Annotated in this window: 200 protein-coding genes (2 of these 200 only partly in view); 63 read left to right on the forward strand and 137 right to left on the reverse strand. The window is 67.5% G+C overall.

Annotation, left to right across the window (positions count from 1 at the left end):
• A protein-coding gene (locus EXE63_RS30090) for a lipase family protein (RefSeq protein ID WP_168144978.1) crosses the window boundary here: on the forward strand, positions 1-553 show its final stretch. It extends 800 nt beyond the left edge of the window; only the last 553 of its 1,353 coding nucleotides appear in the window; its start codon lies beyond the left edge, outside the window; its stop codon occupies positions 551-553.
• 21 nt (positions 554-574) lie between these two features.
• Here the strand turns inward: EXE63_RS30090 and EXE63_RS30095 are convergent, their stop codons facing one another.
• The 4 genes from EXE63_RS30095 to bioB all read right to left on the reverse strand — a co-directional run bounded on the left by EXE63_RS30095 (position 575) and on the right by bioB (position 3,492).
• On the reverse strand, positions 575-1,486 hold the full coding sequence (locus EXE63_RS30095; RefSeq protein WP_168144979.1) for an ATP-grasp fold amidoligase family protein: 912 nt from the start codon (positions 1,484-1,486) through the stop codon (positions 575-577).
• A gap of 98 nt (positions 1,487-1,584) precedes the next feature.
• A complete protein-coding gene (locus EXE63_RS30100; RefSeq protein ID WP_210000130.1) occupies positions 1,585-2,238 on the reverse strand; it encodes a DUF2567 domain-containing protein in 654 nt (217 codons plus the stop codon).
• Positions 2,235-2,471 carry a biotin synthase auxiliary protein BsaP gene (bsaP, locus tag EXE63_RS30105; RefSeq protein WP_234904321.1) on the reverse strand — a complete coding sequence of 79 codons (237 nt, stop codon included), beginning with the start codon at positions 2,469-2,471 and terminating at the stop codon, positions 2,235-2,237. Before bsaP ends, EXE63_RS30100 begins: the two co-directional genes overlap by 4 nt.
• A gap of 25 nt (positions 2,472-2,496) precedes the next feature.
• A complete protein-coding gene (gene bioB / locus EXE63_RS30110) occupies positions 2,497-3,492 on the reverse strand; it encodes a biotin synthase BioB (protein WP_105363733.1) in 996 nt (331 codons plus the stop codon).
• Between the two features lie 55 nt (positions 3,493-3,547).
• Here bioB and EXE63_RS30115 point away from each other — a divergent pair, with 55 nt between their 5' ends.
• Both EXE63_RS30115 and EXE63_RS30120 read left to right on the forward strand, forming a co-directional pair.
• A complete protein-coding gene (locus tag EXE63_RS30115) occupies positions 3,548-4,135 on the forward strand; it encodes a TetR/AcrR family transcriptional regulator C-terminal domain-containing protein (protein ID WP_168144982.1) in 588 nt (195 codons plus the stop codon).
• Positions 4,136-4,186: 51 nt separating this feature from the next.
• Positions 4,187-5,911 (forward strand): HNH endonuclease, encoded by a 1,725-nt coding sequence (locus EXE63_RS30120; protein WP_168144983.1) that lies wholly within the window; start codon positions 4,187-4,189, stop codon positions 5,909-5,911.
• Between the two features lie 14 nt (positions 5,912-5,925).
• Here EXE63_RS30120 and EXE63_RS30125 read toward each other — a convergent pair whose 3' ends face one another.
• The 4 genes from EXE63_RS30125 to EXE63_RS30140 are packed head-to-tail and all read right to left on the reverse strand — an operon-like array spanning position 5,926 to position 9,600.
• A complete protein-coding gene (locus EXE63_RS30125) occupies positions 5,926-6,456 on the reverse strand; it encodes a 2'-5' RNA ligase family protein (RefSeq protein ID WP_168144984.1) in 531 nt (176 codons plus the stop codon).
• Positions 6,457-6,458: 2 nt separating this feature from the next.
• The gene (gene bioD, locus EXE63_RS30130) at positions 6,459-7,136 is read right to left on the reverse strand and encodes a dethiobiotin synthase (RefSeq protein WP_168144985.1); all 678 of its coding nucleotides are present in this window, start codon (positions 7,134-7,136) and stop codon (positions 6,459-6,461) included.
• The gene (locus EXE63_RS30135) at positions 7,133-8,278 is read right to left on the reverse strand and encodes an 8-amino-7-oxononanoate synthase (RefSeq protein ID WP_168144986.1); all 1,146 of its coding nucleotides are present in this window, start codon (positions 8,276-8,278) and stop codon (positions 7,133-7,135) included. The genes bioD and EXE63_RS30135 overlap by 4 nt, the downstream gene beginning before the upstream one ends.
• A gap of 29 nt (positions 8,279-8,307) precedes the next feature.
• Complete coding sequence (locus EXE63_RS30140; protein WP_168144987.1) at positions 8,308-9,600, reverse strand: adenosylmethionine--8-amino-7-oxononanoate transaminase; 1,293 nt, start codon at positions 9,598-9,600, stop codon at positions 8,308-8,310.
• 92 nt (positions 9,601-9,692) lie between these two features.
• Between EXE63_RS30140 and sucT the strand changes: the two genes are divergently transcribed.
• From sucT to treZ, 4 genes are read left to right on the forward strand one after another with little or no spacing between them, the layout of a single operon-like run.
• Positions 9,693-11,867 (forward strand): acetyltransferase SucT, encoded by a 2,175-nt coding sequence (gene sucT, locus EXE63_RS30145; protein ID WP_168144988.1) that lies wholly within the window; start codon positions 9,693-9,695, stop codon positions 11,865-11,867.
• 1 nt (position 11,868) lies between these two features.
• Positions 11,869-13,998: a glycogen debranching protein GlgX gene (glgX, locus tag EXE63_RS30150; RefSeq protein WP_168144989.1), complete on the forward strand. Its 2,130-nt coding sequence runs from the start codon at positions 11,869-11,871 to the stop codon at positions 13,996-13,998.
• A 13-nt stretch (positions 13,999-14,011) separates the two neighbouring features.
• A complete protein-coding gene (gene treY, locus EXE63_RS30155; protein ID WP_168144990.1) occupies positions 14,012-16,300 on the forward strand; it encodes a malto-oligosyltrehalose synthase in 2,289 nt (762 codons plus the stop codon).
• On the forward strand, positions 16,293-18,020 hold the full coding sequence (gene treZ, locus EXE63_RS30160; protein ID WP_168144991.1) for a malto-oligosyltrehalose trehalohydrolase: 1,728 nt from the start codon (positions 16,293-16,295) through the stop codon (positions 18,018-18,020). Before treY ends, treZ begins: the two co-directional genes overlap by 8 nt.
• Here the strand turns inward: treZ and ilvA are convergent.
• Entirely contained in the window at positions 18,008-19,288 is a 1,281-nt protein-coding gene (ilvA, locus tag EXE63_RS30165; RefSeq protein WP_168144992.1) for a threonine ammonia-lyase IlvA, read from the reverse strand. The genes treZ and ilvA overlap by 13 nt on opposite strands.
• A gap of 102 nt (positions 19,289-19,390) precedes the next feature.
• Here ilvA and EXE63_RS30170 point away from each other — a divergent pair, with 102 nt between their 5' ends.
• Positions 19,391-19,600, forward strand: a complete 210-nt coding sequence (locus EXE63_RS30170) for a hypothetical protein (protein ID WP_168144993.1) — start codon at positions 19,391-19,393, stop codon at positions 19,598-19,600.
• 25 nt (positions 19,601-19,625) lie between these two features.
• Here EXE63_RS30170 and EXE63_RS30175 read toward each other — a convergent pair whose 3' ends face one another.
• On the reverse strand, positions 19,626-20,006 hold the full coding sequence (locus tag EXE63_RS30175; RefSeq protein ID WP_210000944.1) for a MerR family transcriptional regulator: 381 nt from the start codon (positions 20,004-20,006) through the stop codon (positions 19,626-19,628).
• A 55-nt stretch (positions 20,007-20,061) separates the two neighbouring features.
• Here EXE63_RS30175 and EXE63_RS30180 point away from each other — a divergent pair, with 55 nt between their 5' ends.
• The 3 genes from EXE63_RS30180 (at position 20,062) to EXE63_RS30190 (ending at position 23,717) form a co-directional block, all read left to right on the forward strand.
• Entirely contained in the window at positions 20,062-20,505 is a 444-nt protein-coding gene (locus EXE63_RS30180; RefSeq protein WP_168144995.1) for a PPOX class F420-dependent oxidoreductase, read from the forward strand.
• Positions 20,506-20,610: 105 nt separating this feature from the next.
• Complete coding sequence (locus EXE63_RS30185) at positions 20,611-22,698, forward strand: acyltransferase family protein (protein WP_234904322.1); 2,088 nt, start codon at positions 20,611-20,613, stop codon at positions 22,696-22,698.
• A gap of 74 nt (positions 22,699-22,772) precedes the next feature.
• The gene (locus EXE63_RS30190) at positions 22,773-23,717 is read left to right on the forward strand and encodes a hypothetical protein (RefSeq protein ID WP_168144997.1); all 945 of its coding nucleotides are present in this window, start codon (positions 22,773-22,775) and stop codon (positions 23,715-23,717) included.
• A gap of 21 nt (positions 23,718-23,738) precedes the next feature.
• Here the strand turns inward: EXE63_RS30190 and dnaE are convergent, their stop codons facing one another.
• Together dnaE and EXE63_RS30200 are read right to left on the reverse strand one after the other, a co-directional pair.
• Complete coding sequence (gene dnaE / locus EXE63_RS30195) at positions 23,739-27,275, reverse strand: DNA polymerase III subunit alpha (RefSeq protein WP_168144998.1); 3,537 nt, start codon at positions 27,273-27,275, stop codon at positions 23,739-23,741.
• 86 nt (positions 27,276-27,361) lie between these two features.
• Positions 27,362-28,081 (reverse strand): glycosyltransferase, encoded by a 720-nt coding sequence (locus EXE63_RS30200; RefSeq protein ID WP_168144999.1) that lies wholly within the window; start codon positions 28,079-28,081, stop codon positions 27,362-27,364.
• Positions 28,082-28,245: 164 nt separating this feature from the next.
• On the opposite strand from EXE63_RS30200, the gene EXE63_RS30205 reads away from it, so the two are divergent.
• The 3 genes from EXE63_RS30205 to EXE63_RS30215 are packed head-to-tail and all read left to right on the forward strand — an operon-like array spanning position 28,246 to position 30,718.
• On the forward strand, positions 28,246-29,178 hold the full coding sequence (locus tag EXE63_RS30205; RefSeq protein WP_168145000.1) for an efflux ABC transporter ATPase subunit, DrrA-related: 933 nt from the start codon (positions 28,246-28,248) through the stop codon (positions 29,176-29,178).
• The gene (locus tag EXE63_RS30210) at positions 29,175-29,912 is read left to right on the forward strand and encodes an ABC transporter permease (protein ID WP_168145001.1); all 738 of its coding nucleotides are present in this window, start codon (positions 29,175-29,177) and stop codon (positions 29,910-29,912) included. Before EXE63_RS30205 ends, EXE63_RS30210 begins: the two co-directional genes overlap by 4 nt.
• A complete protein-coding gene (locus tag EXE63_RS30215) occupies positions 29,909-30,718 on the forward strand; it encodes an ABC transporter permease (RefSeq protein ID WP_168145002.1) in 810 nt (269 codons plus the stop codon). The genes EXE63_RS30210 and EXE63_RS30215 overlap by 4 nt, the downstream gene beginning before the upstream one ends.
• Before the next feature lie 32 nt (positions 30,719-30,750).
• Here the strand turns inward: EXE63_RS30215 and EXE63_RS30220 are convergent, their stop codons facing one another.
• Positions 30,751-32,052, reverse strand: coding sequence for a UDP-glucose dehydrogenase family protein (locus tag EXE63_RS30220; RefSeq protein WP_168145003.1), 1,302 nt, complete (start codon positions 32,050-32,052; stop codon positions 30,751-30,753).
• A gap of 223 nt (positions 32,053-32,275) precedes the next feature.
• Positions 32,276-33,196, reverse strand: coding sequence for a glycosyltransferase family 2 protein (locus EXE63_RS30225; protein WP_168145004.1), 921 nt, complete (start codon positions 33,194-33,196; stop codon positions 32,276-32,278).
• A 291-nt stretch (positions 33,197-33,487) separates the two neighbouring features.
• Here EXE63_RS30225 and EXE63_RS30230 point away from each other — a divergent pair, with 291 nt between their 5' ends.
• The gene (locus EXE63_RS30230; protein WP_168145005.1) at positions 33,488-34,075 is read left to right on the forward strand and encodes a glycosyltransferase family 2 protein; all 588 of its coding nucleotides are present in this window, start codon (positions 33,488-33,490) and stop codon (positions 34,073-34,075) included.
• A 74-nt stretch (positions 34,076-34,149) separates the two neighbouring features.
• Here the strand turns inward: EXE63_RS30230 and EXE63_RS30235 are convergent.
• Positions 34,150-35,312 (reverse strand): IS3 family transposase gene (locus tag EXE63_RS30235; RefSeq protein WP_168145006.1). Its coding sequence is split into 2 segments (ribosomal slippage): positions 34,150-35,025 and positions 35,028-35,312, totalling 1,161 coding nucleotides; the frame shifts between segments, so codons are not numbered across the junction.
• Between the two features lie 57 nt (positions 35,313-35,369).
• Between EXE63_RS30235 and EXE63_RS30240 the strand changes: the two genes are divergently transcribed.
• Positions 35,370-35,588: a glycosyltransferase family 2 protein gene (locus tag EXE63_RS30240; RefSeq protein WP_210000145.1), complete on the forward strand. Its 219-nt coding sequence runs from the start codon at positions 35,370-35,372 to the stop codon at positions 35,586-35,588.
• A gap of 19 nt (positions 35,589-35,607) precedes the next feature.
• Here EXE63_RS30240 and EXE63_RS30245 read toward each other — a convergent pair whose 3' ends face one another.
• From EXE63_RS30245 to lspA, 5 genes are all read right to left on the reverse strand, one after another.
• Complete coding sequence (locus tag EXE63_RS30245) at positions 35,608-37,191, reverse strand: glycosyltransferase family 39 protein (protein WP_168145007.1); 1,584 nt, start codon at positions 37,189-37,191, stop codon at positions 35,608-35,610.
• 77 nt (positions 37,192-37,268) lie between these two features.
• Positions 37,269-40,379, reverse strand: coding sequence for an MMPL/RND family transporter (locus tag EXE63_RS30250; RefSeq protein ID WP_234904323.1), 3,111 nt, complete (start codon positions 40,377-40,379; stop codon positions 37,269-37,271).
• 129 nt (positions 40,380-40,508) lie between these two features.
• Positions 40,509-41,417 (reverse strand): EamA family transporter RarD, encoded by a 909-nt coding sequence (rarD, locus tag EXE63_RS30255; protein WP_168145009.1) that lies wholly within the window; start codon positions 41,415-41,417, stop codon positions 40,509-40,511.
• Entirely contained in the window at positions 41,414-42,343 is a 930-nt protein-coding gene (locus EXE63_RS30260) for an RluA family pseudouridine synthase (RefSeq protein WP_149445100.1), read from the reverse strand. Before EXE63_RS30260 ends, rarD begins: the two co-directional genes overlap by 4 nt.
• Positions 42,343-42,972 (reverse strand): signal peptidase II, encoded by a 630-nt coding sequence (lspA, locus tag EXE63_RS30265; RefSeq protein WP_234904324.1) that lies wholly within the window; start codon positions 42,970-42,972, stop codon positions 42,343-42,345. The genes EXE63_RS30260 and lspA overlap by 1 nt, the downstream gene beginning before the upstream one ends.
• Before the next feature lie 67 nt (positions 42,973-43,039).
• Here lspA and EXE63_RS30270 point away from each other — a divergent pair, with 67 nt between their 5' ends.
• Positions 43,040-43,969, forward strand: coding sequence for an asparaginase (locus EXE63_RS30270; protein ID WP_168145010.1), 930 nt, complete (start codon positions 43,040-43,042; stop codon positions 43,967-43,969).
• An 11-nt stretch (positions 43,970-43,980) separates the two neighbouring features.
• On the opposite strand, the gene EXE63_RS30275 is transcribed toward EXE63_RS30270, so the two are convergent.
• Positions 43,981-45,312 (reverse strand): DNA polymerase IV, encoded by a 1,332-nt coding sequence (locus tag EXE63_RS30275; RefSeq protein WP_168145859.1) that lies wholly within the window; start codon positions 45,310-45,312, stop codon positions 43,981-43,983.
• Positions 45,313-45,371: 59 nt separating this feature from the next.
• On the opposite strand from EXE63_RS30275, the gene EXE63_RS30280 reads away from it, so the two are divergent.
• Positions 45,372-45,614 (forward strand): RNA-binding S4 domain-containing protein, encoded by a 243-nt coding sequence (locus tag EXE63_RS30280; protein ID WP_168145011.1) that lies wholly within the window; start codon positions 45,372-45,374, stop codon positions 45,612-45,614.
• Between the two features lie 165 nt (positions 45,615-45,779).
• Positions 45,780-46,694 carry an FkbM family methyltransferase gene (locus tag EXE63_RS30285; protein ID WP_168145012.1) on the forward strand — a complete coding sequence of 305 codons (915 nt, stop codon included), beginning with the start codon at positions 45,780-45,782 and terminating at the stop codon, positions 46,692-46,694.
• Positions 46,695-46,701: 7 nt separating this feature from the next.
• Here the strand turns inward: EXE63_RS30285 and ileS are convergent, their stop codons facing one another.
• Positions 46,702-49,839 (reverse strand): isoleucine--tRNA ligase, encoded by a 3,138-nt coding sequence (gene ileS / locus EXE63_RS30290; RefSeq protein WP_168145013.1) that lies wholly within the window; start codon positions 49,837-49,839, stop codon positions 46,702-46,704.
• A 228-nt stretch (positions 49,840-50,067) separates the two neighbouring features.
• On the reverse strand, positions 50,068-50,718 hold the full coding sequence (locus tag EXE63_RS30295; RefSeq protein ID WP_234904325.1) for a hypothetical protein: 651 nt from the start codon (positions 50,716-50,718) through the stop codon (positions 50,068-50,070).
• Between the two features lie 134 nt (positions 50,719-50,852).
• Between EXE63_RS30295 and EXE63_RS30300 the strand changes: the two genes are divergently transcribed.
• Genes EXE63_RS30300 through EXE63_RS30310 form a run of 3 tightly spaced genes read left to right on the forward strand, consistent with a single transcriptional unit; the run spans position 50,853 to position 53,304 of the window.
• Positions 50,853-51,230, forward strand: coding sequence for an XRE family transcriptional regulator (locus tag EXE63_RS30300; RefSeq protein WP_168145014.1), 378 nt, complete (start codon positions 50,853-50,855; stop codon positions 51,228-51,230).
• A gap of 54 nt (positions 51,231-51,284) precedes the next feature.
• Positions 51,285-52,019, forward strand: a complete 735-nt coding sequence (locus EXE63_RS30305; protein ID WP_168145015.1) for a hypothetical protein — start codon at positions 51,285-51,287, stop codon at positions 52,017-52,019.
• Between the two features lie 40 nt (positions 52,020-52,059).
• Positions 52,060-53,304, forward strand: a complete 1,245-nt coding sequence (locus tag EXE63_RS30310) for a glycosyltransferase (RefSeq protein WP_168145016.1) — start codon at positions 52,060-52,062, stop codon at positions 53,302-53,304.
• Here EXE63_RS30310 and EXE63_RS30315 read toward each other — a convergent pair.
• The 10 genes from EXE63_RS30315 to EXE63_RS30360 all read right to left on the reverse strand — a co-directional run bounded on the left by EXE63_RS30315 (position 53,301) and on the right by EXE63_RS30360 (position 74,327).
• Positions 53,301-54,638, reverse strand: coding sequence for a condensation domain-containing protein (locus EXE63_RS30315; RefSeq protein ID WP_168145017.1), 1,338 nt, complete (start codon positions 54,636-54,638; stop codon positions 53,301-53,303). The two genes, EXE63_RS30310 and EXE63_RS30315, sit on opposite strands and share 4 nt — an antisense overlap.
• 47 nt (positions 54,639-54,685) lie before the next feature.
• On the reverse strand, positions 54,686-56,437 hold the full coding sequence (locus EXE63_RS30320; protein WP_168145018.1) for an AMP-binding protein: 1,752 nt from the start codon (positions 56,435-56,437) through the stop codon (positions 54,686-54,688).
• A gap of 42 nt (positions 56,438-56,479) precedes the next feature.
• The gene (locus EXE63_RS30325) at positions 56,480-57,814 is read right to left on the reverse strand and encodes a WS/DGAT/MGAT family O-acyltransferase (protein WP_234904326.1); all 1,335 of its coding nucleotides are present in this window, start codon (positions 57,812-57,814) and stop codon (positions 56,480-56,482) included.
• A gap of 42 nt (positions 57,815-57,856) precedes the next feature.
• The gene (locus EXE63_RS30330; protein WP_168145020.1) at positions 57,857-59,200 is read right to left on the reverse strand and encodes a condensation domain-containing protein; all 1,344 of its coding nucleotides are present in this window, start codon (positions 59,198-59,200) and stop codon (positions 57,857-57,859) included.
• A gap of 32 nt (positions 59,201-59,232) precedes the next feature.
• On the reverse strand, positions 59,233-60,702 hold the full coding sequence (locus EXE63_RS30335; protein ID WP_168145021.1) for a condensation domain-containing protein: 1,470 nt from the start codon (positions 60,700-60,702) through the stop codon (positions 59,233-59,235).
• Between the two features lie 61 nt (positions 60,703-60,763).
• Complete coding sequence (gene pks2, locus EXE63_RS30340) at positions 60,764-67,030, reverse strand: sulfolipid-1 biosynthesis phthioceranic/hydroxyphthioceranic acid synthase (protein WP_168145022.1); 6,267 nt, start codon at positions 67,028-67,030, stop codon at positions 60,764-60,766.
• A gap of 768 nt (positions 67,031-67,798) precedes the next feature.
• A complete protein-coding gene (gene lipL / locus EXE63_RS30345; protein ID WP_436277730.1) occupies positions 67,799-69,112 on the reverse strand; it encodes an esterase/beta-lactamase LipL in 1,314 nt (437 codons plus the stop codon).
• 96 nt (positions 69,113-69,208) lie between these two features.
• Positions 69,209-70,186 carry a methylmalonyl Co-A mutase-associated GTPase MeaB gene (meaB, locus tag EXE63_RS30350; RefSeq protein ID WP_168145023.1) on the reverse strand — a complete coding sequence of 326 codons (978 nt, stop codon included), beginning with the start codon at positions 70,184-70,186 and terminating at the stop codon, positions 69,209-69,211.
• On the reverse strand, positions 70,187-72,436 hold the full coding sequence (gene scpA / locus EXE63_RS30355; RefSeq protein WP_168145024.1) for a methylmalonyl-CoA mutase: 2,250 nt from the start codon (positions 72,434-72,436) through the stop codon (positions 70,187-70,189). It lies immediately after the preceding gene.
• 1 nt (position 72,437) lies between these two features.
• The gene (locus EXE63_RS30360) at positions 72,438-74,327 is read right to left on the reverse strand and encodes a methylmalonyl-CoA mutase family protein (protein ID WP_234904327.1); all 1,890 of its coding nucleotides are present in this window, start codon (positions 74,325-74,327) and stop codon (positions 72,438-72,440) included.
• Positions 74,328-74,500: 173 nt separating this feature from the next.
• Between EXE63_RS30360 and EXE63_RS30365 the strand changes: the two genes are divergently transcribed.
• Positions 74,501-75,235, forward strand: a complete 735-nt coding sequence (locus EXE63_RS30365; RefSeq protein ID WP_210000155.1) for a TVP38/TMEM64 family protein — start codon at positions 74,501-74,503, stop codon at positions 75,233-75,235.
• 3 nt (positions 75,236-75,238) lie between these two features.
• Here EXE63_RS30365 and EXE63_RS30370 read toward each other — a convergent pair whose 3' ends face one another.
• The 3 genes from EXE63_RS30370 to EXE63_RS30380 all read right to left on the reverse strand — a co-directional run bounded on the left by EXE63_RS30370 (position 75,239) and on the right by EXE63_RS30380 (position 78,452).
• Entirely contained in the window at positions 75,239-76,549 is a 1,311-nt protein-coding gene (locus EXE63_RS30370) for a hypothetical protein (RefSeq protein ID WP_168145026.1), read from the reverse strand.
• Positions 76,550-76,749: 200 nt separating this feature from the next.
• Complete coding sequence (locus EXE63_RS30375) at positions 76,750-77,985, reverse strand: SPFH domain-containing protein (protein WP_234904328.1); 1,236 nt, start codon at positions 77,983-77,985, stop codon at positions 76,750-76,752.
• A gap of 35 nt (positions 77,986-78,020) precedes the next feature.
• Positions 78,021-78,452 (reverse strand): NfeD family protein, encoded by a 432-nt coding sequence (locus EXE63_RS30380; RefSeq protein WP_168145027.1) that lies wholly within the window; start codon positions 78,450-78,452, stop codon positions 78,021-78,023.
• A gap of 58 nt (positions 78,453-78,510) precedes the next feature.
• Between EXE63_RS30380 and EXE63_RS30385 the strand changes: the two genes are divergently transcribed.
• The gene (locus EXE63_RS30385) at positions 78,511-79,359 is read left to right on the forward strand and encodes an Rv1486c family protein (protein ID WP_168145028.1); all 849 of its coding nucleotides are present in this window, start codon (positions 78,511-78,513) and stop codon (positions 79,357-79,359) included.
• Here EXE63_RS30385 and EXE63_RS30390 read toward each other — a convergent pair.
• From EXE63_RS30390 to EXE63_RS30405, 4 genes are read right to left on the reverse strand one after another with little or no spacing between them, the layout of a single operon-like run.
• Complete coding sequence (locus EXE63_RS30390; protein WP_168145029.1) at positions 79,334-80,365, reverse strand: ferrochelatase; 1,032 nt, start codon at positions 80,363-80,365, stop codon at positions 79,334-79,336. The two genes, EXE63_RS30385 and EXE63_RS30390, sit on opposite strands and share 26 nt — an antisense overlap.
• An 11-nt stretch (positions 80,366-80,376) precedes the next feature.
• Positions 80,377-81,186, reverse strand: a complete 810-nt coding sequence (gene inhA, locus EXE63_RS30395; RefSeq protein ID WP_105364121.1) for an NADH-dependent enoyl-ACP reductase InhA — start codon at positions 81,184-81,186, stop codon at positions 80,377-80,379.
• 19 nt (positions 81,187-81,205) lie between these two features.
• Entirely contained in the window at positions 81,206-81,970 is a 765-nt protein-coding gene (gene fabG1 / locus EXE63_RS30400; protein ID WP_168145030.1) for a 3-oxoacyl-ACP reductase FabG1, read from the reverse strand.
• A 53-nt stretch (positions 81,971-82,023) separates the two neighbouring features.
• Positions 82,024-82,926 (reverse strand): AraC family transcriptional regulator, encoded by a 903-nt coding sequence (locus EXE63_RS30405; RefSeq protein ID WP_234904329.1) that lies wholly within the window; start codon positions 82,924-82,926, stop codon positions 82,024-82,026.
• A gap of 119 nt (positions 82,927-83,045) precedes the next feature.
• On the opposite strand from EXE63_RS30405, the gene EXE63_RS30410 reads away from it, so the two are divergent.
• Both EXE63_RS30410 and EXE63_RS30415 read left to right on the forward strand, forming a co-directional pair.
• Entirely contained in the window at positions 83,046-84,128 is a 1,083-nt protein-coding gene (locus tag EXE63_RS30410; RefSeq protein ID WP_168145031.1) for an aldo/keto reductase, read from the forward strand.
• Between the two features lie 147 nt (positions 84,129-84,275).
• The gene (locus EXE63_RS30415) at positions 84,276-85,868 is read left to right on the forward strand and encodes an HNH endonuclease signature motif containing protein (RefSeq protein ID WP_168145032.1); all 1,593 of its coding nucleotides are present in this window, start codon (positions 84,276-84,278) and stop codon (positions 85,866-85,868) included.
• Positions 85,869-85,885: 17 nt separating this feature from the next.
• Here the strand turns inward: EXE63_RS30415 and EXE63_RS30420 are convergent, their stop codons facing one another.
• The 6 genes from EXE63_RS30420 to EXE63_RS30445 form a co-directional block, all read right to left on the reverse strand.
• Complete coding sequence (locus EXE63_RS30420) at positions 85,886-86,893, reverse strand: VWA domain-containing protein (protein WP_105362050.1); 1,008 nt, start codon at positions 86,891-86,893, stop codon at positions 85,886-85,888.
• 38 nt (positions 86,894-86,931) lie between these two features.
• Positions 86,932-87,882, reverse strand: coding sequence for a DUF58 domain-containing protein (locus EXE63_RS30425; protein ID WP_168145033.1), 951 nt, complete (start codon positions 87,880-87,882; stop codon positions 86,932-86,934).
• A complete protein-coding gene (gene moxR1 / locus EXE63_RS30430) occupies positions 87,879-89,015 on the reverse strand; it encodes a chaperone MoxR1 (RefSeq protein WP_168145034.1) in 1,137 nt (378 codons plus the stop codon). The genes EXE63_RS30425 and moxR1 overlap by 4 nt, the downstream gene beginning before the upstream one ends.
• A 136-nt stretch (positions 89,016-89,151) precedes the next feature.
• Complete coding sequence (ripB, locus tag EXE63_RS30435; RefSeq protein ID WP_168145864.1) at positions 89,152-89,790, reverse strand: NlpC/P60 family peptidoglycan endopeptidase RipB; 639 nt, start codon at positions 89,788-89,790, stop codon at positions 89,152-89,154.
• Positions 89,791-89,876: 86 nt separating this feature from the next.
• A complete protein-coding gene (gene ripA, locus EXE63_RS30440) occupies positions 89,877-91,322 on the reverse strand; it encodes an NlpC/P60 family peptidoglycan endopeptidase RipA (protein WP_168145035.1) in 1,446 nt (481 codons plus the stop codon).
• Positions 91,323-91,536: 214 nt separating this feature from the next.
• The gene (locus EXE63_RS30445; RefSeq protein WP_168145036.1) at positions 91,537-92,070 is read right to left on the reverse strand and encodes an Rv1476 family membrane protein; all 534 of its coding nucleotides are present in this window, start codon (positions 92,068-92,070) and stop codon (positions 91,537-91,539) included.
• Between the two features lie 238 nt (positions 92,071-92,308).
• Between EXE63_RS30445 and acnA the strand changes: the two genes are divergently transcribed.
• On the forward strand, positions 92,309-95,125 hold the full coding sequence (gene acnA / locus EXE63_RS30450; protein ID WP_168145037.1) for an aconitate hydratase AcnA: 2,817 nt from the start codon (positions 92,309-92,311) through the stop codon (positions 95,123-95,125).
• 44 nt (positions 95,126-95,169) lie between these two features.
• The gene (locus EXE63_RS30455; protein WP_168145038.1) at positions 95,170-95,745 is read left to right on the forward strand and encodes a TetR/AcrR family transcriptional regulator; all 576 of its coding nucleotides are present in this window, start codon (positions 95,170-95,172) and stop codon (positions 95,743-95,745) included.
• On the opposite strand, the gene EXE63_RS33165 is transcribed toward EXE63_RS30455, so the two are convergent.
• From EXE63_RS33165 to EXE63_RS30515, 12 genes are all read right to left on the reverse strand, one after another.
• The gene (locus EXE63_RS33165) at positions 95,742-95,945 is read right to left on the reverse strand and encodes a helix-turn-helix domain-containing protein (protein WP_168145039.1); all 204 of its coding nucleotides are present in this window, start codon (positions 95,943-95,945) and stop codon (positions 95,742-95,744) included. The genes EXE63_RS30455 and EXE63_RS33165 overlap by 4 nt on opposite strands.
• A gap of 99 nt (positions 95,946-96,044) precedes the next feature.
• Entirely contained in the window at positions 96,045-97,673 is a 1,629-nt protein-coding gene (locus tag EXE63_RS30465; RefSeq protein WP_168145040.1) for an ABC-F family ATP-binding cassette domain-containing protein, read from the reverse strand.
• Positions 97,674-97,698: 25 nt separating this feature from the next.
• Entirely contained in the window at positions 97,699-98,529 is an 831-nt protein-coding gene (locus tag EXE63_RS30470; RefSeq protein WP_168145041.1) for an enoyl-CoA hydratase, read from the reverse strand.
• 13 nt (positions 98,530-98,542) lie between these two features.
• Positions 98,543-98,896 (reverse strand): thioredoxin, encoded by a 354-nt coding sequence (gene trxA / locus EXE63_RS30475; RefSeq protein WP_168145042.1) that lies wholly within the window; start codon positions 98,894-98,896, stop codon positions 98,543-98,545.
• A gap of 50 nt (positions 98,897-98,946) precedes the next feature.
• Entirely contained in the window at positions 98,947-100,461 is a 1,515-nt protein-coding gene (locus EXE63_RS33170) for a glycoside hydrolase family 16 protein (protein WP_234904330.1), read from the reverse strand.
• 546 nt (positions 100,462-101,007) lie between these two features.
• Positions 101,008-101,364, reverse strand: coding sequence for a metal-sulfur cluster assembly factor (locus EXE63_RS30485; RefSeq protein ID WP_168145043.1), 357 nt, complete (start codon positions 101,362-101,364; stop codon positions 101,008-101,010).
• Positions 101,361-101,819 (reverse strand): Fe-S cluster assembly sulfur transfer protein SufU, encoded by a 459-nt coding sequence (sufU, locus tag EXE63_RS30490; protein WP_168145044.1) that lies wholly within the window; start codon positions 101,817-101,819, stop codon positions 101,361-101,363. Before sufU ends, EXE63_RS30485 begins: the two co-directional genes overlap by 4 nt.
• Positions 101,816-103,081 carry a cysteine desulfurase gene (locus EXE63_RS30495; protein WP_168145045.1) on the reverse strand — a complete coding sequence of 422 codons (1,266 nt, stop codon included), beginning with the start codon at positions 103,079-103,081 and terminating at the stop codon, positions 101,816-101,818. Before EXE63_RS30495 ends, sufU begins: the two co-directional genes overlap by 4 nt.
• Positions 103,082-103,111: 30 nt before the next feature.
• Positions 103,112-103,879, reverse strand: a complete 768-nt coding sequence (gene sufC / locus EXE63_RS30500; protein WP_168145046.1) for a Fe-S cluster assembly ATPase SufC — start codon at positions 103,877-103,879, stop codon at positions 103,112-103,114.
• Positions 103,876-105,081: a Fe-S cluster assembly protein SufD gene (gene sufD / locus EXE63_RS30505; protein ID WP_168145047.1), complete on the reverse strand. Its 1,206-nt coding sequence runs from the start codon at positions 105,079-105,081 to the stop codon at positions 103,876-103,878. The genes sufC and sufD overlap by 4 nt, the downstream gene beginning before the upstream one ends.
• A gap of 31 nt (positions 105,082-105,112) precedes the next feature.
• Entirely contained in the window at positions 105,113-106,543 is a 1,431-nt protein-coding gene (sufB, locus tag EXE63_RS30510) for a Fe-S cluster assembly protein SufB (RefSeq protein ID WP_168145048.1), read from the reverse strand.
• A complete protein-coding gene (locus tag EXE63_RS30515; protein ID WP_272955798.1) occupies positions 106,540-107,298 on the reverse strand; it encodes a helix-turn-helix transcriptional regulator in 759 nt (252 codons plus the stop codon). The genes sufB and EXE63_RS30515 overlap by 4 nt, the downstream gene beginning before the upstream one ends.
• A 138-nt stretch (positions 107,299-107,436) precedes the next feature.
• On the opposite strand from EXE63_RS30515, the gene mptB reads away from it, so the two are divergent.
• The 4 genes from mptB to EXE63_RS30535 are packed head-to-tail and all read left to right on the forward strand — an operon-like array spanning position 107,437 to position 111,465.
• On the forward strand, positions 107,437-109,089 hold the full coding sequence (gene mptB, locus EXE63_RS30520) for a polyprenol phosphomannose-dependent alpha 1,6 mannosyltransferase MptB (RefSeq protein ID WP_168145050.1): 1,653 nt from the start codon (positions 107,437-107,439) through the stop codon (positions 109,087-109,089).
• Complete coding sequence (locus EXE63_RS30525; protein ID WP_168145051.1) at positions 109,086-110,018, forward strand: ABC transporter ATP-binding protein; 933 nt, start codon at positions 109,086-109,088, stop codon at positions 110,016-110,018. Before mptB ends, EXE63_RS30525 begins: the two co-directional genes overlap by 4 nt.
• On the forward strand, positions 110,012-110,788 hold the full coding sequence (locus EXE63_RS30530) for an ABC transporter permease (protein WP_210000950.1): 777 nt from the start codon (positions 110,012-110,014) through the stop codon (positions 110,786-110,788). Before EXE63_RS30525 ends, EXE63_RS30530 begins: the two co-directional genes overlap by 7 nt.
• Positions 110,785-111,465: a DUF429 domain-containing protein gene (locus EXE63_RS30535; RefSeq protein ID WP_234904332.1), complete on the forward strand. Its 681-nt coding sequence runs from the start codon at positions 110,785-110,787 to the stop codon at positions 111,463-111,465. The genes EXE63_RS30530 and EXE63_RS30535 overlap by 4 nt, the downstream gene beginning before the upstream one ends.
• Here EXE63_RS30535 and EXE63_RS30540 read toward each other — a convergent pair.
• Positions 111,404-112,048: a hypothetical protein gene (locus tag EXE63_RS30540; RefSeq protein ID WP_168145053.1), complete on the reverse strand. Its 645-nt coding sequence runs from the start codon at positions 112,046-112,048 to the stop codon at positions 111,404-111,406. The genes EXE63_RS30535 and EXE63_RS30540 overlap by 62 nt on opposite strands.
• An 82-nt stretch (positions 112,049-112,130) precedes the next feature.
• Between EXE63_RS30540 and EXE63_RS30545 the strand changes: the two genes are divergently transcribed.
• The 3 genes from EXE63_RS30545 to EXE63_RS30555 are packed head-to-tail and all read left to right on the forward strand — an operon-like array spanning position 112,131 to position 114,551.
• On the forward strand, positions 112,131-112,724 hold the full coding sequence (locus tag EXE63_RS30545) for a TetR/AcrR family transcriptional regulator (RefSeq protein WP_168145054.1): 594 nt from the start codon (positions 112,131-112,133) through the stop codon (positions 112,722-112,724).
• Positions 112,725-112,744: 20 nt separating this feature from the next.
• Positions 112,745-113,692, forward strand: coding sequence for a COX15/CtaA family protein (locus EXE63_RS30550; RefSeq protein WP_168145055.1), 948 nt, complete (start codon positions 112,745-112,747; stop codon positions 113,690-113,692).
• Between the two features lie 40 nt (positions 113,693-113,732).
• Complete coding sequence (locus EXE63_RS30555; RefSeq protein ID WP_168145056.1) at positions 113,733-114,551, forward strand: DeoR/GlpR family DNA-binding transcription regulator; 819 nt, start codon at positions 113,733-113,735, stop codon at positions 114,549-114,551.
• On the opposite strand, the gene EXE63_RS30560 is transcribed toward EXE63_RS30555, so the two are convergent.
• Entirely contained in the window at positions 114,534-115,265 is a 732-nt protein-coding gene (locus EXE63_RS30560) for an inositol monophosphatase family protein (RefSeq protein ID WP_168145057.1), read from the reverse strand. The genes EXE63_RS30555 and EXE63_RS30560 overlap by 18 nt on opposite strands.
• Entirely contained in the window at positions 115,262-116,077 is an 816-nt protein-coding gene (locus tag EXE63_RS30565; RefSeq protein ID WP_168145058.1) for a BtpA/SgcQ family protein, read from the reverse strand. The genes EXE63_RS30560 and EXE63_RS30565 overlap by 4 nt, the downstream gene beginning before the upstream one ends.
• A gap of 192 nt (positions 116,078-116,269) precedes the next feature.
• Between EXE63_RS30565 and EXE63_RS30570 the strand changes: the two genes are divergently transcribed.
• The 6 genes from EXE63_RS30570 to EXE63_RS30595 are packed head-to-tail and all read left to right on the forward strand — an operon-like array spanning position 116,270 to position 122,730.
• Positions 116,270-117,757, forward strand: a complete 1,488-nt coding sequence (locus EXE63_RS30570; RefSeq protein ID WP_168145059.1) for an FGGY-family carbohydrate kinase — start codon at positions 116,270-116,272, stop codon at positions 117,755-117,757.
• On the forward strand, positions 117,754-118,542 hold the full coding sequence (locus EXE63_RS30575) for an SDR family NAD(P)-dependent oxidoreductase (RefSeq protein WP_168145060.1): 789 nt from the start codon (positions 117,754-117,756) through the stop codon (positions 118,540-118,542). Before EXE63_RS30570 ends, EXE63_RS30575 begins: the two co-directional genes overlap by 4 nt.
• Positions 118,543-118,594: 52 nt before the next feature.
• Positions 118,595-119,893, forward strand: a complete 1,299-nt coding sequence (locus tag EXE63_RS30580) for an ABC transporter substrate-binding protein (RefSeq protein ID WP_168145061.1) — start codon at positions 118,595-118,597, stop codon at positions 119,891-119,893.
• 52 nt (positions 119,894-119,945) lie between these two features.
• Entirely contained in the window at positions 119,946-120,815 is an 870-nt protein-coding gene (locus EXE63_RS30585) for a carbohydrate ABC transporter permease (protein ID WP_168145062.1), read from the forward strand.
• Positions 120,812-121,654: a carbohydrate ABC transporter permease gene (locus tag EXE63_RS30590; protein ID WP_168145063.1), complete on the forward strand. Its 843-nt coding sequence runs from the start codon at positions 120,812-120,814 to the stop codon at positions 121,652-121,654. The genes EXE63_RS30585 and EXE63_RS30590 overlap by 4 nt, the downstream gene beginning before the upstream one ends.
• A gap of 20 nt (positions 121,655-121,674) precedes the next feature.
• A complete protein-coding gene (locus EXE63_RS30595; protein WP_168145064.1) occupies positions 121,675-122,730 on the forward strand; it encodes an ABC transporter ATP-binding protein in 1,056 nt (351 codons plus the stop codon).
• Here the strand turns inward: EXE63_RS30595 and EXE63_RS30600 are convergent.
• Both EXE63_RS30600 and EXE63_RS30605 read right to left on the reverse strand, forming a co-directional pair.
• On the reverse strand, positions 122,727-123,065 hold the full coding sequence (locus tag EXE63_RS30600; RefSeq protein ID WP_308205563.1) for an MmcQ/YjbR family DNA-binding protein: 339 nt from the start codon (positions 123,063-123,065) through the stop codon (positions 122,727-122,729). The two genes, EXE63_RS30595 and EXE63_RS30600, sit on opposite strands and share 4 nt — an antisense overlap.
• Complete coding sequence (locus EXE63_RS30605; RefSeq protein ID WP_168145065.1) at positions 123,062-124,000, reverse strand: ATP-grasp domain-containing protein; 939 nt, start codon at positions 123,998-124,000, stop codon at positions 123,062-123,064. Before EXE63_RS30605 ends, EXE63_RS30600 begins: the two co-directional genes overlap by 4 nt.
• A gap of 17 nt (positions 124,001-124,017) precedes the next feature.
• On the opposite strand from EXE63_RS30605, the gene EXE63_RS30610 reads away from it, so the two are divergent.
• A complete protein-coding gene (locus EXE63_RS30610) occupies positions 124,018-124,989 on the forward strand; it encodes a quinone oxidoreductase family protein (RefSeq protein WP_168145066.1) in 972 nt (323 codons plus the stop codon).
• On the opposite strand, the gene EXE63_RS30615 is transcribed toward EXE63_RS30610, so the two are convergent.
• The 3 genes from EXE63_RS30615 to EXE63_RS30625 are packed head-to-tail and all read right to left on the reverse strand — an operon-like array spanning position 124,986 to position 127,800.
• Entirely contained in the window at positions 124,986-125,849 is an 864-nt protein-coding gene (locus EXE63_RS30615) for a DUF4349 domain-containing protein (protein ID WP_168145067.1), read from the reverse strand. The genes EXE63_RS30610 and EXE63_RS30615 overlap by 4 nt on opposite strands.
• A gap of 39 nt (positions 125,850-125,888) precedes the next feature.
• Entirely contained in the window at positions 125,889-126,857 is a 969-nt protein-coding gene (locus EXE63_RS30620) for a DUF1254 domain-containing protein (RefSeq protein ID WP_168145068.1), read from the reverse strand.
• Between the two features lie 16 nt (positions 126,858-126,873).
• On the reverse strand, positions 126,874-127,800 hold the full coding sequence (locus tag EXE63_RS30625) for a heme o synthase (protein WP_168145069.1): 927 nt from the start codon (positions 127,798-127,800) through the stop codon (positions 126,874-126,876).
• 220 nt (positions 127,801-128,020) lie between these two features.
• Here EXE63_RS30625 and tkt point away from each other — a divergent pair, with 220 nt between their 5' ends.
• From tkt to pgl, 5 genes are read left to right on the forward strand one after another with little or no spacing between them, the layout of a single operon-like run.
• Entirely contained in the window at positions 128,021-130,111 is a 2,091-nt protein-coding gene (gene tkt, locus EXE63_RS30630) for a transketolase (protein ID WP_168145070.1), read from the forward strand.
• A 44-nt stretch (positions 130,112-130,155) separates the two neighbouring features.
• Positions 130,156-131,271, forward strand: a complete 1,116-nt coding sequence (gene tal, locus EXE63_RS30635) for a transaldolase (RefSeq protein WP_168145071.1) — start codon at positions 130,156-130,158, stop codon at positions 131,269-131,271.
• Positions 131,268-132,806, forward strand: a complete 1,539-nt coding sequence (zwf, locus tag EXE63_RS30640; protein ID WP_168145072.1) for a glucose-6-phosphate dehydrogenase — start codon at positions 131,268-131,270, stop codon at positions 132,804-132,806. The genes tal and zwf overlap by 4 nt, the downstream gene beginning before the upstream one ends.
• Positions 132,807-132,837: 31 nt before the next feature.
• A complete protein-coding gene (gene opcA / locus EXE63_RS30645) occupies positions 132,838-133,749 on the forward strand; it encodes a glucose-6-phosphate dehydrogenase assembly protein OpcA (protein ID WP_168145073.1) in 912 nt (303 codons plus the stop codon).
• Positions 133,742-134,461, forward strand: a complete 720-nt coding sequence (gene pgl, locus EXE63_RS30650; RefSeq protein WP_168145074.1) for a 6-phosphogluconolactonase — start codon at positions 133,742-133,744, stop codon at positions 134,459-134,461. Before opcA ends, pgl begins: the two co-directional genes overlap by 8 nt.
• A 2-nt stretch (positions 134,462-134,463) precedes the next feature.
• Here pgl and EXE63_RS30655 read toward each other — a convergent pair whose 3' ends face one another.
• A complete protein-coding gene (locus tag EXE63_RS30655) occupies positions 134,464-135,549 on the reverse strand; it encodes an alanine racemase (protein ID WP_168145075.1) in 1,086 nt (361 codons plus the stop codon).
• 13 nt (positions 135,550-135,562) lie between these two features.
• Positions 135,563-135,694, reverse strand: a complete 132-nt coding sequence (locus EXE63_RS33340; RefSeq protein WP_255419479.1) for a hypothetical protein — start codon at positions 135,692-135,694, stop codon at positions 135,563-135,565.
• A 56-nt stretch (positions 135,695-135,750) separates the two neighbouring features.
• Between EXE63_RS33340 and EXE63_RS30660 the strand changes: the two genes are divergently transcribed.
• Positions 135,751-136,122, forward strand: coding sequence for an ATPase (locus EXE63_RS30660; protein ID WP_168145076.1), 372 nt, complete (start codon positions 135,751-135,753; stop codon positions 136,120-136,122).
• A 4-nt stretch (positions 136,123-136,126) separates the two neighbouring features.
• Here EXE63_RS30660 and ppc read toward each other — a convergent pair whose 3' ends face one another.
• The 13 genes from ppc to EXE63_RS30725 form a co-directional block, all read right to left on the reverse strand.
• Complete coding sequence (gene ppc, locus EXE63_RS30665; protein WP_168145077.1) at positions 136,127-138,937, reverse strand: phosphoenolpyruvate carboxylase; 2,811 nt, start codon at positions 138,935-138,937, stop codon at positions 136,127-136,129.
• A 47-nt stretch (positions 138,938-138,984) separates the two neighbouring features.
• Positions 138,985-139,356 carry a hypothetical protein gene (locus EXE63_RS30670; RefSeq protein ID WP_210000161.1) on the reverse strand — a complete coding sequence of 124 codons (372 nt, stop codon included), beginning with the start codon at positions 139,354-139,356 and terminating at the stop codon, positions 138,985-138,987.
• Between the two features lie 38 nt (positions 139,357-139,394).
• On the reverse strand, positions 139,395-139,631 hold the full coding sequence (secG, locus tag EXE63_RS30675; RefSeq protein WP_105365091.1) for a preprotein translocase subunit SecG: 237 nt from the start codon (positions 139,629-139,631) through the stop codon (positions 139,395-139,397).
• 48 nt (positions 139,632-139,679) lie between these two features.
• On the reverse strand, positions 139,680-140,465 hold the full coding sequence (gene tpiA, locus EXE63_RS30680) for a triose-phosphate isomerase (protein ID WP_168145079.1): 786 nt from the start codon (positions 140,463-140,465) through the stop codon (positions 139,680-139,682).
• 1 nt (position 140,466) lies between these two features.
• Positions 140,467-141,690, reverse strand: coding sequence for a phosphoglycerate kinase (locus tag EXE63_RS30685; protein ID WP_168145080.1), 1,224 nt, complete (start codon positions 141,688-141,690; stop codon positions 140,467-140,469).
• A 32-nt stretch (positions 141,691-141,722) separates the two neighbouring features.
• Positions 141,723-142,745: a type I glyceraldehyde-3-phosphate dehydrogenase gene (gene gap / locus EXE63_RS30690; protein WP_105365094.1), complete on the reverse strand. Its 1,023-nt coding sequence runs from the start codon at positions 142,743-142,745 to the stop codon at positions 141,723-141,725.
• 944 nt (positions 142,746-143,689) lie between these two features.
• Positions 143,690-144,667 carry a DNA-binding protein WhiA gene (gene whiA / locus EXE63_RS30695; protein ID WP_105365106.1) on the reverse strand — a complete coding sequence of 326 codons (978 nt, stop codon included), beginning with the start codon at positions 144,665-144,667 and terminating at the stop codon, positions 143,690-143,692.
• Entirely contained in the window at positions 144,664-145,698 is a 1,035-nt protein-coding gene (gene yvcK / locus EXE63_RS30700) for a uridine diphosphate-N-acetylglucosamine-binding protein YvcK (protein WP_168145082.1), read from the reverse strand. The genes whiA and yvcK overlap by 4 nt, the downstream gene beginning before the upstream one ends.
• Before the next feature lie 28 nt (positions 145,699-145,726).
• Positions 145,727-146,602, reverse strand: a complete 876-nt coding sequence (gene rapZ, locus EXE63_RS30705; protein ID WP_168145083.1) for an RNase adapter RapZ — start codon at positions 146,600-146,602, stop codon at positions 145,727-145,729.
• Positions 146,599-148,707 (reverse strand): excinuclease ABC subunit UvrC, encoded by a 2,109-nt coding sequence (gene uvrC, locus EXE63_RS30710; RefSeq protein WP_168145084.1) that lies wholly within the window; start codon positions 148,705-148,707, stop codon positions 146,599-146,601. The genes rapZ and uvrC overlap by 4 nt, the downstream gene beginning before the upstream one ends.
• Before the next feature lie 9 nt (positions 148,708-148,716).
• Entirely contained in the window at positions 148,717-150,021 is a 1,305-nt protein-coding gene (locus tag EXE63_RS30715; protein WP_168145085.1) for a Mur ligase family protein, read from the reverse strand.
• On the reverse strand, positions 150,014-151,345 hold the full coding sequence (locus EXE63_RS30720) for a MurL-like N-terminal domain-containing (RefSeq protein WP_168145086.1): 1,332 nt from the start codon (positions 151,343-151,345) through the stop codon (positions 150,014-150,016). Before EXE63_RS30720 ends, EXE63_RS30715 begins: the two co-directional genes overlap by 8 nt.
• Positions 151,342-152,097, reverse strand: a complete 756-nt coding sequence (locus EXE63_RS30725) for an aminotransferase class IV (RefSeq protein ID WP_168145087.1) — start codon at positions 152,095-152,097, stop codon at positions 151,342-151,344. The genes EXE63_RS30720 and EXE63_RS30725 overlap by 4 nt, the downstream gene beginning before the upstream one ends.
• 51 nt (positions 152,098-152,148) lie before the next feature.
• On the opposite strand from EXE63_RS30725, the gene EXE63_RS30730 reads away from it, so the two are divergent.
• A complete protein-coding gene (locus tag EXE63_RS30730; protein WP_372513217.1) occupies positions 152,149-152,619 on the forward strand; it encodes a GNAT family N-acetyltransferase in 471 nt (156 codons plus the stop codon).
• Here EXE63_RS30730 and EXE63_RS30735 read toward each other — a convergent pair.
• From EXE63_RS30735 to EXE63_RS30765, 7 genes are all read right to left on the reverse strand, one after another.
• On the reverse strand, positions 152,594-153,097 hold the full coding sequence (locus EXE63_RS30735; RefSeq protein ID WP_168145089.1) for a PH domain-containing protein: 504 nt from the start codon (positions 153,095-153,097) through the stop codon (positions 152,594-152,596). The two genes, EXE63_RS30730 and EXE63_RS30735, sit on opposite strands and share 26 nt — an antisense overlap.
• Positions 153,094-153,573: a 6,7-dimethyl-8-ribityllumazine synthase gene (ribH, locus tag EXE63_RS30740; protein WP_168145090.1), complete on the reverse strand. Its 480-nt coding sequence runs from the start codon at positions 153,571-153,573 to the stop codon at positions 153,094-153,096. The genes EXE63_RS30735 and ribH overlap by 4 nt, the downstream gene beginning before the upstream one ends.
• Positions 153,570-154,841, reverse strand: coding sequence for a bifunctional 3,4-dihydroxy-2-butanone-4-phosphate synthase/GTP cyclohydrolase II (locus EXE63_RS30745; RefSeq protein ID WP_105365103.1), 1,272 nt, complete (start codon positions 154,839-154,841; stop codon positions 153,570-153,572). The genes ribH and EXE63_RS30745 overlap by 4 nt, the downstream gene beginning before the upstream one ends.
• Positions 154,842-154,992: 151 nt before the next feature.
• Positions 154,993-156,621 carry a hypothetical protein gene (locus EXE63_RS30750; RefSeq protein ID WP_168145091.1) on the reverse strand — a complete coding sequence of 543 codons (1,629 nt, stop codon included), beginning with the start codon at positions 156,619-156,621 and terminating at the stop codon, positions 154,993-154,995.
• 81 nt (positions 156,622-156,702) lie between these two features.
• Complete coding sequence (locus EXE63_RS30755; protein WP_168145092.1) at positions 156,703-157,368, reverse strand: hypothetical protein; 666 nt, start codon at positions 157,366-157,368, stop codon at positions 156,703-156,705.
• A 43-nt stretch (positions 157,369-157,411) separates the two neighbouring features.
• Positions 157,412-162,076 (reverse strand): cadherin-like domain-containing protein, encoded by a 4,665-nt coding sequence (locus EXE63_RS30760; protein WP_168145093.1) that lies wholly within the window; start codon positions 162,074-162,076, stop codon positions 157,412-157,414.
• A gap of 631 nt (positions 162,077-162,707) precedes the next feature.
• A complete protein-coding gene (locus EXE63_RS30765) occupies positions 162,708-163,304 on the reverse strand; it encodes a riboflavin synthase (protein ID WP_168145094.1) in 597 nt (198 codons plus the stop codon).
• Between the two features lie 76 nt (positions 163,305-163,380).
• Here EXE63_RS30765 and EXE63_RS30770 point away from each other — a divergent pair, with 76 nt between their 5' ends.
• Genes EXE63_RS30770 through EXE63_RS30780 form a run of 3 tightly spaced genes read left to right on the forward strand, consistent with a single transcriptional unit; the run spans position 163,381 to position 166,940 of the window.
• On the forward strand, positions 163,381-164,091 hold the full coding sequence (locus tag EXE63_RS30770) for an LppX_LprAFG lipoprotein (protein ID WP_168145095.1): 711 nt from the start codon (positions 163,381-163,383) through the stop codon (positions 164,089-164,091).
• The gene (locus EXE63_RS30775; RefSeq protein ID WP_168145096.1) at positions 164,091-165,683 is read left to right on the forward strand and encodes an MFS transporter; all 1,593 of its coding nucleotides are present in this window, start codon (positions 164,091-164,093) and stop codon (positions 165,681-165,683) included. Before EXE63_RS30770 ends, EXE63_RS30775 begins: the two co-directional genes overlap by 1 nt.
• Positions 165,684-165,701: 18 nt before the next feature.
• Positions 165,702-166,940, forward strand: coding sequence for a hypothetical protein (locus EXE63_RS30780; RefSeq protein WP_168145097.1), 1,239 nt, complete (start codon positions 165,702-165,704; stop codon positions 166,938-166,940).
• Here EXE63_RS30780 and EXE63_RS30785 read toward each other — a convergent pair.
• The 6 genes from EXE63_RS30785 to EXE63_RS30810 are packed head-to-tail and all read right to left on the reverse strand — an operon-like array spanning position 166,937 to position 173,328.
• A complete protein-coding gene (locus EXE63_RS30785) occupies positions 166,937-168,175 on the reverse strand; it encodes a glycosyltransferase family 2 protein (RefSeq protein ID WP_168145868.1) in 1,239 nt (412 codons plus the stop codon). The genes EXE63_RS30780 and EXE63_RS30785 overlap by 4 nt on opposite strands.
• A 26-nt stretch (positions 168,176-168,201) precedes the next feature.
• Complete coding sequence (locus tag EXE63_RS30790; RefSeq protein ID WP_168145098.1) at positions 168,202-169,002, reverse strand: glycoside hydrolase family 16 protein; 801 nt, start codon at positions 169,000-169,002, stop codon at positions 168,202-168,204.
• Positions 168,999-169,526 (reverse strand): hypothetical protein, encoded by a 528-nt coding sequence (locus EXE63_RS30795; protein ID WP_168145099.1) that lies wholly within the window; start codon positions 169,524-169,526, stop codon positions 168,999-169,001. Before EXE63_RS30795 ends, EXE63_RS30790 begins: the two co-directional genes overlap by 4 nt.
• Positions 169,523-170,467: a glycosyltransferase family 2 protein gene (locus EXE63_RS30800; RefSeq protein ID WP_234904333.1), complete on the reverse strand. Its 945-nt coding sequence runs from the start codon at positions 170,465-170,467 to the stop codon at positions 169,523-169,525. Before EXE63_RS30800 ends, EXE63_RS30795 begins: the two co-directional genes overlap by 4 nt.
• Entirely contained in the window at positions 170,460-172,655 is a 2,196-nt protein-coding gene (locus EXE63_RS30805; RefSeq protein WP_168145100.1) for a hypothetical protein, read from the reverse strand. The genes EXE63_RS30800 and EXE63_RS30805 overlap by 8 nt, the downstream gene beginning before the upstream one ends.
• 19 nt (positions 172,656-172,674) lie before the next feature.
• A complete protein-coding gene (locus EXE63_RS30810; protein ID WP_168145101.1) occupies positions 172,675-173,328 on the reverse strand; it encodes a hypothetical protein in 654 nt (217 codons plus the stop codon).
• A gap of 279 nt (positions 173,329-173,607) precedes the next feature.
• Here EXE63_RS30810 and EXE63_RS30815 point away from each other — a divergent pair, with 279 nt between their 5' ends.
• Positions 173,608-177,471 (forward strand): alpha/beta fold hydrolase, encoded by a 3,864-nt coding sequence (locus EXE63_RS30815; RefSeq protein WP_168145102.1) that lies wholly within the window; start codon positions 173,608-173,610, stop codon positions 177,469-177,471.
• 68 nt (positions 177,472-177,539) lie between these two features.
• Here the strand turns inward: EXE63_RS30815 and EXE63_RS30820 are convergent, their stop codons facing one another.
• The 14 genes from EXE63_RS30820 to EXE63_RS30885 all read right to left on the reverse strand — a co-directional run bounded on the left by EXE63_RS30820 (position 177,540) and on the right by EXE63_RS30885 (position 192,858).
• Positions 177,540-178,997, reverse strand: coding sequence for a hypothetical protein (locus EXE63_RS30820; protein WP_168145103.1), 1,458 nt, complete (start codon positions 178,995-178,997; stop codon positions 177,540-177,542).
• A 358-nt stretch (positions 178,998-179,355) separates the two neighbouring features.
• A complete protein-coding gene (locus tag EXE63_RS30825) occupies positions 179,356-180,144 on the reverse strand; it encodes an FkbM family methyltransferase (RefSeq protein WP_168145104.1) in 789 nt (262 codons plus the stop codon).
• A gap of 68 nt (positions 180,145-180,212) precedes the next feature.
• On the reverse strand, positions 180,213-180,992 hold the full coding sequence (locus EXE63_RS30830; RefSeq protein ID WP_234904334.1) for a glycosyltransferase family 2 protein: 780 nt from the start codon (positions 180,990-180,992) through the stop codon (positions 180,213-180,215).
• Between the two features lie 338 nt (positions 180,993-181,330).
• Positions 181,331-182,311, reverse strand: a complete 981-nt coding sequence (locus tag EXE63_RS30835; RefSeq protein ID WP_234904335.1) for an endonuclease/exonuclease/phosphatase family protein — start codon at positions 182,309-182,311, stop codon at positions 181,331-181,333.
• 13 nt (positions 182,312-182,324) lie between these two features.
• A complete protein-coding gene (locus EXE63_RS30840; RefSeq protein WP_168145106.1) occupies positions 182,325-183,194 on the reverse strand; it encodes a sugar phosphate isomerase/epimerase family protein in 870 nt (289 codons plus the stop codon).
• A 148-nt stretch (positions 183,195-183,342) separates the two neighbouring features.
• Positions 183,343-183,492, reverse strand: coding sequence for a hypothetical protein (locus tag EXE63_RS30845; RefSeq protein ID WP_168145107.1), 150 nt, complete (start codon positions 183,490-183,492; stop codon positions 183,343-183,345).
• Positions 183,493-183,663: 171 nt separating this feature from the next.
• Positions 183,664-184,665, reverse strand: coding sequence for a bifunctional diaminohydroxyphosphoribosylaminopyrimidine deaminase/5-amino-6-(5-phosphoribosylamino)uracil reductase RibD (gene ribD, locus EXE63_RS30850; RefSeq protein WP_168145871.1), 1,002 nt, complete (start codon positions 184,663-184,665; stop codon positions 183,664-183,666).
• A 23-nt stretch (positions 184,666-184,688) separates the two neighbouring features.
• Entirely contained in the window at positions 184,689-185,396 is a 708-nt protein-coding gene (gene rpe, locus EXE63_RS30855; RefSeq protein ID WP_168145108.1) for a ribulose-phosphate 3-epimerase, read from the reverse strand.
• Between the two features lie 5 nt (positions 185,397-185,401).
• Positions 185,402-186,868: an RsmB/NOP family class I SAM-dependent RNA methyltransferase gene (locus EXE63_RS30860; RefSeq protein ID WP_210000951.1), complete on the reverse strand. Its 1,467-nt coding sequence runs from the start codon at positions 186,866-186,868 to the stop codon at positions 185,402-185,404.
• Positions 186,823-187,749 (reverse strand): methionyl-tRNA formyltransferase, encoded by a 927-nt coding sequence (gene fmt, locus EXE63_RS30865; protein ID WP_168145110.1) that lies wholly within the window; start codon positions 187,747-187,749, stop codon positions 186,823-186,825. The genes EXE63_RS30860 and fmt overlap by 46 nt, the downstream gene beginning before the upstream one ends.
• Positions 187,750-187,758: 9 nt before the next feature.
• On the reverse strand, positions 187,759-188,301 hold the full coding sequence (locus EXE63_RS30870) for a LemA family protein (RefSeq protein WP_168145111.1): 543 nt from the start codon (positions 188,299-188,301) through the stop codon (positions 187,759-187,761).
• Positions 188,295-190,109: a DUF2207 domain-containing protein gene (locus tag EXE63_RS30875; protein WP_168145112.1), complete on the reverse strand. Its 1,815-nt coding sequence runs from the start codon at positions 190,107-190,109 to the stop codon at positions 188,295-188,297. Before EXE63_RS30875 ends, EXE63_RS30870 begins: the two co-directional genes overlap by 7 nt.
• Positions 190,110-190,135: 26 nt before the next feature.
• Positions 190,136-192,136 carry a primosomal protein N' gene (locus tag EXE63_RS30880; RefSeq protein ID WP_234904336.1) on the reverse strand — a complete coding sequence of 667 codons (2,001 nt, stop codon included), beginning with the start codon at positions 192,134-192,136 and terminating at the stop codon, positions 190,136-190,138.
• Positions 192,133-192,858, reverse strand: coding sequence for a lysoplasmalogenase (locus tag EXE63_RS30885; protein ID WP_210000163.1), 726 nt, complete (start codon positions 192,856-192,858; stop codon positions 192,133-192,135). Before EXE63_RS30885 ends, EXE63_RS30880 begins: the two co-directional genes overlap by 4 nt.
• Between EXE63_RS30885 and EXE63_RS30890 the strand changes: the two genes are divergently transcribed.
• The 3 genes from EXE63_RS30890 to EXE63_RS30900 are packed head-to-tail and all read left to right on the forward strand — an operon-like array spanning position 192,857 to position 196,251.
• A complete protein-coding gene (locus EXE63_RS30890; RefSeq protein WP_168145114.1) occupies positions 192,857-193,786 on the forward strand; it encodes an alpha/beta hydrolase in 930 nt (309 codons plus the stop codon). The two genes, EXE63_RS30885 and EXE63_RS30890, sit on opposite strands and share 2 nt — an antisense overlap.
• 4 nt (positions 193,787-193,790) lie before the next feature.
• Positions 193,791-194,768: an alpha/beta hydrolase gene (locus EXE63_RS30895; RefSeq protein WP_168145115.1), complete on the forward strand. Its 978-nt coding sequence runs from the start codon at positions 193,791-193,793 to the stop codon at positions 194,766-194,768.
• 10 nt (positions 194,769-194,778) lie between these two features.
• Positions 194,779-196,251 carry a flavin-containing monooxygenase gene (locus EXE63_RS30900; RefSeq protein ID WP_168145116.1) on the forward strand — a complete coding sequence of 491 codons (1,473 nt, stop codon included), beginning with the start codon at positions 194,779-194,781 and terminating at the stop codon, positions 196,249-196,251.
• A 13-nt stretch (positions 196,252-196,264) separates the two neighbouring features.
• On the opposite strand, the gene metK is transcribed toward EXE63_RS30900, so the two are convergent.
• The 5 genes from metK to mihF form a co-directional block, all read right to left on the reverse strand.
• Positions 196,265-197,464, reverse strand: coding sequence for a methionine adenosyltransferase (gene metK / locus EXE63_RS30905; RefSeq protein ID WP_168145117.1), 1,200 nt, complete (start codon positions 197,462-197,464; stop codon positions 196,265-196,267).
• Positions 197,465-197,562: 98 nt separating this feature from the next.
• Positions 197,563-198,804 (reverse strand): bifunctional phosphopantothenoylcysteine decarboxylase/phosphopantothenate--cysteine ligase CoaBC, encoded by a 1,242-nt coding sequence (gene coaBC, locus EXE63_RS30910; RefSeq protein ID WP_168145118.1) that lies wholly within the window; start codon positions 198,802-198,804, stop codon positions 197,563-197,565.
• A gap of 29 nt (positions 198,805-198,833) precedes the next feature.
• Positions 198,834-199,130: a DNA-directed RNA polymerase subunit omega gene (rpoZ, locus tag EXE63_RS30915; protein ID WP_105362366.1), complete on the reverse strand. Its 297-nt coding sequence runs from the start codon at positions 199,128-199,130 to the stop codon at positions 198,834-198,836.
• An 84-nt stretch (positions 199,131-199,214) separates the two neighbouring features.
• On the reverse strand, positions 199,215-199,793 hold the full coding sequence (gene gmk / locus EXE63_RS30920; protein ID WP_168145119.1) for a guanylate kinase: 579 nt from the start codon (positions 199,791-199,793) through the stop codon (positions 199,215-199,217).
• A gap of 16 nt (positions 199,794-199,809) precedes the next feature.
• Entirely contained in the window at positions 199,810-200,133 is a 324-nt protein-coding gene (gene mihF, locus EXE63_RS30925) for an integration host factor, actinobacterial type (protein WP_057165041.1), read from the reverse strand.
• Between the two features lie 433 nt (positions 200,134-200,566).
• Here mihF and EXE63_RS30930 point away from each other — a divergent pair, with 433 nt between their 5' ends.
• On the forward strand, positions 200,567-201,613 hold the full coding sequence (locus tag EXE63_RS30930) for a DUF2330 domain-containing protein (protein WP_234904337.1): 1,047 nt from the start codon (positions 200,567-200,569) through the stop codon (positions 201,611-201,613).
• Here the strand turns inward: EXE63_RS30930 and pyrF are convergent.
• Genes pyrF through pyrR form a run of 7 tightly spaced genes read right to left on the reverse strand, consistent with a single transcriptional unit; the run spans position 201,601 to position 210,254 of the window.
• Positions 201,601-202,401 carry an orotidine-5'-phosphate decarboxylase gene (gene pyrF, locus EXE63_RS30935; RefSeq protein ID WP_168145121.1) on the reverse strand — a complete coding sequence of 267 codons (801 nt, stop codon included), beginning with the start codon at positions 202,399-202,401 and terminating at the stop codon, positions 201,601-201,603. The two genes, EXE63_RS30930 and pyrF, sit on opposite strands and share 13 nt — an antisense overlap.
• The gene (carB, locus tag EXE63_RS30940; protein ID WP_168145122.1) at positions 202,398-205,745 is read right to left on the reverse strand and encodes a carbamoyl-phosphate synthase large subunit; all 3,348 of its coding nucleotides are present in this window, start codon (positions 205,743-205,745) and stop codon (positions 202,398-202,400) included. The genes pyrF and carB overlap by 4 nt, the downstream gene beginning before the upstream one ends.
• Positions 205,745-206,884 carry a glutamine-hydrolyzing carbamoyl-phosphate synthase small subunit gene (gene carA, locus EXE63_RS30945; RefSeq protein ID WP_168145123.1) on the reverse strand — a complete coding sequence of 380 codons (1,140 nt, stop codon included), beginning with the start codon at positions 206,882-206,884 and terminating at the stop codon, positions 205,745-205,747. The genes carB and carA overlap by 1 nt, the downstream gene beginning before the upstream one ends.
• Positions 206,884-207,387, reverse strand: coding sequence for a PH-like domain-containing protein (locus tag EXE63_RS30950; protein WP_168145124.1), 504 nt, complete (start codon positions 207,385-207,387; stop codon positions 206,884-206,886). Before EXE63_RS30950 ends, carA begins: the two co-directional genes overlap by 1 nt.
• Positions 207,384-208,712, reverse strand: a complete 1,329-nt coding sequence (locus EXE63_RS30955) for a dihydroorotase (protein WP_168145125.1) — start codon at positions 208,710-208,712, stop codon at positions 207,384-207,386. The genes EXE63_RS30950 and EXE63_RS30955 overlap by 4 nt, the downstream gene beginning before the upstream one ends.
• Positions 208,709-209,680 carry an aspartate carbamoyltransferase catalytic subunit gene (locus EXE63_RS30960; RefSeq protein ID WP_168145126.1) on the reverse strand — a complete coding sequence of 324 codons (972 nt, stop codon included), beginning with the start codon at positions 209,678-209,680 and terminating at the stop codon, positions 208,709-208,711. Before EXE63_RS30960 ends, EXE63_RS30955 begins: the two co-directional genes overlap by 4 nt.
• A 31-nt stretch (positions 209,681-209,711) precedes the next feature.
• A complete protein-coding gene (pyrR, locus tag EXE63_RS30965) occupies positions 209,712-210,254 on the reverse strand; it encodes a bifunctional pyr operon transcriptional regulator/uracil phosphoribosyltransferase PyrR (RefSeq protein WP_168145873.1) in 543 nt (180 codons plus the stop codon).
• Positions 210,255-210,370: 116 nt separating this feature from the next.
• Between pyrR and EXE63_RS30970 the strand changes: the two genes are divergently transcribed.
• A complete protein-coding gene (locus EXE63_RS30970; RefSeq protein ID WP_168145127.1) occupies positions 210,371-211,573 on the forward strand; it encodes a serine hydrolase domain-containing protein in 1,203 nt (400 codons plus the stop codon).
• Positions 211,574-211,575: 2 nt separating this feature from the next.
• Positions 211,576-212,217 (forward strand): hypothetical protein, encoded by a 642-nt coding sequence (locus EXE63_RS30975; protein WP_168145128.1) that lies wholly within the window; start codon positions 211,576-211,578, stop codon positions 212,215-212,217.
• A gap of 28 nt (positions 212,218-212,245) precedes the next feature.
• Here EXE63_RS30975 and EXE63_RS30980 read toward each other — a convergent pair whose 3' ends face one another.
• The 4 genes from EXE63_RS30980 to EXE63_RS30995 form a co-directional block, all read right to left on the reverse strand.
• Positions 212,246-213,838: an HNH endonuclease signature motif containing protein gene (locus tag EXE63_RS30980; protein WP_168145129.1), complete on the reverse strand. Its 1,593-nt coding sequence runs from the start codon at positions 213,836-213,838 to the stop codon at positions 212,246-212,248.
• Between the two features lie 239 nt (positions 213,839-214,077).
• Positions 214,078-214,557, reverse strand: a complete 480-nt coding sequence (gene nusB, locus EXE63_RS30985) for a transcription antitermination factor NusB (RefSeq protein WP_168145130.1) — start codon at positions 214,555-214,557, stop codon at positions 214,078-214,080.
• A complete protein-coding gene (gene efp / locus EXE63_RS30990) occupies positions 214,550-215,113 on the reverse strand; it encodes an elongation factor P (RefSeq protein WP_105366163.1) in 564 nt (187 codons plus the stop codon). The genes nusB and efp overlap by 8 nt, the downstream gene beginning before the upstream one ends.
• Before the next feature lie 19 nt (positions 215,114-215,132).
• Entirely contained in the window at positions 215,133-216,227 is a 1,095-nt protein-coding gene (locus EXE63_RS30995; protein ID WP_168145131.1) for a M24 family metallopeptidase, read from the reverse strand.
• A gap of 33 nt (positions 216,228-216,260) precedes the next feature.
• Here EXE63_RS30995 and EXE63_RS31000 point away from each other — a divergent pair, with 33 nt between their 5' ends.
• Positions 216,261-216,779, forward strand: a complete 519-nt coding sequence (locus tag EXE63_RS31000; protein ID WP_168145132.1) for a B-4DMT family transporter — start codon at positions 216,261-216,263, stop codon at positions 216,777-216,779.
• On the opposite strand, the gene aroB is transcribed toward EXE63_RS31000, so the two are convergent.
• The 9 genes from aroB to EXE63_RS31045 form a co-directional block, all read right to left on the reverse strand.
• On the reverse strand, positions 216,776-217,855 hold the full coding sequence (aroB, locus tag EXE63_RS31005; RefSeq protein ID WP_168145133.1) for a 3-dehydroquinate synthase: 1,080 nt from the start codon (positions 217,853-217,855) through the stop codon (positions 216,776-216,778). The genes EXE63_RS31000 and aroB overlap by 4 nt on opposite strands.
• Complete coding sequence (locus EXE63_RS31010) at positions 217,848-218,483, reverse strand: shikimate kinase (RefSeq protein ID WP_168145134.1); 636 nt, start codon at positions 218,481-218,483, stop codon at positions 217,848-217,850. The genes aroB and EXE63_RS31010 overlap by 8 nt, the downstream gene beginning before the upstream one ends.
• A gap of 3 nt (positions 218,484-218,486) precedes the next feature.
• Complete coding sequence (aroC, locus tag EXE63_RS31015) at positions 218,487-219,692, reverse strand: chorismate synthase (RefSeq protein WP_168145135.1); 1,206 nt, start codon at positions 219,690-219,692, stop codon at positions 218,487-218,489.
• 59 nt (positions 219,693-219,751) lie between these two features.
• Complete coding sequence (locus EXE63_RS31020; RefSeq protein WP_168145136.1) at positions 219,752-220,180, reverse strand: prepilin peptidase; 429 nt, start codon at positions 220,178-220,180, stop codon at positions 219,752-219,754.
• Between the two features lie 9 nt (positions 220,181-220,189).
• Positions 220,190-221,017 (reverse strand): shikimate dehydrogenase, encoded by an 828-nt coding sequence (locus EXE63_RS31025; protein WP_234904338.1) that lies wholly within the window; start codon positions 221,015-221,017, stop codon positions 220,190-220,192.
• Positions 220,995-222,239 carry an endolytic transglycosylase MltG gene (mltG, locus tag EXE63_RS31030; RefSeq protein WP_168145138.1) on the reverse strand — a complete coding sequence of 415 codons (1,245 nt, stop codon included), beginning with the start codon at positions 222,237-222,239 and terminating at the stop codon, positions 220,995-220,997. The genes EXE63_RS31025 and mltG overlap by 23 nt, the downstream gene beginning before the upstream one ends.
• Positions 222,232-222,726, reverse strand: a complete 495-nt coding sequence (gene ruvX / locus EXE63_RS31035) for a Holliday junction resolvase RuvX (protein WP_168145139.1) — start codon at positions 222,724-222,726, stop codon at positions 222,232-222,234. Before ruvX ends, mltG begins: the two co-directional genes overlap by 8 nt.
• A 5-nt stretch (positions 222,727-222,731) precedes the next feature.
• Entirely contained in the window at positions 222,732-225,422 is a 2,691-nt protein-coding gene (alaS, locus tag EXE63_RS31040) for an alanine--tRNA ligase (RefSeq protein WP_168145140.1), read from the reverse strand.
• A gap of 74 nt (positions 225,423-225,496) precedes the next feature.
• The gene (locus EXE63_RS31045) at positions 225,497-225,898 is read right to left on the reverse strand and encodes a secondary thiamine-phosphate synthase enzyme YjbQ (protein ID WP_168145141.1); all 402 of its coding nucleotides are present in this window, start codon (positions 225,896-225,898) and stop codon (positions 225,497-225,499) included.
• A 130-nt stretch (positions 225,899-226,028) separates the two neighbouring features.
• On the opposite strand from EXE63_RS31045, the gene EXE63_RS31050 reads away from it, so the two are divergent.
• Entirely contained in the window at positions 226,029-226,649 is a 621-nt protein-coding gene (locus tag EXE63_RS31050; protein WP_168145142.1) for an antibiotic biosynthesis monooxygenase, read from the forward strand.
• A gap of 1 nt (position 226,650) precedes the next feature.
• On the opposite strand, the gene EXE63_RS31055 is transcribed toward EXE63_RS31050, so the two are convergent.
• The 4 genes from EXE63_RS31055 to EXE63_RS31070 all read right to left on the reverse strand — a co-directional run bounded on the left by EXE63_RS31055 (position 226,651) and on the right by EXE63_RS31070 (position 229,799).
• Complete coding sequence (locus EXE63_RS31055; RefSeq protein WP_168145143.1) at positions 226,651-227,124, reverse strand: SRPBCC family protein; 474 nt, start codon at positions 227,122-227,124, stop codon at positions 226,651-226,653.
• Positions 227,121-227,477: an ArsR/SmtB family transcription factor gene (locus EXE63_RS31060; RefSeq protein ID WP_210000165.1), complete on the reverse strand. Its 357-nt coding sequence runs from the start codon at positions 227,475-227,477 to the stop codon at positions 227,121-227,123. Before EXE63_RS31060 ends, EXE63_RS31055 begins: the two co-directional genes overlap by 4 nt.
• 97 nt (positions 227,478-227,574) lie before the next feature.
• Positions 227,575-228,912, reverse strand: a complete 1,338-nt coding sequence (locus EXE63_RS31065) for a replication-associated recombination protein A (protein WP_168145145.1) — start codon at positions 228,910-228,912, stop codon at positions 227,575-227,577.
• Between the two features lie 56 nt (positions 228,913-228,968).
• On the reverse strand, positions 228,969-229,799 hold the full coding sequence (locus tag EXE63_RS31070) for a DUF3097 domain-containing protein (RefSeq protein WP_168145146.1): 831 nt from the start codon (positions 229,797-229,799) through the stop codon (positions 228,969-228,971).
• Positions 229,800-229,925: 126 nt separating this feature from the next.
• On the opposite strand from EXE63_RS31070, the gene EXE63_RS31075 reads away from it, so the two are divergent.
• Entirely contained in the window at positions 229,926-230,402 is a 477-nt protein-coding gene (locus EXE63_RS31075) for a MerR family transcriptional regulator (RefSeq protein WP_168145147.1), read from the forward strand.
• A protein-coding gene (locus tag EXE63_RS31080; RefSeq protein ID WP_168145148.1) for an SDR family oxidoreductase crosses the window boundary here: on the forward strand, positions 230,392-230,686 show its 5' portion. It continues 725 nt past the right edge of the window; 295 of the gene's 1,020 nt are visible here — the first part of the coding sequence; it begins with the start codon at positions 230,392-230,394; its stop codon lies off the right edge, out of view. Before EXE63_RS31075 ends, EXE63_RS31080 begins: the two co-directional genes overlap by 11 nt.

Here is a 230,686-nt window from a genome sequence, read left to right on the forward strand (position 1 = left end):
ACTTCAGCGGATCATCGCCGAGCACGCCAGCGAGAACGGCCGGGCCCTGCTGGACCGGTTGCACCACATGACCACCGTCGAGGCCATCGTGCGGCTGTGGCGCACCGATATGGGCGACATGCTCGATCAGCCGCTGGAACAGATCCTCTCGACCCCAGAGGTGCAGCACGTCTTCGCCGACATCAAGCTCGGTGTCGCGGTGCCCACCCCGCCGGTGCTCATCATCCAGGCCGTGCACGACGAGATCATCTCCGTCGACGGGATCGACGAGCTCGCCGAAACCTATGCCTCCGGCGGCGCCCACGTCACCTATCACCGCGACGCGTTCAGCGAGCATCTGCTGCTGCACCCGATGTCGGCGCCGATGGCGCTGCGCTGGCTCTCGGATCGCTTCGCCGGCCGCCCGCTCGGTGAGCACCTGGCCCGCACCAAGTGGCCGACCATGTTCAACCCGTCGACCTACACCGGGATGGCGCGGCTGGCCGTCATCGCGGCCAAGGTGCTGACCGGGCGCAAGGTGCATCGTCTGCCGCTGTCGGAGCTCGACCGGTAGCGATCCGATGCTCGGCCGGGCTCAGGGCCGGCCGCGCTGCACCTCGGCCAGCGTCGGCAGCTTCCACTGCAGGCCCTGCTCCAGGTCGAAACTCATCGGCTTGTAGCGCAGCAACCCACTGCCCGGGTACGGGGTGTACTCGCCGAACCAGACGTCGCCGTCGACGGCATACAGGTCGACCCGGATGAAGTCCCAGTCGGCGCCCAGTGTGGAGGCGATCTCCATCATCTTGTCCAGTTCGGCGGGCCGTTGCTCATCGGCCACCGGCTGAATCCGCCAGCGCACCGGCAGCTGCCGCCAGTCGGCGTCCAGGAACGTCGTGGTCTGGTGCTTGCCGAACCTGCCGCGGTTCACCTGGATCAGCTCGATGCGGCCGTCGAAGACGAAGAACTTGTAGTCGACGGGTGCCCGCCCGTCCGGTGTCGGGATGCGCTCCTCCAGCAGCAGATGCGGGCGGGCTTCGCTGTAACCCCACTCGCCCAGTTCCAGCGGCGTCTCGTCGAACCAGGTGCTGGTCTGCCGGAGCAGATCGGCCAGATCCGTCTGCGGATCGGGCCCGAACAGCGCTCGCCCACTGCTCGCGTTGGGTTTGAGTACCCAGGGCGGTAGCGATGTCAGATCCGGGGCCTCGCGCAGGTCGGCGCCGGACCAGTAGGTGGCCGGGATGCGCAGATCAGGACTCGGGTAGGCCTCCCGGGCCATCTCCTTCATCCACATCTTGTCGCAGGCCTTGATGATCCGGTCCCGGCGGTCGTTGAAGATTCGCCAGTTCACCTTCTCGTTGAAGGTCTTCGGGTCGGTGAAATTGCCCCGCTTACGGATCATCGAGAGGTAGAGGAACTGCCGCATGGTCGTGACCGGAATCCGGTCGACCATCTTGCGCCGGGACGCCTGCAACCACGCGGGCGTCGACTTGTACTCCAGCATGGGCATGACGGGACCTCACTCACAGGTAATTATCGCGGCTGCCATTTTGCTGTGATGCAGCTGTGCGCGCGTCAATCTACCTCGGTACCCGCGATCTGTGGGGGCTACGTTTGCGCGGGGTCGGCAAACTCGGTGGACGGCGTCGCCGCCACCGGAATCGGGGGGTACACGCCCGCGTACTCCACCGGCGGCCAGGCGCCGAGGTCATCACGTGAGGCCGAGGCCGTCAGCAGGGCGTAGGTCAACGCGGCGACCGCGGCGGGCAACAGGATGCCGGCGGCAATCACCAACGGCCCGTGCCCGAAGAACACCGCAGGAGCTTCCGATACGTAATGCACCCGGTTGGCCTCGGTGACCGGCGCGGCATCCACGTCGATGCTGCCGTAGCGCCAGTGCACAAGTGCCGCACCGACACCGGCCGCAGCGCCGGCGGCGGCGGCCATACCTGCCGCCAGTGCCACCAACTGAGCGGGACCGCGATGGGCCCGCCACTGCCACACCAGCACGGTCGCCACCACGGCGAGCACGCCGAGCAGACCGGCCTGCAGAAATGCACCGAGGAAGAAGTGGTCGGAGTCATTGCCCAGATAGGCCCGCACCCGCTCGCCGGCCCGGGTCAGCGCGACGACGCCCTGGATCGGCGGCGCCAGCCACGCCCACAGCGCGCCGACCACCGCGCCGGCGGCGAGCAGGCCCAGGAAAATCCGGAGGGCCGCGGTGCGTTTGGAAACAGCAGGTGCACCAAGAGAATTCGTCATCGCTGGGTGTCCAGATCGGTGGAATCGACGTGACCGTGCCGCGAACACTTCGCCCACCACCCCGTGGGGCGGACCTGGACGATCATCCGGCGGCCGCATTCGGCGCAGAACCGTGGCGGCTCCAAACCGAGCTGAGCCGCCGTCGGGATTACCGTGCCCGCCGCGGCACCGGTGTAGACGTTGAAGACACCGGCACCGACGGGCGCGGGCAGGGCCGCAAGCTCGCTACTCATCACACTGTCAGTCTTACCGCGCGAGCTACAGCGTCGCGTTCAGGGCCTTGATCGGCATCTGCAGATCGTCGAGCAGTTCCAGATCCGCCTCGGCCGGCCGGCCCAGGGTGGTGAGGTAGTTGCCGACGATGACGGCATTGATACCGCCCAGGATGCCCTGCTTGGCGCCCAGATCGCCGAGGGTGATCTCGCGGCCACCGGCGAAGCGCAGCATGGTGCGCGGCAGCGCCAGCCGGAATGCCGCGACCGCCCGCAGGGCGTCGGCGGCCGGCAGTACCTCGAGGTCACCGAACGGTGTGCCCGGGCGCGGGTTCAGGAAGTTCAGCGGCACCTCATGCGGGTTCAGCTCGGCCAGGTTGGCGGCGAATTCCGCGCGCTGCTCCAGCGTCTCGCCCATGCCCAGGATGCCGCCACAGCAGACCTCCATACCGGCCTCGCGGACCATGCGCAGGGTGTCCCAGCGCTCCTCCCAGGTGTGGGTGGTCACGACATTGGTGAAGAACGAGCGCGCCGTCTCCAGGTTGTGGTTGTAGCGGTGCACGCCCATATCGGCGAGCCGCTGCACCTGCTCCTCGGTCAGCATGCCCAACGAGCACGCGATCTGGATGTCGACCTCGTTGCGGATGGCCTCGATGCCCGCGGCGACCTGTGACAGCAACCGCTCATCCGGGCCGCGCACCGCGGCGACGATGCAGAACTCGGTGGCACCGGTCTTGGCGGTCTGCTTGGCGGCCTCGACGAGGCTCGGGATATCGAGCCACGCGCTGCGCACCGGGGAGGCGAAAAGACCTGATTGCGAACAGAAGTGGCAGTCCTCGGGGCAACCGCCGGTCTTGAGGCTGATGATGCCCTCGACCTCGACATCGGGACCGCACCACTTCATCCGGACTTCGTGGGCCAGTTCGAGCAGTGCGTCGAGCTGATCGTCGGGCAGCTGCAGCACCTGCAGGGTCTGCTCCTGATCGAGGCCGACGCCGCGTTCCAAGACCTGCTCGCGCGCCTGAACCAGAATGTCCGTCACCGGTACGTCTCCCTCACTGCTGACCATTGAACGGTGTTCAGGTTAGGCTACCTCCGTGCAGCTGCACAAACGTGACCTCGTCGACGCCGCCACGGCGATCCTGGACAATTTCGGGATCGCCGATCTGACCATGCGCCGGCTCGCGCGCGAGCTCAACGTCAGCCCCGGCGCGTTGTACTGGCATTTCGCCAACAAGCAGCAACTGCTCGGCGCGGTGGCCGACCGGATTCTGGCGCCCGCGCTGCAACCGGACCCGTCCGGAACCTGGCGCGAGCAGGTGTCCGGGGACTGCCACCGGCTACGGGACGCACTGCTGTCGCACACCGACGGCGCCGAACTGGTCTCGGCCAGCTTCGCCGCCTGGCAATCCGAGGCGATGACGCGGGTCGTCGACCGCCTGTCCGCGGCGGTGGCCGAATCCGGCGTCGACGGACAGCATTGCGCGCTGGCCGCCCGCACCGTCGTCTACTACGTGCTGGGGTTCACCGTCGATGAACAGTCCCGCCTGCAGTGGGACGCCGCGGGCGCCGAACTGCCGGAAGGCCAGTCGACGCTCTCCGAGGACGCCGGCCGCCGGTTCGCATTCGGCCTCAACCTGCTCATCGACGGCATGGCGGCACACCGGGACGCGGCGGTCCGATAACTCGGTTCTTCGGCGCCGAACATGTCCGACCAGGTCGGTACAATCGCACATATGTTCGAAGTCTTGGATCGTGGCGCACTCGCCGGGTTGAGCGATGAGGCGCTCATCTCCGCGGTCACCACCATGACCCAGACCGAGGCGAGGGCCGCCGCGCAGCGACTGGCCCTGATCGGCGAGGTGGTGGCCCGCCAGTGCGATGACGAAGACGATGTGGTCGCCCATCAGGTCATCGATGGGTGGGCGTGGGCGCAGGCCGCGGTGTCGGCGGCCTGCAACCTGAACTCGCATGCGGCGTCCAAGCAGATGCGCATCGCCCAAGCGTTGCGCGACCGGCTGCCCCGCACCTCAGCCCTGTTCGCCACCGGAGTCATCTCGGCGAGGGTGATCGATGCAATCACCTGGCGCACCCACCTCGTCGTCGACGAGGACGCGCTGGGGTTGATCGACACCGCCATCGCCGCCGAAGCCAACCAGTACGGGGCGCATTCGGAGAAACAACTGATCGGGGCGGTGGATCTGTGGGTGGAGAAATTCGACCCCGACGCCGTCGTGCGCTCCAAACGGGCCGCCAAAGACCTCTACGTCGAGTTCGACGACAAGGACGACCCCAACGGGGTGGCCTCGTTCTGGGGGCGGCTACGCGTCACCGACAAGAAGATCTTGGAGCAGAGGCTCAACGACCTCGCCGACACGGTCTGCGCCAATGATCCCCGCAAGCGCGGGGAACTACGCGCCGCGGCCCTGGCCGCATTGGGTGTGGTCGGGCCCGCCCTGGAGCGCCTGGCCTGCGAGTGCGGGGACGCTGAGTGTGCGGGCAGCGGTAAAGACCCACGCGCGGGCGCACTCACCATCTACGCGCTCACCGACCAGGTGCCCGCCGCGGCTGAAGACCGCCCGCGGCAGACGACGCCGGGCGCTGCGGGCACCCCGGACTCCGAGCCCACCGCGACCGAGGCCGCGCCAGAGCAAGAGCAAGAGCAAGAGCAAGAGGAGCAGACTGCCGGGCGACAGCCGCAGACTCCGGCCGCGGAGTCAGAACCCGACGCGCCGGCTGCCAGCACCCAACCCACCAAGCCCGCGGCCTGCAACCCCAGCCCCGGCGTCACGCTCGACGGCGCCATCATTCCCGCCGCGATGCTCGCCGAACTCATCGCCGCTGGCGCCACCATTAAACTGCTATCGGAGATCGCCGACCTCCCCGCCGAACCCCGATACCGGCCCTCGACCGCGCTGACCGCGTTCGTCCGCATGCGCGCCATGAACTGCAGCTTCCCCGGCTGCAACCGCGCCGCACACCGCTGCGACCTGGATCATCTGACCCCATGGCCGGCCGGAGCCACCCACCCCGGCAACCTCGGGCCACTATGCCGCCTGCACCATCTGGTCAAAACCTTCGGCGGCTGGACACCCACCGCCCAACCCGACGGCACCATCCACTGGAGCGCACCCACCGGACACACCTACGCAAAGGCTCCCGGCGCGGCAATCCTGTTCCCGCACTGGAACATCCAGACACCCATCCCACGAAAACGCGCCATCACCCTCATCAACGACACCGACCGCGACACCAAGATGCCGGTCCGACAACGCACCCGCGCCCAAGACCGCGCCCAACGCATCAACACCGAACGCGCACGCAACCAACTCCAACGCGCCCTCGAGCAGGTCGCCAAAGAGCGGATCCGAGACAGCGCGATCAGGGCCACCACCACACAAGACGACGTTCTCCACGACCATGTCGTCAGGACCGGTGACCCAGACCCGCCACCATTCTGACCAAGCATTGCCTTTCAGCCGGGCAGCACAATCGGGTGCTCCTGACGGGCATCGCCGTCCCAGTGCCGCAGCCCTGTGAACGAACCCTCGATATCGGTTCCGGTGCCCGCCACGGCCAGCGCCCGCTCCAACAGGTCGGCACCGAGCCGGCGCGCCAGCGTGACGTGCGGGGTCCACTGCCCGGACTGGGCATGCCGCAGTGGTCCGGACTCCATGTGCGGCAGGCAGATACGGTTCACCTGTGCGTGCAGGTCCAGTAGCCCGGCGGACGGGATCACCAGCAACGCCAGCGTGTAGGGACCGCGGCCGAAGATGATCGGTGCGCCGAGCCTGCACGGCAACGGCAGCGAGCCCAGCAGCGGGGCCAGATCATCGTGGACCGCCGCGGACATCCGGGCGGAGACCGTGACGGTCACGTGCGGGCGGTTGCTCGGCGAGCGGTGGGCCGCCTGGCTGGGCGCCCCGGCGACGGCGAGCGCCTGCCAGACATCACGGACGGCGGCATCGGCGCCTGCATCGAGAGTCAGCTCGACCGAGTGCACCATGGCTACACCAGGCTCGCGATCCAGTTCCGGTCGAAGGCCTCGACGCTGAGCGCCCGGAAGTCCTCCGAGGTGCGCGCCGAGGCCCCCGCGGGCAACACCGCACGGACATCGGCCAGCGCCGCCAGCGCCTCCCGGTTGCCCAGCTCGGCGACGCCGGGTTCGGCCGGCCACGCGCCGATCACCAGTCCGGCCGACGCAATGCCTTGTCCGGCAAGTGATTCCAACGTCAGCGCGGTGTGGTTGAGGGTGCCCAGCCCCGGTGACACCACCACCAGAACCGGCGCGGACACCTCGGCGGCGATATCGCGCAGCGTCACCCCGCCGGCACCCATCTCGACGAGCAGGCCACCGGCACCTTCGACGATGGTCAATCGCCCCGGCGCGTCGGCGGCCCGCACCGAGGCCACCAGCTCGTCGCGGTCAGGCAACGGCAGTCCGGCCCTTGCGGCCGCCGCGACCGGCGCCAACGGCTCGGGATATCGCCAGCCCCCGTGCAGCGCGTCGACCCCGGAGAGCCGGCGTACCTCACCCAGATCGTCGTCACCGTCCGCAGATCCGGTCTGCACCGGTTTGCACACCGCCACATCGATACCGGCCAGCCGGGCGGCCGCGGCCAGCGCCGCCGTCGTCACCGTCTTGCCGACCCCGGTATCGGTACCCGTCACGATCAGGACAGTCATCGCTGCAGGCCGAGAACCTCGGCGAGAACCCCTGCCGCCACAGCAATCTCGTCATCGGTGAGGGCGGCGCGGGCGGTCAGCCGTAGTCGGGAGGTGCCGGCCGGGACGGAGGGCGGCCGGAAACAGCCCACCCGCACCCCGCGTTCCAGGCAGGCCGCGGCCGCGGCGGCGGACACCTCGGGGTCGCCCAGAATCACCGAGACGACCGCCGAGGTGGGTGTCTCGGCCACATCGCAGATCCGGGCGAGTTCGGCGGCGCGCTCCAGCACCGCGGAGGCCAGCTGCGGCTGGCCCTCCAGGACGCGCAGTGCGGCCAGCGCGGCGCCGACGGCCGCCGGCGCGAGCCCGGTGTCGAAGATGAAGGTGCGCGCCGTGTCGATGAGATGGGCACGCACCGCAGCCGGTCCGAGCACCGCACCGCCCTGGCTGCCCAGTGCCTTGGACAACGTCGTGGTCATGACGACGTCCGGCGCGCCGGCCAGACCGACCTCGTGCAGCAGCCCCTGACCACCGGTGCCGCGGACACCGAGCCCGTGTGCCTCGTCGACCAGCAGCAGCGCACCGAACCGGTGGCACACCTCGTGCAGTTCACGCAGCGGGGCGAGGCCACCGTCGGTGCTGAACACCGATTCGGTGGCCACCACCGCCCGTTCCTCGGCGCGCCCCGACAACGCCGCTTCGACGGCGACGACATCGAGATGCGGTGTCACCGCGACCCTGGCCCGCGACAGCCGGCAGGCATCCACGATGGAGGCATGGGTGAGCGCATCGGAGACCAGCAACGAGCCCGCACCGGTCAGCGCCGTGATGGCGCCGATGTTGGCGGTGTAACCCGACGAGAACACCAACGCCGATTCGGCCCCGGTGAACGATGCCAGCTCGGCTTCGAATTCCTCGTGCAGCTCGGTGTTCCCGGTGACCAGCCGCGAGCCGCCGGCACCGGCACCCCAGGTGCGCAGCGCCTCGACGCCACCTGCGAGCACGGCGGGGTGCTGGGACAACCCGAGATAGTCGTTGGAGGCCAGATCGAGCTCGGTGCCCACCGGCGGGCGCACCCGCAGGGATCGGCGCAGCCCCTGCGCACGGCGCTGTGCCTCGACCTCGGCGAGCCAGGCCAGCGGGGAAAGACCGGTGCGCGTCACTGGACGTCCTTTCGACACTTGAACACCGTTCAGGTTAGTGCACGCGCGACGCCGACCATGCCCGCACCGATACCGGCGATCTCGTCGGGGGTACAGATGAAGGGCGGCATCGCGTAGACCAGCCTGCCGAACGGTCGCAGCCACAGACCGTGCTCGATCGCGGTGCGGGTGGCGATGGCCATATCGACGGGTTCGCGCATCTCGATGACGCCGATGGCGCCGAGCACCCGCACATCGGCCACACCGGGCAGTGATCGCGCCGGTTCGAGCCCGGCCCGCAACCCGGCCTCGATCTCACGCACCCGGGCCCGCCAGTCACCCTCCAGCAGCAGTTCCACCGCGGCCACCGACACCGCACAGGCCAGCGCATTGGCCATGAAGGTGGGTCCGTGCATCAAGGCGCCCGGCTCCCCCGCGCTGATCGTCGCCGCGACATCACCCGTGCACAGGGTGGCGGCCAGCGTCACATACCCGCCCGTGAGCGCCTTGCCCACGCACATGATGTCGGGGGTGACCCCGGCGTGATCGGCGGCGAACAGTTCACCGGTACGTCCGAATCCGGTGGCGATCTCGTCGAAGATGAGCAGCACACCGTGCTCATCGCACAGCCGTCGTAGGTCGGTGAGATAGCGCGGGTCGTGAAAGCGCATACCGCCGGCCCCCTGGACGACCGGCTCGACGATCACCGCAGCCAGCTCGCCGGCATGCTCGGCGAGCTGCCGCCCGAAGTCCGCCACGTAGGAGGGGTCGTACTCGCCGGGCACCTGCGGTGCGAACACCTGCCGGGCCAGGACATCGGTCCAGATCGAGTGCATGCCGCCGTCGGGGTCACAGACGCTCATCGGGGTGAACGTGTCGCCGTGATAGCCGCCGCGCCACGTCATCAGCCGGTGTTTGGCCGGCAAGCCACGGCTGCGCCAGTACTGCAGTGCCATCTTGGCGGCCACCTCCACCGACACCGAGCCCGAATCACTGAAGAACACCGACTCCAGGCCCGCCGGGGTGATCTCGACGAGCAGCTGGGCCAGCCGGGCGGCCGGCTCATGGGTCAGTCCACCGAACATGACGTGGTTCATGGTGGCCAGCTGGGCACTCATCGCGGCGTCGAGTCGTGGGTGACCGTGCCCGTGCACCGCCGTCCACCACGAACTCATGGCGTCGAGCACGTCGACGGACCTGCCGTCATGCACGAGGGTGAGCCAGGCGCCCTTGGCTGCCACTGCCACCACCGGCGGCAATGCCTGGGAGCCGATCGTGCTGTAGGGGTGCCAGATGTGCGCGGTGTCGATCGCGCTGATCTCATCCGGTGTCAACGCTGGCATGGCACCGGACACTATCGCTTTGCCCAGCTGGTGTGACGTCACGCCCGTGGCCTGAGACCCCCAGGGTTCTTAGGTAGATTAACTCCCCGACCATGATGACCCTCGCTCCCGCCCGACCCTCCACCCGCGGTACACCCACAGCCGGTCCCACGTCGACCGCCGGCTCGCAGACGGGTACCCGCGCATCGGGCTTTTACCGGCACGACCTCGACGGACTCCGTGGGGTCGCGATCGCCCTCGTGGCGATCTTCCACGTCTGGTTCGGCCGGGTCTCCGGTGGTGTGGACGTGTTCCTGGCGCTGTCCGGGTTCTTCTTCGGCGGCCGGTTGCTACGCGCCGCGATCGACCCGGCCACCGCGCTGCGCCCGATTCCGGAGGTCGTGCGACTGGTCCGCCGGCTGCTGCCTGCGCTGATCGTGGTGCTCGCGGCGGCCGCGGTGCTGACCATCCTGATCCAGCCGGAAACCCGCTGGGAAACGTTTGCTGACCAGAGCCTGGCCAGCCTCGGCTACTACCAGAACTGGGAACTGGCCAACACCGCCGCGGACTATCTGCGCGCCGGTGAGACGGTCAGCCCGCTGCAGCACATCTGGTCGATGTCGGTGCAGGGCCAGTTCTACATCGCACTGCTGGCGATCATCTTCGCCCTCGCCTACCTGCTGCGCAGACCGCTGGGCAGGCATGTGCGCTGGGTGTTCATCGTGCTGCTGAGCGCGCTGACCATCGCCTCGTTCGTGTACGCCATCATCGCGCACAACGCCGATCAGGCCGTGGCCTACTACAACAGTTTCGCCCGGGCCTGGGAGCTCACCCTGGGCGCACTGATCGGCGCCCTGGTCCCCTATGTGCGTTGGCCCATGTGGGTGCGCACCATCGTGGCGACCGTATCGCTGATCGCCATCCTGCTGTGCGGCTGGCTCATCGACGGGGTGCGCGAGTTCCCGGGCCCGTGGACGCTGGTCCCCGTCGGCGCCACCGTGCTGTTCATCCTATCGGCAGCCAACCGCGTCGCCGATCCGCACACCGGCGGCAAGCTGCCCGCCCCGAACCGCCTGCTGGCCACCAAGCCGTTCGTCGCGCTGGGGTCGATGGCCTATTCGCTCTACCTGTGGCACTGGCCGCTGCTGATCTTCTGGCTGGCCTACACCGGCCGCGACCACGCCGGCTTCACCGACGGCGCGATCGTGCTGCTGGTGTCCGGCGTACTGGCCTGGCTGACAACCAGATACGTCGAAACCCCACTGCGCTACCGGGCACCGGCCCAGCGGCCGACCGGTGTGCCGTGGCGAACCCGGTTGCGCCGCCCGACGATCGTGCTGGGCTCGGTCGTGACCCTGCTGGGCGTCACGCTGACAGCGACATCGTTCACCTGGCGCGAGCACGTCACCGTCGAACGGGCCAGCGGTAAGGAGCTGTCCGGGCTCTCGGCCCGCGACTACCCCGGGTCGCGGGCGCTGACCAACAACGCCAGAGTGCCCAAGCTGCCGATGCGGCCCACCGTGCTGGAGGCCAAGAACGACATCCCGGAGTCCACCAACGCGGGTTGCATCAGCGACTTCGCCAACGTCGACGTCATCAACTGCACCTATGGCAACAAAGATGCCCAACGCACCATCGCACTGGCCGGCGGATCGCACGCCGAACACTGGATCACCGCGCTGGACCTACTCGGCCGGCTACACGACTTCAAGGTGGTCACCTACCTGAAGATGGGTTGCCCGTTGACCACCGAACAGAAACCCCTCGTGATGGGCGACAACCGGCCGTACCCGAAGTGCCGGCAGTGGAACGACGTGGTGATGCCGAAGCTGCTCGCGGACAAGCCCGACTTCGTGTTCACCACCTCCACCCGGCCGTGGAACATCAAACCCGGCGATGTCATGCCCAGCTCGTATCTCGGTATCTGGCAGCAGTTCTCGGACGCCGGTATCGACGTTCTGGCGATGCGGGACACCCCCTGGCTGGTGCGCAACAACAAGCCGTACTTCCCGGCCGACTGCCTGGCCGACGGCGGCGATGCCATCTCGTGCGGCGTCAAGCGCTCTGCGGTACTGTCCGACGACAACCCGACTTTGGATTATCTGCAACGGTTCCCGAATCTGAAGCCACTCGACATGACCGACGCGGTGTGCCGACCGGATTTTTGCCGAGTAGTAGAGGGAAATGTGTTGATGTATCACGACTCTCACCACCTATCGACAACATACGTTCGTACCATGACGAACGAACTGGGGCGTCAGCTCGCAGCCGCCACCGGCTGGTGGTGAGATGGACATCACGGTCTGGCCCGGCACCGCATATCCGCTCGGCGCCACCTACGACGGGGCCGGTACCAACTTCTCGTTGTTCTCCGAGGTCGCCGACAAGGTCGAGCTCTGCCTGATCGCCAAAGATGGTACCGAACAACGGGTTCCGCTCGACGAGGTGGATGGTTATGTCTGGCATGCCTACCTGCCCACGGTGAGCCCCGGTCAGCGCTACGGGTTCCGGGTGTACGGGCCGTGGGACCCGGTGGCCGGCCACCGGTGTGACCCCAGCAAGCTGCTGCTCGATCCGTACGGGAAGTCCTTCCACGGCGATTTCGACTTCACCCAGGCGCTGTTCTCATATGACCTGGAATCCGAGGATCCCGCTGTCACCCCCGCCGACCCCGCGGTGGACTCCCTGGGCCACACCATGACCAGCGTCGTGATCAACCCGTTTTTCGACTGGGGTTCGGATCGGGCCCCGCGCACCCCGTACCACGAGACCGTCATCTACGAAGCCCACGTCAAGGGCCTGACCCAGCTGCATCCGGACATCCCCGAACAACTGCGCGGTACCTACGCCGGGCTCGCGCACCCGGTGATCGTCGAGCATCTGAAATCGTTGAGCGTGACCGCCATCGAGCTCATGCCGGTACACCAGTTCCTGCACGATCACCGGCTGCTCGAATTGGGTCTGCGAAACTACTGGGGATACAACACCTTCGGTTTCCTGGCCCCGCACGCCCAGTACGCCGCCAGCCGCCACGCCGGCGGTGCAGTGGCCGAGTTCAAGGCCATGGTGCGGTCCTTCCACGACGCCGGTATCGAGGTCATCCTCGACGTCGTCTACAACCACACCGCCGAGGGCAACCACCTCGGCCCGACCCTGAACTTCCGGGGTATCGACAACGCGGCGTACTACCGGTTGCTCGACGGTGAGGAACAGTTCTACAAGGACTTCACCGGAACCGGCAACAGCCTCAACGCCCGGCACCCGCACACCCTGCAACTGATCATGGATTCGTTGCGGTACTGGGTGCTGGAGATGCATGTCGACGGCTTCCGCTTCGACCTGGCCTCCACCCTGGCCCGCGAGTTCTACGATGTGGACCGCCTGTCGGCGTTCTTCGACCTGGTGCAGCAGGATCCGGTGGTCAGCCAGGTCAAGCTGATCGCCGAACCGTGGGATGTCGGCGAGGGCGGCTATCAGGTCGGCAACTTCCCGGGGCTGTGGACCGAGTGGAACGGCAAGTACCGCGACACCGTGCGCGACTACTGGCGCGGTGAGCCGGCGACGCTCGGCGAGTTCGCATCCCGGCTGACCGGTTCCTCGGACCTCTACGAGAACACCGGCCGGCGGCCCGGCGCAAGCATCAACTTCGTCACCTGCCATGACGGATTCACCCTGGCCGACCTGGTGTCCTACAACGAGAAACACAACGAGGCCAACGGCGAGGGCAACCGCGACGGCGAAAGCCACAACCGGTCCTGGAACTGCGGCGTCGAGGGCCCGACCGACGACCCGGACATCAATGCGCTGCGGGCGCGTCAGATGCGCAACGTGATCGGCACCCTGATGATCTCGCAGGGCACACCGATGATCAGCCACGGTGACGAGATCGGACGCACGCAGGGCGGCAACAACAACGCCTACTGCCAGGATTCCCCGATCGCCTGGGTGGACTGGTCCAAGCTCGAGGACAACGCCGACATGCTGGAGTTCACCCGCAAAGCGGTGGCCCTGCGCAAGAAGCACCCGGTGTTCCGGCGTCGCCGCTTCCTGGCAGGCAACCCGATTCGCAGTGGCGAGCAGGAGCGTGACATCGCCTGGCTGACCCCGGCCGGAGTCGAGATGACCCCCGAGGACTGGGGTTCGGGTTTCGGCAAGAGTGTCGCGGTGTTCCTCAACGGGGACGCCATCCCGGAACCCAACGCCCGCGGCGAACGCGTCCGGGACGATTCGTTCCTGCTGTGCTTCAACGCACACGACGAATCGCTGGATTTCGTGCTGCCCCCCGATGATTACGCCGAAAAGTGGGTAACCGCGTTGGACACCGGCGATCCCGCCGGTGCCCACGAGGTGACGATTTCTGCCGGCGAGAAGATGCCGTTGCAGCCGCGTTCACTTCGGGTGCTCCGGAAAACGACTTAGGCGGTATCGGCTGATGGGTGTCCCGCTCTCCACGTATCGGCTCCAGATGCGCGGTGATTCCTTCACCTTCGCCGACGCGGTCGACCTGCTGGACTATCTGGACGACCTCGGGGTCTCGCACCTCTACCTCTCCCCGATCCTGACCGCGACCGCCGGTTCCAGCCACGGCTACGACGTCACCGACCCGACCACGGTGTCCGACGAACTCGGCGGACCCGAGGGCCTGGCCGAACTGTCCGCCCGGGCCCGGGCCCGCGGCATGGGCCTGATCGTCGATATCGTGCCCAACCACGTCGGCGTCGACGATCCCGCGCAAAACGCCTGGTGGTGGGATGTGCTCACGCATGGCCGAGATTCCGCCTACAGCAGCTACTTCGACATCGACTGGGATCTCGAGCACGGCCGGATCGTGTTGCCGGTGCTGGGGTCAGATGACGATGTCGCCGAGTTGACCGTGGACGGGGATCTGCTGCGGCTCGGCGACCGGGCCTGGCCGATCGCCCCGGGCACCGCGCACGACGGCGCGCCGGGTGCCGAGGTGCACGACCGTCAGCACTACAAGCTCATCGGCTGGCGGAACAATCTCTGCGGCTACCGCCGGTTCTTCTCCATCACCTCCCTGGCCGGCCTGCGCCAGGAGGACCCCGCGGTGTTCGCCGCATCCCATGCCGAGGTGGGCCGGTGGTTCACCGAGGGCCTGGTCGACGGATTGCGCATCGACCATCCCGACGGGCTCGCCGAACCCGCCGCCTACGTCACAGATCTTCGCGACCTGGTCGGCGAGAAGGCCTGGATCGTCATCGAGAAGATCCTGGCCCCCGACGAGCCGCTCGACACCGGGCTGCCGGTGGACGGCACCACCGGCTATGACGCGCTGCGCGAGATCGGCGGCCTGTTCGTCGACCCGGCGGGCGAGCCGGCGCTGACCGCGCTCTACGAGAGCAGCGGCACCGACCGCGGCACCACCGAGCACCAGACCTCGGAGTTGAAGACAGTCGCCGCCACCGACACCCTGAGCAGCGAGCTGGCCCGGGTGTGCCGGTCCATCGTCGCCGACATCGGCGCCGACCATGCCCTGCTGCCGGATGCGGTCACCGCGCTGCTGACCCACGTGCACGTCTACCGGTTCGACTACCTGAACCTGACCGCGGTGGGGCCCACCGCCATCGCCGCGGCCGTCCGCACGCGGCCCGAACTGGCCGAACCGCTGCAACTGGTCGCTGCGGCCCTCGCGCACGACGGCGAGGCCGCGGTACGCATCCAGCAGCTGTGCGGCGCGGTGACCGCCAAGTCCGTCGAGGATTGCCTGTTCTACCGGGATGCCCGGCTGGTCAGTCTCAACGAGGTCGGCGGCGAGCCGTCGCTCTTCGGGGTGAGCGCCGCCGAGTTCCACGAGCGGTCCGCCACCAGGGCTCGGCTGTGGCCACACGCCATGGTGACGCTGTCCACCCACGACACCAAGCGCAGTGAGGATGTGCGGACCCGCATCGGCGTGTTGTCCCAGCTGGCCGACGAGTGGGCAGAGCGTGTCGAACGCTGGTCTCAGATCGTGCTGAGCCCGGACCGGGCGACCACACTCTTCCTGTGGCAGAACGTCTTCGGAGTCTGGCCCGTCGACGGTGAGGTGTCCGATGCCTTGCGCACCCGCCTGCATTCCTACGCCGAGAAGGCGATCAGGGAGGCGGGCCTGCACACATCGTGGAACGACCCGGACACCGAATTCGAATCGGCGGTGCACGATTGGGTCGACGCCATCATCGACGGACCGGTGTCCAAGGAACTGACCGCGCTGGTGGCCCGCGCCGATGCGCACGCCCACAGTGACAGTCTCGGCCAGAAACTGTTGGCGCTCACCGTGCCCGGTATCCCGGATGTGTATCAGGGCACCGAACTGTTCGACGACAGTCTGGTCGATCCGGACAATCGCCGGCCGGTGGACTACGCGGCGCGCCGCGCGGCGCTGGAGGCCCGCACCGATCCCAAGATCCGGGTGGCGGGCGCCGCACTGCGGCTGCGCAGGGAATTGCCCGACACCTTCCTCGAGGGCGCTTACCGGCCGGTGCCGGCATCGGGTTCCGCGGCTGCGCACCTGGTCGCCTTCCTGCGGGGCGATGACGTTCTGGTGGCGGTGTCGCGGTGGACGGTCAAGCTCGCCGAGATCGGTTGGGGGGACACCACCGTGACACTGCCAGAAGGTATCTGGACCGACCGGCTGACCGGGCGTACGCATGCGGGCACCCCGGCAGCGATTGAACTCTTCGCCGAACTGCCGGTGGTACTGCTGGAGCGCACCGATGTCTGAGCGCGAATTCGCGGTGTGGGCGCCGCGTCCCGACCGGGTACAACTGGACGTCGACGGAACCCTGCACGCCATGGAGCGCGGCGCCGACGACTGGTGGCGGGCCACGGTGTCCGCCGGACCGGACAGTTGCTACGGGTTCGTCCTCGATGACGACGACACCGTGCTGCCCGACCCCCGCTCGCCCCGCCAGCCCGACGGCGTGCACGCCCGTTCGCAACTGTGGACGCCCACCGCGCCACCGCAGGACTGGACGGGACGCTCCATCGAGGGCGCCACCATCTATGAGTTGCATGTCGGAACCTTCACCCCGTCGGGCACCTTCGACGCCGCCATCGAGAAGCTGCAGCATCTGGTCGATCTCGGTGTGGACTTTGTCGAACTGATGCCGGTGAACGCCTTCAGCGGCACCCACGGCTGGGGTTATGACGGTGTGCTCTGGTACGCGGTGCACGAACCCTATGGCGGCCCGGATGCCCTGCTGCGCCTCGTCGACGCCTGCCACGCTCTCGGTCTCGGCGTGCTGATCGACGCGGTGTTCAACCACCTCGGGCCGTCCGGGAACTACCTGCCCAGGTTCGGGCCGTATCTGTCCAGCGGCAGCAACCCGTGGGGCGAATCGGTCAACATCGGCGACGCCGGGGCCGACGAGGTGCGCCGCTACATCATCGACTGCGCACTGCGCTGGATGCGTGATTTCGGCGCCGACGGCCTGCGCCTGGACGCCGTGCACGCGCTGGTGGACACCACCGCCATCCACATACTCGAAGAGTTGAGTACCGAGACCGACGCCCTGGCAGCCGAATTGGGACGGCCACTGTCCCTCATCGCCGAGAGCGACATGAACGACCCTCGGCTGATCACCCCGCGCGAGAAAGGCGGTCTCGGGCTCACCGCGCAGTGGGACGACGATATCCACCACGCCATCCATACCGCGGTATCCGGTGAACGGCAGGGCTACTACGGCGATTTCGGCACCCTGGAGACGCTGGCGCACACTCTGACGCACGGCTACTTTCATGCTGGCACCTACTCGTCGTTCCGGGGCCGCCGGCACGGTCGCCCCTTGGACACCGCCACGATTCCGGCGACCCGGCTGCTGGCCTACACCCTCACCCACGATCAGGTGGGCAACCGCGCCACCGGTGACCGGCCGTCGCAGAACCTGACCGCCGGCCAGCTTTCGGTGAAGGCCGCACTGGTGCTCGGATCTCCCTATACGGCAATGCTGTTCATGGGTGAGGAATGGGGTTCGAGCAGCCCGTTCCAGTTCTTCACCTCACATCCGGAGCCGGAGCTGGGCCGGGCCACCGCGGAGGGCCGCAAGGCCGAGTTCGCCGCCCACGGCTGGGATGCCGACGAGATCCCGGATCCGCAGGACCCCGAGACCTTCACCCGGTCCAAGCTCGACTGGGCCGAGGTCACCGAGGGTGGGCATGCCCGGCTGCTGCAGGTGTACCGCCAGCTGATCGCGTTGCGGCACAACGAACCCGACTTCGCCGACCCGTGGCTGGATCATCTGCGGGTGGACTACGACGAGGATGCGCGGTGGATCGTTCTGCACCGTGGCACGTCGGCGGTGGCCTGCAATCTGGGCGACTCCGCGGTGACGGTCCCGGTCACCGGAGAGGTGGTGCTGGCGTGGGATGACCCGTGGGCCGACGGTGCGGGCACCGTCGTGCCCGGGCACTCGTTCGCGGTGCTGCGGACTCAGGTCAGATAGCGGTAGGTCGGCGAACCCGGTTCGAGCAGTTCGACATGCGCCTCGGATTCGTGCATCCGGTGCAGCAGTCCGTCGAGATCGGTGGACGAGCCCAGCTCGATACCGACCAGCGCCTCCCCGGTTTCGCGGTTGTTGCGCTTGACGTACTCGAAAAGCGTGATGTCGTCGTTGGGTCCGAGCACGCTGTCCAGAAAACCGCGCAGCGCACCGGGCTCCTGGGGAAAGTCGACCAGAAAGTAGTGCTTGAGACCGCGGTGCACCAGCGACCGTTCGAGGATCTCGCCATACCGCGACACGTCGTTGTTACCACCGGAGATAATGCAGACCACGGTGGAGCCCGGTGCGATATCGGCTTCCATCAACGCGGCCACCGACAACGCCCCCGCCGGCTCGGCGATGATGCCTTCGCTCTGATAGAGGTCGAGCATCGCCGAGCAGACCGCGCCCTCGTCGACCGAGGTGATCGACAGCATGTCCCCGGCCGCGGCCAGCGCCGCGTAGGGATTCGCGCCGGCCTTCGCGACGGCGGCCCCGTCGACGAACTGATCCACGTGCTCGAGCGCCACCGGCGCGCCGGCGGCCAACGCGGCCATCATCGATGCCGCGCCCGCCGGCTCGGCGCCGAGCACCGCGGAGTTCGCGGTGCGCTCGGACAGATAGGTGGTGATACCGGCGATGCATCCGCCGCCGCCGACCGGGACGATCACGACATCCGGCTCACCGGGCAGTTGCTCGAGCAGTTCGACCGCGATGGTGCCCTGCCCGGCCATGGTGCGCGGATCGTCATAGGGCGGCACCAGGGTGGCTCCGGTGCGGGCCACATCATCGAGTGCGGCCTGCGCGGCCAGGTCGTAGGTCTTGCCGCCGACGATCAGCTCGATGAACTCGCCTCCGTGATAGCGGATCCGGTCGCGCTTCTGTTTCGGCGTCTTGGCCGGCACGTAGACCCGGCCGTGCACGCCCATGGACCGGCAGGCCAGCGCGAAGCCCTGGGCGTGGTTACCCGCCGAGGAACAGACCACACCGGCCGCCAGCTCGTCGGGGGTCAGCTGCATCAGCAGGTTGTAGGCACCGCGAAGCTTGTAGGAGCGCACCGCCTGGAGGTCCTCGCGCTTGAGGTACACCTGGGTTCCCGTCGCGTGCGACAGCCGGTCGCTGAACTGCAATGGGCTCTGGGTGACGACGCCGGCGATTCGCACTGCGGCCTCGTCGATGTCGGCCGCGGTGAGCGGCGATACCTGGGGGCCTCGAATCAGTTCAGCGGACACCGCCTAATGGTGCCACTACCTGCTCTCCGGGCGAAAACGGGTTAATCCGCCACCTCCAGGTTTCGGTTGCCCGAACTCTTGGTTACGAGTTATCGTGTAGCTATGACCGCGCCCACCGAAATCAACGTCGCCGGCGTTCCCTGGCCGACGCACAAGGTGATCGCGCTGATCGTGGGCGCACTGGTGCTCGTGGTGGTCGGTCTGTTCACTGCGAGCCTGGGTCCGGCCGTGCTCACCGCGGCCGGCATGGGGACGTTGGTGTGGGTCTTCGGCGGGATGTCCGACCGGCGCCAGCCGCCCTCCGCCGCCTGAGTTCAGCCCATCGAACGGCAACTGATCAGGCCAGCAGCGTGTGATGGATGCCGCAGGTGCAGTCGTCGATCGTCCGGCATTCGCAACTCATGCCCCATTGAATGATCTTCTTGGCGCGCACCAGCGTCGCCATCTGGGCGTCGATCTCGCCGAGCTTCGCCTCGGCCAACGCGCGGGCCACCGGTTTGCCCGGGACGTGGTCACCCATCAGTGCCGAGATCTCATCCAGCGTGAACCCCGCCGCCTTGCAGGCGCGTATCACCTCAAGCCGCAACAGGCTCGACTGCTGATAGCGACGCTGGCCACCCACACGATCCGGGGCGGGTAGCAACCCGATCTGTTCGTAGTACCGCAGCGTCGTCTGGGCCACTCCGGTGCGGCGCGAGACCTCACCGATGGTCAGCAGTGCGGCCACGTGTCCCCTTGACTTAGAGCCAACTCGAAGTTGTTCACTGGCGATCATGCCATCAACCGATACCGAAATCGCCACCCTCAGTCGGTCCCGATACGCGGTGCTGCGGACTTACCGGCGGGACGGCACACCGGTCGACACCCCGATATGGTTCGTCATCGAGGGTCGAACCGCACTGTTCAGGACCAAGATCGGGCCCAAGACCCGACGCCTACAGGCCCGCGGCGACGTTCAGTTCACAGCGTGTGATCACCGCGGGATCCCGCAGGGCGCCGCGGTGCCCGGCCGGGCCCGGATGCTCTCCGGTGACGCGGCGCAACAGGGCAATACGGCACTGCACCGGCGCTACGGCTGGCAGTGGAATATCGTCCCGCTGCTCAAGATCCCGGGCGTGACCAATGTGCACCGCGAGCTACCGATCCGGGAGAAGCTGCGCCGGGCCCGACACCGCGGTCTGTGGCCGGACAGCGCGATCGTCGCGGTCGATCTCTAGGTCCTTCCGAACCGCACTGCCCGCATCGGGACCAATAGTCAGCCGGCTCCCAGTTCCTGTGTGACAATGTGCCGATTGTCGGCGGGACTTGTAGGAGTGTGCGGGTTGTCCGTTGAACCACGCGCTGTGCGGATCGACGGGCGACAGGGATACCCATCGCTGCACGTTCGGATGGACCTGCAAGGCATGCGGGCCTTCGCGGTGCTGACAGTGTTCAGCCAACATCTCTTCGACTGGCCGCGCGGTGGCTTCGTGGGCGTCGACGTGTTCTTCGTGCTTTCAGGGTTTTTCATCACCGCGCTGTTGATCAAGCAACACACCACCACCGGTTCGATCTCGTTCGCAGACTTCTATCGGCGCCGCGTTCGGCGCATCATCCCGTCGGCCGTTCTGGTGGTCGTGGCGACCGTGGCCGGCAGCTATCTGCTCCTCACCGAGACCCGCGCGAAGGCCGCTCTGGTCGACGGGTTGTGGGCGACGGTATTCGCATCGAACTGGAGATTCGAACGGGTCGGCTCCGACTACTTCGCCGAGGGCCAGCCCAAATCTCCTCTGCTGCATTACTGGTCGCTGTCGATCGAAGAGCAGTTCTATTTTGTGTGGCCGCTCGCGCTACTCGCACTCTTCGCATTGAGCCGGCGCGGTTCGACGCCGTCAGAGACGTACGGTCGCGGCCGGCAACGCTGGTTGGCCGGCTTCATGGTGACGGTCTGCTCACTGTCGTTCGCGCTGGCGTGCTTTCAGAGCTACCTCGATCCGAATGGTGCCTACTTCTCGACATTCACGCGCGTGTGGGAACTCGGTGTGGGCGCGCTGCTGGCGATCTGTGCGCCCCTGCTGTCACGCCTCCCGGATGGAATCCGCCCGTTGCTGTCCTACATCGGACTGGGAGGCGCAGTCCTATCCCTGTTCGTCATCACCGATGACAGCATGTTTCCCGGACCATGGGCCGCGCTGCCCGTGCTGTCGACGGCACTTGTCATCGCGGCATTCGTCGGTGCGGAGGTACGCGGGGTACCGCACCTGACCAACCGCGTCGCCGAGTACTTCGGCGACCATAGCTACACCCTCTACCTGTGGCACTGGCCGGTGATCATCCTGCTGGCGGCCGTCTTGCCGCCGGCTTGGCCGTACTACGTCACGGTCGTCGGCGTATCACTCACTCTGACGCACCTGACTTACCGTTTCTACGAGGATCCGATCCGCCGGTCGAACTGGCTGGAGAATGTTCTACCACCGTCCCGCCGCATCCGGATCTCACCGAAACAGTGGACGGCAGCCGGCGTACTGATCGCCGCGACGATCGCCGCTTCGGCTGTTGTCGTAGAAACTGATCTGAACGCGCATTCGCAGGACGACCAGGAGTTGGTCATGACATTGGCAGCCCCCGGAGCTGCCCACGAATCCGGCCAATGCGCCGGGGTGGCAGCGCTGCGCACCGAGGGCTGCGCGCTGTTCGACCCGGCGAAGCCGGTCACTCCGAGCATCGACTATTTCGCGCACGACGGGCAGGGTGCGTTCAAGTGCTTCCGCGAACAGGGCGAATCACTACAGTCCTGCACCTACGGATTCGAGGGCCCAGATGCGAAGCGGATCGCCGTCATCGGGGATTCGCACGCGGCGATGTTGTTGCCGGCTCTGTCGCCGTATTTGATCGAGAACCGCTGGACTATCACGACGTTCGTCGGCTACGGGTGCCAATGGACATCAACGATCTTGAACGGCAACGCTGACTGTAGTGAAGTGATGGCGCAGACCCAGCAGAAGCTCCTCGCCGACAAGTTCGATGTGGTCCTCACGACGGCCAGTCGTGAACACGCCGGCGACGCCGATGGCTACGAAGAAGTGTGGCGGCCGGTGGCCGAGGCCGGGACGAAGATCCTTGCGGTGGGCGACGTACCCGGCGTTCCCGAGGAAACCCTGAACTGCCTGACACGGGTCGGGGTCATCCGAAATTGCGCCACGCCACGCGACGAGGCGCTCGCCACTCCGGATCCGCTGCTGATTGCCGCCGCCAAGGTACCCGGCGTGACGGCACTCGACCTGACGAGCTCGTTCTGCGACGCGGACAAGTGCCCCGCAATCATCGGCAACCACATCGTCTACCAAGACGCCGACGGGCACATGACCGCGACGTACGCAAAGTCCCTCGGCCCTCAGCTGGTCGATGCGGTGAAGGCACTTCTGCGGTAATCGCTGCCCAGATCTGCCAAATCCCGGGACCCGCCAGCGAACAGATCACCGTTCACGTTCCGCGCGGCAAAGCTATGGTGGCGCACCTGTCCGGCTTTGCGATCTGCTCGATAACCGGTCACATTCGAATCCAGTCGCCGATTCAGCAAATCCACCGAGAAGCCACCTCCCATCAGCGAGCAACGCTGGATACCGAAGATGCCGCAGTCCATCGAAATCGATTGGCGTGCTGGCAACTTGGTGGGATTGTGACAACGCCGCCGTGCCAGCGCATCGCCAAGACGCCTGCGGGCACTCGTGTTACCTTCGTGTCGCCATACCGCTACGACCCGGGGGACGCCGTGCTTGATCGTGAATATCTCGAATATCTCGAGTTGTCGATACGACGCCGGTTCTCCGGTATCACCATCCCCGACGCTGCCTGGTTCGGTGGCGACAAAGCCAACCAGTGGTTCCTGGACGCCATCAAGAACTGCACCCGGTACCTGGAGTTCGGGACCGGTGGATCCACCTATCTGGCGGCCAAGAATGGCGTCGAATTCGTGGCAGTCGACTCGGACAGGGCCTTCCTGAACGCGGTCAACAAGAAGATCGTCGACGCAGGATTCTTCAATCCGAGCACGCAGACCTACCGTTACGCGGACATCGGAAAGACCGGCTTCCTGGGATTCCCCGTGCACTGGGAAAAGGCGAATCCGGCGAGGCTCGAGCAGTTCCGCCGGTACTCCGACCCGCCGGCGGAGTGCTCAAGAGGCGAGAACGTGCCGGATCTGGTCCTTGTCGACGGGCGCTTTCGTGTTGCCTGCGCATTGAAGGCCCTGCGCATGTTGCAGGGCCGGCAGAACTGGACGCTCGCCATCGATGATTACGTCCCCCGTGACCGCTACCACGTGGTCGCCGAATTCGCTGAGATCGATGAGTTCGTCTCGGACCGGATCGCCGTCATCCACTCCACCAAGAACTTCAGCCAGGACGACATCGACGCGCGCATCCGAGAATACGAAACCGTGCCTGCCTGAGGCGCAACCGAGTTCGGAAACTCAGCCGCCCAGACAACCGGGGCCGAGCAGTGCCTTGAGGTCACCCATCAGCGCCGACGACGGTGTGACCCGCAAGGACTGATCGAGCTCCAAGGTGGTGATGCGCTCACCGCTGATGAGTCGCAGATGCACCTGCGAGGTTCCCGGGTGGCGCGCCAGCACCTGCTTGAGTGCGGTCACCTTGTCCACCGTGCACTGCCGCGTAGGCAGGCTGACAGCCACGGGACGGTCACCCTGGGCGTTCGAGAAGTCCGGCACGATGAGGTCATTGGCGATCAACGAGATCCGGTCATCCCGGATGGCCACCTTGGCACCCACCAGCACCACCGCGTCATCGGCGATATCGGCACCGAACGCCGTGTAGGTCTGCGGAAAGAACAGCACCTCGATCCCACCGGTGAGATCTTCCAATTGGGCTGAGGCCCAGGGCAACCCGTTCTTGTTGACGCGGCGGTTCACCGAGGCGAGGATGCCGCCGATGCGCACCTGGGTGTCGTTGGGGATATCGCCTTCCAGGATCGCCGGGATCTGGGTATCGACCTGAGCGGCCAGCAGATGCGCCACCCCGTCCAGCGGATGGCCGGACACATACAGCCCCAGCATCTCCCGCTCCAGGGCGAGCTTGTGCTTGTCGTCCCACTCCCCCTCGGGCACCGGGATGGTGAAGACCGACTCCATCCCGGAGTCGGCATCGCCGCCGCCGAACAGATCGAACTGGCCGATGGCCTCGGCCTTCTTGGTGCCCAGCACCGAGTCCACCGCGTCCGCGTGCACCAGGAACAGGCCCTTACGGGGGTGACCCAGCGAGTCAAAGGCGCCCGCCTTGACCAGTGATTCCGTCACCTTCTTGTTGCACGCGCCGATGTCGATCTTGTTGAGGTAGTCGGAAAAGTCGGTGTACTTACCCTTTTCGTTGCGCGCGTTGATGATCGACTGCACAACATTGGTGCCGACGTTGCGCACACCGCCCAGGCCGTACCGGATGTCCTGCCCGACCGAGGCGAAGTTGTGCACCGATTCGTTGACGTCCGGCGGCAGCACGGTGATCCCGAGCCGGCGGCAGTCCGACAGGTAGATCGCCGCCTTGTCCTTGTCATCGCCCACCGAGGTCAACAGACCTGCCATGTACTCGGCCTGATAGTTGGCCTTGAGATAGGCGGTCCAGAACGACACCAGGCCGTAGCCGGCGGCATGCGACTTGTTGAATGCGTATCCGGCGAACGGAAGAATGGTGTCCCACAAAGCTTTCACCGCGGCCTCGGAGAAACCGTTGGCGGTCATGCCCTCCTTGAAGCCCTTGTACTCGGCTTCCAGCACCTCAAGCTTCTTCTTGCCCATGGCCTTTCGCAGCGCATCGGCCTTACCCATCGAGTAGCCGGCGACTTTCTGGGCGATGAACATGATCTGCTCTTGGTAGACGATCAGACCGTAGGTCTCGGCCAGGATCTCCTTGAGCGGCTCTTCGAGCTCCGGGTGGATCGGTTTGATCGCCTGCCGGCCGTTCTTACGGTCGGCGTAGTCGTTGTGCGCGTTCATGCCCATCGGACCCGGGCGGTACAGCGCGAGCACCGCGACGATGTCGTTGAACCCGGTGGGCTGCATCCGGCGCAGCAGGTCACGCATCGGCCCGCCGTCGAGCTGGAAGACCCCCAGCGTGTCACCGCGGGACAACAGCTCATAGGTCGCCGGATCTTCCAGCGGAAGATGATCCATGTCCAGGTCGATACCGCGGTTGGCCTTGATGTTCTCCAGCGCATCACCGATCACGGTGAGGTTGCGCAGACCCAGGAAGTCCATCTTGAGCAGCCCGATGGCCTCACACGACGGGTAGTCCCATCCGGTGATGATGGCGCCGTCCTGGGGGCGCTTCCACAGCGGGATCGCGTCGACCAGCGGCTCGGAGCTCATGATCACCGCACAGGCGTGTACGCCGGCGTTGCGGACCAGGCCCTCCAGACCGCGGGCGGTCTCGTAGATGGTGCGGACATCGGGGTCGGTGTCCAGCAGGCCGCGCACCTCCGCGGCTTCCTTGTAGCGCTCATGCTTGGGGTCGGTGATACCCGAGAGCGGGATGTCCTTAGCCATGATCGGCGGCGGCAGCGCCTTGGTGATCCGATCGGCGATGGCGAAGCCGGGCTGGCCGTAGTTGACGCGGGCCGAGTCCTTGAGCGCGGCCTTGGTCTTGATGGTGCCGAAGGTGATGACCTGCGCGACGCGGTCACTGCCCCACTTGTCCGACGCGTAGCGCACCATCTCGCCGCGGCGACGATCGTCGAAGTCGATGTCGATATCGGGAGCCGACGGGCGTTCCGGGTTCAGGAACCGCTCGAACAGCAGCCCGTGCGGGATCGGGTCGATATTGGTGATGCCCATGGCATAGGCGACCAGCGAACCGGCCGCCGAGCCACGGCCCGGGCCGACCCGGATGTTCACCGACCGGGCGTAGTTGATGAGGTCGGCGACGATCAGGAAGTAGGCAGGAAAGCCCTTGTCGCAGATGACCTTGATCTCGTAGTCGGCACGGTCGTGATAGTCCTGTGTCGCCCCGCCGGGGAAGCGACGCAGCAGGCCCTCCTCGACCTCATGACGCAGCCAGGTCTCCTGGTTGTGACCTTCGGGTACCGGGAAGACCGGCATCCGGTCGCGCGGGGCCCACACATCGGCGTAGGACTGCACCCGTTCGCCGATCAGCAAGGTCGAGTCGCACGCTCCCGGCACCTGGCTGTCCCACAGCGCGCGCATGTCGGCGGCCGATTTGAGGTAGTAACCGTCACCGTCGAACTTGAACCGGGCCGGATCCGACAGTGTCTTACCGGTCTGGACACAGAGCAATGCCTCATGGGCGTGGGAGGCCTCCCGCGTCACGTAGTGGCAGTCGTTGGTGGCCAGCGGAGGGATGCCGAGCTTGCGGCCCACCTCCAGCAGTCCGTCCCGGACCCGGCGCTCGATCTCGATGCCGTGATCCATCAACTCCAGGAAAAAGTTCTCCTTGCCGAAGATCTCCTGCCACTTGGCGGCGGCGGCCACCGCTTCGTCAACGTGGCCCAGCCGCAGCCGGGTCTGCACCTCACCCGAGGGGCAGCCCGTCGTGGCGATGATGCCCTCGGCATGTTCGGCGATCAGTTCGGCGTCCATCCGCGACCACTTGCCGAGTTGACCCTCGAACGAGGCCATCGAGGACAGCTTGAACAGGTTGCGCAATCCGGTCGCGTTCTCGGCGACCATCGTCATGTGGGTGTAGGCACCGCTGCCGGAGACGTCGTCGCTCTTCTGGCTGCGATCCCCCCACAGCACACGCTTGGTGTCGAAGCGCGACCCGGGTGCGATGTACGCCTCGATGCCGATGATGGGTTTGATCCCGGCATCGGTGGCGACGTTGTAGAACTCGCTGGCACCGAACATGTTGCCGTGGTCGGTCATACCGATGGCCGGCATCTCCAGACGCTGTGCCTCGGCCACCATCGGTTTGACCTTCGCGGCACCGTCCAGCATCGAGTATTCGGTGTGGTTGTGCAGGTGCACGAACGAGGCGCTCATAGGGGAGCCAGTCTATTGGTGTACCCCGACAGGCTGTGCCCATCTCCGCGTGTCGCGATGCGTGTCGCCGCACACCGTCGAAAAGGTCAACGAACCTCGCGCCATTCCTTGCTCACCGACTTGCGGAACAGGAACACCGACACCGAGTTGGCGCCCCATTCGAGAACGAGCTTGCGCCAGCCGACGGCATGAGCGCGGCGGCCGGTGTGATAGACGGTCAAGCCGTTTTCGAACCGGGTCCTGCCCACCTTGGACAACCGGCGGAACAGATCCATGTCCTCGGCCGCGGTCAGGGTCGGGTTGAACCCGCCGACCCGCCGGAACTGATGCGCGGAGATCATCTGGAACTCACCACCGGAGCCGCCGATACCGAGCACGTTGTTCTGGAACCAGAACTGCAGACCCAACAGCGTGAACATCGCCGAGTCCGACCATGTGCGTTGGTCATCCAGCACCCGGTACTTCCCCGTCAGCGCCACCAGGCCGGGGCGGTCGCTGAACACCTCGAGCGCGGTGCCGAAGAAAGCGTTGACGTCCGGGATGATCACGTCGGCGTCGAGAAAGACCACATAGTCGCCCGTGGCTTCGGCTGCGCCCATGTTCCTGGCGAGTGCGATGGTCTGCCGCTCGGGGCGGTCGTAGACGATGACTTTGTCGGCATATTCGCGGCATAGCTCGATGGTGCCGTCGGTGCTGTTGCCGTCGGACACGATGATCTCGTGGGGTCCGGCATATCGAGTCAGATTCTGCAGTGTGGTCTCGATGGTCTTGATTTCGTTGAGCGTGGGAATGACGAAGGAAATCACGGTCAACTCCAGGGTGGGCGAACGCCCCGGTCGGACGGAACCGGAGCGGCTGGATCTGGGGCGATGGTACCGACTTCTCCCCACGCATGTTCGCCAACCGGTGTCATGAACGTTCACGTACGTCGCACAGACCACCGGCGCAAGCGTCTGTATCGTATGACTCCGTGATCGAGCTCATTAATGTCGCCAAGACTTTCGGCGGAGGTGTTCCCGCCTTACGTGACGTGAGCTTTTCGGTTCCGACCGGCTCGGTATGTGCTTTGCTGGGCCACAACGGCGCAGGGAAGACGACCACCGTCAACATACTTTCGACCCTGCTGAAGCCGTCGTCGGGAACCGCATCCGTCGCCGGCTATGACGTGGTCAAGGAGGCCGATCAGGTACGTCGCAGCATCGGCGTCACCGGCCAGGACGCCGCGCTGGATCTGCGGTTGTCGGGCCGGGACAACCTGGTCCTGTTCGGCCGGTTGCGGGGTCTGCGCCGTGCTGCGGCCCGGACCCGGGCCGACGAGCTCATCGACCAGTTCGATATGGGCCACGCGGCCGATCGCCAGGTCAGCGGCTATTCCGGCGGTATGCGGCGGCGGATCGACATCGCGGTCTCGCTGGTGGTGCCGCCCAAGGTGCTCTTCCTCGACGAACCGACCACCGGACTCGATCCGCGCAGCCGCCGCGACGTCTGGAATCTGGTCTCCTCGCTGAAGGCGCAGGACATCACGGTCCTGCTGACCACGCAGTACCTCGAGGAGGCCGACATCCTCAGTGACTCGATCGTCATCCTGAACCACGGTCAGATCGTCGCCAGCGGGACCTCCGATGAGCTCAAGCGCCAGATCGGTGGTAGTTACTGCCAGATGACGGCAGTGAACTCCGATGATCTGCCGCGGATCGCTGCAGCGCTCGCCGACTTCGACGAGGTTGAGGTGGATACCGACACGAGCACTGTTTCGGTACCCGCACCCCAGGGTGTGGCCACGCTTTCGGACGTCTTCCGGCGGATGGACGAGCTCGGCGTCGAACTCCTCGACATCTCGTTGCGCCGCCCGTCACTGGATGAGGTGTTCCTCCACCTCACCAATCCGGCCACCGCCCCGTGAACGCGCCTGCAATCCTCACCGCCCGCGTGCTCAGCCGTAACCGGGTGGATCTGATTTTCGCGGCAGTCGCACCGCTGCTGGGCCTCGTCGGCCTGACGTTCCTGCTGCGCGGTGTGATCGACACCGGCGAGATGAGCTACGCCCAGTATGTGCTGCCGGCCGTGGTGGTCCAGGCGATGCTGTTCGGTGCTCTCACGACCACTGACCGCGCCGCTCAAGAGAAGGCCAGCGGACTGGGTACCCGGTTGCGCACGCTGCCGATCTCCCAGTACTCGTCGCTGATCGCCAGAATGACCTACTGCCTCATCCGAGCTGCCGTCGCGATCGCCGCCTCGCTGCTCGCCGCGCTGGTGTTCGGGTTCACGTTCGACACCGGAATTGGTTACGCCGCAGCTTTTCTCGCCCTCTCACTGCTCTTGACTCTGGCATTGTCACTCGGCGCCGACGCCACCGGGACCAAGGCCGGGCGCACCGAAGTCGCCAGCCAGCTACTGATGGTGCCACAGCTTCTGCTGGTGCTGCTGTCGACCGGGGTGGCTCCGCTCGAGTCGTTCCCCAAGTGGCTGCAGCCGGCTGTGCAATATCAGCCGATATCGCAGATCACCGAAACGCTGCGAGGTTTTACCAGTGGTCACGTGAGCACCGCCAACCTGCTGACCAGCTTGGCCTGGTGCGTGGGGCTGCTCATCGTGTTCGGCTGGATCACGCTCCGGCTGCAGAGGCGAACCAAATGAGCAGGACAACCGATGTGAATGCACCGCAACAGCATTCGATTCTCACCGAGAGCTGGATCTTCGCCGGCCGGCTGTTCGCCCAGTGGCGACGCTATCCGACGGTTCCGCTGCAGTCCCTGCTGCTCCCCACCGTGCTACTGATCACCTACAGCCTGCTGGTCGGCAAGTCGATGGTCCGGCTGACCGGCAACAGCGGCCTGGATGTCCTCATCCCGGTGTGTGCGGTGGCGGGCGCACTGTCGGGTTCGGTGAGCGCGGGAATGACCATGCCGCACGACCGGGAGAGCGGTCTGCTGACCCGGCTGTGGGTGATGCCGGTGCACCGGGCCAGCGCGCTGACGGGCACGCTGCTCGCGGAGGGAATCCGCACCGTGGTCGGCTCGGTGTTGATCCTCGTGACCGGTTACGCGCTCGGGTTCCGCTTCGAGGGAAACATCGTTGGCCTGCTTGTCTATCTGTTGATACCGAGCCTCATCGTGGCCGTCTTCGCGATGGTCGTGGTGTCGCTGGCGCTGCGCGCCGAGGGCCGCACCATCCTGGCGTGGGTCGGTACCGGAAGCATGGGTTTGGCGTTCGCCGCCGTCATTCCGGTTGACAAGATTCCTGCCGCGCTGCGCCCGTTGGCCGAATATCAACCAGTGGCGCCGGCCATCGAGGCCATGCGGGCGCTGTCCCACGGCAGCACGGGGATCTGGGTGCCGCTTGCCGTCACCGTGGTGTGGATCATCGCCATCACCGCGGTCTTCGGTCCCATGGCAGTGCGCAACTACCGGCAGGCCGCCGAGACCGGCAAGGTCGGCGACTGAGGCTGCAATCGCCGACCGGAGCCCGCTCGTCGTCAGACGAGGTAGGTCCAGCCGTCCTTGATCCACCACTCCTTGTCCAGGCACATCCGGCCGTCGATGACGGTCTTCTTCCGCACGACCGCACTCAGGTCCGACGGGTTGATCTGCACGAACTCCGACCATTCGGTCAGCACCATGACCACATCGGCGTTGTCGCAGGCCTCGTGCACCGATGACGCGTAGGACAGCGTCGGGAAGACGGCCCGCGAGTTCTCTATCGCCTTCGGGTCGTACACCGTCACCGAGGCGCCCTGCAGTTGCAGTTGACCGGCCACGTTCAAGGCCGGCGAGTCCCTGACATCATCGGAGTCGGGTTTGAACGCCGCACCCAGGATGGCGATGTTGACGTTGAGCAGCGAACCGTCGCAGGCCTTTCGAGCGACGTCGACCATCCGGGTCCGGCGGCGCATGTTGACGTTGTCGACCTCACGCAGGAAGGTCAGCGCCTCCGAGGCGCCCAACTCGCCCGCGCGCGCCATGAAGGCGCGGATGTCCTTGGGTAGGCACCCGCCTCCGAAACCGATACCGGCATTGAGGAACCGGCGCCCGATACGCGCGTCGTACCCGATCGCATCGGCGACCGCTCGCACGTCTGCACCCACCACATCGCACACCTCGGCGATCGCGTTGATGAACGAGATCTTGGTCGCCAGAAAGGCATTGGCCGACACCTTGACCAGCTCCGCGGTCTCCGGATCCGTCACGATGAACGGGGTCTCGAGCTCGAGGATCTCGGCGTAGACCTCTCGGGTCAGCGTCTCGGCGCGGCCACCTTCGTGGCGGCCCAAGACGATCCGGTCCGGCCGCACGGTGTCCTGCACTGCATAACCTTCGCGCAGGAACTCCGGATTCCACGCGATCTCGATCTTCGCGTCCTGCGCCAATCCGTCGACACGCTCGATGAGCTTGGCGCACGTCCCCACCGGCACCGTCGACTTGCCCAGGATCACGACATCGCGGCGGACCAGTGGCGCGAGGTTGTCCACCACTGCCTCGACATAACGCAAATCGGCGGCCGACTCCCCCTTCTTCTGCGGGGTGCCGACGGCGATGAAATACAGTTCGCCCCATTCGGCGGCGACGGCATAGTCGTTGGTGATGGTCAGCTTGCCCGACTCCAGATGCTTGCGGAGCAGGTCTTCCAGTCCTGGTTCATAGAACGGCACCTCGCCGATTTCCAGCTTGGCGATCCTTTTGGGGTCGACCTCGACGCCGAGCACCTCGTGGCCCAATTCGGCCATACACACAGCGTGCGTCAGGCCGAGATAGCCCAATCCGAAAACCGTCAGCCGCACGCCGCAATCTCCTTTTTCGTACCGAGTTCGATTCGCCTGGATCACCAGCTCGGAGGACCCGCCAGACGGCACCAAGGCTACGTCATCGCCTGCCAACCCGCGCCGGCCTCTGCCGCCCCGAGTTCCGAGTGCAGCCATGGATACTCCGACGGCAACGGCTTCTTCTCATGCGATGCTGACATGCCGCTGAATGCTCCGTGAACACCGCGAGTGCGCCGACGGTTCAGACCGACTTCGACGTGTTCCCCACGTCGAGCAGACCATACGCTTGCGGCGGCTCGAACTGGGACGTCCTGAGCTTCGCCTGGATGTACCCGAGCTGGAATGCCGTGTCGATTCCGAGCCGCGCGATCCACTCGACCGGTGTCGCCCGCCGCACCCCGCGCCGCCGATTCAGCTCGGATTTGATCCTCGCGATCATCGACTCGTTCAGTCCGAACGGTGCTGGCGAGTAGTCGCCGTACACCCAGCGCAGGTAGACGGTACTGCCCCCGTATCGCTTGAATTGGCTGGCCAGACTTCGCATGGACGAGCGCGGTTCCCACTCCATCAATATGCGACGGTCCACGCCCATCACACCGAGCGACTGTTCCTGGATACGCCAGCAGATGTCGGCATCACCACCGCTGCGCATCGCCCGGAATCCACCCACCGCCGCGAATGCCTGTCGGTCGATGCCCAGATTCGCCGTCGGGAAGTAATCGGGCCGTCCGGGCACCCCGACCGCGCCGTGCAAGCTGATGGGCTGTTTCAGTTCGGCCACCCGCGCCGCCAAGCTCGGACCCGATCGCGTCCACACCCCCGTGCAGGACAACACTGTGTTGGGCTCGCGCTGCAGCGCGCGGTGCGCCTCGAGCAGGCCTGGAAGAGGGCGGCAGCGCCCGTCCATGAACAACAAGACGTCGGCCTTCGAGCGACTGGCGGCGATCTGTCTGGCGTAGTACGGGCCTTTGCTCTCACCGAGGGTGATCACTTCGGCACCCAGTCCGGTCGCGACCTTGCCGGTGTCGTCGGTCGACGCATCGTCCACGATCACGATGCGATCCCCGGCGGCTCGTTGACTGATCAGCGGCGTCAACACCTCGGGGAGCATCCCGGCCATGTTCTGGACCGGAATGACGACATCGATCGATTTATCTGACATTCAGCCTCCTCGTTCGGCGGCACCGAGCGACCGTCTCGTTTGGGGCGTTGACCACCGCTACACCGTAAGCCACATCGATGGTCCTGATCCGGTCAACATCATCTCCCACCTGCGGCTCCGCCTCCGCATGGCCTTGTCTCACAGGCCTTTCTGACGTGATCCTCACCACCATCTCAGCCGCAGCGGGCAACGTAGACCACACGTGCAGCGCATGCACGGCTACTCTCGAAATCAAGGACTTACCCCCCACAGCTTGAACATTTGTGCGACGAAAGCGACACAGCAACCAAGATGAACACCACAACGCCGGTAATCGCGGCCATCCCCAACTACAACATGGGTCACCATCTCCGCAAACTGCTGCCGCAGGTACTCGCACAGGGTTATGACCGGGTCTACGTCATGGATGACGGATCCACCGATGACAGCGTCGCGATCGTCAAGGAGTTCGACGGTGACGTCCAGCTCGTCGAGGCGCGCGAGAACCAGGGCTGCACGGCGAACCGCAATCAGGTGCTCAAGGTGCTCGACGGTGACGAGCTGATCCACTTCATCGACGCCGATATGGACCTGGCCACCGACAACATCGCTCATGTCGCCCGCGAGCTGGCGGCGCGCTACGCCGATCAAGGCGTCGGAGCAATCGGCGGACTGGTCAGCCGCGCCGACGGAAGCCAGGAGCCCTATAATTTCGGGCCGGCGTTCACGCTGCAGACACACCTCACGGGTATTCCGCCGGTGCTCGACCGGGTCCGCGAACGGCCAAAGCTCGCACGCGCCATCCAGCACACTGTGCGGCCGGTCGTGAAGAACTACCCAATGTCCTGGACGAGGCCGCGCCCCAGCAGACGTTCTGGCTGCACGAGGGCAACATGCTGATCTACGCCGACGTCTACGAGTCACTCGGTGGCTACGACATCAGGGTCTGCTGCACGATCAGGTGACAGTTGCGGTCACGCGGCCTGACTGGCCGGTGTGGTCATGATTGCTTCGAATTCGATCGGGGTCAACCGCCCGAGACCCGCCTGGCGCCGGCGACGATGATAGGTCCGTTCGATCCAGGTGACGATCGCGATCCGCAGCTCCTCGCGGGTGTCCCAGCGGCGACGATCGAGCACGTTCTTCTGCAGCAGACTAAAGAAGCTCTCCATGGCCGCGTTGTCGCCGGCTGCGCCGACACGGCCCATCGATCCGACCATCTCGAAGCGGCCCAGAGCATGCACGAATCTCCTTGACCTGAACTGAGATCCGCGATCGGAATGCAGAATGCATCCGGCCACCTCGCCGCGGCGTGCCACCGCGTTGCTCAAGGCCGTGGTCGCTAACCGGGACTTCATTCGGGAGTCGATCGAGTACCCGACGATGCGGTTGGAGTACACGTCCTTGATCGCACACAGATAGAGCTTGCCTTCACCGGTGCGATGCTCGGTGATATCGCTGAGCCACAACTGATTTGGACCGCCAGCGGTGAAGTCACGCTCGACAAGATCATCGTGCACCGGCGGACCGACCTTGCCGTTCTTGCCGCGTTTCTTACCGAACACACTCCACAATCGATTCTGCGAGCAGATCCGCCAGGCGGTGCGCTCAGCCATCGGCTCGCCGACATCGCGGGCCTCTTGGACCAGGTAGCGGTACCCGAACTCCGGGTCGTCCTTGTGGGCGTCGAACAGGGCGTTGGCGCGGTAGGCCTCGATCATCTCGGCGTCGGTGATCGGCTGGGCCAGCCAGCGGTAGTACGGCTGGCGGGCGAGCTTGAGTACCCGGCACGTCACCGCGACGGGGATCCCGTCGGCGGCGAGCTCACTTACGAGCGGGTAGATCCTTTTCCCGGCAGGTTGGCCTGCGACAGATAGGCCGCCGCGCGGCGCAGGACCTCGTTCTCCTGCTCCAACAACCGATTCCGGCGGCGCAGCTCCCGTAACTCAGCCGAATCGCTGGTGCTCTTGCCGGGCTTGGCACCTTCATCGATATCGGCTTGGCGCATCCACTTGTGCAGCGTCATCGGGTGCACACCGAAATCAGTGGCGATGTGCTCGATCGTCACGCCGTCGTCGCGGTTGCGGGCCACACGGACGACATCATCGCGGAACTCTCGGGGGTAGGGCCTGGGCACACTGACATCCTTCCAGCTCACCCGTTCCGGGCAAGCCAACTCAGATGTCACCTATTCGTGCAGCAGACCCTCAACATGCGCAATCACGGTGCCCAGGATCTGGCGATCCGCCTGGAGAAGAAGGGCATCAAGCGATGGTTCGACCCCAGTATCGAGGTCGTCCACCATTACATCGATGTCCGCGGCAAGAAGCGCAAGAAGCAGCAGTACGAATCACTGCGTTATCTGGTGGGCAAGCACGGCATCAAGCCGTGGGTCACCGGCTCGTACCGCTGAACCCAATCCGGCGCGGGCGTCAACGGCGGGTCAGCCGATATACGTCGGCCCCACCCATCATCTGATTGATCCCGCGGTATTCGGCCGTGTAGCCGCGATTGCCGAATTCCTGCAGGATCTGTTCCCGCTTTGCGGCGGTACTTCCGTAGGCACTTCCGGACACCAACCGACTGACGAAATAGAGTTCCTTGCCCGCCACCGGGCGCAGGTCGGGGAAGTCGGTGAGCAATTGGTCCTGGGTCGCCACGTAGGTGGTGATGTCCGGTGAGAGCTTCCACATCACGGCAGGCACGATTCCGCGGCGGTCGGAGTCCAGGATCATGGCGGCGTCGGCGCCCGGGAGCGCAACCGGCACCCGGTAATGCTGATAGGCATGCGCTGCTGTCGATATGGCCACGCCGACGAACTGGAATGCGAACAGCACTGAGACCGCGGCGATCACCGCCCCCGAGCGTTGCGCAGCCACGGCGAGCGCCACGAACAAGAACGGGGTCAATGAGTACAGGTACAGCGGCCGCATGGCGTGCAGTGGGATGACGCAGAACACGAAGAGCGCGATCATGGCCAGCCACGTCGCCAGGAACATGGTCAGGGGCAGCGATCTGTCGGTGACGCCACGGGCGCGCCACCCGGGCCCATTCCGCAGCAGCCACCGGGCGGCCAGGACGAGCATCGGCAGCACGACGAGCGCCGTGATCACCGCTGTCGCGACGGTCACGGCGTCGATCTGAAAAGCCGGATCGAGCGGCAGGAATGTCTCCACCACCGCCATCAACGCGACACCGATACGCATCGGAATCGCCAGGAGGGTCAGCGGCTGGGCCTGCTCCCCGCCCAGCCGCAGGGACTGCACGAAATCCGGGTTGATGCACAGGAACATCGCTGCGGCAACGACATAGACGACGGCGAGCTGAATCAGCTCGCGGTAGCCGCGGCCCAGCAGCATCACCGCGCCGAGCACCACACACGCTGCGGCAGCCGGCAGCACGAACAGATACTGCGTGAGCATGCCGCCGGCGATGACCGGAATCATGGCCAGCAGATAGCCGAAGCGTCGCCGCTGGCACCAGATGATCAGCAACACAAGCAGCAGGGCCGAGAACAGCCCGAGCAGCGCGTACTGACGTGCCGATGCGGCGGCCGCCCTGGATGCCATCGTCAGTGACCAGGTGAGGATGACCGCGACCGCGACCATATTGGGTACCGACAGCAGCCGGCACGCTGTGAAGATCACCAGAGCGGTGAGCACGACGAAGACCATGTTGAGCGCCAGGGCCGCGGGTATGGACACCCCGAAGACCAGGAACCACGCGTGCAGCAGCCAGTAGTACAGCGGTGGGTGGATATCGGAATGCGCGAGATCGGTCCGGATCTGCTCGAAGCAGGACGAATCGAGCGTCCAGTACGACTGCCATTCCGCGACAGGAACCCATTTCGCCACGGGTACACCCAGCGCGTAACGACCCTGATTGCAGGTCGCGCCGAGCATCGTGATGCCGTCATCGTGGGGCAGGTATGTCGAAGTGCCCAGGCGCAGGCCCTGCATCGAGATGATCACGACGGCGAGTGAGACAGCGACCGGCCAGCCCGTCCGACCCGGCACGGATAGGACCTGCAGCACCGATCCGAGATTTTGTCGAAACTGCTTGACGGAAAACGTCTTCCGCCGGTGCGGTTGGTTCAATCGCGCCCGCGCCAAGCGGCGGTCACCATCGAGGCCTTGGCCACGGCCACACCGTAACCCACATCGGTGTCGTCATCGACGGGATCGTCGTCGACGGCAAACGTCATCGGCTTCGTCTCGTCCGCAGCCGGCCCCCGCTTGCCGAACGGGAGGCGCCTCTTCAGGTCACTGGGCACCACCGACGGCCACCAGTTCTTCTCCCCCAGCATCACCGCCAGCGCCGGCACGGTGATGGTCCGCACCAGGAAGGTGTCCAGCAGCAGCCCGACACCGATGATGAAGCCCAGCTGAACGATCGCGGCAATCGAACTCACCGTCATGGCCAGCATCGAGGCCGCGAAAATCAGCCCCGCCGACGTGATCACACCGCCGGTGGCGCCGATGGTGCGGATCACCGCCACCTTCGTGCCGCGGTGGGCTTCCTCCCGTATTCGGGAGATGAGCAGCAGGTTGTAGTCCGCGCCGACGGCCACCAGGACCAGGAAGGTGAAGCCTGGTGTGTTCCAGAAAATGGGTTGGTCGAGGATGATCTGGAAGAACACCACCGCGATACCCAGCGCTGACATGTAGGACAGCACCACCGAGAGCATGAGGTACAAGGGCGCGACGATCGCCCTCAGCAGCAGCGCCAGAATCAAGAACACCACGATCAGGGTCACCAGCACGATGTAGCGGATATCGCTGTTGTAGTAGCCGCGTATCTCGTTCTGGACCACGCTGCCGCCGACCATCTGGATGTCGGCGTCGGCAAGTGTGGTGTTGGGCCGTGAGCTCTCGGCCGCGGTGATGATGTCGTCCACCTGATCCATCGCCGCAGAACCGAACGGGTCCAGAGCGGTCTGCACCATATAGCGGGCGGTGTGGCCGTCCTCGGAGATGAAGAGCTTGGCAGCCTTCTCGAACTCCGGCCGGGTCAGGATCTGCGGCGGGATGTAGAAACCGGACATCGACGGATCCGCCGCATCGCGCTTCATCGCCAACAGGAAGTCCGACGCCTGGCTCAGGCCGCCGCCCATCTGCCGGGTCTGGTCCACCAGCAGCTGGACGCCCTGGGCAAGGGCGGCACTGGAATCGGCAAGCGTGTTCACACCGGTCAGCAGCTCGTCCATCTGGGCTTCGACGTCTTCTGGCCTGTTCAGCCCGAGCTGATCGGCCGCACCCAGAGCCTTCTCCAGGTTGTCGGTGACGCCGCCCACCGAGCGCTGCAGACCGTCACCCTCCTGGGTGGTCTCCATCTGTTTGGACAGTTCGTAGAGCTGCTGGATGGTGCCGTCGTCATAGGCGGTGACGATGCGCTTCATGTCGACGCGCACGGCGTTGCACGCCGGGTCCAGCGTGCACATCGGGCTGTTGTCCAGCACCGCCACCATCGGCGCCATCCAGGTGTAGTTGAGCACCACCTGTTCCAGTCCGACACCCATCGACCGGCCCAGGTTGCGCATCACCGTGATGAGCCGGGCGCCGACGTCGATGTCGTTCAGGGTGGCTGCGCCGCCGTACTCCTGCTCGATCTCGACCAGAGAGGTGAGGATGGTCCGCACCGAGGGCGCGGCGGCCATCACCTGATCGCGGATCTTGTCGAGTGCGCCGGCCAGCGTGTGCGCGCCCTCCGACAGCTGGGTCAGCCGGGAATCGTTCTCGTCGATGAGATTGGTTGCCTCGCCGAGCTTGTCGCCCACCTCGCCGGCCTGATGGGTGGCCCGTGCCTCGGTGAGCATCTCACCGTTGGGTCGGGTGATACCGCGGACCGCGGCGATATCGGGCAGCTGGCTGATCCGGTTGGCCATCTGCTCCATGTCCGCCAGTGCCCGCGGTGAGCGCAGATCCTGGGTATCGGAATGCACCACGATGAACTGCTGGATCGACGCACTGGCCGGGAAGTGGGCGTTCATGGTCTCGTAGGACTGGTTGCTCTCCGAGTCGGTCGGCAGGTTCTTGCGGTCGTCGTAGTTGAAGTCGACCAGCAGCGCGCATCCGGCCAGCGCCATGAGCACCACCAGGCTGCCGAACAGGTTGAGCTTGGGCCTGCGGACGATGCTGACGCCCATCCGGCGCCACATCGGCCCGGTGATGTCCTTACGCGGATTCACCCAGCCCTTGCGGCCGGCCAGCACGATGAACGCCGGCAACAGGGTGATCGATCCCAGGAAGCCGATGAAGATCGTGACCGCCAGCGCCGGCCCGACCGTTGAGAAGACGCTCAGCGTCGCGAAGGACAACGCCAGGAAGGTGATCGCCACCGTGCCCGCGGAGCCCGCGATCACCTCACCGATCGAGACCAGGGCGGCGACGATTGCGGCGTCGGTCGCCATTCCACCGCGCAGATGCTCTTGATAGCGACTGAACAGGAAAACCGCATAGTCCACCCCTGCACCGACCATCATGCCGGTGATCAGCACGATCGTCTGCGGCGCCAGGCCCAGACCCAGCAGCCCCAGCCCGGCCACCACTTGCTGGGCGACCGCCAGACATATGCCGATGCTCAGTAGCGGTATGACCATCGCGACGAGGTTGCGGTAGACGATGATCAAGATCAGCAACACGGTGACGACCGTCGAGACCTCGATGAGCAACTGATCGCGCAGGGCGATGTCGGTGACGTCCTCCATCGTCGCCGCCGCGCCGACGATGCTGGGCGTCAGCGTCGTGCCTGCCGTCGTCTCCTCGATGATCTTGACGGCTTCTCGGTAGGCCTTCTGACCAGGGCCGGTGCCCATGGTGCCGTTGAGGCTGACCGGCAGGTTCCAGGCCTTGCCGTCTTTGCTCGACATCGCCGGGCGGATCTCTTTGATGCTGATGAAGTCCTGCATCGACACCACGATGTCGGTCCGCGCGCGCAGGTTCTCGACGATCTTGCGGTAGGTGTCCTCGTCCTGATCGGTCAACCCGTTCTCGTTCACGAGGATGACGGCCACCAGGTTGGTGGCACCCGCCTCGTTGAACGCAACTTTCATTTGCTGGCCAGCGGCTATCGTCGGCGAGTCCTTGGGCAGGAAGTCGGGTGGATTGCGCTGGGCCACCACGGCCAACGGCGGAATCGCCGCGAACAGAGAACCGGCGATGACCAGCCAAGTGGCAATGACGAGCACGGGATGACGAACGATCATGCGACCGTTTGAGGCGAGAAGGCCGCGCGCGGTCACCTTCGAACGTCTGGACATTGGCGACAAGGCTACATGGTGTTGCTGTTAACTCTGTCAGCTACAAGTGACCTGCGCATCGGGGTGTCGGCGCCCTCACACCGGGGGTCCGACCACGGGCTTACGCGCGGCAGCAGCGCGGGCCGACCGTGAGCGGAGGACGGCGTCGACGGTGAAGACCGCCAAAGCCAGCCAGATCATCCCAAAACCCATCCACCGGGCGGCCGGCATCGGCTCGTGACCCACCAGAACTCCCCAGGACAACTGCATGATCGGTGTCATGTAGAACAGCAGCCCCATCGTCACCAGCGGTAACCGATGTGCGGCGGCGGCGAACAGCAGCAGCGGCACCGCCGTCAGCACGCCGGCCAGTATCAGCAGCACGACGTGGCCGGCGCCGTGCCCGGCGAACGTGGCGTGGCCACCGGTCTGCAACACGATCAGGTAGCCCAGGGCGAACGGTGTGGCCAGCGCCGTCTCGAGGCCGACGCTCACCCGGGGATCGACCGGCACCACCTTCTTGACCGCGCCGTACAGCCCGAAGGACAACGCCAGGCCGAGTCCGATATAGGGCGGCGCGCCGACCTGCACCGTCAACACCACCACCGCGGCGACCGCGATCACCAGGGCGGCGCCCTGCGCCCGGTTGAGCCGCTCACGGAACACCACCATTCCGAGCAGGACGGTCACCAGCGGGTTGATGAAGTATCCGAGCGCTGCGTCGACGACGTGGCCGTTGTTGACCGCATAGACATAGATCAGCCAGTTGACCGAGATCAGCCCCGAGGCCAGCGCCAGCAGCAGCCAGGTACGCCCGCTGATCGCCCGTAGATCCCGTAGCCGGTGCACCGCGGCGACGACCACCAAGAGAAAGAGGAAGCCCCAGATGATGCGGTGGGACAGGATCTCCACCGAGCCCGCCGGTTTGAGCAGCGGGAAGAAGGCCGGAAACAGCCCCCACGAGCCGTACGCGCCGATGCCGAAGAGCAGTCCTGACCGTTTCACTGGTCGTGACGGCGCAAAACGTCCAGGGCGTGCTGCAGATCGGCGGGATACGGACTGGTGATCTCGATCCGCCTGCCGTCCGCGGGATGCGCGAACGCCAGTGACCGGGCGTGCAGCCACTGCCGCTCCAGACCGAGTTTCTTGGCCAGTGTCGGGTCCGCGCCGTAGGTGAGGTCGCCGCAGCAGGGATGGTGCAACGCCGAGAAATGCACCCGGATCTGGTGCGTGCGACCGGTTTCCAGATGGATGTCGAGCAGGCTGGCCGCGACGTGCGCCTCGATGGTGTCGTAGTGGGTGACACTGTCGCGACCGTTCTCGGTCACCGCGAACTTCCAGTCCTGGCCACGGTGGCGGCCGATGGGCGCGTCGATGGTGCCGCTGGACGGATCGGGATGCCCCTGCACCAGCGCGTGGTAGCGCTTCTCCACGGTGCGTTCCTTGAACGCCCGCTTGAGCACGGTGTAGGCCCGTTCGGAGATCGCCACCACCATCACCCCGGAGGTGCCCACATCCAGGCGCGACACGATGCCCTTGCGCTCGGCCACACCGGAGGTGGTGATCCGGAATCCCGCGGCAGCCAGCCCGCCGAGCACCGTCGGCCCGGTCCAGCCGACCGACGCGTGCGCGGCGACGCCGACCGGTTTGTCGACCGCGACGATGTCGTCATCGGCGTACAAGATGTTCATGCCCTCGATCTCGACGGGCGTATTCTCCACCGGCGCAGCCGGTTCCGGCAGCCGAACCTCCAGCCAGGCGCCGGCGACGAGCTTGTCGGATTTGCCGGCGGCGGCACCGTCGAGCTCGACGCCGCCCTCTTCGGCGATCGCCGCGGCGACGGTGCGGGACAACCCGAGCAACCGGGCCAGGCCGGCGTCGACCCGCATCCCGGCCAGGCCTTCGGGGACGGGCATCGAGCGGGTGGTCATCAGGCGGACGCGTCCGGTTGCTCGCCCGCGGCCGGCTTCGCCAGTGGTTGTTCGTCCGGCCCGGAGTCGGATGCGCTGTCCGGCCGGCGCCTGCCGGCGGTGTCGAAGTCGAAGCCGAACAGGGACAGCACCACCAGCAGGATGGCGCCGCCGACGACGGCCGGGTCGGCGACATTGAACACCGGCCACCAGCCCACCGACAGGAAATCCACCACATGGCCGCGCAGCGGGCCCGGTGACCGGAAGAACCGGTCGACCAGATTGCCGAGCGCGCCGCCGAGGATCATGCCCAGCCCCAGTGCCCACCACGGCGACACCAGCCGGCGTCCCATCCAGATGATGCCGATCACCACGCCGGTGGCGATCAGGGTCAGCACCCAGGTGTACCCGGTGGCCATCGAGAACGCCGCGCCGGAGTTGCGCACCAATGTCCAGGTCACGGTGTCGCCGATGATCGACACCGGCTGCCCGGGCACCAGCAGGCGCACCGCCAGCACCTTGGTGACGATGTCGAGCGCCAGCACCACACCGGCGATCGACAGCAGCAGGCGCAGGCGCTTACGGGGCTGCGGTTGCGCTTCTTGGTCCGCGGCCACCGGCTCGGCCGAGCCTGTTGATTCTTCAGTCACCCGCCCATCATCCCAAACTGTCGAGCGGTCTCCGCGCAGCCGCCCGGGTGGGTGAACAATTGCGGGCATGCAACGCCTCGTCGTGATCAGCACCGGCGGCACCATCGCCACCAGTTCCGGGCCCGACGGTGTGGCCCGGCCGACCCGCAGCGGCGCCGATCTCACCAGCGGGCTGGATGTGGACGTGGTCGAGCTGATGGCCGTCGACAGCTCGGCGCTCGGACCGGCGGAATGGGACCGTATCGGCACCGCCGTCGCCGCTGCGGCCGCCGGCGGCGCGGCCGGCATCGTGCTCACCCACGGCACCGACACCATGGAAGAGACCGCGCTGTGGCTGCAGCTCACCTATGCCGGTGCGGTTCCGGTGGTGCTCACCGGGGCCCAGCGCAGCGCAGACGCCGCCGATGCGGACGGCCCGGGCAATCTGCGCGACGCGCTCGCGGTGGCCGCCGACGCCCAGGCCCGCGACGCCGGTGTGCTGGTGAGCTTCGCCGGCATCATCTGGGAGTCGCTGGGCCTGCACAAGGTCGCCACCGATGACCTGCGAGGATTCGCCGGATCCGCGGTGGGGTCGGTGCAGCACGGGGAGGTCCGATTCGACACGGCGCCGCGCCGGCCGAACCTCGGTGCGCTCAGCGCCGCCGGAGCGCCGCGGGTCGACATCGTCGCCGCCTACCCCGGCGCCGATGCCGTCGCACTCGACGCCTGTGTGGCGGCCGGCGCGCGCGGTCTTGTGCTCGAAGCCCTCGGATCGGGCAACGCCGGGGACGCAGTCATCGACGGCGTCCGGCGCGCCTGCGCGGCCGGGGTCACCGTCGCGGTGTCCACCCGGGTGCCCGGCGGGCGGGTGCGCCCGGCCTACGGCCCGGGCCGCGCGCTCGTGGACGCGGGCGCGGTGGTGGTACCGACGCTGCGCCCGGCGCAGGCTCGGGTACTGCTGATGGCAACGCTGGCCGCGGGCTCCCCCGTTGCCGACATCTTCGCCGAGTGGGGCTGACGGGTGGCCGGCTACTCGTCGCTTCGGTAGAGCGCGTCCAGGTATTCCCGCCAGTCCAGGCTGTCGATCGGATTGGCGCGGCTGATCTCCGGAAGGTCGGCACGGAAGGTGCGCGCGATGCCGGGCCCGGATGCCCTGGTCTCGAAGCGGATCGTCATCACACCGTGCCCGGCACCCTGCACCCAACCGTGTCCGTGCTCGGGATGCATCACGTCGTCCCCGATGCGCCACGGAGTGGGACCGGCCACCGCCGGCACCGGGGCCGGACCCTCCGACCCGGCGATCGGGCCCTCCTGGGCACCCTGGTCCAGATCGGGGAACAGCGATTCCTGCTGCACATCGGACAGTCCCGAAAACCCGACCCCGACAAGACGAATCGGGCCGATTTCGATGGGATCGAGCAGCAACCGCCGTGCGGTGGAGATGAGCAGGGCGACATCGGTGGAGGCGTAGGGCAGGGTCGCCGAACGCGTCAGGGTGCTCATGTCCGATCTCTTCAGCTTCACCGTCACCGTCCGGGCGCCACGCCCGTCCTTGAGCAGGCGCCGGTGGGCGTGCTCGCCGATCGTCGCGGCGGCGTCACGCAACTGCTCCAGGGTGCGCAGGTCTTCGGCGAACGTGGACTCGGCGCTGATCTGTTTGGCGTCGGCCCGTTCGGCGACCGGTCGGTCGTCGATACCGCGCGCCAACCGGTGCAACGCAGGCCCGATGGTCGCGCCGAGCACATCGGCGACCTCGTTGTCGGTCAGTTCCGCGAGTGCCCCGATGGTCTCGATACCGAGACGGCGCAGCTTGTCCTCGGCGACCGGCCCGATGCCCCACAGCGCGCGGACGGGTAGCCCGGCCAGCAGCTCCCGCTCCTCCTCGCGCCCGACCACCCGCACACCGTCCGGTTTGGCCAACCCGGAAGCGATCTTGGCGACCTGCTTACCGGATCCGGCCCCCACCGAGGACACCAGTCCGGTCTCGGTGAATACCTTGGCGCGCAATGCTTCACAGAACTCGACCACCTCGGCGGTGGTCGAACCCGCGATCTCGGCGGGTTCACCGAACGCCTCGTCGAAGGAGAGTTGCTCCAGCACCGGGACCACGGTGCGTATCGTCTCGAACACCCGCCCGCTGGCGGCGCCGTAGACCACCCCGCGCGGCGGCAGCACCACCGCCGCGGCGCCCACCATCCGCCTCGCCTGGTGCATCGGCATCGCCGAACGGGCACCGAACACCCGGGCCTCATAACTCGCGCCGGCCACCACGCCGCGGCCTCCGAGACCGCCGACCAGCACCGGCCTGCCGCGCAGCGTCGGGCGGGTCAACTGTTCCACGGACGCGAAGAACGCGTCCATGTCCAGATGTAGCACCCAGCGCTCCACCCGGGAAATGTTAGGTGGCTACTCTGACGGACATGGATGACGTGCCGATTCGCGACGAATCGATCCGGCTCGGGCAGTTCCTCAAGCTCGCCGGACTGATCGATTCCGGCGCCGACGCCAAGGCGGTGATCGCCGACGGGCAGGTCAGCGTGAACGGCGATATCGACCTGCGCCGCGGACGCCAGCTGCACCCGGGCGATCGGGTGTCCATCGCCGGCCGGTCCGCCCGGGTCGTGTCCGAGTTTGCTGAACCCACAAATGACGGGCCGCGCTGACACAGCGTGCCAGCGCACGAACGTTGCGGGGACCATCGCCACCACACCGTCGGGATTCGCCACAAATACTCGGCAGCGTCACGTTCGCTTGACGTCAAATTAATTGTGCTGTAAGGCTTTCCAGTTTTCCGGCGAATCGGCGAGACCACTGGCTACCCTGCAGGCATGGCGGCATTGGACGGTCAGCACAAACATGAGCGAGTGGTCAGAGCGCTGCGAAAGCTGCGATTGCCGGGGGCCGTCGGCGGTGGCCTGCTCGACTGGTACTGCGCCGCGTTGGGCAGGTGGGCTCCAGAGCAGGATGGCGTCACCTATTTCGGTGCGACGCTTCGCTGCGATTCGGCCGACACCATCCAACGAATGATCCTGTTGTTCAAGGTGTGGGAACCTGGGGTATCGAAAGTGATCGAGGAGAACCTGGAACCGGGCCAGGTGTTCGTCGACGTCGGCGCCAACGTCGGTTACGACTCGTTGCTCGCCGCCGACCGCGTCGGTGAGCACGGTACGGTCATCGCACTGGAAGCGTCACCACGGACCTACGGTGTACTGCAGCGCAATCTGCGCCGAAATCCAGTGCTGTCAAAGTCGATACGGACCGCGAACGTCGCGGTCTCCGACCGGTCGGGCACTCTGGACCTGTATGAGTTCGGCCGCAGCAACATCGGCGCCACCACGACGTTGGCCACCCGGCAGGGCACGCACTGCGCCACCGTGACTGCGGCCCGGCTCGGGGACGTGCTCAGTGCCGACGAGATGTCCCGGGTTCGCTTGATCAAGATGGACGTCGAAGGTGCTGAGCCCGAGATCCTCTCCGACATTCTCGATCATCTCGACGACTATCCCGACGACATGGATGTCATCATCGAGGCGAACCCCGAAGATGACCCCGTACGGTTCCGCACCGTGTTCGAACGCCTGCAGAACGCGGGATTCACGGCGTGGGCCGTCGACAACCGGTACAGCAACGGGTGGTACCTGCGGTGGCGTCAGAGCTGCCCGACCCGCCTGGACAAGCCGCCGCAGAAAAGGCGCGACCTGCTGCTCACACGGCGCGCAGGAATGACCTCGATGTCGGCCTGAATCTGTATCAGGCCTTGGCGATCGTCACCCGCACACCGTCACCGATGTCCGAACCGTCGGCCACGCTGCCGAATTCGAACGACGTGGCCAGCACCTCACCGGAGATCAGACCGGCATGGGCCTGCGCCCAGTCCAGCTTCTCCGCCGGAACGTCGATGACCACGCTGATCCGGTCGGACACCTCCAGCCCGGTGGTCTTGCGCAGCTCCTGCAACTCCCGGATCCGGTCCTTGGCCCAGCCCTCTGCCTCGAGCTCTGGGGTGACCTCGCCGTCGAGCACCACCAGACCGGCTCCGTCGGCCAGCGCGGCTGTCCATTCCGGGTCGGCGGCAACAAGTTTGGAGGTGTACTCGCTCGCCAGCAAAGTCGCCGGCCCGGCGGTCAGCGTGCCGTCGGCGTTGACCACACCGTCACCGGCCTTGACCGCCTTGATCGCGGCCTGCACATCCTTGCCGATGCGCGGGCCGGCGACCCGGGCGTTCACAGCGAGTTCGAACCGGCCGTAGCTGTCCACATCATCGGACAATTCGACCGCTTTGACATTCAGCTCGTCGGCGATGAGATCCACGAAAGGCCGCAGACTCTCCGGGTTGTCCACCGCCACCGTCAGTTTCGGCAGCGGCAGTCGCACCCGGAGCTTCTTGGCCTTACGCAGCGACGATCCCGTCGAGCAGACCTCGCGCACCTGATCCATGGCGGCCACTAGATCCGGGTCGGCGGGTAGATCGGCAGCGTCGGGCCAGTCGGTCAAATGCACCGAACGCTCCCCCGTGACACCCCGCCAGATGACCTCGGAGACCAGCGGCAGCAACGGCGCAGCCAGCCGACCGGTCACCTCGAGCACCGTGTGCAGGGTGTCGATGGCATCGCGATCCTCTTCCCAGAAACGCGAACGCGACCGCCGCACATACCAATTCGTCAGCGCCTCGGTGAACTGGCGCAGCTGATCACACGCTCCGGAGATGTCACAGGTGTCCAGCGAGACGGTCAGGTCGTCACGCAACGCGGCCAGCTTGGCCAGGATGTAGCGGTCCAGCACGTGCTGGGAATCGGTACGCCAGGTTCCCTTCTGAGGCGCATACAGGGTGAGGAAGGTGTAGGCATTCCAGAACGGAAGCTGCACCTGCCGGACGCCCTCACGGATGCCCTGTTCGGTGACGATCAGGTTGCCGCCGCGCAGGATCGGCGAGGCCATCAGGAACCACCGCATGGCGTCAGAGCCGTCACGGTCGAACACCTCGGACACATCCGGGTAGTTGCGCAGCGACTTGCTCATTTTCTGGCCGTCGTTGCCGAGCACGATCCCGTGTGCCACGCAGGTTTTGAAGGCGGGCTTGTCGAACAGCGCCGTGGCCAGCACGTGCATCGTGTAGAACCAGCCGCGAGTCTGACCGATGTACTCGACGATGAAATCGCCGGGGAAATGCGCCTCAGCACCGCCATCCCCACTGACGCCGTCGAACCACTTCTGGTTCTCGAACGGATAGTGCACCTGCGCGTAGGGCATGGACCCGGAGTCGAACCACACGTCGAGCACGTCCTCGATGCGCCGCATGGTCGAGTTACCGGTCGGATCGTCGGGATTCGGCCGGGTCAACTCGTCGATGAACGGCCGGTGCAGGTTATCGGGCCGAACCCCGAAGTCGCGCTCCAGCTCGTCCAGGCTGCCGTACACATCGGTACGCGGGTAGGCCGGATCATCGGAGACCCACACCGGGATCGGGGTGCCCCAGTACCGGTTTCGCGAGATGGACCAGTCACGGGCATTGGACAGCCACTTGCCGAACTGGCCGTCCTTGACATGCTCGGGATACCAGGTGATGTCCTGGTTGAGTTCGACCATCCGGTCCCTGAACTGGCTGACCTTGACGAACCAGGAGGAAACGGCGCGGTAGATCAACGGGTTTCGGCAGCGCCAACAATGCGGATAGGAGTGCTCGTAGGTCTCATGGCGCAGCAGCACCGGGGCATTCACCGCGGCCGGGCCGGTGCCGTTCTTCAGATCCCGGATGATCTGCTGGTTCGCGTCGAACACCTGCTGGCCGGCGTAATCGGGCACCGTCGCGTCGAAGCGGCCCTTGGAGTCCACCGGCGTGACGGCGACGATATCGGCGGTGTCGGCGGTTGCCTTGTCGTCCTCGCCGTAGGCCGGCGCCATGTGCACGATCCCGGTGCCGTCCTCGGTACTGACGAAGTCTGCCCCGAGCACCTGGAATGAGTTGACCGCGTCCGCGAAATACGGGAACGGCGGCAGATAGTGCGTGCCCAGCAGCTGCTCACCCAGGTGGGTCGCGACCACGACCGGTTCCTCGCCGAGTTCGCGCGCATAAGCGCCCAGGCGGGCCTCGGCGAGCACGAACCGGTGCCCGTCCGGGCCTTCGACGGTGACATAGGAGACCGCGGGATTGACCGCGACGGCCTGGTTCGACGGCAGCGTCCACGGTGTCGTGGTCCAGATCAGCAGGTAGCTACCGGCCAGCGGGCCGTCGGTCGCCTTGAATCCCACCGTGAGCGCGGGATCCTGCCGGCTCTGGTAGACGTCGTCATCCATCCGCAGCTCGTGATTGGACAGCGGTGTCTCGTCATTCCAGCAGTACGGCAGCACCCGGTTGCCCTCATAGGCCAGGCCCTTGTCCCAGAGCTGCTTGAAGGCCCAGATGGTGGACTCCATGAAGTCCAGATCCAGTGTCTTGTAATCATTTTCGAAGTCGACCCAGCGTGCCTGGCGGGTCACGTACGCGCGCCATTCCGCGGCGTATTTCATCACCGAGGCGCGGCAGGCATCGTTGAACTTCTCGATGCCGAGTTCTTCGATCTGCGCCTTGTCGGTGATCCCGAGCTGACGCTGAACCTCGAGCTCGGCGGGCAGACCGTGAGTGTCCCAGCCGAACCGGCGCTCCACCTTGTATCCACGCATGGTGCGGTAGCGGGGAACGATGTCCTTGACGTAGCCGGTGAGCAGGTGCCCGTAGTGCGGCAGGCCGTTGGCGAACGGCGGGCCGTCGTAGAAGACGTACTCGGGCGCGTCGTCGCGCCGCGCGATACTGGCGCGGAAGGTGTCGTCGGCGCCCCAGTAGTCGAGGACCTCGGCTTCCAGCGCCGGGAAGTCAGGTGCTCCGGCAGCCGGCTTCGGATAGGCGGTCACTGTGTCGTCTCCTGTGCCCAGAGATTCAGGCACGGGGACGAACATCGCGACAGGTGCGCGAGCCCGCGGTACCACCCCGCTTGCACACCGCGCTGGGGTCAGCATGATGCGCCGCTCAACTGGGCGATGACGAGCCCGACCGTCCGGTTCTACTGAGCGCCGAAACACTGTTCTTCCGGAGGCTCCCCGGTGATGGCCGGATCAATGCCTGTGCAAGGAGTCTAACGGTCAGGCGGCGTCGGTGAACCCGGGGATCGCCTCCGAGGTGATCTCGATCAGCGCCTGCGGGAACTGCTCAGCCAGCTCTTCGATGGTGTAGGCCTCGAACCGGCGGGCGTCGAACCACAGGTCCACCGCCACCAGGCCGTTGCTGCGGTAGGCACGCAGCTCCAGCGCGTGCCCCTGCAGAGGTTCATCGGACGAGACCGGGCCTGAGCACCGGAACGCCAGCTCGGCCAGGGCCTGTCCGGGGGCCCGGACGGTGCAGCCGGCGAGCGCCGAGCACACATGTGCGAGTAGCTGGGTGGCGTCCAGGTCGGTCGGCGTGACGCAGTCCAGGGCGATGATGTGGGAGTCGACGTCGACCGCCACCACACCGGTGCCGATGGTGCGGGCCACGGCCCGACCGAGCGCGGCCAGCAGGATCTTGCCGTTGAGAACGCCCAGGTGGGCGGCGGCGCCGTCGAGTTCGGCGCTGAGCAACGCCGACATCGGCACGGACATCCGCTGCAGGTCGGACCCGGCAGGAACACCGTCGACGTCGTAGTCGGTCAACGTCAGAGAGGAGGCGATGTCCTGCGCCTGCCCGACAACGAGGTCGAAGCCCGACGCCGCGAAGTCGTCGACGTAGATCCGGTCCTGGAATAGCGGAGCAACCATGTAGCCGAGAATACAATGCGTGTCCCAAATTTGGGACATCACTCCCGAAAGTCTGACACCCCTGTCAATTAAGGAGATGGTGTCCGCTGTTCGGTTGCTAGCGCCCAAAGCCGGGATAACGCTATTGTTTATGGGTGCCACGGACAGATGAGAACGGCAGACAGCTCAAAGCCCTGCTCGACTACCTCCTGGACGGGGACGTCGAAGCCAAGGACATCTACGACGCGCTGGACATCTCCAGCAGCACCTACTACCGGCGGATCAAAGAGAGCAGCTATCCCGACGCGGAAGAATTGCGCCGGGTTGCCGACCGCTTCGCCTTGAGCTACCCCGACCTTCAGATCCGTTTCGGCCTCATGAGCAGGCAAGAGGTGTGGAACTACATCGAATCCACGCCCTTCACCGTGACCGCCGTCCAGGATGCGGTCCGCGTGCAGGCCGAACCCCAGCAACAGACCCGACGTCCGAAACTCTCCGAATTGACGCCACGTAGCGACGCGCCGCCGCTGTAAGCAGTACTATTTGCTGGCAGGAATACAGCTCCCAGGCCGCGAAGGCGAAGCACGATGGAACTCACCGTACTGATCGCGATCACACTGTTGTGTATCGCGTGGAGTCTGTGGATTCGCCGCGTGACGTGGTCGTGTCGCTGGGAGGTCGCGGCCACCCTGAACATCGCGTTGCAGGGCGGTGCGATCCTGCTGATGTCGCCGTTGGCCTCGGAGACCCTGGGCAAGGCGCTGCACTCGGTGACCGGGATGTGGAACCTCGAAGACTTCGTCGGCCACGACATGTACATCGTCGCCGCCTCGGCCATCGTCTACAACGCGGTCGGCCGCCTGCAGGACGATCACCAGATGCAGCGCGCCTTCCGGCAGTATGTCGAGCTGCCCGCCACCCTGTGTATCCCACTGCTGCTCGCCGCCTTCTCGCTGAGCAGCGCGCACGACGTGTACGCCCGGGACTTCTTCGCCTCCCCCACCGACAGCTGGCTGAGCCTGTACTGGGTGATGCTCTGCGGCATGCTGATCTATCTGCTCGGCTACGGTGCGCGCGCCCTGCTGGTGCTCCGCAAGGACCCGCGCTCGCGGCGGATCGCCAACGTCTACCTGGTGGCGTGCGCCAGCGGCATCGTCGCGTGCATCATCAGGATCATGTCGGCGATCTTCCCGGCATTCCTGGCATGGGAGCGCGGTGTGTTCGTGTGGATCTTCGCGTGCGCCTGCGGCGCCGGTTTCGCGCTGTCCTCGGCGCACTCCTGGCGCATCAAGACGAGATGGTTCTCCAAGGTCGACCGCTGAGACGTCCCAGCCCGCCCGGGACCACATACACTGCGACCTGATGAAAATCGTTGTGGCAGTCCACGGCACACGTGGCGATGTCGAACCCTGCACCGCTGTCGCCCGCGAACTCCGCGACCGCGGCCACCAGGTCCGGATGGCGGTCCCGCCGAACCTGATCGGCTTCGTCGCCTCCATCGGCTTCACCGATGCGGTGCCCTACGGTGTCGACTCCCAGAAACAGGTGGAAAGCGACGCCTTCCAGAACTACTGGCAGTTCCACAACCCGTTGACCGTCGCCCGCAAGGCCATCGACTACTACACCGCGGGCTGGACCGAGATGAACGCGGCCCTGACGGACCTGGCCGCCGACGCCGACATCATCCTCACCGGCACCACCTATCAGGAGGTGGCCGCCAATGTCGCCGAACGCTACGGCATCCCCCTGGCGGCCCTGCACTACTTCCCGAACCGGCCCAACAGCCAGCTGATCCCGGTGCCGGCCCCACGCTGGGTCGCGAAATCCGGGTTCGCGGTCATCGAGTGGGGTCTGTGGCGCGTCTCCAAGAAGGCCGAGGACGAGCAGCGCGCCACGCTGGGCCTGCCCAAGACCGGCATCCGGTCCGCCAAGCGCGTCGTCGACAGCGGAACGTTGGAGATCCAGGCCTATGACGAGCTGTTCTACCCGGGGCTCTCCGCGGAATGGAACGGCAGCCGGGCCTTCACCGGCGCCATCACGCTGGGTCTGCAGACCGAGACCGATGACGAGGTGACCTCGTGGATCGCTTCGGGCAAGCCGCCCATCTACTTCGGCTTCGGCAGCATGCCGGTGGAATCCCCCGTCGAAGCGGTCACCATGATCACCGAGGTGTGTGCCGAACTCGGTGAACGCGCACTGATCAGTTCGGGGGTCTGGGAGCTCGACGCCATGCCCCACGCCGAGCACGTCATGCTGGTCGGTGCGGTGAACCATGCGGCGGTGTTCCCGACCTGCCGCGCGGTGGTCCACCACGGCGGCGCGGGCACCACCGCCGCGGGCGCACGCGCCGGTGTGCCGACCCTGGTGCTGTGGGTGTCCGCCGACCAGCCCGTCTGGGCGCGGCAGGTCAAGAAGCTGAGAATCGGTACGTCTCAGCGTTTCACCAAGATCACGAAGAAGTCGCTGACCGAGGCGCTGCGCACCGTGCTGGACCCCGAGGTCGTGGAGCGGGCCCGCGATTTCGCGACCCGGCTGGCCACTCCCGAGCAGAGCGTCACCAAGGCCGCCGATCTGATCGAGCAGAAGGTGAAGGCCGGGGCGGTCTAGTGAGCGGGACCCTCGACGGTGCCCGTCACCCCGAAATCGGCGAGCACCTTGAGCACCACCTCGCGCAGGGCCTCCTTGGAGTTGTGCCGGCCCACCGACCATGAGCTGACCGATACCGCCACCCGGCCGCGTGACCGGCAGCCGCCCAGCACCAGTTGCCCGCCGATCCGGTTCAGCACCCGGCTGGTGATCTGCGGTTCCGCTCCGCGCATCATCACGTAGTCGGCGTCGGTCCCGTCGGGCCGGCTGAACGCCGGGCCCAGCTCACCCATGTTGGAACAGCCGATGGGGCTGTTCACCGACAGCACCATGCCCTCCAGCCGGCGCAGCACCACGCGCGGGGTCAGCGGGGTCAGCGGCAGCGGGCCGGTCATCCGTACCGAGGTTTCGGCCGACTCCGACAACGCCTTCTTCATGTCCGATCGCACCACGCTCAGATCCGTCAGAACCTGGTCGGGGTCGGCCGTCATCGTCGCCGCCACCAACGCATTGGCCCGGGTATCGCCCTCGGATCGTTCGCTGACCGGCCAGGACAGGTTCACCCGGCCGTCGGCGCCGACGCGGCCCAGCAGCTGCCCCAACCGGGCAGCCATCCCGCAGAACAGCGAATTGCTGGTGCCGCCGAGGCGCTGCGCGCACTCATCCCAGTGCTGCGCATCGACGAAGACCACGACCGACGGGGCGACCATGGGCTTGTCGTCGCCCGGGGGAATGTCGCCGGCGGCCTTGAACGAGGTCGCCAGGTCATTGCGTTCGGCCCGTGCCACCCGGACCGATGCCGCCACCGCGGCGGCCATCTCCGGGACCGCGGCCAGCGTCTGGCGGGCATCCTGGGCCAGCGCGGCACGCCGCGGCCGGGAGCGCGGTGGCGGATAGCCGAGGCGCCGGTCGACCCCGTTGACGGCATCGGTGACGGCGATGGCCAGGCCGTGACCGTCGGCGATCGAATGCGAGACGACCAGGCTGACCGCCGCCGCGCCGTCGGTCAGTGGTTGCACCGCCAGCCGCCAGCCGGGGCCGTGTTCCGGATCGATCGGTGTGCCCAGGCATTTGTCGGCCCAGTTCCACACGTCGGCGCGCGGACGTTCCTGCGCCGACAGGTCGAGGGACTGCGGGTCGGCGTCGGCCACCCAGCGGTGCCGGCCGAACGGCAGCGCCGACCGCTCGATCCGGCGTCCGAACAGTCCCTTGGCCAGATTGCGGCGGAATCGGCGCAACCCGTCCATATCGACGCCACGGTCATACACCCAGACGGCCTGCACGATGGGCCCACGACCGAGTGCCCGTAGGCCGAGGAAGGACCCCTGGTCGATATAGGCGAGGGTGTTGTCCACCCCCGCATCGTAATTGCGCTCGTTCACCCGATCAGCCGGCGCGCAGGTCAGGCGGTGGGCACCTTGTCGTCCAGCCGCGAGAACTCCTGCTTGTTGTACTTCTCCACACAGGACTGCCTGCGGATCTTGCCGCTGGTGGTGATCGGGATGGCGCCACGCGGCACCAGCACCAGGTCGGCCGCGGCGATACCGTGCGTCTGCGAGACCGCGGAGGCGACATCCCGCTTGATCGTGAGCAGGTTCTCCACCACGGCCTCTTCGGTGTCGCCGCGCTTCTTGACCTCGATGATCGCCACCAGCTGCTCGCTGCGGTGCCCGTCGACCGCGATCGCCGCGACCCGGCCACCGGTGATCTCCTGGATGGTGGCCTCGATATCGTCGGGATAGTGGTTGCTGCCGCGCACGATCAGCAGATCCTTGATCCGCCCGATGATGAACAGCTCGCCGTCGGAAAGGAAGCCGAGATCGCCGGTCCGCAGCCACGGACCCTCCGGCGTGCCCTCGGACGGATTCTCGATGCGCCCACCGAAGGTGTGCTCGGTCTGCTCGTCCTTCTCCCAGTAGCCCAGGCAGTTGTTCTCACCATAGGACCAGATCTCCCCGATACCTCCGGCCGGCACCTCCAGGCGGGTCTCGGCGTCGACGATGCGCACCACCGGGTCCTCCGGGTGGCCGTACCCGACCAGCTTGGTGCCGCTGCCGTCGGTGGTGCGCTCGGCCAGCCCGGCGGACAGCTTGTCCGGGTCGAAGGCCACCACGCTCGGCGGGCCGGGCACACCGGTGCCGACGAACAGCGTCGCCTCGGCCAGCCCGTAGGAGGGCCGGATGACCCCCTCGTCGAAGTTGAACTTGGCGAACCGCTGGGAGAAACGCTTCAGGGTGGCCTCGTGCACGCGCTCGGCCCCGCTGTACACCGCGATGACATCGCCGAGGTCGATACCTTCGAGATCCTCGTCGGTGGTCCGCCCGGCCGCCAGTTCGAACGCGAAGTTCGGCCCACCGGTGACCACCCGCGGGTAGCTGCCCATCAGCTGGATCCAGCGTGCCGGCCGGGCCAGGAACGACAGCGGTGTGGTGAACACAGTGCTCCAGCCGCCGAGGATCGGCGCGACGATACCGAGCAGCAGACCCATGTCGTGGTAGAAGGGCAGCCAGGACACCACGTGGGCGCCCGAGGGCGGGACCTTACCGAAGTGCGGGAAGAACGCACACATCATCTGCTCGAAGTTTGAGGTCAGATTCCGGTTGGTCACCATGACGCCGGCCGGGGTGCGGGTGGACCCGGAGGTGTACTGCAGGTACGCAGTCTCCGGCTTCTCCTCCCGGCTGGACAACGATTTGCGCCGGGCGTCCAGATCCAGTGCGTCGACCTCGATGACGGTCGCGCCGGCGACACCGTCCTGGGTCGAGACGTATTCGGCGACGGTGGCCGCCGTGGCCGACGTCGTCAGGATGATCGACGGCGACGAGTCCTTGATCACCGCGGACACCCGCTCGTCGTGCTGGCCGATCAACGGCACCGACAACGGCACCGCGATGATGCCCGCCTCCAGCGAGGCCAGGAAGCCGATGACGTACTCCAGGCCCTGCGGCGCCAGGATGACGGCCCGATCGCCGAGCTGGCCGATGGCGCGCATCTCGACGGCCAGGCTGCGCACCCGCCGGTTCAGCTGCGCCCAGGTCAGGGTGGTCGCCACCCCGTCCCACTCGTGGTCATAGTCCATGAAGGTGTACGCAATGTCCTCGGGCTGGAGGCTCGCGCGTTCGCGGAGCACGCCAATGAGGGAGGTATCGGACATCGGGTATGTGCCTTTCTCAGCCGTGCAAATCGAAATGCAGTATTAAACGAACACGCCGGTCAGGTCGAATTCGGCCAATGTCTCCGCGGTCAGTTCCCGCAGCCGGGTCTTCGTGTTCTCGGCCCCGGACTGATAGGCGACGATGCCGATGATGATCTTGCCACTGATACGTCCGGACACCACGACCAGCTGTCCGTCGCCCTGTTCCAGTTCGCCGCGCGGGGTGGCCTGATCGACGCCGTAGAACGACGTGTACTCGGCCTCGGTGCCATCCACGCTGGTCAGCACCGGTGGGAGGTCACCCATGTTCGAGCACACCACCGGCATGTCATCGGAGGCGATCATCATGTCCGCGACCTTCTTGACCAGACGCTTGGGCACCAGCGGCGTCAGCGGCATCAATTCCAGGATCTCGTCGGGCTGATCCTTGGCCGACTTCAGTGCGTTGCGCAGGATCACCCGGGTGGCGCTGAGATCCTTGGTCACATCGGTCGGATCGACCTTGGCGTTGACCAGCGTCATCGCATTGGCGCGGACGTCGGTTTCGGAGGTGCGGTCGCTGATGGCAATCAGCAGCGACACGTTGCCGTCCGGATTCCGGCGGCCCATCCGCTCACCCAGCTTGGCGCTGATGGCCGCCAGCAGCGAGTAGCCGTTACCGCCCAGCGCCGCGGCGCGGGCATCCCACTCGGCCAGATCGACGTAGGTGGTGATCGCCGGGACGATGACCCGCTCGTCGGGGTTGGCGACCGGCGGTCGTACCGGCTTCGGGGTCGCGGCAGCATCCTGCCCCCCGGCGCGCAGCACCTTGACCGCCTTGCGCGCCGCGCGGCCGATCTCGGGCAGACCACGCACCGTCTCACGCAGGTCGGCGGCGATCGCCCGGCCGGTGCGCCGCGACAGCGGCGGCGGGTATCCGATGTCGATGTTGGCGCCCGCCACCGCGGTGCCGACCGCGAGCAGGGCGGCGACACCGTCACCGAGGCAGTGCGAACCCACCACCGAGATGGCGGTCACCCCCTCGGTGAACGACTGCACGGCCATCTGCCAGCCGGGCCCGGTCTCCGGATCGATCGGGACCTGCGCCCACTGGTCGGCCCAGTCACTGATCTGCTCGCGCGGCAACGGGTCGGTGTTGATGTGCAGCGGGGCCGCCGGCCCCAGCGCGGACACCCAGCGGTAGCGCCCGAACGGCAGCGGCGAGCGCTCGACACGGCGGCCGGCCATCCCGTAGCCGAAGTTGCGGTGGAACCGCCGCACCGCGTCCATATCGACGGGATGCTCGTAGACCCACACGACCTTGATGAGCTGGACCCGACCGGTGGCCCGGTTCGCACGCACCAGCGCCTCGTCCCACAGCGTCAGCCGGTTGCCCACGGCGTCGCCGTTAGTGAACTCCAAAAGACCTGTCCCCCATCACTATTCGATCATGCCGGACAGCTCGAACGCCGCGAGCGTCCGCTCGAGCTCGGCCTTCAGCCAGGCGGTGGTGTTCTCCGCACCCGGTGCGTAGGCGGCGAAGGTGAGCGTCTCCGTACCGTTGATCCGGCCGGCGACGACGGTCAGCAGACCGCAGCGCTCCTCCAGGGCGTGCCTGGTCGCCACCCGGTCGATACCGCGCAAATAGACGAAGTCGGCCGCGGTGCCGTCGACGTTGGGCAGGTCCTCGGGGACGTCGCCCATATTGGAGCAGGACACCGGCAGCTCGGTGCTGAAGCCGAACGCCACATCGGCCATCTTCTTGACGACCCGTTTCGGGATGAACGGGGTCAGCGGCAGCAGCGCCAGATTCTCGTCGGGTACCTCGCGGGCGACCCGCAGCCCTTCTCTCATCGCCGCGCGCGCCTCGGTGAGATCGGTGGTCACCTTCGCCGGGTCGATGGCCAGGTTGACCAGCACCACCGCGTTGGCGCGGGTGTCACCGTCGCCGGGCATGCGGTCGCCCTGGGGGATGTTGAGCGTCACCATGCCGTCGGGTCCCACGCGCCCGATCTGCCGGGCGAGCGTGGCGACGAACCCGGCGACCAGCGAATGCCCGTTGCCGCCGAGCTCGGACGCGCGCCGGTCCCAGTCGTCGAGCTTGACGCACACGGTGGCCGACGGGGTGAACACCTGATGATCCGGTCCACTGACGACGGACTTCGTACCACCGGGATTCGACAGTTCACCGCGCCGGCGGACGGCCTGCTTGGCGGCCTCGACCAGCGTGCGGCCCACCTCGGGCAGTCCGCGGACGGTATCGCGCAGATCGGCGCGCAGCGCCTGCCCGCGGGGTCGCGACGCCGGTGGCGGATAGCCGTAGTCGAGGGTGCGGCCGTGGATGGCGTTGACCATCGAGGCGATCGCACCGCCGCCGTCGCTCACACAGTGCGAGATCACGATGCTGATCGCCGTCGAGCCGTCGGTCATCGGGAGCACCCCGACATGCCATGCCGGGCCGAACTCCGGATCCAGCGGCATCGTGGCGCGCTCGTCGATCCAGCGTCCGAGCTCGCTGCGTTCGCGAGGGTCATCGAAGTCCAGGTCCGATTGCGGGCCCAGCGCCGAGACCCAGCGGTGCCTGCCGAAGGGCAGCGGTGAACGTTCGATACGGCGACCGAGCAGACCGTGCCCGATGCACTCGTGGAACCGCCGGACACCACCGATGTCGACGGGCCGCTCGTAGATCCACACCACCTGCATCACGGCCTCTTGGCCGGTGGCGCGCAGCCCGAGGAACATCGCCTGATCGGTGAAATCGAGCCGGTTATCGGCACGGGTCATCGCTTCGGTACCTCCGATAACGACAACGGCGATCAGGCCGTCTTGAGGTCCAGGTCGACGGCATCCGCGGCGATGGCGGCGACCGCGACGCTACGGCCCTCGACGACGCTCAGGTACACCGACTTCATCGCCTGGAGGTAGCGCAGCACCGACTCCCGGGCGATCGGGTTGCTCGGGAAGGCAGCGGTCACCGTGGTTTCCTGCTCGACCCGGTTCACCCACATGCCGACCTGATAGGCCGACCGCGAATCGCTGTAGATGGTGCCGTTGAGGCGCTGCCATTCGGCGATCACACCGGGTGACAGCAGACCGGCGTCCAGGTAGGACAGCATCGGCACACCGGATTCCGGCGGGCGCAGGCCATGCGATTCGGCACCGAGTTCCAGTACCCGCTCGACCGGCACATGGGCCAGGTCCAGGCCACCGTCGAACGACTCCTGGGCAGCGCGGGCGGTATCGCCGAAGGCATCCACCTCGACGGGCACGGTGATCGGGACCAGGCCGGTGAACCAGCCGGTGGTCATGAACTCCGCGGGGGTGCGACGCGTCGTGGTCGGGGTGATGACCCGGTAGGTGTCCGCGCCCGTCAGCGCGGCGTTGGCGATGGCACCGCAGGCGAACACGCCGCCGCTGAACCGGGCGCCGGCGGTGATGCAGGCCTGCTCGAACTTATCGCCCTGCTCCTTGTCGAGCAGCTGCACGGTGATGACGTCACCGGTGTAGGCCACCGACGGGTCGCCGAGCGGCAACGGGAACGTGGGCAGGGTGCCGCCGTTGTGCTGCAGGAACTCGATCCAGCTGCGGACCTCCGGCGAGTCGGTGGTCAGCGCGGACACGTAAGCGTGCTGCTCGCGGCAGTAGGTGTCATAGCTGCCCGGCTCGGGCAGCTTCAGCGGGGCCGCGCCCTCGACCAGCGTGTTGTACATCATGTGGATCTCGACGAAGGCCAGTCCCATGAACATGGCGTCGGTGTGCACATGGTCGACGCTGATGTAGATGGTGAAGTGATCCTCGCGCTGGATCATCCCGATGTGGAAGCAGTCCCACACCCACGGGCTGGCGGTGGCCAGTACGTGGTCACGCCACTGTGACGCCGTCATCTGGCCGTGCTCGACGGCGGCGAACTTGATGTCCCGCGGGTTGGTCAGGGTGTGGCGCACGATGTTGCCGCTGCCGGCTGCCGCGCCGGCGTCGGTCTCGACGTACTCGAACCAGCTGTGGAAGGTGTCGTGCCTGCGTAGGTAGGCGTTGATGACATGGGTCATCGCCCGCACATCGCAGCGCCCCGGGATGTCCCAGGACGGGATGTTCAGTCGGGCCATATCGGTGCCGGAGGACTCGTGCTTCCGATAGGCGAGCAGATGCTGGGCCTGCTGGTAGCTCACCGGTACATCACTGACCGGAGCGTCCTTGACCTTGGCGAGCGTCGACCGGGTCGGATGCCAGGAAGTAACGGCACCGGGTTCGCCGACCCAGTCGTGGATCGGTTTCATCGCAACCACTATTCATCTCCTGCTTCGACGACGTCGGACCGTGGATCGCGCGACGCTGCGCAACCCTTGGTCATGACGGAACCGATACTTCGTCAGGCGCCAGCACATCGCACAAGCGATCGGCCAGCACTCTGATCGTGGAAATATCTGTCGATCCGATACGAAGACCTGTCTCCGCTTCGATGCGGGTGCGTACTTCCAGCGTGCCGAGCGAATCGAGTCCGTACTCGGCGAGCGGGCGGTCAGGGTCGACCGACCGGCGCAGGATCAAGCTGATCTGCTCGGAGATCATCCGGCGCATCCGCGCCGGCCACTCGTCCTGCGGCAGCTCATGCAACTCTGCAAGGAATGCGCTGCCGGTGTTGCGCTGCCCGGACGATTGGAACGCCTCGGCGAACTTGCTCGTCTGGGCGAACGCGGCCAGCCACGGTGTGCCGACCACGGGTGCGTAACCGCTGTAGGCACGATCGTGCCGCAGCAGGGTCTCGAACGCAAAGGCACCTTCCTCCGGTGCGATGGCCGCCTCACTGCTCTCGGCCAGTGCCGCACCCGCGCCGATCTCCGACCACGGGCCCCACGCGATCGACGTGCTGGGCAGGTTCTGGCTGCGACGCCAGTGCGTGAACGCGTCCAGCCAGCTGTTCGCCGCGGCGTAGGCGCCCTGCCCCGGCGAGCCGACCAACGCCGCCGCCGAGGAGAACACGCAGAACCAGTCCAGGGTCTGCTTGGCGGTCGCCCGGTGCAGGTTCAGCGCACCGTAGACCTTCGGCGCCCAGTCGCGTTCCACCAGTTCGTCGGTGATGTTCGGGATCGCGGCATCCTCGATGACCGCGGCACCGTGCAACACACCACGCAGCGGCAGGCCGGTGGCGCAGGCCGCCACGAACAGCCGTTCCGCGGTATCGGGCTCGGCGATATCCCCGAGTTCGACCTCGACCTCGGTACCGGAGTGACGGATCCGCTCGACGACCTCCTTGGCGGCGCCCGACGGTGCCGACCGGCCGTTCAGGATGATCCGCCCGGCTCCGGAGTCGGCGAGCTTCTCGGCCAGGAACAGACCGAGGCCACCCAGACCGCCCGTGACGACGTAGGCACCGTCGCGACGGACCGCCTGCGCCTCCTCCGGCGGTACGACCGCGCTGATCTGCCCGCCGTGCGGGATGTCGAGGACCAGCTTGCCGGTGTGCTCGGCGGCGCCCATCACGCGGATGGCGGTGGCGCCGTCCTCCAGCGGGTAGTGCGTCGTCTCGGGCAACGGCAGCACACCATCGGCGATCTGCTGGTAGCAGACCTCCAGCAGGCGCCGCAGGGTGTCCGAATTGGTCAGCGACAGCAGCGCCAGATCGACCGCGTAGAACGACAGATTGCGCCGGAACGGGAACAGCCCCATCCGGGTGTCCCCGTAGATGTCGCGCTTGCCGATCTCGACGAACCGGCCGCCGAAGGACAGCAGTTCCAGGCCGGCCTTCTGCGCCGCTCCGGTCAGCGAGTTCAGCACGATGTCCACGCCGTAGCCGTCGGTGTCCCGGCGGATCTCGTCGGCGAAATCGGTGCTGCGCGAATCGTAGACATGCTCGATCCCCATGCCCCGCAACAGTTCCCGTCGAGCCTCACTGCCGGCGGTGGCGTAGATCTCGGCGCCGGCGGCGCGCGCGATGGCGATCGCCGCCTGCCCCACACCGCCGGTGGCGGAGTGGATGAGCACCTTGTCGGCGGCGGTGACGCGGGCCAGGTCGTGCAGGCTGTACCAGGCGGTGGCGTGCGCGCTGGGCACCGCGGCGGCCCGATTCGTCGGCAGCCCCGGCGGCAGCGTGACCGCCAGATTGGCATCGCAGGTCACGAAGGTCGCCCAGGCGCCGTCGGCGGAGATGCCGCCGACCCGGTCGCCCACCTTGTGACCGGTGACGCCCGGCCCCACAGCGGTGACCACACCGGCGAAGTCCGCCCCCAGCTTGGGCATCCGGCCCTCGAAACTGGGGTACTTGCCGAAGGCCACCAGGACGTCGGCGAAGTTCAGGTTGGACGCGGTGACCGAGACCTCGATCTGGCCGGGCCCGGGCGCGACACGCTCGAAGGCGGCCAGCTCCAGGGACTGGATGTCACCGGGTGTGCGGATCTGCAGACGCATTCCCTCACGGGCCGGGTTCACCACCGTGGTGCGCCGCTCCTCCGGGCGCAGCGGCCCGGGAACCAGACGCGCCACGTACCACTTGGAACCACGCCAGGCGGTCTCGTCCTCGTCCGACCCCGACACCAGCTGCGCGGCGATCTGCGCGGCGTCGGTGTAGTCATCGACGTCGATCTGGGCGGTCTTCAGCTGCGGGAACTCGGTGCCGATGACCCGCACCAGACCCCGCAGACCCGCTTCGTCGAGGTTGGCGGAGTCATCGGAGAGCACGGTCTGGGCGTTGCGGGTCAGCACATGCAGCCGCGGCGCCTCCCCCGGCGTCTCGGGCAGCTCGCGCACGATCTTCACCAGGTGGCGCACATTGTCGCCGCCGCGCACACCGGACTGCTCATCGGTGACACCGTGCCGCGGCGGGGTGACCACCAGCACGTCGCCGAACTGCTGCGCCGCCAACTGCTCACGCAGCCGCGCGGCGTGCGCATCGTGGTCGGAGTGCTGCGGCCACACCATGGTGGTGACATCGATGTCGTGGCTCTTGAGCGCGTCGGCCAGCTTGGTGGCCAGCAGATCAGCCGCATCGGAGGTGCTGATCAGCAGCCAGCGACCGGCTTCGCGGTATTCCACCTCGGGCAGCTCGTGCTGGCGCCACTCGATGGTCAACAGCCGGTCGCTGAAGGTCCGGTCGCGCTGGCCGCTGTCGGAGACACCGGTGCCGACCCGCAGGCCACCGACGGCCAACAGCACCGCCCCGTTCTCGTCGAGCAGGTCGAGGTCCACCTCGACGGCGGCCGGGGTGACGCTGACGATGCGGGCGTAGCAGTAATGCGCATTGCGGGTGGACGCGTAGGTGCGCAACCGCCGCACACCGAGCGGCAGCATCAGAGTGCCGGTGGTGTCGCTGCGCAGCACCGGATGGGCGCCGACGGCCTGGAAGCAGGCGTCCAGAAGTGCGGGGTGCACTCCGTAGGCGCCCTGCTGGGAGCGGATCGATCCGGGCAGCGCCACCTCGGCGAGCACCGAGTCCGACGGACCGTCGGACTGGTCGTTCACGTTGACGGCCACCAGACCGGCGAAGGCCGGACCGTACTGGACGCCGCGCTGGTTGTACCAGCCGCGCATCTCGGCACCGTCCACCCGCAGCGGGTGGGCCGCGATCACGGCATCGATGTCCAGCGCGGCGGGCGCGCTCTCGGCCTCGCCGGAGCGCAGCGCGGCGGAGGCCCGCTTGACCTGCTCGCCCTGCAGATAGGTCTCCACGGCGAACTCCGCGCTGCCGGCCCCGGTGACCGTGGCGGCCGCTGAGACCTCGGTGTTCTCCTCCAGCAGCAGGAGTTGATCGAAGGTGATGTCGTGCACCTCGCCGGTATCGCCGAGGACGGTACGCGCGGCGGCCAGCGCCATCTCGCAGTACGCGGCACCGGGCAGGGCGGCGACGTTGTGCACCTGATGGTCGCCCAGCCAGGGCTGGGTCTCCGTGCCGACATCCGCCTGCCAGGCGTGCCGCTCGGGCTCCTCGGGCAGTCGCACGTGCGCACCCAGCAGCGGATGCACGGCGATGGTGGCGCCGCCGGGCGCCAGCTCGTGCGGATCGCGCACCAGCATGAGCTCGCGGTGCGTCCAGCTCGGCAGCGGTGCGTCGACCAGGTTCCCGGACGGATACAGGACCGAGAAATCGATGTGGGCGCCCGCGTTGTGCAGGTCGGCGAGCACGGCGCGCAGACCGTAGGGCAGCTCCTGTTCGCGGCGCACGCTGGCCAGCGCGGCATGGCTGATGTCCAGGCTGCTGGCCGTCTGGTCGACGGCGTGGGTCAACAGCGGGTGCGGGGACAGCTCGGTGAACACCCGGTAGCCGTCTTCCAGCGCGGCCTGCACGGCGGCGGCGAAGCGCACCGCATGGCGCAGGTTGTCGACCCAGTAGTCGGCATCCCAATCCGCGATGTCGCGGGGGTCGTACAGCGTCGCCGAGTAGTACTCGACGTTCGGCTCGGACGGCTCCAGATCCTCGAGCGCGTCGGCCAGGTCATCGAGGATCGGATCCACCTGCGGGGAGTGCGATGCCACGTCCACGGCGACCTCACGCGCCATCACGTCGCGGCTTTCCCAGTCGGCAACCAGCTCGCGGATCGACTCCTTGGCGCCACCCACGACGGTCGACTTCGGCGACGCGACCACCGACAGCACCACGTCGTTGATACCGCGCGCGGCCAGCTCCGAGAGCACCTGCTGGGCGGGCAGCTCCACCGAGGCCATCGCACCGGAACCGGCGATGGTGGCCATCAGCTTGGAGCGCCGGCAGATCACCTTGACACCGTCTTCGAGGGTGAGCACGCCGGAGACCACGGCCGCGGCAACCTCGCCCATCGAGTGCCCGATGACCGCGCCGGGCAGCACGCCGTAGGCCTTCAACGTCGCGGCCAGCGCCACCTGCATGGTGAAGACGGTCGGCTGCACCTTGTCGATACCGGTCACGGTGACCGAGGCGTTCAGCTCCTCGGTGACCGAGAAGCCGGACTCGGCGGCGATCAGCGGTTCGATCTCGGCGACGGCCGCCGCGAAGGTGGGTTCGCTCGCGAGCAGTCCGGCGCCCATGGCCGCCCACTGCGAGCCCTGGCCGGAGAACACCATCACCGGGCCGCGGTCGTCCTTGGCGACCGCGCCCTGGTACGGCGTCTCGCCGTCGGCGACCTCGCGCAGCGCCGCGACGAGCGTGGCGTGATCATGGGCCAGCACCGTGGTGCGTACCGGGCGGTGCGCACGGCGCCGGGCCAGGGTGTAGGCCAGGTCGTGCAGATTCAGGGTGTCGGCGCGCTCGGCGACCCAGTCGGCCAGCCGGCCGGCGGTGCTGCGCAGACCCTCCGCCGACGTCGACGACAGCACGAAGATCTGCGGGCCGTCGATAGCGATGTCCGCCGCCGCGGCGGCGGGGGCTTCTTCGAGGATTGCGTGCACATTCGTGCCGGACAGACCGTAGGCCGACACCGCGGCGCGACGGGGCTGCTCGCCGGCCGGCCACGCCGCGGCGACCGTCGGCACGTACAGGTCGGTCTTGATGTTCGCCAGCTCGTCGGGCAGCCGGTTGAAGTGGATGTTGGGCGGGACGGTGGCGTGCTGCAGCGCAAGCACGCTCTTGATCAGCCCGATGGCTCCCGAGGCGGACTGGGAGTGGCCGAAGTTGGTCTTGCACGAGCCCAGCGCGACCGGGCCGGCCCCGCCGTAGACCGCGGTCAGGCTGGAGTACTCGATCGGGTCACCGACCGGGGTGCCGGTGCCGTGCGCCTCGATCAGGCCGACGGTCTGCGCATCCACCGCGCCGACCGCCAGCGCCTCCTGGTAGACGGCGACCTGCGCGTCACGGGACGGGGTCGCGATGTTGACGGTGTGGCCGTCCTGGTTGGCGGCGGTGCCGCGGACGACCGCGAGAACCCGGTCACCGTCGCGCTGGGCATCGGCCAGCCGCTTGAGCAGCACGACTCCGACCGCCTCGCCGGGGACGAATCCGTCGGCTGCGGCGTCGAACGCGTGGCAGTGTCCGGTCGGCGAGAGCATGCCCTGGGCCGAGCCCGAGGACAATTTGCGGGGCTCCAGCACGATGGTCACGCCACCGGCGAGCACCAGATCGCTCTCGCCCTCGTGCAGGCTTCTGGCTCCCATGTGCAGCGCCAGCAGGCCCGAGGAGCAGGCGGAGTCCACCGAGGAGGCCGGGCCACGCAGACCGAGGTGATAGGAAATGCGCCCGGAGGCCAGGCTGAAGTTGTTGCCGGTGAAGCCGTAGGGGCCCTCGATGGCATGGGCGTCGGCGGCGACCAGTTGGTAATCACCATGGGTCAGGCCCATGAACACACCGGTGCGCGAGCCCTCCAGGGACGCCGGATCGACGCCGGCATGCTCGATCGCTTCCCACGCCGTTTCCAGCAGCAGCCGGTGCTGCGGGTCGACCGCGGTGGCCTCTCGATCGCTGATACCGAAGAAGTCGGCGTCGAAGCCCGCTACGTCGTCGAGGAAGGCGCCCCATTTGGACACCGAGCGACCGGGGACCCCGGGCTCGGGGTCGTAGTACTCGTCGGCATCCCAGCGGCTCTCCGGGATCGTGGTGACGAAGTCCTGACCCTTGAGCAGCGCCTGCCACATCTGGTCAGGTGAGTCGATTCCGCCAGGCAATCGGCACGCCATCCCGATGACGGCGACCGCTGTGACAGGTGTCTCAACCACGTAGTTCAAACCTCTTCCAGGCGGGTACTGCAAGACCGAGCAAGCAATCTGCGGCGTGTGGACTACCTTGGGCGCCTTTGCGCGCAGGCCCTGTTTCCTTTCCCGCACCTCGCTGAGACTCGTCCGTGAGTCGGTAGCGTAGTCGTCTCCGTTGACGATGGCGTTAAAAACTGAGCAAATCCACTGAGGACTCTACAGCTTCTAGTGCCGCGAGGCGCAGGCTACACCAGCTACATCCTCGACATCCAGCAACTTCCCGATAGTGCCGCAACCTGCGGATTCATTGTCTTATTGACGTTTTAGTAAATGTGATGCGGCTCACCTTGTCAAGCCGGGTATTAGCCAGAGCTCAGTTCAGCAAACAAGTTCGGCAAACTTATCAATTGCCCCGACGGCACGCCCGACGCTTGCTGAAACGTCCAGCCAACTCACAGGTCGTTCGAAACAGCGCCCCTAGCACTGGAAACACCAGTAACAACTACCCCAGAGTAAGTATGGACACGGTCCGGCTCGGCGCTTCCACCGCACCCGCGGCCGATCGGGAAACTCCTTTGGCAATTCAAAGACGTGTAACGGAAACCGCGTGCGCGGGCGCGTTGGCCATTCCCGGCGTGACCGGCTGGATTTCGGCTTCGGGACGCCTTCCGCATGATTGGCACAGCCAACGTTCAGGTGCCCTAGCAATATCCTGCGACCGGCGGTACCACCTGCATATTTGCGGGAGCAAGCAAAACTTTGGGCAACCGAAATGGCCCTCGGCGCGGCCCGTCAGACGGCTGCGGCAGAGGGCCCTGCGAAGGCCGTTCCGAGCCGCGGGATGGCGTCGAATCCACGGTCGCGAGCCCGCGCCGCGCCGCGCCGGATGAGCGCGGCGGTGGCCACGAAGCCCGCCTGGTCAGCCACCACGAGGGGGGTCAGCAGGCGGTTGTGCACGTACCCGAAGGCCAATCCGGTCGCCGGATCTGCCCAGCCCAGCGAGCCGCCCAATCCGACGTGCCCGAAGCCCGGCAGTACGCCGGGAAAGGGCAGCGAGTGGTAGCCGAGGTGGAAGGCCATCGGTAGCACGATCGAGCCGTCCGGATGCAGGCTGCGGGGCCCGGTCAGGCCGGCCACCAGCTCGCGGGAGAGGAACCTGTTGCCGTCGAGGTCTCCGCCGTTGGCGATCGCTCCGTACATCCGGGCCAGGGCGCGCGCCGTCGCGACACCGTTGGCCGATGCCATCTCGCTGTCCAGCAGGGGCGTATCGCCCTGCACCATCGACTTCATCCCGGGGAAGTACAGCGCTCCCAGACCGCCGGACCACGGCAGCGCGGCCAGATGCGGCGCCACCGCGTTGAAGATCGGGTTCTGCAGGTGCCGCTGCGGGCCGATGATCTGCGCCGGCTGCGTCGGCGCCGCCAGCGGCGGACGGCCCAGGTGCACACCGTCGACGTCGAGAGGTGCCGCCAGTTCCCGGCGGAACAGCTCCCGCATGCCCAGGCCGGTCACCGACCGGGCCAGGCCGGAGACCAACCAGCCGTAGGTCACCGCGTGGTAGGCCGGGCGCCCGCGCAGCAGACCGGCCGGTGCGGCGGCGATCCGCTCCTCCATCTTGGTGTGGTCGAGCAGATCAGCCCTGCTGACTCCGTTGAGCTGGGACAGGCCTGCCCGGTGCCGTAGTACCTCGCGCACCGTGATGGCGGCCTTACCGTTGGCGCCGAATTCGGGCCAGTACTCCGCCATGGGGGCGTCGTAGTCGATGAGCCCGCGATCCACCAGTCGGTGGATGACGGTCGTGGCCATCCCCTTCGTCGCGGAGAACACCATCGCGCCGGTGTCCGCGCTCCAGCGCTGCCTGCCCTTCCGATCGGCCCACCCGGTCCACACGTCGACGACGGGGACGCCGTCCAGGTAGACCGACAGCGCGCCGCCACCGAATCGGGGATGCCCGAACAGCTTGCCGAACGCCGATACCGCGCATGCGAAGTTGGGGTCCGCCGCCCCCTGGATCCCGCGGGGCAACGCATTGTCATCGGGGATCGCCGCGCTATTGCCGATCTCGGTGGGCGCCGCGCTGCGCTCACCATCTATCGCGTAGGTCACAGTCAAACCAATTTACCTCGCCGTCTGGCTAACTAGCGAGGGGCGTTACCTATCTGTAAGACCAGGGTGGTTCCCAAAACGGTAACCTTGCCCAGCTCACCCGTCAGCGGCGTCGAGGATCCGCTGGGCCGCCAGCGCCGGGGTCAGCTCGCCATCGCGCACCTGGCGCTCCAGCTCGGAGCGGATGCGCTTGACCTCGGGATTGCCGAGCACCCGGTCCAGCACCGTGTCGCGGACCATCGCCCACGTCCAGTTCACCTGCTGCTTACGGCGACGGGCGTCGAACTCCCCCGCATCGGTCAGTACCTTGCGATGCTTCTCGACGGTCTCCCACAGCTCGGCCAAACCATCGCCGGTCAAGGCGCTCATGGTGAGAACCGGTGGCCGCCAGAGAGTTTCGCGTGGGTAGATGAGGCGCAGCGCGCCCGTCAGTTCACGCGCGGCGGCCTTCGCCTCGACGGCATGCTCGCCGTCGGCCTTGTTGACCACCACCACATCGGCGAGCTCGAGGACACCCTTTTTGATGCCCTGCAGCTGATCGCCGGTCCGGGCCAGGGTCAGGAACACGAAGGTGTCCACCATGTCGGACACCGTCACCTCGGACTGCCCCACCCCCACCGTCTCGACGAGGATCACATCGAAGCCGGCCGCCTCCAGCAGCACGATCGTCTCCCGCGTCGCGCGGGCCACACCGCCCAGGTTGCCCGAGGTCGGCGACGGTCGGATATAGGCGTCCGGGTGCACAGCAAGCTTAGCCATCCGGGTCTTGTCGCCGAGGATCGATCCGCCGGTGCGTGTCGAGGAGGGATCGACCGCCAGCACGGCTACCCGGTGCCCGGCCTCGATCAGGTGCATACCGAGCGCCTCGATGGTCGTCGACTTCCCGACGCCCGGCACACCGGTGATGCCGACGTGGACGGCACCACCCGCTTCCGGCATGAGCTCCAGCAGCAGCTCCTGGGCCTGCTGCCGGTGATCGGCGCGCGTCGACTCGACGAGGGTGATCGCCCGCGCCAAGCCGGAACGGTCACCGCCGCGCACCGCCGCGGCCAGTTCGGCCACTGAAGGGCTCATCTAGCTCAGGGTGTAGCCGAGTCGGTCGGCGAGCTTGTGCAGCAGACCGATGGCGGCATCGGCGATCACGGTGCCCGGTGGGAAGATCGCGGTCGCGCCGGCCGCGTAGAGCTCATCGAAGTCACCGGGGGGGATCACACCGCCGACGACCACCATGATGTCGGGACGACCGACCTCGGCCAGTGCGTCGCGCAGGGCCGGCACCAGCGTCAGGTGGCCGGCGGCCAGCGAGGACACCCCGACGACGTGCACGTCGTTGTCGGCGGCCTGGCGCGCCACCTCATCGGGGGTGGAGAACAGCGAGCCGACATCCACGTCGAACCCGATATCGGCGAAGGCGGTGGCGATCACCTTCTGGCCGCGGTCGTGACCGTCCTGGCCCATCTTGGCGACCAGGATGCGGGGCCGTCGGCCATCGGCGTCAGCAAAACGTTCCACCAGATCCGTTGCGGTAGCCACATTCCCAGCCTTCCCGACCTCGTCGCGGTAGACCCCGGCAATGGTGCGGATCTCGGCCTGATGCCGACCGTAAACCTTCTCCAGGGCGTCGGAGATCTCGCCGACGGTGGCATGCACGCGGGCGGCGTTGATGGCCAGCGCCATCAGATTGTTGTCCAGCCCGTCGGCGCCTGCCACACCGGTGGCCGCTGCGGCACGGGTCAGTTCGGCCAGTGCCGCCTGGGTCGCCGCCTCGTCACGGTCGGCGCGCAGTTGCGCCAGCTTGGCCAGCTGCTCGCTGCGTACCCGGCTGTTCTCGACCTTGAGGACCTCGATCTCCTGATCCTCGGCCACCGCGTACTTGTTGATGCCGATGACCGGCTGCGCACCGGAATCGATGCGCGCCTGGGTGCGCGCGGCGGCCTCTTCGATGCGCAGCTTCGGGATGCCCTCGCCGATGGCCTGGGCCATGCCGCCGTACCCGGCAACCTCCTTGAGGTGGGCGCGGGCCTTCTCGGCGAGCTGATGGGTCAGCCACTCCACGTAGTACGAACCGCCCCACGGGTCGATCGGTCGGGTGGTGCCGGACTCCTGCTGCAGCAGCAGCTGGGTGTTGCGGGCGATGCGCGCCGAGAAGTCGGTCGGCAGCGCCAGCGCCTCGTCGAGGGCGTTGGTGTGCAGCGACTGGGTGTGGCCCTGGGTGGCGGCCATCGCCTCGATGCAGGTGCGTGCCACGTTGTTGAACGGGTCCTGAGCGGTCAACGACCAGCCCGAGGTCTGCGAATGGGTGCGCAGGGACTGGGATTTGGCGCTCTTCGGGTCGAACTGCGCGACCAGCTCGCTCCACAGCAGCCGGCCGGCGCGCAGTTTGGCGACCTCCATGAAGAAGTTCATCCCGATGCCCCAGAAGAAGGACAGCCTGGGCGCGAACTTATCGATGTCCAGTCCGGCGTCGAGGCCGGCCTTGATGTACTCGACACCGTCGGCCAGTGTGTAGGCGAGCTCCAGGTCGGCCGTGGCACCGGCCTCCTGGATGTGGTAGCCCGAGATCGAGATGCTGTTGTACTTCGGCATCTTGACGCTGGTGTAGCCGAAGATGTCGGAGATGATCCGCATGGACGGTTTCGGCGGATAGATGTAGGTGTTGCGGACCATGAACTCTTTGAGGATGTCGTTCTGGATGGTCCCGGCCAGCTTCTCCGGCGGCACGCCCTGTTCCTCGGCGGCGGCGACGTAGAGCGCGAGGATCGGCAGCACCGCACCGTTCATCGTCATCGACACCGAGACGCTGCCCAGATCGATCCCGTCGAACAGCTGGCGCATGTCCAGGATCGAGTCGATGGCCACACCGGCCATCCCGACATCCCCGGCGACCCGGGGATGGTCGGAGTCGTACCCGCGGTGAGTGGCCAGGTCGAAGGCCACCGACAGACCCTTCTGGCCGGCGGCCAGGTTCCGCCGGTAGAACGCATTCGACTCGGCGGCGGTGGAGAACCCGGCGTATTGCCGGATGGTCCACGGCTGATTGACATACATCGTCGGATACGGGCCGCGGATGAACGGCGGCTCGCCCGGGAAGCTGTCCAGCGGGTAGCCCGCCGCCACCGCATCATCGCGATCGGCGCCGATGAACACCGGCTTGACGTCGATGCCCTCCGGGGTCGACCACACCAGCTGCTCGGCGGTGTAGCCGTGCGCGGCCGCGGCGACGTCGACCTGCTCGGTCACCGCCTCGGGCGTCGGTGTCGGGCCGGCGCCGCCGTGCAGCGGTACGTCGGCGAAGCTGCCGAGGACGGGTTTCGTGGCGGTCATATCAGGCCCCCAAACGGTTGAGCAGGTTCGCCAGCGCCTCGACGGCGTTGATCTTCGCGGTCAGGTATTCGTCGGGTCGGGCGGTCGCATCACCGATCGCCTTCTCCGGCCCGGCGAGATAGATGTGCGCCACCCCGGCATCGCGTGCTGCGGCGACGACGGCTTGGGCCTCGCTGCCATACCGGGCGTCGGTGCCGCAGATCACCACGGCGCGGTGGCCGTCGACGGCGGCCGCCACCGCGGCCGCGTCCACCGTGCCGGGGTTGACCGTTTCGATGCCGCCGGAGGCCAGCAGGTTCGACGCGAAGGTGGTCCGGATGTTGTGTTCGGCGAGCGGGCCCAGCGGGAGCAGCACCACCTCGGGCCGTTTCCCGTGCTCGGCCAGATAGGCATCCGACCGGTCCCGCAGTGCCTCGAAGCCGGCCGCGTAGCGCACGATGCCGGCGACTCCGCCGGTGGGCGGTAGCGGCTTCTCCCCCAGGTTCGGGAACTCGTTGACACCGGTGAGCGAGGTACGGCGGTGCGCAATGTCGTCGGCGCGCTTGTCCCGCACGGCGGCGATCTGCTCGGCGAGGTGATCGCGGGCCGCCTCGAATCCGCCTCGCGACTCCAGCTCCTGGAAATGTGCCCAGGCCTGCTCTGCCAGCTGCGCCGTCAGGTCCTCGACGAACCACGAACCGGCCGACGGGTCGAGCACCCGGCCCAGGTGGGATTCCTCCAGCAACAGCAGCTGTGTGTTGCGCGCCATGCGCCGGGTGAAACTGGTTGCCGTGCCGGGCAGTCCACCGGGAATGGCGGCGTCGAACGGCGCCACCAGGACGGTGTCGGCACCACCGACACCGGCGGCGAATGCGGCCAGCGTGGTGCGCAGCATGTTCACCCACGGATCGCGCTGGCTCATCATCGGCGCCGAGGAGACCGCGTGCACCACTGCGGCACCGGCCGCACCGTCGCCGGCGACCTCGGCCACCCGGGCCCACAGCCGGCGCGCGGCACGCAGTTTCGCGATCGTCATGAACTGGTCGTCGTCGGCGGCGAAACGGAAGCTGACGTGGCGCAGGGCGTCGGAGACCGTCACACCGGCCTCGGTCAGCAGGCGCAGGTAACTCACGCCGGCCGCGACGGCCCCGGCGAGCTCCCAGGACGCGCTGGCACCGAGGTTGTGCAGGGCGGGACCGTCGACCGTGACGGCCCGCACCCCGGTCTGGCCGGCCGTCCGCACGGCGATCGCGGTGACATCGTCGAGGCTGGCCGTCACCCGTCCGCTCAGCGGCGCGGTCAGTGGGTCGGCGCCCAGATCCAGTGACAACCGGCCGCGCTGTTCGTCGTCGAAATCGGCGACCAGAGCCAGCAGGGCGTCGGCGGCGACGACGTATTCGGCACCCGCGTCCAGCACCACCGGCACGAGATCCAGGAACACGCCGTCGAGCAGGTCCGCCAGTTCGGCCGGTGCCACCCCGGCGGGAACACTCCCCGTCGCTGCGCTCGCCCCGGCGACATTCCCCGTCGCTTCGCTCGCCCCCGGCGAACCCACCCGCAGCACCACCGCGCTGGTGCCCTCGGTCAACGCCAGCAACAGCGCTCCGTTGGCCTCCGAGGTTCCAGAAGCCGTCACCGGGAACTGCTCGGCGACCTTCCAGCCGCTCAGCACATCGCGGCGCGCATCCCCGCCGCGGGCGAACGGCCACTGCCCGGGCAACGGCGACTCGGGTACCTCGTCGAGTGCGGTGTAGAGCGGCCGTACCGGGAAGCCCTCGTAGGTCGGCGAGTCGAGCAGCCGTTCCGGTTCGGCGGGCAGATCCGCGGCATCGCGCCGCAGACTCTTCGCCAGCACGCCGGCCACGCCGGAGCGCCAGCGCTCGCGATCCGATTCAATGACGCTCGAGGACACTCGCGGCTCCTGGGTTAAAAAGCGTTGTCTGACTTAGTTAGATTAGCCAGCTGTGACTGGCCTCTTTCACCTGAGGCTAAATGATCGGTATCACGGCAGCGTACGGCGGGCAAAAGCTACTGAGCAGTAGCGTTGTCGGCGGCACCGCCCTCTGCCCCGTAGGGTTGGGAGACGTGAAACCCGTCGTCACCACGTTGCGCACGGTCTGGACCGCAGTGACGTCGACGGCCACCCAATTACCGCGGCGCCGCGTGGTGGGCATCGCCGCCACAATTGTGATCCTCGTCGCAGTCGCGATTCTGGTGCCCCTACCGAGTGCGATCCAGCTGCGCGACTGGGCGACCGCAGCCGGCCCGTGGTTTCCGCTCGCGTTCTTCGCCGCCCACATCGTGATGACGGTGTTCCCGTTTCCCCGGACCGCGTTCACGCTCGCGGCCGGCCTGCTCTTCGGGCCGTTGGTGGGCGTCAGCATCGCAGTCGCGGCGAGCACCCTCAGCGCCGTGCTGGCCGTGATCCTGGTGCGGGCGGCCGGCTGGCAACTCAGCCGATTGACCCTGCATCCCCGCGTCGAGTCACTGGACGCCCGGTTGCGCGACCGTGGCTGGGTGACGGTGCTGTCGATGCGGATGATTCCGGCGGTGCCGTTCGCGGTGCTCAACTATGCGGCGGGTGCGTCCGCGGTGAGGCTGCTGCCCTATTCGGTGGCCACGCTGATCGGCGTGTTTCCCGGGACGGCGGCGGTGGTGATCCTCGGCGATGCCCTCACCGGCAATATCAGCCCGCTGTTGTTCCTGGTGTCGGCGTGTACCGCAGGCGTCGGACTGGCCGGGCTGGTCTACGAGATCCGGGTGCACCGCCGTTCCCACGGCGAACACTCGACCGGCGACGAACCCGCCGTCAACGGATAGCGGTCAGGCGGCCTGTTCGAAGGAGCTGTCGACCAGGCGCAGGCGGCCGGCCGTGCGGGCCGCCGCGGGGCGCTTTTTGGTGTGCAGCGTGATCATCGAGCCCGAGCGCACCACACCCATCGGGCCCGACCCGGCGAAGCGCGCAATGCCCGCCACGCGGATGGCCCAGCCGGCCTTGGCCTGGCGGTACCCGATCCGGATGCCGAGCGCGCAGATCACCAGGAGCCCGCCCACGCCGGGCAGCGCCACTGCGGCCAGCGTCGCGATCGAGATCGGGACCAGCAGCGTGCTGACCGCACGATCGAGGAATGACTCGGGCGCTCCCGAGGCCGTCAGGCCACTCACACCCAGCGGTGCGGTGGTCACCGCCGACTTCTGCTCGACCCTGACCGGGGTGACCGGGGCCGGCGCGGGCGCGGCCGGTGCAGATGCGACGGTACCGGCGCCGAGTGACGCGGCCGGCGCCTGCGGGAGCAGCAGCGCGGGCAGATCGATCGGTCCGGCCGGCGCCGTCATCGGCCGCGCCGCGGGCGCCACGCCGATCGGGGCGACGGGCGGGGTGCTGACGTCCATCAGGGCACCCAGCTCGCCGGGCAGCGCCGCGATGGTGCCGACCGATGTACTCACCGAGGTCAGCATGAACTCGATGGTGTTGATCACGTCGGAGACCGGCGTAGTCGAGCCGGGCAGTCCGGCCAGCAGGGCGGGGACCGCCGTTGCCGTCTGCTGCGTCGAAGTGAGCACCGAGGCAACGGTGTTACCTACCGTGTGCGCCACCTCGGGCAGCTTGTCGTAGCTCAGCGGGGCCTTGACCGACACCGGACGCGCCGGCGGCGGGCCGGCCGGCTTGGCGGGCTCGGGGGCGGTCGAGTTGTTGGCCACCGGGGTGGTCTGCTGTTGGGGAGTGCCCGCACTGGGATCGGTGCCGGCGGTTTCGGGCGCCACCAGCTCGAGATCGGTCGAGCCGGTGGAAGAGTCCGGGACGGTCGGGATGGTGGTGCGCGGGCGGCTACCGAAGCCGGGCTGGGGACGCTGTGCCGTCCACGGTCTGATCACGCTGCGCACGCCGGTCATCGACTGCCGCAACGTCGTACGCAGACCTACACCGAGGTCGTTGCCGGATGTCGCGGTACCGCTGTCCGGACCGGAATTCTGGCCCTGCCCGGCGCCGGTCGAACCCGAGGTGCCGGTCGAACCCGAGGTGCCGGTCCCGGAGTCGGTGTCGGCCACCGCCACGGCCACGGGACCACCGATCAACAGCACGGTGGAGAGCATGCCGGCGCCCACCGCGCTCCGCACGCACGCCTTGCTCATCGCGTCCCCGTCATCACGTCGCCATTTCGTTTCGCACCGGCAAAAAGCCCTGCCCACGGTCAGCAAATCACCGATATGCCATTAGAACATGCAATAAGTCCTTGCGGCAGGAAAAAATGTTCGACCCCGTCAATCCATCAGGAAAATCTCAGGCATCGACCACGCAACCACGTGGTGTATCGCCGGACGAGGTGGGTGCGTTACGGGGCGCGGTGGGTACCACCGGGCATGCCGGGCGTCCCGGGAGCTTCCGGCGGACCGGTCGGGGCGTTCAACGCCTGCGACCGGGCCGGCGCCTCGACGGATGCCGGCGGCTCCGATCCCAACGGCGAGATGGGCTTGCGCGCCTCGGCCTCGGCGCGTGCCACCGCTTGGGCGATCTCCGGATCGGTTTGCGTGTTGAACCAGTCCGCGACCTCTTCGGCGTCATCCGCCGCGGACGACGGCGAGTCCTCGACCGGCGACGGGGTGTAGCGGAACACACCGTCCTCGCCCGGTGCCCCCAGCAGCTTGGTGAAACCCTGCAGCGCCGAACCGAAATCGCTGGGCACCAGCCAGACCTTGTTGGCCTCGCCCTTGGCCATCAGCGGCAGCGTCTGCAGGTACTGGTAGGCCAGCATCTCCGGGGTGGGCCGGCCGTTCTTGATCGCCGCGAAGGTCTTCTCGATGGCCTTGGCCTGGCCCTGGGCCTGAAGGTAGGCGGCGGCGCGTTCACCCTGGGCCCGCAGCATGCGGGACTGCCGGTCCGCCTCGGCCGCCAGGATCGCGGCCTGCTTGGCGCCCTCGGCCGACAGGATCTGGGCCTGCTTCTGTCCCTCGGCCGCCTTGATCGCCGCCTCCCGGCTGCCCTCGGCGGTCAGGATCATGGCGCGCTTCTCGCGATCGGCGCGCATCTGCTTTTCCATCGAGTCCTGGATCGACGGCGGCGGGTCGATGCTGCGCAGCTCGACCCGGGCCACCCGCAGGCCCCACCGGCCGGTCGCCTCGTCGAGCACCCCACGCAGCTGTCCGTTGATGGAATCGCGCGAAGTCAGCGTCTGCTCCAGGGTCATCCCGCCGACGACATTGCGAAGTGTGGTGGTGGCCAGCTGCTCGACGCCGACGATGTAGTTGCTGATCTGATACACCGCCTTGGCCGGGTCGGTGACCTGGAAGTAGACGACGGTGTCGATATTGACCGTCAGGTTGTCCTCGGTGATCACCGGCTGCGGCGGGAAGGACACCACCCGCTCCCGCAGATCCACCCGGGCACGGATCTTGTCGACGAACGGCAGCAGCAACGTCAGCTGCCCGGACACCGTCTTGCTGTAGCGGCCGAGGCGCTCGATCACCGCGGCCTCGGCCTGCGGGATGAGCGCCACCGACTTGGCGACCACCACCACGGCGAAAATGACAAAGACCACGAGCAGCACGAGACCTACGTATGTACCGTCCATGACGACTCCCTCCAGTTAGGTTCGACTGCTGTAGCTCACATGGCGCGGTAGACCACCGCGGTCGCCCCGTCGATGTGCACGACGGTGACCTGATCGCCCGGTTGGAACACATCGTCGTCGTTGAGTGGCCGTGCCGTCCACACTTCGCCGTCGAGCTTCACCTGGCCGTCGTGCCGGGACACCTGCGAGAGCACCAGCGCGCCCTTGCCCTCCAGCGCCTTGGCCGGGTCCGGCAGGCCGGTGCTCGATGACATCCGCCGGCGCAGCACCGGCCGCACCAGGACGAGCAACAGCACCGAGATGACCAGGAACACCGCGCCGTCGGCCCAGATCGGCCAGTCGAAAACGAATGCCGCACCGGCAGCCGCGAGCGCGCCTCCACTGAGCATCAGCAGGAAGAGGTCACCGGTGAGCGCCTCGGCGCCTGCCAGTCCCAACGCTGCGACCAGCCAGATCCATGGGGGCATGTGTGTCAGCGTAGCGAATCCGGCCGTATAAGCGACCGACAACTACACTGCCAGAACTATGTGGTGTCCGAGCGCTTCGCTGACGGTCTGGGTCAATGCCTGGCTTGCGGGCGTTGCCGCGCCCGATGACGTGCTCGACGCGCTATCCCAATGGGCGCCAAAGCATTCCGTCACCGCCTACGATTCGGTGGCTGCGGGCTCGACCGGATTGCCATGGCCGGACCTGTTTCACTCCGGAACGATGTCGCTGTTGCAGACGATGCGGACCGCCGCAGGTCCGCCGCAGGGCGCTCCGCCGCTGACGCTGGTGCTGCCGGTCCCCGGCGATGTTCGTGGCCTACCACCGGACACCCAGTTCCAGCGCGACGCCATCACCATGGGCGAGGCGATCATCATCGGCCAGGATCCGCGTCGGTCGGTCGGCATGGTCCCCGAATACCACTACGAGGACGTCGACGATCCGGATTTCGAACCCGACCCCGTGTCGCTGGCGTGGACGGTGTACTCGGCCGGGACCGCGGCCGTGGTCGAGCACAGCGATCTCGGCGACGCCGAGTACACGCTGAGGTCCGCGGTGCGTTCGGCCGCCGACGCACTCGGCGCACTGAGCGCCGGAATCGGCGCCGCGGACATCGATGACCCGCGCGGCATGGTCGAACAGCTGCTGGAGGCAACCAGATTGCACCGGCTGCCCGATCATGCACCTGAACGCGCGTTGCGGGTGCTGGAGAACGCCGCGCATGTGGACGCGATCATCACCGCCAGCTCCGGGCTGATGCCGATCGGGCTTCAGACCAGCTCGGAGATCCGGATCGCCTCGGACACCCTGCGGCCATTGGCCTCGGTGGTGCGCACCGCCAGGCTCGCCGCGATCAGCGCCATCATGTACTCGGCCTGGCAGCGCTGACCGGCTCGCAGGCCGGTGTGCAGAACGCGCCGTTCACGCTGCTCCCCTGACCCGGAACCGGTTGCGCGCCCGCAACTCTGACGGGCTCGCTGCCCAGGCGGAGTTCATCGATCAGCCCGACGACCAGTTCGGCGAAACGTCGTTGGGCGTTGGGCGTGCTGGCCCGAGCCAGTGCCACGCCGGCAGCGTCGGCCTGTTCGGCGAGTTCGTTGTCGAGATCCCACACCACCTCGATGTGGTCGGCGACGAACCCGATCGGACACGCGATGACGGCCTTGATTCCCTGCCCGGCGAGGACGTCGAGGTGGTCGCCGACATCGGGTTCCAGCCAGGGCACCTGCGGCGGGCCGGATCGGGACTGCCACACCACGTCGAAATCCTGGTAGCCGGCCGCGGCGGCCACCAACCGTGACGCGTAGCGGACCTGACGCTCATAGAGGTCGGTGCCGCAGCGCGAGGCGGCCCGCAACGGTATCGAGTGCGCAGTGAACACCAACCGCGCCCCGGGCCGCAGGTCGTCCGGAAGCGTCTGTGCGGCATCGGAAATGGCGTCGGCGAACATCTGCACGAACAGCGGATGGTCGAAATACTGGCGCAGCTTCACCAGTTCCGGCGCGGACTCCCCGACCGCCAGACGTGCTCGGGTGATGTCCTCCTGATACTGCGCACACCCGGAGTACCCGCCCCAGGCCGACGTGGAGAACACCGCTGCGCGCCGAACACCGTTGTCGCGCATAGCCGCAACGGTGTCCTCGACGTAAGGCTCCCAGTTGCGGTTGCCGAAGTACACCGGCAGGTCCGTGACCGCCTCGATCTGCTCGATGAGCGCGCGGTTGATCCCGTTGATCGGCGAGACACCGCCGAAGTGCTGATAGTGCTCGGCCACCGCTTCGAGGCGATCGCGCGGGATACCCCGGCCCCGGGTGACGTTCTCCAGAAAAGGCATCACCTGCTCGGGGCCCTCCGGCCCTCCGAAGGAGAGCAGCAGCAGGGCATCAAACTCCACGGCCGACCCCGCTACAGCAGCTGGGTGTGGGCGCCGCCATCGGCGTAGATGATGGTGCCGGTGGTGGCGGGCAGCCAGTCCGACAGCAGTGCACAGACCGTCTTGGCGACCGGGGTCGGATCCTTCATGTTCCAGCCGACCGGCGCGCGCTGATCCCAGCCCTCCTCGAGCAGACGCATCTGATCTCCGGCCTCCGCTCCCAGCGCGCCTCCGACGATGGCGCTCATGGCCAGGGTCCGGATGGGTCCGGCGGCAACGAGATTGGAGCGCACGCCGAACGGTCCGGCCTCACGGGCGACGAAGCGGTTCACCGACTCCAATGCGCTCTTGGCGACCGTCATCCAGTTGTAGGCGGGCATCGCCCGGGTGGGGTCGAAGTCCATACCGACGATGCTGCCACCGCTGTTGAGCACCGGCAGGGTCGCCTTGGCCAGCGAGGCGTAGGAGTACGCCGAGATGTGGATGCCTTTGGCGACATCCTCGTAGGGCGCGTCGAAGAACGGGTTCACACCCATTCCGGTCTGCGGCATGAAACCGATGGAGTGCACCACGCCGTCGAGTTTGTTGCCCTCACCGATCACCTCGGTGATGCGGCCGGCCAACGAGTCGAGGTGCTCGGAATTCTGCACATCGAGCTCGAGCAGCGGCGCCGGGTTGGGCAGCCGGTCGGCGATGCGCTGAATCAGCTTCATCCGATCGAAACCGGTCAGCACCAGTTCGGCGCCGGCCTCCTGGGCCTGCTTGGCGATGTGGAACGCGATCGAGCTGTCGGTGATGATCCCCGTGACGAGGATCCGTTTGCCTTCGAGAAAGCCGGTCATGTGAAAGTCCCTATCTCTTCTAGTGGCCCATGCCCATACCGCCGTCGACGGGAATGACCGCGCCGGCGATGTAGCTTGCGTCTTCGGATGCCAGGAAGCTGACCGCCCCGGCCACGTCCTCGGCGGTGCCGACCCGCTTGGCGGGAATGAACTCCAGCGCACCTTCCTGGATCCGCTCGTCGAGCGCGCGGGTCATCTCGGTGTCGATGTAGCCGGGGGCCACGACGTTGGCGGTGACGCCGGCCTTGGACAGCTCACGCGAGATGGACCGCGCCATGCCGATCAGACCGGCCTTGGCGGCCGCGTAGTTGGCCTGGTTGCCGATACCCCACATACCCGAGACCGAGCCGATGAAGATGATCCGGCCGAAACGCTTGCGCTGCATGCTCCGCGAGGCCCGCTGGGCGACCCGGAACGCACCGGTGAGGTTGGCGTTGATGACGTTCTCGAACCGTTCCTCGGTCATCCGGATGAGGAACGCATCCTGGGATATGCCGGCGTTGGACACCAGCACCTCGACCGGCCCCTGGTGCTCCTCGACCTCTTTGAACGCGCGGTCGACGGCCGCGCTGTCGGTCACATCACAGACGACGCCGAACAGACCCTCGGGCGCCCCGGAGCCGCGGTGGGTCACCGCGACCTTGTGCCCGTCGGCGGCCAGCCGCTGCGCGATGGCCAGGCCGATCCCCCGGTTCCCACCGGTGACCAGCACCGAACGGGACACGAAGGGCGGACGGCCTGCGGGTGCTGCGGCGGCACTTTCCGTGGCGGCAGTATCACTCATGACCGCCAACTTATCGTCTGACCGGCGCGGTCCCGAAATCGCATCGCCGGAGCTCACGGAAGATGGGCCGCGGTCACACCGTGGGCGGCGCTCAGGCGCGCCGCGTCCCGGCCGGGTGGCGCACCGAACATCCGGCGGTACTCCCGGCTGAACTGGGTGGGGCTGTCATACCCGACGAGGTGGCCGATACCGGCGATATCTCCGGTATCGGCCACCAGCAGCGCACGGGCCTCCTGCAACCGGATGTGCTTCTGGAACTGCAGTGGGCTCATCGCAGTGACGGCGCGGAAGTGCCGGTGATACGCCGACGGACTCATTCCGGCCATCGCGGCGAGGTCTGCGATGCGCAGCGGTTCCGCGTAGTTCTCCCTGATCCACCGAATCGTCGGATTGATGTGGGCCAGACCGCTTCCTGCCGAACCGATCTGGGCCACCACCTCGGCGTGCGGACCGCGCAGCAGCCGCCACAGGATCTCCTGCTCGATCAGCGGGGCCAGGACGGCGGCGTCGGGGGGACTCTCCAGCAACCGCACCAGCCGCAGCACCGCGTCCAATAGGTCGGGATCGGCACGGCCGGTCGCCATGGCGGTCTGCGTGCCGGGCCGGCGCCGGGCGCCGCTGCCGCGCAGCAGCAACTCCGCGATGGCCGGCGGCCGCAGCACCAGGCCCACCGCCAGTGCCGGCGACTGTGCTCCGCACTCGATGAAGTGTCCACTGACCGGGAGCTGCGCGGTGACCACCAGCATCTCCCCGCCGCGGTACTCGAAGACGCGATCCCCGAGCAGCAGACGCTTGCCGCCCTGGACCATCACCACCAGCAGCGGTTCGGTCAGCGAGTACTCCGGCGAGGTGTCGGCGACGCTGGACACCAAGAGTCCGTCGATCGCGGTGGTCATATCCGGCCGGGCATGTGCGGTGATGAGCGCGGCCAACTCGGCCAGCAGGTTTGTCGCCACAGCCCGATAGTGTCAAAGAGGGCAGGATCAGGCAAGAGTTCGGCAGGATCGGTCTACCGAGCCAGCGGCGCGCAGGGTTGCATGGGAGCAGTACATCCCACCACTTCCAAGGAGCACCCATGACACTCGAAACCTATGTCACCCTCGGTCGGTCCGGGCTACGGGTCAGCCCATTTGCACTGGGAGCCATGACCTTCGGTGAGGATCCCGGGGGCGCCGGTTGCGATGTCGCCGAAGCGGAGGCCATCCTGGACGCCTACCTCGATCGCGGCGGGAACTTCGTCGACACCGCCAACTTCTACACCAACGGGCACTCCGAGAAGATCCTCGGCGACTACTTTCACCGGCACCCGCAGCGGCGCGATCGTGTCGTCATGGCCACCAAGTTCTTCACCAACATGACCCCCGGCGATCCCAACGGGGGCGGGGCCGGGCGGCGATCGATCATCACCCAGCTCGAGCAGAGCCTGCGCCGGCTGCGGACCGACCACATCGACCTGTATTGGCTGCACAACTGGGACCGACACACCCCGATCGAAGAGACCATGCGCACCCTCGACGACCTGGTCCGTGCCGGCAAGATCCGCTATCTCGGGTTCTCCAACATCCCGGCCTGGGTCACCGCGCAGGCCCAGACCATGGCGTCGCTGAGATCCTGGACTCCGCTGATCGCGCTACAACTCGAATACTCACTGCTGGCCCGCGACGTGGAGGGTGAGGCGGTGCCGCTGGCCCTGGACCAGGACCTCGCGCTGGTGACCTGGAGCCCGCTACGCAATGGCTTCCTGTCCGGCAAGTACCGCCGCGGCAGCGACGTGGGCGATTCCGCGCGGGCCGCCTTTGTGGGCGCACCGAGCGACGCCGAGTACGACGTCATCGACGCCGTGGCCGCCGTCGCCGACGAGCTCGACACCACGGCCGCAGCGGTCGCACTGGCCTGGCTGCGGTCGCGACCGGGCACCGTGGTGCCGATCGTCGGCGCCCGGCGACTGGCTCACCTGGAGAGCAACCTGGCCGGTCTGGACGTGGAGTTGGGTGCCGATCAGTTGCACCGCCTCGATGCGGTGTCCCGTTTCGCCATGACCCATCACCCCGCCATTGAGGATTCGCTGCGGATGGCACTGCAGTTCGCCGGCACGACGATCGACGGTGCGACGACCGGCGAGTACCCGCCGCTGCAGGCCGGGACCGCACGGTATTAGCTCGGGGAGTTGGTTATCCGGTGGTGGCCCGAGGCCGGGCCGAGGCGCTCGACTGGCGGCGCGCTGCCTTGCAGTCGGCCACATCAGTTATCCACAGCCGGGAAGATTCTTCTGCCAATGTCCGACCAGGTCGGTAGAATCGCACATATGTTCGACGTTCTGGATCGTGGCGCACTCGCCGGGTTGAGCGATGAGGCGCTCATCTCCGCGGTCACCACCATGACCCAGACCGAGGCCAAGGCCGCCGCGCAGCGACTGGCCCTGATCGGCGAGGTGATCGCCCGCCAGTGCGATGACGAAGACGATGTGGTCGCCCACCAGGTCATCGATGGGTGGGCGTGGGCGCAGGCCGCGGTGTCGGCGGCCTGCAACCTGAATTCCCATGCGGCGTCCAAGCAGATGCGCATCGCCCAAGCCCTACGTGACCGGCTCCCCCGCACCGCCGCCTTGTTCGCCACCGGAGTCATCTCGGCGAGGGTGATCGATGCAATCACCTGGCGCACCCACCTCGTCGTCGACGAGGACGCGCTGGGGTTGATCGACACCGCCATCTCCGCCGAAGCGGGCGAGTACGGGGCGCATTCGGAGAAACAACTGATCGGCGCGGTCGATCTGTGGGTGGAGAAATTCGACCCCGACGCCGTGGTGCGATCCAAACGAGCGGCCAAAGACCTCTACGTCGAGTTCGACGACAAAGACGACCCCAACGGAGTCGCCTCGTTCTGGGGGCGGCTGAGGGTCACCGACAAGAAGATCCTCGAACAACGCCTCAACGACCTCGCCGACACGGTCTGCGCCAATGATCCCCGTAAGCGCGGGGAACTGCGCGCCGCCGCGCTGGCGGCGTTGGGTGTGGTCGGGCCCGCGCTGGAGCGCCTGACCTGCGAATGCGGGGACACCGGCTGTGCGGGCAGCGGGAAAGACCCACGCGCGGGCGCACTCACCATCTACGCGCTCACCGACCAGGCGCCCGCCGCCAGTGAAGACCGCCCACGGCAGACCACCCCGGGCAGTGCGGGCACCCCGGACTCCGAGCCAGCCGCGACCGAGGCCGCGGAGCACGAGCCCACCGCACCCGCAGCCACCGCCCAGCCCGCCGCTCCCGCGGCGTGCAACCCCAGCCCCGGGGTGATGCTGGATGGCGCCATCATCCCCGCCGCGATGCTCGCCGAACTCATCGCCGGCGGCGCCACCATCAAACCGCTATCGGAGATCGCCGACCTCCCCGCCGAACCCCGATACCGGCCCTCCACTGCGCTGACCGCGTTCGTCCGCATGCGGGCCATGACCTGCAGCTTCCCCGGCTGCAACCGGGCCGCGCACCGCTGCGACCTCGATCATCTGACCCCATGGCCGGCCGGGGCGACGCATCCGGGCAACCTCGGGCCGCTATGCCGCCTGCATCATCTGGTCAAGACATTCGGCGGCTGGACACCCACCGCCCAACCCGACGGCACCATCCAATGGACAGCACCCACCGGGCACACCTATAAGAAATCACCCGGAGCGGCAATCCTGTTCCCGCACTGGAACATTGACACCCCCATCCCCCGAAAACGCGCGATCAGCCTCATCAACGACACCGACCGCGACACCACCGGGCCCCATCAAAGAGCGATGCCGGTCCGACAACGCACCCGCGCACAAGACCGCGCCCAACGCATCAACACCGAACGCGCACGCAACCAACTCGAACTCGCCCTCGAATGCGCCGAGAGAAACAGCGACCCGCCCTTTTAGACCGTACTAACCCGGGATCAACCCGGCAGGCGGCGGTTGATCAGCAGCGCGGCCAACGCGGCCAGCGCCAACACCAGCGCTCCGAGGCGCAGCCAGCCGACGCTGGCGTCGCCCTTGATGGTCTCGTAGCCGATCTGCTGCTGCAGCGAGCTGAAGACCTCTTTGAGCTGTTCGAGGCTGGACGCGGTGAACGCCTCACCCCCGGAGAGGTCGGCGATCTTCTTCAGCATCTCGTCGTCGACGGGCACCGGCTGCCGCTGTTCGTTGATCTCGACGTAGCCGTACGGGGTGCCGAAGGACACCGTCGAAATGGGCACGCCCTGGTCCTTGGCGGTTCGCGCCGCGGTGTAGGCGCCCTTGGGGTTGTCCGGGTTCGACGGCACGGTTTCCTTGCCGTCGGACATCAGCACGATGCGGGCCGGCGGCGGCTCGTCACCGCCGCCGATCACCGCACCGACGGTGGCGACCGCCTGCAACGCGGTGAAGATGCCTTCACCGGTGGCGGTGCGGTCGGCGAGCTGCAGCTTGTCGATACCGTTCTTGGTGGCCTCACGGTTGGTCGTCGGCGAGACGAGCACGGTGGCGGTGCCTGCGTAGGCGATCAACCCGAGGTTGATACCCGGGGTCAGCTGGTCGGCGAACTGCTTGGCGGCCTCTTGGGCGGCGACCAGCCGGCTCGGGGCGACATCGGTGGCCCGCATCGATTGGGAGACGTCGATGACCAGCATCACCACGGCCCGGTTGCGCGGCACCCGCACATCGTTGGTCGGCCCGGCCATCGCCACGGTCAGCAGGACCAGGGCGGACACCAGCAGGATCGCCGGCAGGTGCCGCCACCGGGTGGGCTGTTTGGGTGCGACCTTCTCCAACAGCTCCATGTTGGCGAAGCGCAGGATCCGCTTCTGGCGGGCCCGTTGGACCACGACGTAGAGGCCGACCAGTCCCAGGACAGCCAGCAGGAACAGGAAGAACCATTTGTGTTCGAAGCCCGACAGGCTCATCGGTCCGAGCAACGGCAAAGTCATGTGCAGCTTGTCATTTCGGTGTCGTAGTCATCAAGCACTCATCGGCCGCCCGCCAGGGCGCCCCGGCGTCGGTTCGCCACGAAGCGGACCACATCGGCGATCCAGTCCCCGTCGGTGCGCAGGGTCAGCAGCGGCGCGCCGCAGCGCCGCAGCGTGCGGGCGACCTCGTCACGGTGCGCCGCGGAGGCGCGCGCGAAATCGTCACGCAACTTCTCGTCGATGGTGAACTCGCGGGTCACCCCGGTCTCGGTGTCCTGCAGGATCACATCGCCGATGTCGGGCAGTTCGACATCGCGCGGGTCGATGATCTCGATGCCCAGCACCTCGTGGCGCCCGGCGATCGCCCGCAGCGGCCGCATCCAGTCGATCGGCCCCAGGAAATCGCTGATGACGACGGCCATCCCGCGCCGGCGTTCCGGGCGGCGCAGCGCGTCGATGGTCGCGGCCAGGTCACCGCGCACCCCGGGCGGCGCCTGCGGGGTGGTCGCGATGGCCCGCAGCAGTTCCTGTTCGTGCAGCCGGCCCGACAGCGCAGGCACCCGCCGCAGGGTGTCGCCGTTGGAGATCAGAGCGCCGATCCGGTTGCCGCCGCCACTGTTGAGGAAGGTGATCGCCGCAGCGGCCGCCACCGCCAGATCCCGCTTCTCACAGCCTGCGGTGCCGAAATCGAGGCTGGCCGAGACGTCGACCACCAGCCAGGTTTCCAGCTCGCGGTCGGCGATCATCTGCCGGACATGCGGATGGGTCGTCCGCGCGGTCACCGACCAGTCCATCCGGCGCACGTCGTCGCCGGGCTGATACATCCGCGACTCCCCCGACTCCGAACCGGGACCGGGTATCAGGCCGAGGTGGTCGCCGTGCAGCACCCCGTCGAGCTTGCGGCGCACCGTCAGCTCGAGCTTGCGTAACGCCGCGGTCAGTGCCGGGTCGCGGATCTCACCACGCTTGAGTGAGGGGAGGTCGACCGCGCGGCGGCCGGAGCTGGTCACCGACCGCCGGCCGCCGCCGCGGCAGGCACCCCGGGAGGCGCCGAATGACCCTGCTGCGGAATCGCATTCACCTGCGGCAGACCGACGGTCTGCATGATGCGGTTGATCACCGTCTCCGCGGAGACCTCGTCGGCCAGCGCGTCGTAGGTGAGCACCAGACGGTGTCGCAGCACGTCCGGGATGACCTCCACGACATCCTGGGGCACGACGTAGTCACGCCCGCGCACGAGCGCCAGCGCGCGGGAGGCGGCGATGATACCCAGCGAGGCACGCGGCGACGCACCGTAGGCGATCCACGACTTGGCGTCGGGCATACCGAACTTCTCCGGCTCGCGGGTCGCGGTGACGATGCGCACCACGTAGTCGACCAGCGCGTGGTGCACGAAGTTGTTGGCCGCGACGTCCTGCAGGCGCAGCAGGTCACCGGTGTTCAGGATCTGCTTGGGCTCGGGCGGTTTGACGCCCATCCGGTAGATGATCTCGCGCTCTTCCTCCGGCGACGGGTAGTCGACGTTGAGCTTGAACAGGAAGCGGTCACGCTGCGCCTCGGGCAGCTGGTAGACGCCCTCCTGTTCGATCGGGTTCTGGGTGGCCATCACCAAGAACGGCGACGGCAACGGGAACGTCTTGCCACCGATGGAGATCTTGCGCTCGGCCATGACCTCCAGCAGCGCGGACTGCACCTTGGCCGGGGCGCGGTTGATCTCGTCGGCGAGCAGGAAGTTGACGACGACGGGGCCGAGTTCGATATCGAACTCTTCCTGGCCCTGCCGGTAGATGCGGGTACCGACGATGTCGGTGGGCACCAGGTCGGGGGTGAACTGGATGCGGGCGAAGGTGCCGCCGACCACCTTGGCGAAGGTCTCGACGGCCAGGGTCTTGGCGACGCCGGGCACACCTTCGAGCAGGACGTGGCCCTTGGCGAGCAGACCGACCAGCATGCGCTCGAGCAGCTGGTCCTGACCGACGATGATGCGCTTGACCTCGAAGAGGGCCCGCTCGAGGGTGTGGACCTCGTTCTGCAGGTTCGCATTGGCGGGCGGAGCGCTCTGCGTGCCGGGCGGGTAACCCTGCGTCGGGGCCGGGCCTGCGTAGCCTCCGGCGCCCTGCGGCGGCCCACTCGGTGACGTCATCTAGCTTCCTCCCACGATGGTTGTCGTACAAACTCGCTGGTATTCGCCGACGTCCGCCGAGGCGGCGGGGCGTCCTCCGTCAACTATTCCAGGCAGTTCGGAATCCGTCGACGTCGCCCGCCCGTCCGCCGTTGCGTCAGGACTCGATGATACGAACCAGGTGCGGTGACATCCCCGCGGTGCGCAGCGGGCTGACGGTCACCTTCTCGGCGCTGCCGGCGGCCTCCAGCATCTTGCCGCCGCCCAGATAGATGGCCACGTGCTGGCTCCCGCCGGGGCCCCAGAAGATGAGGTCACCTCGTTTTGCCTGAGACGGTTGGATCGGGCGGCCGGTGTTGTACTGGTCGCCGGAATACTTCGGGATCTGCACGCCGACGCCTGCGAAGGCGTACCGGGTGAAGCCCGAGCAGTCGTAGCCCATCTTCCCGGCGTCGTAATCCACGCCGGGTCCGGGGCCGGTCAATGTGCCGCCGCCCCACGAGTAGGGGACCCCGATCTGGGATCCGCCGCGGCGGATGACGTACTCGATGGCGGCCGGTCCGCGCACGCGGGCGCCGGTGGGCAGACCGCCCGCGGCCGGTGTGGGCGCCAGCCCGATGGTCTGCAGGAACTTCGAACCCAGGCTCTGCGTGGTCTCCAGGGCGATCTTGCTCACCTGGAACGACGCGTTCGCGATGGCCACCGGGTCACCGGGAGCACCGGAACTGGGGACAGCGGGCAATGTCGGATCCCACTCCGGCGCCGCGGCGGCCGGGGACGCCGCGCCGAGCGCCATCGCACCGGCGACCGCCAGTGCGGCCAGCACGCGGGTGAGGCTTCGGAAACGTTTGGAAGTCAAGGCGTTCAAGGATTTCCCTACGGTTAAAACTCGATGTATCGGACGGCGTGCGGGGTCATGCCGCTGGTGCGCACCGGCGAGATCTTGACGTGCGAGCCGGTGTAGGGGGCTTCGAGCATCTGGTTGTTGCCGAGATAGATCGCCACATGCTGGCTGCCGCCCGGGCCCCAGAACAGGACATCGCCACGACGCATCTGCGATGTCGGGATCTTGCGCCCCATGTCGTACTGCGATCCCGAATAGTGCGGCAGTTTGATACCCACCCCGGCGAAGGCGTAGAGCACCAGCCCCGAGCAGTCGAAACCGACTGTGCCGGAGCCCTGGTCGATCCCGTTGCTCTTGCCTGCGGCGTTTCCGCCGCCCCAGGAGTAGGGCACGCCGATCTGCGACATGGCGCGCTTGATGACGAATTCCGAGGCAGCCTGGCCGTTGACCCGGGGAATCGCACCGTTGTTGGTGTATCCGGTCGGCGTCGGCAGGATGCCCAGCTTCTGCAGGAAGCTGCGGCCCATGTCCGCCGTCAGCTGCGCCGAGGTCTGCATGATGCCGAGAATCGCGTTGATGATCGCGATCGGATCGCCGCTGACGAATGCGCTCGGGATCGCCGGCAGCGTCAGGTCCCACTGGCTGGACTGTGCCCCCGGCGCAGCCCCGCCCGGCGTGCGATCCCAGTCCGCAGCCGCGGGGGTGGCCGCGGGGCCGGCACCGGCCTTCGGCGCCGCGGCCGCGGGTGCGGCGGCGGGCGTCTGGACCGGCCGCGCGGCGGCCAGTTTCGCCTGCGCCGCACTGCGTTCGGCGCTGAGCCGATCCAGTTCGGACTGCTGAGAACCGAAGACCTGCTGCGCTTCGGTGAGGCTGGCCACCGCGGCATCCTGGCTCGATTGCGCGGCGGCGGCGGCATTGTCGGCGTTCTGTTTGGCCAGCCGGGCCGCGGATTCACGGTTGACCTGGTCGGTGCGGGCCCGCTGCAGATCGGACATCACCTGCTGCGAACTGATGGCCATCGCCTGGCCGGCCGCGGCGGTGCGCAACGCGTCGGCCGGATCCGCGGCGGTGAGATACGAGGCGGCGGGCCCATTGACATAGGCGGCGACGGCGTAGGTGTCGAACCGCTTCTGCGCGTCGGCAATTGCGGCGTTGGCATCGGCCACGCTGCGCTGGCTCGCGTCGACCTGCTGCTGGGCCACGAGCGCGGCATCGCGGGCATCCTGCACTCCGACGAGCGCCTTGTTGACGCTCTCCTGCTGGGCCTGCACGGCCGCACCGAGGTCCTGCAGCCGCTGGTTGGCATCGGCAACGGCGGCGACGAGGGCGGCCACGCCCTCCGGGCCGACCGGCTCGGCGATCGCGACAGGCCCGGTGATCGGGCCATCGGGCAAGGCGCCGGCGAACAGAATCCCCAACGACAGCGGGAACGCGCAGACTCGCCCGTAGTTCCGGGAGGCGGAGGCGCCAGGGGTGCGTCTCATTCGACTCAAGTCTCCTAGGGCTCAACGCGAACGGTGTTGGCACAACATCACTTGCGTGCCGTGAGTCACAGGAATCACACCTGCATCACGAGCACTGTTTGCACCGTACGTCACATCACGCGCTAAAGAAACTTTAGTAACAAATTACATGAATGTAATTGAATCGAGCGTTATCGAATGGTGATATTCGAATTCACGACCAAATGTTCGACGATTAGTCGACAGTCGCCGCGGGCGCCTCGTCAGCAACGCTGCGCTTCGCACGAACCTGCAGCATACGAGTGAATACTGCCGCGACCGCAACGCCGAGAACGAGCACGATGGTAAACGGCATCCAAGGAAAGTCGGGGGTCTGCAACTCGGCCACGAAATTCTTCGAAGATTGCACCGGATCGCCGGTTTTCGCCAGATCCTGACCGGCTTCCAGAGTGACACGGTCATATACCGGACTGAACGTCCCGGCATAGGACGGACTGATGGCCAGCACCGTCGAACCCGGGTGGGCCGCACCCACCTCGGTGGCGATATCGCGCAGCGGGGTGTCGATGGGCGGGTTGTTGGCGATGACGACGATCTTGAGGTCGATACCGTCCTGGTTGGCCTCGGCCACGACCTGTTGCAATGCGGCGATGTCGGTGCCCGCGGGGGCGCTCACGCCACCCTCGCCGGTCTGCTCCTTGACCAGGTTCATGTCCACGTCGGGCGGAATGTAGCCCGGTAGGTGTGGGAGTACGTGCGGTCCGGTCACACAGGCACCGTACCGTCGCGCCAACCGTGCGGCCGCACCCGACTCACGAGTCGTCATCGCGAAGTGATTCCCGCGTGATCACCGCGGCGATCCCACGATCTGGCCATCCGGGTCGCATCGAGCGGGCAACTGGAGAAGACTGGACCCGACCCGCAGCGCCTTGCAGGACAAGCGTACTGTTAGGATCAGCAACGCCGTCGACACAGCCCGTCGCGGCAAGATCTAGCCGGGAGTTGATGTGAGCAGCACAGATTCGGTCAATTCGTTTGGAGCCCGCGACACGTTGACTGTCGGGGACAACAGTTATGAGATCTACCGCCTCGACGCGGTACCCGGAACCGAGAAACTTCCCTACAGCCTCAAGGTGCTGGCCGAGAACCTGCTGCGCACCGAGGACGGCGCCAACATCACCAAGGAACACATCGAGGCCATCGCCAACTGGGATCCCTCGGCCGACCCGAGCATCGAGATCCAGTTCACCCCGGCCCGCGTGGTGATGCAGGACTTCACCGGGGTGCCCTGCGTCGTCGACCTGGCCACCATGCGCGAGGCCGTCGCCGCGCTCGGCGGCGACCCGGACAAGGTGAACCCGCTGTCCCCCGCCGAACTCGTGATCGACCACTCGGTCATCCTCGACGTGTTCGGTAATGCCGGCGCCTTCGAGCGCAACGTCGAACTCGAATACGAGCGCAACGGCGAGCGCTACCAGTTCCTGCGGTGGGGCCAGGGTGCCTTCGACGACTTCAAGGTCGTGCCGCCCGGCACCGGCATCGTGCACCAGGTCAACATCGAGTACCTGGCGCCGACGGTCATGGTGCGTAACGGGAAGGCCTACCCGGACACCTGCGTCGGCACCGACAGCCACACCACCATGGTCAACGGCCTGGGCGTGCTGGGCTGGGGCGTCGGCGGCATCGAGGCCGAGGCCGCCATGCTCGGCCAGCCCGTCTCGATGCTCATCCCCCGCGTGGTCGGGTTCAAGCTGACCGGCGAGATCAAGCCCGGCGTGACCGCCACCGACGTGGTGCTGACCGCCACCGACATGCTGCGCAAGCACGGCGTCGTCGGCAAATTCGTCGAGTTCTACGGCAAGGGCGTGGCCGAGGTGCCGCTGGCCAACCGCGCCACCCTCGGCAACATGAGCCCCGAATTCGGTTCCACCGCAGCAATTTTCCCGATCGACGAAGAGACCATCAAATACCTGCGGCTCACCGGGCGCACCGATGAGCAGCTCGCCCTTGTCGAGGCCTATGCCAAGGAACAGGGCATGTGGCACAACCCGGACAAAGAACCCGTCTTCTCCGAGTACATCGAGCTGGACCTGTCCACCGTGGTGCCGTCGATCTCGGGCCCCAAGCGTCCGCAGGACCGCATCGAACTCACCGATGCCAAGAACGCGTTCCGCAAGGACATCCACAACTACGTCGAGGAAAACCACCCGGCGCCGGAGACCAAGCTGGACGAGGCCGTCGACGAGTCCTTCCCGGCAAGTGATTCCGTGTCGCTGTCCTTCGCCGAGGACGATGCGGTCGACGTGACGCCCAGCGCGGCCAACGGCGCCGAGGGCAGGCCGTCCAAGCCGGTCAAGGTGCACTCCGAGGAACGCGGCGACTTCGTGCTCGACCACGGTGCCGTCGTCGTCGCCGGCATCACCTCATGCACCAACACCTCCAACCCCACCGTCATGCTCGGAGCCGCGCTGCTGGCCAAGAAGGCCGTCGAGAAGGGCCTGACCTCCAAGCCCTGGGTCAAGACCAACATGGCTCCGGGCTCGCAGGTCGTCACCGACTACTACAACAAGGCCGGTCTGTGGCCCTACCTGGAGAAGCTGGGCTACTACCTGGGCGGCTACGGGTGCACCACCTGCATCGGCAACACCGGCCCGCTGCCCGACGAGATCTCGGCGGCCATCAACGAGAACGACCTGTCGGTGACCGCGGTGCTCTCGGGCAACCGCAACTTCGAGGGCCGCATCTCCCCCGACGTCAAGATGAACTACCTCGCCTCCCCGCCGCTGGTGATCGCCTACGGCATCGCGGGCACCATGGACTTCGACTTCGAGTCCGACCCGCTGGGTACCGATCACGACGGCAATGACGTGTTCCTCAAGGACATCTGGCCGACCGCCGCGGAGATCCAGGAGACCATCGCGTCCTCGATCGACCGGAAGATGTTCGTCGACTCCTACGCCGATGTGTTCAAGGGTGACGAGCGCTGGCGTTCGCTGCCCACACCGGAGGGCAACACCTTCGAGTGGGACGACAACTCCACCTACGTGCGTAAGCCTCCCTACTTCGACGGCATGCCCGCCGACCCGCAGCCGGTCAAGGACATTACCGGTGCCAGAGTTCTTGCACTGCTTGGTGATTCGGTGACCACCGACCACATCAGCCCGGCCGGCGCCATCAAGCCGGGTACCCCGGCCGCCCAGTACCTGGACTCCCACGGCGTGCAGCGCAAGGATTACAACTCGCTGGGTTCACGGCGCGGCAACCACGAAGTGATGATCCGCGGCACCTTCGCCAACATCCGGCTGAAGAACCAGCTCCTCGACGATGTCTCGGGCGGGTACACCCGCGACTTCACCCAGGATGGCGGCCCGCAGGCCTTCATCTACGACGCCTCGGAGAACTACCAGGCCGCGGGTATCCCGCTGGTGGTGCTGGGCGGCAAGGAGTACGGCTCCGGGTCATCGCGGGACTGGGCCGCCAAGGGCACCAGCCTGCTGGGCGTGCGTGCGGTGATCACCGAATCGTTCGAGCGCATCCACCGGTCGAATCTGATCGGCATGGGCGTCATCCCGCTGCAGTTCCCGGCCGGTGAGTCGGCGGCATCGCTGAAGCTCGACGGCACCGAGACCTACGACATCGCGGGTATCACCGAGCTCAACGAGGGCAAGACGCCCAAGACGGTCAAGGTGACGGCCACCAAGGAGGACGGCAGCAAGGTGGAGTTCGACGCGGTCGTCCGTATCGACACCCCCGGCGAGGCCGACTACTACCGCAACGGCGGCATCCTGCAGTACGTGCTGCGCAACATGCTCAAGGCGAACTAGGCGACGGGCGGCAGGACTCGGGACAGACAGGCAGCGGGCGCACCGTGCCACGGGTAACCGACGACCATCTGGCCGCACGGCGCCGCCAGATCCTCGACGGCGCCCGCCGCTGCTTCGCCGAGTACGGATACGAGAAGGCGACCGTGCGACGGCTCGAACACACCATCGGGCTGTCGCGCGGCGCCATCTTCCACCACTTCCGCGACAAGGACACGCTGTTTTTCGAGTTGGCGCGCGAAGACGCCGAGCGGATGGCCGATGTGGCCGCCCGCGAAGGATTGATCCAGGTGATGCGCGATCTTCTTGCCGCACCCGATCAATTCGACTGGTTGGTCACGCGGCTGGAGATCGCCCGTAAGCTGCGTAATGACCCTGCGTTCCATCAGGGTTGGGCCGAGCGGTCGGCCGAGTTGTCGGCGGCGACCACCGAACGTCTGCGTAAGCAGAAACAGGCCGGACGCCTGCGCGATGACGTGCCGGGCGCGGTGCTGCAGACCTATCTGGATCTCGTGCTCGATGGTCTGGTGGCGCGCCTTGCTTCCGGCGAGGACACCGAAAACCTCAGCGCGGTACTGGACCTCGTCGAGGATTCGGTGCGCCAACCCGCCGGCGGCGGCTAACTTGCGCGGCGGTGGTTCGGTCCACCGCGGCTGCGCATTCGGGTTCCGGACTCGCGCAACATGCTGTGCACGGACCCATATGAGCGGCCGGTTTCGGCCACCAATGACCTGATGCTGGCCCCCCGCTCGTAAGCGCTGCGCAGCTCGGTCAGGATCTGCTCACGGGACCTACTGGTTTCACTCGTCTTGGTTTCACTCATCGACATCTCCCCACTTCCCGGTGCAACGTCGCGGATACCCAGACTAGGAACCGAGCAAACACGGCGCGGGGGAACGAGCGAATTGTCTTGCAGCCAGCCCTATGCCAGCTCGATGAGGTCCCGGTACTCAGTGGACCAGAAGTCCTCGGTGCCATCCGGCAGCAACACCACGCGCTGCGGATCCAGCGCCTCGGCCGCTCCCGGGTCGTGGGTCACCAGCACCACTGCGCCCTGGTAGCTGCGCAACGCGTCGAGCACCTGCTCACGCGAGGCCGGATCGAGGTTGTTGGTGGGCTCGTCGAGCAGCAACACGTTGGCAGTCGAGGCCACCAATCCCGCCAGTGCCAGACGGGTTTTCTCGCCACCGGACAGGGTGCCCGCCGGCTGGTCGAGCTGTGGACCGGTGAACATGAACGCGCCCAACAGACCTCGCAGATCCTGCTCACCGGTGTCGGGTGCCGCGTGCCGGATGTTCTCCCAGACGGTGGCGTCGTTCTCCAAGGTGTCGTGTTCCTGGGCGAAGTACCCGATCTTGAGCCCGTGCCCCGGCTCCAGCGCGCCGGCGTCCGCGGACTCGGTGCCGGCCAGCAATCGCAGCAGGGTGGTCTTTCCGGCGCCGTTGAGGCCGAGCACCACCACCCGGGAGCCCCGGTCGATCGCGAGGTCGACGCCGGTGAAGATCTCCAGCGAACCGTAGGTTTTCGTCAGCCCCTTGGCCACCAGCGGAGTCTTACCGCACGGTGCGGGGGTGGGAAACTTGATGCGGGCCACCTTGTCGGCCACCCGCTCGGCGTCGAGTTCGGCGATCATCCGCTCCGCACGGCGCAACATGTTCTGAGCGGCAACGGCTTTGGTGGCCTTGGCGCCCATTTTTGCGGCCTGCGTACGCAGCGCGGACGCCTTCTTCTCGGCGTTGGCGCGTTCCCGGCGGCGGCGTTGCTCATCGGTGGCACGGGCATCGAGATACTTCTGCCAGCCCATGTTGTAGACGTCGGCCTCACCGCGCACCGCGTCCAGGAACCAGACCCGGTTCACCACATCGGCGAGCAGCTCGACATCGTGGCTGATCACCACCAGCCCACCGGTGTGGTTCTGCAGGAACGAGCGCAACCACCCGATCGAATCGGCGTCGAGGTGGTTGGTCGGCTCGTCGAGCAGCAGCGTGGTGGCCGAGCCGGATCCGGTGTCGCTGGCGGCGAACAGGATGCGCGACAATTCCACCCGGCGGCGCTGACCGCCGGACAGGGTGCGCAGCGGCTGGGTCAGCACACGGTCGGGCAACCCCAGGCTGGCGCAGATCCGGCCGGCCTCACTCTCGGCGGCGTACCCGCCCAGGGCGGAGAACCGTTCCTCCAACTCGCCGTAACGGCGGACCGCCTTGTCCCGGGCGGCGTCGTCGGCGACCTCGGCCATCAGGGTCTGTTGCTTCTCCAACTCCGACAGCAGGGTGTCCAGGCCCCGCGCGGAGAGCACCCGGTCGCGGGCGAGCACGTCGAGGTCGCCCTCACGCGGGTCCTGCGGCAGGTAGCCGATGTCGCCGGTGGTGTCGACCGAGCCGGCGTAGGGCTCGCCCTCACCGGCCAAGATGCGCATGGTGGTGGTCTTGCCTGCGCCGTTGCGGCCGACAAGGCCGATCCGGTCCCCGGGCTGGATCCGCAGCGCGGAGCCCTCGATGGACAGCAGTGTGCGCGCCCCGGCGCGGACCTCCAGGTCCGTTGCGGTGATCACGCAACTACCTCCTCGTATGAGTCAACTATCTGTCGTCGGTGAACACCGGCGACCGCTTATCTTTGCGCGCAGCGACCGCTTCTTCAAAGTTGGCGGTGAGTAGACGCACATAGAGCTGGCCGAGACCCTCGGCCTGCATATGGCCCTCCAGGCTACCGGCGTCCAGTCCACTCCACAGCGTGCGTTTGGTCAATTCGATTCCCGGCCGGGAGAACGCCGCGATCCCCCGCGCCATCTCCAGGGCCCGCGGCACCAGCTCATCCTCGCCGACGACGCTGGAGACCAGCCCGATCCGCTCGGCCTCGGCGGCGTCGACATCACGACCGGTGAGCATGATCTCGAAGGCCCTCGACGCACCGATGGCGCGGGGCAGCAGATAGGACAGACCGAGCTCGCTGGCGGTCAGCCCGTTGTTGATGCCGGCCGCGCGAAAATACGCCCCAGCTGCGGCGACACGGATGTCGCAGGCCAGGGCCAGACACAGACCGCCGCCGATGGCGGCACCGTTGACCGCGGCGATCACCGGCTGGTGCAACCGGCGCAACCCCAGGATGACGTCATCGAGGACCTCCATGGAGCGCAGCGCGAACGACGGCCGGGTCAGGCCCTCGACATGCGGCACCGAACCCGCCGACTTGTGGTCGGCACCCGAGGAGAACCCGCGGCCGGCACCGGTCAACACGACGACCCGCACCTCGTTGTCATGATGCAGATCACCGATCACCGCGCGCAGCGGCACCATCACATCGAAGGCCATCGAGTTCATCCGCTCGGGGCGGTTCAGGGTGACCAACGCCACGCCGGGCTCGGGACGGTCGACGACGACGAACTCGCTGTGCTCAGCCACGCCGAGCACGTTAGCGCGTGGTTCAGTTCTCCTGTGACGCGACGGCCGCGTCCACGTCGAATTCCTTGATCTTGGCGATGAGCTCCTCGAGCTGCGCTGCACCCAGTGCGCCGGACTGCCGGAACACCTGGTGGCCCTTCTTGAAGGCCATCAGTGTCGGGATCGCCTGAATCTCGGCGGCCTGCGCCAACTCGGGTTCGGCCTCGGTGTCGACCTTGGCGTGCACGACATCGGGATGCTTGTCCGCGGACGCGCCGAATGTCGGGGCGAACGCGCGACATGGACCGCACCACGACGCCCAGAAGTCGACGAGGACGATGTCGTTCTCGTCGACGATCGCCTTGAACTCAGCTGCGGTGATGTCCTGTGTAGTCACTTTCTTCCTAACGTCTCGGCTGGTCTACAGATTCCCAGTATGTCCCCGGGTTAATCAGCACCGGCCAGCGAGTAGACCCGGACCCAGTCCACCTTCATCGCCTGCGGGAACTGCGAGGACGAATCTGGATCACCGGTCCACGGGTTGCCCACCGCGGTGTTGAGGATCAGATAGTGCGACCACGCCCCGGAGAACGGCGTCCAGTCGCCGCCGAGCGCCTCGTATTGCGCCTTGGTGACCCGTCCCGTTTCGACGCCGTCCACGTGCCAGATGATGCGGTCCGGATACCAGTCGATGCCGTAGTCGTGGAAGCCCGCCGACAGATCGACGCCCAGATCGGCTCCTACAGTGTGCAGTTTGACGTCGACGGTGTTGTCCGCGGCGGCTGGCCCGTGGATGTTGCCGGTCCACTTGGTGCGACCCTCGTCGTCCCGGAAGCCCGGGTACTCGACGATGTCGATCTCCCCCTGCCGCGGCCAGTCGAACTCGTGACCGGGTTCCAGGCCGACCATCCAGAACGCCGGCAGGGTGCCCTGGGTATAGGGCATCTGCAGGCGGGCGACGATGCGTACCGGCGGTTCCACCGACTGCTTGCCGTAGGTGACCACCCGCGCCGAGGTGTAGTTGTCCGGTGCCGCCGCGCCGTCGGGGGTGGCCTCCCGGCGGACCTCGATGACCAGGTGGCCGTTGGCGTCGATGGAGACGTTGGAGAAATCCGGTGTGTAGAACTGGTTCTCCCCCGCGGACTGCCCCCACCGGCCGCTCTGTGTGGACCAGGCCTGCATCGCCTCGGCGATATCGGTGAAGTTGGTTTCCCACAGCAAGACCGGGCCACTAGCAGCCGGCGGCGGATCCACCGGATTCGGGGTCACCGGGTCGGTCGGCGGCACGACCACCGTCTTTCCCGGGATACCGAAGATGCGTTGTCGCACATCGCGCCACCAATTCTGTACGCCTTTGGGCAGCGTGAACTTCACGCTGACCCGGGACAGGATGGCTTTGAGGAAGCTGCCGATCGTCACCGGTTTGGCCGCCGCTGCTGCCGGTGCCGGCAGCGCGCTCACCTCCGGCGCGCGCACCGACGCGACGGCGGGCACGTCGGGCTGATCGACCGCGTCCGAGACCGCGGTCTGGCTGCTGCGCTCCGGGCGCGGCGGGCGGGTCTCGGCGAAGGTGCGACGCCTGTCGACGTCGACCGGGCCGGGCGCCCGCACGTCCGGGGCCGACGGCACGGCATCCGGCGTGTCGCCGGTGGGCGCGGACGCCTCCGGTGCAACCACGTCCACCGCGATCGTGCGGGGTCCGATGGCGGCGATCTCGGCGGTGCGCGCACTGCGTCGACTTGTGATGGGCCGCCGGACTTCTCGTGGTGATCGCGCTACCGGCTCGGGCCGCGTCCGGGTAGGCGGTGAGGTGGCCGACGAGCGGTCCGTTGACGCCGTGCCCGCGGACGACGATGTCGCGTCGTCGGCCGCGGCGAGAGCGAGGCCATGTCCGGAGGCGACGGCGGCGCCGAGGCCGGCCGCCATCATTCCCGCACCCAACCAGTACCGATAGGCGGTCATATCCGTTACCCCATTCGATCCGTTACGGCAGCCGACAGATAGACAACGGACCGTTCGGGATCGACGAATACACGCAGGCAAATACCTGACCCAATAATCACGGGACTGCGCAACCCGATCTGATACCCGACGTGCCGCATACAGCAGGGATCATTCGCGGTGAACCGCGCACGCCACCCTGGAATTCGTTTGAACCAGTGCGTATTTGACGAAATGCACACCGGCTAGCCGATGCAGATCGAACAGTAATCGAGACTGGTCGGGTTCGCGAGCCAAATTCAAAAATTGCGATGTCAATAAATGCAAAGGCGGTGGGGAATTGAATTCATTGCATCGATATCGATATCCGGGTGACGAATACAATTCGTAACGGATACCGCCTCAGTGAACCTGAATTCACCGGATCACATGCACTGAAGTCGCGCTTCACCGGTCATCGGCGAACTGACGCCGAATGCCGCCAATTTGCTGACAGCGCAAGCGACGTCACCAGACGAGAATGGCCGGTCGCGCCGGAGGTCGTGTCTGCTGCGAGAGGGTGCCCGCTCAGACGGTGAAGCCGAGTGCGCGCAACTGCTCGCGACCGTCGTCGGTGATCTTGTCCGGACCCCACGGCGGGTTCCACACCCAGTTCAGCTTGATCTCGTTGACCAGCCCGGCGCCGATCAGCGCGGTGCGGGTCTGGTCCTCGATCACATCGGTGAGCGGACAGGCCGCCGAGGTGAGCGTCATGTCGATGAGCGCGACGGCGCCCGCCTCACCCTCTTCGACGTTCATGCCGTACACCAGGCCGAGATCGACGACGTTGATGCCGAGTTCGGGGTCCACCACGTCACGCATGGCCTCCTCGAGGTCGGCGAGCAATTCCTCGTTCACGGGATCGGTATTGACGGTGTCGCTCATCGTTTGTCCTCCACATCATCGCTGGCCTCGGCCAGAGCGGCCTTGAAGGCCGTCCAGCCGAGCAGGGCACATTTCACCCGCGCGGGATACTTCGCCACGCCGGCGAAGGCGATTCCGTCGCCGATGACGTCCTCATCCCCCTCGACGTTCCCACGCGAGGAGATCATCTCGGTGAAGGCGGCCACCGTCTTCATGGCGTCACCGACGCTCTGCCCGATCACCTGATCGGTGAGCACCGAGGTCGCGGCCTGGCTGATCGAACAGCCCTGACCGTCATAGGAGACATCCTGGACCGTCTCACCGTCGGTGGACAGCGCGACCCGCAGTGTCACCTCGTCACCGCAGGTGGGGTTGACGTGATGCACCTCGGCGCCGAAAGGCTCGCGCAGCCCGCGGTGATGCGGGTGCTTGTAGTGGTCCAGGATCACTTCCTGGTACATCTGTTCCATTCTCATCGGGCGAAGAACTCCACCGCCCGCTTGACGCCCGCGACCAGCCGGTCCACCTCGTCGAGGGTGTTGTACACCGCAAACGAGGCTCGTGCGGTGGCGCTGATACCGAACCTGCGGTGCAGCGGGGCCGCGCAGTGATGGCCGACCCGCACCGCCACACCCTCGTCATCGAGCACCTGACCGACATCGTGTGCGTGCACACCGTCGAGTACGAAACTCACCGGAGAGGCCCGCCGCTGCGTGGTCTGCGGACCGATGATCCGCACCTGCGGTACCTCGGCGAGCCCGGCCAGCGCGGCGGCCACCAGGGTCTGCTCGTGGGCCTGCACGGCGGGCATGCCGATCGCATCCAGATACCGTGCGGCGGCGGCCAGTCCGACCACCTGCGAGGTCATCGGGGTGCCCGCCTCGAACCGCTGCGGTGCGGGCGCGAAGGTGGTGGCCTCCATGGTGACGGTTTCGATCATCGAGCCACCCGTGATGAACGGCGGCAGCGCGTTCAACAGCTCACGGCGGCCGTAGAGCGCGCCGATCCCGGTCGGACCGAGCATTTTGTGCCCGGAGAACGCGGCGAAATCGACACCGAGAGCGTGGAAGTCGACCGGCTGGTGGGGCACCGACTGGCAGGCGTCCAGCAGGGTGAGCGCACCGACCGCCTTGGCCCGCGCCACCAGTTCGCCCACCGGCGCCAATGCGCCGGTGACATTGGAATGATGGGTGAAGGCGACGATCTTGACCCGCTCGTCGAGTTGCAGCGAGTCCAGGTCGATGCGGCCATCGTCGGTCACCCCGTACCACTGCAGGGTGGCGCCGGTGCGCCGCGCCAGTTCCTGCCACGGCACCAGGTTGGCGTGGTGCTCGAGTTCGGTGGTGACGATGACGTCGCCGGGGCCGACGGCGCCCTCGAAGCGGTTGTCCCCCAACGCATAGGCCACCAGGTTGATCGCCTCGGTCGCGTTCTTGGTGAACACCAACTCGTCGACGTCCGCGCCGACGAAGGCCGCGATGTCAGCGCGGCCCTGCTCGTAGGCGTCGGTGGATTCCTCCATCAACTGGTGCGCACCGCGGTGCACCGCACCGTTGGAGGTGGTCAGGAACGCCCGCTCGGCGTCCAGCACCGCCAGCGGTTTCTGCGATGTCGCACCGGAATCGAGATATGCCAGCTGACACCCGCCCCGCATCACCCGGTTCAGGATGGGGAAGTCGGCCCGGATGCGGGCGATCCCCTCCAGATCCAGTGCGCGGTCGACGGATGTCGTTGTCATGATCGGGCTCCTCCTACGCGGTGGATGTGGCTAGGTCGATGCTGCCTGGGTGAACCGCTCGTAGCCGTTCTCTTCGAGCTGATCGGCGAGCTCGGGCCCGCCGGACTCGATGATCCGGCCGTCGTAGAACACATGCACGAACTGCGGGCGGATGTAACGCAGGATCCGGGTGTAGTGCGTGATCAGCAGGACACCTGCGTGCTCTGCCTCGGCGTACCGGTTGACGCCCTCGCTGACGATGCGCAGCGCGTCGACGTCGAGCCCGGAATCGGTCTCGTCGAGGATGGCGATCTTCGGCTTGAGCAGGCCCAGTTGCAGGATCTCGTGACGCTTCTTCTCTCCACCGGAGAAGCCCTCGTTCACGCTGCGCTCGGAGAACGTGGGGTCGATATCGAGATCGGTCATCGCGGTCTTGACCTCTTTGACCCAGTGCCGCAGCTTCGGGGCCTCGCCACGCACCGCGGTCGCGGCGGTCCGCAGGAAGTTCGACATGGACACCCCGGGCACCTCGATGGGGTACTGCATGGCCAGGAAGAGACCGGCGCGGGCGCGTTCGTCGATGCTCATCGCCAGCACATCCTGGCCGTCGAGCGTGATCGAGCCCGAGGTGACCTTGTACTTGGGGTGGCCGGCGATGGCGTAGGACAGAGTGGACTTACCGGATCCGTTGGGACCCATCACCGCATGGGTCTCTCCCGACTTCACGGTCAGGTTGACGCCCTTGAGGATCTCGACGTCATCGCCGCCCTCGGCGGAGACGACGGTGGCGTGCAGGTCTTTGACTTCGAGCGTGGTCATTCTTGGGCTGCTTTCGATTCCGTGATGGCTAGTTCTCGTTCGATGGCTTCGGTCAGGCGCTCACGCACGGCGGGCACGGCGATCTTGGCGATGATCTCGCCGAAGAAGCCGCGGACCACCAGGCGGCGGGCCTGCTCCTCGGGAATGCCGCGGGCGCGTAGGTAGAACAGCTGCTCGTCATCGAAACGACCGGTGGCACTGGCGTGTCCGGCCCCGGCGATCTCGCCGGTCTCGATCTCGAGGTTGGGCACCGAGTCGGCACGGGCGCCGTCGGTGAGCACCAGGTTGCGGTTCGCCTCGTAGGTGTCGGTGCCGGTGGCTTCGGCGCGGATCAGCACATCGCCGATCCACACGGTGTGCGCGTCCGGCTTGTCGGAGGCCGGATCGCCTTGCAGCGCACCCTTGTACAGCACGTCGGACTTGCAGTTCGGTACCGCATGGTCGACGAGCAACCGGGATTCGAAGTGCTGGCCGTCGTCGGCGAAGTAGGTGCCGAGCAGCTGAGCCTCACCGCCGGGCGCGGTGAACCGCACGGTCGCGGTGGTGCGCACGACATCGCCACCGAGGGTGACATTGACGTGGCCGAGCACCGAATCCTTGCCGAGGCGGGCGTGGTGGGAGCTCACGTGCACCATGTCATCGGCCCAGTCGGCGATCCAGATCACGCCCAGGCCGGCCGAGTCACCGACGATGATCTCGACATTGTCGGCGTAGGTGCCACTGCCGCGCAGGTCTACCACGACGATCGCCCGGGACAGCTCTTCGACCCGGATCTGCAGGTGCCCATAGGCGACGTTGTCCGCACCGGGGCCGGTGACGACGATCTCGATGGGCTCGGCGACCTCGGTGTCACGGGCCACGGTCACCACGGTCGCGTTGCCGAACGACGAGTATGCCTGGGCCGCAACGCGGTCCGATGGCACACCGCCCTGGCCGAGGCGCGGATCGTCGCGCTGCACGGTCTCGACGGTCACCCCGGGGCGCTCGGTCACCTCGATCAGTGCCGAACCCGTCGCGGGCGCCGAACCGTCGTGCAGGCCGCGCAGTCGTTTCAGCGGGGTGAACCGCCACAGCTCGTCACGGCCACCGGGTACCTCGAACGCGTCGACGTCGAACGAGGCGAACTGCTCGCCCTTGTTGGCGTTCAGCGCCGAACCGGTTTTACGGCCACCTTCGACCGCGGATGTCAGATCCTGAACCACTAGATAACTTCCCGTCGCTTCGCTCGCCCCGTCACCCGACCGCGCCTTCCATCTGGAGTTCGATGAGCCGGTTGAGTTCCAGCGCATACTCCATCGGGAGTTCCTTGGCGATCGGCTCGACGAAGCCGCGCACCACCATGGCCATCGCCTCGTCCTCGGTCATGCCGCGGCTCATCAGGTAGAACAGCTGGTCCTCGCTGACCTTCGACACGGTGGCCTCATGGCCCATCGTGACGTCGTCCTCGCGGATGTCTACATAGGGGTAGGTGTCGCTGCGACTGATCGTATCGACCAGCAGCGCATCGCATTTCACGCTCGACTTCGAGCCGTGTGCACCCTTGTTGACCTGAACCAGCCCGCGGTAGGAGGCGCGGCCACCACCGCGCGCCACCGACTTGGACACGATGTTGCTCGATGTGTTCGGAGCCAGGTGCAGCATCTTGGCGCCGGTGTCCTGGTGCTGACCCTCGCCGGCGAACGCCACCGAGAGCACCTCGCCCTTGGCGTACTCACCGGTCATCCACACGGCCGGGTACTTCATCGTCACCTTGGACCCGATGTTGCCGTCGACCCACTCCATGGTGGCCCCGGCCTCGGCGCGGGCACGCTTGGTGACCAGGTTGTAGACGTTGTTCGACCAGTTCTGGATGGTCGTGTAGCGCACCCGGGCGCCCGGCTTGACCACGATCTCGACGACAGCCGAGTGCAGCGAGTCGGACTTGTAGATCGGCGCCGTGCAGCCTTCGACGTAGTGCACGTAGGAACCCTCATCGGCGATGATCAGGGTGCGCTCGAACTGGCCCATGTTCTCGGTGTTGATCCGGAAGTAGGCCTGCAGCGGGATGTCGACGTGCACGCCCGGCGGCACGTAGATGAACGACCCGCCCGACCACACCGCGGTGTTCAGCGCGGAGAACTTGTTGTCCCCGGCCGGAATCACGGTGCCGAAGTACTTCTTGAACAGCTCGGGATGCTCGCGCAGGCCCGAATCGGTGTCCAGGAAGATGACGCCCTGGGCCTCGAGATCCTCACGGATCGAGTGGTAGACGACCTCGGACTCGTACTGGGCGGCGACGCCGGAGACCAGGCGCTGCTTCTCCGCCTCGGGGATGCCGAGCTTGTCGTAGGTGTTCTTGATGTCCTCGGGAAGGTCATCCCAGGTGGCGGCCTGCTTCTCGCTGGACCGGACGAAGTACTTGATGTTGTCGAAGAAGATGCCGTCCAGGTCAGAACCCCAGTTGGGCATCGGCTTCTTGTCGAACGTGCGCAGCGCCTTGAGCCGGACGTCGAGCATCCACTCGGGCTCGCTCTTCTTCGACGAGATGTCGCGCACGACAGCCTCGCTCAGGCCGCGCTGGGCACTGGCGCCGGCGACGTCGGAATCCGACCAGCCATAGCCGTACGTACCCAGCGACGCGATGGTCTCTTCCTGGGTCAGCGGGGTCTCCGGGGTGAGGGTCATGGCGACACTCCTTGTGTGGTGGTGGATTCGGCGCAGGCTGTGGGCCGAACAGGTAGGGACTTGTCAGGTCCCAGTGGAACGTGGGTGGTGCACGCGAAATCACCGTTGACGATGGTGGCCAGCCGCTGCACGTGGGTGCCCAGGATCTCGGCGAACGCCTCTTGTTCAGCGTCACACAGCTCGGGAAATTCCTCGGCAACGTGTGACACCGGGCAATGATGCTGGCAGATCTGCACACGGGACAACGGACCGGCCACCGGCGTGGTGGTGGTCGCATACCCGGCGTCGGTCAGTGCGGCGGCCATCTGGTCGGCGGTCTGCTCGACCGCGTCCGGATCGCTCACCTCGGAGATCCCCGCCAGAATGGTGTCGATACGGCGACGGGCGAAGGTGCGCACCGCGTCGTCGCCGCCGATCTCGCGGAGCTGACGCATCGCCGCCACCGCCAGGTCGTCATAGGCGTGCGAGAGCTTTGCACGTCCGGCCGCGGTCAGGCGATACCGTTTGGCCGGCCTGCCCCGTCCGTTGTGCTGCCAGGCCGCCGCGGCGCTGGCCTGGGCGTCCCCGGCGTCGATCAGGGCGTCGAGATGCCGGCGGATGCCGGCGGCCGAGATACCGAGGCGCTGGCCGATATCACCCGCGGTGACCGGGCCCTCCAGCAGCAACTGCACGATCGCGCTGCGGGTGTGACCGTCCGGAGACACCAAAGTGGGCGCGGTTGCCGCCGCGCCCGGTGCCTCCGGATTTATTTTCACAACACCATTGTGTCGGAATTCCACCCGGGGTTCCAGCAAGGCAACCCTAACCGGGGCTCCGACACCCCTGCCCGACCCCGGCGGGCCACCGGTCCTCACCGTGGCGGGCCACCAAAGCCCGGCCGCTACGCTGCTCGCATGACCGCCCTTGGGTCCTTCAGCTCGGCGGTCGCCCGATGGCACGCCGACGAACGGTCGGTCGGGTCACCCCTCACCGGCGCTGAGGTCGTCACACTGCGCCGCACCAGGGTATTCGGTGCGACCGGAACCGTCCTCATGGCGATCGGCGCGCTCGGCGCCGGCGCCCGGCCGGTCGTCCAGGACCCCACGTTCGGCGTCCGTCTGCTCAACCTGCCCTCCCGCATCCAGACCGTATCGCTGACCATGACCACCACCGGCGCGGTGATGATGGCGCTGGCCTGGCTGATGCTGGGCCGGTTCGCCCTCGGACCGCACCGGATGTCACGCAGCCAATTGGATCGCACACTCATGCTGTGGCTGCTGCCGCTGCTGATCGCCCCGCCGATGTACAGCAAGGACGTCTACTCCTACCTGGCGCAGAGCCAGATCGCCCGGCTCGGTCTGGACCCGTATCTGGTCGGCCCGGCGCCGGGACTCGGCCTGGACCATGTCTTCACCCTGTCGGTGCCCAGCCTGTGGCGCGAGACCCCGGCCCCGTACGGTCCGCTGTTCCTGTGGATCGGCGAGGGCATATCGGTGCTCACCGGTGACAACATCGTCGCCGCCGTGCTCTGCCACCGGCTGGTGGTGCTCGTCGGTGTCGGACTCATCGTCTGGGCCACCCCGAGATTGGCGCAGCGGTGCGGTGTGCACGAGGTGAGTGCACTGTGGCTGGGTCCGTGTAATCCGCTGCTGTTCATGCATCTGGTGGCCGGTATCCACAACGAGGCGTTGATGCTCGGCCTGATGCTGGCGGGCACCGAGTTCGCGCTGCGGGGCATCGACGGCGTCCGCGACGGGCAGTGGCGGATCCCGCCCCGCGCCACCGCGATGCTGGTCGCGGGCACCGTGCTGGTCACGATGTCCTCCCAGGTCAAATTGCCCTCGCTGCTGGCGATGGGCTTCATCGTGATGGCGCTGGCGTGGCGCTGGGGCGGCACCTTCAGGGCGCTGCTGGCTGCCGGGTTCTCCCTGGGCGCACTGTCGTTGGCGGTGATGGCCGTGATCGGCTGGGCCAGCGGCCTGGGCTTCGGTTGGCTGTTCACCCTGGGCACCGCGAACGTGGTGCGGTCCTGGATGTCACCGCCCACCCTGATCGCGCTTGGCACCGGGCAGGTCGGCAACCTGCTCGGCCTCGGCGACCACACCACCTCCGTACTGGGGCTCACCCGTGGCATCGGTGTGATCATCATCGCAATCCTGGTGACCTGGCTGCTGCTGGCGGTCTTCCGCGGCCGGCTGCACCCGGTCGGCGGCCTCGGTGTCGCGCTCGGCGCCACGGTACTGCTGTTCCCGGTGGTCCAGCCCTGGTACCTGCTGTGGGCCATCATCCCGCTGGCCACCTGGGCCACCCGACCCGGATTCCGCGGGTCCGCCATCGCGATGACGCTGGTGGTGGGCATATTCGGACCGACCGCCAACGGCGACCGGTTCGCCCTGTTCCAGATCGTCGACGCCACGCTGGCCAGCGCCGTGATCGTGGCACTGTTGATTGCGCTCACCTACCGCCGGCTGCCGTGGCGCCCGCTGCCCGATCCGGGGCCCGATGACCGCCGACCCGGACCGGAGCCACCGGCTGCCAGACCCGACGCTTACGCTGAATCTCCGTGACCACCGGTTCTGAGCCCGTCGTGCGGCTGCGCGGCCTGACCAAGCGCTACGGAGCGACGATCGCGGTGAACAATCTCGACCTCGAGGTGCACCGCGCCGAGGTGTTCGCGTTGCTCGGGCCCAACGGCGCGGGCAAGACCACCACCATCGAGATGTGCGAGGGTTTCCTGCGTCCCGACGCGGGCAGCATCGAGATCCTCGGCCTGGACCCGACCACCGACAACGCCAAACTGCGTGAGCGCATCGGCGTGATGCTGCAGGGCGGCGGCGGCTACCCCGCGGCCCGCGCCGGCGAGATGCTCGATCTGGTGGCCGCCTACGCCGCCAATCCCCTCGACCCGCAGTGGCTGCTGGACACGCTCGGCCTCGCCGATGCCGCACGCACGACCTATCGCCGACTCTCCGGCGGCCAGCAGCAGCGCCTGGCCCTGGCCTGCGCGGTCGTCGGCCGCCCGGATCTGGTCTTCCTGGACGAGCCGACTGCCGGTATGGACGCACATGCGCGGATCGTGGTGTGGGAGCTGATCGACGCGTTGCGCCGCGACGGCGTGACGGTCGTGCTGACCACCCACCAACTCACCGAGGCCGAGGAGCTGGCCGACCGGCTGGTCATCATCGACCACGGCGCGACGGTCGCCGCGGGCACGCCGGCAGAGCTGATGCGCAGCGGCGCAGAGAACCAACTGCGCTTCACCGCCCCACCGAAACTCGATCTCGCCCTGCTGGTCTCGGCGCTTCCGGAGGACTACCGGGCCACCGAGGCCACGCCCGGGGAGTATCTGGTGGAAGGGCACATCGATCCACAGGTGCTGGCCACGGTAACCGCGTGGTGCGCGCGGGTGAACGTGCTGGCCACCGACATGCGGGTGGAACAGCGCAGCCTGGAACAAGTCTTCCTCGATCTGACCGGCCGGGAGTTGAGATCGTGAGCAATCGTTTCGCCGCAGGCACCTTCTCCCCCGACCCACGCCCGGCCGGGGTGCGCCAGATGCTGATCGCGCAGTTCGGCCTGGAGCTGCGGTTGCTGCTGCGCAACGGTGAGCAGCTGCTGCTCACCATGTTCATCCCTATCACCCTGCTGATCGGCCTGACCCTGCTGCCGCTCGGCGACTTCGGTGCCAACCGGGCGGCCACCTTCACCCCCGCGATCATGGCGCTGGCGGTCATCTCGACGGCCTTCACCGGGCAGGCCATCGCGGTGGCCTTCGACCGCCGTTACGGCGCGCTGAAGCGGCTCGGCGCCACCGCACTTCCGGTGTGGGGCATCATCGCCGGCAAGTCGCTGGCGGTCGTGGCCGTGGTGTTCCTGCAGTCGATCCTGCTGGGCGGCATCGGCATCGCCCTGGGGTGGCGACCCGAGGTGGGCGCCCTGGCACTGGGCGCGGTGGTGATCGCACTCGGCACCGCGACCTTCGCCGCACTGGGACTGCTGCTCGGCGGGACACTGCGCTCGGAGATCGTGCTGGCCCTGGCAAACCTGCTGTGGTTCGTCTTCGCCGGACTGGGCGCCCTGACGCTCGACGGCGGTCCGGTGCCCGCGGCGCTGCGCTGGGTGGCGCGGCTGACACCGTCCGGTGCGCTGACCGAGTCGCTGACGCAGGCGATGACGCTGTCGGCGGACTGGTTCGGCCTCGCCGTGCTGGCGGCCTGGGGCGTGCTCTCGGCGCTGGCGGCGCTGCGCTGGTTCCGTTTCACGTGAGCACGGTGCTCGGCGTCGACGGCTGGAAGAACGGCTGGGTCGGCATCGAGCTGCGGGACGGGCGCTATGTCGGCGCCCATGTGGACGAGACGCTGCGCGGGCTGGTGGCCGCCGCACCCGACGCGGTCGCCATCGGCGTCGACATACCGCTGGGCCTGCTGGACTCCGAGGTGCGGGCCTCGGACCGGGCCGCCCAACGCCGTCTCGGTGCGCGGTCGTCGAGTCTGTTCGCGATGCCGCCGCGCCCGGTGTTCGATGCCCCCGACCATGCGGCGGCCACCGCCGCGGCGAAAGCCCTCACCGGCACCGGCATCAGCATCCAGACCTGGGGGCTGCGGCGAAAATTCCTGGAGGCCGAGGCTCTGCACGACAAGACCGGGCTGCCCCTGCACGAGGTGCACCCCGAGCTGTCCTTTCACGAAATGGGCCTGCTGGCCGCCGACGGCAAGAAGAAGAGCTGGCGTGGCCAGCGCGCCCGGCTCCGGATCCTGACCTCGCACGGCATCGACATCCCGGAGGACCTGGGCCGCGCCGTCGCGGCGGTGCCCGCCGATGACGTGCTCGATGCGGGCGCCGCGGCGTGGAGTGCGCACCGCATTGCCACCGGGGCCGCATTCAGCCTGCCGGATCCACCGCAGGTCGACGGTCGCGGCCGGCAGCTGGCGATCTGGTGTTGAGGCCGGGCAGCAGAAACTCCAATTGGCCGACCTCCTCGATGTTGTGCCGAACCCAGGCGCGCGCCATGTGATCCGGGAACTTTCGGCAGAGATGGGCGTTCACCGGCCGGAAAAGCGGTGTGCGGGCGCCGATGTCGAGGACGCTGACGTAGTGGGCGCCATCGTCGCCCGCAGACCAGGTGTGTTCCAGGCTGAACACCATCACCCCGGCCACCCGCTGCACCAGCCGGATCCCGGTCTCGTCGAGTTTCTCCACCCGGTCGACGACGTCGACGCGGTATTCCGGTCGCCCGCCGAAGGCCTCCACGATCCGGAATCGGGCGCCCTCGACCGCGTGCTCGCCGGCGGCCAGTTCCCATCTGATGTGGTCGATGGGATGCCAGGCCAGGTAGCGGTCGATCACCTCGCCGCCGTAGTCCATCGTCCCGCCGAGCCCGGAGAACCAGTCCAGCAGCATCGACGGCGTCACCCCGTGCAGCGGACGGTGGTCGATGGTGACCCTTCGGCGACGGTGTGGCGCGGCCGTGTAGCGCACCGTGGCCGAGTCGACGGTGCGTAGCGGATAGAGCACGGGACGGCTCATGAGACCTCCAAGATACGATTGCGTTTCTTAAATCCTGCGACGCGTGCGTAAGATACGCAAGCGTTTCCTATAAGGAGGTTTCATGCGGCGCCGTGGCGACGAACTCGATACCGCGATCCACGGCGCCGTCATCGCCCTGCTGACCGAACACGGCCCGGCCGCGGTGACGATGGAAGCGGTCGCCGCCACGGCGCGGACCAGCAAGCCGGTGCTGTACCGCCGCTGGGCGGACGGCCGGGAACTGTTGCGCGACACCCTGTTGCGCACCGCGAAGGCGGCCATCCCACACGAGGACACCGGCAGCTATCGCACCGACATGCTGGCCGTGTTACGCGGGTGGGCGGCGCTGTTCGCCGGCCCGCAGGGCGCCACCATGCGGGCCACCGTGGCCGCCATGGCCGGCGACGAGGCGCTGGCCACCGCGTTTCGCGCCGACGTGATCGGGTGGCGCAAAGTGGAGATGGCCGCACTACTGGCCCGCGGCATCGAACGCGGTGACGTCCGCCCGGACGTGCCGGTACACATCGCCCGGGAACTCGGACAGAGCGTGCTGTGGCATCGCCTGCTGGTCACCGGCGACCCCATCACCGATGACCTGGTGGTCGAACTCGTCGACGAGGTGCTGGTGCCGTTCGTCGCGCCGCGCCGGACCGGCCCTACTACAACTTGTAGTTAGCGCTGCTCTACGATCGGGCCGTGGCTGTCGGACGACTTTTCCTGAGACTCGTCGACACGCTGCCCGTGCCCAGCCTGCGCGCGCAGCGCATCGTCGCGGCGCTGGTGATCCTCACCCAGGGCGGTATCGCCGTCACCGGGGCCATCGTGCGCGTCACGGCCTCCGGGCTCGGCTGCCCCACCTGGCCGCAGTGCTTCCCCGGCAGTTTCACCCCGGTCCCGCACCCCGAGGTCGCCGGCATCCACCAGGCCGTCGAGTTCGGCAACCGGATGCTGACCTTCCTGGTCGTGCTCACCGCGGCGGCCGCGGTCATCGCCGTCACCCGGGCCCGGCGGCGGCGCGAGGTACTGGCCTACGCCTGGCTGATGCCGGCCTCGACGGTCGCACAGGCCGTCATCGGCGGGATCACGGTGCTCACCGGCCTGCTCTGGTGGACGGTCGCCATCCACCTGCTGGTGTCCATGGCGATGGTGTGGCTGTCGGTGCTGCTGTACGCCAAGATCGGCGAGCCCGACGACGGCGAAGCGGCGGCCGTGGTGCCCACACCGTTACGCCAGTTGACCGCCCTGAGCGGGATCGCCCTGTCGGCCGTTCTGGTGACCGGCACCATGGTGACCGGCGCGGGCCCACACGCCGGCGACAAGAGCCTGCAGCGTCCGGTGCCCCGCCTGGAGGTCGAGATCACCACCCTGGTGCACATGCACTCGACGCTTCTGATCGCCTATCTCTCGCTGCTGGTGGCCCTCGGCTTCGCGCTGCTGGCGGTACGCGCGCCCCGGCCGGTGCTGACACGCCTGGGTGTCGTCGTCGGCCTGGCCGCCGCCCAGGGTGCGCTCGGCGCCGTGCAGTTCTTCACCGGCGTGCCCGAGGCGTTGGTGGCGCTACATGTCGCCGGGGCGGGCGCGTGCACCGCGGCCACTGCGGCGCTGTGGGCATCGATGCGAGAACGCAACACCATCACGGTGTGATTGTTGTGATTAATTCACAACTTTGACCTAGGCTGTCGGAATGACCCCCGGCTTGAACGCGCACGCGCGCCGAGCAGCGATCGCCGCCCGGATCCACACCGACCGCGAGGTCGACTTCGCCACCCTGGCCGATGAATTCGACGTGTCCGAGATGACCATCCGGCGCGATATCGAGCGGCTCGAGGAGCAGGGCGTCGCGCGCCGGGTGCTCGGTGGCGCGATCGCCTTCGGCGGCAAGTCGACCGAGCCGTCCTTCGACGCGCGCGCCGCCGACTCCGCCGATGAGAAACTGCACATCGCGCACGCGGTGGCCGACCTGCTGACCCCCAGCGAGACCGTCATCCTGGACAGCGGCAGCACGGTGCTGGCGGTCGCCAGGGCCGTCAAGGGCCGCGATCTGGGGCTGACCGTGATCACCCCCAGCGTGCTGGTCGCCATCGAACTCGCCGACGAACCGAACACCACGATCCTGCTGACCGGCGGCAAGGTCCGGCCCGGCGAGCTGAGCCTGATCGGCGCCGAGGCCGAGGATTTCTACCTGCGCTACAACTGCGACACCTACGTGATGGGCATCGCCGGGGTGGACGGTAAGCGCGGCGCCTCGGAGTACCACCGCGAGGAAGGCAATGTGAAGCAGGCCGCGATGCGGGCGGCGGATCGGGTGATCGTGGCCGCCGACGCCTCCAAACTGGGCCGGGTCCAGTTGATCAATGTCGCACCGGTGTCGGCGATTTCGATCCTGGTCACCGATGGGCCGGCCACCCATCCGGCGGTCGAGGCGCTGCGTGCGGCGGGTGTCTCGGTGGTGTGTGTCAACGCAGAACGTGCGACGCGCGATCAGTCACTGCCAGCGCGCTGACGCCCCGGCGCTTTCGGAGCGTGTCACCACCGCGCCGGCCTCCTCGGCGATCAGCGCGCCCGCCGCCCAGTCGTGCACGGCGAGATCATCCTCGAAGAAGGCATCCAGGCTGCGCTGCGCCACCAGGCAGAGATCCAGCGCGGCCGCCCCGAATCGGCGCATATCGGTGTATTCGGCCATCGCGGTGCCGAGTTCACGCAACTGTCTGCGCCGGTGGCCGGGATCGTAGGACAGCCCGGTACCCACCAATCGCACCGACGACTCCATCAGCGCCAGCGGTAGCCGCACCTCCCCGGATCCCGAGTCAAGTTGAGCACCAAGACCTTTGGCGGCACTCCAGGTCATTCCCAAGGCCGGCGCGCACACCGCACCGGCCAGCCAGCTGCCGTCGGCCGTCGAGCGGGCCGCCACCGAGGTACCGAAATGCGGCAGCCGCCGGATGTAGTTCGTGGTGCCGTCGAGCGGGTCGACGACCCACTGCACCGAGCCGGTGCCGATCCGCTCGGGCAGCTCCTCGCCGAGCACGCCGTCATCGGGCCTGGCCTCCAGCAGCGCCGCACGCACGGTCTCCTCGGCGGCACGGTCCACCGCCGTCACCACATCGCCGGCGGCGCTCTTGGTGGCGAGGTGCACCGTCTCGCCCCAGTGCCGCAGGCACACCGCGGCCCCGAGCCGGGCGGCCTCGATCGCCAGCAGGCGCAATTGCTCGGTCATAACGTCGTGCGGAATTCCTTCACCGCGTCCATCAGTTCCGCGGCCCGGGAGGCCACGGCACGGTTCTCGAACACCCCGTCCTCCTTGAAATAGGTGCCGACGACCGCTCCGTCGGCGATGGACAGCTGTTCGGCCGCATTGTGTGCGCGCACACCGGTGTTCACGAATACCGGCACCGCGCCGGCATTGTCCTTGACCACCCGCAGCGCCTGGGCGTCGGTGGATGCCCCCGCGGTCAGACCCGACACGCAGATGGCATCGGGTTTCGTCGCGAAGACCGTGGTGGCGGTGACCGAGGCCAGATCACGGTCGGCCAGATAGACCGCCGACTCCGGGACGATGTTGAACAGCAACTTCACCCCGGCGCCGCCGACGCGGTGCCGGTGCCGCGCGACCTCGCCGACGTTGGTGTCCCACAGGCCGAAATCGCTGGCGTAGACGCCGGTGAAGATCTCGCGCACCCACTGGGCCCCGGTGGCCACCGCCAGGTCGATCGAGGCGCGACCATCCCACAGCACGTTCACCCCATAGGGCACGGTGAAATCGGGCAGCAGCTCACCGATCACCCGGGCCATGGTGATGGCGGTGATCGGCTCGGTCTTGGTCAGGTACGGCAGGCTGAACTCGTTGGAGACCATGACGCCGTCGACGCCGCCTTCTTGCAGCGCGGCCAATTCCTCCTTGGCGCGGTCGACGACCGCCCGGACGCCCGCGGCCGAGTCGAAGCCGGGATCGCCCGGAAGTGCCGCCAGATGCAGCATCGCGATCACGGGCTTCTGCACGGCAAATACATCATCTAGCCAACTGGTCATGGGGGCGCCTCTCCGCGTCGTCTGGGTCTTTCCAAGCTGTGCTGCGTTAACCGTATGTTACTAAATCACAGTAATCCAGCAGAATCTCGTGAGTTAGCGTGACTGTCGCACATGTCTTGTGAGAATATAACAGAGTAAGTATTGTGGTCCCACCGCAACAACCACACGGCGAACATCAACCGAAGGGATGGCATGCCGGAGTTCACCATCGGCATTGATATCGGCACCACCGGTACCAAGACCGTGCTCGTCGATATCGGCCGAGCCCGCATCGTCGCCCAGGCCACCCACGACGCTCAGCTGTTCTCCGATGCCCCCGGCCACGCCGAGGCCGATCCGACCCAATGGCTGCGCAACGTGCACGCCGGGATCCGCGACGTGCTGGCGACCTCCGGCGTCACGCCCGACCGGATCGGCGCACTGTCCACCACCGGCATGGTCCCGGCCGTCGTGCCGGTCGACGGTACCGGAGCCCCGGTCCGGCGCGCCCTGCTCCAGAACGACGCCCGCGCGACCGCCGAGATCACCGAACTCCAGCACGCGCTCGACGCCGAGACCGTGCTGCGCGCAACCGGTTCCGCGGTGACCCAACAGTCGGTCGCCCCGACCGCGCTGTGGCTGCAACGCCACGAGCCCGACATCTGGAGCCGCACGACCCACCTGGTGGGCTCCTACGACTGGGTGCTGATGGCGCTCGGCGCGCCCGCGCATGTGGAGCTGAACTGGGCGCTGGAATCCGGGCTCGGCACGATCACCGGTGAACGCTTCGAGCCGATGTACGCCGCGGCAGACCTGTCTGCGGAACTGGTGCCCGCCGTGCTCTCCCCCGGCACCCGGGCCGGCGCGCTCAGCGTCGCCGCCGCCGAGGCCACCGGACTGCGACCCGGCCTGCCGCTGATCGTCGGCGGGGCCGACCATGTGCTCTCGGCCTACGCCGCGGGCATCAACGCCGAGGGTGACTGGCTGGTGAAACTCGGTGGCGCCGGGGACATCCTGGTCGCCGCCGAACAGCCGGTCATCGACGCCCGGCTCTATCTCGACGCCCACCCGGTGCCCGGACGGTGGCTACCCAACGGCTGCATGGCCACCAGCGGCAGCCTGATCCGCTGGTTCCAGACCCTGTCCGGCGGTATCGACCTGGTAGCCCTCGACGATGAGGCCGACACCCGCAAACCTGGCGAAATCCTCTGTCTGCCCTACTTTCTCGGCGAGAAGAGCCCGCTGCACGACCCCGATCTACGCGGCGCCTTCGTCGGACTCGACCTCGCCCACAACCGCGCGGACATGTACCGGTCCGTGCTGGAGGCGATCGCCTACGGTTTCCGGCACCACACCGAGGTATTCGCCTCGATGGGTGTCCCGCTGCACCGGGCGCTGGTCACCAACGGTGGCAGCCGGTCGGTGCTGTGGAAGCAGATCCTCGCCGATGTGCTGGGCACCCCACTGTCCCCGATCGTCGGTCACCCGGGCGCCTCGCTGGGCGCCGCGGTGATCGCCGCTGTCGGCACCGGGCTGCTGGACGGCTGGGACAGCACCGCGATGTTCCAGACCGTCGGCGAACCCGTCGTGCCCAACCCGCAGAACGTCGACCGTTACGCCGAGGCCTACGCCCAGTGGCGTGAACTCGGCGACGTGCTGACCCCCATATCCCACCGCATCGCCCGAAAGGCACGGCCATGACCACCCCCGACACCACCGCCAGCACCCAAACCGCCGTCGTCACCGGCGCGGGGTCGGGCATCGGACGCGCCATCGCCGCCACCCTCGCCGAGCGGGGCTGGCGGGTCATCGTCACCGATATCGACGCCGAGGCCGCCGAGCAGACCCGTGCGGTACTGAGCGGGACCGGGCACGAGGCCACCCGACTCGATGTCACCGACGCCGCCGGATCGGCGCAACTCGCCGACGATGTGGCCGATCGGGTGGGGCTGCACGCCTGGGTGAGCAACGCCGGGATTTCGGCGATGGCGCGCTTCGTCGACGTGTCCACCGACCAACTGGACCGCAGCCTCGACATCAACCTCAAGGGTGTCTTCCTGTGCGGGCAGGCCGCCGCTCGGGCAATGATCCGCACCGGGGTGCGCGGGACCATCGTCAACACCGCGTCGATGGCGGCCAAACAGGGCCGGGTGCCGTTTTTGGCGGACTACGTGGCATCCAAGTTCGGCGTTCTCGGCCTCACTCAGGCGATGGCCTTCGAGCTTGCCCCCCAAGGCATCACGGTCAACAGCGTGTGCCCGGGTTTCGTGGCCACCCCGATGCAGACCCGCGAGCTGGAGTGGGAGGCGTTGCTCACCGGCACCACTGCCGACGGTGTGCGCAAGTCCTGGGTCGACGCCACTCCCCTGGGTCGCCTGCAGACCCCCGACGACGTCGCCCGTGCGGTGGCGTTCCTGGTCTCCGAGGATGCCCGGTTCATCACCGGAGAAGCACTGTCGGTCAACGGCGGTGCCTACATGGATTGAGTCCACCATCGCCCGCACACGCTCGATCCACCCGGACAAAGAGAAGAGGACCATGAAAATCCCAACCTTGCGCTGGTTGCCAGCGATCATCGCCGCCACCAGCCTGACCCTCGCCGGCTGCGCAGGCAGCGGCGGATCCGGTGAGCAGAGCTCGTCGGGTCTCGGTGAGATTCCCACCGACACCAACGCCACGGTGCGGGTACTGATGGAGAACGTGCCCGACACCGACATCGCCAAAGGCCTTGTCGGACAGTTCAACCAGAAGTATCCCGATATCAAGGTCGACATCGAGACGATGACCTTCGACCAGATGCGTGACCGCCTGGTGTCCTCGTTCCAGGCCTCGCAACCCGCCTACGACCTCATCGTGGTGGACAACCCCTGGATGGACGATTTCGCCGACGCCGGCTTCCTGGAACCGCTGGGCGACCGGATCGCGGCGACCCCGGACTACCAGCCCGATGACTTCTTCGACTCGCTGACGGCGATCACCGATGTCGAGGGCACCACCTACGGCGTCCCGTTCTACAACTACGCCCTGGGCTACATCTACAACACCGGTGATCTGACCTCGGCGGGGCAGAGCGTCCCCACCGATCTGGACGCGCTGGTGGCCACCTCGCAGCGGCTCAAGACCGCCGACCGCGCCGGCATCGCGATGCAGCCCCAGCGCGGCTACAAGATCTTCGAGGAATGGGCCAACTGGCTGTTCGCCGCCGGCGGATCGATCTACGGCGAGGACGGCAAGCCCTCGCTGGACACGCCGGAAGCCGCCCGCGCCCTGGACGCCTATATCGAGACCTACAAGACCGCGGCACCGGCCAACAGCCTGTCCTGGGGTTTCGACGAGGCGTTCCGCTCCGTCTCCAGCGGTATGGCCGCCTCGATGATCGGCTACAACTGGAACCTTCCCGCGCTCAATGATCCCGAGGGCGCTTCGGCAGAACGCGCCGGACAGTTCGCCCTGGCCCCGATCCCCGGCGGCAAATCCGCTCTGGGGTCCTGGAGTTGGGCGATTCCCGCCAACTCCGGGGCCGCCGACGCCGCCTGGGCGTTCGCCTCGTGGGTGACCTCACCCGAGATCGACGCGCAGCGGGTCGCCGATGGTGGTGCCGTGGTCCGGGAGAGCTCGCTGAACAACCCGCAGGTGCTCGCCGATGGGTACGGCGCCGACTACTACAAGACGGTCGGCGAGATCCTGGCCGACGCGGCCCCGCTCACCCAAGGCAAGGGTGGCGAGGAGATGATCCAGGCGGTCGGCACCGAGCTCAACGACGCCGCTGCGGGCAACAAGAGCGTCGCCGACGCACTGCGTGACGCGCAGGCAGCTGCGGAGCGGATCCAGCAGTGACCGTAGGGAATCCGGCGGCCACCTGGTGCACAGGACGGATGGGGTGTCCGCGATGAAGTTCAAGTACGGCATGCTCACGCCGCTGCTCGCCCTGTTCGCCGTGGCCGTCGGATTCCCGCTCTGCTACGCGGCGTATCTGTCAGTGACCGACTACAAGCTGACCGATCGCACGCAACCGGATTTCGTGGGAGCGGCCAATTTCACCAGCGCGCTGGCCAATCCGGCGTTCTGGGAGGCCTTCGCGACCACCGCCATGTATGTGGTGATCGCGGTGAGCCTCGAACTGGTTCTCGGCTTCGCGCTCGCCCTGGCCCTGCATCAGCAGCGCTGGGCCAAGGACCTGTCCCGGGCGATCGTGCTCGCGCCGATGTTCATCACCCCCATCGCGGTCGGGCTGATCTTCCGCTTCCTGCTCAACGATCAGATCGGCGCGGTGCCGGCACTGCTGCACGCGGTGGGCGCCGATTACGACTTCTTCGGTGCCGGAAAGGCCTTGCTGACGCTGGCCTTCATCGATGTCTGGCAGTGGACGCCGTTCATGGTGCTGCTGATCCTGGCCGGCCTGGAGTCGATGCCCAAACAACCCATGGAGGCCGCCCGGGTCGACGGCGCCGGTCCGGTCTACCGGTTGCGCCGGGTGTTGATCCCGATGCTCGCCCCGGTGCTCACCGTCGCGGTGCTGCTGCGCGGCCTCGACGCGCTGCGGGTCTTCGAGTACATCTACGCCACCACCCGCGGCGGCCCCGGCACCGATACCCAGACACTGCAGTACTTCATGTATCTCGAAGGCATCCAGTTCTTCCGGCTCGCCCAGGCCAGCGCCATGGCCTTCATCGTGCTGGCCCTGGTTCTGGTGGTCATCGTGGCGGCGTTCCGCGCTATGGAGCGCAACCGCGCCGCGGACAGGAGTGCGGCCCGATGAACAAGCTCGACATCCCCCGTCGCTTCGCTCGCCCTGCCCCGCTGGAAGTCCTGCGTCTCGCGGTGCTCACCGCGGCGTTCGTCTTCGTGCTGTTCCCCATCGTCTGGGTGGCGCTGGCGAGTTTCAAGACACCCCAACAGATGTCGGAACCATTCCTGTTCGCCTTTGCTCCCAGCCTGGCGAACTGGCAGGCCGTGTTCGAGTCCGGGGTGTTCGCCGCCGCCGGCCGCAGCGCACTGGTCGGCGTCATCACCGTCGCGATCAGCCTGGTCGTCGGCAGCATGGGCGCCTATGTGATCGCCAAGTACCGGGCCGGCGGTTCGTTGACCCGATTCGGCATGCTGGCCGCGCAGGTGGTTCCGCCCGCGGTGATGGTGTTCCCGTTCCTGACCATGGCCCAGGCGCTGCGGATGACCGACACCCTGGCACCGGTGATCTTCGCGCACCTGTCCTTCGTGCTGCCGCTGGTCACCTGGTTCCTGATCGGCTTCTTCGAGGCGGTACCCGCCTCGCTGGAGGAGCAGGCCCGGGTCGACGGATTCACCCGGTGGCAGGCCTTCCGGATGGTGGTGCTGCCGCAGGTTTACCCCGGTATCGGCGCCGCCGGCATCTTCGGGTTCACGCTGTCGTGGAACGACCTGTTCTATGGGCTGATCCTGGCCCCCGGCAATGCGGCGATCCTGCCGGTGGCCATCGCGAACTTCAACACCTTCCGCGGAGTGCAGATCGGCACCATGAGCGCCGCGATCATGATCGCGATCATTCCGGTCGTCATCGCCAGCTTCTTCATCCAGCGACGCCTGGTCCAGGGGATCAGCGGCGGCGCGGTCAAGTACTAGACAAGCGAGGTTGTACAAGCATGGCATCGGTCACTTTCTCCAAGGTCGGCAAATCGTTCGGGTCGACGAGCGTGGTGTCGGACCTGGATCTGGAACTCGCCGACGGCAGCATGACGGTGCTGGTCGGACCGTCCGGCTGCGGTAAGACCACGTCGCTGCGCATGCTGGCCGGGCTCGAAGCGGTCAGCGCCGGCACCATCCGCATCGGTGATCGCGATGTGACCGCGTTGGAACCCAAGGACCGCGATATCGCCATGGTGTTCCAGAACTACGCGCTCTATCCGCATCTGTCGGTGCGGGAGAACATCGCCTTCCCGTTGCGGGCCAAGAAGATTCCCCGCGCCGAGGCACTGAAGCGGGCCGACGAGATAGCCGAATCGCTGGGCCTGGGCGCGCTGGTCGAACGTAAGCCCAAGGACCTGTCCGGCGGGCAGCAGCAGCGGGTGGCGATCGGACGGGCCATCATCCGCGAACCCGCGGTCTTTCTCTTCGATGAACCGCTGAGCAACCTGGACGCCAAGCTGCGCGTCGAAACCCGCACCGAACTACTGCGGCTGCAGCGCCGATTGGGCATCACCTCGCTCTACGTCACCCACGACCAGGAAGAGGCGATGACACTGTCGGACCGGATCGTGGTGATGCGCGAGGGCCGCATCGCCCAGGCCGGCCCGCCCGCGGAGGTCTACCGCCGACCGGCCGATACCTTCGTGGCCACCTTCGTCGGCAGCCCGAAGATGAACCTGATCGACGGCGCGGTCACCGGCGGTGAATTGCGTACCGAATCGGGCGTGCGGATCACGGTGGGCGGCCCCGATGCCGGTGCGGTCACGATCGGGGTGCGCGCCGACGACCTGATCCTCACCCCGTCCCCGGACGGGGCCACGGTGGTCGAACTCGTCGAACTGCTCGGGCCGCGGGCCATCATCACGGTCCGCTCGGCCGATCAACAGCTGACCAGCGTCGTCGAGGCGGCGGCACTGGCCGATGTCACCGTCGGCGCCACGGTGGAGCTGTCGGCACGTGACGTGCACCGATTCGATCTACGCACCGGGGTGCGCCTGGCCGACCCGGCCTAGGTGTCGGTGAGCCTGCTCGGGGCAGCCTGCCGCCAGGAATCCAGCACAATGTCGTGCAGCTCCCGCGCGTCCTCCAGCGTGTCGAGCCGAACCCGCACCCACGCCGATGGCGCTTCGTGTGGGGGCACCCAGAACTTGTGCGGCTCGGCGGCGATCAGCTCCTCGCGATCAAATCTAGGGCAGCGCACCGCAATCGAGGTCTGATCGTCGGGCACGGTGAGGAACATCTTGCCCGCCACGTCGAAGGTCGGATGCCCCCAGCGCTCCTTCTCCCTTGTCTCGGGCAACGACAGTGCGATGCGCTGGACATCATCGGCATCGAGCACTGCGATCACGCCCCGCGGTGTGACAGCGGACCGAGCCCGAGCCGGATCAGGGCCGCCTCCACGCCGAGCGCGTAATCGCGTTCGGCGCGCCGCTTTTCGGTCGCGCCGAGTTGACGGAACCCCAGCGACGGTTCGACGAGTTCCAGTTCCAGCAGGCGCGGGTCATCGGCCCCGCCGATGATGTCGACGCGCGCGTAAAGCAGATCGCGGGCGGGGATACCGAACCGTGTCGTCGCCGCGGCCACCGCGGCGTGACCGACCTCCCACACCTCGTCGGCCGGATCGGCGGCGCCGAGTTTCTCCGCGGCGAACGTCCCGGTCTGCTCGAACTCCGGTCCGCGCCCGGCCGGTGGCAGGATCGGCCCCTTGGTGAAGGCGTGGGAGGGCTCACCGTTGAGGAACACCAGCGCCGTCTCCCCGCCGGAGATCCGCGGGTCATAGGGCTGCACCAACACGGCGCGGTCGTCGGCCTGCAGCGCTTGGGCGTGGGCCACCGCCGCACTGGGGTCGACGAACCGTTGCGCACCCACCGATCCGGCGCCGACGGCGGGTTTGACCACCACCTCGCCCTTGGGCGCCCGCACCGTATCGCCGACCGCGTAGTACCGGGTGGGCACGATCGGCAGGCCGTCGCGCGCCAGATCCAGCAGATAGTGCTTATCGGTGCTCCATGCCACCACTTCCGGTGGATTCAGCAGGTTGCGCACCGCTCGCGTCCAGGCCAGGAACTCGTCGACACGCTCGCTGTAGTCCCACGTGGCGCGCAACACCACCAGGTCGGCCTCCAGCGTGGCCGGGTCGTCCCAGGACTTCCAGCTGACCGGCAGGCCGCGCGTGCGCAGGGCCTCGACCAGGCCCTCGTCATCGCTGTCACCTTCGGGAAGTGCCGGGCAACTGGCGAACACGATGCGGGGATGGAACACGTCGGGGCGGGCCAGCTTCACATATGGATGATAGAGATATGCATGCCATCGAAGTTGCCCAGACCGGCGGACCCGAGGTCCTGAACTACGTCGAGAAGGATGCGCCGTCGCCCGGCCCCGGTCAGGTGCTGATCAAGGCCGAGGCCATCGGCGTGAACTTCATCGACACCTACTTCCGCTCGGGGCAGTACCCGCGCGAACTGCCGTTCGTCTCGGGCAGCGAGGTGTGCGGCACCGTTGCCGCCGTGGGTGAGGATGTCGCGGCGCTGACCGTCGGAGACCGGGTGGTCACCGCCAACGCCGTCGGCGCCTACGCCGATTTCTCCGTCGCCCCAGCCGATTACGTCGCCTACGTGCCAGACGGGGTGGCGCCGGACGCGGTGGCATCGGCACTGCTGAAGGGGATGACGGCGCACTACCTGCTGAAGTCCGTGTACGCCGTGCAGTCCAACGACACAATTCTGGTGCACGCCGGTGCCGGCGGTGTGGGTCTGATCCTGACCCAGTGGGCCACCAGCATGGGGACCCGGGTGATCACCACCGCGTCCACCCCGGAGAAGGCCGAGCTGTCCCGGCAGGCCGGCGCGGTCGAGGTGTTGGAGTACCCGGAGGACGCCGAGGAGTTCGGCGCCACCGTCAAACGGCTGAGCAACGGCGGGGTCGCCGCGGTGTACGACGGGGTGGGAGCCTCCACCTTCGAGGCCAGCCTGGCCAGCCTCGCGGTGCGCGGCACGCTGGCCCTGTTCGGCGCCGCCAGCGGGCCGGTGCCCGCGTTCGATCCGCAGCGGCTCAACACGGCGGGTTCGGTGTTCCTGACCCGGCCCAGTCTGGACGCCTACACCCGGACCGCCGACGAGTTCGCCTGGCGGGCAGGCGAAGTGATCAACGCCATCGCCGACGGTTCGATCACCATCACGGTCAGCGAGCGCTACCCGCTGGCCGAGGCCGCACGGGCGCACACCGATCTGCAGGGCCGCCGGACCGTCGGCTCCGTCGTCCTGGTGCCTTAACGGCGCGCGCGTACCACCCGGTACAGACCGAACAGCAGTGCCAGCCCCACGACCGCGGCGCCGACCCAGGGCAGCAGCAGACCGACGAGCAGCAACAGGTTCGACCCGGTGTCGACCAGCGCATCCCAGCCGCGTTCCATCTGGCCGAGGAAGCCTCGGTACTCCTCGGGGGCGGGTCCCCCGACGATGGGAGCGATCAGGTCGACGGTGACGGTGCTGTAAGAGATCTGCTCCCCCAGCGCCGCGCGTTGCGCGCGCAGGCTGTCCAGATCCGCCTGCCGCTGCGACAGGGCGCTTTCCGCCTCGATCAGCGCCGACGGGTCCCGGGCGTCGCGCATGATCGCCAGCAGGCGGTCCACCGAGGTCTGCAGCGCCTTGATGCGGGCATCCAGGTCGACGCGCTGGCTGGTCACGTCCTCGGCCTGCATGTCCAGTGACTCGACGGTGCCCAGACCTTTCAGCCCGTCGATGACGCCGTCGAGCTTGTCGGCGGGCACCCGCAGGGTGAGGGTGATCCGGGCCCGGTCCAGCGCCGACCCGCCGTACTCCGTGCGACCGTCCACCCGCCCGCCGGCCTCGGTGACGATCGCCGACGCCCGGTCAGCCGCGGCCGGCGGGTCATCGGCGGTGACCGAGATGGTGGCCGTCTTGACGACGTCGCGTTGCACCTGGGGTGGCGCCTTCGGCGCGTCCTGCGGCACCGGGCCGGTGAGCGGCATGGTCTCCGCGGCCGAGCCACCACCGGCCTTGAAATCCTCGGCCGTGCCCGGCGCACCCGGCGGGGATCCGGCCGAGCAGGCCGCAAGGGCGAACACCACGACGAGGCCGGCCATGGCTCGGAACAGCCACCCGATGATCATGATCGTCATGGTAGACATTCGCCACACCGGCACCGCTGCTTATGGCCGGGAAGCGGCCCTGCCCTCGACGGGCTGCGCCGCCGGAAAGGTCCAGGTTCCGTCCAGGATCTCCGGGCGCGGCCGGTACAACCGCACGATGTAGTTCCACCCGTCGGTGATCGGCAACAGATTGGGCCCCTGCTCGCCACCGAAACCGATGATGGTGCTTCCGTCGGCTTCCCGGACCGCGGTGATGTTGTTCACCGAGTAGGCGTTCTGCGGGTTGGGCGCGAAATAGCCGCTCTTGTCGTAGACGGTGACCGACCAGAAACCATCCACCGGAACGTCTTTGACGACGAGTCTGTGCACGGTGGCGCCGTCGTTCGCGACCGGGACGACCGAGAGGTAGAACGCATCGCGCTCGGGGTTCCCGCCCCACGCATAGGCCGTCCCGATGAGGTGGCGCACCGGATCGACCTCCGCTTTCTCCCCGAAGGTGCGCAAGCTGTCGGGCACTGTCGTCGACAACGTGATCAGCGCGTCGCGCACCGTCTTCTGGCTGACCGGATCCCAGTCCGGCACCGCGAAGCTGCCCGGTCCACCGGGCTGAGAGACGGCGATGGCGTCCTGCAGTGCGTGTACCGCGGCGAGGTCGGCGGCATCGTCGGGGTCGACCAGAGTGCGTAGGGCCGTGGCGATGTACCTGGTGCCGGCGTCCGCCCGGGTGATGGTGAGTTCGGCCGGTGCATAGACGACGGCCGGCACATAGTGGTCCTCGGTGATGACCTGCAGGGACATGAAGCGTCCGGCGCTGTCGGGCAGCGTGACGGTCACGGGACCGGCATCGAGGTCGAACACCCCGGCCGAGTACAGCGTGTCGCGGTTCTGCCGGATCACCAGCTGTTCGTCGACCGGGCTCAGTTCCCGGAAGTGGTGCAGCGCGCCGAAGCCGTCACCTCCGACGATATTGCCGAAGTACAGGTCAGATTCGGCACGGCCGAAATTGTCGGGGCTGACATGCAGGGTCATACACGGACCGTAATGGTCAGAACAGCTGCGGCAGGGCCATTGCGGAATCCACGGCCAGCGCACAGAACACGACGGCCAGGTAGTTGTTGGACTGCAGGAACAGCCTTAGCGGCTTGACCGGCTCCCCGCGTTTCACGCCCGCGTAGAGCTGATGGGCCATCACCAGGAACCAGGCACCGGCCAGGGCCGCCACCGACGCATACAACCAGCCGGTGGCCAGTGCGAGGCTCAGCGTGGTCAGCACCGTCAGCCAGGTATAGATCAGGATCTGGCGGGTGACCTGGCGTTCGGTGGCGACGACGGGCAGCATCGGCACCCCGGCGGCTTTGTAGTCTTCCTTGTAGCGCATGGCCAACGCCCAGGTGTGCGGCGGCGTCCAGAAGAAGATGATCAGGAACATCACCAGCGCCGGCCACTGGATCGTGCCGGTGACCGCCGACCAGCCGATCATCACCGGCATACACCCGGCGGCGCCGCCCCACACCACGTTCTGCGAGGTGCGGCGTTTGAGCAGCAGGGTGTAGACGAACACGTAGAAGGCGATGGTCGCCAGCGCCAGCACGCCGGAGAGCAGATTGGTGGTCCACCACAACCAGGCGAAGGACCCCGCGGTCAGCACCAGCCCGAAGATCAGCGCATGCCGGGTCGGCACCGACGCCTTGGCCAGCGGCCGCAGGGCGGTTCGCTTCATCACCTTGTCGATGTCGGCGTCAGCGACGCAGTTCAGGGTGTTGGCACCGGCGGCGGCCATCATGCCGCCGATCAGGGTGTTCAGGATGAGCAGCGGGTCAACGGTGCCACGATCGGCCAGCAGCATGGCCGGGATCGTCGTGACCAGCAACAGCTCGATCACACGCGGCTTCGTCAGCGCCAGGTACGAAAGAACCGTGGTTCGTATCCGATTCGGTGCGCCACTGACCGGCCGGCGCTCGCGAATGCTCACGCAAATAACTCCTCGGGCGACGGTCACGCGGGCTTCTACTACAGACGATGGTAGACCGCACCGCAGTCGGCTCCGCACCGCAGGGTGGGTGTGGCGAGTTTGTCCAGCGTTAACGGACGCCTAAACCTGCACCAACCGGTCTGCGGTGGATGACTCCGCCGCACTAGGCTGTTTGAGGTAGCGACGTCCGCAGCGCAGAGAAATTTTAGGAGTGAAGGTAGTGACCACCGCCGAAGAGATAACTGCCCTCACGCAACCGAACCACCCCGACGACTGGTCCGACCTCGACACCGTCGCGGTCGACACCGTGCGCGTGCTGGCCGCGGATGCGGTCCAGAAGGTCGGCAACGGCCACCCCGGTACCGCGATGAGCCTCGCCCCGCTGGCCTACACCCTGTTCCAGCGCCAGCTGCAGCACGACCCGTCCGACACCCACTGGCTGGGCCGGGACCGCTTCGTGTTGTCGTGTGGGCATTCCAGCCTCACCATCTACCTGCAGCTTTTCCTGGGTGGCTTCGGTCTGGAGATCGAAGACATCGAGGCGCTGCGCACCTTCAAGTCCAAGACCCCGGGGCACCCCGAGTTCCGGCACACCAAGGGTGTCGAGATCACCACCGGCCCGCTGGGCCAGGGACTGGCCTCGGCCGTCGGTATGGCCATGGCCGCCCGCTACGAGCGCGGCCTGTTCGACCCCGATGCCCCCGCCGGCGAGAGCCCGTTCGACCACCACATCTACGTCATCGCCTCCGACGGCGACATCGAAGAGGGCGTGACCAGCGAGGCCTCCTCGTTGGCCGGCACCCAGCAGCTGGGCAACCTGATCGTCTTCTATGACAAGAACCACATCTCCATCGAGCACGACACCGACATCGCGTTGAGCGAGAACGTGGCCGACCGGTACCGCGCCTACGGCTGGCACGTCCAGGAAATCGTCGGCGGCGAGAACGTGGTCGCCATCGAGGAGGCCATCGCCGAGGCCAAGAAGGTGACCGACAAGCCGTCGTTCATCGCCATCCGCACCATCATCGGCTACCCGGCCCCCACGAAGATGAACACCGGTGGCGTACACGGCTCGGCGCTCGGTGACGACGAGGTCGCGGCCACCAAGAAGATCCTCGGCTTCGACCCGGACAAGAAGTTCGAGGTCCGCCCCGAGGTGATCGAGCACACCCGCAAGCTCGTCGACCGTGGCCGCGAGGCACATGAGAAGTGGCAGACCGGCTTCGACGCGTGGGCCGAGCGTGAGCCCGAGCGCAAGCAGCTGCTGGACCGCCTGACGGCCGAGGAACTGCCCGAGGACTGGGATGCCGACATCACCTACTGGGAGCCCGGCTCCAAGGCGGTCGCCACCCGCGCCGCCTTCGGCCAGGTGCTCAACGACGTGGCCCCGAAGCTGCCCGAATTGTGGGGTGGCTCAGCCGATCTCGCCGGCAGTAACAACACCACCATCAAGGGCGTGAAATCGTTCGGTCCGCCGAGCATCTCCACCGAGGACTTCACCGCCGACTGGTACGGCCGGGTGCTGCACTTCGGTATCCGCGAGCACGCCATGGGTTCGATCCTTTCCGGCATCGTGCTGCACGGTCCGACCCGCGCCTTCGGCGGAACGTTCCTGCAGTTCTCCGATTACATGCGCCCCGCGGTCCGACTGGCCTCGCTGATGGTGATCGACACCATCTACATCTGGACCCACGATTCCATCGGTCTGGGTGAGGACGGCCCCACCCACCAACCGATCGAGCACCTGTCCGCGTTGCGCGCCATCCCGAACCTGTCCGTCGTGCGCCCGGGTGACCCGAACGAGACGGCGTACGCGTGGAAGAGCATCATCGCCCGCGGCAACACGGCAGGCCCGGTCGGATTCATCCTCACCCGCCAGGGCGTTCCGGTCCTGGAAGGCACCGACTCCGACGGGGTGGCCAAGGGCGGATACGTGCTCGGCGGTGACAACGCGGCCGATGCCGAGGTGATCATCATCGCGACCGGTTCCGAGCTTCAGCTCGCCGTCGAGGCCAAGAAGTTGTTGGCCGACAAGGACATCGTGGCCGCCGTGGTGTCGATGCCCTGTGTCGAGTGGTTCGAGTCCCAGCCCAAGGAGTACCGCGATTCGGTGCTGCCGCCCGACGTGTCCGCGCGCGTCGCGGTCGAGGCCGGGATCGCGCAGTCCTGGCACAAGCTCGTCGGCGACACCGGCGAGATCATCTCGATCGAGCACTACGGCGAATCCGCCGATGACAAGACGTTGTTCCGTGAGTTCGGCTTCACCGCTGAAGCCGTCGTCGCTGCTGCCGAACGCACTTTGGACAACTGACCGCCCGGCGGTCGGAAGACAACTAGGAAGTAGGGCCAAACATCATGTCTCAGAACCCGAATCTCGCAGCACTGTCGGCCGCAGGCGTCTCCGTGTGGCTCGACGACCTGTCCCGCGAGCGCCTCCAGACCGGCAACCTCGCCGAGCTGATCGCGACCAAGAGCATCGTCGGCGTCACCACCAACCCGTCGATCTTCCAGGCCGCGCTGTCCAAGGGCAACGCCTATGACGAGCAGGTCAACGAACTGGCCGCGACCGGCTCGGATGTGGACGCCACGATTCTGGCCGTCACCACCGACGATGTGCGCAACGCCTGCGATCTGTTCACCAAGCAGTACGAGGCCTCCGACGGTGTCGACGGCCGGGTGTCCATCGAGGTCGACCCGCGCCTGGCGCATGACACCGAGAAGACCGTCGAACAGGCCAAAGAGCTCTGGAAGATCGTCGACCGGCCCAACCTGCTCATCAAGATCCCGGCGACGCTGGCAGGTCTGCCCGCCATCACCGCGGTGATCGCCGAGGGCATCTCGGTGAACGTGACGCTGATCTTCTCGGTGGAGCGGCACCGCGCGGTGATCGACGCATACCTGAGTGGGCTGGAGAAGGCCAAGGACGCCGGTCACGATCTGTCCAAGATCCATTCCGTCGCTTCGTTCTTCGTGTCCCGGGTGGATAGCGAGATCGATGCCCGGTTGGAGAAGATCGGCACCCAGGCCGCGCTGGATCTGCGCGGTCAGGCCGGTGTGGCCAACGCCCGTCTCGCCTACGCCGCCTACGAAGAGGAGTTCGGTGGTGAGCGCTTCGCCGCACTGAAGGGCGCGGGAGCCCGGGCGCAGCGCCCGCTGTGGGCATCCACCGGCGTCAAGAACCCCGACTACTCGGACACCCTCTACGTCACCGAACTGGTGGCGCCCAACACGGTGAACACCATGCCGGAAAAGACTCTCGACGCGGTCGCCGACCACGGTGTGGTCACCGGTGACACCGTCAGCGGGACCGCTGATGCCGCCCAGGGCGTGTTCGACGGACTGGTCGAGGTCGGTGTCGATCTCGACGATGTGTTCAAGGTCCTCGAAAAGGAGGGTGTGGACAAGTTCGAAAAGTCCTGGGCCGAGTTGCTCGAAGCCACCCAGGGACAGCTCGACGCCGCGAAGAAATGACCGAGACCGCTGCCGCCTGGCGAAACCCGCTGCGGGACAAACGCGACAAGCGCATGCCCCGGATCGCGGGGCCCTGCGCGGTGGTGATCTTCGGGGTCACCGGAGACCTGGCCCGCAAGAAGCTGATGCCGGCGATCTACGACCTGGCCAACCGCGGTCTCCTGCCACCGAGTTTCGCGCTGGTCGGGTTCGCCCGGCGCGACTGGGCGGACGAGGACTTCTCCAAGGTCGTCTACGACGCCGTCAAACAGCACGCCCGCACACCGTTCCGCCAAGAGGTGTGGGACCGGCTCGCCGAGGGGTTCCGGTTCGTCCAGGGCGCTTTCGATGATGACGAGGCCTTCGGCCGGCTCGCCGAGACCCTGCACACCCTGGATACCGAACGCGGTACCGACGGCAATCATGCGTTCTACCTGTCGATCCCGCCGAAGGCGTTCCCGCAGGTGCTCGAGCAGCTGTCGCGGTCGGGTCTGGCCGAGAAGCCGGGCGACACCTGGAGCCGGGTCGTCATCGAGAAACCGTTCGGGCACGATCTGTCCAGCGCCGAGGAGCTCAACGCCCTGGTCAACAGCGTCTTTCCGGAATCCTCGGTGTTCCGCATCGACCACTACCTGGGCAAGGAGACGGTGCAGAACATCCTGGCGCTGCGGTTCGCCAATGAGATGTTCGAGCCCATCTGGAACGCGCATTACGTCGACCACGTGCAGATCACCATGGCCGAGGACATCGGCCTCGGCGGACGTGGCGGTTACTACGACGGCGTCGGCGCCGCGCGCGATGTCATCCAGAACCACCTGATCCAGCTGCTCGCGCTCACCGCGATGGAGGAGCCCGTCAACTTCTCCCCCGCAGAGTTGCAGGCCGAGAAGATCAAGGTGCTCGGCGCCAGCCGGCTCGCCGAGCCGCTGGACGAGACCACCTCCCGGGGTCAGTACGCGGCGGGCTGGCAGGGCGGCGAGAAGGTGGTCGGGCTGCTCGACGAGGAGGGATTCTCGAAGACCTCCGGCACCGAGACCTTCGCGGCCATCACGGTCGACGTCGACACCCGCCGGTGGGCGGGCGTGCCGTTCTACCTGCGCACCGGAAAGCGCTTGGGCCGCAGGGTCACCGAGATCGCACTGGTCTTCAAGCGGGCGCCCCATCTGCCCTTCGACGCCACCATGACCGAAGAGCTGGGCAAGAACGCGCTGGTGATCCGGGTACAGCCCGATGAGGGCATCACCCTGCGGTTCGGGTCCAAGGTGCCCGGCAACGCCATGGAGGTCCGCGATGTCAGCATGGACTTCTCCTACGGCTCCGCGTTCGCCGAGGAGTCGCCCGAGGCCTACGAACGGCTGATCCTGGACGTGCTGCTGGGCGAGCCGTCGCTGTTCCCGGTCAATGCCGAAGTCGAATTGTCCTGGAAGATCCTGGATCCTGCGCTGGAGTACTGGGCGTCGCACGGCACACCGGACACCTACGAGTCGGGCACCTGGGGACCGGAGTCGGCCTTCGAGATGCTGCACCGGACCGGGCGCGAATGGAGGCGACCGTGATGAGCGCTCGCGCGAAGAACCGAGGATCCCGATGATCATCGATCTGCCGGACACCAACACCGGTGCCATCAACAAGAAGATCGTCGCCCTGCGCGAGGAGGGCGGTGCGATCACCCTGGGCCGGGTGCTCACGCTGGTGATCGCCCCGGATACCGAAGCGGTCCTGGAGGACTCGATCGAGGCGGCCAACGTCGCCAGCCGCGAGCACCCCTGCCGCGTCATCGTGGTGATCCCCGGGGACCGGCTGAGCACCGAGGCCCGCCTCGACGCCCAGCTGCGGGTCGGCAGCGATGCCGGCGCCAACGAGGTCGTGGTGCTGCGACTGTCCGGACCGCTGGCCAACCACGCCAGCAGCGTCGTCACCCCGTTCCTGCTGCCCGACACCCCGGTGGTGACCTGGTGGCCGGATCTCGCGCCCGAGGTACCCGCACAGGATCCGCTGGGCCGCTTGGCGATCCGCCGGATCACCGATGCCACCAACGGCGAGAACCCGTTGGCCTGCATCAAGAGCAGGCTGGCCGGATACACCGCCGGCGACACCGACCTGGCCTGGAGCCGGATCACCTACTGGCGTGCCCTGCTGACCGCCGCAGTGGATCAGGCACCGCACGAGCCGATCACCGAGGTGGTGGTGTCCGGGCTGCGGGAAGAGCCTGCGCTCGACATCCTGGCCGGCTGGCTGGTCGGCCGGCTGGACTGCCCCGTCACCCGCGCGGTCGGCGAGCTGAAGATCGAACTGACCCGGCCCAGCGAGACGATCACCCTGAGCCGCCCCCAGGAAGGGGTGACCGCGACGCTCACCCGCACCGGCAAGCCGGATGCCCAGATTCCGTTGGCCCGCAGGGAAACCCGCGACTGCCTGGCCGAAGACATGCGGCGCCTGGATGCCGATGAGATCTACTTGGAAGCGTTGCGCGGAATCGACAAGGTGACTTATGTCTGAACAGGTGATCGAGACCTACGTCGACGCCGGGGAACTGGCCGCCGCGGCCGGAGCCCGGCTGGTCGGCGCCATCACCTCGGCGATCGCCGGCCGCGGACACGCGGTGATCGTGCTCACCGGCGGCACCGTCGGGATCGCGCTGCTGCGCCATGTCGCGGCGTACGCCCCCGATGTCGACTGGTCCAAGGTGCAGCTGTTCTGGGGCGATGAACGCTTCGTGCCCGCCGAGGACGCCGAGCGCAACTACCGCCAAGCCCGCGAGGCGCTGCTGGAGACCATCTCCATCCCCTCGGCGAATGTGCACGAGATGGCCGCCAGCGACGGGGAGTTCGGCGACGATATCGAGGCAGCCGCGCAGGCCTACGAGAAGCTGCTGCCCGAGGAGTTCGATGTGCACCTGCTCGGGATGGGCGGCGAGGGCCACATCAATTCGCTGTTCCCCGACACCGACGCGGTGCGCGAGGACTCACGGCTGGTGATCGCCGTCACCGAATCCCCCAAGCCTCCGCCGCGCCGCATCACGCTGACGCTGCCCGCGGTGCGACGGGCCCGTGAGGTGTGGCTGGTGGTGGCCGGAGCCGAGAAGGCCGAGGCGGCCGCGGCCGCGATCGGCGGTGCCGCGGCGGTCGACATCCCCGCGGCGGGTGCGATCGGCCGGGAGGCCACCGTGTGGCTGCTGGACAAGGCCGCCGCGAGCAAGCTGCCGGGCTGAACCTAGGCATTCCTGCCCCTGGCGACCAGCTGCCACCGGTCGATCACCTCACCGTGCTCGACGACGACGTACTCGTCGAACAAGTTCACGGCCGTGCAGATGTGATTCGGCAGCACGGACACCATGTCTCCGACGGCGAGGCCCGAGGTGTCCACGTCGTCGAGCATGCCGTGGTGCTCCGAAACCCTGGTGACGACCGCATTTCCCAGCTCGGGGACGATTCCGAAGCCCTCCAGCCAGGGCGGCCGCTCAGCGGTGAGCGCTTTCGATCCGGCATCGATGACCACCCGTCCTTCGCGTGCACTCACCACGGTGGCCGCGATCCAGGCGGCGCAGCCGTCCTGCCGCTGGGCGTCCAGCGCGACCTGTTGACGGTCCCCGAACACGTATGTCCCCGGGCGCTCTTCGGTGACGACGGGTGGGCGGGCAGCACGCCAGGTGGGTGTCGACCCCGCGCTCACCACCGAGACGGCGAAACCCGCGTCATTCAGTGCGCGTGCCGCGTCTTCCAGGTGATCGCCCTCGTCGGTCCCGGCGGCGTGCGGTGCATCGGGGCCCGCGTACGCGTGGCCACCGTGGGTGAAGACACCGGCGACGCTCAAACCCACTCGCCGGCACTGCTCGGCGAGCGCCGCCGCGTCCGGCGCCCGCACCCCGGTCCGGTGCTGCCCGCTGTCGATCTCGATCAACACCGAGACATCCGTGCCCCCGGACGCCTCGGCGATGGCCGCGGCACCCGCGGCACTCTCGACCCCGACACGCAGCCGGACACCCTCGGCGAGTTCGCGGAATCGCCTCGCCTTGGCGCCGACCGGCAACACCGGGTAGGCGATGAAGATGTCGTCGATCCCGTGACGGGCGAATGCCTGCGCTTCCGAGACCGTCGCGACGGTGATGCCGACTGCGCCCGCCGCCATCTGGAGCTCGGCGATCTGGATGCTCTTGTGCGTTTTGGCATGCGGCCGCAGATCGACCGCCTTGGCGCGTGCACTTTGGGCCATCGCCGTCACGTTGGCCTTCAGCCGCCCGAGATCGACCACCAAGGCCGGTGTTTCGACATCCAGCGGTCGCGTCAGCACCGTCGCCATTCAAGCAGAGTTCTCACTCGTCGGGCTGCAGTTCTGGGCACTGGTCGGCCAGCGCCTCGCCGTAGCCGGCCAGATAGTCGGCGACGGCCCGGGCCGAACCGGCGTCGGGACGCAGCCGCGGGCTTCCGTCACAGAAGTTAGCCATACAAGATCAGACGCACCCTGACGCGTTTTGGTTCCCTGGGCCGCCATACTGACCCCATGGCAGACAAAGGCGACGGCCGTACCCGTCCGGCGACGCGGCGCATCAAGACGCTCACGCAGGCGGCGCTGAACGCCGACGCCACCGTCGTCCAGGTGGAAACACTGCTCACCGATCTCGACCGCACCGTGGTCACGCTGAACAATTCGATCGGCGACCTCGACGTCACCCTCGACCGGTTCAACGAGACCATCACCAGCATCGACGAACTGGCACCGCGCCTGATCGCCATGGTGGAACGGCTTGAGCAGATCGTGTCCCGCGTGGAGGCCATCGTCGAGATCGGCGAGGCCGTCGCGTCACCGCTGGCCACCGTGGAGAGTGCGATCCGCGGCGCCGTCTCCCAGGTTCGCCGGGTGGCCCGGCTCTGAGATCTCAGCCGGAGTTGCGCAGCGCGCTGGCCAGCCCGCTCATGGTCAGCAGGATGCCGCGCTGCACGAGTTCGTCCTCGTCACCGGACCGGAACCGGCGCAGCAGTTCGACCTGCAGGTGGTTCAGCGGCTCCAGGTAGGGGAACCGGTTGAACACCGACCGGGCCAGCGCCGGGTTGTCGGCCAGCAGGTCATCCTGGCCGGTGATCAGCCCGTGGATCCGCACCGTGCGCTCGTGTTCGGCGACGATCTTGTCGAACACCCGGGCCCGCAGATCCTCGTCGGCGACCAGTTCGGAATACCGGGCGGCCAGGCCCAGATCCGATTTCGCCAGCACCTGAGCCATATTCGACAGCACTGTCCGGAAGAAGGGCCAGCGCTGGTAGAGGTCGCGCAGCGTGTCCAGCTTGGCGTCGTCGCCGGCGATGTACTCCTCGAACGCGGTCCCGGTGCCGTACCAGCCGGGCAGCATCACCCGCGACTGGCTCCAGGCCAGCACCCAGGGGATCGCCCGCAGATCCGAGATGGCGGTGGTGGGTTTGCGCGAGGTCGGGCGACTGCCGATGTTGAGCGCCCCGATCTCACTCACCGGTGTCGATTCCTTGAAGTACTCCACGAATCCCGGTGTCTCGTGCACCAGTTCGGCATAGGCGCGCTGCGCCCGGGCGGCCAGGTCGTCGAGCACCGAGTACGCACTCTCCGCGAAGTCCCCCAGCCCCTCGGTATCGAGCAGGGTGGATTCCAGCGTTGCCGCCAGCAGGGTCTCCAGGTTGCGATGGGCGATCCTCGGCTCGGCGTACTTGGCCGCGATCACCTCACCCTGTTCGGTGATCCGCAACGACCCCTTCACCGCACCGGGCGGTTGCGCCAGGATCGCGTCATAACTGGGTCCACCACCGCGCCCCACGGTGCCGCCGCGACCGTGGAAGAGTCGCAACCGGATTCCGGTCTTGCGCGCCGATTCGACCAGTTCCAGTTCGGCCCGGTACAGCGCCCAGTTCGCCGCCAGGTAGCCGCCGTCCTTGTTGGAGTCCGAATAGCCCAGCATCACTTCCTGATGACCGTTGCGCGCGGCGACCGCCGCCGCATAGACCGGGACGTCCAGGGCCGCTTCCAGGATCGCGGATCCGCGCTGCAGATCGTCGATCGTCTCGAACAGCGGCACGATGCCCACGGGTGCGTACGGTCGTCCACCGGACACGGCATCCTCGCAGACATCGAGCAGTCCGGCCTCCTTGAGCAGTACCGCCGCCTCCAGCATGTCCGACACCGATTGGCACATCGAGATGATGTAGTTCGGCACCGCTTCGCGCCCGAACACCGTCACCGCGCGCGCCGCCGCCGCCACGATGCCCAGTTCCTTCGCGGCCAGCTCCGACAGATCGGCGCCGGGACCGATCAGCGGACGCCGCGTGCCGATCTCGGCGGCCAGCAGCCTCACCCGCTCATCCTCGGGCAGCGAGGCGTAATCGGAATGGACGCCGGCCCAGGCCAGCAGCTCCGCGATCACCTGTTCGTGCACCTCGGAGTTCTGTCGCATATCGAGTCCGGAAAGGTGAAAGCCGAAGACCCGCACCGCTTCCCGCAACCGTCCCAGCCGATCGTCGGCGAGCACGGCAGAACCGTTGGCACGCAGCGATGCGTCGACGGCGTCGAGATCGTCGAGCAGCTGGGTGGGCGTGTCGTAGGCCGGCAGCCCCAGATCGAGTCCGCGCTCGGGCCGGCGGTCCAGGATCTGCGCGGCCGTGGCGGTGAGCCGGGCGTGGATGACCCGCAACGCGCGCCGGTACGGCTCATCGCTGCGGGCGGGCTCGGCGCAGGCATCCGCCAGCGCCTCCACATCGGCGCTGACCCGCACCAGCCGCGCCGACATCGACAGTTCCTCCTCCAGCGTGGTGATCTCGCTGAAGTAGTGGGTGAACGCCGTGAACGCGGCCCGTCCGGTGGCCAGCCGCACCACCTCGGCGGTCACGTTCGGGTTGCCGTCGCGGTCACCACCGATCCAGGAGCCGGGCCGCAGGATCGGATCGGCCAGCAGCGCCGTATCCGGGAACCGTTGCTGCAGTGCGGTGCGGACCTCGGCGTTCACCCGCGGGATGACGTCGAGGAAGGCGGCCGGGTAATAGCGCAGCCCGGTCTCGATCTCGTCGGAGATCTTCAGCCGGGACAGCCGGACCAGGGCGGTCTGCCACAACGTGAGGATGTGCCTGCGCAGTTCGGTCTCGATATCGCGGCCGGTATCGGTGCGGGTATGCCCGTGTAGGCGCAGCCGCATCAATTCGGTGATGTGGTGTTGGGTGTCGAACACGGTGCGCCGACGGGTCTCGGTCGGGTGTGCGGTGATCACCGGCGACACCAGCGCACCGGTCAGTGCGTCGGCGACCGCGGCGGCGTCGAGCTGTGCGTCGTCGAGCTTGAGGTAGGTGGCGGCCAGGCTGCTGTCCTGCGGCGGTTCCCCGGCGGCCTCGTGCACCGCTCTGCGCCGTTCCCGGTGGATGTCCTCGGCCACGTTGGCCAGCAAGGCGAAATGGGTGAACGCCCGGATCACCGGGATGGCCTGGTGCACGTCGATATCGCGGAACAGCCCGGCGAGCTCACCACGGTCGATCTCGGAGCGCCGCACCCGGAAGGACTCCACCCGGGCCCGTTCCACCAGATCGAACACCGCATCACCGTTCTGGTCGCGGACGGTGTCGCCAAGGATCGCGCCGAGCAACCGGATGTCCTCGCGCATCGGCTCGGTGGCTTCACGTCCGACCTGCGTGCGATGTACCGATCCCATGGGGGCGAGCGCAATGTCAGTACCGTCAGCCATCCCACGATTATCGACGCCGGCCGGCGTGCCCGCAGAACGAGGGGTGATCAGAGGATGATCAACAGCATCAGCAGGCTCACCACGACGCTGACCGCCAGCACCACCAGGATCGGGACCAACCCACGGTAGTGCTGCGGGGGCGGACCCAGCGAGCCTCTGCCGAGGGTCCACAACGGTGGTTTGTACTCGATCTCGGTCCACTGCCCGGCGACCACGTCCGCGTCATAGTCGGCGGGGCCCATCCGGGCGGGCACCAAATAGCGCAGATGCACGTGAATCCGGTAGCGGCCCGGCGGCGCGGGGATGCTGTTGCGTCCCTGGCGCGGTTCCGGCAACGGCCAGCCGTTCACGATGATCACCGGCGGTGCCAGCCGCGCCCACGACACCGGCAGCGGCGGTGACTTCAAGGTGACAATCACGCCCTCGCCCGGCTGCGGTCCAAGCCGCTGTGGGTCGGTCAAACGTTGTACTTGATGCGCAGCGCCATACCGACGATCGACACCAGCCAGATGCCGATGACGAAAAGCGTCAGCCGGTCCAGGTTCTTCTCCACCACGGTCGAACCGGACAGGCTGGACTGCACGCCACCACCGAAGAGTGTCGAGAGACCGCCGCCCTTGGCCCGGTGCAGCAGCACGAGCAGCACCACCAGAAGACTGGTGATGATCAGCACGATCTGCAACGCGAGTTCCATGCCGCAGAGTTTACCGGGTGCGATTCCGACTTTCCGGAGCGACCCGCGTTACGGCAGCGGCCCCCCGGCAGCGATCGCGGACAGGGTGGCGAACTGCTCGCCATCCAGCGAGGCGCCACCGACCAGCGCACCGTCCACATCGGTCTGGCCGACGATCTCGCCGACGTTCTTGGCGTTGACCGATCCGCCGTAGAGCACCCGCACACCGACGGCGATCTCCTTCGAGGACAGCGCAGCCAATTCCGTTCTGATGGCCGCACACACCTCCTGAGCGTCGGAGGCACTGGCCACCCGGCCGGTGCCGATCGCCCACACCGGCTCGTAGGCGATCACCACCTGCTTGATCTGCTCGGCGGACAGCCCCGCCAGCGAGCCGCGCAACGAATTGACGTTGAACTCGACGTGATCGCCGGCCTCACGCACGTCGAGCTGCTCACCGATGCAGACGATCGGGGTGAGCCCGTGCTTGAGCGCGGCCAGCGCCTTGGCCGCCACCAGCTCGTCATCCTCGTGGTGGTAGGTGCGACGCTCGGAATGCCCGACGACGGCGAAGGTGACACCCAGCTTGGCCAGGAACGCGCCACTGATCTCACCGGTGTAGGCGCCGGAATCATGTTGGGACACATCCTGGGCCCCGTAGGTCAGCCGCAACTTGTCCCCGTCCACCAGGGTCTGCACACTACGCAGATCGGTGAACGGCGGGATGACGGTGACATCGACCTTGTCGAAGTACTTGTCCGGCAACGCGAATGCGATTTTCTGCACCAGCGCGATGGCCTCGAAATGATTGAGGTTCATCTTCCAGTTGCCGGCGATCAGCGGCTTACGTGCCATATCAGGACTCCAGGACGTCTATGCCGGGCAGGGTTTTGCCCTCGAGGTATTCCAGCGACGCGCCGCCGCCGGTCGAGATGTGTGAGAAGCCGTCATCGGGCAGGCCGAGTTGACGCACCGCGGCAGCCGAGTCACCGCCGCCGACGACGCTGAACGCGCCCTTGCCGGTGGCACCGATGATCGCCTCGGCGACGCCCTTGGTGCCCGCGGCGAATGCCGGGAACTCGAACACGCCCATCGGGCCGTTCCAGAACACCGTCTTGGCGTTGGACAGCAGCGCGGTGAAGCGCTTGACCGACTCGGGGCCGATGTCCAGGCCCATCTTCCCGTCCGGGATCTTGTCGGCGGCCACCGTCTCGTGCGGCGAATCCGCGGCGAACCCGTCGGCCACCTCGATGTCCACCGGCAGGTGGATGACGTCGCCGTAGGTCTCCAGCAGCTTCTTGCAGGTGTCGATCATCTCGACCTGACACAGCGAGTCGCCGACCGAAAGCCCTTGCGCGGCAAGGAAGGTGTAGCACATGCCACCACCGATGACGATGCTGTCTGCCTTGGTCGCCAGGTTTTCGATGACCGCGAGCTTGTCGGACACCTTGGAACCACCGAGCACCACCGCATAGGGCCGCTCGGTCGAGCTGGTCAGCTGCGCGAGCACCTTGACCTCGGTGGCCACCAGCGTGCCCGCGTAGTGCGGAAGCAGCGTGGCGACGTCGAACACCGAGGCCTGCTTGCGATGCACCACGCCGAAACCGTCGGATACGAATGCCCCCGGCGAGCCGTCGGCCCCCTCGACCAGTCCGGCCAGCGCCTCGGCCAGCGCGCGGCGTTCGGCGTCGTCCTTGCTGGTCTCGCGGGCATCGAAGCGGATGTTCTCCAGCAGCAGCACGTCACCGTCGGTGAGGCCCTCGGCACGCGCCAGCGCATCGGTGCCGACCACGTCACCGGCGAGCTGGACGTGGCGTCCCAGCTGCTCGGACAGCGCCGCGGCCACCGGGGCCAGCGAGAACTTCGGGTCCGGCTCGCCCTTGGGGCGGCCGAGGTGCGCGGTCACGACGACCTTGGCACCGGCCTCGGCCAGCGCCTTCAGCGTCGGCACCGAGGCGATGATGCGGCCGGGATCGGTGATGGCCCCGTTGTCGTCGAGCGGGACGTTCAGGTCGGAGCGCACGAGCACGCCCCGACCTTCGACACCCTCAGCCAACAGGTCGGAAAGTGTTGCAACCACTGTTTCTCTTTCCCGTCGCTTCGCTCGCCCGACTAGAGCGACTTACCGACCAGCGCAACCAGATCCACGAGGCGGTTCGAGTAGCCCCACTCGTTGTCGTACCAGGAGACGACCTTGGCCTGGTTGTCGATGACCTTGGTCAGGCCCGAGTCGAACAGCGAGCTGTGCGGGTCGGTGACGATATCGCTGGACACGATCGGCGCGTCGTAGTACTTGAGGATGCCCTTGAGCTTGCCCTCGGCGGCGGCCTTCATGGCGGCGTTGATCTCGTCGGCGGTGGCCGACTTCTTCAGCTCCGCGGTGAGGTCGGTGACCGAACCCGTGGGGATCGGCACCCGCAGTGCGTAGCCGTCCAGCTTGCCTTTCAGTTCAGGCAAGACGAGGCCAATCGCTTTTGCCGCGCCGGTGGAGGTGGGCACGATGTTGATGGCGGCGGCACGGGCGCGACGCAGGTCGCTGTGCGGGCCGTCCTGCAGGTTCTGATCCTGGGTGTAGGCGTGGATCGTGGTCATCAGGCCCTTGACGATGCCGAACTCGTCGTTGAGCACCTTGGCCAGCGGGCCGAGGCAGTTCGTGGTGCACGAGGCGTTGGAGATGATGTTCTGGCTGCCGTCGTACTTGTCGTCGTTGACGCCGAGCACGATGGTGATGTCCTCATCGCTGGCGGGCGCGGAGATGATGACCTTCTTGGCGCCGGCGTCCAGGTGTCCCTGGGCCTTGTCGCGCTTGGTGAAGATGCCGGTGGACTCCACGACGATGTCGACGCCCAGGTCGCCCCAGGGCAGCGCCGCCGGGCCTTCCTTGACTTCGAGCGCCTTGATCTTGGTGTCGCCGACGACGATGGTGTCCTCACCCTCCAGGGTGACGTCGTAGGGCAGCCGGCCCAGGATCGAGTCGAACTTCAGCAGATGCGCCAGGGAGGCGTTCGAGGTCAGGTCGTTGACCGCGATGATCTCGATGTCGGTGTTCTTGCCAGCGGTCTTCTGCGCATCGAGGGCGCGGAAGAAGTTGCGCCCGATGCGGCCGAAGCCGTTGACGCCTACCCGAATGGTCACAGTGTCTCTCCTAGATCGTCGAGGGAAATCGCGGTGAACTGCTCGCAGGCCAGCCTAGTGGTGACGGCTTCAGCACGTGCACGCTGGTCAGATGCCTCCGCCACGGCGTACGCGCGCTCAGCACTGAAGCGCCGCCCACGTCGCGCGCCGGCGGGCCGTGATCATGAATTCTCACGCGTGCAGCATTCGTGACTATTCGGGTCATTCCGCCGCTCCGATATTCGCCTTTCACCCGCTTCCGCATATCGGGACATCGTGATCCGGCGCGCCCCGCACCTTTCGCGAAAAGAACCCAAATGTCGCACCGGAACCTCCAGCAACCAGGCCGTCGACACCGCTACGTGAGTGGCAACTATGCGCTATCAATGAATTTGCCGTGTCCTGCACCAGAGCATCGGCAACATTTGCCGTGATCCCGCACGAGCGAGACTTCGCACACAGATCTTCCGTCAATATGTCCACTTAGCTCTATGTTTGGTGGTCCGCAGCAGACATCTCGGGCTCGCCCCAGATTTGCTCAATTCAAGCCTTCAGTGAATTTGCCCCGATCACGGTCGTTCACTTTTTTGCATCAGACGTCAGCAACCAGATCAGCGAGTTGCTGATCGACGTCACAAAAACAATTGCTTTCGTTCAAGAATGGAATTTTGGGCCATGATCGATCGGTCCATGCTTTTTTTGATCGCCTCCATGTGGGCGTCGCCTCGGTACTACTGGTCGCTTTTATCCGTCCGTCGCCGGAGCTACCGGCACGCGCCGAATTCACGGGGCAGGCGCAGTCGTATGCCTGGCACGAGCCCAACGCCTTCACCGGTTGGTACCCCGAGCCCGACGCCGATTCCTGACCGAGATCCACGACGCGGGTACCGCGGGCTACTTCGATGCCGTACGGCATCGCAGCGCTGCGGTCTGACCAGCGGGCGCACTCGGACAACGTCCGCTGGTCAGGCGTCCTCGAGCAGGTCCGGGGTGACCGCCGATTCGGTATCGGGAATCCCGTCCTGCTTGGCCTTGCGGTCGGCCATCGACAGCAGCCGCCGAATCCGGCCTGCCACCGCGTCTTTGGTCATCGGCGGCTCGGCCAGCCGGCCCAGCTCCTCCAGCGACGCCTGCCGGTGCTCGACCCGCAACCGCCCGGCCTGCGCCAGATGGTCCGGGACGGTGTCACCGAGGATGTTCAGCGCCCGCTCCACCCGGGCCGCGGCGGCGACCGCCGCCCGCGCCGAGCGCCGCAGGTTGGCGTCGTCGAAATTGGCCAGCCGGTTGGCGGTCGCCCGGACCTCGCGCCGCATCCGGCGCTCCTCCCAGGTGAGCCGGGTGTCCTGGGCGCCCATCCTGGTCAGCAGTGCCCCGATCGCCTCACCGTCGCGCACCACCACCCGGTCGCTGCCACGCACCTCCCGGGCCTTGGCGCTGATACCGAGCCGGCGCGCCGCGCCGACCAGCGCCAGCGCTGCCTCGGGGCCCGGGCAGCTGACCTCCAGCGCCGACGAACGCCCGGGCTCGGTGAGCGAACCGTGCGCCAAAAATGCTCCCCGCCACGCTGCCTCGGCATCGTTGACACTGCCGCCAACCACCTGGGCGGGTAGCCCACGAACCGGGCGGCCACGCAGATCGAGCAGCCCGGTTTGTCTCGCCAGGGCTTCACCGTCTTTGGCCACCCGCACCACGTAGCGGGTGCTCTTGCGGATACCGCTGGCCGACAGCACGTGCACCACGGCGCTGTAGCCGTACAGGTCGTGGATGTCCTTGCGCAGTCGGCGCGCAATGATGCCCAGGTCCACTTCGGCCTCGACCACGACCCGGCCGGCGACGATGTGCAGACCGCCGGCGAACCGCAGCAGCGCCGACACCTCCGCGCGGCGCGCACTGACCGAATTCACGACCAGGCGGCTCAGCTCGTCCTTGACCTCGGCCGTCATCGCCACGAGTCGTCCCCCCTTGGTCCGTTCACTGTCTGTTGTCCGTCCTGGTCCTGCTCACCGGGCGGGACGGGCCCCCGGCCACGCACTCGCACCCCTTCCAGCGCTGCTGCCAGCATCGACGGGTCGTGTAACTGTGTACCAGGTCGGGATACGGCGGCAAACTCCACGTTCGCGCCGAGCAGCGTGGCGGTCCGTGCCAATTGTTCGCGCTCCCTGTCACTGGGGACCCGCGATGCGTCGATGATGATGTCGTCCACCTGAAATCCGGGAGCGTGCTGGGCCAGGACGTGAATGTGCCGTTCGGCAGAGAATCCTGCGGTCTCCCCCGGCTCGGCCGCCAGATTCAGTACCAGCGCCCGCCGCGCGGTGGTCGCATTCAGTGCCGACGCCAACCCGGGAACGAGCACATGCGGGATCACGCTGGTGAACCACGACCCGGGCCCCAGCACCACCAGATCGGCGGCCATGATCGCGTCGACCGCCTGCCGCGTCGCGGGCGGATCGCCGGGTAGCAGCCGCACCCGGCGCACCTGGCCCACCGTGGTCGCGACGGCGACCTGCCCGCGGATCACCCGGAACATCCGTGGATCGGATTCCAGCCCCGCCACATCCGCCTCGATCTGCAGCGCCAACGGGCACATCGGCAGCACCCGGCCCTTGAGGTCCAGGATGCGACCCAGTTCATCGAGCGCGGCCACCGGATCGGCGAGCACCTCGCTGAGACCGGCGAGCAGCAGATTGCCGATCGGGTGACCGGCCAATGCGCCACTTCCGCCGAAACGGTGCTGGATGATCGTCGCCCACAGCCGCCCGTGTGGTGAGTCAGAGGCCAACGCGGCCAAGGCCATTCGCAGATCACCGGGCGGCACGATATCGAGTTCGCTGCGCAGCCGCCCCGAGGAGCCACCGTCGTCGGCGACGGTCACCACGGCGGTGACATGCGGGGTGAGCCGGCGGGCCGCCGACAGCGTCGCGTACAGACCGTGGCCGCCACCGAGCGCGACGATGCGTGATGGACCCGCCGTCATGACTTCACTCGCGCTCGTCTGCGTGGCGTCATTCGCGACCCAGATCCCGGTGCAGCGAGCGCACCGTCAGATGATCATCGGCTTCCAGGCGGCCGGCCAGCGCCTCGGCGATGGCGACACTGCGGTGTTTGCCGCCGGTGCAGCCGATGGCGACCGTCATGTACCGCTTCCCCTCCCGGCGGTAACCCTCGATCACCACCCCCAGCAGCCGATGATAGGTATCGAGGAATTCCGCGGCACCGTCCTGACCGAGCACGAAGTCGCGCACCGCCGGATGCTGTCCGGTGTGCGGGCGCAGATCGTCCACCCAGTGCGGGTTGGGCAGGAACCGGACATCCATGACGGTGTCGGCGTCCATCGGCAGCCCGTACTTGTAACCGAAGGACTCCACCGTGACATTGGTGTGCGCGACCGCCTCGCTGCCGAAGGCGCGTTCGATGCTCTCCCGCAGCGCGGGCACCGCAAGCGTCGTGGTGTCGATGACCAGGTCGGCCACCGCGCGCACCGGGGCCAGCATGGCGCGCTCGGCGGTAATGCCTTCGGCCAGAGTCTGATTGCCCTGCAACGGGTGACTACGGCGGTTCTGCTCGTAGCGGCGCACCAGGATCTCGTCGGCGGCCTCCATGAACAGGACCCGGGGCCGGATACCGCGGGTGGCCAGCTCGTTGCGTACCGAATCCAGGTCGCCGGTGAAACCACGCGACCGGACGTCCATCACCAGGGCGAGCTGGGTGATGCGGGAACCGGCGGCCAGACCCAGGTCGACCATCCGCGCGATCAGTTCGGGTGGCAGGTTGTCGGCGACGTACCAGCCGAGGTCTTCGAGCACTTTGGCGGCGGTGCCGCGGCCGGCGCCCGACAATCCGGTGACCAGGACGACTTCGATGCCTGATTCCTCGCTCATTCGCTGGTCTGCCACTCCGATTTCTGTTCTGAGTTCTTCTCGGCTGGTCGTTCGGTCGGTGGGTCTTCGGCTCGATCATCGTGCAAAACCGGCTCGGGCGTGTCCGAATCGATGGGCGTGTCCATCTCATCACCTGCCGACGCGGATGCCGCAACCCCCAACGCTTCCAGCACCGCCTTGGCCGTCGCGACGCCGATACCGGGCACCGTGGTGATCTCCTCGACGCTGGCCGCGCGCAAACGCGACACCGAACCGAAGTGCGTCACCAACGCCTTTCGCCGGTGCTCCCCCAATCCTCGCACCGAATCCAGCGCCGAGGCGGTCATCCGCTTGGACCGCTTGCTGCGATGGAAGGTGATCGCGAAGCGGTGGGCTTCGTCACGGATGCGCTGCAACAGGTAGAGCCCCTCGCTGGTACGCGGGAAGATCACCGGATCCGCCGACGGACCGGGCACCCAGACCTCTTCCAGGCGCTTGGCCAACCCGATCACGGCGACATCGGTCACCCCGAGATCCCGCAGCACGGCGGCCGCGGCGTTCACCTGCGGCGCGCCGCCGTCGACGACGTAGAGGTTGGGCGGGTACGCGAATCTTCGTGACTTGCCCTCGGCCACCATCGGCTGTTCCGCATCGGCGACGTGCCGAGCGAACCGGCGCCGGGTGACCTCGGCGATGGACGCGACGTCATCGGAGCGGCCGTCGCCCGCGGCCTCCCGGATCGCGTAGTGCCGATAGTCGGATTTGCGCGGCAGACCGTCCTCGAAGACCACCAGCGAGGCCACCACATCGGTGCCCTGGACATGGCTGATGTCGACACATTCGATCCGCAGCGGTGCATCGGCGAGATCCAGCGTTTCCTGGATATTCTGCAGCGCTTCGGATCTGGCGTTGAAGTCACCGGCCCGCTTCAGTTTGTGCTGCGCCAGCGCGTCCTGGGCGTTGCGCTGCACCGTCTCGGCCAGCGTCCGCTTGTCACCGCGCACCGGAACCCGAAGGTCCACCCGGGACCCACGCAGCCCGCTCAGCCAGTCGGTCAGTTGCTCGGCGTTCTCGGGAAGCACCGGCACCAGTACCTGCTTGGGCACCGGGTTGGTCGCCTCGTCCTGCGGACCACCGACGGCCCCGAGTTCGGCCTGATCGCCGTAGAACTGCGTGAGGAACTGCTCGACCAGCCGCGCCTGGCCCGAATCCCCTTGCTCTGCACCTTTTTCGGCCGTCTCCGGCTCCGTGGCCTTTTCGACCACCCAGCCGCGCTGTCCGCGCACCCGCCCGCCGCGCACGTGGAACACCTGGACCGCCGCCTCCAGGTCGTCATCGGCGAAGGCCACCACATCGGCGTCGGTGCCGTCGCCGAACACCACGGTCTGCTTTTCCAGCGCCCGTTTGAGCGCGCCGATGTCATCGCGCAGCCGGGCCGCCCGCTCGAAGTCGAGTTCCTCGGCCGCGGCGTTCATCTGCCGTTCCATATCGCGGACCAGCCGGTCGGTCTTGCCCGCCAGGAAGTCGCAGAAGTCCAGCACGATCTGCCGGTGCTGTTCGGCGCTCACCCGCCCGGTGCACGGCGCCGAACACTTGTCGATGTAACCGAGCAGGCAGGGCCGGTCGATCTGCCTGTGCCGCTTGAACACTCCGGCCGAGCACGTGCGCGCCGGGAACACCCGGGTCAGCAGATCCAGGGTCTCCCGGATGGCCCAGGCATGGGAGTACGGCCCGAAGTAGCGCACGCCCTTGCGCCGCGGCCCGCGATAGACGAACAGCCGGGGGTACTCCTCGTTCAGCGTCACCGCGAGCACCGGGTAGGACTTGTCGTCGCGGTAGCGGATGTTGAACCGCGGATCGAACTCCTTGATCCAGTTGTATTCCAGCTGCAGCGCCTCGACCTCGGTGGTCACCACGGTCCACTCGACGCTGCCCGCCGTCATCACCATCTGGCGGGTGCGCGGCGCCAGGCCGGAGATATCGGCGAAGTAGGAGTTGAGGCGGCTGCGCAGGCTCTTGGCCTTGCCGACGTAGATCACCCGGCCGTGCGGATCACGGAACCGGTAGACACCGGGTTCGACGGGAATCGAACCCGGCGCGGGCCGGTAAGTCGCTGGATCGGGCACGGGTCCAGGTTAGAGCGTGTCTATGACGTCGATATACCCGCAGTACACGGCGGCTTTTTCTTCGTAGTTGCGGAAGATGTCGTAGCTTGCGGCCCCCGGGGACAGCAACACCACGTCGACGCCGGGGACCGCGGCGGCCACCCGGACCGCGTCTTCCAGGCTGTCCACCGGGTGCGTGCGATCGGGATATGCCGCGGCGAATCCGGTTCCGATACGCGCACCGTTGGTCGGGCCCTGGATGAGGGTGACCCGGCGCCGGCGGCTGCACAGGTACGCGTCGAGTTGCCGGTAATCCAGCGCCCGGTCCATGCCGCCGACGATCAGCGCGATCTCCTCATCGGATCGCATCGCGGTCAGCGCCGCCACCACCGCCTCCCCGGTGGTGGCCAGCGTGTCGTCGATCCAGCGGACACCACCGGTGCGCCGGACGGTCTGCAGCCGGTGCGGCAGACCGGTGAACGTGGCGGCCGCGGCATCCACCTCTGCCGCGGTCACCGGGCGTCCGAGCACCTGCTCGGCGGCCAGCGCCGCCAGCGCGGCGTTGACGGCGTTGTGCGCGTAGGACAGCACAGAATCCCCCGCCGGTGTCCTGACCGCGGCGGGGTCCAGTTCACGCAGCGGGGGAAAATCCGAGATGCCGATGCGCCGAAGCGATTCGACGACACCGGGTGTCGTGACAAGGCAGCGGGTAGCGGCGCCGAACACGTGGGATTTCGCCTCGTAGTAGGCGGTGATGTCGCCGTGGAAGTCCAGATGATCCTGGAACAGGTTGGTGATCACCGCCACCGCGGGCGGCGTGCGCAACAGTGCGCACTGCTGACTCGACAGCTCGGCCACCACCCATTCGCCTGCGGCCCCCGAAAGATCCGGCTCTGCCAGGTCCGACAGCGGTGTGCCGATATTGCCCGCCGCCACCGCGGGCACGCCCAGCCCGGCCAGCAGATGCGCCAGGAACGCGGCGGTGGTGCTCTTGCCCTTGGTACCGGTGATCCCCACGGTGCGCGAGCCGCGGCGCGCCATGAACCAGTCTGCGGCATTCGACACCACCGGCCCGCTGTCACGCATCTGCGCGAACACCGGGTGCCGCCAGGGCACACCGGGGCTGACAAACACGATATCGGTGTCGCGCAGCCGTTCCGGGGCGTCGGGACCGTTGCTGACCGTCAGATTGGGGATGCCGGCCGTGTCGATGCCGGCGCGATCGTCGACCGCGACGATGCGGGCGGCCCCCTGGGCGGCGGCGGTGCGGGCCATGGACAGCCCCTCCTTGCCGAGCCCCCAGATTCCGACGACCCGTCCGGCCAGCTCAGTCATCGACCGGCTTCGTCTCGAGCAGGTTGGCATAACGCTCGGGCACATGATGTTCGGCCGGCGAAGGATCCGGGTCGACAGCGACCACCGCCAGTTGCGCGCGCTGCTCCGCAAAATCGTCGACCAGTTCCAGGCCCTGCCACTGCGGGTCGTCGATCACCGCGAGCATGGCCTCGGCGGCCTCGTGGTACTCCCCCACGCATTCGAACGGCTTGTGCACCCCGATACCGAGGATGTCGGCCATACCGTCCCGATTCCCGGTGTCGGCGAACAGGTTACGGCCGAAGATCTGCTCCAGCGTGGGCCGGCCCAGTCGCGGCGCCAGCAGCACGAAGACGAACTGGCATTTCGGGCAGTGCCCACACCAGGAACTGGCGCGCCGGCTCGGATCCAGCGCGAACAGCCGGTTGCAACTGGTGAAGACGCCGAAATACTCTCCACTGGTGGCGAATCGGTCGGCGATCTGGGATTCCGACAGCCCGCGCAGCAGGGAGAAGTAACGGTCCGGGTTGAATCCGTGGCGCGCCAGGGTGTCCCGCAACAGCGTCTCGTACGCCAGGCTCTTGGACCACTGGTGGTTGATATCGCGGCCGAGCCACTCGACGTTGCCGACATTGGAGGACCGCTCGTTGGACAGCACCACCGGACCGAAACCGCCTGCGTCGGCCACGATCAGCCCGATCACGCTGTTGATCGCGGTCACCGGCACATGCCCGTTGTAGGCGCCCTCGGCGTTGGCCTGGATGAGCCGGCGGTCGATGCGGCGGCGTACGTGCACACTGTCGAAACCGCTCACCTCGATGCACCGGTCGATGGGGTCATACCGGTTCACACTGAACAACATCGGCGCCACGCCGTGCCGACGGAACGCCTCGATGCTGACCACCGAGTCCTTCCCGCCGCCGACGGGAACCAGCGGGGTCGCCGCCGGATCCCAGTCGTCACCATCGCGGGGCCCCTCGGTCGCCGCCGGACCGTCGATCTCGGGGGTCAGCGCAGCGGGCAGCTGGTTGGTGTACGCGAACTCACCCAGACCGCCCTCGATGAGCTCGCTCAGGTATCTCTTTTCGAAGTCGTGTGTGGGGAAAGCGATCTCGATCCGGGCCGGGGCCGCCGCCTTATAGTAGCTCAGCGAGCAGGTGAGCGTCAGCAGCCGGGCCAGCACCGGGTCCGGGGCGGCGCCGATGTCACCGAAATCGATCACCTCGGTGAAGCTGACCGGATCCGGACCGCGCAGCGTGTAGTGCAGCTCGAGTCGGCCGTCGACCCAGTCGTTGCCATCGATCACCAAGGCGTCGAAGGATTCCGGACGGAATGACTCACTCATGTCGGCGCCACCTCGAAACGACGGGCGCCGATGGCGCTGACGGGATGGGTCTCGAAACGCGGTGACACCCAGTGGGCACGGGCGGCGCCCGAGACCGGGACGGGCGCATCCGAATAGCGCACGCCGTCCAGCAGACCGGCGGCCCGCAGCAACTCCAGTCTGTCGGCGCCGGTGCCGACGGCACCGGCGGCGGTGTCGAAGACCAACGCGCCGAGTCGCGGAGGGTGCACCAGTTCGCCGTCGGCGAACACCTCGTCGACGTAACCGGCGGCCCGCAGCTCGCGTTCGGCGAGATCGGCCTCGGCCTGACTGCCGGTGCGCCCCGCCATCTGGCGCCAGTGCGGCGGCGGCCCTTCTTCTCGGCGCGAGGTGACGGTCAGCGCCACCGGCTCGGACCGGACCGGGTCGATCACCGACGCGGACACCACGAACCGGGACTGCCCGTCGACCTCGGCGACCATTACCCGCGCCGCCAGGGTGACCTGCCCGTGCCGGGCGGTCGCCTCGTCGAGGAAGCCCGCCACGGTGTCACGCAGCGTCGTGATCGGCGGGATGTCGATGCCGAAGAAGCGGGCCGTTTCGTCCAGTCGCGCCCAGATCAGCCCGGTGCCGGGCTCGCGGCCACTGACCAGCGGCACGGTGAGCGCCGGTTGGGTGCCCAACGCCGCAACCAGGGCGGGTGCGCAGACGAGTGGCGCGTCGCTTTCGGCGATGCCGCCGGCCGACGTCGACACGAATTCCAAGGTACTCATCGACTTGCCGATCCTACCGCAGCCAGCAGCGGCGATACTGATGCGATGGGGATGGCGCAGGCGCGGATAGCGCGGCTGACGGAGACGGACTGGCGGGCCTTCGCGGGCGTGCGGCTTCGCGCCCTCACCGACTCGCTGGGCGCCGAGGACCCGCAGTACCGGCACGAGTCCACCTTCACCGCGGCGCAGTGGCGCCGCCGGCTGCGCGCCCACGCGCAGTTCGCCGCCGTCGTCGACGGCCGCCCTGTCGGCCTGATCGGCGCGCAACGCCAGAGCCCGGAGGCGGTGTATCTGTACTCGCTGTGGCTGGATCCCGCGGCCCGCGGGCGCGGACTGGGGCGCACGCTGGTCGCCGAGGCGGTGGATTGGGCCCGCAATCAGCGGGTGCAACGGGTGACGCTGCGGGTGCACGCCGCCAACGAGGCGGCACGCGCCGTCTACGACAGCCTGGGGTTCACCGTCAGTGCCGGCGACACCGCCGGGACCGTCGGTGAGATCACGATGATGCTGAATGTGAATTGAGGTCGGGGCGGTAGCGATCCATCAGCGCTCGCAACCGGTCCATCGCCTGCACCGCGCGGTCCTTGTCGACCGCCTGGATCGCCATGATCGCGGTGTACTCGTCATCGGGCAGGTCGACCCTGGCCCACCGCGCGCCCACCGGAAATGACACGTCGACCACATCGGACCACGGGATCAGCTTGTACGCCAACGCATTGCGCACCGAGATTCCCGCCGCTCCCGCACGCAGCCGCGGGCGGGCCAGCAACAGGGTCACACTTGCGATGGTGATCCCGACCAGTGCGATGCCGACCTGGTCTGCGGTGCGGAACACCACACCGCTGGAACCGACCTTCAGCAGGAAACCGACACCGATGTGGGCGGCCGCAATCAGGAAAGCCGCCCCGTAGACGAAGTACGGCGTCAGGTGCGGCCTGACCTCCAGCTCCCATGTCACATTTCCCGGGTCGCTCCGCTCCCCGCCGGAGTCCCTGCTCATGACGCCAGGTCGCGTAGCACCAGTGCGGTCGACAGGGCCGCGGCGGCGGCCTGGGCGCCCTTGTCCTCGCTGGAACGCGGCAGTCCGGCGCGGTCGAACGCCTGCTGCTCGGTATTGGTGGTCAGCACCCCGTTGGCCACCGGCGTCGCGAGATCCAGCGACACCCGGGTGAGCCCCTGGGTGACCGCGTCACAGACATAGTCGAAATGCGGTGTCTCGCCGCGGATCACCACACCGAGGGCCACCACCGCGTCGTACTTTCCGGCCAGCGCCTGCGCGACGACCGGGATCTCGATCGCGCCGTGCACGCGCACCACGGCGGGATCGGTCACGCCCAGCCGTTTGGCTGCCCGCAACGCCCCGTCGAGCAGGGCGTCGCAGATCTGAGCGTGCCAGGTGCTCACGACGATGCCCAACGACACCGAGGAGGCATCGATATCGGGCAGGTCGGGAACCGCCCCGGCCGCGCCGCTCATCGGGCGCCACCGAGTTCACCGGGGGCCACCTCGTCGTAATCCTCGAGGCCGGTCAGGTCATGGCCCATCCGGTCGCGCTTGGTCATCAGGTAGCGGATGTTCTCGGCGTTGGCACGCACCGGCAGCGGCACCCGCTCGGTGATGTGCAGGCCGTAGCCGTCCAGCCCGACGCGCTTGGCCGGGTTGTTGGTGAGCAGACGCATCGATCGCACGCCGAGGTCGACCAGGATCTGCGCACCGATACCGTAGTCACGCGAATCGGCGGGCAACCCCAGCTCCAGGTTGGCGTCCACGGTGTCTGCACCCGCATCCTGCAGCTGATAGGCCTGCAGTTTGTGCAGCAGACCGATCCCCCGGCCCTCGTGGCCGCGCATGTACAGCACGATCCCGCGGCCTTCCTGGGCCACCATGGCCATCGCGGCGTCCAGTTGCGGACCGCAGTCGCAGCGGCGTGACCCGAACACATCGCCGGTCAGGCATTCGGAATGCACCCGGACCAGGACGTCGTGACCGTCGAACTCCGGTCCGGAGATGTCCCCGCGCACCAGGGCGACGTGTTCGACATCCTCGTAGATCGACGTGTAGCCGACCGCCCGGAACTCGCCGTGCCGGGTCGGGATCCGGGCCTCGGCGATCCGCTCGATGTGCTTTTCGTGCTTGCGGCGCCATTCGATGAGATCGGCGATGGAGATGAGCGCCAGGTCATGATCGTCGGCGAACACCCGCAGCTCATCGGTCTGCGCCATGGCGCCTTCGTCCTTCTGGCTGACGATCTCGCAGATGGCGCCCGCCGGCTGCAGACCGGCCAGGCGGGCCAGGTCGACCGCGGCCTCGGTGTGGCCGGGGCGACGGAGCACGCCGCCGTCCTTGGCGCGCAGCGGCACCACATGGCCGGGTTTGGTGAAGTCTTCGGCGATGGCCGCCGGGTCGGCGAGCGCACGCATGGTGGTGGCGCGGTCGGAGGCCGAGATGCCGGTGCCGACGCCCTTCTTGGCATCGACGGTGACCGTGTATGCGGTGCCGTGCTTGTCCTGGTTCACCGCGTACATCGGCAGCAACCCGAGCCGGTCGCAGACCGCGCCGTCCAGCGGCACACACAGATATCCGGAGGTGTAGCGGACCATGAAGGCGACCAGCTCAGGGGTGGCCTTCTCGGCCGCGAAGATCAGATCGCCCTCGTTCTCGCGGTCCTCGTCGTCGATGACCACGACTGCCTTGCCCGCCGCGATGTCGGCCACCGCCCGTTCGACGGAATCCAGCCTTGTCATCTTGTGCCACCTTCATCAGATTCGTGAGCGTCGACCTGTGCGCACGCGCGGGTAGGCCGGTCCCATCAGTATGAACCACGAGCCCTCCACAGTTATTGCCCGCCGGTCCCAGAGGGGGCCAGCGGGCAATCGGGCGGGGGTTCGGGGCGATCTAGAACAGGTATTCGGCGGTCACGGCCGCGGGCGTCCCATCGGCCTTGAGGTGCCCGTCGTAGAAGGTGATCGTGAATCTCTCGCTGGGGTACCAGGTGCCTGCCGGTACCGATGTCGATTCGTAGTGCACGGTGAACGCGCCGACCCGGTTGCGGCTCACCGACACCACGCCGGTGGGGTTGCGCTGGGTGATGCTGTAGGTGATGTCGTCACCGTCGACGTCGACGACGCTGGTGGTCCAGTCGCCGGTCCTGAGGCCACGGGTGCGGCCACTACCGCCGGTCGTGCCCTGCGTCGGAGTGCTGTTGTACGGGTGCAGCTGCACGGTCACCAGAACCGGGGTGCGGCGCCCGTCGGCGTGCTCGGCGAGGACGGAGAAGGTGTCGGCCTTGTCCGCGGCCAGCGCGTCGACCGCGGCGGCGCCGTGACCCACCCCGAGGTTCTGCGCGCTGGAGTAGGTGAAGGTGCCGTCCGCGGCGATGTAGGCCGAGCTGCCCCTGGTCGACAGCACGGTGCCGCTGGTGAAGCGTTCGGCGCCGGGAGCGGCGATCATGCCCCTGGTGGTCTGGTCGCCCATACCGTTGACCGTCGACTCGAACACGACCACCGTCGCGGCGACCGGGGCGACGGTCGTCAGGGGCGGACACACCGCAACGGCCGCCACGGTGATCGAGCGGCCGTAGTCGTCGGTGCCGACGATGGTGAAGCTGTCGGCGGCGGTGATGCCGTGCCCGAGCCCGGGGGTCCGCGTGTAGACGTAGGAACCGTTGCGGTCCACCTGCACGGTGCCCTTGCGGGGCCCGGTGCCCACACGGAACGACAACGGACCGTCCTCGCTGACCGCCAGCCTGCCGCACTGGACATCGGGTGCGGTGCTGACGGTTTCCACACCGATCGTCAGGTGTGCCAGTGGATTCACCGTCACGTCGGCGGAACCGCCGAGGGTGTTGGTCACCGTCACCGTGAACGTGTCGGTGTCCAGGCCCGGGATGGTGGCCTGCGAGATCGTCGGGACGAAGACGAAATGGCCGGTCGCCGGATCCAGCTGCACCAGTCCGCCCTTGCGCGAGTATGCCGATTCGTCGGTGGAACCGGCGGGGTTCGATGAGTTCGCCAGGCTGTACACCAGGGTGCCCCCGTCGCGGGCGGCGCCCTGGATATGGCCGGTGACAACGCCATTGGCATCCGGAAGCCGCAGGACCGGAGTACCGATCGGCGCTACCTCGGCGGTGAGGATCTCCACCGTCACCGGCACATCGGTGGCGCCACCGTACAGATCGGTGACGGTGACATCGAAGGTGTCCACCCTGTCGTCCAGATCGGCACTCGACGTGGCCAGCAGCCGCGCCTGATCCGACGGGGTGTAGCTGAACCGCCCGGACAGCGCGCCCACCGAGACCAGCCCACCCTTGGCGGTGGTGAACAGCACCGGGCCGTAGCTGAGCGCCCCGGTGTTGCGGCTGATCACCGCGCCGGCCACTGTTCCGTTGGGCCTCTTGGGGTCACCGACCTCGGCGAACGCGGTCGGCGGCGTTTCGGCGTGCACCACCATGTCCACCACGTGTGAATGCGTGGCGAACGTGGTGGGCGCCTCAAGGTGGGTGCCGATATCGGGTCCGAGGTTCACCGCGATCGACGAGTCGAAGCTGCCGCGGCGAATGTCATCGATGGTGATGGTGCAGATCTCCTTCTATCAGCTGAATTCGGCTCAGTAGGTGTAGGTGCGGTCGGTGTGGAGCCCGTGCGGGTCCGTCACCCGCAGCACCACGCTGCCGGCCGGTCCCCTGTTGAAGTAACCGCCTCCGCAGGACGTGAACGTCAGGGTGTGGTCACCGGCCGGTCCGACGCTGAGTGCGGACGTGCCACCCGATGTCGAGAGGATGGTCACGGATCCGCTGTCGATGGTGATCGGGGACCACTGCACCTGTTTGGCGCCGAGCATGGTGTTGGTCTTCAGGCCACCGCTGGGCGGCGCCGTACCGTCGGCGCAGGCCCGGCTGCCTGGTGCCGCTCCGCCGACCGGGACGTGCGCGGCGATGATCTCGACAACGACGTGTGCCTCGGCCCGGGTGCCGTGGGCGTCGATGACGTCGACGGTGAACGTATCGACCTTGTCCCGATAACTCGTACTCGTGCGGGAGACCTGCCGGGCCGCCACCGACGGGGAGTAGGTGAAGCGTCCGGTCCGGGGATCGACCGCAACGAGGCCACCCTTGGCGGTGCTGGACTGCTCCGGCCCGAAGCGCACCGCCCGGTCGCGCTGCTCGACGATCCGAACCGACCCGCGCACCAGACCTGTCTGCCGGTCCGGATCGCTGAGATCGACCCACGGCTCCACCGGGGCCGGGCTGCGAGACAGGCCGTCGATCGTCATGGTACGAATCTCTCTGCGTGAGTTCGAGTCTCGGCCGCTAGGTCTACCAGGTCTTCGTCACGGTGGCCGGAGTGCCGGTGACCACGCCGTTGACGACAACGTAGTAGCCGTCGGTGACGGTGAGCCGGTTGCCGCCCCACAGCGTGCTGGTGGCCAGGCCCCGTCCGCCGAAGGTGAAGCTCGACCCGTTGTGGCTGAACGTCAGGGAGTCGCCGTCATCGTCGTCGACGTTGATGAACGTGACGTTGAGGATCTTGGTGCCGCCGGAGATGGTCGGGGCCTTGTTGATCGCGTAGATCGACACCGACACCGAGTAGGTGGTGCTGCCGCCGAACCCGTCCACCGCGGTGGCCGAGAAGGAGTCGGCGACGGCGCTTCCCGAGGCACCGATCTTGGCCGCCCCGTGGTAGTACGAGTAGCCCTCGTCGATGGTGTAGGTGAAGGTGCCGTTGGCATTGACCACCACGGTGCCGCCGTTGGCCGTGGAGAACGAGCCCGCCGTGAACGTCACGGTGTCGCCATCGGCGTCGGTGGCCTTCAACGTGCCGGTGGTGGTCTGCTTCAGGGTGCCGATACCGAGGATCCTGTTGTCATCGATCGACGAGCCGGTGAAGACCGTGGTGCCGGCCACCGGTGCGGCGTTGGTCACCGTCGGGGTGACATTCACCGTCGCGATGATCACCGAGTTGCCGTCGGCGTCGGTGGCCCTGATGGTGAATGTGTCGCCCGGCGTCTGGGTGTGGCCCAGCGCACCGTTGCGGGTGTAGGTGAACGCACCCGTGGCGGACACCGTCACCGTGCCCTTGGTCCCCTGTCCGCCCACGCTGTAGGTCAGCCCGGTGTTGCCGGCGGTGTTCAACTGTCCGGTAACCACATTGGCCGTCGAGGTGTTGACATTCGTGGTCGGTGACGGCGTGCCGAGCCCGGTCAGGCTGATGGTGGCCGTCGAGACACCACCGTGGCCGTCGTTGACCTGGACCTGGAACGAATCCGTGGTCTTGCCCGCGGTCGGGATGTAGGTGAACGAGTTGCCGCTGAACCGGATGATGCCGCCGTTGGCGGTGGACGCGGTCCCGTTGCTTCCGCCGATCAGGGTGTAGGTCAGCGAGTCACCGTCATCGTCGGAACCGCTGATCGTGCCGCGCACCACACCCAGTGCGTCGGTGGTCTTGCCGCCCACCGACACGCTCGAGGACGGTGCGTCATTCAGCTTCTCGATCGGGATGGACACCACGATGGTCGAGCTGGCGCCGAAGGAGTCGGTGACCGTGATGCTGAAGGTGTCGTTCGCGACGTTGCCGGAGGCTCCGGTGGCCGCCGCATCGTGGTAGTAGGACCGGAACTTGCCGATGCGGTAGGTGAACGATCCGTCCGAGGACACGTACACCAGGCCGCCGTTGGTGGTCGACTTCCCCAACGGTGTCGTTTGGTAGTCCAGCGCGTCGCCGTCCGCGTCGACCGCGTTGATGTTGCCCTTGGATTCCTGCCAGTACACGCCCAGCACGTTGGTCACATCGGACTCGGTGATGGTGGTTGATCCGGGGGCCGGCGCGGCGTTGGAGATGATCGGGGTGACGGTGACGGTGGCGACCGTGATGGTCAGCCCGTAGGCCGTGCCGATGATGTCGAAGGTGTCGCTGCTTCCGCCCACATGCCCGGTTGAGGTCCGGGTGTAGGTGTAGGTCACGCCGTCGAACGTCACGGTGCCGTGGCTCGCGCCGCTCCCGGTGAACGAGTTGAACAGCCCGTTGTTGGCCGACGATCCCAGGCCGACCGTGCCGGTCACGACACCGGGCGCCCCGTTGGTCTTCGTCACGGTGACGCCGTCCAGCGACGGGGTCGGGGCGATGACGGCACCCAGGCCGACGAGCACGTTCGTGGTTCCGCCGCGGCCGTCGTCGACGGTGACGCTGAACGAGTCGTAGTAGCCGAGCGCTCCGCCGAGTCGCGGGATGTAGACGTAGCTGCCGTCCGCGTTGACGTGGGCGATGCCGCCCCCGTCGGTGTAGGCGGTGCTCGCGCCGTTGGAACCGGTGATCGAGTACGTCAGCGGATCATCGTCGAGGTTGATGACACCGGTGATCTGGCCGCGCACCACGCCGTTGCTGTCGGCGATGATGTTGGACGCCACACCGCCGGCCGGCGGCAGGTTCCACTGCGGGATCGTCACGCTGACCAGCACGTCGACACTGGCGCCTGCGGGATCGGTGACCGTGATGGTGAAGGTGTCGATCTTGTCGGCGGCCGACGCGCCGCTCGCACTGGCGGCATTCCGCGCTGCGATCGAGGCGGTGTAGATGTAGTCGCCGGTCAGGCCGTTCACCAGGACCGAGCCCTTGTCGGTGGTGATGACGAGCGGGGTGTAGGTGTGGATGAGGTCATCGTCGGTGGTGACGATCGTGCCCGTCACCGTGCCGAGAAGGCTGCTGCTGCCGGTGTTCTGGTAGGTCGCCGACGGGGTCTGGTTGACCTGGGTCGAGAGCTGGACGAGGAACGTCGCGCTGTCGCCCGAGAGGAGCCCGCCGTCCCATGCGGTGATGGTCACCAGATCGGTGGTGATCGCCAGCGGCAGCGACGCGGCATGCGGGTTGTAGGGCGTATAGGTGAACGTGTAGGTCACCCCGTCCGCTGCCGGCGTCGGATCCACCGCGATGGTTCCCAGCAAGCCCACACTGGTGAACGTCAAAGTGTCGCCGTTGTCATCGCGAACCTGGAACGTGCCGGTGAGCACACCGGTCGTGTGGTCGGTATGGGTGATGGTCGGGGTCGACTCGAAGACCGGTGCCACGTTGATCTGGGCGATGGTGACCGTGATCGAGACCTGGACGGTGCCGCCGTGCCCATCATCGGCCGTGACGGTGAAGGTGTCCGTCCCGCCCTGCGCGCGCGCCTGCAAGGACGGCAGATAGGTGTAGCCGAGCCCGGTCACCGTGACGAGTCCACCGCGGGTGGTCGTCAGGATCCCGGGCGAGAAGGTGACGAGATCGTTGTCGTCATCATCGATGTCGAATCCACCGGCGATCAGGCCGGTCAGCGGATCGGAGATCGCGGGCGGATTCACGGTGACCGTGGGCGCGTTGTTGGCGCCGACGATGTCGACGGTCACGGTGGTCGGCAGCAGCGTGATCCCGCCGCGGCCGTCATTGGCCCAGATGCTGACCAGGTCCTTGTTCAGGCCGAGGGCCGCGGCAAGGTCGCCGGCCGCGGCGTGGCGGGCGGCGTCGTTCGGGGTGTAGGTGAACGTCCCGTCCTCGTTGCGCGTCACGGTGCCGAAAAGTGAGGTGGCCGTGTAGGTCAACTGGTCGCCGTCGGCGTCGGTGGCCTCGGCGACGATGGTGACCTTGCCGGTGTTCCCGTCGGTACCCACCACGGTGGCCTGGCCGGGCGCGGTGAAGACGGGCAGGTTGTTGATGCCCAGACCCGGGTAGCGGAACGAGACGGTGTAGAAGGCGTCATTGCCGTCAGGGGTGAGCGGATGCTCCAAGAAGCCCAGGCTGTCGTTCACCCGGACGGTGAAGGTGACGTCGGTGCCGTTGTTCAGATCCTCCAGCGATGTCGGGACGAAGCTGAAGGTGCCATCCGGGCTCATGGTGATCAGACCGTTGCTGGGCTGACCGCTCAGGCCGACGGAGTAGACGAGCGGGTCGCCGTCCGGGTCGACGCTCTTGAGCTTCCAGGTCAGCGGCAGCGGGCCGGCCGAGATCGTCGGCTCACCCGGCAGCTGGTTGGTGGCCAACCGCTCGTAGCGGGCGTACGCGGCCGTCACGAGAACAAGGGCGCCGAACGTGAACGGCGTGGGTTGGCCCTGCCAGTAGGTGCCCTGCAGGCCGGCGAACAGTGTCATCACCCAGCCGGCGGCGACCTGAGTCGGATTCAGGATCGGGTCGGACTCGTACGCCGGGAAGATCTGGTCGACCCAGCTGGCCAGGCCGTTGATGATGCCCATCAGGGGCGCGAACGCGGGAATCACCGGCGGCTTGGGCACGATGTCGAGATCGATGTCGAGCAGCGCCGAGGCCAGCGCCGTGGGGGTCGGCGACGGATCGGAACCCTTGAGCGCCAGCGAGGAGGCCGACTGATCCGAGGATGGGATCTCGATGACGTCCACAACTGGGCTGGTGTCGGGGGTATTCGGGGTCTCGACGACCTCGGGCTCGACGACCACGGGCTCGACGACCACGGGCTCGACGACCTCGGGCTCGACGACGACGGGCTCGGCGACGACGGGGTCGGTCCCCTCGGGCTCGACGACCTCGGCTCCGGTCGAGCCGGAACCCGTCTCGGTGACCGGCGGCGCGTTTTCTTCACCCTCGCCGGGTCCCTCGACGTCTCCGGCCTCGGTCTCGGGATCGGCTTCAGTTTCGGTTTCGATGCCTGTCTCGGCGACCACGGACTCGTCGTCGACGTCCTCGCCACCGAGGAGGGCGTCTTCCTCATCCTCTTCCGCGATTGCCGCCTGGATGCGGAGCGGGGTCCCGTTACCCGCGCCGGTTTTACCGGACTTCGCGGTCTTGGGTCCGGTCTTGGGTGCTGTGGCGTTGGACGCGCTGCTCTTGTCCGCCGAGGGGCCGGTGGTGGAGGCGCCATCAGAGGTGTCAGCTGTCGCGATGGCCGGCGCGGCGGTGACCGCGAGGCCGAGGAACGCGGCGACAGCGAATTCGCCAGTGCGGATCCTCTTCTTCGCTGACGTCTTCCGATGTGTCGCCATGTTGCTCCTCAACATTCCACCGCTCCGCCGGGCAATCGTTGCCAGAACCGAGCGCACAGTCCTATTGACTGCGCCGTAAGTTAACACGGCCGTTAATAACTGGAAAGTACAAACTGAGGAAATCCTGAGGTGACTTCGCCGGCTGTCCACCGATTAGCTGACACGCGATCACCCGGCTTCACCGGGTCCGGTTCGAAGCTCGCGCCACAGCCGCCCACCAGCCCCGCCTGCCAGCAACGATGCCACGTCGCAAACACCGCCGACGCCGTAGTTCAGCCACGATTCCGACTGCCCGCGAGGCCGGCACGACCGCGCCGGCCCGCCATCAGGGCCGACACCGCTACCTGCACAAATTCTGCCACCTGAGCCGGGCGGCGTGCGATGCAGGTGACCACTCGGCATTAGCGGAATCCCGTTCCGGTGCCGACACCCGACCGCGGCTGCGGATTACGCAGATACTTCCGCAATCAAGTGACTGTCACCGACATTTTCGCAGGCGCTCCGCCGCCCGCACACCTCATCCGGCGCCCCCTCCCGAGGACGAAGATGACACGGTCGGCGAGTCGACACGCCGGGGCGACATCCGTTGCTGATTGTTCGGGGAGCAAAGATCAAACGATCGCCGGGCTCACTACCCGCGGTCGGCCATCAACCGTTCGACATATTTCGCGATGACGTCCACCTCGAGGTTGACCGGTGTGCCGACCGCCGCACCGCCGAGCGTCGTCATGGACAGCGTGGTCGGAATCAAGGACACCTCGAACCAGTCGTCCCCGAGTCCGGAGACCGTCAGCGAGATGCCGTCGACGGTGATCGAGCCCTTCTCCACGACGTAGCGGGCCAGCTCGCCGGGCAGCGAGATCCGGACGACCTCCCAGTTCTCCGAAGGGGTTCGGGCGATCACCTCGCCGGTGCCGTCCACGTGGCCCTGCACGATATGACCGCCGAGACGGCTGTTGACCGCTGCGGCGCGCTCCAGATTGACCTGGCTGCCGACATGCACCGCGCGCAGGCTGGACCTGTTGAGCGTCTCGGCCATCACATCGGCGGTGAACGCACCGTCCGGACGCACCTCCACGACCGTCAGACAGACACCGTTGACCGCAATGGAGTCGCCATGACCTGCGTCGGAGGTCACCACGGGCCCGCGGATCACGAACCTCGCGGCATCCGAGAGGTCCTCTTTACCGACGATTTCGCCGAGCTCTTCCACGATTCCGGTGAACATGGCTAAAGATTAGTGCCGTGGCTGCCACGTCCCCGTAGCTCGGGGGCACTCGGGCAGACCCACTACGATGCAGAGCATGCAGACGCGCCCCCGTGCAGTCCGGATCCTTCTTCCCTTCCTCGCCATCCTGGCGGTGGCCGCAGCGCTCGTCGGCTGCGGGTCGAAGACCAACGACGCCCCGCTCCCCGAAGCGGCCACGCTCATCACCGAATCCGCCGAGACCACCCGCAGCGAGCAGAGCGTGCACCTTGAGCTGCTCGTCGGCGGTGAGATCAAGGAACTGCCCATCGCCAGCCTCAGCGGCGATCTGACCAACGCCCCCGCGGTCGCAGCGCAGGGCGAGGCCGACATCATCTTCCTCGGCCAGAAGCTGACCGACGTCGCCTTCGTCGTGGCCGACGGCGATCTGTACGGCGCCATCACCAAGGGCGGCAACATGCAGAACTTCGGTCCTGCCGCCGACATCTATGACGTCTCGGCCATCCTGAACCCGGACACCGGCCTGGCCAACATCCTGGCCAGTTTCTCCGATCCCAAGGCCGAGGGCCGCGAGGCAATCGGCGGTTCCGACGCAGTCAAGATCACCGGCACCGTCAGCGCCGAAGCGGTCAACAAGATCGCCCCGCAGCTCAACCAGAGCGCCCCGGCCCCGGCCACCGCATGGATCCGTGAGGATGGCGACCACCAGCTGGCGCAGGTCCAGATCGCACCATCGGCGGGCAACACCATCACCATGACCCTCACCGACTGGGGCAAGACCGTCACCGTCGCGAAGCCCGGTAGCTGATGACGGCGGCCAACAGCCACCGGGCAGCGGGTTCGGCGGGCACCAACCGGCGCCTGGCCATCAGTGCCGGTGGCCTCGCGGTCACCCTCGGTGCACTCGACACCTACGTCGTCATCACCATCATGACCGACATCATGCGCGATGTCGGCATCCCGATAAATCAGATTCAGCAGGTCACGCCCATCGTGACGAGCTATCTGCTCGGCTACATCGCGGCCATGCCCCTGCTGGGCAAGGCTTCCGACCGGTTCGGGCGCAAGCTGATACTGCAGGCCGGATTGCTCGGATTCATGGTCGGATCGGTGGTCACCGCCCTCGCCGGTGACCTGACCACCCTGGTCATCGGACGCACCATCCTGGGAATCGCCAGTGGCGCCCTGCTTCCGGTCACCCTGGCACTGGCGGCCGATCTCTGGTCGGCCCGCGGGCGCGCCACCGTGCTCGGCGGCATCGGTGCGGCACAGGAACTCGGCAGCGTGCTGGGTCCGCTGTACGGCATCGCGGTCGTATGGGCGCTGAATACCTGGCGTGACATCTTCTGGATCAACATCCCGATGGCCGCCGTCGCGATGGTCATGATCCACTTCAGCGTGCCCTCCCGGGACCGGGATCAACCACAACAGAAGGTGGACGTCATCGGCGGCCTCCTGCTGGCGATTGCGCTCGGCGCGGCCGTCGTCGGCCTGTACAACCCGGCACCGGACGGCAAGAACCTGTTGCCCAGCTACGGAATTCCGCTGCTGATCGTGGCGGTGCTGACCATGGTCGGGTTCTTCGTCTGGGAAAAGAAGGCCACCACCAGACTGCTGGAGCCGGCCGGGGTGAAGTTCCGCCCGTTCCTGGCCTCGCTGGCCGCGTCGTTGACTGCAGGCGCCGCACTGATGGTGACGCTGGTCAACGTCGAACTGTTCGGCCAGGGCGTGCTCGGCATGGACAAGAACGAAGCCGTGGTGTTGCTGCTGCGGTTCCTCATCGCGCTTCCGATCGGTGCGTTGCTCGGCGGCTGGCTGGCCACCCGCATCGGCGATCGGCCCATCGCGGTCGCCGGTCTGCTGATCGCCGCGTTCGGCTACTGGCTGATCTCGCACTGGGATGTCAACGTGCTCTCGGCGCGTCACGATCTCGGGGTGTTCACGCTGCCCGCGTTCGACACCGACCTGGCGCTGGCCGGTTTCGGACTCGGACTCGTGATCGGTCCACTGACCTCCGCGGCGCTACGGGTGGTGCCGGTCGCCGAACACGGCATCGCATCGGCGTCGGTGGTCGTCTCCCGGATGATCGGCATGCTCATCGGTATGGCCGCGTTGTCGGCCTGGGGTCTGTACCGCTTCAACCAGATCCTGCAGTCGCTGCCCGTCGTGGACACCGGCAATCTGCTGGACGCCGGCCGACAGTTGATGGAGAACACCCGGATCGCCTACACCATGCAGTACGGCGAGATATTCGCCATCACCGCGGTGGTGTGTGTCGTCGGTGCCCTGGCATCGCTGATGATCAGCGACCGCAACCACCACGACGAGCACGACGATGACGCAGTCCCGGCAGTGAAAGATGAAGACAGTGCGGCGTTTCCGGCGCCGCCGCCGTCGTAGCCGCGTCGGGGTGACCCCGTGATCGACGGGCACGTCCGGGTGGCGGCCCTCGATATGGTGCACAGCCATCGCCGGTCGGCCGTCGTCGTCGGTCCACTGACGCTTCCGTCGCATGATCAGCTGACCACACGGCTCGATGCGATGACCGCGGCAGGACCGCTCGCCCGCCTGTGCCTGGAGCCCTCGGCGGCAGGTAGCCGGTGGCGCCGAGTGCGCGAGTCTGCCGAACCTCGGGTGTATCCGATTGCTGCGCCCAAAGATTCGGCGACGCTCATCGATCTGCTACAGACCGTGCGCGGCATCGACGACCGCGCTGTCACGCTGGCCACCGCCGGTGACTGGCTGGCGATCGACTTCAGCCACGGGCTTGGTGAGATCCCGCTCATCCACACACTGCTGGACGTGCTGTTCGGTATCACCGATGCACGCGACACCGCGACCTGGCGGCCCTACGCACGCACCCGTTCCCCGCTGGCCGCCGCGGCGGTCGCGACCTTCGGCGCCAACCCGGCCCGGCTGGCGAAACTGCTCGCAGCTCACCGCACCCGAACCGCTACCGCGCCACCCGGTGCGGAAACGCCGGGGCACGGCACGGCGTTCACCCCGACGCCGGCCACCCGGGTGATCGGTCTGGACGCCGGGCAGGTCGCCGAGTTGCGCGCCCTCCGTGATCGGTGCCTGCCCGGGGTGAGCATGGTGGCGGTGTTCACCTGCGCGCTGTGGTCGTCGTTCGAACGGGCCGGAATCGCCGTGGACGATGTGGTGAAGATTCCCTTCGACGTACGCCGATTTCTCCCCGGCGGCCGCGACACGTTGGCCTCGTTCTCGGCCGGCCTCGATTTCGTCATCGACCGCGCCGGCGGCCCGGCGCGCCTGCACCACGAGATGACCGAGGCCGCCACGACCGGCCGGCCGGTGGCGAATCTGTTGGTGGGCACCGCGAAGGCCCGCAGCCGCAGCGGGCGCGGTCCCCACGCGCTACCGGTACCGGCTACGCCGAAACTGCAACTGCTGCACTCGAACCTGGGCTCGCCGCAGTGGAACGGCCCGTGGCCGTTCATCTCTGCGGAGCAGGCCTGCATGCTGGTGGCCAACGATCCCGCGACACCCACCGGGGTGACGGTGACCTCGGTGACCGTGGCGCAGAACCTGTGGTTCACCGCCGAATTCCATCGCTCGGTGTTCGACCCGGACGCGATCAGCACGGCACTGGGTCTGCTCCCCCAGACCGTGACCGATCTCCTCTCGTCCGGCTAACCCGCTCGCCGCATCGGCGACGACCGGCGACCCTGCCGCCGTCCCTGCCACAGTGCCCACGGCCCACCCAGCACCGACAGCACCTCGGTGCGTCCGACCGACCTGGGCACGTCATCGCCGAGATCGACCGGGGGCACCATCACCGCGCCGTAATCAGCACCGGCACGCAGCGAGGACCGGAAGTGTCGGCGCGCCACCCCGAAAGCCAGTCGCCGGTGCTGACGGTCCAGTGTCACCTTGGTCAGCCAGGCGCCGAGGCCCAGCCCGTATCCGCGGGCCTGGACCAACAGCGCCCCGCCATCGCTGCGGTGACGGTGCCACACGATCGCGGCAGGCTCGTTGACCAGGGTGTGCCCGGCCGCCACCAGGCGGAAGAACATGTCGATGTCCTCACCACCCTTGGTCGAGGTGCCGGCGCCGAGCGCCTCGTCGAACCCGCCCATGGCAATGGCGGCACCGCGTGTGATCGCGAAGTTCGCACCGGTGCCGTAGATGCCGACCTGAAACGGGAACAGCGGCAGATCCTTTGGCGGATCGGCCAGTGAGTAGGTACGCGGTGCCAGCGTGGCCGCCCATGACACCCGCTGATCGAAATAGGCCTGCGCCGCGGTGCGCAGCTCGCCGCTGGGCACCATGCCGCACACACAGGACACGTCGTCGGCACGAGCGAATCCGCGGGCCAGCCCGTGCAGCCAGTGGGGGTCCACCACGACATCGTCATCGGTGAACGCCACGATGCCGTGGCGGGCGGCGCGCAGCCCGGCATTGCGCGCATTCGACAGTCCGGCAACGGGTTCGGTCACCCTTCGGACCCGCGGGTCGGCAGCGGAGGCGATGACCCGTGCAGTGGCATCGGTGGTAGGGGCATTGTCGACGACCACGATCTCGAAGTCCGGGTAGTCGATGGTGCGCAGTGAGGCGAGCGCACCGGCCAGGTCGTCCGGTCGGTCACGGGTGCACAGCACGACCGAGATCGGCGGCAGCGAAAGCTCCCCGGCCGGTGCCGGGTCCCGGAGCCGATCCGGAATCCTCAGGGTGACGGCACCGTCCACGATATCGGCTTCGACGAAATCGACCGGATCGGTTCCGTTTCGCAAAAGTATTCGTGCCCTGCGGTATTCGTCCGGCCGATTGATCACGACGGTGACCTGACCATCGTGTTCACCGATGGTGTCGATGTCGAGGGAGCCGATCCAGCGGGCGTGCCCGCCGTCGGGGCTGCCGACGAAGTTCATCACGGGATCGATCCTCAGATCGGCGGTCACAGTTCGGTCACCCTCACCCAATCGACGAGCATGGTGGTCGGGAACGGGGTGGACCCGTCCGCCGGGCCGGGCCAGTTCCCGCCGACCGCCAGATTCAGCAGGAGTTCGAACGGCGCGTCGAAAACCCATGTCGCGCCGTCCGCGAGGTTGAACGGTGTGATGGTCAGCAGGGTGAGATCGTCGACACCGGTGACGATGCGACCCGGTGTGCGTTCCACCCAGTAGGTGCGGAACACACCGGCCAGCGGGAACGGGACCGGACCCGCCGCCGACATCTGCTGGCCACGTTCGGTTCCCGCCTGCGGGGCGTGTACGGCCGAATGCCATTCGGTGGCGTGGTTGAGTGTCTCGATCACGTCGATCTCACCGGCCGCCGGCCACCCGACTTCGTCGAGATTCGCGCCGAGCAGCCAGAAGGCCGGGTGTAGACCCGTTCCGGCCGGAAGGGATATGCGTGCTTCCGCGCGACCGTAGGTGAAGGCGAACGTGTTGGCGGTGCTGATCCGTGCGGAGGTGATCTGACCGCCGGCATCCCGTCGTGCGGTCAGGGCCAGGTGGCCGTTGCCGTCCAGGCTGATGTTGTCGGGGTGGTCGGTGTATATCTGCGATTCATTGTTGCCCCAGCCGCCTCCGCCGGTGGCCACCTGCCAGATTCCGTCGGGCGGACTGCCCGCGGGCCCATCGAACTCAGCGTCCAACAGCACCCGGGGTTGCCCGGAGGCGGTGCCTGTCAGCGCACAGGAGCACACCAGTATGCCGACGAAGAGGAGGGCACCGTATCGCAGCAACGGCCTCATGCCGGCACCCCGTCGGGCGTATCGGTGGGGGCGGGCACGCGCGTACCCGCCGCCCATCCCAGCACGATGACCGACATCAGCACCGGGTAGCTCACCGGCATTGCGGTCACGACGGTGTCCAGCGCGGATGCCTGTCCGCTCACCGATACGAGATGACCGACAAGGGCCGCCGATCCGGCGCCGGCGAGCAGCAGCCGCAGTGGTGCAGGCAGTTTCGTGCCGGTGCCGATCATGAAGATGCCCGTCGCGCCGAGCACGGCGAACGCCGCATCCAGGGTGGCGCGTGTCGCGTGGTCGGCGACGATACCGGTGAGCGCCATGGCGATCCCGGCCGCCGCGAGCAGGGTCGCGGGCGTGCCCGCGACGACTCGCCGGGCGCCCAGCGTCGCCGCCGTCACCGTCATGGCCAGACCGGTCAGGATGAGCGCCGCCGGCCTGACCGCCGGGAACAGCCACTCGGCGAAGAAGGAGATCGCGACGACGCCGGCGGCCGCGATCCGGGGATGGTGCAGCAGTGCGTTCATCGATGGCGCCCCTGATGTGCGGTGACCAGCAGACCTGTCGCGAATCCAGTTGCCGTGTAGAGGAATCCGGCGATCAGCGCGAGCAGTCGGCGCGGATTGCGGCGGGCCTGCCAGGCACCCGAGGTGAGTATGCGGGTGGTGTAGCTGCGTTCGCTGGAGAGCGCGGCCTGCCGACCGGAGATCCGGGACAGTGCGGCCTTGGACCGCCCCTCCTGATAGCAGCGACGGGTGAAATAGCGCAGAGTGGCGCGCTCCGCGGGAACATGATGGGAGACACGGAAAGCGGTGTGCCGGATGATCCGTTGTGCCGGGAACTCGGCGCGCAGCTGAACGCCCATCAGCGTTTCCTCGCAGCCGGTGGGGAGGTCGCCCACCCGGCCGAGTTTCGTCGAGAACCCGTTGATGTGGTGCAGAGCGGTACGCCGTACGGCCATGGCCGCGCCGATCGGGTTGCGGATCTGATCGCCGCAGGCCGGTAGTCCCCGGTAGTCGCACCCGACGACCCAGCCGTACTCTGCGGGGAACCAGTCCGGTGCCGAGCCGGCCTGCCAGTCCGCGTCCACCGCACCGCCGATCGCGACGATGGCCGGGTCGACGAACGCCCGCCGCGCTCCGTCGAGGGCGCCCGCGGTGAGCACCGCGTCATCGTCGATGAACACCACGATCTCGTTGCCGCAACGTCGCACCCCGGTGTTGCGGGCGCCGGACAGCCCCCGTTCACACGTGTTGGGAACGAGGATCACCGAGTCCGGCAGTGCGGTCGACAGATCGTCGAGCAGATCGTCGTTGTGGTCGACGACGACGATGACCTCATCCCCCGTCCCGGCGAGCTGGTTCAGCGCCGATTCGACGACGCGTAGCACCTGCGCCCGGCGGGCCGCGGTGTAGCAGCACACCACGACCGACAGCCGGGTGGCGGTGACCGGCATGGTGTCAGCCACCGTCGGACTCCCCTTCGGCTACGTTCTCGTGGTTGATACTCCGGAACACCAGCGTGGCGCCGTCTTCGTAGAACACCGACCAGTTCGGCGAGTTTCGCAGCGCCTCCTGCAGGATCTCGATCGACTCGGGACGGTAGTCGCCGTAGTAGCGCAGCGCCTTGTTCGACTGCTCGCTGAACATCAGGTACGCCATGTATGCCTCGCGGGTGGCGTTGTCATTGAGGATGTCGATGTCGTTCTCAGCGGGGAAGTTCTTCTTCAGCTCCGCGAGATTCGGATCCTGACCATCCCACAGGTCGTAGGCGATCGTCTCGTCGAAATACGGGTTGAAATACACCACGTCGGCGTAGTCGGCGTTCAGTCGGGTCGGCAATCCGCCGAGGCGCATCATCACCAGTCTGGTGCGCTGATCCGCGTCGGTGGTGATCGAGTCCATCAGATCGACCTGGGCACGGGTCTCCAGCACCATCGGCCACAAAGCGACATAACCGTGCAGCCCGGCGAGTGACACCCCACTCAACCCGAGCACGGCGATCGCCCGGATGGCGGCGGCGCGCGGACCGCACCATTTCCGATCGACGGCAGCCACCACGGCGGGCGCGATCAGGATCGCGCAGCCGAGCAGCGCGTACAGATACACCCGGAAGATGGCCTCGCCGCCGTAGTTCTGCCCCAGCAGCAGGCCGAACGATGAGAAGGCCACGATGGACAGCCCGATCACCGGGCGCTTGCGCCGCCACAACCAGATCGCACTGCCGAAGGCCGTGGCCACCACCGTGAGTGACAGCGCGCGTACCACCGCCGAGGTGAAATCCTTTGCGGGCATACCGGAACTGACGACGTTGCTGGTGGCGTTGCTCACCACGCTGCTTCCGGAGAACATGCCGTAGGGCAGCACCGCCTCCAGGTTCAGCAGCAGGTAACTGCCCACGATCGCCACCATCACCACCGAGATCCACCAGGGCCGGGCGCGCCTGAACACACACAGCCCGCATGCCACCGCGACCGCCCAGAAGGGGGTGAGTTGGTGGGTGGGCACCGTCGCCGCGAACACCACGATGGCCAGCACCCCGCTCGCACGGCTACGTGGCGATGCCAGCAACAGCACGATCATGCCGAAGGCCAACGCCAGAGACCATGCCTGCGGCGAAAAGTATTCCTGCCCCACCCAGTTGAACACCTCGGCCAGGAAGGCCGCGGCGATCGCGGTGCGACGCGAGCGCCCGAGAACCCGCGCCGCGCAGTAGACGGCAAGCGCAATGAGCACATGGATGACCGGGGCGAAGACATGGGCGATGGTGATCGGGGCGATGCCGGTGACATCGCTGAACCACGCGAACATCACGAAGAACGCCGACCATTGCGCGTAGATGTCGGTGCCGTCGGGCGCGATGCGCCCGTTCACCAGGATGTAGTCGACGACCGCGAGATGTTTGTAGGTCCAGTCATAGAGCGGGACCTCGGTGGCCACCACGGTGGTGACCCGGGAAACGATGATGGCCGCACCGACCGCGACCGCCGCCGGAATCAACCGGCGGTCACGCACCGCAACCAGTAACGCCCATGCGCAGACGACGATGCAGACGGCAAGCAACGGTCCCGTCCCGGAGAACAGCAGGCCGTAGTAGCTGGCCTCGACGCCGGGAAGTCCAGGTACGGCAGCCAGCCAGACCCCCAGGGCGAGGGCACTGAGCAGCAGCGAAAGGTGTTCGCGGACAACCGACTGACCAGCCACGGACGAAACGGGGACCGGCCGCCAACGGACACCGGTGGCAGCGGTCAGCGGGGTGTCACGGTGGCGGTAGTACCAGTACGCGCTGCTCCCGCACACCCCGACGATCTGCACCCACAGGATCTCGGGCGGGCTCCATCGATATGACCACATCGCCGCCATCGCCACCAACGTGGTGATCGCCGCGCCCAGTATCGGCACCGTGGACAACACGGCCCGCCGCGGGATACGTACCCAGGTCAGCACCGCTGCGCCGGGACCGATGGCGACGAACACCATCAAGCTGACCGCCCGCACCCCGTCCGGCAGCCCGGTCAGCGCGAGAACACCCGCGGCCGCACCCGCGACCGCGAGATCGGGCTGCCTCAGCCGCAGAACGGGTACCCGGCGCCGGGCGGGTTGAGCCGCCGCGCCGGTCGGAACATGACCGACGCTCGGCTGCAGCGTCGCGGTCATCGCCGGAACCGCCTGTCGTTCATCGTGTGTGCCCGACGAGCTCACGGCTGCCGCTGTCCCGGGCCGGTGCGTGCACGAAAGCGGCAGTCCCGACGGTGATGACCGCCACCAGGGTTCCGTAGACGCACAGTCGCTGGGCCCCACCGGGGCCGAAGACGTCCTGCCCACCCACGTAGACGAGATAGCCGCACAGTCCGATCAAGCCGGCGAGCACCGCGACGCCGCGCCGCTCCCCCGACATGGCTGCCGTCGAGGTCACGGCGATGAGCAACGCGCTCACCGATCCCAGCGACATGAAAACCGCGGTGGCGGTGGTGTTCCAGGAGTAGCTCACGTTCTGGGTGATGATGCCGCTGGCGGCCAGGGCCACTCCCGACACCAGCAGCAGAAGGACGCTGCCGCGGTCGGCCCTGCGTTGCGCGCCCAAGCTGGCCGCGACAAAGGCGACTGCCACACCCGTTGCCACCAGGGCGACGTTCATCACCCGGTACAATTCGCTGCACGGCCAGTTGCCGACCGGTCCGCAGAACGCGATTCCCAGCGGGCCGACCAGATCGTCGCGGTAGCCGTAGAGGCCGCGCCAGGAAGCCGAGACCACCCACTCGGCGGCGAAGTACACCAGCGGCACCAGCGATACCCACCCGGTGACCCGGGCCAGAACTAACGGACGCACTACCTCACCATCCTCCGATACGGAGGCTTTCCCTGATCGCCGAGACACGACTCACAAGACCGGTTGCTCGCCATCTGGGCGATGGAAAGACCATCAGCGCAACGCAGTTCGAGTCGACTGGACGCAGATTAGCAACGCAGGACACCCTTCGGGTGGCTACCTTCACCGCTATGATGCGTATCACTACTTTGGGTAGGCTAACCAATTCTTAGTCGAGTCCGTATTGTTCTTCAGGCGGCACTCCCCGCCCGATCACCCCTCCCGCTAGGACCACACCCCATGCCGATCTCTGGCGGCCCCGACGCCCTGCGCACGCAGCAAAATCCCCCTCCCCCCGCCCAACTGGGGGCGCCGGTCACCGCGGTGACCGGCGGCGGACTCGGCATCGACATCGTCGCGGTGATGACATCGAGCGCAGCGACCGGCGTCCTGGGTTTCGTCTTCTGGACGGTCGCGGCGCGCGGCTATGACACCGCGGAGGTCGGCCGCGCGTCGGCCATCATCTCCTCGGCCACACTGATCGCCATCCTCGCCAACTTCAGCCTCGGCAGCCTCTACGAACGGTTCCTGCCCCTGGCCGGCGTCCGAACGCAACGCCTCGTGCGCGAGGGCACCGCATTCGTCGCCTGCGCCGCAGTATTGTTCGGCGTCATCTTCATCGGTGTCGGACCGCGGGCCCAGCTGTTCCCGAATCCGCTTGAGATGCTGCTCTTCCCATTGTTCGTCGCGGTACTGGCGATCTACGCGCTACAGGATCAGATCCTGATCGGACTGAGCCGGGCGCGCACGATCGCGATCAAGAACATCAGCCAGTCCACGGCGAAGCTGATCGTGATCACGGCACTCATCCCGCTGGCGACCGGTGCCGCGATCGTCTGGTCCTGGGTGCTGCCGGCCGCTGCCATCACGGCCATCATCGCGGTGGTCATCATCCGACGCGAAACCGGTGCCCGCACCGGGACGCCGAATCTGCCGGCCCGCCGCGAGCTGTTCACCTTCTTCGCCAGTTCCTATGCCATCAATGCCATCAACGTCATCGTCCCCCTCGTGGTGCCGCTCATCGTCGTCGCCCAACTGGGCACCGAGATGAACGCCTATTTCTCCATGTGCTGGCTGGTGGTCAACACCCTCGGGGCGCTGATCGTGGCGACCTCGGCACCGTTCATCGCGGCGGCCTCCACGCCCGGTGCAGATGTGCGAGCCTGCACCAAGCGGTTCGTCCTGCTGTGTGGCGGGTCCGCGGTGGCGGGCTGCGTGACGCTGATACTGCTGGCCCCGTTCATCCTGGGCATTCTCGGTCCGCGCTACGCGGAGAACGGCACCACGCTGATCAGGATCATGGCACTGGTGCTGCCCGCCGTCGCACTGACCACGATCTATACCGCGTTGGCGCGGCTGCAACGCACACTGCGGCTGGCCGTCATCTCCCAGGTGCTGTTGGGCGTGCTGGTGGTCGTCGGTGTCATCCTCACCACGCCGCGGTGGGGTATCAACGCGGTGGGATACACCTACCTCACCGGTGAGCTGCTCATCACGCTGGTCGTCCTGCTGCCCACGGTGGGGCTGCTGCGCAAGGTTGCGGTGACGCCGCGTGGGCACACCCTGGACAGTCCGGTGCGGGCAATGGTGCGGCCCGATCTCTCGCATGTCGCGCCCATCGAATTCGACTCGGTGAGTCAGCGATTCGAGCAGATCTCCGAGCAGAAACAGCATCAGGTGGCGTTGCGCACCGAACAGGGATCCATCAGCTACGGTGCACTGCGATCGGCCGCCGCGGAGTGGAGATCGGCGCTGTGCGGGCGCGACCAGGCCGCGTCGGCGGTGGCCATGGTGGGCGATCTGAACCCGCACACCGCCGCCGTGGTCCTCGGTAGTTTCGCCGCAGGCACACCGCTGGTCCCACTGGATCCCGCACTCCCACAGGACCGGATGACCCACATCTTCGGCGCCCTGCGCGAACAGGGCTACCGGCTCGACACGATTGTCATGGACGACGCCGGCAACGCGCTGGCGCACCAACTCGGCACGGACCACTCGGTGTGGCCGGCCGCCCAGCCGCCGCAGTCGGCCGTACCACCGACGGCCGCGCCGGCGCTCGGCCTGCAGACGGTGACCAGCATCCAGTTCACCTCCGGTTCCTCCGGTGAGCCCAAGGCCGTGCTGCACGTGCACGGAACCTGGTTGAGCGACTGGATTCTGCACCGCGACCGGTTCGGCATCGTCGAGGACAGCAAGGTCGCCCTGTGCATGCCGGTGAGCTTCGCGGCCGGGCTCAACGTGCTGGTAGGGGCCTTGCTGTCGGGTGCCGAGATCATCGCCATCGATCCCCGCAACTGCACCCCCGAATCGGCGATCGACCGGATCGTCGACACCGACATCGTGATGTGCACCCCGTCGTTCCTGCAATCGCTGACCGAGGCGGCAGGCGATCGCGTTCTGCACCGGGTTCAGCGCATCGTCACCACCGGGGAACCCATCTACAGCAACGTGATCCGCCGGGCCCGAGCGCTCGCGCCCCATGCCGTGCTGACCAACTGGGCCGGCTCGTCGGAGACACTGGGCATCGCGCACTTCGACATCTGGCCGGGCGACGACATCCCGGCGGGCGTCATTCCGGCCGGTGTGGCGGTACCGCACAAGCAACTCCACATCGACGCTCACGGTCAGTTGACGGTCACCTCGCCGTACCTGGCCGCCGGCTACCTCAAGCCGGACAGCGCCTCGACGACCTTCACCGAGAACCCGGACGGTAGCCGCACATTCGTCACCAACGATCGCGCCCGGATCACCGACGACGGTGTGCTCGTGGTACTCGGACGGGTCGATGCCGCGGTGAAGATCCGTGGGTACCTGGTCGAACCGGCCGAAGTGGAAGCCGCCCTGCTCGACTGCCCGGGGATCCGGGAGGCTCTGGTGGTCGCCGACCAATTCGCCGAGACACCGGTCCTGACAGCCTATGTGGCACCCGATCCGGAGATCCGCAGCCCCGCGGTGGCCGATGTCCGTGCCCAACTGCACACCCGGCTGCCCGCCTGGATGGTCCCGACCCATGTCGTGATGCTGCAGGCGTTGCCCCGCAACGAACGCGGAAAGGTCGACCGCCGGGCTCTGCCCGCACCGACCCGCGGGCCGATCGTCCCGGCCGAACCGGGCCTGGAGACCGAGATCGCCGGCGCGTGGTCGGAGGTCCTGCGGTTGACCCAGGTCGGACGAGACGAGAATTTCTATGCGCTGGGCGGGGATTCACTGAACGTCCAGCAGATGATCGGACTGGTCGGCGAGCGCCACCAGGTGCGGCTTGCCTCCTCGGATCTGGCCATCGCGCCGACGGTTGCGCAGTTCACCGAGGTGGTGGCGGGCCGCCTGGCCGGCGATGCCGTCGGCCGGGACAAGCGGATCGGGCCGACAACCGTGCTCCTGCGCCCGCCGACCGATAGCACCCGAAAGACGGTGTTCTGCTTCGCCGGTGCCGGCGCGTCGGCACTGTCGTTCGTACCGCTGACCGACCGCCTGGACCGGGACACCGCCGTCGTCGCCTTCCAGGCGCAAGGTCTGGAGAACCGGGCCTTCCCTGACTGGACGATCGCCCGCGCAGCACGGCGACATCTGCCGGATCTGTTGGCACTGCAGCCCGAGGGGCCCTATACCCTGACCGGACATTCACTGGGCGCTTTCATCGCGATGGATATCGCAAACCGGCTCACGGCGCTGGGCCATGAGGTCGAGCTCGTCACCCTGCTCGATCCCTTCCTGCCGCCGCGAACCGTCCGCGCGGCGCGACGTGACCTGCCCGACGTCGGATCGACGCTGCTGGAACAGCCACCGGCGGCCGCGGCCGTGTTGTGGCGCCAGCGGCTGTGGCTCCCGCTGGCCGGCATCATCGACGGCACTCCCGAGGAGAAGGTCGCCGCGCTGCGGGAGGTCGGGGTCCGAGTGGGCCGACTGCATCGACCGAAACCCTATTCGGGCCGCACACTGCTGGTGCTCAGCAGCTTCAACCGCGATGACGACCGGGTATGGCCACAGGTGCTCACCGGCGAACTCACCGTGCAGCGCATCAACTGCGACCATGACTCGGTGGTGCGCGAGCCGCACGTGGGCCGGGTCGTCGACATGATGACCAGCGAGCAGCACCGGCTCTGATCGCTGCGGGTCCCCGGAACGAGGTACGGCCCCCTCGGGAGAGGGGGCCGTACTGCGGTCAGCGGAGACTAGTCGCTGCTGCTGCTACCGGAGTTGCCCGAGGAGCTGCTGCCGGACTTCCTGTCCGAGCCGGTGCTACTGGACGCGCTGTCGGCCTTCTTGTCCGACTTGTCGGCCTTGCTGTCGGCCTTGGTGTCGGCCTTGCTGTCGGCCTTGCTGTCGGCCTTGCTGTCGGCCTTGCTGTCGGCCTTGCTGTCGGCCTTGCTGTCGGCCTTGCTGTCGTCCTTGGCGTCGGTCTCCGTGTCGGTCGTCCCGGGAGTGGTCTCCGTGCCGACCGGCTCGACCGCGGTGTCGGCCGGAGACTCGACTGCCGTCTCGGCCTCATCCTCGGTGCTGACGTCCTCGGTGCTGACGTCCTCGGTGACGACATCCTCGGTGCTGGCGTCCTCGGTGACCTCGCCCTCGGAAACCACGGTCTCCTCGGTTGTTTCGGCCGATTCCTCGGTCTCGGTGCTCGCTGCCATCGACTCCACCGGGGTGGCCCCGCCGGTGGCCGTCTCGACGCTCAGTGTCACCAGATCGGAGTCGGCGACGGTATCGGTCGACGACACCTTGGCCAACGTCGCGGTGGGTTCCTCGACCGTCTGTGTCGTCTTCGGGATCAGGCCCAGCGCCTTGGCGATCAGCGTCGGGTACTGCACCAGGAAGGAGTCGATGGGCCCGCCCGCGGTGAGGATGCCCGGAAAGAACGCCCACTCGTCGGCGATGCTCGGGCGATACCCGTTGAGGAACGCGTTCAACACCTTCGCCGGCAGGTTGACCATGTGGCTGACAGCCGTCACCACATCACCGGCCTGCGTCGCCACGTGGATCTCGTCGAGGCTGTCGGTGAACCGGAAGATGGCGCTCACAAAGGGAACCAGAATGGCGTGCGGGTAGCCGGCGAGCGTGGTGTCACCGACGAGCAGAGCATCCAGGATGGCACCGATGGCCGGTCCGCCGACGTCACGGGCGACCTGTCCCGGAACGGCGAAGCTCGGGTACAGCGGCCAGCCCGCCGCGCCGAGCCCGAAGATGAACCAGTCGTTGATATGAGCGAACGCCTCGGTGAAATGGCCGGCCAGCAGCTCGGCCTGCGCGCGCTCCATCACGCCGGGCAGCAGCTCGTTATGGGCCGCCCAACCCGCCTGCGACTGCTCGTACCCCAGTCGCAGGGTCTCCTGATGCTCGGCCAACCGGTCCTGCAGCTGCTGTGCGACGGTCTCCGGCCGGAACAGGATGACCGCGAGCTCGCGCTGGAGTTCCTCATTGCCCAGGATCGCAGACAGGTTCGGCAGCAGGGTGGCGTTGATCTCGCCGCCCCGGGCGCTCAGGTTCTTGAACGTGTTCGAGACCGTGCCGTACAGCACCGCGAACGGGTTCTCGAAGGCAGCAAGCTCGACCGCGCGTTGCTGAGCGATCTCCAGTGCCGGCAGGTTGGATGCGACAGGCGCCGCGGCGATGACCGACGCGCCTGTCATCGCCACCGATGCGAGTATCAACCTCTTCTTGAGAGGTGCGGATGACGAAGGTGCAGACCAGAAGTCGCGCCCCGAGTCCGCGTGAACAGCGAGTGACACGGTTCTCCTAAATTGATTTGATGGGTGATCAGCCAGATGTGGCTGTCGCGAATGTTATTGCAGCGCAGCGTGGTTAACAATGCCTACCGCCGCACGCCGGCGACTTTGCTGAAAGCTCTTTCAGGAAGCACAATTACGCACACCGCAGACACACTTCACGGATAGACACCGGGAGCGCGCTCCTACCCGGCGTCGGCCGCTAGGGCCGATACCCGTTGTACAAAAACGCGCTTCGTAGTCAGTACGGCACGCCTGAGAAGGGGCGTCACCGAGTGAGTTGGACCGCGCTGAACTGTTCCAGCACAGCACAGTCGAAGAGCATCAGGGTTTCGTCCCGAATGAGGGTATCCATCTTCTTTCCGGCCACCGCCTCATAGAGCGGCGCAAGGCCACCCGAACCCGGCAGCATCCAGTCGTGGGGCTCGATCATGATGCAGGCGAAGGACGAGACGGCACCCGGGGACGCCCGGCAGACCTCTGATTCCGCGCCTTCGATATCGAGCTTCACGATGAGCGGTGCGGCATCCGGGATTTCGGCGATCAGCGTCTCCATGGTGACCGAGGCCGTGGTGCCGTCATCGGTCACCCGGTTGGCCCAGGATCCCTCCTCCCGCGTGGTCAGGTCGACACCGTTCTCGTGGCTCCACACCGCCGCATGGACGGGCCGGATCCGAGGATTTCCCGCGCAGTTGCGTTCGATCAGATCGATGCAGTTGCGGTCTGGCTCCACCGCGAGGATGACGGCTTCCGGGAACTTTTCGGCCAGATACAACGCGGAGTAGCCGACATTCGCCCCGGCATCGATGATCAGCGGGACCTTTCCGGCCTGCCGCATCTGCGCCGCCACCGCATTCAGCCGCTCCATCCAGAACGGGCGGGCGTCATACTCGCGTTCGGTGAAGATCTGAGCGAGCACGAACGGGTCGCTGTCCAGCGGGCGCACCGCCAGGCGATGCGTACCGCAGCTGACCGTGATGGGTTTGGCCATTCCGAGCGAGCGCCGCGCGACGAGGTTGAGTGCGTTCAGGGCGCCGATGCTCTGAGCGAGTGACATTGTGTGGCCCAGCTTCTCGCGCAGTTCTTTCACCCCGGGTCGCTTCGCTCCTGCCCGACGAAGCGCGCTCATCGCGATGTCGCCGGCGCTTTTGCCGACGCGGTGGCGGCACGATGCAGTCGGCGTTCGCGACCGATGGTGCGCAGTACCCGCAGACCGTCGGTGACGGCGTTGAGGTTGCTGCGCCCGTAGATGCGTTTGCCCTCAAAACTGCTGACCTCTTTGATCTTCAGTCCGTTGCGGGCCACGCGGACATTGATGACGGTCTCGATTTCAAACCCGTCACCCCATTGCGCTTCCTGGACATCCGTAGGCGGCAGATCGAGCACTGTGAGGTGCCGGCGCCAGAAGGCGTTGTACCCGTAGCAAAGATCGGTGAATCGCGTGGCAAACAGTTGGTTCACCAGCCAGTTGAGCCCCTTGTTGCCGACCCTGCGGAGCTGAGTGATGTCGTCGCTGCCACCGGAGCTCGTGAAGCGGCTGCCTTTTGCGAAGTCGGCACCCGACTCCAGGGCCGCGACGAAGTCCGGGATCTCGGCCGGGTCGGTCGACCCGTCGGCGTCGATCATCACCACGATGTCGCAGGCGCTGACCTCGAAGGCACATGCCAGCGCATTGCCCTTGCCGCGCCGAGATTGGTTGATGATCAGCGCATCCGGCCACAGCTGACGGGCAACCTCGATCGTGTTGTCCACCGACGCGCCGTCGACGACGATGATCTGGTCGACCGGAGGCATCCGTTTTGCGACATAGGGCAGGTTTCGCGCTTCGTTGCGGGTCGGGATCACGACGGTCACGGTCGGCCGACCCACGCCGTCCGCGGCATCGGCGACATCACTCTCACGCAAGCGAGCACCGTTCCCGCGATGAGCGTCATGTTTGCTGGAGACGGTATCGACCGCGATGTCGATTGTCTTCGACATTCGCTCCACACCCGTACCCTCCACGGTATCTGTCAAGGGAGTCATTACCTTTCAGGACTGGAAGGCACCGGGTATGCGATCGCGGACACGCGTCCACGTGCGGCCTGCCGCTGGTGAGTTTGATTGCGAGAATGACGTTAGCGAGAATTCACAGATAATTGGCAGCTACGTAGAAGGCTATGACGCAGCCCACACCCCGGGCGCCGTTCGTCGGAGTACGAAATCGTCTGTGCAGCAAAGGATCAGATGAAATCAAATCTGCGCTAGTTTGAATTCATCTCTGGGATAGCAAGATTGCCAATGACACCGAAGTGGTCGGATCCGGGTACGTCGAACCGCTCGAACGACTCCGGCACCGGGCCACGGGCCAGGATGCGATCGATGGCGAGCAGCGGCGGAATGACGCGGCCGGCGGGGAAGGTGGGAACGACCCCGGCGCCGACATACTCGGCGGCGTCGACCAACGGCGCGGTGCCGGACCGTGTCGAGTTCGCGAGGAGCTCGCGGTACTGACGGTGGTCATAGGTCGAGTTGAAATCCGCGCCGACAATCATCGGGTGGCGCTCGGCTTCGAAGATCGGCCGCAGCCGTTTCAACTCGTACACCCACTTCCAGGCCGGCTCGGGATACGGCGGTAGCGGATGCAACGCGTACACCGCGGTCGGGACCGTGCCCGGGATCCCCGCAACGGCTCGCAGATTGTTGAGCACGAACCCGTCCAGCTGGCCGCAATCGCGCAGCGGGAAGCGCGAGTAGATTCCGGCACCGCCGCCGCCGGCGCGCGGGCGTGCACACGAATGGGGCAACACGTCGGCGATGCCCGCGGCCGCCAACCGGGCCACCGCAGGTTGCGTCAGTTCGATCACGGTCAACAGATCGACACTCCGGCTGCGCACCGAGCGCACCAACGCCCCGAGATCCGCTTCGCCGAGCCGAATGTTGGCCTGCATGACCCGCACCGACCCCGCCGACGGTTGCGCCACCGCACCACCGAGGTAGAGCGGCACCTGAGTCCCCACACCGACGATCACCACGACCGACGCCATCACGGCGGGCCACCGATGGCGACCGAGCAACAGCAGCACCAGCGCGAGCGCCGAGGCGATGGCGCCCAACGGGGTGAACGCCGCGATCCAGGCGACCGCGGTACTGGTCACTCCGACGAAATGCGCGCCAATGCCCGCGGCGCCGCACGTCAGCAGCAGGCCACCGAGCACACCGATCACCACACGGGAACGAGGCACCTTCGACAGGGTGTCAGGCAGAACGGACGAGCGATGACCACGTCGTGTCGTCGGCCAGCGCCAGCACGTCGCGCGCAGCCCGCGCCGCCGCCGCCGCCCGGACCGCCGCCGGTGCGTCGCTGAGCAGCGGGGCCTCCACGCTGATCGGGATACCCGCCGGCAGGGCACGCAACATCGAGACCAAATCGATACCTCCGGTGCCCGGAAGCAGCCGCGCGCCGCGGCCCTGGCGCATCATTTCCGCCACCGTGCCCGGATGTTCGGCAGGTGCGTCACAGATCTGCGCGTAGCGAATCCACTCCTGCGGCAGCGCGGCCAGTTCGGCGGGCGAGTTCATGGCTCGGTGATAGTGGATGGCGTCCACCAGCAGACCGACGCCCGCCTGGCACGCCGTCAGAATCGCCACACCCTGATGAAGGTCCTTGACCTCGGTCCACGGCATCGGCTCCAGGTTGGGAGTCAGCCCGAATTCGGCTGCCAGCAAAGCCAGCTCAGCGAGATTGTGCGCGGTCCGGCTGTGGTCGGGGTCATTGCCCGTCACCAGGATCTCGGTGGCCCCGAGAAACGCCCCCGTCTCCAGAAAGGCCTCGAAATCTGCGCGGACCCTGGTCTCCGGACGTAGCCGCAGCACCTCGATATCCACCAAACGTAGTCCCGAATCATCAAGGCGGCGCTTGGTTTCCAGGATCAGTGGAGTCCGACCGATGGTCGGCCGCAGCGGCTCCTGTGCGGTCGCGCGGATCAGCCTCAAGCCGACGGCGCCATATCCCGCCGACGCCGCACAATCGACGAGTTCGGCCGGATCGAGTTCCAGCACGGTGAGCGGCGCCAGCGAAAGAACGCGTCCCTCGCCGGGGCCTCGGGATTCTGCCGACGTGCTCATCACCATCTCCTTGCCGCCCGCCGGAATCTGCGGGAAAACCGCTCTGCAGAACATCATCGCGGATCAGCGGCAAGAATTGGGGGCTACCTGGACGCGCACGGGCCCCCAGGCGGTGTGGTTCTGTACCCCGGAACGCTAGTACAGCAAATCAGCAGCGCTCAAGGCCGCGCTGCATGATCTTGGGCGCACGCGGGTACTGGACCTGCTGAGGTCCCATCCGCAGCACACCGAAGACCAGCGATCTGACGTTCTGCGGGTTGACCGGCCCGCTGTTGAGCCAGTCCTGCAAGGCAGTCATGCTCGTCATCCTTTGTTAGTGCAATCCCCGAGCGACTCGTCGGTGAAGGCGCTTTGACCGAAGTCTACCGGCGGACCGACCCCGGCACCCGCCTACAACACCCGGCAAAGGCCACTCGGGCAACAGGATTGAACATCACATCACCAGCAGAACTGTGGCTGCGATCACAGCTCAGTGCGGCACCAGACTGAGTCGCACATCGGGCCCGATCGCCTCGATTCCGTCGAAGCGCCAGCGTTGCGCACCGGCGATGGTGAGCACCCCGACATCGTCGACCGCCGTGATCGGCCCGCCCAGCAGCATGGGAGCCACATACGCCAGGATGCGGTCGATCACACCCGCGCGCAGGAACGCACCGGCCAGCGTCGGGCCACCCTCGAGCAGAACGGCCGTCCGGTCGGACAGGGCGCGCATCACCTCGTGCGGGTCGTGGGTGCGGATCACCATGGTGCGCGAGTCATCGTTGAGCACGTTGGATTCCGGTGATATCTCCCGCTCCCCGACCACCACCCGCAACGGTTGACGCCCGGCGAGGCTGCCGTCGGGCAGGCGCGCGGTCAGCGTCGGGTCGTCGAAAAGCACCGTGCCGGTGCCGACCACGATGGCCTCGACCACGCCGCGCCGGCGGTGCACGTCGGCGCGGGCGGCCTCGCTGGTGATCCACTGGCTGCTGCCGTCGGCGGCAGCGCTGCGCCCGTCCACGCTGGTGGCGAATTTCCACGTGACATGCGGCAACCCGGTGCGCTGCTTGTGCAGCCATTCGCGCAACGGTCCGCCGGCGACATCGGTCCCGAGCACCCCGGATTGCACCTCGACACCGGCCGCTCCCAGCCGCGATGCCCCACCCGCGGCCAACGGATTGGGATCCGAGACGGCGTACACCACCCGCGAAAGCCCTGCTGCCAGAAGGCCGTCCACGCACGGCGGGGTACGACCGTGGTGATTGCACGGTTCCAAGGTGACCACCGCGGTTCCCCCGCGTGCCAACTCACCCGCCCGGCGCAACGCCACCACCTCGGCATGCGCTCCCCCGGTCGGCTCGGTCGCACCGACGCCGACCACCTCGCCGGCGGCATCCAGGATCACCGCGCCCACGGGCGGATTCGGGTAGGTGGCGCCCTTGACCCGGTCTGCCTGCTCGATGGCCAGCCGCATCGCGGCTTCCAGGCTCACCGGCCGCTTCGGGGCGTCACCGCTCATAGCGTCAGGTGTGGTGAGGCCGCGGCAGCCTGCCTGCGCAGGCGCCGCACCGCCTCGGCCGGATCCTCGGCGCTGTACACCGCGGATCCCGCGACAAAACAGTCCACACCGGCCTCCGCGGCGGCCTCGATGGTGTCGGCGTTGATGCCACCGTCGATCTCCACCACGATGGTCAGCTCCCCCGAATCGACGAGACGGCGCACGGTGGACACCTTGGCGAGGACCTCGGGGATGAACTTCTGGCCACCGAAGCCCGGCTCCACCGACATCACCAGCAGGGTGTCGAACTCCCGCAGGATCTCCAGGTAGGGCTCCAACGGGGTGCCCGGCTTCACCGACAGGCCCGCCCTGGCGCCCGCGGCGCGGATATCGCGCGCGACACCCACCGGGTTGTCGGTGGCCTCGGCATGAAACGTCACGTTGTAGGCGCCGGCCTCGGCGTACGGCGGCGCCCACCGCTCGGGCTGATCGATCATCAGGTGACAGTCCATCGGGATGTCGGTGACCTTGAGCAGGCTCTCGACCACGGGCAGCCCCAGCGTGAGGTTCGGCACGAAGTGGTTGTCCATCACATCGACGTGCAGCCAGTCCGCACCGGCGACGGCGGCGACTTCGTCGGACAGCCTGGCGAAGTCGGCGGCGAGAATGGACGGCGCGATGAGCGGGGCCTGGGCGAGCGGAGCGACGGGAGATTGTCCAGACATGGCGGTCAGCCTACTTTCAACGCGGCGGCGAACATCGCATCGGTGCCATGCAGGTGTGGCCAGAGCTGCACATACGGTCCATCTCCGAGCTGATCGACCCCGGGGAAGAACTCCCGGGTGTCCATCGCCGTCACCGGTTGCCTGCGCAGCGCGTCGGCCACCACCCCGACGGTCTCGGCCAGATGCGGTGAGCAGGTGGCGTAGAGCACCACGCCGCCGGGCCGGGTCAGCGCGATCGCCGCTGCCAGCAGCTCACGCTGCAACTTCGCCAGCGTCGGCACATCGCCGGGCTGGCGCCGCCAGCGCGCCTCGGGCCTGCGCCGCAGCGCACCCAGACCGGTGCACGGAGCGTCGACCAGCACCCGGTCGAAGCTCGCGGGTTCCAGCCCGGACTCCCGCCCGTCCACCCGCAGCACGTCGACGGGCAGCCCGGCGGTGTTCCGCTCCACGAAATCGGCCCGGTGTTCGGCGGGCTCCACCGCGGTGACACGGGCATCCCCGGCCAGCGCCGCGATCAGCGCGGTCTTGCCGCCCGGTCCCGAGCACAGGTCCAGCCACCGGCCGTGGTCGGGGCCGTCCACGGTGGCCAAGGTCACGGCGCGGGCCACCAGCTGCGATCCTTCGTCCTGCACCAGCGCGGTGCCTTCCCGCACCGCGGCCAGATCGCCCGGGTCACCGCCGGACAGGTAGACCGCATACGGCGAGTACCGGCCGACGGTTCCCTTGACCTGGGCGGCGAGGTCCGCGGCGGTCAGCACCCCGGGCCGGGCGGCCAGGTGAACGACGGGACGCTCGTCATCGCTGGCGAGCAGCGCGCCGAGCTGCCCGGCGCCGGCACCGAGCGCATCGACGAAGGCCTGGGCCACCCACCGTGGGTGGGCGTTGACGAAGGCGGCATGCCCGATCGGATCGGTGGCCTGCGGCGGTGCGAGTTCGGCGACCCAGGCCTGTTCATCCTGGCCGGCGATCTTGCGCAGCACACCGTTGACGAAACCTGCACGTACCGAATCGAATTCGATTCCCGCCTGGTCGACGGTGGTGTCGAGGGCGGCGTGCGCATCCACCCTGGTGCGCAGCAGCTGGTAGCTGCCCAGCCGCAACAGATCCAGCAGAACCGAGTCGATCTGGTCGACGGGCCGGTCGGCCGCCGAACTGATCACGGCGTCCAGCAGGCCGCGGGTGCGGCAGGTGCCGTAGGCAAGTTCGGTGGCGAAGGCGGCGTCGAGCCCCTTGATTCCCCGGTCGCGCAGCAGGGCCGGCAGGGTCAGGTTGGCGTAGGCGTCGCGTTCACTGACCGCGCGCAGCACGTCGAATGCGGCGCGCCGGGCCGGGTCCAGCGGCTTGCGTGCCGGCCCCTTGCGCTGCGGTGTGTTGGTGGAGTGATGACGCGACGGGCGTCCGCCACGCCCGGACGACGAGGGCCGGGTCACAGCGCCCGCACCGATGCGTCCGGACGTGCTCCGCGCGCCCAGTCGGCAGCGTTCATCGGTTTCTTCCCGGGCGGCTGAACCCAGCTCAGCGCCACCGCATGGGAACCGGTGCCGATCCATACCTCACGCCTGCCGACCTCGAGCTCGCCCGCGGCGAGCACCTTCGAGTCATCGGGACGCACCGGGCCGACCTTGACCCGCACATCGCCGATCATCGTCCAGGCGCCGGGGTTCGGGGTGACCGCCCGGACCCGGCGATCGACCGCGTGGGCGGGCAGTTCCCAGCGCACCCGCGCCTCCTCGACGGTGATCTTGGGCGCGACGGTGACCCCGTCGGCGGGCTGAGGTACCGGGTTCAGCGTTCCGTCGGCGATGCCGTCCATGGTGGCCTCCAATAGTCCCGCACCCGAAACTGACAGGCGCTCAAGCAGATCCCCGGCTGTGTCGGTCGGGCGGATGGTCTCGGTGACGACGCCGTAGACGGGTCCGGAGTCCAGGTCGAGTTCGATCTGGAAGGTGGTCGCCCCGGTCACCTCGTCCCCCGCGGCGATCGCGGCTTGCACCGGGGCGGCTCCGCGCCAGGCCGGAAGCAGCGAGAAGTGCAGATTCACCCAGCCGTGCGGCGGCACGGCCAGCAGGTCGGCGCGCAGCAGCGCGCCGTAGGCGACCACCGCGCAGGCGTCGGGCGCCAGGGCGGTCAGTTCGGCGACGAACTCCGCGGTGTTGGGCCGCTCGGGCTTGAGCACCGGGATGCCGTGCTCGGTGGCCAGCTGGGCCACCGGGGACGGCGCCGGCGTGCCGCGCCGGCCGGCTGCGGCATCGGGCCGGGTCAGCACCGCGACGACATCGTGATTCTCGGAGTCGATCAGTCTGCGCAACGAGGGCAGCGCGGGCTCCGGGGTTCCGGCAAAGATGAGTCGCACCGAGCCAGTCTAGGGAAGACGTGGGGTCTGGTAGAACTCGCGTTCCTGCACACCGGCGATCGGCGCCACGAACATCCACGGCATCGTGGTGATCAACCGGTTCACCCCGGCCACCGCGTCGTTGTAGTACTGCCGGGCAAAGGCCAGCTTGTTCTCGGTGTCGGTCAGGTTCTCCTGCAGATTCAGGAAGTTGGTCGACGAGTTGAGCTGTGGGTAACTCTGCCCGAGCGCCAGCACCTGGCCGAGCGCGGTGTCCAGTTCACCCTCCGCGGCGCTGCGCCGGGCCACCGATTCACCGCCGGTGGCGGCGTTCAGTGCGGCCCGGGCGTCGGTGATGTGATCGAGGATCGCCTTCTCGTGGGTGGCGAACGAGCCCACCGTGTGCACCAGGCTCGGGATCAGCGCCGCGCGGCGGGTCAGTTCGACATCGATCCCGGACAGCGCTTCGGCCACCCGCACGTCGGCCGACTTGAGCTTGTTGTAGCCGACCACCAACCCGATCAGCACCAGTACGGCGATCGCCAGTACCAGAATCAGCAAGAACCTCACCATGATCCGCCTCCACCTCCTCCGCCGCCACCGCCACCGCCGCCGCCCCCACCGCCGCTACTGCTGCCGCCGCTGGAGGACGACGACTGCGACGCGGTGTAGGCACCGATCGATGACGACAGCGCCGATTCGAAACTGTCGAATCCGGCCCCGCCGGAACCACCGGACAGACCCCAGGACGTGCCGGACGACGAGTGGTACCACTCCGGTTGCGGTGCAACCGCCCCGGTGACATCGCGATACTTCTGCGCCCACAGCGCCGCGCTGCCCGCGGCGACCGCGAACGGCACGTAGGCCGCGTAGAGGTCCCTGCGCGCCCCGAAGTCGAACCGGCTCTCCGCCGAGTCGGTGGACAGCAACCGGTGGAATCCGCCTGCGCGTGACCATAGTTCGCGACCCGCCGCGGTACGCCGGGTGCCTACCCCGGCACGCCACGACGCCGCGGAGAACAAGAAGAACACCGCGAACGGCAGCGCCCACAGGGTGATCGGAAACCCCCACCGGAAGAACCCGCACACCATCAGGATCGCCGCGACGGCATTGGCAGCGCGCAACCACAGTTCCTTGCGACGTTTCACCATCAGGCCCTCGTCGAGGGCCCACTTCTGCACCGCGGTGGTCATGCCGGTCTTGGCCTTGCTGAGTTTCTCCCCCGATTTCACGGTCTTCTTCGCAGTGAATTCGGCACCCTTGTCGGTCACTTTCAGTGCCTTGCCCACGGCGAGGCTGACCGGATCGACGTCTGCCCATCCGCCGAGCGGCACGGCACCGGTCACCGTCCACTGTTTGTCGTTGACCTGGCGCAGGTCGACGAGTTTGCGTTCGGCGAGGTAGAAAAGCGTCGCGGTCAGGCCGTTCTTGGGCACCGATTCGGTGCGGATGTACTCGGTCTGCACGGGACCCAGACCAGGCGGCGGTGCGTACTGGATCGGGAATCCCGGCGGCGCCTCGACGGTGCTGCGCGACCACAGGATGGCCGCCAGGCCGGCAAGCAGAGCGAGGCCCAGCAGCACCACCACCCGGGTGGTCGACTGCCCCAGAACCCGGTCCCAGTGGTAGGTCCACAGCAGTTCGGCGCGCGGCGGTGTCGGCATGTCCATGCCTGCCCGCAGAGTGACCGGGGTGTGCGGTCCCAGCCACTGCGCGGCCAGCCGCACGGTGTTGCCGTCGACGGTGAGATCACTGCAGGCATAGCCGCGGCCGTGTCCGACCGAGCACTGGGCGCCGACCACCGGCTCGGGCAGGGTGACGGTGATGTCGACGTTCTGGATTCTGTTGTTCCAGGCGGGTGCGACGACGTTCCAGAAGAACACCGTCGGCGCGCTCGCCTCGCCCGTCGAACCACCGAATTGCTCACCGGCGCCCGAGGTTCCGGGGTCGAGCACGCCGGGGATGCGGTACCGGATCTCGAACACGTGCGGCCCGGGGGTCAGCGTGCTGTCGGGGCTGCCGATCTTGGCCACCCGGAACCGGTCCCGGCCGTCCCAGAGCAGCTGATAGGGCGCCGGTTCACCGTCCCAAAGGATCGACTGGATCTGCGGGACCTGCCGCACCTTGGGGCTGTTCTGATTGGCCACATCCCAGTACCGGAAGATGCCGTGCCGTCCGACGGGGAATTCACCGGTGATGGTCTCGACGGCGTCCAGGTCACCGTCGGCGTCCACCGTGTAGTGGGCGGTGTAGTCACTGATGACCACCGGATCCGAGGAGGCGTCGCCACCACCGGTCGGGGTCGCGCTGAACACCACCGGCCACAGCAGGCCAAACGCGATGAGCACCAACGGGATCAGTAGCTTGAACAGCCGCCCCATACCCACCTCCGCACCAGTTGTGCTGCCTAGCCTATGTGCAGGGGGTCCATTTGGACACGCACCGGCTGATGATCGTGACGGGCGCTGAGCGTGTTCACCGCGCGACGCAGGGCCGCCGCGAGGTCCAGGCCGCCGGTGCGTGGCACCCGCACGAGCATCCGGCTCACCACACTGTCCACCGCGATACCGGGCGGTCGGCGCGCGCCGGGCGGCAGCTCCACCGGTCCCAGCGATTCCGCTGCGGGCGGCAGTTCGGCGGCCTCCAGCAGGGCGATGACGGCCTCGGGCACCCCGTCGAGCACCGCGAGATGGACCGCGGGCGGCAACGCCACCTCGTCGCGGGCATCGAGCTCGGATTCCGCGTGGCCGACCGGGTCCCAGCGGATCAGCGATTGCACGGTCGGGATCGCCGACTCGGCGATCACCGCCACCGACCCCCCGTCCGCGCGGCTGCGCACCAGAGCCGCCGCGGCCATCCAGCGCCGCAACGTGTCCTCGGCCGCCCGCAGATCCTGGCGGCCCAGCAGCGCCCAGCTGTCGAGCAGCAGCGCGGCGCCGTAACCGCCCTCGGCCACCGGCTCCGCGCCCGGGGTGGCGACGATGACCGCCGGTTTCGGTCCCACCGTGGACAGCACCGACTCTCCGCCGGAAGTGACGACGCTGGCACCAGGCAGCGCCCGGCCGAGCTCCTCGGCGGTCCGTCGCGCACCAACCACCACCGCGCGCACCGCATCCGATCCGCAGCTCACACACCGCAGCGTCAGTTCCGCGCGGGCACACCAACGACACACCGCGCCATGGGTATCGCGGTCGGGCAGCGACAGCGGCCCGGTGCAGTGCCGACACCGCGCCACGGTGCGGCAGCGGGCGCAGGCCAGTGCCGGCACGTATCCCCGCCGCGGCACCTGCACGAGCACCGGGTGCCCGGCCTCCAGCGCGGCGCGGGCGGTGCGCAACGCCATCGACGGCAGCCGCGCGGTGTGCGCCGCCGGGTCACGTTCCTGGTCGAAAGCGTTGTCGTCCAGGGCCACCACCCGAGGCGCGTGGTTGCGCACCACCGGGCGGGTCGCAACCAGGTCGTGGGCCCACCGGCTGCGCACCAGCGCGTGCGCCTCGGCGGTCCTGGCGTACCCGCCGATGATTGCGGCACAGCGCAATTGGTGTGCGCGCAGCATGGCCACCTCGCGGGCGTGCGGATACGGCGCGCGCGGTTCGGCCAGGTTGTCGTCGCCGTCGTCCCAGACGATGACCAGGCCGAGGTCGGCGATGGGCGCGAATACCGCGCTGCGGGTGCCGATGACCAGCCGGGCCTGTCCACGCAGCACCGCCAGCCAGCGCCGGTAGCGCTGTGAGGGACCCAGCCCGGCGGACAGCGCCACCACCCGGGATTCGTCCACGCAGCCCACCGCCGCCGCGTGCACGGCGTCGACATCCCGCTGATCGGGCACCACGATGAGGGCACCGCGCCCGGCGTGCACGGACACCGCCGCGGCCTCGGCGAGCCGCAGCGTCCAGTGTTCACCGGGCAGGGCCTGCCAGACGGCCCGCGCCGCCCGGCCCTCCCGGATCGCGGCCAGGAACTGTTCGCCGCGCCCGTATTGCGCCCAACCCGCCTCGTCGACCGGCTGGTGCGCCAACGGCGGCAGCTCGGCCGGTGGCTTCTTCTCGACGCCGGCGTGCCGCGGCGGGATGGCCAGCCGCAACACGTCGGGGCGGGTGCCGACATAGCGGGCCGCGACGGCGTCGGTGAGCCTGCGGATATCCGGTGTCAGCACCGGCTCGGCGGAGACCACCCGGTCCAGCCAGCCGAGTTTCCCCGAATGATCGGTGTCCGAACGCCTTTCCAGGACGAAGGCGTCCACCAGCCGGCCGTGGAAACGCACCCGGACCCGCACCCCGGGCTGGGCATCGTCGGACTGTTCGGCCGAGACGAGGTAGTCGAATTCGCGGTCCAGGTGCGGAACCGAGAGCATCGGCAGCACCCGCGCGATGGGTTCGTGCTCGGCGGCGCGGCGGGTCTGCGTCACCCCTGCGGCCCCCGGACGCCGACGTCGCGCTGCCGGCCGAAGTAGAAACCGGCGGTGATCAGGAACAACGATGCCGCGTAGGCCCACCAGATGGGGACCGCCAAGGCCTCCGACCCGAGCACGAACTTGCTGATGCCGATCATCGAATCCGAGACCGCGAAACACACCGCTCCCAGCGCCGTCCACGGGGTCGGCAGTGCGGCCAGCAGCGCGGCACACACCATCGCGCCGAGCACCGCCATGTACACGGTGACCGGCAGCACCATGCCCTGCTCCAGCAGGGCCGGCCAGAACCACGCCAGCATCGCCACGCACGCCAGCACCACGACGGCCGCCGCGACCAGCCGCGAGGTGCGCCTGACCACGAGCGGGACCAACGCGGCAAGGAAGCACAGGTGGGCGATCAGGAACGACGCCAGGCCCAGCACGAAGGACGGCGCCCACCACGGCATCGCGAGCAGATAGTCGCCCGCCGCGGACCCGATCAACGCCGCGATCAGCCAGCGCCGTTCCCGGGCGATCGGGTGGCGCAGCGCGGCCACCGCCAGCAGCACCGCGGCGGCGGCCTTGACGGCGGGCTGCAGGGCGAACTGCCCGGTGAGCTCGGCACCGGCGGGCACCCGCAGCGCAACGGTCACCAGAAACACCCCGTAGCCGGCGCCGACGGCGACCGCCAGCACCCAGAACAGCCGGGTCCACGGCGCTGCGTACGGTGAACCCATGCCTGAATCCGGTACCGACAGACCCGCCTTGGACGCCATCCTGGAGAAGGTACTGGAAGCGGTGCCGTTCCAATTGACGATGGAGGGTGGTCCCGCCGCCGCGCGGGAACGTTTCCGCGCGCTGCCGCGCCGCGAGGTGCATCAACAGCTGCGCGTCGAGGACCGTGCGATCGAGGGCGTGCCGGTGCGGATCTACTGGCCTTCGGAACCGGCCGAGAAGCCGCCGGTACTGCTGTTCTTCCACGGCGGCGGCTGGGTCGTCGGCGATCTGGACACCTACGACGGCACCGCCCGCGAGCATGCGGTCGGGGTGGGTGCGGTGGTGGTGTCGGTGGACTACCGGCTGGCCCCCGAGCATCCCTACCCGGCGGCGGTCGACGATGTCTGGGCGGTGACGCGCTGGGTGGAGGGCCACGCCGACGAGCTGGGCGCCGACCCCGATCGCATCGCCGTGGCCGGGGATTCCGCCGGCGGCAACCTGGCCGCGGTGGTGGCCCTGCTGGCCCGTGACGCCGGGCTCAACCTGCGCGCCCAGCTGCTGTGGTACCCCGCGACCACCTGGGACACCAGGTTGCCGTCGTTCACCGAGAACGCCGACGCACCGATCCTCGACCGTGGCTCGGTCGGCGGCTTCTCCAAGCTGTACGCCGGTGACGCCGATCTGAGTGATCCGCCGGCCACCCTGGTGCCGGCTCGCGCCGCGTCACTGGCCGGTGTGGCGCCGGCCTATATCGCGGTGGCCGGATACGACCCGCTGCGCGACGACGGAATCCGCTATGCGGAACTGCTGGCCGCCGCCGGGGTGCCCGCCCAGGTACACAACGCCGAAACCCTGGTGCACGGCTATCTGGGCTACTACGGGGTGGTACCGGCGGCCACCGAGGCGGCCGATCTCGCCTTTGCCGCGCTGCGGGGCGGGCTAGCCTGACGTCATGGCTCCCTCCGCGCCGTCCTCCGGCGACACACGCCCCGACGTCGACCCCAACCTCAAGGCACTGTTGGACGCCGTGCCACTGGAATTCACCGTCGAAGACGGTGTCGATGCGGCCCGCGAGAAGTTCCGTGCGCTCAGGCCGCCGCCGGAGATGCTCCCGCAGTTGCGGATCGAGGAGCGCACCATCGGGTACGGCGATCTCGCCGATATCCCCGCGCGGATCTACTGGCCGCCGGTGCCACAGCACGACAACCTGCCGGTGCTCGTCTACTACCACGGTGGTGGCTGGGCAATCGGCGACCTGGACACCCATGACCATGTGGCCCGCGCACATGCGGTCGGCGCCGAGGCGATCGTGGTGTCGGTGGACTACCGACTGGCCCCCGAGCACCCGTACCCGGCCGGCGTCGAGGACTCTTGGGCGGCGCTGCGCTGGGTGGGCGAGCACGCCGCCGAACTCGGTGGTGACCCGACACGCATTGCGGTGGCCGGGGATTCGGCCGGCGGCAACCTGTCGGCGATCATGGCGTTGCGCGCCCGCGACGCCGGCGGACCGCCGCTGGTGTTCCAGTTGCTGTGGTATCCGGTGGCCGTCGGCGACCTGAAGGCGCCGTCGTTCATCGAGAACGCCGACGCCTACATCCTCAACCAGGACGTCATGAATGCCTTCCTGACCTGGTATCTGCCCGGAGTCGACCTCGACGATCCGGCAACGCTGCCCACCGATGTCGCACCGGCCAACGCCCAGTCGCTGCGCGGCCTGCCGCCGGCCTTCATCGGCACCGCCGAACACGATCCGCTGCGCGATGACGGCGGCAGGTACGCCGAACTGCTGACCGCGGCCGGCGTCGCGGTGCAGCACAGCAACGAACCGACGATGGTGCACGGTTACGTCAGCCTCGCGTTGGCCTCCCCCGCCGCCACCGAGGCCGCCGAACGCGGGATCGCGGCCCTGCGGGCCGCACTGCATCCGTGAGAGTGCTGTCATGACACCGGATTTCCACACCGTCATCATCGGCGCCGGGTTCTCCGGCATCGGCGCGGCGATCGCCCTGGACAGGGCCGGCCTGGGCGACTACCTCATCGTGGAGGCCGGAGCCGAAGCCGGCGGCACCTGGTACTGGAACACCTATCCCGGTATCGCCGTGGACATCCCGTCGTTCTCCTATCAGTTCTCGTTCGAGCAGAGCCCGGACTGGTCGCGCACCTACGCCCCGGGTCACGAGCTCAAGGCCTACGCCGATCACTGCGTGGCCAAATACGGGATCGCCTCCCGGATCCGGTTCGACACCCAGGTGACCGCGGCCGTGTTCGACGAGGACGCCGACCTGTGGCGGCTGAGAACCAGCGGCGCCGACATCACCGCGCGGCATCTGATCAATGCCGCGGGTGTGCTCAACGTGCCCAAGCTGCCGGACATCCCGGGTGTCGACACCTTCGCGGGCACCACCGTGCACACCGCCCGCTGGGATCACGGGACTGAGCTGACCGGCCAACGGGTGGCGGTGATCGGTACCGGGGCCTCGGCGGTGCAACTGATCCCGGAGATCGCCACGGAGGTCGCCCAGCTCAGCGTGTTCCAGCGCACCCCGATCTGGTGCTTCCCCAAATTCGACGTGCCCCTGCCCGCGCCGGCCCGCTGGGCGATGCGACTGCCGTTCGGCAGTGCCGCCCAGCGGCTGCTCAGTCAGGCCTATGTCGAGGTGACCTTTCCGCTGTCGGCGCAGTATCACAGCGTGCTGCCGCTCAGCGGCGGCGCCGAGCGGATGGCGAGGAACTATCTGCGGCGTGAGGTCAAGGATCCGGTGTTGCGGGACAAGCTGACCCCGCGCTACCCGGTGGGCTGCAAACGCCCGGCATTTCACAACAGCTACCTGAGCACCTTCAACCGGGACAACGTCGCCCTGGTCACCGAACCGATCGAGCGGATCACCCCGGCCGGTGTGGTCACCGCGGACGGACATGTCCACGAGGTCGACGTGCTGGTGCTGGCAACCGGTTTCAAGGTGATGGACGTCGACTCCGGGACCTTCCCGTTGATCGGGCCCGGTGGCCAGTCACTGGCCGATTTCTGGACCCGCAACCGGATGCAGGCCTACGAGGGTGTCAGCGTGCCCGGCTTCCCGAACTTCTTCAACGTCTGTGGGCCCTACGGGTACGTCGGCTCCTCGTATTTCGCGTTGATCGAGACCCAGACCCGGCATATCGTGCGCTGCCTGCAGCAGGCGGACCGGACCGGCGCGGTCCGCGTCGAGATACGCCCTGAGGCCAACGCCCGGTATTTCGACGAGATGATGCGCAAACGGCACCGCCAGATCTTCTGGCAGGACAGTTGCGCGTCGGCCAACAGCTACTACTTCGACAAGAACGGTGACGTGCCGCTGCGGCCGGCCAGCACGCCCGAGGCGTACTGGCGCAGCCGCAGCTTCCCGCTCAGTGACTACGAGTTCAGTTCCTAGCGCGCAGCGACGCCTAGACGGACGCCTTCAGGTCGTCGACCTTGTTGGTCTGCTCCCACGGCAGCTCGATATCGGTGCGTCCGAAGTGACCGTAGGCCGCCGTCTGCGCGTAGATCGGGCGCAGCAGATCCAGGTCGCGGACGATGGCGCCGGGACGCAGGTCGAACACGCTGCTGATGGCCTTCTCGATGCGCGCCGGGTCGACGGTCTCGGTGCCGAACGTCTCGACGAACAGCCCGACCGGGGCGGCCTTGCCGATCGCGTAGGCAACCTGCACCTCGACCCGCTCCGCGAGCCCGGCGGCGACCACGTTCTTGGCCACCCAGCGCATCGCGTAGGCCGCCGAGCGGTCCACCTTTGACGGATCCTTGCCCGAGAACGCGCCGCCACCGTGGCGGGCCCAGCCACCGTAGGTGTCGACGATGATCTTGCGGCCGGTCAGGCCGGCGTCACCCATCGGGCCGCCGAGCACGAACTTGCCGGTCGGGTTGACCAGCAGCCGGTAGTCGGAGGTGTCCAGGCTCTGGTGCCCGAGATCGGCGAGAACGGTGTTGACGACCTTCTCGCGGATGTCGGGGGTCAGCTGACCGTCCAGGTCGATGCCGTCGGCGTGCTGCGTGGACAGCACCACGGTGTCCAGGCGCACCGGTGTCTTGCCGTCGTACTGAATGGTGACCTGGGTCTTGCCATCCGGGCGCAGGTAATCCAGCACGCCGCTCTTGCGGACCTCGGTGAGGCGGCGGGCCAGCCGGTGTGCCATCGCGATCGGCAGCGGCATGAGTTCGGGGGTGTCACCGATGGCGTAGCCGAACATCAGGCCCTGATCACCGGCGCCCTGGGAGTCCAGCGGGTCGCCCGCGCCCTCCACCCGGGCCTCGTGCGCCTTGTCGACGCCCTGCGCGATATCCGGGGACTGCGCGCCGATGGCGATGTTCACGCCACAGGATGCGCCGTCGAAACCCTTGGTCGAGGAGTCGTAGCCGATCTCCAGGATGCGCTCACGCACGATCTTGGGGATATCGGCGTAGGCCGATGTGGTGACCTCGCCCGCGACATGCACCTGGCCGGTGGTGACCAGCGTCTCCACCGCAACCCGCGATGCCGGATCCTGCTCCAGCAGCGCGTCGAGCACCGAGTCGCTGATCGCATCACAGATCTTGTCGGGGTGACCTTCGGTGACCGACTCACTGGTAAACAGCCGACCTGCGCTCACGTGGCATCCTCCATTAATTAGATAGACGAATCATCATTGTGCTCATTGGCAGCCAACCGTGTAAACGCCCATGACGCAACAGTTACCTGCACGCGGTGTCACCCCTGTAGGAGTGCCCCGATCGCGTCCACGATACGGCTGGCCATCAAAGTCTTCGAACCGTGCTCCAGTGCGGTCTCGGTGCCGTCGGCGGCCAGTATCCAACCGTCGTTGTGATCGACCTCGAATGCCCGGCCCTCACCGACGGCATTGACCACCAGCAACTCGCAGCCCTTGCGCTTCAACTTGGCCCTGGCGTGGAACAACACGTCACCGTTGGCGTCGCCGGTCTCGGCGGCGAAACCGACGATGGCCCGCATGTTGGGCAGCTGTCCGTCGACACGGGCGCGGACCGCGCCGGCCAGCACATCGTCATTGCGGACGAGTTCGACCGACGGCGCGTCCGTCTCGTCGGCGCTCTTCTTGATCTTGGCGGTGGCCACCTGGGCGGGCCGGAAATCGGCGACGGCGGCGGCCATCACCAGGACATGGGCCGCGGGCGCGTGCTTGGACACCGCGTCGCCGAGTTGAGCGGCCGAGCCGATGTGCACCACGTTCACCCCGGCCGGGTCGATGAGCCCGGCGGTGTTTCCGGCGATGAGGGTGACCTCGGCGCCGCGCTGGGCCATCACCCGCGCGACCGCATAGCCCTGCTTGCCCGAACTCCGGTTGCCGATGAAGCGCACCGGGTCCAGCGGCTCGCGGGTGCCGCCCGCGGTGACCAGAACCTTGACCCCGGCCATGTCATAGGGCAGCGCATCGCCGCGCTCCAGCAGCAGTCGGGCCAGGGTGGTGATCTCCTCGGCCTCGGGCAGCCGGCCCGGACCGGTGTCGGCGCCGGTGAGACGTCCGGACGCCGGTTCCAGCACGACCGCACCGCGACGCCGCAGCGTGGCGACATTCTCGACGGTGGCCGGGTGGAACCACATCTCGGTGTGCATGGCGGGTGCGAACAGCACCGGACAGCGGGCGGTCAGCAGGGTCGCGGTGAGCAGATCATCGGCGCGGCCGGCGACGGCACGCGCCAGCAGGTCCGCGGTCGCGGGCGCCACCACCACCAGATCGGCCTCCTGGCCGAGCCGGACATGAGGCACCTCGTCGACGTTCTCGAACACGCCGGTCTGCACCCGGTGCCCGGACAGTGCTTCGAAGGTCGCGGCGCCGACGAACTTCAGCGCCGATTCGGTCGGGATGACCCGAACCTCATGGCCCGCCTCGGTGAGTTGACGGACGACCGTGCACGCCTTGTAGGCGGCGATGCCCCCGGCCACACCGACGATGATCCGTTTCCGGTCGGTCATATCCGCCCTTCGGCCGCGAGCCTCACAGGTCAGGCTGAGTGATCGCCCTCGGAATGCTCAAGCAGATCGGCGTGGATCTCGCGCATCGCGATCGACAACGGCTTCTCCTGCAGCCCCGGCTCGACCAGCGGGCCGACGTACTCCAGGATCCCGTCGCCGAGCTGGTTGTAGTAATCGTTGATCTGGCGGGCCCGCTTGGCGGCGTAGATGACCAGCGCATACTTGCTCGATGCGCGGTCGAGCAGCTCATCGATGGGCGGGTTGGTGATGCCCAGCGGCGTGTCATAGGCGTTGGCGGCGTCAAGGTTCTCGACAGGCGTGCTCACAAAATTCTCCCAGGGCTGTAATCAAGATTCGGTGTTAGAGATGTTGCTGTTGATGAGGTTGAGGCGGCTGTCGGATCGAACCGGCTAACGGGCCACCAGCAAGGATACCAATTCTGCGCACGCCGACTCCAATTGAGTGTTGACCACCACGACATCGAAGTCGCCTTGGGCGGCCATTTCCTCGCGCGCGGTGCCCAGTCGCCGGGCCTGGACCTCCGGGCTCTCGGTCCCGCGGCCGATCAGTCGCTCCTCCAGCACCGCCCAACTGGGCGGGGCGAGGAACACCGTCGTGACCTCGGGCATGGCGGCTTTCACGGCGCGGGCGCCGGCCAGATCGACCTCGATCAGGACCGGGACGCCATCGCGGGTGGCGGAGCGCACGGGTGCTGCCGGGGTGCCGGAGCGGTGCAGACCGCCGTGGATATCGGCCCATTCGAGGAGTTCACCCTCATCGATCATCCGCTGGAACTGCTCGGCGGAGACGAAGGTGTAGTCCACGCCGTCGACCTCACCGGGTCGCGGCGCACGTGTCGTCACGGACACGCTGAAATGCAGGTCGGGAATCCGGTCGCGCAGACAGCGCACCACTGTGGACTTCCCGACGGCGGACGGGCCGGACAAGACCACCACTGCAGCCTTGCCCGGCCCACCACCAGTCTTCACTTGTCTGTACTGCGTTTTAGTCGGCAGTGAAGTCGAACTTCTCCAGGAGTGCCTTGCGCTGACGATCGCCGAGGCCGCGCAGGCGGCGGGTCGGAGCGATCTCCAGTTCGGTCATGATCTCCTGCGCCTTGACCTTGCCGACCTTGGGCAGGGCCTCCAGAAGTGCGGAGACCTTCATCTTGCCCAAGACCTCATCGGACTCGGCGTCCTTCAGTACCTGCTTGAGGTTGGTGCCGCCACGCTTCAGCCGATCTTTGAGCTCGGCTCGCGCTCGACGTGCGGCAGCAGCCTTCTCCAACGCTGCCGCGCGCTGTTCGTCGGTCAACTGGGGAAGGGCCACGGGGTTCCTCCGTCTCTTGCCATCTGTTGTTTCATCACGGCTGGATCACGTAACCAGCCAGCGACGACGACCGTACCCACGCATCCTGACGAAAGCTAACCCCACCCCCGGGTTACGGCGTCAAAAGGCCAGCGTGTACGGCATGCGCACGCAATGCCGGTTTCCGGCGTGTCCGCCACGTGCGCGCCACCTGGATTTCTGATCTCCCTGCATATCAAGGGTTTTCAGCACTCCAGCAGGTCGGCGGGGGTTTCCGCCGACCTGCTGCAAGTTCGCTGAATCCCGAATCCTGGCGGTCGAATGAGAAATTTTCGCTGGTCATGGCGTGTCGGGCGTGTCGTCGGCCGCTCCGGGAGCCGGGCCTCGGACCGGTCCCCACGTACATCTAGGTCAGCTAAACAAATATTCGCTACTGAGGAGTAGGATGCCGCGGATGTCTGCGGTGATCCGGGCGTTCTGCGCAGTCCTCGCGCTGCTGCTCACCGGCGCCCTGACGAGCCTGGCCGCTCCGGCCTGGGCCTGCGGGTGCGGGGCCTACATCCCCGACCGGGCCGGCGCGACCGTCGTCGACGAACGGGCGCTGATCGCGTGGGATGGCAGCACCGAGGACATCCTGATGTCCTTCGGTGTCAGCGGGGGCTCGGAACGGGCCGCCTGGGTGATGCCGGTGCCGTCGGCGGCCCGGGTGACCCTCGGTGACAACGCGGTGTTCGACGATCTCGCCGCGCTGACCGCGCCGCGCATCGAGTACCGCGACAGCTGGTGGCCGACCTTCAGCTGGCTGACCCACGGCACCGCCGGCGCACCGGAGGGTGCGGGCGGCCGCCCGCCGGGTGGGGTCAGCGTGCTCGCCACCCAGCGCATCGGCCCGTTCGAGGTGACCCGGCTGGCCGGTGACAGTTCGGCGGCCCTGGCGGCCTGGCTGGGCGACAACGGTTTCCCGCAGCCGGCCACGCTGGACGACAACCTGGCGCCCTATGTGGAGCAGGGCTGGGAGATCGTCGCCATCCAGCTCGCCGCGGACGGCACCGGCTCGTTGACCGGCACGCTGCAGCCGCTGCGGCTGTCCTTCGCCTCCGACACGGTGGTCTACCCGATGCGGTTGTCGCGGGCGGCCACCGTGCCGCAGTCCGTGGAGCTGTCGGTGCTGGCCGAGCACCGGATGGATCCGAGCGCCGTGCCGGTCGCCGGCACCGAGCCGACATTGCGCTACGCCGGGCGCCTCGGCGAGCAGACGGCGCCGACCGCGCTCGCGCCCTACCTGACGGCCGGCACCTTCCTGACGAGTTGGACCGACCTCATCGGCGAACCCGCACGGATCGACCACGACTACGTGTTCACCCAGGCCGAGCGCGACACGACGTATCAACAGGTCATCTACCGCACCCGTGAGCGCGGTGACCTCACCGGCGCACTGATCCTGGCCGTCGTGGTGACCGCGACGTTCCTGGTGCTGCGCCGGGTGCGTCAGGCCAGGTAGGCGACCTGGTCGCGGAGCACCGCCGCGGCGGCCCGCAACGCACCGATATCGGGCCCGGCGCGCAGGATCTCGCGGGACACCGCGGGTAGCACCCGGCTGCCCAGCCGCCCGAGATCCTCGGCACGCCCGCCCTGGGCGCCCACCCCGGGCGCCAGCACCGGGCCATCGAGTGCATCCAGATCCGGCAGCACCTCCAGGGTCGCCCCGATCACCACTCCCACGGAACCGGTTGCCGTGGAACGGTTCTCGGCGCCGGCGGCGTCGACGATGGACTGCGCGACGGTACGCCCGTCCACGGTTGCGCGCTGCACACTCGCGCCCTCGGGGTTCGATGTCGCCGCCAGCACGAACACACCGCGCCCGTGTGCCGCGGCGACGTCCAGCAGCGGTCGCAACGATTCGAAGCCCAGGTACGGCGAGGCGGTGACCGCATCGGCGGCCAGCGTCGACTCCCCCGCCCAGGCCTGGGCATAGGCGGCCATCGTGGAGCCGATATCACCGCGTTTGGCATCGGCAAGCACCAGCACGCCGGCCTCCTGCAGCCCCGCGATCGTCTGCTCAAGGACCGCGAACCCGGCCGAGCCGTAGGCCTCGAAAAAGGCCACCTGCGGCTTGACGATCGCGAAATCGGCGAAGGCCTGCACGCAGATCTCACTGAACGCGCGCAGCCCCGAGACATCCACGGGCAGGCCCCACGACGACAGCAGTTCGGGGTGCGGGTCGATACCGGGACACAACGGCCCCCTGGCGGCGACGGCGTCGGCCAGGCGCTCCCCGAAGCCCGTCACGGCCGGCCGTTCCCCAACTGGCTGTGCAACTCCTGCAGAGACCGCACGCCGATATCGCCACGGATACCTGCCTCGATGCCCTGCACCGCGGCCGAGGCGCCCTGCACCGTCGTCACGCACGGGATGTTCACCGACACGGCAGCCGAACGGATCTCGTAGCCGTCGATACGTGGCCCGGAGTTGCCGTACGGGGTGTTGATCACCATGTTGACCTCGCCCGAGCGGATGGCGTCCACGGCGGACCGGGCGGGCCTGCCCTCGCCGGGCTCCTCGAAGTTCTTGCGCACCACTTCGCAGGGAATCCCGTTGCGGCGCAGCATCTCCGCGGTGCCCTCGGTGGCCAGTACCCGGAAACCGAGATCCGCCAGCCGCTTGACCGGGAACACCAGCGAACGCTTGTCCCGGTTGGCCACCGAGACGAACACCGTGCCCGAGGCGGGCAGCGACCCGTAGGCCGCGGTCTGGCTCTTGGCGAAGGCGGTGCCGAAATCTCGGTCGATACCCATCACCTCGCCGGTGGACTTCATCTCCGGCCCGAGCAGCGAATCCACCTGCGAACCATCGGCCTTGCGGAACCGGTGGAAGGGCAGCACCGCTTCCTTCACCGCGATCGGGGCGTCCGGGGAGACCGTCGCGCCGTCCCCACGCGCGGCGAGCACGCCCTCCTCGCGCAGCTGGGCGATGGTGGCCCCCAGCATGACCCGCGCGCACGCCTTGGCCAGTGGGATCGCGGTCGCCTTCGAGACGAACGGCACGGTGCGACTGGCCCGCGGATTGGCCTCCAGGACGTAGAGCACATCGTCCTTGAGTGCGTACTGCACATTGAGCAGACCGACGACGCCGATCCCATGCGCCAGCGCCTCGGTGGCCTCGCGGACCTTCTCGATATCGGTGCGTCCCAGCGTGACCGGCGGCAGCGCGCACGCCGAGTCACCGGAGTGGATACCGGCCTCCTCGATGTGTTCCATCACGCCGCCGATGTAGACCTCGGCACCGTCGCAGAGCGCGTCGACATCGATCTCGATGGCGTCCTCGAGGAACCGGTCCACCAGCACCGGATGCTCCGGGGAGAGCTCGGTGGCCCGGGTGATGTACCCCTGCAGGGTTTCCTCGTCGTAGACGATCTCCATACCGCGTCCGCCGAGCACATAGGACGGCCGCACCAGCACCGGATAACCGATATCGGCGGCGATCCTGCGCGCCTGGTCGAAACTGGTGGCGGTGCCGAACCGGGGTGCGGGCAGCCCGGCCCGGCGCAGCACCTCACCGAACTCGCCACGGTCCTCGGCAAGATCGATGGCCTCGGGCTTGGTGCCCACGATCGGCACACCGGCCTTCTCCAGCCGCGCGGCCAGCCCCAGCGGGGTCTGCCCGCCCAGCTGAACGATGACACCCACGACACCGGGACCGCCTGCGCCGGAAGCCTGTTCGGCGTGATAGACCTCCAGCACATCCTCGAAGGTCAGCGGTTCGAAGTACAACCGGTCGGCGGTGTCGTAATCGGTGGACACCGTCTCGGGGTTGCAGTTGATCATGATGGTCTCGAAGCCGGCCTGGCTCAGCGTCGTCGCGGCGTGCACGCAGCTGTAGTCGAACTCGATGCCCTGCCCGATCCGGTTGGGCCCGGATCCCAGGATGAGCACCTTGGGCCGCTCGGTCTGCGGGGCGACCTCGGTCTCGGCGGAGGGGTCCAACTCGTAGCTGCTGTAGTGATACGGCGTGCGGGCCTCGAACTCCGCGGCGCAGGTGTCCACGGTCTTGTAGACCGGGTGGATGCCGAGCCGCTCGCGCAGCGCCCGCACCCCGGTCTCACCGGCGAGTTCCGGCCGCAGTGCCGCGATCTGACCGTCGGACAACCCGCTGTGCTTGGCGTGGCGCAGCAGCGTCTCGTCCAGCACGGGCGCGTCGACCAGCTCGCCGCGCAGCGTCACCAGGGTGGCGATCTGGTCGACGAACCAGGGATCCACCCCGGAGGCGTCGGCGACCTGCTCGACCGAGCCGCCCAGGCGCAGCGCCTGCTCGATCACATAGATCCGGCCGTCGGTGGCGACGCGCAGATCGGCCAGCAGTTCCTCAAGGGTGGCCTCGCGGTCGGGTTGGGTCCAGAAGCCGGCACGCTTGGTTTCCAGCGAGCGCATCACCTTCCCGAGGGCTTCGATGAAGTTGCGGCCCAGCGACATCGCCTCGCCCACCGATTTCATCGTGGTGGTCAGCGTCGGGTCGGCGCCGGGGAACTTCTCGAAGGCGAACCGGGGAGCCTTGACCACGACATAGTCCAGGGTCGGCTCGAAACAGGCCGGGGTCTCCTTGGTGATGTCGTTGACGATCTCGTCCAGGGTGTAGCCGATGGCCAGCTTGGCGGCGATCTTGGCGATCGGGAAACCGGTCGCCTTGGACGCCAGTGCCGACGAGCGCGACACCCGCGGGTTCATCTCGATGACGATGAGACGCCCGTCTTTGGGGTTGATGGCGAACTGGATGTTGCAGCCGCCGGTGTCCACGCCGACCTCGCGCAGGATGGCGATGCCGAGATCGCGCATGGTCTGGTACTCACGGTCGGTCAGCGTCATCGCCGGGGCCACGGTCACCGAGTCGCCGGTGTGCACGCCCATCGGATCGAAATTCTCGATCGAGCAGACCACCACCACGTTGTCGTGGTGGTCGCGCATCAGCTCGAGCTCGAATTCCTTCCAGCCGTAGATGGATTCCTCGATGAGCACGTTGGCGGTGGGTGAGGCCGACAGGCCGTCCCCGGCCATCCGCTCGACATCCTCGGTCGAATAGGCCATGCCCGAGCCCAACCCACCCATCGTGAACGAAGGGCGAACCACGACGGGAAGTCCGAGTTCGGCGACGGTCTCGCGGACCTCGTCCATGGTGAAGCAGACCCGTGACTTCGCCGACTCACCACCGACCTTGGCGACGATGTCCTTGAACTTCTGCCGGTCCTCGCCGCGCTGGATGGCATCGAAATCGGCGCCGATCATCTCGACGCCGTAGCGCTCCAGGATGCCTTGATCGTGCAGGGCCACCGCGGTGTTGAGTGCGGTCTGCCCGCCCAGGGTGGCCAGCACGGCATCGATCTTGTTCCCGCGCTCGGCCTGCTGGGCGAAGATCTTCTCCACGAACGCCGCGGTGATGGGCTCGACGTAGGTGTGATCGGCGTACTCCGGGTCGGTCATGATGGTCGCCGGGTTCGAGTTGATCAGGCTGACCTGCAGGCCCTCGGCACGCAGCACGCGGCAGGCCTGGGTGCCCGAGTAGTCGAACTCACAGGCCTGGCCGATGACGATCGGGCCGGACCCGATCACCAGGATGTGGTTGAGATCGCTGCGACGTGGCATTACTTGCTCTCCCCGGACAGAAGGTCGATGAACTGGTCGAACAGGTACTCGGCGTCGCGCGGGCCGGCGGCCGCCTCGGGGTGGTATTGCACCGAGAAGGCACGTCCGTCAACGAGTTTGATGCCCTCCACGGTGCCGTCGTTGGCGCAGGTATGGCTGACGATGCCGCGGCCGAACGGGGTGTCGAACTCCTCGCCGGCCTCGCCTTCCAGCGCGAACCCGTGGTTCTGGGCGGTGATGGCGACATTGCCGGTGACGTGATCTATCACCGGGATGTTGATACCGCGGTGCCCGAAGGTCATCTTGTAGGTGGACCGGCCGAGCGCCCGGCCCAGGATCTGGTTGCCGAAGCAGATGCCGAACAACGGGATTCCGGCGCCGAGCACCTGCCGGGTGACCGCCACGATGTGGTCGGCGGTGGCCGGGTCACCGGGCCCGTTGGACAGGAACACCCCGTCGGGCTTCAGTTCGGCGATCTCGTCGAAGGTGGTCGCCGAGGGCAGCACGTGACTGCGCACCCCGCGGCGGGCGAAGTTGCGCGGCGTGTTGGTCTTGATGCCGAGGTCGATGGCGGCGACCGTGAAGCGGTGCTGGCCTTCGGCTTCGACCGTGTAGCGGGAGTCGGTGCTGACCTGGCCGGCCAGATCGGCCCCGAGCATCGAGGGCTGGCTGCGCACCCGGTCCACGAGGGTGGCCACATCTTCCGCATCGGACAGGCTGGCCCCGGAGAACACCCCGGCCTTCATCGAACCCGCGGTGCGCAGATGCCGCACCACGGCGCGGGTGTCGATGCCCGCGATGCCGACGACGCCCTGACGCACCAGCTCGTCGTCGAGGGTGCCGGTGGCGCGCCAGTTCGAGGCTCGCGGCGAGGGGTCGCGCACCGCGTATCCAGCTACCCAGATCTTGTCGCCGCGGCTCTCGCCGTCCTCACCGTTCCATCCGGTGTTGCCGATCTGCGGAGCCGTGGCCACCACGATCTGGCCGTGATAGCTCGGATCGGTCAGCGTCTCCTGGTAACCGGACATCCCGGTGGAGAACACCGCCTCACCGAGGGTCTGACCGATCGCGCCGAACGGCGTACCGGTGAAGACCCGGCCGTCCTCCAGAACCAACAGGGCGCGCTTCTCGCTGGCCATCACACGTCCTCCTCATTGACCCATTTACTGATTTCACCGCGGTCATCGGCGCGGAAGCCGGTGTCGATCTCGATGCCCGAGGGCAGTTTCCATCGGACGGCGAGGATGCCCTCGAAGGTCAGCGCCTTGCCGGCGATGGCGCGCTCGCTGCGCACCGCCACGATGGACTCGTCGGGGATCCAGATCGGTCCGATACCGGTGCGCTGCACCATGATCCCCTCGGGATACCGGGTCAGCACCGCCTTGGCACGGAATCCCAGCGCCGCCGCGGCCACTTTGTCGTTCCAGTGCGGAGCGATGGTACTGCCGACGTAGAGCCCCTTGGTGGGTCCGGTGAGCACCGGCCCGACGGAGTCGGGAAGCGGGGGCAGGTTGCCGATCAGTTCGACCTGGCGGGCCATCCGGTTGCGCCAGCCGGTGACCAGCCTGCGGACGAAGAACCCGATCAGCAGAGCGATGACGGCCGCCACCACCAGCGATCCGATCAGGGTCTGGTCGTTCATGCTGTGCCGCTTCCCCGGGTCGCTGCGCTCCAGCCCTCCGACGCGGACACCCCGCCACGCGCGGTGATCTTGCCCCGCAACAAGGTCAGCGTCACCGTCGCCGGCAGTTCCATCGACTCGAACGGGGTGTTGTCCGAGCGGCTGGCCAGCTTCGATCCGGTGACCGTCCAGGTGGTTTCGGGGTCGACGACAGTGAGATTGGCGGGCTCCCCCACCTCCAGCGGGCGGCCCTGATCCGGCAGACCGACGATCGCTGCCGGAGCCTCGCTCATCACCCTGGCGACATCGCGCCAGGTCAGCAGACCGGGATTCACCATGGTGGCGACGACCACCGACAGAGCGGTCTCCAGCCCCAGCATGCCCGGACGCGCGTTGGCGAACTCGCAGCACTTCTCCTGCTCGGCGTGCGGCGCGTGATCGGTGGCGACACAATCGATGACGCCCTCGGCGAGCGCGCGCCGCAGCGCCTCGACATCGCTGGCCTCGCGCAGCGGCGGGTTGACGCGGTTGCGACCGTCGTAGCTGCTCAGCCGGGCATCGTCGAGCAGCAGGTGGTGCGGTGTGACCTCCGCGGTGATCGAAATGCCTTGCGCCTTTGCCCATTTCAGCAGCTCGACAGTGCCGGCCGTGGACGCGTGGCAGATGTGTACCCGGGCACCGGCATCGCGGGCCAGGATCGCGTCGCGCGCGACGATGGATTCCTCGGCCGAACGCGGCCAGCCGGCCAGGCCGAGTTTGGCGGCGTTGGGCCCTTCGTGAGCGACGGCACCGACGGTGAGCCGCGGTTCTTCGGCGTGCTGGGCGATGAGCACGCCGAGTCCGCCGGCGTACTCCAGCGCGCGCCGCATGATGAGCGGGTCGTGCACGCAGATGCCGTCATCGGAGAACATCCGGACCTGACCCGCGCCGGCGGCCATCAGGCCCATCTCGGTGAGTTGTTTGCCGTCCAGACCCACGGTGACCGCCCCGACCGGGTGCACGTCGACCAGGCCGACCTGCTGGCCGCGGTGCCACACGTGGTCGGTGACCACCGGGCTGTCGGCAACCGGGTCGGTGTTGGCCATCGCGAACACCGCGGTGTAGCCGCCGAGCGCGGCTGCCGCCGAGCCGGTTTCGATGTCCTCGGCGTACTCGCGGCCCGGTTCGCGCAGGTGGGTGTGCAGATCGACGAAACCGGGCAGCAGGATCTGGCCGACCGCATCGATGACCTCGGCATTCCCGGACTCGATAGCGGAGCCGATCTCGGCGATCTGGCCGTCGGCGATACGCACATCGACGGGATCGCCCTCACCGTAGAGCCGTACGCCCTTGATCAGGACCGTCATGCCGTCACCGCAACCTCTCCGGACCCGGCGCCGACCAGCAGGTGGAACAGCACCGCCATCCGTACGTGAACTCCGTTGGAAACCTGTTGCAGCACCGCTGATTGTGATGAATCCGCCACCGAGTACGCGATCTCCATACCGCGCAGCATCGGGCCCGGGTGCAGCACCACCGCGTGCTCGGCGAGCTTGGCCTGCCGCTTCTCCGAAAGTCCGTAGAGCACCGAGTACTCCCGCGCCGACGGAAAGAAACCGCCGTTCATCCGTTCGGCCTGCACCCGGAGCATCAGCACCGCGTCCGCGGCGGGCAGTTCGGCGTCCAGATCGTGGGACACCGTCACCGGCCATCCGGCCACGCCGACCGGCAGCAGGGTGGGCGGGGCGACCAGCACCACCTCGGCGCCCAGTGTGGCGAGCAGTTCGACATTGGAACGCGCCACCCGGCTGTGCAGCACGTCGCCGACGATCACCACGCGCCTGCCCTCGATGGAGCCGAGACGCTGGCGCAGTGTCAGCGCGTCGAGCAGCGCCTGGGTGGGGTGCTCGTGGGTGCCGTCGCCGGCATTGATGACGCTCGGTCCCCCGCTTGTCCCCGGAACAGCGCCGTCCTCCCGCGTCCACTCGGAGAGTTGTTGGGCCGCACCGGAAGCCGGGTGCCGAATGATCAGCGCGTCGGCTCCGGCGGCCCGCAGGGTCAGCGCGGTGTCGCGCAGCGATTCGCCCTTGACCACCGATGAGCCCGAAGCGCTGACGTTGATGACGTCGGCACTCATCCACTTACCCGCGACCTCGAACGACACCCGGGTCCGGGTGGAGTTCTCGTAGAACATGGTGATGATGGTGCGACCGCGCAGGGTCGGCAACTTCTTGACCTCACGCCCGAGCAGCGCCTCGCGGAAGCGGTCGGCGTCATCGAGCAGGGCGACCGCCTCATCGCGCGACAGGTCGGCTGCCGCCAACAGATGTTTCACCGCGTTCGTCCGTTCTTCGCGCAAGCGCTCATCACCGCAGGGGTCCCCCTCTGGGCGCGATCTTGACTCCGTCATATCCGTCGGGCTCCTGCAGGCGCACCTTGACGTTCTCGGCGCGCGAGGTGGGCACGTTCTTGCCGACATAGTCGGCGCGGACCGGCAACTCCCGGTGGCCGCGGTCGACCAGCACCGCCAACTGCACGATGCGGGGCCGCCCGATATCACGCAGCGCATCCAGCGCCGAGCGCACCGAACGCCCGGAATAGAGCACGTCGTCGACGAGGATCACCAGGGCTCCGTCGATACCGCCGGCCGGGATGGAGGTCGACTCCAGCGGCCGCGGTGGTTTGGAGTTCAGGTCGTCGCGGTAGAGCGTGATGTCCAGCGCGCCGTGCGGCAGCGCGATATCGGCGAATTCCTTGACCTTCTCGGCGAGCCTGGCCGCCAACGTCACACCGCGGGTGGGGATGCCCAACAACACGACGCGCGGGGCATCCGGCGCGTCGAGCGCGGTCTTCTCGATGATCTGGTGCGCGATGCGCGAGATCGTCCGGCTCACATCGGCGGCGGACATCAATTCCCGGTCGGGACTGTCAGGGTTTGCGGCAGCCACGAGTAAACCCGGACCTCCTTCTCCGCCTCTCGGGACGGATCGTTAAAGGACGTCGAACTGCCGGTTACTTTAGCAGGGTGAACCTCGACAACAATCGCGCCTCCATCTCCGAGGCCATCGACGGAGGCCTGCTGGCCGGCGCCGTCACCATGGTCTGGCATGCCGGGCAGGTGGTGCAGGTCAACGAGCTGGGCCACCGCGATATCGAGGCCCGGCTGCCGATGCAGCGTGACACGATCTTCCGCATCGCCTCGATGAGCAAACCGGTCACCGTGGCGGCGGCGATGACACTGGCCGAAGAGGGACTGTTCGGGCTCGACGACCCGGTGGCTCGGTGGCTGCCGGAGATCGCCGAGCTGCGGGTACTGATCGAGCCGCGCAGCGCGCTGGACGACACCACCGGCCTGCGCCGTCCCATCACGTTCGACGATCTGATGACCCACCGCGCCGGCTTCGCCTACCCGTTCTCCATCACCGGTCCGCTCGCCAAGGCCTACGGGAGGCTGTCGTTCCGGCAGAACGAGCAGCGCTGGCTCACCGAACTGGCCCAGTTGCCGCTGGCGCACCAGCCCGGGTCCCGGATCACCTACAGTCACGGCACCGATGTGCTGGGTATCGCGATCTCCCGGATCGCGGGCAAGCCGCTGCACCAACTGCTCGCCGAGCGCATCTTCGAGCCACTGGGCATGTCCGACACCGGTTTTGCACTCAGCCTGGCACAGCGACGCCGAATGGCCACCATGTACGGGCTTGGCGCGGACGAGACGTTGAAAGATGACGTGATGGGCCCCCCGGCGTTGACGCCTCCCGAATTCTGTGCCGGCGGTGCGGGTTTGATGTCGACGGCCGACGACTATCTGACGTTCGCCCGGATGCTGCTGGGCGAGGGCACGGTGGACGGGGTGCGGGTGTTGTCCCCGGAGTCGGTGCGGCTGATGCGCACCGACCGGCTGACCGCCGAGCAGAAGGATCAGAACTTCCTGGGGGTGCCGTTCTGGATCGGCCGTGGTTTCGGTCTGAGCATGTCGGTGGTCACCGATCCCTCCCAGTCCGAACGGTTCTTCGGTCCGGGCGGTCTCGGTACGTTCGGCTGGCCCGGCGCCTTCGGCACCTGGTGGCAGGCCGACCCGGCCAATGACGTCATCGTGCTGTATCTGATCCAGAACTATCCGGACCTGACCGCCGACATCGCGCAGGTCGCCGGGAACACGTCGATGGCCAAACTGCGGATGGCACAACCGAAATTCGTCCGGCGCACGTATCAGGCACTGGGCGTTTAGGGGTGCCAGGGCGCAAGGCGGCAGAAGCGGACTGGACCGTCTTTCCCGGCAAGGGACTCGGAAAACTCGAATTCGGCATGTCGGGGGCGCAGGTGGACGCGCTGTCCGATACGTACGGCGTCATTACCGGGCGAATGAATGACCTTGTCCCCGACGACATTCTGCGCGACACCCTGGAGGCGTTCGGCGACGCAATGAGCGAGGACGAAAAACGCGACTTCATCGCGGCGTACGAGGACAACGCCCCTACCGCTGACAGTGTGACCGAAACCCGTGGCAACCCCGGCCTCGTTCTGAGTTACCGGGCCGACCGACTTGTCGAGATCATGCCGGCCATATTGCAGCGCCCACTGTTTGTCGATGGCAAGGACATATTCGCGCTGCGCGAGCTGGAGCCACTGGCGCTGCTGGAGCGGCTCAATGCACGCCCCGGACGCTACGCCGGTACGGAGGCGGCGTTCGACAACCTCGCCATCTCGGTGGACGGGTTCTGCGTCACCGACATGGCTACCGGTGTGCGCACGCTCGACGAGACCGACGAGCGTTTTCTGCAGCGCACGGTGGTCCTGCGGTCAAGCCCCTATCTGCCTGCGCAAGAGGTGGATCGGTTCATTCTCCATTCGGTGACCGACAGCCCTCGCTAGTCACCGCCGAGCTCGACGCATCAAGAGCTCAGCCATCCTCGTCGGAATCGGTTGGTGGGAGGAGTTCTTCGGGGTGGAAGTGGTGGTTGAGGGTGTCGCCGCCGGTGTTCATCAGTGGTGGTGGGTGCCAGTGCACGCGGCCGGTGACGGGGTCGATGGTGTTGGTCCAGCCCAGTTCGGCGAGCAGGTTGTCCGGTCCGCAGCCCAGCCCGAGGTCGGGTGCGTCGGTGAGTCCGCCGTTGTTCCAGCTGGGGTTGGCGTGGTGGGCCTGGCAGCGGCATGCTGCTTGGGTGCAGCCGGGCCGGGTGCAGCCGCGGTCGCGGTGGTAGAGCAGCAGGCGTTGGGCTTTGGTGGCCAAGCGTTTGGAGCGGCCCATGTAGAGCGGTTCGGCGGTGTGGTGCCGGTAGACGATCAGGTAGTGGTGGGCGTGTTCGGCCAGCCGGATCAGATCACGCATGGGCATCAGGGTGCCCGCTCCGGTGACCGCGATCCCGGCAGCGGCTTCGAGTTCTTTGAGGGTGGTGGAGACGACCACGGAGACGGGCAGCCCGTTGTGCTGACCGAGGCGTTTGGAGGCCAGGGTGTCGCGTAGGACGGCCTTGATGGCGTCGTGGTTGCGTTGGGACTGAGTGCGCGGGTCGCGCAGAAATTCGTCGAGGTCCCATGTCACCGGTGGCCCGGCATCCCCGGGCACCTCCGGCTCGGTCTCGGGTTCGGGCTCAACCTCCGGCTCGGCCTCTGCTGATCCGGCCTCTACCTCTGCTTCTGTCTCTGTCTCACCCTCGAACCCGCACTCAACCTCGGATTCGAAGTCGAACTCGGGTTCGGTGTCGGTGTCGGGTTCGGCGGGATCGTCTTCGAGCGGGTTGGGCACCGGATTGTATTGCGGCACGGCGTCGTCGGGGTTGTTGATCCCGGGGCGTGCCCAGACCTCCAGGATGGTGCGTAGGTAGGCGGCGAACTCCGCATCCACCCAACCCGACACTTTGGCCATGCCGTCGACGTCCTGGGCGCTGATGCTCAGCCCGCGCCGGTGAGGCGCCAGGTCGGGGCCATCACCGTCAGGGTTGAGCAGACCCAGCGCGTGATCGGCGGCCTTCTGCAACGTTTCAGGGGTATTGATGGCGGCGATGTCCACCAACGTGGCTTCCAGCTGCCCGCGCGCGGTGGCGTCCAGGCGAGCCGAGGCCTTGTTCAGCGTGGTCCGGATGATCGCGATATGCCCGGTGGTGATCATGCCGGCGGCCAGCGCTGCCGCGCACGCCACCAGCACCGGTTCCAGGACCTCACCGGTCATGGTGTGCCGGGGCCCGAGGTCGCGGGCCGCGGCGATGCGCCGTCCGGCTTCGGTGGCGCTGAGGCGGTCGCGGGTGGCCAGCACATCGGTCCAGGTTTTCCCGCCGATCTCATGCGCGGTGGCCCGGTCCATCAGCGCGGCCAGGATCCGGTGATCCACCGCGGTATCGGCGCGGGCCTGCTGCTCCCGCTCGGACAACAATCCCAGCAACTCCGCGGTGTCGAACATCGTGAAATCGGCGTCCAGCAGCGCCTTGACCGACGCGGCACGGTCGGACAGTGCGTGTTGCACCGCGTCCCGACCGCCGGCCACATCACTGTTCATGACTCGAACATACGTGCGACCACCGACAAATCCGCCCAAAAAAGTGACCCGAGTGATCAATGGGTCCAAAGAAATTACTGAGACTCGACTGCCGCTCGAAAGTCGCCGACAGGTAGGCAATTTCGCACCCAAAGTGCCGCTACATCGAGTCGGACAGCCCCCGGCCGAACTGCAGCCGGCCGCTCCATCCGAGCGATGCCACCGCTACCTGGGTGAACATCCGCAGCCCTGCGGCATCCTCAATCCCCGGTCTCCGAGGGCCGAAGCGCCGCCGCGGCCGCCCGGATCTGCGGGGTCACCAGCATGACCTGACCGAGCACGCCGTTGACGAAACCCGGGGACTCGTCGGTGGACAATTCCTTGGCCAGCTCGACGGCCTCGTCGACGGCCACGGGCTCCGGCACATCCTCGGCGTGCAACAGCTCCCACACCGCGACCCGCAGGATGGCGCGGTCCACCGCGGGCAGCCGCTCCAGCATCCAGCCCTGCAGGTGCGAGGAGATCAGGTCGTCGACATGCGCCGCCTGCTCGGTGACGCCGCGGGCCACCGTCACGGTGTACGGGTTCAGCGGATTGATATCGGCCTGGGTGTGAGACAGCGCATTGCGGCCGTCGGCGGCCTCGGCGGCGGTGATCCCGCGCGCCTCGGCCTCGAACAGCAGGTCGACGGCACGCTTGCGCGCCTGGTGCCGACCGCGGTCACCACGACGGTCAGGCATTGACCCTTCCCAGGTAGTTGCCGTCGCGGGTGTCGACCTTGAGCTTGTCGCCGGTGTTGATGAACAGCGGCACCTGGATCTCGGCGCCGCTCTCCATGGTGGCCGGCTTGGTGCCCGCGCTGGAGCGGTCGCCCTGCAGGCCCGGCTCGGTGTGGGAGACCAGAAGTTCGACGGAAACCGGGAGCTCCAGGTACAGCGGTGCGCCCTCGTGGAAGGCGATCTGCACACCGATGCCCTCGAGCAGGAAGTCGGCCAGCCGGCCGACCAGCGCCTCGGACAGCGGATGCTGCTCGAAGTCCTCGGAATCCATGAAGACGAAGTCGCTGCCGTCGCGGTACAGGTAGGTGGCGTCACGACGGTCGACGGTGGCGGTCTCCACCTTGACCCCGGCGTTGAACGTCTTGTCGACGACCTTGCCGGTCAGCACGTTCTTGAGCTTGGTGCGCACGAAGGCCGGGCCCTTGCCGGGCTTGACGTGCTGGAACTCGGTGATCTGCCACAACTGGCCTTCGATCTGCAGAACGAGTCCATTCTTGAAGTCGGCGGTTGATGCCACGGTCTGTACAGCTCCTAGATCAGGTGATAACAGCCAGTTCCTTGGGGAACCGGGTGAGTAACTCGGGTGTAGGTGCGCTCTCGCTGCCGACAACCAGGGTGTCCTCGATTCGGACACCGCCCCGGCCGGGCAGATAGACGCCGGGCTCCACGGTGACCGCAGCGCCAGCAAGCAGTGTACCGACGGCTGAAGCACTGATACCCGGCGCTTCGTGGATCTGCAATCCGACCCCGTGGCCGAGGCCGTGCCCGAAGTTCTCGGCGAAACCGGCGTCGGCGATCACCTGTCGCGAGGCGCCGTCGACATCCTTGAGGTTCGCGCCCGCCGAGAGCGCCTCCCGGCCGGCGCGCTGGGAGGTCGCTACCAGTTCGTAGAGATCGAGCTGCCACTGCGCGGCGTGCCCCAGCACGAAGGTGCGGGTCATGTCGGAGTGATACCCGGCGACCAGCGCGCCGAAATCGATCTTCACGAAATCGCCGTCGGCCAGCACGGCGTCGGTGGGCCGGTGATGCGGGATGGCCGAGTTCGCGCCGGCGGCCACGATGGTCTCGAAGGAAACCCCGTCGGCGCCATGGTCGAGCATCAGCGATTCCAGTTCGCGGCCGACCTCCTTCTCGGTGCGGCCGGGGCGCAGCCCGCCGCGGGCCACCAGGTCGTGCAGTGCCGCGTCGGCCGCCTCGCAGGCCAGCCGCAGGATGGCGATCTCGCCGGCGTCCTTGACCTCACGCAACCGTTCGACCATGCCGGCGGCGCGGACGAACTCCACGCCCTCGCCTGCGCGTTCCAGCAGACCGAACCCGTCGACGGTCACGACGTGGCTCTCGAACCCGAGCCGGCGCACACCGTCGGCGGCCGCACGGCCCGCCAGATGGGGGCCCACGGCCCGTTCGATGACCAGTTCGGCATCGGGTGACTGCGCCGCGGCCTGCGTTACATACCGGCCGTCGGTTGCCAACACCGGCGTGTCCTGGTCTGCGCGAACCAATAGTGCGGCGTTGGATCCGGTGAATCCGGACAGATATCGGACGTTGACCAGGTCAGTTACCAACATGGCGTCCAGTTCGGCGGCCGCCAATCGGCGCCGCAACCGGTCCCTGCGCGCAGATATCGTCACAGCCGCTGACGGTACTCGCTACGCTGTCCCCTCATGAGCAAGTGGTTGCTGCGCGGACTCGTGTTCGCGGCGGTCGTGGTTGTCCTCCGGTTGATCCAGGGAGTGCTGGTCGACTCCTTCCCGACGCAGGCTGGGTGGATCAGCCCCACGCTGGGTCTGTTCCTCGCGATCCCCGCGATCCTGTGGGCCTTTTTCGACGGCCGCGCCGACGCCAACGCGCAGTCCGACCCGGACCGTCGTCAGGATCTCGCGATGGTCTGGCTGATCGCCGGCCTGATCGCCGGACTGCTCGGAGACCTCGTGTGCTGGTTCATCGGGCTGTTCTACCCGGTGCTCTACACCGGGGGCCTGATCAGTGAGCTGACCTCGTTCGCGGCGTTCACCGCGCTGCTGATCTTCCTGGCCGGTGTCATCGCGGTGACCATCGGCCGCTGGAGCGTCGACCGCAAGGCGCCGCCGTACGTCCGCCGCCGTGAGGGCGACGAGGAGCGGGCCGACACCGACGTCTTCGCGGCGGTGCAGCCCGGCCCCGACGAGCCCGCCAAGTCTTAGCGGGTTCCCACCACGGAGTAGGCCGCGGCCAGCAGCGTCGGGTCCGGCCCTTCGAGGCGGCCCGGCTTGGCCAGTCCGTCGAGCACCACGAAGCGCAGCACCCCGGAGCGATTCTTCTTGTCCCCGGCCATGTATTCGAGCAACTGGGGCAGCGCATCGGCGTCATAGCTGACCGGTAGCCCAAGCGCCGCTAGCACCCGGATGTGCCGGTCGGCGGTGTCGTCGTCCAGACGGCCGGCCAACCGGCCCAGCTCCGCGGCGAACACCAGACCCACCGACACCGCGGCCCCGTGACGCCACTTGTAGCGCTCGCGGCGCTCGATGGCGTGAGCCAACGTGTGCCCATAGTTCAGGATTTCGCGCAGCGCCGATTCCTTCTCGTCGGCTGCCACCACCTCGGCCTTGACGGCGATGGCACGGCGGATCAGTTCGGGCAGCACGGATCCCGACGGGTCCAGCGCGGCCTCCGGGTCGGCCTCGATGAGATCCAGGATGACCGGGTCGGCGATGAAACCGGCCTTCACGATCTCGGCCATCCCGGCCACGATCTCGTTGCGCGGCAGTGTCTGCAGGGTGGCGAGGTCGACCAGGACCGCCAGCGGCTGATGGAAGGCGCCGACCAGGTTCTTGCCCGCGTCGGTATTGATCCCGGTCTTGCCGCCGACAGCGGCGTCCACCATGCCCAGCAGCGTGGTCGGGACGTGCACGATGTCGACGCCGCGCAGCCAGGTGGCCGCGGCGAACCCGGCGACGTCGGTTGCGGCACCGCCGCCGAGGCTGACGACGGCATCCTTGCGCCCGATACCGATCCGGCCCAGCACTTCCCAGATGAAGCCGACGACGGGAAGTTCCTTACCGGATTCAGCATCCGGGATCTCGATGCGGTGCGCGTCGATCCCGTTGCCCGCCAGGTGTTCCCGGATGACCTCGGCGGTCTGGGCCAGGGTGGGTTGGTGCAGGATCGCCACCTTGTGGCGGCCGGCCAGCGTGCGGCCGAGGTCCGCCAACAGCCCGGTGCCGATGATCACCGGGTACGGGCGGTCGACAAGTACGTCAACAGTCACGGGTTCACTCATTGCGCGCCTCTGCTCGTCGGGCCAGCGCCGCCGGAGTGGGCGGGGCCTCGGTGGTGGGTGCCGGATCAAGGACGGTGGGTCCGCGCCGCCAGGCCGGTCTGCGCCGCCGCCGCGGCCGGGCAGGGCCACACCCAGACAGCCGGCCGACGATATGGCGTACCACCGCGCCGGGATTGCGCCGGTTGGTGTTCACCCGCATGGTGGCGACCTCGCGGAACAACGGTTCCCGCTGCTTCATCAGGGCACGGTACTTCGCCGCCGGGTCATCGCCGGCGAGCAGCGGTCGGGCGCTGCCGGTGGTCCGCCGAACACCTTCTGCGGCACTGATTTCCAGATAGATCACGGTGTGACCCTTGAGCGCTTCGCGCACCTCCGGTGTGGTCACCGCACCACCGCCGAGAGACACCACACCCTCGTGTTCGTCCAGCGCAGCGCGCACCACGTCGGCCTCGATCTGACGGAACTGCGGCTCGCCGTCGGTGAAGATCTCGGCGATGCTGCGACCGGTGGTCTCGACGATCTTGGCGTCGGTGTCCAGCAGCGGCACGCCCAGCGCCTTGGCCAACCGGCGGCCGATGGTGGACTTGCCGGAACCCGGCATGCCCACCAGTACCACTTGGGGAGCCATCAGCTATCCCGAGGCCGTCGTGGACGGCTCGTGCTCGGCAACCGAGGCCAGGTAGCTCTCGACGTTTCTGCGGGTCTCGGCCAGCGAGTCACCACCGAACTTGAGCAGCGCGGCACGCGCGAGCACCAGGGCCACCATCGTCTCGACGACGACACCGGCGGCAGGAACCGCGCACACGTCGGAGCGTTGATGGATCGCCACGGCCTCCTCGCCGGTGGACATGTCGACGGTGGCCAGCGCGCGCGGCACCGTGGAGATCGGCTTCATCGCGGCGCGCACCCGCAGCGGCTGCCCGTTGGTCATGCCGCCCTCGAGGCCGCCGGCGCGGTTGGTGGAACGGGTGATGCCGTCCGGGCCCGGGTACATCTCGTCATGGGCGACGCTGCCGCGGCGGCGTGCCGTCTCGAAGCCGTCGCCGATTTCGACACCCTTGATGGCCTGGATACCCATCACCGCTGCGGCGAGCTGGCTGTCGAGTCGGTTGTCGCCGCTGGTGAAGGAGCCCAGTCCGATCGGCAGCCCGGTGACCACGACCTCGACGATGCCGCCGAGGGTGTCACCGTCCTTCTTGGCGGCTTCGATCTCGGCGATCATCAGCTGCTCGGCGTCCTTGTCGAAGGCACGTACCGGGCTGTCATCGATGGCGGTCAGGTCCTGCGGCTGCGGTGACGGGCCGTCGTAGGGCTTCGAGGCACCGATGGAGACGACGTGTGAGATCACCTCGACGCCGAGCGCCTGCTGCAGGAAGGCCCGGGCCACCGTGCCGGCGGCGACGCGGGCGGCGGTCTCGCGGGCGCTGGCGCGTTCCAGCACCGGACGGGCATCGTCGAAGCCGTACTTGAGCATCCCCGCGTAATCGGCGTGGCCGGGACGCGGACGGGTCAGCGGGGCGTTGCGGGCGGCATCGCCGTCGAGCCGGTCGGCGGGCACCGGGTCCGATGCCATCACGGTCTCCCACTTGGGCCATTCGGTGTTGCCGATCTCGATGGCGATCGGTCCGCCCAGGGTGAGGCCGTGGCGCACGCCGCCCAGCACGGTCACCTGATCCTTCTCGAACTTCATCCGCGCACCGCGGCCGTAGCCGAGCCGGCGGCGCTGCAGCTGGACCGCGATGTCGTCGGAGGTGACGGACAAACCCGCAACCATGCCTTCGACCATCGCCACCAGGGCACGGCCGTGGGATTCACCTGCGGTAGTCCATCGCAACACGGATGACATTCTCCCATGCGGTCATCTGTGCGACCGAATCCGTCAACCTGTGCTCTGCACTACCACCACGCCAGGGCGACCGATGCGGCGCTGGCCGCACACATCGACGGGCCGTGCGGCACCGCCGATCCGCCCCGCAGCACCACGACGACGATTCCGGCCAGCGCGGTCAGCAGCACCGCGCCGAGCGCGCCGAGCAGCCACACCTCCGGCCCGAACGCCCCGGTCAGCCCGCCCAGCCCGATGGCGAGTTTCACATCCCCGGCGCCGAGCGCGGCCGGATCGATCAGGTGCACCACCAGATAAAGCAGGCTGAGGGCCAGGGCGCCGAGCACGGCGGGCATCCCCCGGCCCGCCGACACGGCCGCCGCGAGGACGAGCGCCGCGCCGGGCAGGGTCAGCACGTTCGGCAGGCGACGGTGCCGTAGGTCGTGCGCGCTCAGTGCGATCAGCCACCCGACAACCAACCCGGCCGTGCCAGCCCCCATGGATCAAGGCTAGGACCCCGGCAGTGCCCGCCTCATCACCTCTTTGGGCGCCGGCATCCCGGTGAATTGTTCGACCTGCGCCACGGCCTGGTGCAGCAGCATGGCCAGCCCGCTGATCACCCGGCCGCCACGGGCCTGCACCGCGGCGGCCAGCGGGGTGGGCCAGGGGTCGTAGATCGCGTCCAGCAGCACCGGCACGTTCTCGATGGTGTGGGCGTAGCCGGCCGCGATGTCGGCGGGCAGGGTGTTGACCGCGACGTCCACATCGACCGGAGTGCCGAGTTCGACCCACCGGATGCCCACACCGAGCGGTTCGGCAAGCGCGACCAGCGGTTGTGCTCGCTCCGGATTACGGGCCAGCACCGCGACCTCGGTGACGCCGAGGCTCGCCAGGCCCGCCACCGCGGCCGGGGCCGTACCACCCGAGCCGAGCACCGCGGCGCGGCGACCCCGCTGTGTGTGTTTCCCGTCGCTTCGCTCGCCCAGGTCCTTCAGCGCGCCGATGACCCCGTCGATATCGGTGTTGTCGGCCCGCCAGCCCGTCGCGGTGCGCACCAGCGTGTTCGCCGAGCCCACCAGCGTGGCGCGGGCCGTCCGCTCGGAGGCCACCGCCAGCGCGGCGAACTTGTTGGGCATGGTGACCGAGAGGCCGACCCATTCCGGTCCCAGCCCGGCCACCAGTGCCGGCAGCTGCTCGGCCGTGCACTCGATGCGGTCATAGGTCCACGACGTCAGACCCAGTTCCCGGTACGCGGCCAGGTGGATGTCCGGCGAGCGGGAATGCGAGATCGGCGAGCCCAGTACCGCTGCGCGCCTACCGGGCACTGTCGAGAACACCGTTGTTCCTGGCCAGTTCGATGCTCGCCAGGTGCTGCTCATAGTCGCGGGTGAACAGGGTCGTGCCCTGCATGTCGATGGTGACGAAGTACAGCCAGTCCCCCGGCTCCGGATTCTCGGCCGCCGCCAGCGCGGGTTGGCCCGGCGAACAGATCGGCGTCTTCGGAAGGCCGAGAGAGGCATAGGTGTTCCACGGTGTCACCCGGGCTCGATCGCCGTCGGTGGTGGCGATCTCGGTGCGGTCCAGGGAGTAGTTCACCGTGGAGTCGAATTCCAGCTTGCGGTTCTCGGCGAGCCGGTTGAAGATCACCCGCGCCACCTTGGAGAAGTCCTGGGGCTTGGACTCCCGCTGCACCAGCGAGGCGACGATCAGGATCTCGTACGGCGACAACTGGGTGGTCTCGGCGGCGGCGAGCAAGCCGTTGGCCTCGTACTGTGCGGTGCTCGCTCCGATCAGGCTGGCCAGGATCTCCTCGGCCGAACCCGACGGATTGACGTTCCAGCTGCCCGGCGCGATCAGGCCCTCCAGCCGCCGGTGATCGCTACCCATCTCGGTCACCCCGGAGTTCGCCCAACTGGGCACCGACAGTGCCGCCAGGTCGGCGGTACCGGCGGCCTGCTTGAGATCGTCGGCGGAGACACAGTCCCGGGTGCCGTCGAGGTCGACGCAGGAGGCGTCCGCGATGAGCGAGAGGATGCCCTTGGTGACGGCATTGGTCTTGACGTCGGCGACGTCGTCGAGCTGGCGGCCCTCGGGGATGACCATCTGACCGACGCGGTTTTCCGGATCGGCGAGCTTCTGCACGGCGCTGGACACCGGGATCTCGGTGCGCAGCTTGTAGAAACCGGGCTGGATGGCCGCGATCGCCGGATTGGTGGCGGCAGCCTCCACGAATGCCTTCGACGAGGAGACCACGTTCTGTTCCTGCAGCGTCTGCCCGATCGCGGTGGTCGAGTCCCCGCTGTGCACCTCGACGACGACATCGGCGGTGCCTTCGCCGGCGAAATCGCTGGTGCCGCCGAACAGGCCGTGCCACATCTTGGAGCCGACGAACACCACCCCGATGACGACGACGACGAGCGTCACCAGCGCGGCGACCGAGAACACCCGGCGACGCCGTGCGGTACGTCGTTCCTGCGCCCGGGCGGCGCGGCTGAGCCGGCGGCGCGGTGGCCCGACCGCCTGCGGTTCGCTGCGCTCGGGACTCCAGTGATCACTCATCAACAACCCTTAATGCGGACCGGCGCTGGTCCAACCAGTTCTGCAGAATGCCCACTGCGGCAACCTGATCGACCATGACCCGCTGATTCTTGGCGCGTACCCCTGCTTCGCGCAGCGACCGCTGGGCGGTCACCGTGGTCAGCCGCTCGTCGGCCAGCCGCACCGGTGTCGGTGCGATCCGGGCCGCCAGGGCATCGGCCAATTCGACGGCGTCCTGTGCTGAGGAACCCGAACGGTTCGCCAGCGTGCGCGGCAGGCCGACGACGACCTCGACCGCTTCCCACTCTTGCGCGAGCCTTACCAGCCTGCGCAGGTGACGGCCCGATCTGTCCCGCTGCACGGTCTCCAGCGGGGTGGCCAGAATGCCGTCGGGGTCGCTTCCAGCGACCCCGATACGGACGGTGCCGACGTCGATGCCGAGCCGGCGACCCGGTCCCGGGTCATCGGGACCCGGCCTGTCCGGCAGGCGGTCGACCTCGGCACTCACTGTGGCTAGCTCCGGGAGATCTCTGCGTGCAGCGCGGCCAATGCCGCGTCGATACCCGCCGCCCCCTTACCGGACCCCTGGGCCAGATCAGCCTTGCCACCCCCGCGGCCGTTGACGGCCGCGCCCAACGTCTTCACCAGGTCATTGGCGCTCAGACCGAGGTCCTGCGCCGCGGGATTGACCGCGACCACGAAGGGCACCGCGTCATCCTCGCCCTCAGCGATGAGCGCCACCACGCCGGCCTCGGAACCGAGCTTCCCGCGGATGTCACCGACCAGGCTGCGCAGATCTGCAGCGGTGATTCCACCGGCCATGCGCTGAGCCACGAGACGCACCTTACCGACAAGCTCCGCCCCGGCGGCCGCATTTGCGGCCGCGGCGCGCGCGTTTGCCAGCCGAGCCTTGTCCAGTTCCTTTTCCGCGGCCCGCAGCCGTTCCACGAGGTTGGCCACGCGTGCCGGCACCTCCTCAGAGGGCACCTTCAGCGAGGACGCCAGCCCGGCCATCAGCGCGCGCTCCTTGGACAGGTGGCGGAACGACTCCAGGCCGACGTAGGCCTCGACCCGGCGTACACCGGACCCCACCGAGGATTCGCCGAGCACGGTGACCGGTCCGATCTGCGCCGAGCTGCGCACGTGTGTGCCACCGCACAGTTCCAGGGAGAACGGTCCGCCGATCTCGACCACCCGGACCTCGTCGGGGTAGTTCTCGCCGAACAGCGCCATCGCGCCCATCGCCTTGGCCTGATCCAGCCCGGTATTGAAGGTGTTCACCGCGAAGTCGGCCTGCACCGCTTGGTTGGCGACCTCTTCGATCTGCGCGCGCTGCTCGTCGGACAGCGAGCCCTGCCAGTTGAAGTCGAAGCGCAGGTAGCCCGGCCGGTTCAGCGAACCGGCCTGAACCGCGTTGGGGCCCAGTACCTCCCGCAGTGCGGCGTGCACCATGTGGGTGCCGGAATGGCCCTGCGTCGCGCCGTGTCGCCACTTCTCGTCGACGGTGGCGGTGATGGTGTCACCCTCCACGAACTCCCCGGACTCCACCGAGACACGATGCGCCCACAGGGTTTTCGCGATCTTCTGCACATCGGTGACCGCGGCCTTGGCGGTCTCCGACGCGCCGGTGCCGGTGATGAAACCCTCATCGGCGATCTGCCCGCCGGATTCGGCGTAGAACGGCGTGCGGTCCAGGATCAACTCGACCTGCTGGCCCTGGGTGCCTTCGTGGGACACCACGGGAACCCGCTTGCCGTCGACAAAGATACCGAGAATGCGTGCCTGCGAGCTCAACTCGTCGAAACCGGTGAATTCGGTGGGCCCGCCGTCGACGAGCTCGCGGTAGGCGGACAGGTCCGTGTGAGCCTGCTTGCGGGCGGCCGCGTCGGCCTTGGCGCGCTGGCGCTGTTCGGCCATCAGACCGCGGAAGCCCTCTTCGTCGACCGTCAGGCCGGCCTCGGCGGCCATTTCCAGGGTCAGATCGATCGGGAAACCGTAGGTGTCGTGCAGCGTGAAGGCGTCATTGCCGGACAGCGTCGACTTCCCGGCGGCGCGGGTCGCGCCCGCGGCATCCTCGAACAGCCGCGAACCCGAGAGCAGCGTGCGGTTGAACGCCGTCTCCTCGGCGACCGCGATGCGGCTGATCCGGTCGAAATCGGTGACCAGTTCCGGGTAGGACGGTCCCATCTCGTCACGCACGGTCGTCATCAGCTCGGCCATGATGGGACGTTCCACACCGAGCAGGCGGGCCGCGCGGATGATGCGGCGCAACAGCCGGCGCAGCACGTAGCCGCGACCCTCGTTACCGGGGGTGACACCGTCGCCGATGATGATCGCCGCGGTGCGGCTGTGGTCGCCGATGATGCGGTAGCGCACATCGTCGGTGTGGTTGCCCTGCCCGTATCCGCGGGGCGCGATGCCGGCGACCAGGTCGATGACGGGGCGCACCAGGTCGGTCTCGTAGACGTTGTCCACGTCCTGCAGCAGACAGGCGATGCGCTCGACACCCATGCCGGTGTCGATGTTCTTGCGCGGCAGCGGCCCGAGGATCTCGAAGTCGTCCTTGCTGGTGCCGTCGCCGCGCTCGTTCTGCATGAAGACGAGATTCCAGATCTCGATGTAGCGGTCCTCGTTGGCCTCGGGGCCGCCGTCGATGCCGTACTCCGGGCCGCGGTCGTAGTAGATCTCCGAGCACGGGCCGCACGGGCCGGGGATGCCCATCGACCAGTAGTTGTCGGCCATCCCGCGGCGCTGGATGCGCTCGAGCGGCAGTCCGGCCACTTCCTGCCACAGCGCGATGGCCTCGTCGTCATCGAGATAGACGGTGGCCCAGAGCTTTTCCGGATCGAATCCGTAGCCGCCCTGGTCCTGCGGGTTGGTCAGCAAGGTCCAGGCCAGTTCGATGGCGCGCTTCTTGAAGTAGTCGCCGAAGCTGAAGTTGCCGGCCATCTGGAAGAAGGTGTTGTGCCGGGTGGTGATTCCGACTTCTTCGATGTCCGGGGTGCGGATGCATTTCTGCACGCTGACGGCGGTGTCGTAGGGCGGGGTGCGCGCGCCGAGGAAGAACGGCACGAACTGCACCATGCCGGCGTTGACGAACAGCAGGTTCGGGTCGTCGAGGATCACCGAGGCGCTGGGCACCTCCGTGTGTCCCGCCTTCACGAAATGATCGAGGAAGCGTTTCCTGATCTCGTGTGTCTGCACGTGCTGCTGTCCTTTGGTCAACCTGCGATTACTTCGACCGCACCACAGTACCGTTTGGTGACCGGTCGGAATCTTCAGCCCGACACGAAGCTCAACCGCACCGATCGTCGCGGGTTGTCCCTGTTCAGGTCCACCAGCACGATGCTCTGCCAGGTGCCCAACAACGGCTCTCCGGCACCGACCGGGACCGTCACCGACGGGGAGACCAGACCCGGCAGCACGTGATCGGCGCCGTGACCGGGTGAGCCGTGCGCGTGCCGGTACCGGTCATCGCGCGGGAGCAACCGCTCCAGAGCGTCCAACAGGTCGTCATCGGAGCCTGCACCGGTCTCGATGATCGCGACACCGGCGGTCGCGTGCGGCACGAAGACATTGCAGAGGCCATCTGCCTTGGTCGCGCAGAACTCGCGCACCTGCGCGGTCAGGTCGATGATCCGGCGACGCGACGTGTCCAGTTCGAGCACTTCGGTGTTCACGTTGCCAGCCTACGAGCCGGCCTGCTGATGTGCGCCGGCCAAAGCCATTGTGCGGGGCGGCCGCCGGGAGGACAGTTGAGGTGACCGGTGGCGCCGGCGGGGCGCTGCCCTGGAGCAAAGGAGGTGGACCGTGTTCGCACGATCTACCACTGTGATGGCGCGCCCCGAATCGGTCGACGACGGCATCGCCCATGTCCGCGACGAGGTGATGCCCGCGCTTCTGGAACTCTCCGGCTGCATCGGCCTGTCGCTGATGGTCGACCGGCAGACCGGCCGGTGCATCGCCACCAGCGCCTGGCACGACGCGGACGCCATGCGCGACAGCGCCGATGCGGCCGGCCGGTTGCGCGCGCAGGCCGGCGAGCGGTTCGGCGGTCCGGCCACCGCGCAGGATTGGGAGATCGCGGTGCTGCACCGCGAGCACAGTTCCGATCCGGGCGCCTGGGTGCGGGCCAGCTGGGTGACGGTGCCGCCGGAGCTCACCGAGGCCGGTATCGAGTACTACCGCAGTGCGGTGCTCCCCCAGATCGAGCACCTGCCCGGGTTCCGCAGCGCCAGCCTGCTCGTCGACGCGTCGTCGGGGCGGGCGGTGTCCTCGGTGTCGTTCGTCAGCCGGGACGTGATGGAGCAGAACCGCGAGTACGCGTCGACACTGAAGGCCGAATCGATCCGGGCGGCCGGAGCCAGCGGGGTGGACGAGGGCGAGTTCGAACTCGTCATCGCCCACCTCCGGGCGCCCGAACTGGTCTGAGTCAGAGAGTCGTGAGCAGGGCGTCCAGCTTCTCGTAGCCCTCGGTCATGCCGCCCTCCATACCGGAGGACAGCAAGGCGTCGCGGGCCTCGGTGTTGGGACAGATCGACCGGCCGCGCAGCCGGGACCGGCCGTCACCGAGGTCCTCGAACCACAGGTACTCGATGTTGACCATGTCCGGGGCGCCCTCGAACTCGAAGGTCTGCAGGATGAACTCGTTGTCCCGGACGGTGTGGAAGGTGCCGTTGAAGCCGTAGGTGCCGCTCTCATCCGAGTGCGAATAGCGGTAGCCACCATGGTTTTTGAAGTCCCACTCGGCGATCTCCATCCGCAGGCCCTGCGGTCCGAGCCACTGCTTGACCAGCTCGGGTTCGCTGTGCGCCCGGAACAGGGCGTGCACCGGCGCGTCGAAATCGCGGCTGAACTCCATCGCCAGCGTGTCCACCGGCGCGGTCAGGTCGAGTGCGTTGGTCATATCGTCTCCTTGTTGTCATGTGGTTCTTCGGTGAGGGTCTCCAGCAGGCCGTCCAGCCGGCGGTAGCTGCGTTCGGCGTCCAGGCGGTATTTGTCGATCCATTCGGTGAGCCGTTCCAGCGCGGCGGAATCCAGGTGCACCGGCCTGCGCTGCGCCTCCCGGCTGCGGGTGACCAGTCCGGCCCGCTCCAGCACCTGAATGTGCTTGGAGACCGCCTGTTTGGTGATGTCGAACGGCGCGGCCAGGTCGTTGACCGTGGCCGGCCCCCGGGCCAGCCGCGCCACCATGGCGCGCCGGACCGGATCGGCCAGCGCCAGGAACGCACGGTCCAGATCGTCGTCGAGCATGCCCATTAATCAATCTTTCGGTTGTGCAATCTTTCCATTGTTCAATCTAATGGTTGATTACTAAGGTAGGCGACGGCGGCGACGGGGTCAAGAGTGTGTCGACCTACCGCGTACGCCGGATGATGGCCCGCAACTTCTCCAACCGGCTGGCGATCTCCCGCTCGGCGCCGTAGCTGGTGGGCCGGTAGTAGTCGACACCCACCAGTTCATCGGGCGGATACTGTTGGGCCGCAACACCACCCGGCGCATCGTGGGCGTATTTGTAGCCGACGGCGTTGCCCAGCTTCTGAGCCCCCGAATAGTGCCCGTCGCGCAGATGCGCAGGCACCAGGCCGGCCTTGCCGGCGCGGATATCGCCCATCGCCGCGCCCAGGGCGGTCGTCACGGCGTTCGACTTCGGCGCGGTCGCCAAATGCACCGTCGCGTGCGCCAGCGTCAACTGCGCCTCCGGCATGCCGATCAGCGCCACGGTCTGAGCCGCGGCGACCGCGGTCTGCAACGCCATCGGATCGGCCATGCCGATGTCCTCGCTGGCCAGGATCACCAGCCGGCGGGCCAGGAAGCGCGGGTCCTCCCCCGCGGTCAGCATCCGGGCCAGGTAGTGCAGCGCGGCATCCACATCCGAGCCGCGCACCGACTTGATGAAGGCGCTGACGACGTCGTAGTGCTGGTCACCGTCGCGGTCATAGCGCACCGCCGCCTGATCCAGGGACTGCTCCACCACCTCGACGGTGATGGTGCCGCCCGCGCCACCGGAGGTTTCGGCCGCGACCTCCAGCGCGGTCAGCGCGCGGCGGGCATCCCCGGCCGCCAGCTTGATCAGCAGTTCCAGCGCGTCGTCGGCGATGGCGACCGAGCCGGCGAGACCACGCTCATCGGTGGCGGCCCGCTCCAGCACGGCGCGGATGTCGTCGGCGCCCAGCGGTTGCAACTGCAGGATCAGTGATCGACTCAGCAGCGGAGCCACCACCGAGAAGGACGGGTTCTCCGTGGTCGCCGCGACCAGCAGCACCACCCGGTTCTCCACGGCCGCCAGCAACGCATCCTGCTGAGTCTTGGAGAACCGGTGCACCTCATCGATGAACAGCACGGTCTGCTGGCCACGGATGGCCGCGTGGCGGGCCGTCTCGATGACGGCACGCACCTCTTTCACTCCCGCGCTCAGGGCCGACAGCGCCTCGAACCGGCGTCCGGTGGCACCGGAGATCAGTGAGGCCAGCGTGGTCTTACCGGTGCCGGGCGGCCCGTACAGGATGACGCTGGCCGCGCCGGAGCCTTCCACCAGGCGACGCAGCGGGGAGCCGGGTTTGAGCAGATGCTGCTGACCGACCACATCGTCGAGGGTGGCCGGGCGCATGCGGACGGCCAGCGGGCTGGCGCCCGTCGGCATATCGGCAGCGGCCGGCGCGTCGCCCGGCATGTCGAACAAACTGTCTGACACGCGTTCTGCTTACCACGCCGAGCCGACGTGCTGGCTCACGCGGGTGCCCTGCCGTCTCAGGCTGGTGCCGTCACGAAGTCGATGAGCTCCTCGACCCGGCCGATCAGCGCGGGCTCCAGGTCGTTCCAGTCCCGCACCCGGCCCCGGATCCGCTGCCAGGCACCCGCGATATCGGCCTGGTCGGCGTGCGGCCAGCCCAGCGCCTCGCAGATCCCGTGCTTCCAATCGGTCCCGCGCGGGATCACCGGCCACTGCTTCACGCCCAACCGCGCCGGCTTGACCGCCTGCCAGATGTCGATATACGGATGCCCGACCACCAGGGTGTGCTCACCCGCCACTCGCATGGCCTCGGCGGCGATCCGGGACTCCTTCGACCCGGCCACCAGGTGGTCGACCAGGACGCCGAGACGCCGCCCCGGGCCCGGCCTGAACTCGGCCACGATGCCGGCCAGATCGTCGACACCGCCCAGGTACTCCACGACGACACCCTCGATGCGCAGGTCCGCGCCCCACACCTGCTCGACCAACTCGGCGTCGTGGCGGCCCTCGACGTAGATGCGGCTGGACAGCGCGACCCGGGCCTTGGCCCCGGACACCGCCACCGAGCCCGAGGCGGTGCGGGCGGTGGCGATCGTGACCTTCGGCTTGACCAGGATGACCGGCTTGCCCTCGACCAGGAACCCGGGGCCCAGCGGGAACGATCGAACCCGGCGGTTGCGGTCCTCCAGTTCGACGCGGTTGTTCTCGATGCGCACCACCGCGCCGACGAAACCGCTCGACGGGTCCTCGACCACCAGCCCCTTGTCGGCCGGATGCTCGACGGATCGAACGCGCGTCGGGGTGTGCGGGTTTCGGGCGAGGATGTCGGAGCCGTAGCGATCAGTCACGCGGGCGATCCTAGAAAGAGCACTACCGGAATCAGCGGTGCGACATGCCACGGTGAGTCATCGTGATCGTGCCGTTGCCTGGCCGGGGCTTGACCTGAACCGCTTCAAGTTCGGCAGAGTGATCCCATGGCCATCAACCTGTCCGAACCGGTGACCGCCGACCTCACCATCCAGCAGGTGGCTCGGCGCACCGGGCTGAGTGAGTCCGCGCTGCGCTACTACGAGCGCATCGGGCTGATCGACCCGGTACCCCGCGATCACAGCAGCGGTCACCGCCGGTTCCCGCCGGACCAGGTGGCCACCGTGGAGTCACTGGCCTGCCTGCGCGGCACCGGGATGTCGGTGCGGGACATGCGCTCCTATGTGGCCAACATGCGCGACGCCGACGCGGTCGATGCGCAGCAGCGCCTGTTCGCCGATCACGCGCGGCGCTTGGGCGACGAGATCGCCCGGCTGCAGGTGCGTCGGCGCTATGTCGCGGCCAAGGCCCAGCTGTGGCAGGCCCGCTGTGACGGCAACGACGACGAGGAACAACGGCTCATCCCGACCATCGTCGAGCTGGGCAACCGACTACTGAACCAGGAGGCCACAGATGGCCGATGACACTTCACCCGTTCTTGTCACCGGAGGGTCCGGATTCCTTGCCGCACATACGATTCTGCAGCTGCTCGAAGCCGGCCACCGGGTGCGCGCCACGGTGCGGTCGGCGGGCCGGCGCGACGAGCTCACCGAGGCACTGGTCGGGGCGGGTGCCGACGTCGCTCCGCTGAGCTTCGTGATCGCCGACCTGAGCGCCGACGACGGCTGGGACGAGGCGGTGTCCGGCACCGAGTACGTACTGCACATGGCGTCGCCCTTCCCGCCGAGGCAACCCGATGATCCCGAGG

The sequence above is a fragment of the Mycolicibacterium frederiksbergense genome (genome assembly GCF_012223425.1).
Lineage (GTDB): Bacteria > Actinomycetota > Actinomycetes > Mycobacteriales > Mycobacteriaceae > Mycobacterium > Mycobacterium frederiksbergense.

Excerpts from the sequence above, each read along its gene's own strand:
- EXE63_RS30095 (WP_168144979.1), bottom strand. The coding sequence starts at position 1,486 with ATGCCCATGCTGGAGTACAAGTCGACGCCCGCGTGGTTGCAGGCGTCC.
- EXE63_RS30100 (WP_210000130.1), bottom strand. The coding sequence starts at position 2,238 with ATGACGAATTCTCTTGGTGCACCTGCTGTTTCCAAACGCACCGCGGCC.
- bsaP (WP_234904321.1), bottom strand. The coding sequence starts at position 2,471 with ATGAGTAGCGAGCTTGCGGCCCTGCCCGCGCCCGTCGGTGCCGGTGTC.
- EXE63_RS30120 (WP_168144983.1), top strand. The coding sequence starts at position 4,187 with ATGTTCGAAGTCTTGGATCGTGGCGCACTCGCCGGGTTGAGCGATGAG.
- EXE63_RS30125 (WP_168144984.1), bottom strand. The coding sequence starts at position 6,456 with ATGGTGCACTCGGTCGAGCTGACTCTCGATGCAGGCGCCGATGCCGCC.
- bioD (WP_168144985.1), bottom strand. The coding sequence starts at position 7,136 with ATGACTGTCCTGATCGTGACGGGTACCGATACCGGGGTCGGCAAGACG.
- EXE63_RS30140 (WP_168144987.1), bottom strand. The coding sequence starts at position 9,600 with ATGCCAGCGTTGACACCGGATGAGATCAGCGCGATCGACACCGCGCAC.
- sucT (WP_168144988.1), top strand. The coding sequence starts at position 9,693 with ATGATGACCCTCGCTCCCGCCCGACCCTCCACCCGCGGTACACCCACA.
- glgX (WP_168144989.1), top strand. The coding sequence starts at position 11,869 with ATGGACATCACGGTCTGGCCCGGCACCGCATATCCGCTCGGCGCCACC.
- treY (WP_168144990.1), top strand. The coding sequence starts at position 14,012 with ATGGGTGTCCCGCTCTCCACGTATCGGCTCCAGATGCGCGGTGATTCC.
- treZ (WP_168144991.1), top strand. The coding sequence starts at position 16,293 with ATGTCTGAGCGCGAATTCGCGGTGTGGGCGCCGCGTCCCGACCGGGTA.
- EXE63_RS30170 (WP_168144993.1), top strand. The coding sequence starts at position 19,391 with ATGACCGCGCCCACCGAAATCAACGTCGCCGGCGTTCCCTGGCCGACG.
- EXE63_RS30180 (WP_168144995.1), top strand. The coding sequence starts at position 20,062 with ATGCCATCAACCGATACCGAAATCGCCACCCTCAGTCGGTCCCGATAC.
- EXE63_RS30190 (WP_168144997.1), top strand. The coding sequence starts at position 22,773 with ATGGTGGCGCACCTGTCCGGCTTTGCGATCTGCTCGATAACCGGTCAC.
- dnaE (WP_168144998.1), bottom strand. The coding sequence starts at position 27,275 with ATGAGCGCCTCGTTCGTGCACCTGCACAACCACACCGAATACTCGATG.
- EXE63_RS30215 (WP_168145002.1), top strand. The coding sequence starts at position 29,909 with ATGAGCAGGACAACCGATGTGAATGCACCGCAACAGCATTCGATTCTC.
- EXE63_RS30225 (WP_168145004.1), bottom strand. The coding sequence starts at position 33,196 with ATGTCAGATAAATCGATCGATGTCGTCATTCCGGTCCAGAACATGGCC.
- EXE63_RS30230 (WP_168145005.1), top strand. The coding sequence starts at position 33,488 with ATGAACACCACAACGCCGGTAATCGCGGCCATCCCCAACTACAACATG.
- EXE63_RS30250 (WP_234904323.1), bottom strand. The coding sequence starts at position 40,379 with ATGATCGTTCGTCATCCCGTGCTCGTCATTGCCACTTGGCTGGTCATC.
- EXE63_RS30260 (WP_149445100.1), bottom strand. The coding sequence starts at position 42,343 with ATGACCACCCGCTCGATGCCCGTCCCCGAAGGCCTGGCCGGGATGCGG.
- EXE63_RS30270 (WP_168145010.1), top strand. The coding sequence starts at position 43,040 with ATGCAACGCCTCGTCGTGATCAGCACCGGCGGCACCATCGCCACCAGT.
- EXE63_RS30275 (WP_168145859.1), bottom strand. The coding sequence starts at position 45,312 with ATGGACGCGTTCTTCGCGTCCGTGGAACAGTTGACCCGCCCGACGCTG.
- EXE63_RS30280 (WP_168145011.1), top strand. The coding sequence starts at position 45,372 with ATGGATGACGTGCCGATTCGCGACGAATCGATCCGGCTCGGGCAGTTC.
- EXE63_RS30285 (WP_168145012.1), top strand. The coding sequence starts at position 45,780 with ATGGCGGCATTGGACGGTCAGCACAAACATGAGCGAGTGGTCAGAGCG.
- EXE63_RS30295 (WP_234904325.1), bottom strand. The coding sequence starts at position 50,718 with ATGGTTGCTCCGCTATTCCAGGACCGGATCTACGTCGACGACTTCGCG.
- EXE63_RS30305 (WP_168145015.1), top strand. The coding sequence starts at position 51,285 with ATGGAACTCACCGTACTGATCGCGATCACACTGTTGTGTATCGCGTGG.
- EXE63_RS30310 (WP_168145016.1), top strand. The coding sequence starts at position 52,060 with ATGAAAATCGTTGTGGCAGTCCACGGCACACGTGGCGATGTCGAACCC.
- EXE63_RS30320 (WP_168145018.1), bottom strand. The coding sequence starts at position 56,437 with ATGTCCGATACCTCCCTCATTGGCGTGCTCCGCGAACGCGCGAGCCTC.
- EXE63_RS30330 (WP_168145020.1), bottom strand. The coding sequence starts at position 59,200 with ATGACCCGTGCCGATAACCGGCTCGATTTCACCGATCAGGCGATGTTC.
- meaB (WP_168145023.1), bottom strand. The coding sequence starts at position 70,186 with ATGAGCCCTTCAGTGGCCGAACTGGCCGCGGCGGTGCGCGGCGGTGAC.
- scpA (WP_168145024.1), bottom strand. The coding sequence starts at position 72,436 with ATGACCGCCACGAAACCCGTCCTCGGCAGCTTCGCCGACGTACCGCTG.
- EXE63_RS30370 (WP_168145026.1), bottom strand. The coding sequence starts at position 76,549 with ATGAGCAAGGCGTGCGTGCGGAGCGCGGTGGGCGCCGGCATGCTCTCC.
- EXE63_RS30375 (WP_234904328.1), bottom strand. The coding sequence starts at position 77,985 with ATGGACGGTACATACGTAGGTCTCGTGCTGCTCGTGGTCTTTGTCATT.
- EXE63_RS30380 (WP_168145027.1), bottom strand. The coding sequence starts at position 78,452 with ATGCCCCCATGGATCTGGCTGGTCGCAGCGTTGGGACTGGCAGGCGCC.
- EXE63_RS30385 (WP_168145028.1), top strand. The coding sequence starts at position 78,511 with ATGTGGTGTCCGAGCGCTTCGCTGACGGTCTGGGTCAATGCCTGGCTT.
- inhA (WP_105364121.1), bottom strand. The coding sequence starts at position 81,186 with ATGACCGGCTTTCTCGAAGGCAAACGGATCCTCGTCACGGGGATCATC.
- fabG1 (WP_168145030.1), bottom strand. The coding sequence starts at position 81,970 with ATGAGTGATACTGCCGCCACGGAAAGTGCCGCCGCAGCACCCGCAGGC.
- EXE63_RS30410 (WP_168145031.1), top strand. The coding sequence starts at position 83,046 with ATGACACTCGAAACCTATGTCACCCTCGGTCGGTCCGGGCTACGGGTC.
- EXE63_RS30415 (WP_168145032.1), top strand. The coding sequence starts at position 84,276 with ATGTTCGACGTTCTGGATCGTGGCGCACTCGCCGGGTTGAGCGATGAG.
- EXE63_RS30420 (WP_105362050.1), bottom strand. The coding sequence starts at position 86,893 with ATGACTTTGCCGTTGCTCGGACCGATGAGCCTGTCGGGCTTCGAACAC.
- moxR1 (WP_168145034.1), bottom strand. The coding sequence starts at position 89,015 with ATGACGTCACCGAGTGGGCCGCCGCAGGGCGCCGGAGGCTACGCAGGC.
- ripB (WP_168145864.1), bottom strand. The coding sequence starts at position 89,790 with ATGGCGCTCGGCGCGGCGTCCCCGGCCGCCGCGGCGCCGGAGTGGGAT.
- ripA (WP_168145035.1), bottom strand. The coding sequence starts at position 91,322 with ATGAGACGCACCCCTGGCGCCTCCGCCTCCCGGAACTACGGGCGAGTC.
- EXE63_RS33165 (WP_168145039.1), bottom strand. The coding sequence starts at position 95,945 with ATGAGTGAAACCAAGACGAGTGAAACCAGTAGGTCCCGTGAGCAGATC.
- EXE63_RS33170 (WP_234904330.1), bottom strand. The coding sequence starts at position 100,461 with ATGACCGCCTATCGGTACTGGTTGGGTGCGGGAATGATGGCGGCCGGC.
- EXE63_RS30485 (WP_168145043.1), bottom strand. The coding sequence starts at position 101,364 with ATGAGCGACACCGTCAATACCGATCCCGTGAACGAGGAATTGCTCGCC.
- sufU (WP_168145044.1), bottom strand. The coding sequence starts at position 101,819 with ATGAGAATGGAACAGATGTACCAGGAAGTGATCCTGGACCACTACAAG.
- EXE63_RS30495 (WP_168145045.1), bottom strand. The coding sequence starts at position 103,081 with ATGACAACGACATCCGTCGACCGCGCACTGGATCTGGAGGGGATCGCC.
- sufC (WP_168145046.1), bottom strand. The coding sequence starts at position 103,879 with ATGACCACGCTCGAAGTCAAAGACCTGCACGCCACCGTCGTCTCCGCC.
- sufB (WP_168145048.1), bottom strand. The coding sequence starts at position 106,543 with ATGACCCTCACCCCGGAGACCCCGCTGACCCAGGAAGAGACCATCGCG.
- mptB (WP_168145050.1), top strand. The coding sequence starts at position 107,437 with ATGACCGCCCTTGGGTCCTTCAGCTCGGCGGTCGCCCGATGGCACGCC.
- EXE63_RS30540 (WP_168145053.1), bottom strand. The coding sequence starts at position 112,048 with ATGAGCCGTCCCGTGCTCTATCCGCTACGCACCGTCGACTCGGCCACG.
- EXE63_RS30545 (WP_168145054.1), top strand. The coding sequence starts at position 112,131 with ATGCGGCGCCGTGGCGACGAACTCGATACCGCGATCCACGGCGCCGTC.
- EXE63_RS30555 (WP_168145056.1), top strand. The coding sequence starts at position 113,733 with ATGACCCCCGGCTTGAACGCGCACGCGCGCCGAGCAGCGATCGCCGCC.
- EXE63_RS30560 (WP_168145057.1), bottom strand. The coding sequence starts at position 115,265 with ATGACCGAGCAATTGCGCCTGCTGGCGATCGAGGCCGCCCGGCTCGGG.
- EXE63_RS30565 (WP_168145058.1), bottom strand. The coding sequence starts at position 116,077 with ATGACCAGTTGGCTAGATGATGTATTTGCCGTGCAGAAGCCCGTGATC.
- EXE63_RS30570 (WP_168145059.1), top strand. The coding sequence starts at position 116,270 with ATGCCGGAGTTCACCATCGGCATTGATATCGGCACCACCGGTACCAAG.
- EXE63_RS30575 (WP_168145060.1), top strand. The coding sequence starts at position 117,754 with ATGACCACCCCCGACACCACCGCCAGCACCCAAACCGCCGTCGTCACC.
- EXE63_RS30580 (WP_168145061.1), top strand. The coding sequence starts at position 118,595 with ATGAAAATCCCAACCTTGCGCTGGTTGCCAGCGATCATCGCCGCCACC.
- EXE63_RS30585 (WP_168145062.1), top strand. The coding sequence starts at position 119,946 with ATGAAGTTCAAGTACGGCATGCTCACGCCGCTGCTCGCCCTGTTCGCC.
- EXE63_RS30590 (WP_168145063.1), top strand. The coding sequence starts at position 120,812 with ATGAACAAGCTCGACATCCCCCGTCGCTTCGCTCGCCCTGCCCCGCTG.
- EXE63_RS30595 (WP_168145064.1), top strand. The coding sequence starts at position 121,675 with ATGGCATCGGTCACTTTCTCCAAGGTCGGCAAATCGTTCGGGTCGACG.
- EXE63_RS30610 (WP_168145066.1), top strand. The coding sequence starts at position 124,018 with ATGCATGCCATCGAAGTTGCCCAGACCGGCGGACCCGAGGTCCTGAAC.
- EXE63_RS30615 (WP_168145067.1), bottom strand. The coding sequence starts at position 125,849 with ATGATCATCGGGTGGCTGTTCCGAGCCATGGCCGGCCTCGTCGTGGTG.
- EXE63_RS30620 (WP_168145068.1), bottom strand. The coding sequence starts at position 126,857 with ATGACCCTGCATGTCAGCCCCGACAATTTCGGCCGTGCCGAATCTGAC.
- tal (WP_168145071.1), top strand. The coding sequence starts at position 130,156 with ATGTCTCAGAACCCGAATCTCGCAGCACTGTCGGCCGCAGGCGTCTCC.
- zwf (WP_168145072.1), top strand. The coding sequence starts at position 131,268 with ATGACCGAGACCGCTGCCGCCTGGCGAAACCCGCTGCGGGACAAACGC.
- opcA (WP_168145073.1), top strand. The coding sequence starts at position 132,838 with ATGATCATCGATCTGCCGGACACCAACACCGGTGCCATCAACAAGAAG.
- pgl (WP_168145074.1), top strand. The coding sequence starts at position 133,742 with ATGTCTGAACAGGTGATCGAGACCTACGTCGACGCCGGGGAACTGGCC.
- EXE63_RS30655 (WP_168145075.1), bottom strand. The coding sequence starts at position 135,549 with ATGGCGACGGTGCTGACGCGACCGCTGGATGTCGAAACACCGGCCTTG.
- EXE63_RS33340 (WP_255419479.1), bottom strand. The coding sequence starts at position 135,694 with ATGGCTAACTTCTGTGACGGAAGCCCGCGGCTGCGTCCCGACGCCGGT.
- EXE63_RS30660 (WP_168145076.1), top strand. The coding sequence starts at position 135,751 with ATGGCAGACAAAGGCGACGGCCGTACCCGTCCGGCGACGCGGCGCATC.
- ppc (WP_168145077.1), bottom strand. The coding sequence starts at position 138,937 with ATGGCTGACGGTACTGACATTGCGCTCGCCCCCATGGGATCGGTACAT.
- secG (WP_105365091.1), bottom strand. The coding sequence starts at position 139,631 with ATGGAACTCGCGTTGCAGATCGTGCTGATCATCACCAGTCTTCTGGTG.
- tpiA (WP_168145079.1), bottom strand. The coding sequence starts at position 140,465 with ATGGCACGTAAGCCGCTGATCGCCGGCAACTGGAAGATGAACCTCAAT.
- whiA (WP_105365106.1), bottom strand. The coding sequence starts at position 144,667 with ATGACGGCCGAGGTCAAGGACGAGCTGAGCCGCCTGGTCGTGAATTCG.
- yvcK (WP_168145082.1), bottom strand. The coding sequence starts at position 145,698 with ATGACGGCGGGTCCATCACGCATCGTCGCGCTCGGTGGCGGCCACGGT.
- rapZ (WP_168145083.1), bottom strand. The coding sequence starts at position 146,602 with ATGAGCGAGGAATCAGGCATCGAAGTCGTCCTGGTCACCGGATTGTCG.
- EXE63_RS30715 (WP_168145085.1), bottom strand. The coding sequence starts at position 150,021 with ATGACTGAGCTGGCCGGACGGGTCGTCGGAATCTGGGGGCTCGGCAAG.
- EXE63_RS30720 (WP_168145086.1), bottom strand. The coding sequence starts at position 151,345 with ATGAGTGAGTCATTCCGTCCGGAATCCTTCGACGCCTTGGTGATCGAT.
- EXE63_RS30725 (WP_168145087.1), bottom strand. The coding sequence starts at position 152,097 with ATGAGTACCTTGGAATTCGTGTCGACGTCGGCCGGCGGCATCGCCGAA.
- EXE63_RS30730 (WP_372513217.1), top strand. The coding sequence starts at position 152,149 with ATGGCGCAGGCGCGGATAGCGCGGCTGACGGAGACGGACTGGCGGGCC.
- EXE63_RS30735 (WP_168145089.1), bottom strand. The coding sequence starts at position 153,097 with ATGAGCAGGGACTCCGGCGGGGAGCGGAGCGACCCGGGAAATGTGACA.
- ribH (WP_168145090.1), bottom strand. The coding sequence starts at position 153,573 with ATGAGCGGCGCGGCCGGGGCGGTTCCCGACCTGCCCGATATCGATGCC.
- EXE63_RS30745 (WP_105365103.1), bottom strand. The coding sequence starts at position 154,841 with ATGACAAGGCTGGATTCCGTCGAACGGGCGGTGGCCGACATCGCGGCG.
- EXE63_RS30755 (WP_168145092.1), bottom strand. The coding sequence starts at position 157,368 with ATGACGATCGACGGCCTGTCTCGCAGCCCGGCCCCGGTGGAGCCGTGG.
- EXE63_RS30760 (WP_168145093.1), bottom strand. The coding sequence starts at position 162,076 with ATGGCGACACATCGGAAGACGTCAGCGAAGAAGAGGATCCGCACTGGC.
- EXE63_RS30765 (WP_168145094.1), bottom strand. The coding sequence starts at position 163,304 with ATGTTCACCGGAATCGTGGAAGAGCTCGGCGAAATCGTCGGTAAAGAG.
- EXE63_RS30770 (WP_168145095.1), top strand. The coding sequence starts at position 163,381 with ATGCAGACGCGCCCCCGTGCAGTCCGGATCCTTCTTCCCTTCCTCGCC.
- EXE63_RS30775 (WP_168145096.1), top strand. The coding sequence starts at position 164,091 with ATGACGGCGGCCAACAGCCACCGGGCAGCGGGTTCGGCGGGCACCAAC.
- EXE63_RS30785 (WP_168145868.1), bottom strand. The coding sequence starts at position 168,175 with ATGAACTTCGTCGGCAGCCCCGACGGCGGGCACGCCCGCTGGATCGGC.
- EXE63_RS30790 (WP_168145098.1), bottom strand. The coding sequence starts at position 169,002 with ATGAGGCCGTTGCTGCGATACGGTGCCCTCCTCTTCGTCGGCATACTG.
- EXE63_RS30795 (WP_168145099.1), bottom strand. The coding sequence starts at position 169,526 with ATGAACGCACTGCTGCACCATCCCCGGATCGCGGCCGCCGGCGTCGTC.
- EXE63_RS30805 (WP_168145100.1), bottom strand. The coding sequence starts at position 172,655 with ATGACCGCGACGCTGCAGCCGAGCGTCGGTCATGTTCCGACCGGCGCG.
- EXE63_RS30815 (WP_168145102.1), top strand. The coding sequence starts at position 173,608 with ATGCCGATCTCTGGCGGCCCCGACGCCCTGCGCACGCAGCAAAATCCC.
- EXE63_RS30825 (WP_168145104.1), bottom strand. The coding sequence starts at position 180,144 with ATGTCACTCGCTCAGAGCATCGGCGCCCTGAACGCACTCAACCTCGTC.
- EXE63_RS30840 (WP_168145106.1), bottom strand. The coding sequence starts at position 183,194 with ATGAGCACGTCGGCAGAATCCCGAGGCCCCGGCGAGGGACGCGTTCTT.
- EXE63_RS30845 (WP_168145107.1), bottom strand. The coding sequence starts at position 183,492 with ATGACTGCCTTGCAGGACTGGCTCAACAGCGGGCCGGTCAACCCGCAG.
- rpe (WP_168145108.1), bottom strand. The coding sequence starts at position 185,396 with ATGTCTGGACAATCTCCCGTCGCTCCGCTCGCCCAGGCCCCGCTCATC.
- EXE63_RS30870 (WP_168145111.1), bottom strand. The coding sequence starts at position 188,301 with ATGGTGAGGTTCTTGCTGATTCTGGTACTGGCGATCGCCGTACTGGTG.
- EXE63_RS30875 (WP_168145112.1), bottom strand. The coding sequence starts at position 190,109 with ATGGGGCGGCTGTTCAAGCTACTGATCCCGTTGGTGCTCATCGCGTTT.
- EXE63_RS30890 (WP_168145114.1), top strand. The coding sequence starts at position 192,857 with ATGCCTGAATCCGGTACCGACAGACCCGCCTTGGACGCCATCCTGGAG.
- EXE63_RS30885 (WP_210000163.1), bottom strand. The coding sequence starts at position 192,858 with ATGGGTTCACCGTACGCAGCGCCGTGGACCCGGCTGTTCTGGGTGCTG.
- EXE63_RS30895 (WP_168145115.1), top strand. The coding sequence starts at position 193,791 with ATGGCTCCCTCCGCGCCGTCCTCCGGCGACACACGCCCCGACGTCGAC.
- EXE63_RS30900 (WP_168145116.1), top strand. The coding sequence starts at position 194,779 with ATGACACCGGATTTCCACACCGTCATCATCGGCGCCGGGTTCTCCGGC.
- coaBC (WP_168145118.1), bottom strand. The coding sequence starts at position 198,804 with ATGACCGACCGGAAACGGATCATCGTCGGTGTGGCCGGGGGCATCGCC.
- EXE63_RS30930 (WP_234904337.1), top strand. The coding sequence starts at position 200,567 with ATGTCTGCGGTGATCCGGGCGTTCTGCGCAGTCCTCGCGCTGCTGCTC.
- carB (WP_168145122.1), bottom strand. The coding sequence starts at position 205,745 with ATGCCACGTCGCAGCGATCTCAACCACATCCTGGTGATCGGGTCCGGC.
- carA (WP_168145123.1), bottom strand. The coding sequence starts at position 206,884 with ATGGCCAGCGAGAAGCGCGCCCTGTTGGTTCTGGAGGACGGCCGGGTC.
- EXE63_RS30950 (WP_168145124.1), bottom strand. The coding sequence starts at position 207,387 with ATGAACGACCAGACCCTGATCGGATCGCTGGTGGTGGCGGCCGTCATC.
- EXE63_RS30955 (WP_168145125.1), bottom strand. The coding sequence starts at position 208,712 with ATGACGGTCCTGATCAAGGGCGTACGGCTCTACGGTGAGGGCGATCCC.
- pyrR (WP_168145873.1), bottom strand. The coding sequence starts at position 210,254 with ATGTCCGCCGCCGATGTGAGCCGGACGATCTCGCGCATCGCGCACCAG.
- EXE63_RS30980 (WP_168145129.1), bottom strand. The coding sequence starts at position 213,838 with ATGAACAGTGATGTGGCCGGCGGTCGGGACGCGGTGCAACACGCACTG.
- nusB (WP_168145130.1), bottom strand. The coding sequence starts at position 214,557 with ATGCCTGACCGTCGTGGTGACCGCGGTCGGCACCAGGCGCGCAAGCGT.
- EXE63_RS31000 (WP_168145132.1), top strand. The coding sequence starts at position 216,261 with ATGAGCAAGTGGTTGCTGCGCGGACTCGTGTTCGCGGCGGTCGTGGTT.
- aroB (WP_168145133.1), bottom strand. The coding sequence starts at position 217,855 with ATGAGTGAACCCGTGACTGTTGACGTACTTGTCGACCGCCCGTACCCG.
- EXE63_RS31010 (WP_168145134.1), bottom strand. The coding sequence starts at position 218,483 with ATGGCTCCCCAAGTGGTACTGGTGGGCATGCCGGGTTCCGGCAAGTCC.
- EXE63_RS31020 (WP_168145136.1), bottom strand. The coding sequence starts at position 220,180 with ATGGGGGCTGGCACGGCCGGGTTGGTTGTCGGGTGGCTGATCGCACTG.
- mltG (WP_168145138.1), bottom strand. The coding sequence starts at position 222,239 with ATGAGTGATCACTGGAGTCCCGAGCGCAGCGAACCGCAGGCGGTCGGG.
- EXE63_RS31055 (WP_168145143.1), bottom strand. The coding sequence starts at position 227,124 with ATGACCAACGCACTCGACCTGACCGCGCCGGTGGACACGCTGGCGATG.
- EXE63_RS31060 (WP_210000165.1), bottom strand. The coding sequence starts at position 227,477 with ATGGGCATGCTCGACGACGATCTGGACCGTGCGTTCCTGGCGCTGGCC.
- EXE63_RS31075 (WP_168145147.1), top strand. The coding sequence starts at position 229,926 with ATGGCCATCAACCTGTCCGAACCGGTGACCGCCGACCTCACCATCCAG.